Below are 227,158 nucleotides of genomic sequence, written 5' to 3' on the forward strand. Positions count from 1 at the left end.
GCTCGCCGATCAGCACCGGGTTGTTCTTGGTGCGGCGCTGCAGGATCTGGATCGAGCGGCGGATTTCGTCGTCGCGGCCGATCACCGGATCGAGCTTGCCGGCACGCGCGCGCTCGGTCAGGTCGACCGTGTATTTCTTCAGCGCCTCGCGCTGGCTTTCCGCGTCCTGGCTGTGCACCTGCGAGCCGCCGCGCACCGCGGCGATCGCGGCTTCGAGCGCCTTGCGCGTGAGGCCGTGCTTGCGCGCGAGCTTGCCGGCTTCGCCCTTGTCGTCGGAGACGGCGAGCAGGAACATCTCGCTCGCGATGAACGTGTCGTTCAGCTTCTGCGCTTCCTTGTCGGCCTGGTTCAGCAGCCCGGCCAGTTCACGGCCGATCTGGATGTCGCCGCCGGTGCCCGTCACCTGCGGCAGGCGCGCGATCGCTTCATTGAGCGCGCCTTGCAGCGCCTGCACGTGTACGCCCGCCCGCGACATCAGCGAACGCGCCGAGCCGTCCTGCTGCGCGACCAGCGCCGCCAGCACGTGCACGGGTTCGATGTATTGATTGTCGCGGCCGGCGGCGAGGCTCTGGGCGTCCGCGAGCGCTTCCTGGAACTTGGTGGTTAGCTTGTCGATTCTCATTTGGGTGAAGCCTCCAATTTTCGATTAACACCAAGATGAGGATCGTTATACGGGTTTCAAGCGAAAATCCGGTTGATTCAACTCAACAGTTGCCGGGCGGCGGGAGGCGGCCCGCACGGGCACCGCGGGCGCCTGGCGGCAGGCGCGGCAGACCTCAATCGGCCTTGGTCGGCAAAGCGGCGTCCGGTGCGGCGTCCGGCGATGCATCGCCACGCGCGGGCGCGGCCGGGCGAATCCCGAGCAGTGCGACGAGCGGCGACGCGGGCACGGACAGTTCGCCGATCGTATGGCGGTCGAGCTCGGCGAAGAACGCGTCGCGCGCCGCCGCCAGCACGCCCTTGAGCTGACACTGCGGCTGAATCACGCAGCCGCGCGACTCGCCGCCGTCCGGCGAAAAGCAGCCGACCAGCGCGAAATCGTTCTCGGTGGCGCGCACGACCTGGCCGATCGTCAGCTTCAGCGACGCGGGAAACAGCCGCAAGCCGCCGTTGCGCCCGCGCACGGTATCGACCCAGCCGAGCTCGCCGAGCTGCTGGACGACCTTCATCAAATGATTCTTCGAGACGCCGTAGGCATCCGAAATCTCCTGGATCGTCGCGAGCCCGTCGCCGCGCACGGCAAGGTACAGCATCACGCGCAGCGCGTAGTCGGTGTAGTCGGTGAGTCTCATGAGCGGTACGCAAAAATGTCGATCGGGCCCGATTATGCACGCTGCATCAATCGGAACGCTCGCCGGGCGGCGGGCGCGATCGCGCGACGCGATACGGTTGCCGGAATGGCCGGCGCGCAATAAGATGCATTACATCTGCGCATTTTTACGGCCTTGGTCGACGCTATTTTGCGTCAAAATCGTGCGCGCGTCCTGCGCCTGAAGCGCGCAGCCGCACCGCCAACGCCCCGACTTTCCCGGCCCTTTTTCGTCATGACCTCCCTGCCCGCCTCGTCCGACACCGCGCCGGCCCGCATCCGCGACGCCGAACCGACCGAAGCCAACATCCGCGACCTCGTGTACGCGTTCTACGATCGCGTGCGCGCCGATCCGCTGCTCGGGCCGGTGTTCGATGCAAAGCTGGACGGGCGCTGGGACACGCATCTGCCGAAAATGGTCAGCTTCTGGTCGAGCCTCGTGCTCGGCACCAGGGGCTATCGCGGCAACGTGCAGCAAGCGCATCAGCCGCTCGACGGGATCGAGCCCGCGCACTTCAGCCGCTGGCTGTCGCTGTTCCTGAAGACGGTCGAAGCGCGCTACACGCCGGCGGCGGCCGTGCGCTTCATGGAGCCGGCGCTCAGAATCGCGCAGAGCCTGCAGCTGAGCCGCTTCGGGTGGGATTATCGGATTCCGGCCGAGCAGCAGGCGCTGCTCGATGCGATCGCGCCGCGCCGCCGCGACGCGGACGACGATGGGCACGCGCTGCCGTCGCGCGCGCGCGGCGAGCCGTTCCCGGCGAAGATCATCGGGCGCGGCAGCGAGCCCGAAGCCGGCCCCGACGCCTGATGCCCGCCATGCCCATGCGCGCGCCTGCGGCGGATCGTCGCGGGGCTCGTACGCACCGCTCAGCGCGGCCGGTTGCCCGACTCGATTCCCCAGCGCGCGAGCGCCGCGTCGTCGGTGCTGCGCGCATCGACCCAGCGCTCGCCGTCCGGCGTCGTTTCCTTCTTCCAGAACGGCGCCTCGGTCTTCAGGTAATCCATCACGAATTCGCACGACGCGAACGCATCGCCGCGATGCGCCGCGACGGTCGCGACCATCACGATCTGGTCGAGCGGCAGCAGCCGGCCGACCCGGTGCACGATCGCGACGTCGATCCCCGGCCAGCGCCGGCCGGCTTCGGCGGCGATCTTCTCGAGCGCCTTCTCGGTCATGCCCGGATAGTGCTCGAGCTCCAGCGCGGCGACCGCATCGCCTTCGTTCAGGTCGCGCACCGTGCCGACGAAGCACGCGACGGCGCCGATCCGCGGATTGCGCGCGCGCAATGCCGCGACCTCGGCATTCAGGTCGAAATCGGCGGTCTGGATTCGTACTGTCGGCATCGTCTGTTCCTGTCGGCCGGCGCGTGCACGGCAGCGCCGACGCCGGTCATGTGCTCGGTCAACCGCCGGTCACCGGCGGGAAAAACGCGACTTCACACCCGTCGGTGAGCCGCGTTTCCGGGTCGGTCATCTCGTGATTGCAGGCCATCCGCAACGCACGCCCTTCGGCGAGCGTCTCGGCCCACGCGCCGCCGCGCAGGCGCAGCCACGCGCGCACGTCGCCGACGGTCGTCACGCCGTCGGGCACGTCGGCCTGCTCGTCGGACACGCCCAGTGCCTCGCGCACGCTTGCAAAGAATTTCAGCTGAATCTTCATAGGTCGGAAAACCGTCGCTTACGACAGCAGTTCGGAAAACGGAATGAAACGCACGGTCTCGCCCGCGCTGATGGCGTGCTGCGGCGGATTGTCGATCAGGCCGTCGCCCCAGACCGTCGAGGTCAGCACCGCCGAGCTCTGGTTCGGGAACAGATCGAGGCCGCCGGCCGCGTTCACGCGCGCACGCAGGAATTCGTTGCGCCGGTCGCCCTTGTGCTGCGAGAAGTCGGCGCGCAACGACAGCGCGCGCGGCGCGACGTCACGTACGCCCGACAGGCGCAGCAGGAACGGCCGGACGAACAGCAGGAACGTGACGAAGCTCGACACGGGGTTGCCCGGCAGCCCGATGAAATGCGCGTCCGCGCATGCGTCGCCGCGGCGCACCGCGCCGAACGCGAGCGGCTTGCCGGGCTTCATCGCGATCTGCCACAGCGCGAGCCGCCCCTCCGCTTCGACGGCGGGCTTCACGTGATCCTCGTCGCCGACCGATACGCCGCCGCTCGTCAGGATCACGTCGTGATCGCGCGCGGCCTCGCGCAGCGTGTCGCGGGTTGCGGCCAGCGAGTCGGGCACGATCCCGTAGTCCGTCACGTGGCAGCCGAGCCGCTCCAGCAGCCCGCGCAGCGTGAAGCGGTTGGAGTTGTAGATCGCGCCGGGCTTCAGCGGCTCGCCGGGTATCGTCAGTTCGTCGCCGGTGAAGAACACCGCGACGCGAATCCGGCGAACCACCGGCAACTGCGCGCAGCCGACCGATGCGGCGAGCCCGAGCGCCTGCGGCGTGAGCCGCGTGCCGGCCGGCAGGATCACCGAGCCCTGGCGGATGTCGGCGCCCTGCGCGGTGATCCATTCGCCGGCCTTCGGCGTGTGCAGGATCTCGACCGCGTCGCCGTCGGCCGACGTCTGCTCCTGCATCACGACGGCATCGGCGCCGGCCGGCACCGTCGCGCCGGTGAAGATGCGCGCGGCCGTGCCGGCCACGAGCGGCGCGGCCGGATGGCCGGCCGGGATCCGCTGCGACACCGGCAAGCGGCGCTCGCCATGCAGCAGATCAGCGACGCGCACCGCATAGCCGTCCATCGCGCTCGTATGCATCGGCGGCACGTCGAGCGGCGAGATCACGTCGGCCGCCAGCACGCGGCCGAGCGCGTCGAGCGTCGCGACGGTTTCGACGCCGGGCAGCGGCTTCGCGGCATCGAGCAGCGCGGCGAGCGCCTCGGCGGTCGACAGCATCGGCGCGCGCGGCGCCGCGGGATTCGGGTTCGACATCGATGGAAGCGGAGATCGTTGGAATTCAATACGCCATTGTAGCGACGCTGCTGCAGCCGCGCGCGGTATGGCCGACATGCGCACACGGCGATTGCCGCGACCGGCAGGCGCGCGCACGCACGGCTTCGCGCCGGCTGACGACGGCAAACGGCAGCCGGCGCCCGCGCCCATCGCGCAAATGCCGCAGCCAAGCAAAACGGCCGGAATCCCGATCCGTACGACGAATCGACATTCCGGCCGTAGTGCGCCGCCGGCCGCCCGCGCGGGCGGCCCGGCGCCGCGTTACGCGTCCGTGTGCGCGGCGATGAAGTCCTTCACCTGCTGCGCGTCGGCCTTCACGACGTCGAAGCGTTGCGGCAGCGCTTCGAGCCCGTCGAACGCGGCCGGCCGTTCGGCCTCGCGCTCGAGCGCTTCGCGGATCGTCTCGCCGAACTTGATCGGCTGCGCCGTCTCGAGCACGACCATCGGCACGCCGGCGTCGAGGTGCTCGCGCGCGACCTTCACGCCGTCGGCCGTATGGGTGTCGATCATCGTGTCGTAACGGGCGAACACGTCGCGGATCGTCGCGATGCGGTCCGCATGGCTGCTGCGGCCGGACACGAAGCCGAACTGCGCGACGCGCGCGAAATCGCCGCTCGCCGCGAGATCGAAGCCGCCCTTCTCGTCGACGTCGCGGAACAGCTGCATCACGCGCGCCGGATCGCGACCGAGCAGGTCGAACACGAAGCGCTCGAAGTTCGACGCCTTCGAGATGTCCATGCTCGGGCTGCTCGTGTGATAGGTGTTCTGCGCGCTGCGCACGCGGTAGACGCCGGTGCGGAAGAACTCGTCGAGCACGTCGTTCTCGTTGGTCGCGACGACCAGCTTCGCGATCGGCAGCCCCATCATGCGCGCGATGTGGCCGGCGCAGACGTTGCCGAAGTTGCCCGACGGCACCGTGAACGAGACGCGCTCGTCGTTGGACCGGGTGGCCGCGAAATAGCCCTTGAAGTAATAGACGACCTGCGCGACGACGCGCGCCCAGTTGATCGAGTTGACCGTGCCGATCTTGTGCCGGGCCTTGAACGCGTGATCGTTCGACACGGCCTTCACGATGTCCTGGCAGTCGTCGAACACGCCCTCGACCGCGAGGTTGAAGATGTTCGGATCCTGCAGGCTGAACATCTGCGCGGTCTGGAACGCGCTCATCTTGCGGTGCGGCGACAGCATGAACACGCGCACGCCGGCCTTGCCGCGCATCGCGTATTCGGCCGCGCTGCCCGTATCGCCCGACGTCGCGCCGAGAATGTTCAGCGCTTCGCCGTGCTTCGCGAGCGTGTACTCGAACAGGTTGCCGAGCAGCTGCATCGCCATGTCCTTGAACGCGAGCGTCGGGCCGTTCGACAGCTCGAGCAGCGACAGCGCCGTGCCCTGCTCGGTGCCGAGCGGCTTCAGCGGCGTGATGTCGCACGCGTTCTCGCCGTGGCGCGTGTTGCTGTAGACGGCGGCCGTGTAGGTGCGGCGCGTGATCGCACGCAGGTCGTCGGCGGGCACGTCGTCGCAGAATTTCGTGAGGATCTCGAACGCGAGATCCGCATACGGCAGCGTGCGCCAGCGCGCGAGCTCGTCTGCCGACACCTGCGGATACTCGCTCGGCAGGTACAGCCCGCCGTCCTTCGCGAGGCCGCCGAGCAGGATGTCGGAAAACGTGTGGCGCTCGCCGATGCCGGCGCCGCGCGTGGAGATGTAGTTCATGTCGTTCCGCGTCCTCAGTTCAGCGCTTCCATGCGCAGCTTCGTCACCTTCGACACCACCGTCGAGAGGCTTTCGATTCGCGCGATCGCCGCGTTCACGTGCTTTTCGCGCGTTTCGTGCGTGATCAGGATGATGTCGGTTTCGCCGTTCGCGTCGTCGACCTGCTCCGATTCCTTCTGCAGCAGCGCGTCGATCGAGATGCCGGCGTCGGCCAGGATGCGCGTGATGTCGGCGAGCACGCCCGTCTCGTCGGCCACGCGCAGGCGCAGGTAGTAGCCGCTCGTCACTTCGTCGATCGGCAGGATCGGCGTGTTCGACAGGCTGTCGGGCTGGAATGCGAGATGCGGCACGCGGTGTTCCGGGTCGGCCGTATGCAGGCGCGTGACGTCGACGAGATCCGCGACGACGGCCGAGGCGGTCGGCTCCGCGCCGGCGCCCTTGCCGTAGTAGAGCGTCGTGCCGACCGCGTCGCCGTGCACGACGACCGCGTTCATCGCGCCTTCGACGTTGGCGAGCAGGCGCTTCTCGGGAATCAGCGTCGGATGCACGCGCAGCTCGATGCCGTCTTCGGCGCGGCGCGCGATGCCGAGCAGCTTGATCCGGTAGCCGAGCTCTTCCGCATAGCGGATGTCGGTCGCGTCGAGCTTGCTGATGCCTTCGACGTAAGCGCGGTCGAACTGGACCGGCACGCCGAACGCGATTGCGCTCATGATGGTCGCCTTGTGCGCGGCGTCGACGCCTTCGATGTCGAAGGTCGGATCGGCTTCCGCGTAGCCGAGCGCCTGCGCGGCCTTCAGCGCGGTCGCGAAATCGAGGCCGCGGTCGCGCATCTCCGACAGGATGTAGTTGGTCGTGCCGTTGATGATGCCGGCGATGTACTGGATGCGGTTGGCGGTCAGGCCTTCGCGCAGCGCCTTGATGATCGGGATGCCGCCCGCGACGGCCGCCTCGAACGCGACCATCACGCCCTTTTCGCGCGCGGCCTCGAAGATCTCGGTGCCGTGCACCGCGAGCAGCGCCTTGTTGGCGGTCACGACGTGCTTGCCGTTGGCGATCGCGCGCAGCACGAGCTCGCGCGCGATGCCGGTGCCGCCGATCATCTCGGCGATGATCGAGATCGACGGATCGTCGACGACCGCGTTGAAGTCGTCGGTGACCTCGACGACGCCGGCGTCAGCGCCGAGCGCGGCCTGCGCCTTGGCGGGGTTGCGCACCGCAATGCGCGCGATCTCGATGCCGCGCCCCGCGCGCCGTTTGATTTCTTCCTGATTGCGGTGCAGCACCGTGAAGGTGCCGCTGCCGACGGTGCCGAAGCCCAACAGGCCAACTTTGATCGGTTCCATGCTGCTTGTGATTCGCTAGTAAGAATGAATGAATGCGCGAAAACCCGGCCCGCTCAGACCGAATGGCGCTTGCGGTAGCCGTCGAGGAAGCGCGCGATCCGGCTGATCGAATCGGCCAGATCGTCGAGGTTCGGCAGGAAAACCACGCGGAAGTGATCCGGCTGCGCCCAGTTGAAGCCCGTCCCCTGCACGAGCAGCACGCGCTCCTCGAGCAACAGGTCGAGGATGAACTGCTGATCGTTCTGGATCGGATACAGCTTCGGATCGAGCCGCGGGAACATGTACAGCGCGGCCTGCGGCTTCACGCAGGTCACGCCCGGAATCGACGTGAGCATGTCGTACGCGAGTTCGCGCTGCTTGTACAGGCGCCCGCTCGGCACGATCAGCTCGTTGATGCTCTGGTAGCCGCCGAGCGCGGTCTGGATCGCGAACTGCCCCGGCACGTTCGCGCACAGCCGCATCGACGACAGGATGCCGAGCCCCTCCAGATAGTCGTTCGCGCGCCGGCGGTTGTCGCCGCCGAGGCCCGACACGGACATCCAGCCCGCGCGGTAGCCGCACGAGCGATAGCTTTTCGACAGGCTGTTGAACGTGACGGTGATCACGTCCTCCGACAGCGAGCCGAGCGCCGTGTGTTCGAGGCCGTCGTAGACGATCTTGTCGTAGACCTCGTCGGCGAACACGATCAGCCCGTGCTGACGCGCGATCTCGAGCAGCTCGAGCAGCAATTCGTCGGAATACAGCGCGCCGGTCGGGTTGTTCGGGTTGATGACGACGAGCGCCTTGGTGTTCGGCGTGATCTTGCGACGGATGTCGTCGGGGTCGGGCATCCACGCGTTCTGCTCGTCGCACACGTAGTGCACGGGCGTGCCGCCCGACAGGCTCACGGCGGCCGTCCACAGCGGGTAGTCGGGCGCCGGCAGCAGCACCTCGTCGCCGTCGTTCAGCAACGCCTGGGTCGCCATCACGATCAGCTCGGATGCGCCGTTGCCGATGTAGATGTCGTCGAGGCCCACGCCGACCACGCCCTTTTGCTGCGTGTAGTGCATCACGGCCTTGCGCGCCGAGAACACGCCCTTCGAATCCGAATAGCCCGACGACGCGGGAAGGTTGCGGATCATGTCCTGGATGATCTCGTCCGGCGCGTCGAAACCGAACGGCGCGAGGTTGCCGATGTTCAGCTTGATGATACGGTGGCCTTCTTCCTCGAGGCGCTTCGCGTGCTCGAGCACCGGGCCACGGATGTCGTAGCAGACGTTGAGCAGCTTGTTCGACTTCTGAATCGGTTTCACGACGACACGGTTCCTGGGTTGGCCTTGCGGCCGAGGGGACGGGATCAAAACTGGAAAGCGGCCGGTCTGTGCGCGCTGTCTAGACTGGGAAAAAGCGGGCGGCTGGACGCAGCTTGTGGCGACGCTCGACGCAAGTGGCGCCCGGGGGCGACCAAAAAGTTATAATTTAGCGGATTTTGGCCGACTTTCGCAATGCACCATGGCCGCTGCGGGCCCGCGCCGTCGGGCGTCCCGCATGCGCGCCGCGCGAAATCGGCCGCGCGGGCCCGTGCGGCCCGCGCCAGACCTTCCCTCCACGGAACCGCGGAACACCGATTTGAAACTGCACCAGGACACGAGCGGCGCGCTCAACACCGTCACCGGCTACGGCCCCGATTATGTCGACGTCAACCTCCAACGCCACGAGGGCAGCGTCATCGTATTGCCCGGCGCGCCGGTGCGCGACTGGCCCGTGGCGTCGTTCGACGCACTCGCGCCCGAGCATTTCGCGATGCTGCTCGAGCCCGCGCCCGAGCTGGTGATCTTCGGCAGCGGCGCCCGGCTGCGCTTTCCGCACCCGCGCCTGGTGGCCGCGCTCACGGCCGAGCGGATCGGCGTGGAGACGATGGATTTCCAGGCCGCCTGCCGCACCTACAACATCCTGATGGCCGAGGGCCGTAAAGTCGCCGCCGCGCTCTTAATTGAACGTTAATCGTCAATGCGGTAAAACACGGGCCGGCGCGTCGGGTCGATCCCCGCTCGCCCGCCGGGCCGACCGACCGGCGGGCGGCCCGCCGCCGGCGCCACCCGTCCGGCGGTCCATACAACAACCAACAGGCTGAAAACCCATGAACGATACGCCCGCAAGGCTACCGCTCAATCGCATCACGCTCGTCCTCCTGCTCGTCGCGCTCGCGATCGTCTGGTTCGCGCCGCTCGGGCTGCGCCACCTGATCCCGAGCGACGAGGGCCGCTACGCGGAGATGGCGCGCGAAATGTTCGTCACCGGCGACTGGATCACGCCGCGCTACAACGGCTACAAATATTTCGAGAAGCCGCCGCTGCAGACCTGGCTGAACGCGCTGACGTTCGCGTGGTTCGGCATCGGCGAATGGCAGGCGCGTCTCTACACCGGCCTCGCCAGCTTCGCCGGCGTGCTGCTGGTCGGCTACACCGGCGCGCGCCTGTTCAATCCGCTGTCGGGCCTGCTCGCGGCCGTCGTGCTCGCCTGCTCGCCGTACTGGAACCTGATGGGCCACTTCAACGCGCTCGACATGGGGCTCGCGTTCTGGATGGCGCTGTCGCTGTGCGCGCTGCTGCTCGCGCAGCGGCCGGGCCTGCGCGCCGGCTCGGTGCGCGGCTGGATGTGGGTCTGCTGGGCCGCGATGGCGTTCGCGGTGCTGTCCAAGGGGCTCGTCGGCCTGATCCTGCCCGGCGCGGTGCTGGTGCTGTATACGCTGATCGCCCGCGACTGGGCGCTGTGGAAGCGGCTGTACCTGGTGAGCGGCCTCGTGATCTTCTTCGCGATCGTCACGCCGTGGTTCGTGCTGGTCCAGCAGCGCAACCCCGAGTTCTTCAACTTCTTCTTCGTCGTCCAGCAGTTCCGCCGCTACCTGACGCCCGAGCAGAACCGCCCGGGGCCGTTCTACTACTTCGTGCCGGTGCTGCTCGTCGGGTTCCTGCCGTGGCTGTCGGTCGCCTGGCAGAGCATCCGCCACGCGCTGCGCATGCCGCGCCAGCCGAACGGCTTCTCGCCGATGCTCGTGCTGCTGGTCTGGAGCGCGTTCATCTTCCTGTTCTTCAGCGCCTCGCATTCGAAGCTGATCTCGTACGTGCTGCCGATCGCACCGTCGCTCGCGCTGATCATCGGCGCCTACCTGCCGCTGATGAGCGCCGAGCGGTTCCGCCGGCACCTGCTCGGCTACCTCGTGTTCCTGGTCGCCGCGGCGTTCGGGATCATCGCGCTCGCGTACCAGGGCGACGCACGCACGCCGAACGCACTGTACCGCGCCTTCCAGATGTGGCTGTACGCGGGCCTCGCGGTGGCCGCCGCGCTGACGCTCGCCGCCGCGTGGCTGAACCGGCGCGCCGGCGTGGCCGCCGCGATCACCGCGTTCGGCGCCGCGTGGCTCGCGTTCGGCACGATCGGCGGCACCGGTCACGACGAATTCGGCCGCTACAGCTCGGGTGCGCTGCTCGCGCCGGCCGTGCGCGCCGAACTCGCGAAGCTGCCGCCGGACACGCCGTTCTACTCGATCGAGATGCTCGATCACACGTTCCCGTTCTACGTCGGCCACACGACGATCATGGTCCAGCGCAAGGACGAGCTCGGCTTCGGCATTTCGGTCGAACCGGACAAATGGATCCCGACCGTCGGCCAGTGGATCGAACGCTGGAAACAGGAAACCCACGCGCTCGCGATCATGCCGCCCGACCAGTACGACGCGCTCGCCCGGCAAGGCGTGCCGATGCGCGTGATCGCGCGCGACAACCGCCGCGTGATCGTCGAGAAACCGCAATCCTAAGGACGTCCGTCGCATGAATCCCGTTTCGTTCGTCTGCATCATCACCGGCGTGATGCTCAATGCATGCGCCCAGCTGTTGCTGAAAGCCGGCGTCAACGCCGTTGGACACTTCGAATTCAGCCGTGCGAACATCATCCCCGTCGGGCTGAAGATCGCGACCCAGTTGCCGATCATCGGCGGCCTCGGCTGCTATGTGCTCAGCGTGGTCGTATGGATCGTCGGGCTGTCGCGGGTCGACGTGTCGATCGCGTACCCGATGCTGTCGCTCGGCTACGTCGTCAACGCGTTCGCCGCGTGGTATCTGTTCGGCGAAGTGCTGTCGGTCCAGCGGCTCGTCGGCATCGGCATCATCCTGATCGGCGTGCTCGTGCTCGCGCGCAGCTGACCGTGCGCGGCGGGCGTTGCGTGTCCTGTGTGCCAGATGTGCATTAAGCGCCCGCCTACAAAAAATCACGGTACGAATCCGACAACCGGTGTTTAATGCCGGTTTCGGACCGGATCGCCCGACCCCTTTATTACACGCCATTACAGGCCAACGCGTTCATGAGCCAGACTACCGCTCCGTTCCTGCCGTTCACCCGCCCCGAAATCGACGAGGAAACCATTCAGGGCGTCGTCGAAGTGCTGCGCTCGGGCTGGATCACCACCGGCCCGCAGAACCAGAAGTTCGAGGCCGCGCTGTCCGAGTACTGCGGCGGCCGTCCGGTGCGCGCGTTCAACTCCGGCACCTGCACGCTCGAGATCGGCCTGCGCATCGCGGGCGTCGGCCCTGGCGACGAGGTGATCACCACGCCCGCCACGTGGGTGTCGACCAGCAACGTGATTATCGAAACCGGCGCGACGCCCGTGTTCGCCGACATCGATCCGGTCACGCGCAACATCGACCTCGACAAGCTCGAACAGGCGATCACGCCGCGCACGAAGGCGATCATCCCGGTCTACCTGTCCGGCCTGCCGGTCGACATGGACCGCCTGTACGCGATCGCCCGCGCGCACGACCTGCGCGTGATCGAAGACGCCGCGCAGGCGCTCGGCTCGACGTGGAAAGGCCAGCGCATCGGCGCGATCGGCGACATCGTGTCGTTCAGCTTCCACGCGAACAAGAACCTGACGACGATCGAAGGCGGCGCACTCGTGCTGAACGATGAGGACGAGGCGGCGCTCGCGCAGAAGTACCGGCTGCAGGGCATCACGCGCACCGGCTTCGACGGCATGGACTGCGACGTGCTCGGCGGCAAGTACAACCTGACCGACGTCGCCGCGCGCGTCGGCCTCGGTCAGCTGCCGCACCTCGAACGCTTCACCGCGCAGCGCCGGGCGCTCGCGCGCGCGTATTTCGCCGCGCTCGACGGCGGTGCGGCCGTGAAGCTCGGGCTCGGCCTGCCGGTCGCCGACTTCGAGAACAGCAACTGGCACATGTTCCAGGTCACGCTGCCGCTCGAGCGGCTGTCGCTCTCGCGCGCCGATTTCATGGCGCAGATGAAGGAGCGCGGCATCGGCACCGGCGTCCACTATCCGGCCATCCATCTTTTCACGCTGTATCGTGCGCGCGGCTTCAAGGAGGGCATGTTCCCCCACGCCGAACGGTACGGCGCCTCGACCGTCACGCTGCCGCTGTTCACGCAGATGACGGAAGACGACGTGCGTCGCGTGGCCGACGCCATCAATCAGATTTGCGAACAATACGGAAAGTAAGCGTACATGAATCACCTTGAAGCACGCGCCGGGCATCCGGGCGCCGCGCCCCCGGAGGTATCGGTCATCATCCCCGTGTACAACGAGGAAGACGGCCTGGACGCGCTGTTCGCGCGGCTCTACCCGGCACTCGACGCACTCGGCACGTCGTACGAAGTGATCCTGATCAACGACGGCAGCCGCGACCGCTCGGCCGCGATGCTGGCCGACCAGTTCCACGTGCGTCCCGACACGACGCGCGTCGTGCTGCTCAACGGCAACTACGGCCAGCACATGGCGATCCTCGCGGGCTTCGCGCAGTCGCGCGGCGACATCGTGATCACGCTCGACGCCGACCTGCAGAATCCGCCCGAGGAGATCGGCAAGCTGATCACGAAGATGCGCGAGGGCTACGACTACGTCGGCTCGATCCGCAAGCAGCGCCAGGACAGCCTGTGGCGGCGCAAGGCGTCGCGGGTGATGAACCGGCTGCGCGAGCGCATCACGCGGATCAAGATGACCGACCAGGGCTGCATGCTGCGCGCGTATAGCCGCCGCATCATCGACACCATCAACGTGTGCGGCGAAGTCAACACGTTCATCCCGGCGCTCGCCTATACGTTCGCGCAGAACCCGACCGAAATCGAGGTCGCGCACGAGGAGCGCTTCGCGGGCCAGTCGAAATACTCGCTGTACAGCCTGATCCGGCTGAACTTCGATCTCGTCACCGGCTTCTCGGTCGTGCCGCTGCAGTGGCTGTCGTTCATCGGCGTGATCCTGTCGCTCGGCTCCGCGGCGCTGTTCGTGCTGCTGCTGGTGCGCCGCTTCATCGTCGGCGCGGAAGTGCAAGGCGTGTTCACGCTGTTCGCGATCACGTTCTTCCTGCTCGGCGTGATCCTGTTCGCGCTCGGCCTGCTCGGCGAATACATCGGCCGCATCTACCAGCAGGTGCGCGCACGGCCGCGCTATCTGGTCCAGGCCGTGCTCGAACAGCACGACGGCGTGCCCGCGGTGCCGGCCGCCGCCGACCGTACGGGAGCCGCACGATGAAGCCGCGCGCCGTCGTGTTCGCGTATCACAACGTCGGCGTGCGCTGCCTGCAGGTGCTGCTGGCGCGCGGCGTCGACGTCGCGCTCGTCGTCACGCACGAAGACAACCCGAGCGAGAACATCTGGTTCGGCAGCGTCGCGTCCGTCGCCGCCGAACACGGCATCCCGGTCGTCACGCCGGCCGATCCGTCCGACCCCGCGCTGCGTCGCGCGGTGTCGGATGCGCGCCCCGATTTCATCTTCTCGTTCTACTACCGCCACATGCTGCCGGTGGACCTGCTCGCGATCGCGCCGCGCGGCGCGTACAACATGCACGGTTCGCTGCTGCCGAAATACCGCGGCCGCGTGCCGACCAACTGGGCCGTGCTGAACGGCGAAACGGAAACCGGCGCGACGCTGCACGAGATGGCCGCGAAGCCCGACGCCGGCGCGATCCTCGGCCAGACGGCCGTGCCGATCCTGCCCGACGACACGGCCGCGCAGGTGTTCGACAAGGTCACGGTCGCCGCCGAGCAGACGCTCTGGCGCGTGCTGCCCGCGCTGCTGGCCGGCGACGCGCCGCACCTGCCGAACGATCTCGCGAGCGGCAGCTACTACGGCGGACGCAAGCCGGAGGACGGCCGCATCGACTGGTCGAAGCCGGCCGCGCAGGTCTACAACCTCGTGCGCGCCGTCGCGCCGCCTTATCCGGGCGCGTTCACCGACGTCGGCGGCACGCGCTTCGTGATCGCGCGCGCGCGCCTCGCGGCGCCCGGCAGCGCCGCCGCGACGGCCGCGGCGAATTTGCCCGCCGGCCTGCACGTAAGCGATAATGCGCTATTCGGCGTCTGCGGCGACAGCCGCGCCCTATCCATTCTCGAGCTGTGGCAGCAGCGCGACGGCAGCGAAACCGTCGTGACGCCGGCCGAATTCGCGCAGTTCATTCATTCTTCCCGTCATTCATGAAAGCAAAAAAAGTCCTGATCCTGGGTGTGAACGGCTTCATCGGCCATCACCTGTCGAAGCGCATTCTTGAAACCACCGATTGGGAAGTGTTCGGCATGGACATGCAGACCGACCGGCTGGGCGACCTCGTCAACCACGAGCGGATGCATTTCTTCGAAGGCGACATCACGATCAACAAGGAGTGGGTCGAGTATCACGTGAAGAAGTGCGACGTGATCCTGCCGCTGGTCGCGATCGCGACGCCCGCCACCTACGTGAAGCAGCCGCTGCGCGTGTTCGAGCTCGACTTCGAGGCGAACCTGCCGATCGTGCGTTCGGCCGTCAAGTACGGCAAGCACCTCGTGTTTCCGTCGACCTCCGAGGTCTACGGCATGTGCTCGGACGAGCAGTTCGATCCGGACGCATCGGCGCTCACCTACGGCCCGATCAACAAACCGCGCTGGATCTACGCGTGCTCGAAGCAGCTGATGGACCGCGTGATCTGGGGCTACGGGATGGAAGGCCTGAACTTCACGCTGTTCCGTCCGTTCAACTGGATCGGCCCGGGCCTCGACTCGATCTACACGCCGAAGGAAGGCAGCTCGCGCGTGGTCACGCAGTTCCTCGGCCACATCGTGCGCGGCGAGAACATCAGCCTCGTCGACGGCGGCTCGCAAAAGCGCGCGTTCACCGACATCGACGACGGCATCAGCGCGCTGATGAAGATCATCGAGAACAAGGGCGGCGTCGCGTCGGGCAAGATCTACAACATCGGCAATCCGCACAACAACTTCTCGGTTCGCGAGCTCGCGCACAAGATGCTCGAACTGGCGGCGGAATTCCCCGAGTACGCCGATTCGGCCAAGCAGGTGAAGCTCGTCGAGACGACCTCGGGCGCGTACTACGGCAACGGCTACCAGGACGTGCAGAACCGCGTGCCGAAGATCGACAACACGATGCAGGAGCTCGCGTGGGCGCCGCAATCGACGTTCGACGACGCGCTGCGCAAGATCTTCGAAGCGTATCGCGGCCATGTCGCCGACGCGCGCGCGCTGGTCGAGCAGCAGCACTGACGGGACGCACGCTTGGCTCGCATCGTCCTCAAGATCGACGTCGACACGCTGCGCGGCACGCGCGAAGGCGTGCCGAATCTCGCGCGCATCTTCGACCGCTTCAGTGCGCGCGCAACCTTCCTGTTCAGCCTCGGCCCCGATCATACGGGCTGGGCGCTGCGGCGCGTGTTCCGGCCGGGCTTCCTGCAGAAGGTGTCGCGTACGTCGGTGGTCGAGCACTACGGCGTGAAGCAGCTGATGTACGGCGTGCTGCTGCCGGGCCCCGACATCGGCCGCCGTGCGATCGCCGACATGCGCGCGATCCACGAGGCCGGCTTCGAGTGCGGGATCCATACGTGGGATCACGTGTATTGGCAAGACAACGTGCGCGTGCGCGATCGCCACTGGACCACGCGTGAAATGCAGAAGAGCCACGCGCGCTTCGTCGACATCTTCGGTGCGCCGCCCGTCACGCACGGCGCGGCCGGCTGGCAGATGAACGACGCGGCATTCGAGCAGATCGACGCATGGGGGATGCACTATGCGTCCGATGGTCGCGGCCATTCGCCGTATCTGCCGGTGGTGGGCGGCCGCACGCTGTCGCACGTGCAGATGCCCACCACGCTGCCGACGCTCGACGAGGTGCTCGGCATCGACGGCATCGACACGCACAACGTCGCCGCGCATCTGCTGAAGTTCACCGAGACCAATCCGCACGATCAGGTGTTCACGCTGCATGCGGAACTCGAAGGCCAGAAACTCGCGCCGGTGTTCGAGCAACTGCTCGCCGGCTGGCGTGCGCAGGGCCACACGTTTGCGACGATGGGCGATTACCACGCAACGCTGGACCGCGACTCGCTGCCATCGTACCCTGTCGCGTGGGGTGAGATCCCCGGCCGCTCCGGCGAACTGATCGTCCAGCCCGACTGAGTTCGCGCGCGCCGGCCCAGCCGGCGCTGTCGTTTCGGCTTGCCGTTTCGGCTCGCCGCTTCGGCGTGCCGCCGCGACACCCCGCCGAACGCGCCGCCCGAGCGGCGCCTTTCCATAACAACAGGAGAAACACGTGTCCGTCGAAGTTGACCGTCAAGTTCCCGATTTCACCGCACCCGCGACGGGCGGCGACATTTCGCTGTCCGGCCTCAAGGGCCGCAAGCTCGTCCTGTATTTCTATCCGAAAGACAACACGCCGGGCTGCACGACCGAAGGCCTGCAGTTCCGCGATCTCTATCCGAAGTTCACGAAGGCCGGCGCGGAAGTGATCGGCGTGTCGCGCGACAGCCTGCGCTCGCATGACAACTTCAAGGCGAAACTCGAGCTGCCGTTCCCGCTGATTTCGGATGCCGACGAAGCGCTGTGCACGCTGTTCGATGTCATCAAGATGAAGAAAATGTATGGCAAGGAAGTACGCGGCATCGAGCGCTCGACGTTCCTGATCGACGCCGACGGCGTGCTTCGCCAGGCATGGCGCGGCATCAAGGTACCCGGTCACGTGGACGACGTGCTAAGTGCTGTACAAGCGCTTTGAGGCGCGTTATATTGGGCCGCAATGAATGCCAGTTCGCCCCATATTTCTCGTAGCTGCGCCGGTGTCCGTTGCGACGCTTTCCGGCATCTGACGCGCATCACGACGGTATCAGCCGAGCCGCATGTCCCTGTCGACGGGGCAGCGGCTTTTTTTATGGATTGCGCGCCGGGCCTCGGTCCGGCCGGCACCCCGTGAAGGAGTTGATCGACACTTAGGCGAACCGGCTAGACGAAATTCCTGTGCGCCACCGCGCGCAAACTGCATGCGTCTACGTCACGCAGGATGCGATCAGCGGCGCACTTCATGCGACACGATTCCTCCCGAGGGACACCATGCCTTTGCCTACCCCCCCCAGCAAGCTCGGCAGCCTGCTGCCGCCCGACGAATACAAGGCGAAAGCGCGGCCCGCGAAAGCCGCGAAGAAATCCGCCGAAGGGGACGCATCCACAGCCGGTGACTACGGCCCGGCCAGCGTGGCCCAACCGATGACCGAAGCCGCGAATACGGCCGCGCCGCTGCGCGCCGTCGCGGCGCCGGCGCAGGAAACCGCGAGCGCGCCCGCACGCGGTCGCAGGACCAAACAGACCGCGGCGCTGTTGCAGCCGCTCCAGCCGCCCGCCGAACCCGCCGCACCGGCCTCCCCCGCTCCGGTCGTCGCACGCGACGACAAGCCGGCCGCCGGCAAACCGGCCGCCGCGCCCGCGCGCGATGCCGGCGCGGCGCCGAAGTCGCGCAGCCGCAAGCCGGCCGAGGTCGAACAGCAGAAGCTGTTCGTGCTCGACACCAACGTGCTGATGCACGACCCGAGCAGCCTGTTCCGTTTCGAGGAACACGACGTCTATCTGCCGATGATGACGCTCGAGGAACTCGACAACCACAAGAAGGGGATGTCCGAAGTCGCGCGCAACGCGCGCCAAGTCAGCCGCACGCTCGACGCGCTGGTCGCCGACGGCGGCCCGATCTCGGCTGGCATTCCGTTGTCGCGACTCGGCAGCCGCGAGGCGCTCGGCCGCCTGTACTTCCAGACCAGGCTGGCCGACATCGCTCCGGTCGAAGGGCTGCCGGCGGGCAAGGCGGACAACCAGATCCTCGGCGTCGTGCGCGCGCTGCAGCGCGACCGGCCGGACCGTCAGGTCGTGCTGGTGTCGAAAGACATCAACATGCGGATCAAGGCGCATGCGCTCGGCCTGCCCGCGGAAGACTACTTCAACGACCAGGTACTCGAGGACAAGGATCTCCTCTATAACGGCGTGCGCGAGTTGCCGCAGGACTTCTGGACCAAGCACGCGAAGGGGATGGAGAGCTGGCAGGACACGAAGACGGGCACCACCTACTACCGCGTGACGGGCCCGCTCGTCGCGTCGATGCTCGTCAACGAGTTCGTCTATCTCGAGCCGCAGAACGGCGAGCCGACGTTCCACGCGATCGTGCGCGAGCTGAACGGCAAGACGGCGCTATTGCAGACGCTGCGCGACTACAGCCATCACAAGAACAACGTGTGGGGCATCACCGCGCGCAACCGCGAGCAGAACTTTGCGCTGAACCTGTTGATGAATCCCGAGATCGACTTCGTCACGCTGCTCGGCCAGGCCGGCACCGGCAAGACGCTCGTCGCGCTCGCGGCCGGCCTCGCGCAGGTGCTCGACGACAAGCGCTACAACGAGATCATCGTCACGCGCGCGACGGTGCCCGTCGGCGAGGACATCGGTTTCCTGCCCGGTACCGAGGAAGAGAAGATGCAGCCGTGGATGGGCGCATTCGACGACAACCTCGAAGTGCTGCAGAAGACCGACGACGCGGCCGGCGAATGGGGCCGTGCGGCCACGCAGGAGCTGATCCGTTCGCGCTTGAAGGTGAAGAGCATGAACTTCATGCGCGGGCGCACCTTCGTCGACAAGTACCTGATCATCGACGAAGCGCAGAACCTGACGCCGAAGCAGATGAAGACGCTCGTGACGCGCGCGGGCCCCGGCACGAAGATCGTGTGCCTCGGCAACATCGCGCAGATCGACACGCCCTACCTCACCGAAGGCAGCTCGGGCCTGACCTACGTCGTCGACCGCTTCAAGGGCTGGGGCCACAGCGGCCACGTGACGCTCGCGCGCGGCGAACGCTCGCGGCTCGCCGACTACGCGTCGGACATCCTGTAACGCGATACGCCCGACGTTCTGCCGGGCCTCGACCTGCTGCGGCGCTCCGGTTCGGAGCGCCGTTTTTATTTCAGGGTCGAAAGCATTCGCGCGCCTGCGTCGCGAAACGCGTGACTTACGCGCGAAACTTCAAGTAAATTCTCACGAATGGTTGCGTGAGGCCCGTGGGACCGTCTACCATCGGGTGTGTCTGTCGTCATACGATTCGCGCGCAGCGCGCTCGTCACCTTGTCATGCTTCGAATCTGGGTTCCCGTCGCCGTCGTCTCACTGCTCGCGGCCTGCTCCAGCGTGCCGCCGCAGTCCGCATCGCGCAGCGCGGGCATGAAGATCACGACACCGCGCGCGTTCCCCGCTCCGGCCAATTTCCCGAATTTCGTCGATCACAGCGTCGGCCAGGAAGAAATCTCGATCCAGGCGATGAGCCTCGTCGGCGTTCCGTACCGCTGGGGCGGCAACACGCCGACCAGCGGCTTCGACTGCAGCGGCCTCGTGCGCTACGTGCTGGGCCGCGCGGCCGACGTGAACCTGCCGCGCACGACCGCCGACATGAGCAGCCGCGGCGCGTCGATCGACCCCGACCAGATCGCGCCGGGCGACCTGATCTTCTTCAACACGACCGGCCGGCCGCACTCGCACGTCGGCATCTACGTCGGCAAGCTGCGCTTCGTCAATGCGCCGTCGACGGGCGGCACCGTGCGGCTCGACTACCTGACCAACCCGTACTGGGCGAAGCGCTTCGACGGCATTCGCCGCGTCGCCCCGCCGCGCGGCACGCCGACGCCGTTCGATGCCCCGACCTACGAGGCACGGCGCGATGCGCCGGCCGCGAGCACCGCGCCGGTCGTCGCGGCCGCGGCAGTGCGGCGGCCTGCCTATGCTTCGTCGCCGGCTCGTGCGACGGCGCAGGCTGCTGTGCCGGCCGTATCGACGACGACGGCCGCCGCAGCCGCTCCGTACGAACCGCCGCCGCGCATGTCGGCGCCGGTCTCCTCCGCGGGCGGCGACACGATGGCCATGACGCCGGCTTTGCCGCCTATCGGCCCATCATCCGAAGAAGTCGGCACGCAGATCCCGACGACGGCGCTAACGGCCGCGCAGGCGGCCGCGTTCGATGCGGAACCGCCGTCCGCGATGCCTGCCCCGAACTCGCCGGGCAGCGCCGAGCCGATGCAAGTGCAGGTGTTGCGTGCATCGACGCAAGCGGCGCCGGTCAGCCCGCGCACCAGCACCGCCGACGATCCGATCGCCCGCTTCGCGAACGGCAGCTACTGAGTCATTGCGGCGCAGCGCCGCATTCCGTACACCGCAAAAGAAAATGCGCCGCAACCTTTCGGTTAGCGGCGCATGGTTCTTATGCGACCCGGGCGGCGTCGCGATCAGAAGATCTGGTGCCCGACCCACCATCCGCCGGCCGCGATCAGCGCGGACGCCGGGATCGTCAGCACCCAGGCCCATACGATGTTGCCGGCCACACCCCAGCGCACGGCCGACAGCTTCTGCGTCGCGCCGACACCGACGATCGCGCCGGTGATCGTATGCGTGGTCGATACCGGAATGCCGAGGAACGACGCGATGAACAGCGTGATCGCCCCGCCGCTCTCCGCGCAGAAGCCGCCGACCGGCTTGAGCTTCGTGATCTTCTGGCCCATCGTGCGCACGATGCGCCAGCCGCCGAACAGCGTGCCGAGACCCATCGACAGATAGCATGCGCCGATCACCCACACGGGCGGCGCATCCGACGTCGCCGACGCATAGCCGGTCGCGATCAGCAGCATCCAGATGATGCCGATCGTCTTCTGGGCGTCGTTACCGCCGTGGCCGAGGCTGTAGAGGCCGGCCGACAGCAACTGGAGCCGCCGGAAGCGCCGGTCGACCTTGCTTGGCGCGGTACGGAAATACAGCCACGACACGCCGAGCATGAACAGCGAGCCGAGGATGAAGCCGAGCAGCGGCGAGATGAAGATGAACGCGACGGTCTTCATCAGGCCGTCGATGTTCAGCGCGCTCCAGCCGGACTTCGCGAGCGCCGAGCCGACGAGGCCGCCGATCAGCGCGTGCGACGAGCTCGACGGAATCCCGTAGTACCAGGTGATCACGTTCCATCCGATCGCGCCGACCAGCGCACCGAACACGACGTAGTGGTCGACGATTTCCGGGTCGATCGTACCTTTGCCGACCGTCTGCGCGACCTTCAGGTGGAAGATGAAATAGGCGATGACGTTGAACGCGGCCGCGAACACCACGGCCTGTTGCGGCTTCAGCACCCCGGTGGACACGACGGTGGCGATCGAGTTCGCCGCGTCGTGGAAGCCGTTCATGAAGTCGAATACGAGCGCGACGAGCACCAGCGTCGCGACCATCCATAGGGCGAGTTGTATCGAATGCATCGTGATCCGCTCAGGCGTTTTCCAGCACGATGCCTTCGATGATGTTCGCGACGTCCTCGCACTTGTCGGTGATCTCTTCGAGCAGCTCGTAGATCGCCTTCAGCTTGATGAGCGTCTTCACGTCGTCTTCCTCGCGGAACAGCTTCGACATCGCCGAGCGCAGCACGCGATCGGCCTCCGACTCCCAGCGGTCGATTTCCTCGCACTGCTTGAGGATCTGCGCCGACTGCTTCATGTCGGACAGCAGCCCGACGGCCTGTTGCACGTGTTGCGCCGATTGCGTGACGATGTGCGCGAGCTGGCTCGCCTCGGAGGTGACGGACTGCACGTCGTACAGCGACACGGCCGTCGCGACGTCTTCCATCAGGTCGAGGATGTCGTCCATCGTCGTGATCAGCTTGTGGATCTCGTCGCGATCGAGCGGCGTGATGAAGGTCTTGTGCAGCAGATCGATCGCTTCGTGCGTGAGCTTGTCAGCGGCCTTCTCGGCGGTCTGCACGTTTTGCTTGTGAATCTCGGCGTCGGCGAGATTGTCGATCAGCAGTTCGAGTTCGCGGCCACCGGAAACGATGTGCTTCGCGTGCGCGTTGAAGAGTTCAAAGAACTTGCCCTCGGTGGGCATGAATCGACCGAACATGGGATTCCTGAGAGATTGTCAAACTACTGTCACGAAAACGGGCGACATTGTACCGTTTTCGGTTGCGACGCGACGCGTGCACATGCACGCGCCGGGATTGGATACAACGTTTGGCGATTTAGGACTTTACAAGCGGCGTCACTCGCCGTAGAAGTTCTGCGCTCCCGCAAAGTTGTCGAACTTCGTGTATTGACCCAGGAACGTGAGCCGAACAGGGCCGATCGGACCGTTACGCTGCTTGCCGATGATGATCTCGGCCGTGCCTTTGTCCGGGCTGTCCGGATTGTAGACCTCGTCGCGGTAAATGAACAGGATCACGTCCGCATCCTGTTCGATTGCACCCGATTCGCGCAAATCCGACATCACCGGGCGCTTGTTCGGCCGCTGTTCGAGACCGCGGTTCAGCTGCGACAGCGCGATCACCGGCACGTCGAGTTCCTTGGCGAGGCTCTTCAGCGACCGCGAGATTTCCGAGATTTCGGTCGCGCGGTTTTCGCCCTGCGACGAACCCGACATCAGCTGCAGGTAGTCGACGATGATCAGCCCGAGCTTGCCGCACTGCCGCGCGAGACGCCGCGCGCGCGAGCGCAATTCCATCGGGTTCAGGCCGCCCGTCTCGTCGATGAAAAGCTGCGCCTCACTCATCTTCTGCACCGCGTGGGTGAGCTTCGGCCAGTCCTCGTCGGTCAGCCGGCCGGTACGCATCCGGTGCTGGTCGAGCCGGCCGATCGAGCCGAGCATCCGCATCACGAGCTGGGTGCCCGGCATTTCCATCGAGAACACCGCGACCGGCAAGCCGTACTCGACCGCGACGTATTCGCCGATGTTCATCGAAAACGCGGTCTTGCCCATCGACGGGCGCCCCGCGACGATGATCAGCTCGCCGCCGTGCATCCCGGACGTCATCCGGTCGAGGTCGACGAAGCCCGTCGGCGTGCCGGTGACGTCGCTCGGGTTCGCGGTGTGATACAGCGTGTCGATCCGCTCGACGACCTGCGTGAGCAGCGGGCCGATCTCGAGAAAGCCCTGATTGCCGCGCGCGCCCTCTTCGGCGATCGAGAACACCTTCGACTCGGCCTCGTCGAGCAGCTGGCGGACTTCCTTGCCCTGCGGATTGAATGCGTCGGCCGAGATTTCGTCGGCGACCGACACGAGCCGGCGCAGCACCGCGCGGTCGCGCACGATTTCCGCGTAGCGCCGGATGTTCGCGGCGCTCGGCGTGTTCTGCGCGAGTGCGTTCAGGTAGGCGAGCCCGCCGACGTCTTCGGCCTTGCCGGACGTGGTCAGCGCTTCGTATACGGTCACGACGTCGGCCGGGCGCGTGGCCGCGATCAGCCGGCCGATGTGCTCGTAGATGATCCGGTGGTCGTAGCGATAGAAGTCGCCCTGCGACAGGAAGTCGGCGATCCGGTCCCATGCCGCGTTGTCGAGCAACAGGCCGCCGAGCACCGATTGCTCGGCTTCCACCGAATGCGGCGGGACTTTCAGCGATTCGATTTGGGGATCTTGCGGCGCGTTCATGGGTTGGGATTATCGCGAATAGATCGCAGCGGCGCTACGGGTTGCCGGCAATCGGCAAAAAAAAGGCAGGCCCCGGTTGCCCGGGCGCCTGCCCTTGTCCGGACGGCGGAAGCCGCCCGGCAAGCTTGCGTACGCTTATGCGTGGTCGCCGATCACGTTGATCGTGACGTCGACGACGACGTCCGTATGCAGCGCGACTTGAACGACGTGCTCGCCGATCATCTTCAGCGGGCCTTCCGGCATGCGAACTTGCAGCTTCTCGACTTCGAAACCTGCCTTCTTCAGCAGTTCCGCGACGTCGCCGTTCGTGACCGAGCCGAACAGACGGCCGTCGACGCCCGACTTCTGCGTGACTTCGAACGCTTGGCCGTTCAGCTTCTCGCCGACTGCCTGCGATGCCGCCAGCTTTTCAGCGGCGATCTTTTCGAGTTCGGCGCGGCGAACTTCGAATTCGGCGATCGCTTCCTTCGTTGCACGGCGAGCCTTGCGGTTCGGGATCAGGAAGTTGCGAGCGTAACCGTCCTTGACCTTGACGATATCGCCGAGGTTGCCCAGATTGGCGACTTTTTCCAACAGAATGATTTGCATTCGAATTCTCCTTATTGCGTCGCCTGATTACGCCTTGTGCTGATCGGTGTACGGCAGCAGCGCGAGGAAACGCGCACGCTTGATTGCCGTATCCAGCTGACGCTGATAGTGCGCCTTCGTACCCGTCAGACGAGCCGGCGTGATCTTGCCGTTTTCGCCGATGAAGTCCTTCAGCGTTTCCGTGTCCTTGTAGTCGATCTGATCGACGCCTGCAGCCGTGAAGCGGCAGAACTTCTTGCGCTTGAAGAGCGGGTTTTGTTGCTGACGACGCTTGTCGAATTTCTTACCAGTCGGGCGGGCCATGATTTCAGTCCTTTCCTATGTCCTGCAATGCAGTGATGTGAAACACCAAGGTTCTCGCGTTGCGGCTCTTTTTTGCCAGGAAGCCCGTGAACAGCGTCTCGACGCCCATTTCACGACTTTCCAGCTTGCCGCTCGCCTCACCGGCCGCCACCGCTTCGATCGTCATGTCGACCTGACGGGGAATGCCTGCTTCGACGACCTCCGTGCGGTGATGCAACGTGGCGCTTGCGATCGGAACACCTGCCGGCGTATATCGCACCGGTGCGCGTTCGACGACGCTCGCCGTCAATTGCAACCTGTTCACGTGAGGGGCGCGCTCCTTGATGGCTTAATGAGTGACGAACTTAAGCCTGCGCTTCGGTCGGCTGAGCTGCAGCCGCCTTCTTGGCTTCTTCGCGCTGAACTTCCTTCATCATCGGCGACGGGCCGGTTTCGGCCTTCTTCATCTTGACGATGAGGTGGCGCAGCACGGCGTCGTTGAACTTGAACGCGTGTTCGAGTTCGTCGAGCGTCGTCTGGTCGCACTCGATGTTCATGCAGACGTAGTGAGCCTTCGCGAGTTTCTCGATCATGTAGGCCAGCTGGCGACGGCCCCAGTCTTCGACACGGTGGATCTGGCCGCCGTGCGTCGTGATCGTGGTCTTGTAACGCTCGATCATCGCGGGCACTTGCTCGCTCTGATCCGGGTGCACGATGAATACGATTTCGTAATGACGCATTACACACTCCTTGTGGATTGAAGCCACCCGGGCGTCTGAACCGGTGTGGCAAGTGAGAAGCCGAAGATTCTAACCCGGATACGGGCCGCATGCAACACCGACCCAGCTTTTCCCGGCAGATTCGGCCGTGTTTTCAACGACTTGAATCGTCCGGACCGTCGGCGCGGGCCTTCGCGCGCTCCGGAGACGACGGCGCGGCGGCGCTCACGGCGGGCTGCTCCAGTAGCCGGGGCGCGCGTAAGCGTCGCGCAGGTAGTCGATGAAGTAGCGCACGCGCGCCGGCACGTAGCGTTGCTGCGGATAGACGGCGAGGATGTCGTAGTCGGGCAGCGCGTATTCGTCGAGCACCGTTTCCAGTTCGCCCGTTTCGAGCTGCGCGGCGATTTCCCAGGTCGAGCGCCAGCCGAGCCCGAGACTCTCCGCGACCCAGCGATGCAGCAGCTCGCCGTCGTTGCAGTCGAGATTGCCGGTCACGCGCATCGTCACGATCTTGCCGTGGCGCTGGAAGTACCAGCCGCGGTTCTGGCCGCCCTGCAGGTTGAACGCGAGGCAGTTGTGCCGCAGCAGATCGTCGAGCGACTTCGGCCGGCCGTGCTTGCGGAAATACGCGGGCGTGCCGCACACCACACGCCGGTTCGACGCGAGCTTCACCGCGACGAAGTTCGGATCCACCGAGCCGCCGATCCGGATCGACAGGTCGTAGCCTTCGCGCACGAGATCGACCACGCGATCGGTCAGGTTGAACGACAGCTGCATGTCGGGCTTGTCGGCGAGGAAGCCGGGCGCGTGCGGCGCCACGTGCTTGCGGCCGAACGCGGCCGGCGCCGACACGATCAGGTGCCCGCTGACCGCGCGCCGCCCCGCGGCCAGCTCGTTCTCCGCCTGGTCCCATTCGGACAGCAGCCCGCGGCAGCGCTCGAGAAACGCGGCGCCCTCCTCGCTGACCACCAGCCGCCGCGTCGAGCGGTACATCAGCTTCACGCCGAGGCGCCGTTCGAGCGCGTCGATGCGCCGCCCGAGCACCACCGGCGACACGCCTTCCTCGAGCGCGGCCGCGGCCAGGCTGCCGGCGTCGGCCACGCGCACGAACGTCTCGATCTGCTTGAAACGATCCATTTTTCGTCTCCATCGCGGCTGCGACACGGCCGGAAGCGGCCGAGAAGCCGCCGGGAAGCCCCGTCCGGCCGCGATTCCATACTTTTAGTTTCGAAATAAGCGACTCCGGCTGATCTTATCAAACCTTTCCTGCATCCCTAAAGTGCCTCCAACAGACCGATTCGCCAGATCCGTACATTCAAGGAGACATGCATGGCCAAGATGAGAGCCGTCGACGCCGCCGTACTGGTGCTCGAGAAAGAAGGCATCCAGACCGCGTTCGGCGTGCCGGGCGCCGCGATCAACCCGTTCTACTCGGCGCTGCGCAAGTCGGGCGGCATCAGCCACGTGCTGGCGCGCCACGTCGAGGGCGCGTCGCACATGGCCGAAGGCTATACGCGCGCCGCAGCCGGCAATATCGGCGTCTGCATCGGCACGTCGGGCCCGGCCGGCACCGACATGATCACCGGCCTGTACTCCGCGTCGGCCGATTCGATTCCGATCCTCGCGATCACCGGCCAGGCGCCGCGCGCGCGGCTGTACAAGGAAGACTTCCAGGCCGTCGACATCGAATCGATCGCCAAGCCCGTCACCAAATGGGCCGTCACCGTGCGCGAGCCGGCGCTGGTGCCGCGCGTGTTCCAGCAGGCCTTCCACCTGATGCGCTCGGGGCGTCCGGGCCCGGTGCTGGTGGACCTGCCGATCGACGTCCAGCTCGCCGAGATCGAATTCGACATCGACACCTACGAGCCGCTGCCGGTGTACAAGCCCGCGGCGACCCGCGCGCAGATCGAGCGCGCGCTCGCGATGCTCAACGACGCCGACCGGCCGCTGATCGTGTCGGGCGGCGGCGTGATCAACGCGGCCGCGGAAGACCTGCTGGTCCGTTTCGCCGAAACGGTCGGCGTGCCGGTGATCCCGACGCTGATGTCGTGGGGCGCGATTGCCGACGACCACCCGCTGATGGCCGGCATGGTCGGCCTGCAGACGTCGCACCGCTACGGCAACGCGACGATGCTCGCGGCGGACTTCGTGCTCGGCATCGGCAACCGCTGGGCGAATCGCCACACGGGCAGCGTCGAGGTCTACACGAAGGGCCGCAGGTTCGTGCACGTCGACATCGAGCCGACGCAGATCGGCCGCGTGTTCGGCCCCGATCTCGGCATCGTGTCCGATGCGAAGGCCGCGCTCGAGCTGTTCGTCGCCGTCGCGCAGGAATGGAAGGCGGCCGGCAAGCTGAAGGACCGCAGCGCGTGGGTGTCGGACTGCCAGGCGCGCAAGCGCTCGCTGCAGCGCAAGACGCACTTCGACGACGTGCCGGTCAAGCCGCAGCGCGTGTACGAGGAGATGAACAAGGTGTTCGGCCGCGATACCTGCTACGTCAGCACGATCGGCCTGTCGCAGATCGCGGCCGCGCAGTTCCTGCACGTGTTCAAGGCGCGCAACTGGATCAACTGCGGCCAGGCCGGGCCGCTCGGCTGGACGATTCCGGCCGCGCTCGGCGTGCGCGCGGCCGACCCGAGCCGTCCGATCGTCGCGCTGTCCGGCGACTACGACTTCCAGTTCATGATCGAAGAGCTCGCCGCCGGCGCGCAGTTCAAGCTGCCGTACGTGCACGTCGTCGTGAACAACTCGTATCTGGGGCTGATCCGTCAGGCGCAGCGCGCATTCGACATGGACTACTGCGTGCAGCTCGCGTTCGACAACGTGAATGCGCCGGAGCTGAACGGCTATGGCGTCGATCACGTCGCGGTGGCCGAAGGGCTCGGCTGCAAGGCGCTGCGCGTGTTCAAGCCGGAACAGATCGCGCCGGCGCTGAAGCAGGCGCAAGCGCTCGCGAACGAGTTCAGCGTGCCGGTGATCGTCGAGGTGATCCTCGAGCGCGTGACCAACATCTCGATGGGCGCCGAAATCGATGCGATCAACGAGTTCGAGGACCTCGCCGAGAAGGCCGAGCACGCGCCGACCGCGATCTCGATGCTCGACTGACCCGCAGGCAATCCGCTCACCGACCGACCAAAGAGGCTTAGCTCATGCCGAAGTTCGCTGCAAACCTGACCATGCTGTTCAACGAAGTGCCGTTCCTCGATCGCTTCGCCGCCGCCGCGGATGCCGGCTTCGACGCCGTCGAATTCCTGTTCCCGTACCCGTACGCGAAGGAGGAACTGGCCGAGCGGCTCGACGCGCACGGGCTGCGCGTCGTGCTGCACAACCTGCCCGCCGGCAACTGGGATCAGGGCGAGCGCGGGATCGCGTGCCTGCCCGATCGCGTCGGCGAATTCCAGGACGGCGTCGGCCGCGCGATCGAATATGCGAAGGCGCTGAAGGTGCCGCAGCTGAACTGCCTGGTCGGCATTCCGTCGGCCAGCACGGCACGCGACCAGACGTTCGTCACGATGGTCGACAACCTGCGCTTCGCGGCCGATGCGCTCCGGCGCGAAGGCATCCGCCTGCTCGTCGAGCCGTGCAACCGCTTCGACATCCCGGGCTTCGCGCTGAACCGCTCGTCGGAAGGGCTCGACGTGATCCGCGCGGTCGGCTCCGACAACCTGTTCCTGCAGTACGACATCTATCACATGCAGCGCATGGAAGGCGAACTGGCCGCGACGATCGAACGCAACCTCGCGTCGATCGGCCACGTCCAGCTCGCCGACAACCCGGGCCGCAACGAACCGGGCACGGGCGAGATCAACTACGCGTTCCTGTTCGCGCTGCTCGACCGGCTCGGTTACGACGGCTACGTCGGCTGCGAATACAAACCCCGCACCACCACGACGGAAGGGCTCGGCTGGCTGCAACACGTCGCCGGCCGCGCACCGCGCGCGGCGCGCCGCGCAGCCTGACGCCCGCCGTTCCGTTCCGCCCTAGCAAGGAGACATTCATATGGCACACATCGGTTTCATCGGCCTCGGCATCATGGGCGCGCACATGGCGCGCAACCTGCTCGACGGCGATCATCAGCTCGTCGTCAACGGCGCGTTCCCGATTCCCGACGATCTGCGCGCGCGCGCGAAGGTCGTCGGGAATTCGACCGAAGTCGCGCGCCACGCGGACGTCATCATCTCGATGGTCCCCGACACGCCCGACGTGCGCAACGTGCTGTTCGCCGACGACGGCGTCGCGAACGGCCTCTCGGCCGGCAAGCTGGTGATCGACATGAGCTCGATCTCGCCGCTCGACACGCAGGCCTTCGCGAAGCAGATCAACGCGCTCGGTTGCGACTACCTCGACGCGCCGGTGTCCGGCGGCGAAGTCGGCGCGCGCGAAGCGACGCTGACGATCATGGTCGGCGGCCCCGAGCAGGCGTTCGAGCGCGCGAAACCGCTGTTCGAGAAGATGGGCAGGAACATCACGCTCGTCGGCGACAACGGCGCGGGGCAGACCTGCAAGGTCGCGAACCAGATCATCGTCGCGCTGAACATCGAAGCGGTCGGCGAGGCGCTGCTGTTCGCCGCGCGCTCGGGCGCCGATCCGGAACGCGTGCGCCAGGCGCTGATGGGCGGCTTCGCCGCGTCGCGCATCCTCGAAGTGCACGGCGCGCGGATGACGAAGCGCACGTTCGAGCCGGGCTTTCGCATCGAGCTGCACCAGAAGGATCTCAACCTCGCGCTCGACGGCGCCCGCAAGCTCGGCCTCGCGTTGCCGCACACGGCCAGCGCGCAGCAGCTGTTCAGCGTGTGCGCGTCGCACGGCGGGCGCGCATGGGATCACTCGGCGCTCGTGCGCGCGCTCGAGTTCATGTCGAACTTCGAGATCGGGCAACAGCCGGAGGCGTAATGCGGGGGTGCGCGATGCTGATTGCTGATCGCGCATCGCATAACGCATAACGCATAACGCGAATCACGCAGCGTGCGCGCGCCGCCATCGCGAACGTGCGCGACATACACGCGGCCCGGCCACGGCCGGTCGCATCGATGCGCGACTGCACGCGCATCACGTTGGGGCGCCCTGCCGCGCATGGCGATATGCGTGCGCGACGGGGCGAAAAACGCCGCTCTGGGCTGAGAGCGACGTGGTGGGGTCCGCAGCGGCACCCGGCGACGCCGGGGAAGCCTTGGTCGGTCAGACGTCGTCGTCGGGTGTCCGCCTGTCGGATTTCGCGTATTACATTTCTTTACGTTCGGGCGTGCGATTTTTCATGCAATCGCCGCGATGAACGCCTACACTTTCGCCACGCCTTTCGAGAAATCCGCCGCGCCGCGCGCCACTCCGGTGAGCGCGTGCAGCGCGGTGTTTTTTTCGCCACTTCACGGCGCATTTCGTTTCAACACCTAGGGAGTGCAGCGATGGGTCTTCTTTCGTTTATCAAAGAGGCGGGTGAAAAACTGCTGGGTCATGCCGACGCGCAAGCGGCGGAAAATCCGAATGCCGCGAACCAGACCGCGGCCGATGCGATCAAGCACTACATCAACACGCAAGGTCTCGACACGTCGAACCTGACGGTCGCGTTCGACGGCGCATCGCGCACCGTCACGCTGTCGGGCAGCGTGCCCGACCTCGACACGAAGGCGAAGGTCAAGGTCGCGGCCGGCAACGTGCAGGGCGTCGCCGGCGTCAACGACGACGATCTCCAGCCGGACGATCCGGAAGTTCAGTACCACGACGTGAAGCCGGGCGATACGCTGTCCGCGATCGCGAAGGAAGTGTACGGCGACGCGAACAAGTACCCGGTGATCTTCGAGGCGAACAAGCCGATGCTGTCGAGTCCGGATCGGATCTATCCGGGCCAGAAGCTGGTGATCCCGCCGCAGTCCTGAGCGTCCGGCGCGACACCAACATGAAAAACGCAGGCCGTCGGCCTGCGTTTTTCATTGCACGCGACACGCGCCGCCCTATCGGCGGCCGGCCGTCACAGCGTATCGAACACGCGCTGCAATGCGTCGCGCCCGTCGATGCCGTTCGCGAGCGCGAGCATCAGCAGCACGCGCGCCTTGAACGGATTCAGCGACCCGGCGCTCACGAAGCCGAGCGCATCGTCGTTGGCGGCGCCGTTGCGCATCACGTGGCCCGAGCCGACGCGCGACGCACGCACCACGGCAACGCCCGCGTTCGCCGCATCGGCAAGCGCCGCCTGCAGCGTCGCATGGATCGAGCCGTTGCCGGTGCCGGCGACGACCAGGCCGCGCACGCCGGCCGCGACCAGCGCGTCGACCGCCGTACGCGTGGCGCCCGCATAGCTCGCGACGACTTCGACCGCCGGCCACGCGGCCGCGATCTTCAGCTGCGCGTCGCGGCTGCGCGTCGCGCGGCGCGCGAACTCGACGCGACCGTCCTGCACCCAGCCGAGCGCACCGAGCTCCGGCGAATGGAATGCGTCGACCGCGTAGGTGCTCGTCTTCACGACGTCGCGCGCGGCATGGATGCGATTGTTGAAGGCGAGCAGCACGCCCTGCCCGCGCGCGGCCGGATGCGCGGCGACCGTCACTGCGTTCAGCAGGTTCAGCGGGCCGTCGGACGACAGCGCGGTAGCCGGCCGCATCGCGGCGGTCAGCACGACCGGTTTGTCGCCGGTCACGACGAGATGGAGCGCGTAAGCGGTTTCCTCGAGCGTGTCGGTGCCGTGGGTGATCACGATGCCGTCGATCGCCGGGTCGGCCATCAGCGCGTCGATGCGCGCCGCGAGCGTATTCCACAGCGGCAGGGCGAGATCCTTGCTGTCGATGCTCGCGACCTGCTCGGCGTCGACGCGCGCGACCGATGCCAGCGCCGGCACCGCGTCGAGCAGGAAGTTGACGCCGAGCGCGCCGGCCTGATAGCCGGCCGTGCTGGCGGCGTCCGGCGCGGCGCCGGCGATCGTGCCGCCGGTCGCGAGTACGGCGATGCGCGGCAACGCCGGCGCGGACGAAGGAGATGCAATGTTCGAAGTGTTCATGGCCGCGATTGTAATGGCTTGCGGCCGGCCCGCCGCCAAGTTCGGCGCGCGCACCCTCGACGCGGCCGCCGCGCGTCATGGTTTGTCCCGATGATCGGCGCACGCGTGCCGTCAACGATCGAGTCGGCCGCCGCGTTATAGGAAAGCCGTTTTGGTGTTTTCACATTGATTTGCCATAATCGGAGCGCGCGGCGCGATGCGGCCCTGTTGCCGCTGCGGCGCGCTTCGTGACGGCGTCGATATAGAACGCAATTCACCCCATGGGAGTGTCGAAATGAAAATCCAATCGCTCGTAGCCGCAGTCCTTCTCGGCGGCATGCTGGCTTCCCCCGCTTTCGCGGCGAACAGCCAGCAGGACAAGATGAAGGCCTGTAACGCGCAGGCCGCCGGCAAGACGGGCGACGAACGCAAGGCGTTCATGAAGGACTGCCTGTCGGCCAAGCCCGCGAAGAAGATGTCGCAGCAGGAAAAGATGAAGGCCTGCAACACCCAGGCCGCCGACAAGAAGGGCGACGACCGCAAGACGTTCATGAAGAGCTGCCTGAGCAATCAGCCGGCCAACTGAGTCCCGGCGCTCCCGCGCGAATGCCGCGCACCGCTTCGGCGGGCGCGGCATTTTTCATTTCCGGTGCGTTTCGTTGCGCGTGCATCGACCGGCGCGATCGCGCAGCCTGCCTCGACGCGCCGGCCCGCACACCGGCCCCGTTGTGTCCGGTGCTCCTCCCTGCGCTGCCGCGTCGCCTGGGCCGCATCGCGCCGTTCGAACGCCGCCACATGGTGCGGCAATTCGCCGCGATTTCTTCTATGATGGCTGCAACGCGGCCCATCCAAGTACAAGAAGCGCCATCGGGCCGCCCTCGACACGGACGCATAAGCCGCGTCAAACGGAGGCATGGATGGCATGGAGACAACACCGCTGGTTCCGCCGCTGGCTGATCGTGATCGTATTCTGGGCCGTGCCCGTGGCGATCGTCGCGGTGCGCGAGATCCGCGAGGAAATGGCGTACAACAACGCCGATCTGCAGCTCGCGCTGACTACCTGGCAGCTCACCGACGCGCAGCAGGCAGCCGGGGCCGCCGCCAAGTGCCGCGGCGACGCTGACGCGGCGCGCGCCGCCGGCTGCCCCGCCGACGTGCTGGCCGCCAACGCGCCACGCCAGCAGGCGGCCCGCGACGAATATGTGCTGCGCCGCAACACGCTCGCAGCGTATCTGTGGCACGCGTTCGTCGGCTACTGGGTCGTGCCGGCGGCGTTCCTGTTCGCGTGCGGCGTCGTGATCGCGCTGCTGCGCCGCGCGTTGCGACGCCCGCCGATCAAACGGCCCGCCCCGCCTGCACCGCCCATCACGCATTGAGGCCGTCGGCGGCGTCGGTGGCTCGCCGCCGACGCCCACGCGGGCGCATCGGCCCCCCGTTGGCGCACCGCGACAAACCGACACGATTTGACGCTTTTTCTCTCCACGATGAAAAGGGGTTGTAATCCCCTGTGATATAACTTCCGACGTGATCCGCTCCGTGAGCGAGACTCACTCCGAACATCATCTGATGGAGAAGAACGATGCAAAAACGGAATCTCGTGGCGAAAGCCGCCGCTGCGCTCATCGTCGGCAGCCTCGCGCTGACCGGTTGCACCACCACGCCCGACAAGCCGGACAACGCCGCGACCAACGCGTCGAAGCGTCAGGCGATCGACGCGAGCGTCGACGCAACGCTGTCGCGCCTGTATTCCACGGTCAAGGGCTCGCGTGAACTCGTCGCGAAGTCGCGCGGCGTGCTGGTGTTCCCCGACGTGATCCAGGCCGGCTTCATCGTCGGCGGCCAGACCGGCAACGGCGCGCTGCGCGTCGGCGGCGCGACGGTCGGCTACTACAACACGTCGTCGCTGTCGGTCGGCCTGCAGGCCGGCGCGCAATCGAAGTCCGTCGTGTTCCTGTTCATGACGCAACAGGCGCTCGACGAATTCCGCGGCTCGGACGGCTGGGCCGCCGGCGCCGGCGCATCGGTCGCGCTCGTGAAGATGGGCGCGAACGGCGCGATCGACACGACGACGGCCACCGCACCAGTGCAGGTTGTCGTGCTGACCAACGCCGGCCTGATGGGCGACGTGTCGATCAACGGCACGAAGGTCACGAAGCTGAAGATCTGACGCTGCGGCGTCCCCGCCCGCGCGCGGGCGATGTGCAAACGGCGATGTCCAGTGCGGACATCGCCGTTTTTTCATGGGCGCGTCGGGTCGGTCAGGTCGTCGAGTCGATGACCTTGAAGCGCGAGCGCTTCTGCGCGCGTATCAGCGACTGGTAGACGTCGACGTACTGCTGCGCCATCCGGCGCGACGTGAAGCGCTCCTCGAAGCGCTGGCGCACGCGGGTGCGCGGCAGCAGGTGCAGCCGATTGACGGCGGCCACCGCGCTGATCTCGTCCTCGACGATGAAACCGGACACGCCCTCGTCCACCACTTCCGGCACGGCGCCGCGATTGAACGCGATCACCGGCGTGCCGCACGACATCGCCTCGATCATCACCAGCCCGAACGGCTCCGGCCAGTCGATCGGAAACAGCAGCGCATGCGCGCCCGACAGGAACTCGGCCTTTTGATGATCGGCGATCTCGCCGATGTACTCGACGTGCGGCAGCGCAAACAGCGGCTCGATCTCGCGCTCGAAGTATTCCTGGTCGGCCGCGTCGATCTTCGCGGCGATGCGGATCGGCAGCCCGCACTGCTGGGCGATGCGGATCGCCGTATCGACGCGCTTCTCGGGCGAAATGCGGCCGAGGAACGCGAGGTAACGCGGCTCGACCGGCTGCGGCAGATACAGCGTGTCGGGCAGCCCGTGGTAGACGGTCGTCAGCCACTTCGCCTGCGGCAGCGGCTGACGCTGCGAATTCGAGATCGAGATCACCGGCGCGGTGTCGAACGTGTCGAACACCGGCTGCTGCTCGGGTAAGTCGAGCCGGCCGTGCAGCGTCGTGACGAACGGCGTGTCCTGCCGGTTGAACACCGAAAACGAGTAGTAGTCCATGTGGAAATGGAGCACGTCGAAATCCTGCGCGCGCCGCGCGACCGTCTCCATCAGCAGCATGTGCGGCGCGACGCGGTCGCGGATCGACGAATCGAGCCGCAGCGCGCGCGGCCACACCGGCTCCAGCTTGGCCTGGGTCGTCGAATCGCCGCTGGCGAACAGCGTCACGTCATGGCCGAGGTCGACGAGCGCTTCCGTAATGTAGGACACGACGCGCTCCGTGCCGCCGTAGAGCTTCGGCGGCACGGATTCGGTCAGCGGGGCGATCTGCGCAATTCTCATAGTCCACGTCTCCTGTGCTCGGCGGGCCGGCGAACGCGGTGCCGACCGATCGTCCGACGCAAAGCGGGCCAGCATGGCCGTCGACACCGATATCCCGTCATTATTCGCGATCGCGTCGCACCGCGCTGCCGCGTCTTTCACTTTATGGGGCTTGTTACAGCGCGGATACATTCGCCGCGCCGCTTCGAACGCGCGCCGCCACGCATGCCCGTCAGCGCGCCGGCCACTTCCACGGCGGCAGATCGCGCGCGTCCGCATCGACGAGCGCCGTCGCGCCGAGCTGCTTGTCGAGCACCAGCGACTCGCAACCGGCCTCGCGCTCGAGCGTCGCGATCAGCCGCGCCGCGTGCGACACGACCAGCACCTGCGAACGCCGCGCGGCCTGCGCGATCAGGCGGCCGAGCGCCGGCAGCAGATCGGGATGCAGGCTCGTCTCCGGCTCGTTCAGCACCATCAGCGCGGGCGGGCGCGGCGTCAGCAGCGCGGCCGCGAGCAGCAGATAACGCAGCGTGCCATCCGACAGTTCGGCGGCCGCCAGCGGTCGCAGCAGCCCCGGCTGGCGCATCAGCACGTCGAAGCGGCCGCGCCCGCCCGGATTGTCGATGTCGATCGACGCGCCCGGAAACGCGTCGTCGATCGTCGCATCGAGCGCGGCGGCATCGCCGATCTCGCGGATCGTCTGCAGCGCCGCCGCGAGATCGGCGCCGTCGTCCGCGAGCACCGGCGTGTGCGTGCCGATGTGCGACTGCCGCGCCGGCGCCCGGGCATCGGTCCGGAAATGGTCGTAGAAGCGCCACGAACGGATGCGCTCGCGCACCGCGATCATCTCCGGCGCGCCGACCGGATCCGCGAATTCGGTCATCATGCTGTCGAAGCTCGCCACCGGCTGCGGCACCGTGCGCCAGTCGCCCGACGTGGTGCGCGTGCGGATCTGTGCGCCCTGTCGTTCGACCAGCAGCGTCGACGGCCGCAGCAGCGCGCCGCTCCAGATACATTCGCGTTTCACGACGGGATCGAGCGTGAATTGCGAGCTGCTCGGCACCGGCAGGCCCAGATCGATCGCATAGCCGAAGTCGGCGCACGCAAAGCCGAGCTTCAGGCTCACGGGCCGGTTGCGCACCGTGCCGGTCACCGGCGTGTCGCCGGCGAGCATCGCGCGCGAGAAGCGCTCGGGGCCGGCCCAGAGCGTCGACGGCAGCCCGCCTTCGCGGGCGAGCGACGGGATCACGCGCCCCTGTGCGGTGTCCGCCAGCAGCCGCAGCGCGCGATAGACGCTCGACTTGCCGCTGCCGTTCGGCCCGGTGACGACGGTGAGCGCCGCGAGCGGCACGATCAGCTCGCGCAGCGAGCGGTAGTTGGCGATGGCGAGTGTCTTGAGCGCGGTCATGGGCAGGAAGCGGCCACCAGTCGCGGCACGCGATCAGCGGCCTTCGGCGACCTGCGGGTCGGCCGCCGTGTTGGCCGCGGTGCTGGCGGCGGCAGACCGCGTGTGCGGCCGTTCGGGACGCGGGCCCTCCGGCGCCGCCTCATGCGGATAGAGCTCCATCCGGTCGCGCGGCAGGCACTGCGGATAGTTGGCCTGCAGATACGCGATCAGGCCCTCGCGCACGCGGCACCGCAAGTCCCAGCACGTGGACGAATCGGCCGCGCTCACCAGCGCACGCAACTGCATCGTGCGCTCGCTCGCGTCGGTCACCTGCAGCACCTGCACGCGGCCGTCCCATTCGGGCGCGGCATGGACGAGCCGCGCGAGCTCCTCGCGCAGCGGCGCGAGCGGCGTGCGGTAGTCGACCGACAGGTACACCGTGCCGATGATCTCGGAGCTGCTGCGGGTCCAGTTCGTGAACGGATTTTCGATGATCCACTGTAGCGGCACGACGAGCCGCCGCTGGTCCCACAGCCGCACCGACACGAACGACCCGGTGATTTCCTCGATACGGCCCCATTCGCCCTGGATCACGACGACGTCGTCGAGCCGGATCGGCTGGGTCAGCGCGATCTGCAGCCCGGCGATCAGATTGCCGAGCACCGGCCGCGCGGCGATACCGGCGACGAGGCCGGCCACGCCGGCCGACGCGAGCAGGCTCGCGCCCACCTGGCGCACGTTCGGAAACGTCATCAACGCACCGCCCGTGCCGATGATCACGATCAGTACCATGACGGTCCGAACCAGCACCTTGGCCTGCGTATGGATGCGCCGCGCGTGGAGATTGTCGGCCGTATCCATCGGATGGGCCTGGATGATCGCGTCGCCGACGCCGGCCGCGAGTCGCACCAGCAGCCACGTGAGCGAAACGATGGTGCCGACCGCGGCCGCGGAGCGCATCCCGCCGACGAACGACATCGCGTCGTTCGCCTGCAGCCATACGAACTCGAGCGCGAGCAGCACGAGCGTGACGAGCGACGGCTTGTCGATGTAGCGCAGGATCACGCTCAGCAGCGGATACGGCCGCGCGATGCGATGCACGATGCGCGCGCCGATGCGATGCACGATCACGAAAACGAGCACGACGAGCGCCGACACGCAGAATGTGCCGAGCCACGAATGCAAGGGCGCATCGGCGATGCGCTGCACTTCCTCGATTGAAATCATCGGCGTCCGGGATGCTTCGGTTATGACCCGTACTGGCGTCGTCCTGGATGCGTCGGCGAGGTCCGGGCGGCGTGCGCGCCCGGACGCGGCGTCAAATCAGTTGCCGCCCCTGCACGGGAACGCCTTGCCGAGTCCGAGCGACACCGCGGTGCTCGCGTTGTAGTCGGCCAACTTCGGGTTCTCGGCGATGTACTTGCGCACCGCGTCGGTCATTTGCTGCGCCCGGATGTCGGGCGGCAGGCAGAAATACTGGCCGACGCGCGGCCCCGTCGTGCCGCCGATCGCGTCGATCGTGTTGTAGACGCCATCGGCCGCGCCTTCGATATAGGCCGCGCACGACGCCCGCGACTTGACGTCGGTCTTCGCGCACAGCCGGTCGAGATCCGCGCCCGTGAAAGCCGCCGCCGACAACGGCACGGCGAACGCCGCGGCACAAAACATAGCCCGCAACATGGTGTTCCTTATGTCAATGCGGCGCGAGGCCGCTTACTGCGACGATCGGTGCGGCGGCAACCGGCCGCCGCGCCGAAAACCGTCATTTTGCACTCTTTTGGGCATCTGCCGGCGCAGACGCGCCGACGCGCACCGTCCGCTTGCTCAGGATCTCGATCGCATCCGGCGCGTTGTAGTGCTTCGCGAACTCGAGCGCGGTGATGCCGAGCTGGTTCTTCACCTGCGGATCGGCGCCCTGGTCGAGCAGCAGGTTGACCGTCGACGCGTGGTTGCCGCGCGCGGCCATCATCAGCGGCGTGGTGCCGTTCGGCGACGCGGTGTCGATGTACGCGTCGTGGTCGAGCAGGATCTTCACCACGTCGTCGTGGCCGTTGGTCGCCGCGTAGTGCAGCGGCGCCCAGCCCTTCTTGCTGACTTCCGCGCCCTTGTCGATCAGCAGCTTGACGAGCCCGGCGTCGCCGTTCAGCGAGGCGAGCATCAGCGCGTTCTCGCCGGCCTTGTCCTCCTTCTCGAGATCGACGTTCGGCGTAGCCGCGAGCGCGGCCGCGACCTTGTCGGACTTTTCGCGCGCGGCGATCACGAGCAGCGGGTCGCCGTTCGGCGCGAGCGTGTTCGGATCGAGCTTGCCGGCCTTCAGCTGCTTGCCGATGTCGGCGATGTCGTCGAACTTGACGGCCTTGACGATCGCATCGAGCGACTCGGCATGCGCGCCGGCAGCGGCCATCAGGCCGCTCGCGGCGAGGACGGCGGCGGCGAGTGCGCGTTTGGGCAGGTATGTGGTCGACTTCGTCATTGTTGTGGGCTCCTTCCCTGGGTTGTCGGCCGGGTCGCGCGTGCTCAACGGGCGATCCTGAACAGCCGGAAAAAATTCTGCGTCGTCGCATCGGCGAGCGCCTCGACGGCGATCCCGCGTTGCGCGGCGATAAAGCGTCCGACATGGCTCACGTACGCAGGTTCATTCGGCTTGCCGCGATACGGCACCGGCGCAAGGTACGGCGAATCGGTTTCGATCAGCAGCCGCTCGAGCGGCACGCGCCGCGCGACGTCCTGCACGTCGGTCGCGTTCTTGAACGTGACGATCCCCGACAGCGAAATATGGAAGTTCTGCGCGAGCGCCTGCTCGGCGACCGGCCACGGCTCGGTGAAGCAGTGCATCACGCCGCCCGGCACGTGCGCGCGCTCCTCGGCCATGATCCGCAGCGTGTCTTCCGACGACGAGCGCGTATGAACGATCAGCGGCTTCATCGTCGCGGTCGCCGCGCGGATGTGCGTGCGAAAGCGTTCGCGCTGCCATTCCATGTCGGCGATCGTGCGGCCTTCGAGACGGTAGTAGTCGAGGCCCGTCTCGCCGATCGCGACGACCTTCGGATGCGCGGCCAGCTCGATCAGCTCGGCGAGCGTCGGATCATGCGCGTCCTCGTGATCGGGATGCACGCCGACCGACGCGTACACGTTGTCGTGCGCCTGCGCGATCGCGAGCACCTCGGGCAGCGTCTCGAAATCGACCGAGACGCACAGCGCATGGGTGACGTCGTGCTCGCGCATGTTCTCGAGCACGGCCGGCAGGCGGTCGGCGAGGCCCTTGAAATTGATGTGACAGTGAGAATCGACGAACATCGTGTTTCCTGAATTCTTGGGACGGGCGCGAGGCGCTCGCCGGCAATCGTTTCCGCACAACGCGGAAACAATCGTTACTCAGACGAAGATTTCCCGATAACCGAGAAACAGTTCCTCGAATACGAGCCGAGCGTTGAGCGGATGGTTCTCGACCATCCGCTGGCGCGTCACGGTCTTCATGAAGCGCGCGAACGCATTGGCGTCGACCGCGTGCACGCACCGCGCGAGCGCGGCCGACTGCATCGGGAAGTAGCGCGGCGCGCCGGCCATCCGCTGCGCGAGCAGATCGTACAACCAGCGCTGCAGCCAGCCGAGCACCAGCGGCACCGGCAGCTTCTGCAGCGTCTCGCCGCAGGCGAACGGATCGCACGCGGCGCCCGCCGCGAGCTGGCCGAGCGTGAAATCGCGCAGCGGACGGTTCTCGTCGCTCGCGAGCGCGAGCGCCGCGAGCGGCGCCCCGCCCGCTTCGGCGAGCAGCGCGCGCGCATCGTCGATGCCCTGCGCGGCGAGCCACGCCGCGGCCGCATCCGGCGCCGGCACGGTCATCGGCCACTGCCGGCACCGGCTGATGATGGTCGGCAACAGCCGGTCGATGCGTGCGGACACCAGCAGGAACACGACGCCCGCCGGCGGCTCTTCGAGCGTCTTCAACAGCGCGTTCGACGCGGCGACGTTCAGCGCCTCGGCCGGATACAGCACGACGACGCGCGCGCCGCCGCGGTGCGAGCCGACGCCGCAGAAATCGAGCAATGCGCGCACCTGCTCGATCTTGATCTCCTTGCTGGGCGCACGGGTTTTCTTGCCGCCTTCGTCGGCGTCGGCCGGCTTCGCGTCGTCGGCCGCGCCGGGCGCCTCACCGGCGAGCGCCTCGGGCAGCACGATCCGGTAGTCGGGATGGTTGCCCTGCGCGAACCACGTGCAGGCCGCGCAGGCGCCGCACGGCTGGCCGTCCGGCTGCGGCGACTCGCACAGGAAGCCCTTGGCGAGATGCTGCGCGAACTGCAGCTTGCCGATCCCGGCCTGACCGTGCAACAGCAGCGCATGCGGCCATTGCGCGCGCAGCTGCTGCAGGCGGTTCCAGTCGTCGGTTTGCCACGGATAGATCATCGGATGCGTTCCTTCGGGTTACAGCGCGGCGAGCACGCGCTCGAGCCGTCCGCGAATCTCGGGAATCGTCTGCGTCGCGTCGACGATCGTGAAGCGATGCGGCGCCTCTTGCGCGCGCCGCAGGTATTCGTCGCGGGTGCGCGTGAAAAACGCGTCCGTCTCGCTCTCGAACTTGTCGGGCGCACGCGCGGCGCCGCGCCGCTCGCTCGCTACCTGCGGCGCGACGTCGAACAGCACCGTCAGGTCCGGCTGAAAACCGCCCTGCACCCAGCGCTCGAGCGCTTCGAGCTTGTCGCGCGGCAACCCGCGGCCGCCGCCCTGGTAGGCGAACGTCGCGTCGGTGAAGCGGTCGGACACGACCCAGTCGCCGCGTGCAAGCGCCGGCTCGATCACGCGCGCGAGATGCTCGCGGCGCGCGGCGAACATCAGCAGCGCTTCAGTCTCGAGATCCATCGGCTGGTTCAGCAGCATCTCGCGCAGCGCCTCGCCAAGTGGCGTGCCGCCCGGTTCGCGGGTGACGACGACCTGCCGGTCGCCCGCGGCGAGCTTCGCCTGCAGACGCTCGCAGAACCATTGCAGATGGGTCGTCTTGCCCGCCCCGTCGATGCCTTCGAACGTGATGAATTTACCGCGCGCCATCATTGACCTCGTATGTACTTGTCCACGGCCTTGTTGTGATCGCCGAGCGTATCCGAGAACACGCTCGTGCCGTCGCCCTTCGCGACGAAATAGAGCGCGCTCGTCGGGGCCGGGTTGATCGCCGCCTGCAGCGACGCGACGCCGGGCAGCGCGATCGGCGTCGGCGGCAGCCCGCGCCGCGTGTAGGTATTGTAGGGAGTGTCGGCCTGCAGGTCGCGCTTGCGCAGATGCCCGTCGTACGCGTCGCCGAGGCCGTAGATCACCGACGGATCGGTCTGCAGCGGCATCCCGATGCGCAGCCGGTTCGCGAACACGGCCGCGACGAACGCGCGGTCGGCCGCATGGCCGGTTTCCTTTTCGATGACCGACGCGATCGTCAGCGCTTCGTAAGGCGTCTTGTACGGCAGCCCCGGCGCGCGCGCCGCCCAGGCTTCTTCGAGGCGCGTCTGCATCAGACGATACGCGCGGCGATAGATGTTCAGGTCGCTCGTCCCCTTGTCGAACAGGTAGGTATCGGGGAAGAACAGCCCTTCGCCGCTGCCGCGCCGGATCACGGTGTCCGGTGCGCCGATCGCGCGCAGCAGCTCCGCGTCGCTCATGCCGGCGCTCGCGTGCGCGAGGTCGGGATTGCCGTCGAGTTCGGCGCGCATGCGCTTGAAGGTCCAGCCTTCGATGACCGTGGCGACGTACTCGTTCACGTCGCCGCGCGCGATCTTCTGCAGGATGGCGTACGGCGTGATGCCGCTCTTGAATTCGTAGTTGCCGGATTTGAGGCGGCTCGACAGCCCGAGCACGCGCGTCATCGCGACGAAGCCGAGCGGCTCGACCGGCACGCCGCCGCGCTTGAGCTGCAGCGCGACGCTTTTCACGCTGCTGCGCGGCTTGATCGTCACGTCGAGCGACGCCGCGCCCAACAACAGCGGCCGGGTCGCCCAGTAATAACCGGCGCCCGCGCCGGCAGCGGCCACAACGACGGCCAGCGCCGCGACCGTCGCGACGCATTTCTTCAGTAGGGACATGGAAACGAGACTCGGGTAAGACCCATATAATACTTGCTCGCCTTCGTCAAAGTCAGGGTTGACTGTTCCCTCATTCCATGAGCACACCGTTCGCTTCACCGGCTGCCCAGCCCGCATCCGCCTCGCTCCCCGTTTTCCCCCGCCCGTCCGCCGCCGATTTCGACGCGCCGGCCGCGTGCATGCCGCTTGCGCAGTTCGGCGTGATCGACGTGGCCGGCGACGACGCCGCGACGTTCCTGCACGGCCAGCTCACCAACGACATCGAGCATCTCGATGCGGCCAGTGCGCGCGTGGCCGGCTACTGTTCGCCGAAGGGCCGGCTGCTCGCGTCGTTCCTCGCGTGGCGCGAGGGCCACGGCGTGCGCCTGCTGGTGTCGAAGGACGTGCAGGCCGCCGTCCAGAAACGGCTGTCGATGTTCGTGCTGCGCGCGAAGGCGAAGCTGTCGGACGCGAGCGACGCCGTCGCGGTGGTCGGCTTCAGCGGCGACGTGCGCGACGCGCTGTCGGGCGTGTTCGACGCGCTGCCCGACGGCGTGCACGTGAAGGTCGACGGCCCGGCCGGCGTGCTGATCCGCGTGCCGGACGCGGCCGGGCGCAAGCGCTACCTGTGGATCGGGCCGCGCGCCGAGGTCGACGCGCGCATCGCCGCGCTCGCCGGCACGCTGCCGGTCGTGTCGCCGGCCGTGTGGGACTGGCTCGACGTTCGCGCGGGCGAGCCGCGCATCACGCAGCCGGTCGTCGAACAGTTTGTCCCGCAGATGGTCAACTTCGACGTGATCGGTGCCGTTAACTTCAGGAAGGGGTGCTACCCGGGCCAGGAAGTCGTCGCGCGCAGCCAGTATCGCGGGACGATCAAGCGCCGCACCGCGCTCGCGCACGTCGCCGGCGAGACCGACAGCGTGCATGCCGGCGTCGAGCTGTTCCACAGCGACGACCCCGGCCAGCCGTGCGGGATGATCGTCAACGCGGCGGCCGCGCCCGCGGGCGGCGTCGATGCGCTGGTCGAGATCAAGCTCGCCGCGCTCGACAGCGGCAGCGTGCACGTCGGCGCGGCCGACGGCCCGGCGCTCGCCTTCGACACGCTGCCGTACGCGTGGCCGACCGACGCGTAGCGCACCGCCAACCCGTTCGCACGCCGGTTCGCCCTTCGCGGCCGGCGCCCGAGCTTTCCTGCGAGAGATTCGCCCGATGTGTCTGATTGCCTTCGACTGGCAGCCTGATGCCGCCGCCGGTCCTGTATTTACGCTGGCCGCCAACCGCGACGAGTTCTTTCGCCGGACGAGTGCGCCGCTTTCGTGGTGGGAAGACGTGCCGGGCGTGCTGGCCGGCCGCGATCTCGAAGCCGGCGGCACATGGCTCGGCGTGTCGCGCGACGGCCGCTTCGCCGCGCTCACGAACTACCGTGCGCCGTTCGACATTCGCGCCGGCGCGCCGACCCGCGGCAAGCTCGTGTCGGATTTCCTCGGCGGCCCGGGCGTCGCGCCGCTCGATTACCTCGGCGCACTGGCCGAGCACGCGGCCGTCTACAACGGCTTCAACCTGCTGGTCGGCGACTGGAAGCGGCGCGAGCTCGCGTGGCTCTGCAATCGCGCGGCCGAAGGCGAAAGCCGTGTCGCCGCGCCGATGGCGGTCGGCGCCGGCGTGCATGCGCTGTCCAACGCGCGGCTCGACACGCCGTGGCCGAAGGTCGTGCGCAAGCGCGCGGAACTCGGCACGCTGCTGACCGACAACGCGACGCCGTCGCTCGACGAACTGATCGACCTGTTGCGCGATCCGCGCGTCGCGGACGACGACGCGCTGCCGCACACCGGCATTCCGCTCGAGCGCGAGCGCGCGCTGTCGGCCGCGTTCATCGAGACGCCCGAATACGGCACGCGCGGCACGACCGCGCTGCGCGTGACGATGAAGGAAGGCGTGCGGCTCACGGTCGACATCAAGGAGCGCTGCGACGACGACGGCTCGCATCGCACCGTCCGCCCCGGCACGTTCGAGCGCGCGTTCACGTTCGACATCGACGCGACACCGCCGCGCGCCGTCCGCTGACACGCGTCGCTGGGCGTTAGGCGCTATGGCGCGCGCACCATCTCGACGTGCGGCACGCCGAGCGCGTCGAACGGTTCGCCGATCGTCGTGAAGCCGTGGCGCAGGTAGAACGGCACCGCTTCGTCCTGCGCATAGAGCCGCACGAGCGGCTCGCCGCGCTGCCGCGCCGCCTCGAGCAGCGCATGCAGCACGGCGGAACCGGCGCCTTGCCGGCGCGCGTCCGCCAGCACCGCGACGCGGCCGATCGTGCCGGTGCGCAGCAGCCGCCCGGTCGCGACCGCGCGCCGTGCGCCGCTCGCCCGATCGACGCGGTACGCCACCGCGTGCAGCGACAGCGGATCTTCATCGTCGAGCTCCCACTCGGGCGGAATCCGCTGCTCGCGCACGAACACCGCATCGCGGATCCGCGCGGCATCCGCGCCGAGCACCGCCCAGTCGCCCGTCTGCGTTTCCGTTTCGACCCAGCCGTCCGTCATCGCTTCCTCCGCGCGACGCCGGGCGCCGCCCGCCGCCGCCGTCAAACGCCGTCGAAGGCGGCCCGCAGCGCCGCCGTCGCGTCGGCATGCGCGACGCGCACCTCGGGTATGTAGCCGCCCATCTTGAAGAACTCGTGGATCATCCCCGGGTAACACACCAGCGCGACCGTATTGCCAGCCGCGCGCAGCTTCTGCGCATACGCGGCGCCCTCGTCGCTCAGCGGGTCGTATTCCGCGGTCGCGATCCATGCCGGCGCGACGCCGGCGAACGACGACGGCGCGCCGCGCGTGCCGTCGAGCGGCGCGAAGCGCCAGTCGTCGCGGTCGGCCGGCTCGCGCACGTATTGCGAGAAGAACCACTGGATCGTGTCCTGCGTCAGCAGGTAGCCGTTCGCCAGCCGCGCGTGCGATTCGGTCGCCTGGTGGCCGGTCACGCCCGGATAGATCAGCAGTTGCAGCGCAAGATGGATGCCCGCGTCGCGCGCCAGCACCGCGCACACGGTCGCCAGCGTGCCGCCCGCGCTGTCGCCGCCGACCGCTAGCCGCGCGGCGTCGATGCCGAACGCGGCGGCCTCGCGATGCAGCCAGCGCAGCGCGTCTTCGGCATCGTGCACGGCGGTCGGGAACTTGTGTTCCGGCGCGAGCCGGTAGTCGACCGACAGCACCGCGCACTGCGCGTCGCGCGCGAACATCCGGCACAGCGCGTCGTGCGTGTCGACGCTGCCGACCGTGAAGCCGCCGCCGTGGTAGTAGACGAGCGCCGGCAGCGGCTCGGCGAGGCTCGGTGCGACCGGCAGGTAAAGCCGTGCGCCGATCGTGCGGCCGTCGCGGGTCGGCACGACGCAGGCGTCGACCGAATGCATCGGCGCCGGCGCGACGTCGAGGATCGGCGCGCTTTTCTCGTACGCGGCGCGCGCCTGCTGCGGCGTCTGATGATGATAGGACGGACGTTTGGCACGCTCGATCATGTCGAGCACCTGCGCGATCTTCGGATTCAGCGGCATCGGTGAGGACGGCGCGCGCGGCGCCGTGAACGGACAAGCGTCACATGATGCCATGCGCCGAGCCGTTGGGCGGCGGCGGCACTGCGGAGGGTGTGGCGAAGGCTGCGGCCGAGGTGTGCGTGAGGCAACGATGGCTTCGTTTGCCGCGCACTGCCGAGCCGGCGGCGCGCCGGACGCGCCGCGCAAAATGAAACGGCCCTGCCGTGATCGGCAGGGCCGTGCGTGCGGACGCTTACGCGTCGCTCGGGCCCGGATGGGCGTCGGGCGCCGTGCGCGTGCGTTGCCGCTTGATGTCGCGGCCTACCGCGAGCCGCCGCATGTACTTGAACGTGCCGAGCGCTTTCGCAACGAAGTTGCCGTCGCTGTCGCGCACTTCGCCTTCGCAATACGCCATCGTCGTCGAGCGATGCATCACGCGGCCGTACGCGCGCAATTCGCCGCGACCCGGCTGCATGAAGTTCACCTTCATCTCGACCGTCACGACGCCGACGCCGTCGTCGGTCAGGCTGCGTGCGGCCATCGCGAGCGCGATGTCGGACAGCGTCATCGTCACGCCGCCGTGCGCGATGCTCCACGTGTTCATGTGCCGCTCGTCGAGCGGCAGCACGATCTCGCTCGCGCCGTCCTTCGCGCTGACGAGCCGCACGCCGAGCAGATCGACGAACGGGCTTTCGATCGACGGGCCGTCCGTCGGAGATGCCGCGTCGCTCATCGTGCTGCGTTGTCGCACAGATAGTCGACGCACTGGCGCGATTCGGCCACCGCCATCACGAATTTCTTCACTTCCTGATGGACCGGGTGAACCTGGTACGCATCGAGCGCCGCCTGGTCCGTGAAATCGGACACCAGCACGATGTCGGACGTCGCTTCGAGGCCCGGCGTCGCGACGCCGACGTCGAGTTGCAGGATGCCCGGTACGAGGTCACGGCAGCCTTCGAGCTTTTCCTTCAGCTTCAGCGCGTTCTGTGCGCGCGTGCCGCCCTCGGCGGATTCCTTCAGCTTCCACATGACGATATGTCTGATCACTTCGTTCGCTCCAGTTCGTGTTGGTTCGGCGATTTGCCTGGAACCCTTGCCAGTCGGGCGTTGGACGCCCTTTCATCGTTCGCTTTCGTTCGTCGGAAGTCGCGTCCAGCCGAGAAAAAAGGCGTATCACTTCGACCATCCAGAGACGATACGCCTTTTTCACCGTGCCACTTATCGACATCAGGATCCGACGAGCGAAGGCAGACAACAAGCCTACCAAACTTACCGGCGGCAATGGACTGTATCTGTTGGTGAAGCCGTCCGGCTCCACCACGACGCGGAGTAGTCATCGGACGCCGCAACTCTCCGTGCGATGGAGCCGATCTGGTCATTCATCGCGCGAGCGTACTAGTCCAAGACAAGAGCAACGAATCCGCTCGGCTGCGCTATCTTCGAGTCCTCGGATTCTCCTCCTCGTCAATCGACCGATGAAACCCGCTCTAAGCGAACCGTCCGACATTCTGATCACTGAGCGTCTGTCGCTACGGCTAGCGAGCCGCCGACATGCGTCCGCTTTGCTGGGATACTCAGTTCAGAATACGCCTCGAACGTCGGATCGATCTGACCCGTGCTGGGATTGGCCGAGTTGCCTTGGCATTGACCTGTCGATCGAGCTCCGGCGTTCCCCGAGCGTTGCCGGGCCCAGCGTTTGTGACCTGATAGGAGCTTTGTCCTGCACCGTGAGTGTCCTGTCCAGCGAGTGGGATTGGCGATGCGTCCACCACGACGGAAACACGCATGGAACAACACGAAGTCATCCTGGGCGTCGACACGCATCTCGATACACATGTCGGAGCAGTAATCAGCGAAACAGGAAAACTCCTTGGAACCCTTTCGGTGCCGGCCGAGACCGCGGGATATCTCAAGCTGCTGACCTGGGCGAATTCTCTCGGTCACCTGCGTCGGGCTGGCGTTGAAGGTACCGGCACCTATGGCGCAGGCCTTGCCCGCGTGTTGCGCGATCACGAGATTGAGGTGCTGGAGGTCAATCGTCCGGATCGGGCTGCGCGTCGATCGCGCGGAAAGTCCGATCCGACCGATGCAGAAAACGCCGCGCGTGCGGTCCTCGCCGGGAAGGCAACTGCGATTCCCAAAGAGCAATCTGGGGCGGCCGAAGCAATGCGAGCTGTTTCCGTTGCTCGTCGCAGCGCCGTCAAAGCCAAGACGCAGGCGATCAATCAGTTGCGAGCCTTGCTGGTGAGCGCGCCGCAGGACATCCGCGAACGCCTTCTGAAGACAAAGACCGCCGAATGCGTTGCCAACTGCTCACGGCTGCGCTCGTTGGGTAACACGCCGATGTTGCAGACTCTGGCCACCACGCTGCGCTTGTTGGCAAAGCGCTATCTCGCGCTGGCGGAAGAACTCACGACGCTCGATGCGATGCTCGAACAACTAACCCTCAAGCATGCCAGACGGCTTCGGGAACGATTCGGTGTTGGGCCTCAAACGGCGGCAGTGCTTGTTGCCGTTGCAGGCGACAATCCGGAACGGTTGAAAAGCGATGCCGCGCTCGCCGCGCTTTGTGGCACGAGTCCATTGCAAGCATCTTCCGGAAAAACGGTCCGACATCGCCTGAATCGAGGCGGCGACCGCGCTGCGAACAACGCCTTGTGGACCATTGCCATGGTGCGAATGCGCAGTGACCCGAGAACCCGCGCATACGTCGAGCGACGGACCAAGGAAGGAATGTCGAACAAGGAAATTCATCGCTGTCTGAAGCGTTATATCGTCAGGGAGATGTACCCGCTCATTCTTGCCGACTTAGCCGATTCAGCCCGTACCACTTGACATAGGAGCGTCACTGCATTGCCAATCGAGCACATTTGTCGCCATGGGAACCGTCCCGGTCCGAATCGTTCTACACGTTGCCGTCGATTGAGGCACGGCTCGAATCCATGGAAAGGGAGATCGCGGCTGGGCTCGCCATACATCTGTTGTTGTTCGACAAAGAGGAAGACCGGCTGATCGGCGACTGCAATTTTACGAACATCGTACGAGGGCCGTTCCAGGCATGTCACCTTGGCTTCTCGATTGCGCATGATCATGAGGGACGCGGGTTGATGCGCGAATGTCTCTCTACCGCTATCCAATATGTATTCGCCGAGCTCGGGTTACACCGTGTCATGGCGAACTATCGGCCCGAGAACAAGCGAAGCGCGCAGTTGCTCAATAAGCTGGGCTTCGAGCAGGAAGGCATCGCGCGCGCCTACTTAAAAATAAATGGCGTTTGGGAGGATCATGTCCTGACGTCACTGATCAATCCAGCGGACGTCTGATCTCTCGTCAAGACGGCCGCCTTGCCACGCTCACGTCTGACGGCTCGATCACGTATCGGGCTGGAATCAAGCAGCGGCCACCTGATCGCCACATCGGCCCATCGAGCGGCGACGTCCACAGGTTGTAATCCGTGCGGCGCATGACGGGCGGCTTGCGCCCCTGCTCCTTCGCCCTGTCGATGCGCCGTGCGTCCGTCATACCCTCGCCCGGCTCACACGCCTAACCGCCACCACCCTCTTTCACCCCCTTCCCCGAAACCGGCCGAAGCATCGCCCGCATCGCGCGACTCGTCAGCAACTTCTCGTATGCCGCCGAAGGCATCGCATCGATCATCAGGCGGCCGCTGACGTCGGCCTTGATGTACTCGACGGCCAGCAGCGCGATGACCGGATTGGTGGTCACCGTCGCCTGATCGGGCGTGTGGTCGCCGAACTCGGCCACCACCGCATCGTCTTCATCTGCGACCACCACCGCAAGGCGACGGCCGGACAGGCGCAGTCTCGCGCTGGCCCCACATTCGGCCATGTCGTACGTGTGCGGCCCTTTCAACGTCCGCTTGCCATAGATGGCGACATGGGTGTCGATCCCCCGCCCGCTGGCCGCTTCGAGCAGCGGGCCCAGTTCGTCGAGCTCCTCGTCCCAGATACCGGCGAACAGGCTGGTCTGCGCATTCGAGATCACCCGCGCAAAGGCCTGCACGATCGACTCCGCGCCACTGAGCGACCAGACCAGCCCCGGTTCCTGTTGAACCGGCAGCCGATCCAGCGCGGACGCTGCCGACTCGAGGTCGGCGTTGAAGCGCGAGCGCAGCTCGGCCAACAGAGACGTGTGCGGCACGGCCGCGTACCGCACCGGCTCCGACCGGTTGACGAGCACGGCTCCCCGCGCTTCCAAACGAGCCAGCGTCTCATACACCTTCGACGCCGGCATCGATGCCCTGCGCCCTACTTCCGCTCCCGTCAGCGCGGCCTGACCAACCAGGGCCGCGTATGCCTGCGCTTCGTACTGGGTGAACCCCAGTCGCGTCATGGAAGCGATCAATTCTGCGTCTGCCGTCATTCGGGACTCTTTTCTGTGGAAAGGGAGTTGACTAACTACCGCAGTAGTATACGATCGCATTCAACTACTACCCAAGTAGTTATTCAAGAACCATCTTCTCATCGAAGGACGATCCATATGCGTCAACTCATCAGCACCGGCTCCCCGTGGGAACCGAAGGTCGGTTACTCGCGGGCCGTGATCGTGAACGACACGATCTACATTTCAGGGACGGCCGGCAAAGGCCCGGATGTCTACACGCAGACGCGGGATGCACTCGCCACTGTCGAGAAGGTGCTGGTCGACAACGGGTTCCGGTTGGAGGACGTGGTGCAAAGCCGGCTGGTCGTCGCGGACTTCGAACACTGGGAAGACGCTGCGCGCGCGCACGGCGAGGTCTATGGCGAGATTCGACCGGCGTTCTCGCTCGTGCATGCGCTGCCGTTCGTCGACGACGCGATCCTCGCCGAAGTCGAGGCCATTGCCGTCAGGGCCGGCAAATGACGGGCCGGGCCGAGCAGAACGCGCGGCTGTCGGGCCGCGCGGTGGCGGTGCTTTCGATCGCAGCGGGCGGCGCCATCGCGAACGACTACGCGATGCAACCGGCGCTTTCCTTCATCGCCGCCGATTTCGGGGTGCCGGTCGCACCAATTACCGCCGTCGCGTCCGGCGCGATGATCGGCTATCTGCTCGGCCTGGTGCTGCTCGTGCCACTGGTGGACAAACTCAGTCCGCGCACGTTGATTCCGGGGCAGCTTGCGGCGCTCGCGTGCGCGCTGATGCTTGCCGCGTACGCGCCAGGCCCGGACGCGCTGATTGCCTGCTTCGTTGTCATCGGCGCGACGACGACGGTTGCGGCGCAAAGCAGCGCCGTCGTCGGCAAGTGCGCCGACCCGCATAGCCGCGCCCGGCTCATGGGGACGATCTCGGCCGGCATATCGGCGGGGATCTTGCTGAGCCGATTCGTGGGCGGCGTTCTCGCGCAGTGGTATGGATGGCGAGGCGCGCTGTTGACGTTCGCGGCCTTCGCGGTCGTTTCAGCCCTTTGCGTCATGCCATTACTACCCGCGCAACGGCCGCCCGGGCATACGGGCTACTTCTCGACGTTGCGTTCGATGCCGTCGTTGTTGCGGGCCTCCCGGCAGCTGCGGTTGCGCATCTATGCCGGGATGCTGTGGTTCCTTGCTTTCAACCTGATCTGGGTCGGGCTTGCGGTGCGGCTCGCCGCGCCGCCGTACAACCTGGATGCGGCGGCCATCGGACTGTACAGCCTGGCCGGACTCCTCGGCCTCGTCGTCACGCGTGTCGCGGGCCGCCTGGCGGACCGGTTCGGCAGCCGCGCCGTGATCGTCTGCGGCCTGGCGGTTGCGGCGGCGTCCGCATGTGCGCTGACCGTCTCGCTCGGCCACCCAGCCGCGACGGCGGCCGCGCTGGCCGTATTCGATGCCGGTTGTTTCGCCGCCCAGGTCGCCAATCAGGCCAGCGTCGTTGCGATCGAGCCGGCGCGCGCCGGCGCATTGAACTCGGCGTACCTGACCTTCTACTACGTCGCGGGCGCGATCGGTACGGCCATCGCAGGTCTCGTCGTCACCAGCGCGGGTTGGGAACCGCTCGTCTTGTTGGCGGCGATTTCAACGGCCGCGGCGGCCATGATCGGCGCGCTCGTCGTTCCATCCGTGCCGGCTCGGAATCGCGCCGACCTTCAACCTCACGATGGAGGCACCGGGCAGATTCGATGATCACGCATCGAATGGCCGAATTTTCGCGGACCGCTAGAGCGTGCTCAACGAAAGCGCGGAAGTCTTGCCGAAGCGACCTGAACCAGGCAAGAATCCGGTGACCGGTCGGCGGACCATGACCCGTGCGCGCCACCATTGAGCAACGCATCGCCCCGCTGTCGGCAGCGATGGATTCACACCACGTGGAACACCCCATGAACTACCGTTCAGCAGCAGTCGTCGCGGCGTCGATGTCCATCGTGTTCGGCATGGTCGTCGCCTCGCCGCCCGCCTTTGCCGAAGTCACGCCACGCCAGCAGGACGTCGCCCGACACGGCGCGCAGGTGATGCCGTTCTCGCTCGCGGCCACGACCCATATCTTCACGAAGACCGCCGACGGCGGCATCCAGCGGGTCGTCACCAAGCGTCGCGACGCAAAGCAGACCGCGCTGATCCGCGAGCATCTGGCCACGATCGCGCGTCGTTTCTCGTCAGGCGATTTCGGCGCGCCGGAGCAGATCCACGGCGCCGACATGCCGGGGCTCGCCGCATTGCGTACGGCACAGCCGGGCGAGCTCGAGATCGACTATCGGGACGTGCGTGACGGCGGCGAGATCGTCTACCGCAGCGAGCAGCCGCGTCTGATCGCGGCGCTTCACGACTGGTTCGACGCGCAGTTGTCCGATCATGGGCACGATGCGAAGGCCGGGCACGATCACGGCGAGATGCATCACCACCCTGCCGACGAATCGACGCCGTAAAGATCGCCGCCACGAAGCGCGCATGTGAGTTCCCGAAACGCAGGCGCGACATCCGTTCTTCACTGCCATCCCGACTGAAGGCCATCAGCCCGTCGCGCTCGCCGCCCTTTCCACCGTGGCCCGTTCTATTGAACCGGCACGTTGCCGAGACGGAACCCGGCGAACGCGCAGCCTTGGGCCGCCGGCCCAAATGCGCTCATCGCAGCCCGTCGAACCACGCGAGAATGTTCTCGGCTCCGCCGAGCGTCGACGCATCGCCGTACAGCCCGGCGAGAAACGTCCCGCGATGGCTCGCCGCCGGGACGGCCACCCCGCTCACGTAGGAACCGCCCGCCGCGAGTACCGGATACACCATCGCCGGATGAATCGCTTCATCGGCAAGCCCGTAATCGAAGCGGATCGGACTGTCGTAATTCCAGTAAGTCGCGCGATTGGCCGCGAGCTGCCGAAGAAACGCGCTGTTTTGCGTGGCCGTGTAGTGCTCGAAGAAGCCAGGATTCAACAACCCGGCGCCGGTCGGCAGCGACTTCGCCCGCTCGGCGTCGAGCGTGTAATCCGACCAGTACTGCGCCGCGAGGTGCTGAAACTCCGGCCGGATCGCGCTTTTCATCAAGCCTTTCAGCCCGTACTGCAACTCGTAGCTGCCGAGCGTGACGATCATGCAGAGCGAGATCCAGTCCGGAAGCGCCGGATAGGCCTGTACGCCGCGCGGAAGCGCAAACGTCTGCGCGCCGGCCCAGAACCGCCATGCCTCGCTGAGGTCGTTGAACGGGCTGGCGACGGCCGTTGCGGCGATCGGCCGCGACTGCTTGCGCAACGCCTGATGCAGCCATTGCGTGTTGAGCGCGCCTTGCGACCAGCCGTGCAGGAACAGTTTCGACGGCGCGACGCCCAGCGCGCGCATCGCCGCCTCGCCTGCCGTCAACACGTCGACGCAGGTGCGCACCGTCACGTCCTTGACCGCATACGCTTCGCCCCGGCCATCGCGGAACGGCCCCTTGCCGACGTAATCGGCGGCGATCACGGCATAGCCCTGCGCCGCGAACCGATGCACGTTGAAGAGCGTTTCGAGCGAGTCGGCGGCGTCCGTCAGTTGACGGTCGGGGTCGGCGAGCAGAACGAGATTGGACGGCACCTGATCGAACGACAGGATCGTGCCGTGCTGCCACGACACGAGCGGCAGCTTGCCGCTTGCGCCGACCGGCAATGCCAGCAGCCCGCTGACCTTGATCTTCTCGCCGCTTTGCGGGTTGACGGTGTACGTGACGAGACGATGCAGGTCGACGTCGAAACGCGCGCCGTGGGTTTTCGGGTCGATCGCAGGGAGTATCGCCGGCTTGTTGAACAGCGGATACGCGTCCGCGACCAGCTTGTCGAGCCGTGCGGCACTGACCCGGCATGAACGGTCGATCCCGGCGTGGCCCGCCTCGTTGCCCGCCGCATCGGCCGCCCGCGCATTCGCCAATCCGATCGCGACCGCGCCGGCGCCCAACATCAAATTGCGCCGCGGACGATTGACCGCGCCATTCGATGCAGCGTGTTCCTGTTCGGGCGAAAGCGCCGTCAGGACCTTTTCAAACAACGACATGGGGAAACTCCCTGATACCTCGAAGAAGCCGCGGGTTCGGCCCGCGGCGACGTGCGCCGTCTCGATGGCGATGGTCGATCTTGATCTCTGTTGGTTGCATCGCCATTGATCTGAGTTAAAGCAAAACCGCTTTCCCGCTTCCAGACTTGCGACATTTGCCGGTAGCCGTGCTGCGCAGGCGCAGCGCCGGACGACATGACGTGACGAGGAGATCTGAAGTGGACATGCATCGCCGACAAGCAATCCGGGCCATCTCGGCCGCGTGTGCCGGTATCGTCGCGCACAGCTGGGGCGCGCACGCTGCGTCCTTGCCGGGCAAGCTCTGGTACGTGGACCAGCGCGCCGCACCCGGCGGAGACGGCAAGACCTGGCGCACCGCATTCCAGTCGCCGCGCGACGCGCTCGCGGCCGCGTCGGCCGGCGACGAAATCTGGGTCGCGCACGGCACCTACCATCCGCATCCGGACGACGCCACGCAATCGTTCACGCTCAAGGCCGACGTCGCACTGTACGGCGGCTTCGCCGGCGGCGAAACCGCGCGCGACCAGCGCGATTACGCGCAGCACGTCACGACGCTCAGCGGCGACATCGGCAACGGCGAGCGCACCCGCAACACGCACACGATCGTGATGGGCGCGGATCGGGCCGTGCTCGACGGCTTCACGATCGCGCACGCGTACGGCGCCGACAAGCCGCGCCTGCATCTGACACCGGACGACATCCTGAAGGGCGACATGGTGGTCGGCGGCGGCATGCGCAACTTCATGACGAGCCCGGTCGTGCGCAACTGCATCTTCCGGAACAACTTCTCGCCGAAAGGCGGCGCCGTCTACAACGTCCACAAGCCCGGCGCCGAGCAGGCGACGTTCACGAACGTCGAGTTCGTCGACAACGAGGCCAGTCAGCGCGGCGGCGCGGTCAGCAACGACCTCGGCGCGATGCCGGTGTTCATCGACTGTCGTTTCGTCGGCAACCGCAGCCAGGACAAGGGCGGCGCGATCTACAACGATTTCGCGTCGACGCCGCTGCTGTTCAACGTGCTGGTGACCGGCAACGAAGCGACGACGGCCGGCGGCATCGGCAACGACGGCGGCTCGTCGCCGCTGCTCGCGAACGTGACGATCGTCGGCAACAAGGCGACCAGCGGGCTCGGCGCCGGCCTCTATCAGGGCACCGGCGCGAACAACAATCCGATCGTCGTGAATTGCAGCATCGACGACGTCTACAACTGGCACGAGGACATCGTGGCCGCGCTCGGCTCGCACGTGCCCGCCGGGCAGACGCTGCCGCTCGCCGACTTTCTGCCGATCAGCAATCTCGACGGCCAGGTCCGCGCGGCCGATCTCGCGCCGCTGCCGACCGGCGTCGGTTATCAGCCGCGTCCGTACGGTGCGCAACTGCTGAAGGCGCCCGTGGTCGCGACGCTCGTACAGTTCTATTCGCGCAACGAGGGCGTGGTCGAATACCGCGGCGAGTACACGCGGCCCGTCGTGACGCGTGACGCGGTCGCGGCCAAGGTGATCCACGTCGTGCCGGCATCGGCGTCGGCGACGCAGGACGGCCTGTCGTGGGCGACTGCGCTGACCGACCTGCAGGCCGCCATCGATCTGGCGTCGGTTTCGAAGGCCGCCGTCTGGGTGAAGGCCGGGCGCTATCATCCGGCGCGGCGCGACGCGGACCGGATTGCCGCGTTCACGCTGTATGACGGCGTCGAGGTGTATGGCGGCTTCGCGGGCACCGAAACCGACGTCGCACAGCGCCGCCGCGACGCGGCGCCGACGGTGCTCAGCGCGAAACTTGCCGCGGGCGACGATCGCTATCCGCACGTCGTCTACGGCGCGAATCAGGCCGTGCTCGACGGGCTGACGATCCGCGACGGCAACGCGGTGGGCTTCACCTACAACGGCAAGGGCGGCGGACTGCTGGCTTATCACGCAGGCAAGACGTATCTGCCCAACGGACTCAAGGCATACCGGGCCGGACGCGCGCTCGAGTCGTACAGCGATCCGGTCGGCTTCACGATGACCGTGCGCAACTGCCGGTTCGAACGCAACGAGGCGCTCGAAGGCGGCGCGATCTATGCGTTCGGCAAGGCCGTGCTGACGATCGTCGACACCACGTTCGACGGCAACCGCGCGATCTACGGCGGTGCGGTGCTCGACCGCGAGGGCGTGACGGCGACGCATCGGCGCTCCGCGTTTCTGCGCAACGCGGCCACGCACGACGGCGGCGGCGCGTACGCGGACTACGGTTCGCTCGTCACGTTTCGCGACACGCGGTTTCAAGCGAACGCCGCACGCCGCAACGGCGGCGCGATTTACATGATCAGCCGTGCGTCGCAGGTCGGCGCGACCAACGTCACCGTCACGAACGGCGAGTTGCGCGGCAACACCGCAGCGGCCGGCGCGAGCATCTACGACCTCGATGGCGGAACGCTGTCGGTCGTGGACACGCACTACCCGTCCGGCTCGATCCACCAGCCCAAAAGCTGACATCCGCATAGGGCTTCGGGGAAGGATGCGCCGCTGCTGCCCGCTGGAGCCGGGCGGCGCGGCGGGACTGGGCTTTAAGGCGGCAATTGCCGCAGGTGTCGCCGTCTCGCGCTCGTAGCCGTGAACGGCGTACCACGACCGCAACGGCGCGAAAGCTCGGCGACTCCGGCAGCCCGCACGTGCTGGCGAAAGCGACGTCCCGATGGAATGCGGGCAATCGCATGCAATGGCCGCAATCGCAAAGTCGTTGTGCATTGCAGCCCGAAATGAGCCGCTCCGGTTCGGTATCGATTACGGGGTGCCGTCGATATTTACCCGCCACATTCGCTATTTATCAGCATTCCATTATCAAGCGAGCCACATTTACATATTTAGTCGATTCGCCGAGTAACAATTACAATTTTCGATAAATAAGCGCACTCGAATCCCCACAAAACGATATTGACTCCGACTTCCGCCGATATCTAGAATCGCCTACACCATCTTTCGACCGAGTTTGCGTTTGCACGTATACCTCACCGTTCACTCAGGCCGCTCGCCGCATCCGACAGCGTTTCGCCGGTGCTTCACGCACATCGCGACGAGCAGGCCGTCTTTTTGCTTCCGCTTCGAAATTTATCGCGCGTCCGACTAATTCCCAATCAATTCGCGCCGCGTATCACACGACGATTAAAACGGGCATTTGAAGAATGCCCGCAATGCCACGCACAACGGCCGGAGCATTCCGCCGATTCGAGCATGCCGATAACAATCGCAGTCGTCAGGAGGGTCGTCATGAAGATTCATCGCTTCGCGAAATCGCTGTGTCTCGGCTTCGTCTGCGCCGCCCTGCTCGCCGCGTGCAACGACGACGACGTCCAGTCGAGCGGCCCGCCGCCGTCGTCCAGCGCCGCGCTGTCGTTCCGGATGGATGCGGGCGGCCAGATCAACGCGTTCTACCGGCAGGACCAGGTGGCCGCCCATCTGCTGGTGCGCTCGTCGACGAAGCCGCGTCTGCTGGTGGTGTTTCCGGCCGGCAACAGCGGCACCGGGCTGTGGTTCGACGACACCGCGCAGCCGGTGAACTGGAGCCTCGACACGCCGCCGTCGGCGCTGTCCGCGCCCGACGCGCACGGCCGTCCGCTGTACGGCATCGGCGCGGACGTGTCGGTCGACACCGACACGCTGACGATCCACCAGGGGCTGCTCAGCAGCGTGCGCTTCCTGCGCGACTTCAACGGCGGCGCGACGATCCCGGCGGAGATCGTCGCCGCGCCCGCCGTCCAGGGCAGCGCCGCGCAATGGCAGCGCGACCGGATCGACGGCGCGCCCGGCTATGCGCTGCGCATCACGCTGCGCGACGGCGGCAGCATCGCGACGGCCGCCGGCGGCAAGCTGGTGCTGCGCGCGGCAGCCGGCTCGCATACGCTGAAACTGCACGTCGACGCGTTGTCGGGCGAGTCGCCGCTGTCGCCGATCGCACGCGCCGAGCTGTTCGCGCCGTCCGTGAACCCCGACCCGGTGAGCCAGAACGTGCTCGAATTCCTCAGCTTCCACGACAAGCTGCTGGCCGGCTCGTGGCAATACGACACCTACTTCGGACGCGACACGCTGATCTCGGTGCGCATGCTGATGCCGGTGCTCGAACCCGCCGCGATCGAGGCCGGGCTGACGTCGGTGCTGAGCCGCCTGTCGGACGACGGCAAGGTTGCGCACGAGGAAGGCATCGGCGAGTTCGCGCTGATCGACAACGCGAAGCACGGCCGCGCGAACGACGCGACGCTGACCTACGACTACAAGATGATCGACAGCGACTACCTGCTCGCGCCGATCGCCGCGGCGTGGCTGGTCGACGACGCGCGCGGCCAGGCGCGCGCGGCGGCCTACCTCGCGCAACGCGGCAGCGACGGCCGCACCAACGGCAGCCGCCTCGTCGTGAACCTGCTGCACGTCGCGGCCACCGCGCAGCCGTTCGCGCAGCAGCCGTCGGTCGCCAACCTGATCCATCTGCGTGACGGCGAGATCGTCGGCAACTGGCGCGACAGCACCGACGGGCTCGGCGGCGGCGTCTATCCGTACGACGTGAACGCCGTGCTCGTGCCGGCCGCGCTGCGCGCGGCCAATGCGTTCCTCGCGCGCGGCCTGCTCGATCCGTACCTGGACGCCGGCCAACGCGCCGCGCTCGCGAACACCGCGGCGGAGGCGGCCGTGTGGGAGCAGCAGGCGCCGCCGCTGTTCCAGGTCAGCGTGCCGGCCGCGCAGGCGGCGGCCGACGTGTCCGCCTATGCGCCGAGCGCCGGCGTGCCGGCCGGCGCCGCGCCCGGCGCGCCGCTGACCTTCTACGCGCTGTCGCTCGATCAGCAAGGCACGCCGATCCCGGTGATGAATTCCGACGGCGGCTTCGCGCTGCTGTTCGGCACGCCGCCCGACGCCGAGCTGCAGCGCATCGTCGCCGACGTCACGCGGCCGTTCCCGACCGGCCTCGTCACCGACGTCGGCATGCTGATCGCGAACCCCGCGTATGCCAGCACCGCGCTGTGGCCGAAGTTCACGAGTTCCGCGTATCACGGCACGGTGATCTGGTCGTGGCAACAGGCGATGTGGGTGGCCGGGCTCGACCGTCAGCTCGCACGCCAGGATCTGTCGGCCGCGACGCGCACGCTGCTCACGCAGGCCCGGCAGACGATCTGGCAGGTGATCTCGAACGGACGCGACATGCGCACGTCGGAAATGTGGACGTGGTCCTATACCAACGGCCAATACCACGCCGATGCGTTCGGTACGCGCAGCGCCGATGCGACGGAGGCCAACGCCGCGCAGCTTTGGAGCACCACGTATCTGGCGATCCGCGATCCGCAACTGCGTGCGGGCAAGTACTGGTGGCAGGCGTCGCAGCAAATGGAAACCGCGACGGCGGTCGCGGCGCGCTGACCCGCCAAGGACGCGCGACCGGCACGAGCCGCATGGCGCGCGTCCACCTCCGTGGCCTTTTCAGCGCGCGGCGCGCGACGATCAATGCGCGACGACGCGATTGCGTCCGTCGCGCTTCGCCTGATACAGCCGTTCATCGACCACGCGCAGCAACGCGTCGACCGTGCTGCCGTCGACGCCGTACTGCGCGACGCCGACGCTGACCGTCACCTGCACGCGCTTGAAGTCGAGCCCGAACGGCGAGCTGGCGATCGACGAGCGCACGCGCTCGGCCGTCATGCGTGCGCCTTCGAGCGGCATGTCGGGCAACAGCGCCATGAACTCCTCGCCGCCCACGCGCGCGAGCGCACCGGTCGGCCGGATCGCTTCGAGACACTGGCGCACGACGCCGCGCAACACTTCGTCGCCGATCTGGTGACCGTACGCGCCGTTGATGTTCTTGAAGTTGTCGAGGTCGAGCGCGAGCAGGCAAAACGGTGTGCCGTCGCGCTCGGCCCGCTGGATCTCGCGCTCGACCTGCGCGATGAACTGGCGGCGATTCGATGCGCCGGTCATCGGATCGGTGGCCGCCATGTATTCGAGCTTCTGGTTCGTGCGTCGCAGTTCCTGCAGCGCGCTCTCGGTGCGCGCCATCGATTCGGACAGCCGGCTCATCAGGTCTTCCTGGCTGTAGATCGCGGAGAACGAGCGGGTGGACTGCAACGCCTGCACGACGCCGTAGCTGAGCAGAAAGAAACCGCCCGCGAAGATCGCATGCGCGAGCCACCACATGTGGTTCCACGGCTTGCCCAGAATGAACGCGAGCGACGACAGCGCGAACGCCATGATCGACATGCCGTAGATCACCATCAGCGGCGAACGGATGCGCCGCGTGAGCAGTACGCCGACGTTCAGCAACGAGAACACGAGCGCGCCGCCTTCCATCGACAGCCGCGTGCCGAGCGCGCCGGCGACCGGCGAATACGCGATGTATGCAACGGCCGCATCGATCAGCAGGAACGCCACGATCCAGGGCAGCCAGGTACGCGCGCGCGTGCGCTTCTCGACGCGATCGGGCGGCTGGAAATACGACAGCAGGCCCGTCAGCAGCAGCATCGCCATCACGAGCCGCGACGCGGGACCGTACAGCAGGAACAGCCAGATATTGTGATGGGCCATCCCGGTGAACAGGCCGTGCAGCGCGTAGATCATCGCGAAGCCGAGAAAGCCGAGCGTGAGCCAGCGCAGCAACGGCTCGCCGGAGGAGCGGTAGCAGACCCACGTGACGTAGGTGACGAAGGCGCCCTCGAGCGTCGCCGCAGCGATCGCGAACTCATGGAAGGCGTGATTCTCGAATACGACGCGCGGGTCGCTGAAGAACCACAGATAGCCGATCAGATAGGCCGGCAACAATGCGAATGCGACCAGCAGGCATTTCGCGTAGAGCTTCGCGGCCGCACTGACGACGCGCGGCGGTTCCCCGGCTGCATAGGTCGTGCTCAATTCGATCCCCGTTCGGTCTGCTGCGTGGTGCGAACGTCCGCGGCGCCGGACACGCGCGCTGCATCGTGCGCGTCGGCAGCCGGCGACGCATCGCGCGCATCGGGACGACGCGCGCCGGCCCATCCGGCCGAAAGGCAAATGTCAGAGCAAGTATAGGTGCGGCAATTCGTTTGACAAGTAAGGGGAAACGGCAGCATCGCAGCCGCGCCGTTTGCTTCCCCATCCTTACGAATTGCGGACAAATTTCGCCGATTCGCGACGCGGTTACGGCGGCCGGTGAAACGCGCCGCCGCAGCCGCCACGCCGAAAAAAATCAGACGATTTCGAACAGGCCGGCCGCGCCCTGCCCGCCGCCGATGCACATCGTGACGACCACGTATTTGACGCCGCGCCGCTTACCTTCGAGCAACGCGTGGCCGGTGAGGCGCGCACCCGACACGCCGTACGGATGGCCGACCGCGATCGCGCCGCCGTTCACGTTGAGACGCTCGTCGGGGATGCCGAGCGTATCGCGGCAGTACAGCACCTGCACGGCGAACGCTTCGTTCAGTTCCCACAGGCCGATGTCGTCGACCTTCAAGCCCGTCTGCTTCAGCAGCTTCGGCACCGCGAACACCGGACCGATGCCCATCTCGTCCGGTTCGCAGCCGGCCACCGCGAACCCGCGGAACACGCCGAGCGGCTGCAGCCCTTCGCGCTGCGCGATATCGGCGTTCATCACCACGCATGCCGCCGCGCCATCCGAGAACTGGCTCGCATTGCCCGCGGTGATCACGCCGCCCGGCACGGCCGACCGAATCTTCGACACGCCTTCGAGCGTCGTGTCGGGCCGGATGCCTTCGTCGGCCGACACCGTCACTTCCTGCGTGTAGAGCCGTCCGGTCGCTTTGTCGGCGATGCCCGCGCGCACGGTGATCGGCACGATCTCGTCGCGAAAGCGCCCGGCTTCCAGGGCGGCCGCCGCACGCAGCTGCGAGCGCACGCCGTATTCGTCCTGACGCTCCTTCGCGATCCCGTAGCGCTTCGCGACGTTCTCCGCGGTCTGCAGCATGTTCCAGTAGATCTCGGGCTTGTGCTCGACGAGCCAGCCTTCCTGGATCATGTGCCGGTTCATTTCGTTCTGCACGCACGAGATCGACTCGACGCCGCCCGCGACGTACACGTCGCCCTCGCCCGCGATGATCCGCTGCGCGGCGAGCGCGATCGTCTGCAACCCTGAAGAACAGAAACGGTTCACCGTCATCCCCGGCACGCTGACCGGCAGCCCGGCGCGCAGCGCGATCTGCCGCGCGATGTTCGCGCCGGTCGCGCCTTCGGGGTTCGCGCAGCCCATGATCACGTCCTCGATGCGCGCGGGGTCGAGCTTCGCGCGTTCGAGCGCGGCCGCGACCACGTGGCCGCCGAGCGTCGCGCCGTGCGTCATGTTGAATGCACCGCGCCACGACTTCGCGAGCGGCGTGCGTGCGGTCGATACGATTACGGCTTCGGTCATGCGAGTCTCCTTCGGTCCTGCTTCATGTACTGATGGAAATGCGCTACGCCGCCGGGCGCGCGCTCGCGGACGCCGCACGTGCGACGCCCGCCGCCTGCATCTGCTGCCACGCGTGCGCGAGCGAGCCGTTCAGGTCGATCGCGCGGCACGCATCGTCGATCACCGCGGCGTCGAAACCGGCCGCGCGCGCATCGAGCGCCGACCACGCGACGCAATAGTCGGTCGCGAGGCCGCAACACCACACGCGCTTCGCGCCGAGCTCGCGCAGATAGCCGGCGAGCCCCGTGCGCGTCGTGCGATCGGCTTCGACGAATGCGGAATAGCTGTCGACCTGCGCATGCCCGCCCTTGCGGATCACGAGCCCCGCATGCGGTATGTCGAGGTCGCGATGCAGGGCCGCGCCTTCGGTGTCCTGCACGCAGTGCACGGGCCACAACACCTGCTCGCCGTACGGCAGCGCGAGCGTCGAGAACGGCGTGCGGCCGGGATGGTTCGCGGCGAACGACACGTGCTCGCGCGGATGCCAGTCCTGCGTCAACACGACCTGCTCGAAGCGCTGCGCGAGCGCGTTGATGACGGGCACGACCGCGTCGCCGTCCGGCACCGCGAGCGCGCCGCCCGGCATGAAATCGTTCTGCACGTCGATCACGAGCAACACGTCTTCGGTTGGTTTCATTGCGTTCCTCCGTGCAGGTGGCGCTCGCGCCGTCGCGTGCGGCCGTCAGCCATTGAAGCCGCGCCCGGCCTTCGCCAGCTCGACGATCGACGGCGCGAGCCGCCATGCGTCGCCGTTCGGCGCGGCCGCGTAGCGGCGGATCGCGCGCTCGACGTTGTAGAGGCCGACGGTGTCCGCGTACAGCATCGGGCCGCCGCGCCACAATGGGAAGCCGTAGCCGGTCAGGTAGACCATGTCGATGTCGGATGCCTTCGACGCGATCTTCTCCTCGAGGATCTTCGCGCCTTCGTTGACGAGCGCGAACACGAGGCGCTCGACGATCTCGTCGTCGCCGATTTTGCGTCGCTCGACGCCGCGCTCGTTCGAATAGGCGACCACCATCTCGTCGACGAGCGCCGACGGCTTCGCGGTGCGCTCGCCCGCCACGTAGTCGTACCAGCCGCCGCCCGTCTTCTGGCCGAAGCGGCCGAGTTCGCACAGGCGATCGGCGATCTTCGAGTAATGCAGGTCCGGCTGCTCGACGTAGCGGCGCTTGCGGATCGCCCAGCCGATGTCGTTGCCGGCCAGGTCGCTCATCCGGAACGGCCCCATCGCGAAGCCGAACTTCTCGATCGCGCGATCGACCTGCGCGGGCAACGCGCCTTCCTCGAGCATGAACAGCGCCTGGCGGATGTACTGCTCGATCATCCGGTTGCCGATGAAGCCGTCGCACACGCCGGACACGACGGCCGTCTTGCGGATCTTCTTCGCGACGGCCATCACGGTCGCGAGCACGTCCTTCGCGGTGTTCGCGCCGCGCACGACCTCGAGCAGCTTCATCACGTTCGCGGGGCTGAAGAAGTGCATGCCGACCACGTCCTGCGGACGCTTCGTGAACGCGGCGATGCGGTCGATATCGAGCGTGGACGTATTCGACGCGAGGATCGCGCCGGGCTTCGCGACGGCGTCGAGCCGCCCGAACACCTGCTCCTTCACGCCGAGTTCCTCGAACACGGCCTCGACGACCAGGTCGGCATCGTGCAGATCGTCGTAGGACAGCGTCGGCGTGATCAGCGCCATGCGCGCATCGAGCTTCTGCTGCGTGAGCTTGCCCTTCCTGACCTGCGCGTCGTAGTTCTTGCGGATCGTCGCGAGCCCGCGGTCGAGCGCGTCCTGCGTCGTTTCGAGCAGCGTGACCGGCAAGCCCGCGTTGACGAAGTTCATCGCGATGCCGCCGCCCATCGTGCCGGCGCCGACCACGCCGACGCGGCGGATCTCGCGCACCGGCGTATCGGCCGGCACGTCGGGGATCTTGCTCGCCGCGCGCTCGCCGAAGAACGCATGCCGCAGCGCGCGGCTTTCCGGCGTCATCATCAGCGCGACGAAGCCGTCACGCTCCGCAACGCTGCCCTTGTCGAAGCCGTGCAGCACGCCGGCCTCGATCGCGTCGATGCACTTGTGCGGCGCGGGGAAATTCGGCGCGGCCGCCCGCGCGGAATTGCGTGCGAACTGGATGAAGCCGGCGGCGTTCTCGTGGACGATCTTGCGATCGCGCACGCGCGGATGCGGGCCGCTCTGCGCGCCGGCCTGGCGCGCGAACGCGACGGCGGCATCGAGCAGGTCGCCGTCGGCCATCGCGTCGAACAGCCCGCTCGTCGCGAGTTGCTCCGACGGCACCGGCGCGCCCGACACGATCATGTTCAGCGCGGTTTCGAGGCCGACCGCGCGCGGCAGCCGCTGCGTGCCGCCCGCGCCGGGCAGCAGGCCAAGCTTCACCTCGGGCAGCGCGATCTGGGCGCCGGGCGCGGCGATCCGGTAGTGCGCGCCGAGCGCAAGCTCGAGCCCGCCGCCCATCGCGACGCTGTGCAGCGCCGCGACCACCGGCTTCGCGCTCGCCTCCACCGCGCGGATCACGGTGTGCAGCGTCGGCTCCTGCAGCGCCTTCGGCGTGTTGAACTCGGTGATGTCCGCGCCGCCCGAGAACGCGCGCCCCGCGCCGGTCAGCACGATTGCGGTGACGGCCGGATCCTGCGTGGCGCGTTCGAGGCCCGCCATGACGCCCTGGCGCGTCGACAGGCCGAGCCCGTTGACGGGCGGATTGTTGAGCGTGATGACGGCCACGCCGTCGCGAGTCGTGTAATCCACTGCCATCTGCCTGCCTCCATGCATCGCGCGCCACGGTGGCTGCGCTGGATTGTGCGCGGTCGAACGGCCGCATGTCCGGATCGAACGGAGGCAGCATACAACGAAAAAGAACGGTCGTTCAATTTGAATTTTGCGACGATGCGGGGCGCGATTGCGCCGCCGCGCCGCAGCAGTCCCGGCCGTCGCCGGCGCTTACTGAGCGCCGACCGCGGTCGGCAGCACGTAATCGCGGAACGTTTCGCGCAGCTTCAGCTTCTGCAGCTTGCCGGTCGCAGTGTGCGGCAGCGCGTCGACGAACACGACGTCATCGGGCACCCACCACTTCGCGACCTTGCCGTCGAAGAACGCGAGCAGTGCGTCGCGCGTCAGGTTCGCGCCGTCGCGCGGCACGACGACGAGCAGCGGCCGCTCGGTCCATTTCGGGTGCGCGCACGCGATGCACGCGGCTTCGGCGACACCCGGGTGCGCGATCGCGACGTTCTCGATGTCGATCGAGCTGATCCACTCGCCGCCGGACTTGATGACGTCCTTGCTGCGATCGGTGATCTGCAGGAAGCCGTCGTGGTCGATCGTCGCGACGTCGCCGGTCGGGAACCAGCCGTCCGACAGCGGCGACGCGTCGCTCTTGAAGTAGCGGTCGATCACCCACGGGCCGCGCACCTGCAATTCGCCGAACGCGACGCCGTCCCACGGGAGTTCGCGGCCGTCGTCGCCGACGATGCGCATGTCGACGCCGCAGATCACGCGCCCCTGCTTCTCCAGCAAGCGGCGCTGCGCATCGCGCGGCCGCTGCGACTGCGCCCAGTTCAGCGTCGCGAGCGTGCCGAGCGGCGACAGCTCGGTCATCCCCCACGCATGGATCACGCGCACGCCGTATTCGTCCTCGAACGTGCGCAGCATCGCCGGCGGACACGCGGAGCCGCCGATCACCGTGCGGTTCAGCGTCGAAAAGCGCACGCCGGCCTCGCGCATGTAGTTGAGCAGCCCGAGCCACACGGTCGGCACGCCCGCGGAGAAGGTCACGCGTTCGGCTTCCATCAGTTCGTACAGCGACTTGCCGTCGAGATCCTTGCCGGGCAGCACGAGCTTGCCGCCGGTGAGCGGCACCGCGTACGGCAGCCCCCATGCGTTCACGTGGAACATCGGCACGACCGGCAGCACCGCGTCGAGCGCCGACAGGTTCATCGCGTCGGGCAGCGCGGCGCCGTATGCGTGCAGCACCGTCGAGCGATGCGAATACAGCACGCCCTTCGGATTGCCGGTGGTGCCCGACGTGTAGCAAAGGCCCGACGCCTGCTGCTCGTCGAGGCGCGGCCAGTCGTAGCGGCCGTCCTCGGCTTCGACGAGCGTCTCGTAGCACAGGTACGGCGTGCTGCCGGCCGGCAGGTGTGCGGCATCGGTCATCGCGATCCAGCCCTTCACGTGCGGGCACTGCGGCGCGATGGCGTCGACCAGCGGCGCGAAATTGAGGTCGAACAGGACGTAGCGGTCTTCCGCGTGATTGACGATATAGGCGATCTGCTCGGGAAACAGACGCGGGTTGATCGTATGGCACACGGCGCCCATCCCGCCGATTCCGTAGTAAGCCTCGAGATGCCGATAGCCGTTCCACGCCAGCGTGCCGACCCGCTCGCCCGCCTCGACGCCGAGCCGCGCGAGCGCCTGCGCGACGCGCTTCGCGCGTTGCTCGCAGTCGTGGTACGTGTAGCGATGCAGGTCGCCTTCCACGCGGCGCGACACGATCTCGGTGTCACCTGCATGACGCGCGGCATGCGCGATCAGCGACGACACCAGCAACGGCATATCCATCATCTGGCCCAGCAACGGCTTACCCATCGTCTTGTTCTCCGGAAGGACGCGAATCGGTGACCGGCCCCGCAGCGCTGCGCGTGCGCGCCGCCGTGCCCGGACCCGGGCCCAGGCCCGAACGGCCGCCGCGCGCGGCGCGCGGGCCGCCATGCGGGCGGCGCGACGCCGCCTTACAATATCGGCTTACCCAGAGGCGCTCAACATGTCGTTTTCCCGAAGCGCAGCCGATCCGGCTGACACTCTTCCCGACCTCGCCGCGACGCTCGCGGCGCCCGGCGACGACGCGTTCGTTGCGCTCGGCGACGCGTTTCATACGCGGCTGCCGGCCGCGCCGCTGCCCGCGCCGTACGTCGTCGGCTTCTCCGCCGAAGTGGCGGAACTGCTCGGCCTGCCGCCGTCGCTCGCGGCGCACGCGCAATTCGCCGAGCTGTTCGCCGGCAATCCGACGCGCGACTGGCCGGCCCACGCGCTGCCGTACGCATCGGTGTATTCGGGCCATCAGTTCGGCGTCTGGGCCGGCCAGCTCGGCGACGGCCGCGCGCTGACGATCGGCGAGCTGCCCGGCAGCGACGGCCGGCGCTACGAGCTGCAGCTCAAGGGCGGCGGCCGCACGCCGTATTCGCGCATGGGCGACGGGCGCGCGGTGCTGCGCTCGTCGATCCGCGAATACCTGTGTTCGGAGGCGATGCATCACCTCGGCATTCCGACCACGCGCGCGCTCACCGTGATCGGCTCCGACCAGCCGGTCGTGCGCGAGGAGATCGAGACGTCGGCCGTCGTCACGCGCGTGTCCGAGAGCTTCGTGCGCTTCGGCCACTTCGAGCACTTCTTCTCGAACGATCGCCCCGACCTGCTGCGCCGGCTCGCCGACCACGTGATCGAGCGTTTCTACCCCGCCTGCCGCGAAGCCGACGATCCCTACCTCGCGCTGCTCGAAGCCGCGATGCTGCGCACGGCCGACATGGTCGCGCAGTGGCAGGCGGTCGGCTTCTGCCACGGCGTAATGAACACGGACAACATGTCGATCCTCGGCGTCACGATCGACTACGGCCCGTTCGGCTTCGTCGACGCGTTCGATGCGAACCACATCTGCAACCACTCGGACACGAGCGGACGCTACGCGTACCGGATGCAGCCGCGCATCGCGCACTGGAACTGCTACTGCCTCGCGCAGGCGCTGCTGCCGCTGATCGGCCTGCAGCACGGCATCGCCGACGACGATGCGCGCGCCGAACGCGCGGTCGACGACGCGCAGGCCGTGCTCGCGAAGTTCCCGGAGCGCTTCGGCCCGGCGCTGGAGCACGCGATGCGCGCGAAGCTCGGCCTCGCGCTCGAACGCGAACACGACGCCGAGCTCGCGAACCAGTTGCTCGAAACGATGCACACGAGCCATGCGGACTTCACGCTGACGTTTCGCCGGCTCGCGCAGCTGTCGAAGCACGACGCGAGCCGCGACGCGCCGGTGCGCGACCTGTTCATCGATCGCGCCGCGTTCGACGCGTGGGCGAACCTCTACCGCGCGCGGCTGTCGGAAGAAACGCGCGACGACGCGGCCCGCGCGGCCGCGATGAATCGCGTGAACCCGAAATACGTGTTGCGCAACCATCTGGCCGAAGTCGCGATCCGGCGCGCGAAGGACAAGGACTTTTCCGAAGTCGAACGGCTCGCGCAGATACTGCGCCGCCCGTTCGACGAACAACCGGAACATGAACCGTATGCGGCATTGCCGCCCGACTGGGCCGGGTCGCTCGAAGTGAGCTGCTCGTCGTGATGCGCACGACCCGGCCGACCGATCAGGAGAACTCCCCCATGTCACACGAATCCGACGACAAGACCTACCCGTATCAGAAGGACGACGCCGAGCTGCGTCGCCGCCTCACGCCGATGCAGTACGAGGTCACGCAGCATGCGGCGACCGAGCGCGCGTTCACCGGCGAATACACCGACACCGAGGACGCCGGCATCTACAAGTGCGTCGTCTGCAGCACGCCGCTGTTCGAATCCGGCGCGAAGTTCCATTCGGGCTGCGGCTGGCCGAGCTACTTCAAGCCGCTGAACGGCGAGGTGATCGACGAGAAGATCGACCGCTCGCACGGGATGGTGCGCGTCGAGGTGCGCTGCAACCATTGCGGCGCGCATCTCGGTCACGTGTTCGAGGACGGCCCGCGCGACCAGACCGGTTTGCGCTACTGCATCAATTCGGCTGCGTTAAACTTCGAGTCCCGACCCGAAAACGAATGAGCGTCACCGCGCGGATCGATCGGCACAGCGTCGCCCGCTGCGCCGCTCCCGGCGGTAGCGCCCCGCGGGTCCCCACCACGGTGAAAGGCCGCTCGACGCGGCCTTTCACGCAGCTGCGAGCGCCATGAAATTCCTGTTCGATCTGTTTCCGATCATCCTGTTTTTCGCCGCCTTCAAGGTCTGGGGCATCTTCACCGCCACCGCCGTCGCGATCGCGGCAACGCTGGCCCAGGTCGCGTGGGTCGCGTTCCGGCACCGGAAAGTCGACACGATGCTGTGGGTCAGTCTCGGTGTGATCGTCGTGTTCGGCGGCGCCACCCTCGTCCTGCATGACGAGAAATTCATTCAATGGAAACCGACTGTGCTGTACTGGCTGTTTGCGATCGGGCTGCTCGCCGCGCGCTATGCGTTCGGCAACAACCTGATCGAGAAAATGATGGGCAAGCAGCTCACGCTGCCGCACCCCGTGTGGGACAAGCTGAACGTCGCATGGGCGCTGTTCTTCGCGGTGCTCGGCCTCGCGAACCTGTACGTGGTGCACAACTTCACCGAATCGCAATGGGTGAACTTCAAGCTGTTCGGCACGACCGGCGCGATGGTCGTGTTCATCATCCTGCAGAGCCTGTGGCTCACGAAATATCTGAAGGACGAGTGAGATGACCGACGCCTTTCTGAACGCGTCGCCCGACGCACGCATCGCGCTGATCGAAGCCCGCCTGAGCGCCTCGCTCGCGCCGCTGTCGCTCGCGGTGCGCGACGACAGCGCGCAGCACGCGGGCCACGCGGGCGCGTCCGCCGGCGGCCATTACACGGTCACGATCGTGTCCGCCGCATTCGCCGGCAAGTCGCGCGTCGCGCGGCACCGGCTGGTGTATGATGCGCTCGCTGATGCGATGCAGCGCGGCATTCACGCGCTCGCAATCGTGGCTTACACGCCCGAAGAATTCAACGAATCTTCAATCTAGTCTCAACAGGAATTCCCGATGATCCTGAAATCCCCCCGCCTGTGGGTCGCGGCGGCTGCTTTTGCAGCGGCACCGGCATTCGCCCAGAACATCGCCGTCGTCAATGGCACGCCGATTCCGAAGTCGCGCGTCGATGCGATGGTCGCGCAGCTCGTCCAGCAAGGCCAGGCCGATAGCCCGCAACTTCAGCAAGCCGTGCGCCAGGAACTCGTGAACCGCGAAATCCTGATGCAGGAAGCGATTCGCGAAGGCATCCCGAACCGTCCCGACGTGAAGGCGCAAATCGCCGTCGCGCAGCAGACGGTCGTGCTGCGCTCGATGATCGAAAACTTCCTGAAGAAGAACCAGCCGACCGACGCCGAAGTGAAGGCGCGCTACGACGATCTGGTCAAGGGCGCGGGCGGCAACCGCGAGTACCACCTGCACCACATCCTCGTCGACAACGAGCAGCAGGCGAAGGACCTGATCGCGAAGATCAAGGCCGGCGCGAAGTTCGAGGATCTGGCGAAGCAATATTCGAAGGATCCGGGTTCGGGCAAGAACGGCGGCGATCTCGACTGGTCCGATCCGAAGGCGTACGTGCCGGAATTCGCGGCCGCCGCGCAGAAGCTGCAGAAAGGCCAGATGACCGATCAGCCGGTGAAGACGCAGTTCGGCTGGCACATCATCCGTGTCGACGACGTCCGCGACGTCGCGCCGCCGCCGTTCGACCAGGTGAAGGCGCAGATCGCGCAGCAGATCGTGCAGCAGAAGCTGCAGGCGTTCGAGGAAGGTCTGCGTCAGCAGGCAAAGATCCAGTAACGTCGGCGCCGCGCGCCCACGCACGAGGCCGCTCGATCGAGCGGCCTTTTTCTTTTGTGCGCAGGCCGCGCGGCGGGCGCAAAAAAAGGTTCATCGTAGGAAACCGTGGAGGGTTTTAGAGCGATTGCGTAACCTGACGCCTGACTTTAAGGACGTCAGGAGAAGCAATTGCTCGATCGCAAGGCACTTCAGGCACTGGGCTGCTGGACGGGTTACCGGTTGGAGCGTGTGGAATGGCCGGAAGGCGACGGCCGCACGCTGTCGCTGTATTTGAAGCCGATCAGCAAGGTCATGTATTGCGAGCAATGTGGTGCACGCTGCCAGCAAATCCACGAGACAACGGTTCGCCGGGTGCGTGACCTGCCGCTGTTCGAATACCGGGTGGTGCTGCACGTTCCGCGCCGCCGAGTCTGGTGTGAACGCTGCGGCGGCCCGCGACTGGAGAAGCTGGCGTGGCTGGGCCGCTACCAGCGAGTGACGGAGCGCTTCGCCAAGGCCTGCGAGAAGCTGCTGCAAGCGGCCAGCGTGCAGGCCGTGGCGGCCTTCTACGACCTGGGCTGGCACACGGTCAAATCGATCGACAAGATGCGTCTGCGGGCGCGTGTGCGCGAGCCCGACTGGTCAACGATCCGCTATCTGGCGATGGACGAGTTCGCGCTGCATAAAGGCCATCGCTACGCCACGGTGGTGGTCGAGCCGATGAGCCGGCAGGTGCTCTGGATCGGACAGGGCCGCTCGCGCGAGACTGCCCGTGCCTTCTTCGAGCAGCTTCCCGAAGGCGTTGCCAAGCGTATTGAAGCGGTGGCGATCGACATGACCACGGCGTATGAACTCGAAATCAGGGAACAGTGTCCGCAGGCGGAGATCGTCTTCGACCTGTACCACGTCGTGGCCAAGTACGGCCGCGAAGTGATAGATCGGGTGCGAGTGGACCAGGCCAATCAACTCCGACATGACAAGCCGGCCCGCAAAGTTCTGAAGTCCAGCCGCTGGTTGTTGCTGCGCAACCGCCACAACCTCAAGCCAGATCAGGCCGTGCACCTGAAAGAGTTGCTGGCGGCCAATCAGTCGCTGTTATGCGTCTACGTGTTACGCGACGAGCTCAAGCGGCTCTGGTTCTATCAGAAGCCAGCCTGGGCGCAAAAGGCTTGGGAACAATGGTTCGAGCAGGCTCAGCAAAGCGGGATCGCCGCCCTGCAAAAGTTCGCCGAGCGCTTGCAGGGCTACTGGCACGGAATCGTGACTCGCTGCCGCCATCCGCTCAATACCAGCGTCGTCGAAGGCATCAACAACACCATCAAGGTCATCAAGCGGCGGGCTTACGGGTACCGTGACGATGAATACTTCTTCCTCAAGATCCGCGCCGCCTTCCCCGGTAATCCTCGATGAACCCAAAAAAAGCCGCTTCGAGGCGGCTTTCGGTGCGACGGGACGGCGGACAGTAAAGCGCCCGCGCTAGCCGAGATCGAACGCGTCGTAATAGCGAACGTCGCCCGACGGCCGCGGCGCGTGTGCATCGAGCGCCAGCGCAAGCAAACGCCCGGCCGGCGCACCGTGCAACGCCAGATCGCTGCAAGGCGCAAAGCCGAACCGCGCGTAGTACGCGGGATCGCCGAGCACGACGCAACCATGTGCCCCGAGCCGGCGCAGCGCATCGAGCCCGGTGCGCACGAGCCCCGCGCCGACGCTCTGCCGCCTGCAATCGGGCCGCACCGCGAGCGGCGCGAGCGCATACCAACGGCTGTCCGGCGACGCGCCGCCGATCGCAACCGGCGAAAACGCGATGTGGCCGATCACGCGGTCGTCACGCTCGGCGACCAGCGACACGCCGAGCGCGCCGGCCGCGCGCAGCGCGTCGACGATCTGCCGCTCGCGCTGCCCTTGCTGCGGCTCGCCGGCAAATGCGGCCGCGATCACGCGACCGATCGCATCGACGTCGCGCGCGCGTTCGTCGCGCAACGTGACGATGTCGACCGGCGCGTGCGGATCGAACATCAGCCGATCCAGCGGCGCGCGTTACGGAACACGCGCAGCCACGGGCTCGCTTCGCCCCAGCCTTCCGGGTGCCAGCTCATCGTGACCGTGCGGTGCACGCGCTCCATGTGCGGCATCAGCACCGAGAAGCGGCCGTCGGCCGTCGTGACCGACGTGATGCCGGCCGGCGACCCGTTCGGGTTGAACGGATAGCGCTCGGTCGCCTCGCCGCGATGGTCGACGTAGCGCATCGCGACCGCGACGCGGTCGATGTCGCCCTGCTGCGAGAAGTCGGCATAGCCTTCGCCGTGCGCGACCGCGACCGGAATGCGCGAGCCTTCCATCCCCGCGAAGAAGATCGACGGCGACTTCTCGACTTCGACGAACGAGAAACGCGCCTCGAACTTCTCGGACTTGTTGCGCGTGAACTTCGGCCACGCTTGCGCGCCCGGGATCATCGACGCGATGCTCGACAGCATCTGGCAGCCGTTGCAGATGCCCAGCGCGAACGTGTCGGGGCGCGCGAAGAACGCCGAGAACATGTCGGCGAGCTGCGCGTTGAAGCGGATCGTCTTGGCCCAGCCTTCGCCGGCGCCCAGCACGTCGCCGTACGAGAAGCCGCCGCACGCGACCGCGCCCGCGAAATCGGCGAGCGTCGCACGGCCGGCGAGCAGGTCGCTCATGTGCACGTCGTGCGCATCGAAGCCCGCGCGGTCGAACGCATACGCGGTTTCGAGGTGCGAGTTCACGCCCTGCTCGCGCAGGATCGCCACGCGCGGGCGCGCGCCCGTCGCGATGAACGGCGCGGCGATGTCGTCGGCCGGATCGAACGTGAGGACCGGCGAGATGCCGGGGTCGGCCGCATCGAGCAGCGCGTCGTGTTCGGCATCGGCGCACGCGGGGTTGTCGCGCAGGCGCGCGATGCGCCAGCTCACTTCGCTCCACGCGCGATGCAGTTCCACGCGCGGTGCGTCGAAGATCTTCTTCGCGTCGCGGTACACCTCGATCACGTCGCGATCGTTGACCGTGCCGATCACGTGCGAGCATGCCGACAGGCCGAATTCGCGCAGCGCGCCGAGCACCGCGTCGCGCTCGCTCGCACGCACCTGCACGACGGCGCCGAGCTCTTCGGAGAACAGCGCGCGCAGCGTGCGGTCGTCGCGGCGGCCGCTCGTCTGCTTCGCCCAGTCCTTCGCGTCGCCATAGTCGGATTCGTGATCGGGATCGAGCGTCAGCATGTCGACGTTCAGCGACACGCCGGCGTGACCCGCGAACGCCATTTCGCAGACGGTCGCCCACAGGCCGCCGTCCGAGCGGTCGTGGTAGGCGAGCAGCTTGCCTTGCGCGTTGAGCGACTGGATCGCGTTGAAGAAGCGCTTCAGGTCTTCCGGATCGTCGACGTCGGGCGTCGTGTCGCCGACCTGCTGCGTGACCTGCGCGAAGATGCTCGCGCCCATCCGGTTCTTGCCGCGGCCCAGATCGATCGCGATCAGCACGCTGTCGCCCGCGTCGGCGACGCGGCGCAGTTGCGGCGTCAGATGGCGGCGCACGTCCTCGACCGGCGCGAACGCTGAGATGATCAGCGACACCGGCGACACCACTTCCTTCGCGACGCCCTGCTCGTCCCACTTCGTCTTCATCGACAGCGAGTCCTTGCCGACCGGGATGCCGATCCCGAGCGCCGGGCACAGCTCCATGCCGATCGCCTTCACCGTGTCGAACAGCGCGGCGTCCTCGCCGGCCGTGCCGCACGCGGCCATCCAGTTCGCCGACAGCTTCAGCTTATCGAGCGACGCGATCGGCGCGCTCGCGATGTTCGTGATCGCCTCGCCGACCGCCATGCGGCCCGACGCCGGCGCGTCGATCACCGCGAGCGGCGTGCGCTCGGCCATCGTCATCGCCTCGCCCTTGAAGCCCGCGTAGTCGAGCGCGGTGATCGCGCAGTCGGCCACCGGAACCTGCCACGGCCCGACCATCTGGTCGCGCACCGACGTGCCGCCCACCGAGCGGTCGCCGATCGTGATCAGGAACGACTTGCTGCCGACCGTCGGATGCTTGAGCACGTCGAGCGCGACCTGCGCGAGCGAGATGCCCGTCACGTCGACCGGCGCACGCTCGGTCGCGACGCGCGCGACGTCGCGATGCATGCGCGGCGGCTTGCCGAGCAGCACTTCCATCGGCATGTCGACCGGGAATTCGTCGGCGCCCGTCGCTTCGGCGTCGACCAGCTGCAGCTGGCGCTCGTCGGTCGCGACGCCGACCACGGCGAACGGGCAACGCTCACGCGCGCAGATCGCCTCGAAGCGCGGCAGGTCGGCCGGCGCGATGGCCAGCACGTAGCGCTCCTGCGCTTCGTTCGACCAGATCTCGCGCGGCGACAGGCCCGACTCCTCGAGCGCGACCTTGCGCAGCTCGAAGCGCGCGCCCTTGCCCGCGCCGTCGACGATCTCGGGGAACGCGTTCGACAGGCCGCCCGCGCCGACGTCGTGAATGCTCAGGATCGGGTTTTCCGCGCCGAGCTGCCAGCAGCCGTTGATGACTTCCTGCGCGCGCCGCTCGATTTCCGGGTTGCCGCGCTGCACCGAGTCGAAGTCGAGTTCGGCGGTGTTCGCGCCAGTCGCCATCGAGCTCGCCGCGCCGCCGCCCATGCCGATGCGCATGCCGGGGCCGCCGATCTGGATCAGCAGCGAACCCGCCGGCACGTCGTGCTTGTGCGTGTGTTGATCGGCGATGTTGCCGAGGCCGCCCGCGATCATGATCGGCTTGTGATAGCCGCGCACCGTGCCGCCGACGTTCTGCTCGTACACGCGGAAGTAGCCGCCGAGGTTCGGACGGCCGAACTCGTTGTTGAACGCGGCGCCGCCGAGCGGGCCGTCGATCATGATCTGCAGCGGCGACGCGATCCGGTCCGGACGACCGTACGGGCCGTGCTGCTCGTTCGGGTTGCGCTCGCCGACCGGCTGCGCCGCATCGCGGGCGTTTTCCCACGGCTGGCGTGCGTCCGGCAGATCGAGGTTCGACACCGTGAAGCCGGTCAGCCCGGCCTTCGGCCGCGCGCCGCGGCCGGTCGCGCCTTCGTCGCGGATCTCGCCGCCCGCGCCGGTCGCCGCGCCGGGGAACGGCGAGATCGCCGTCGGATGGTTGTGCGTCTCGACCTTCATCAGCGTGTGCGTGAGCTCGGTATGGCGGCCATACCGTTCGCCCGGCTCGCCGGCCGCGCCCGCGCCGCGCGGGAACCAGCGCTCCGCTTCGGCGCCGACCATGATCGACGAGTTGTCCGAATACGCGACGATCGTGCCCTGCGGGCTCAGCTTCTCGGTGTTGCGGATCATCGCGAACAGCGACATGTCCTGCGCTTCGCCGTCGATGGTCCACTGCGCGTTGAAGATCTTGTGACGGCAGTGCTCGCTGTTCGCCTGCGCGAACATCATCAGCTCGACGTCGGTCGGGTTGCGCTCGAGCTTGCGGAACGCGTCGACCAGGTAGTCGATCTCGTCGTCGGCGAGCGCGAGGCCCAGCTCGGCGTTCGCCCGCTCGAGCGCCGCGCGGCCGGCGCCCAGCACGTCGACGGTCGCGAGCGGCTTGGCCGGCAGTTCGTCGAACAGATGCCGCGCGTCGTCGCGCGCGGCGACCACGCTCTCGGTCATCCGGTCATGCAGCGCCGCGGCGACGGCCGCACGCGCGTCGTCGGACAGCGCCTTCTTGCCGCCGAGCAGGCCCGACTTCAGCGTCACCGTGAATTCGACGCCGCGCTCGATGCGGCGCACCTGCACGAGGCCGCAGTGCTGCGCGATGTCGGTCGCCTTGCTGGCCCACGGCGAAACCGTGCCGAAGCGCGGCAGCACGACGAAGGTCTCCGTCGTGCCCTTCTCGGCCGCCGGCTCGAACGGCGCGCCGTAGTGCATCAGCGCGTCGATGCGCGCGCTGTCGTCGGCCGACAGCGGCTCGGACGCATTGACGAAGTGCAGGAACTGGCCGCGCACGGCGACGATGTTGGCGTCGATCTGCCTGAGCGTGTCGAGCAGACGGGTTTGACGGAAATCGGAGAGGGCCGAAGCGCCGGGAAAACACGAGAAGTGAGCCATGGGCTGGACTGACGTCGATGAGTCGCGCGAGGTGGCGACGTGTGGCGAAAGGAAGGCCGTAATTATACCCGGAAGTCGGCCCCCGGACCGGCCGATCGGCACGGGCAGCCCACCGCGACGGCGCTTCGGCCGCGGCCGGGCCTGCCGGGCCGCCGGGCGGGCCCGGCCGGCCCGCTGGACGCGCGGCCGCGCCCGGTTGGCGGAACTGGACGGCGCGTACGCGCCGGTTGCCGCGATTTTGGCGCTATCATTCCCGGTTCCCCGGGCCGGCGGCCCGTCAGCGAATTCTCATCGGGCGGCGCGTGCCGCCGTCATCGAAGCAATCCATGGATGTCATCGTCATCGGCGGCGGAATCAGCGGCGTCGCCACCGCCTACCAGCTGCGTGCGGCCGGCCATCGCGTGTGTGTGGTCGAACGTCACGCGACCGTCGCGCAGGGCGCCACCTACGGCGACGGCGGCACGCTGCTGCCGAGCCCGCTCGACGTCTGGTTCGGCCCGACCTTCATGCGCCAGCGCCAGCCGCGCGACACCGGCATCCTGTACAAGCCCGGCTTCAACGGCGGCGTGCGCCGCTTCGTCAAGCAGCTCGCGGCGCTGCGCGAGCCCGACGCGTTCGCCGCGCAGTACGGGCGGCTGCGTCCGCTGATCGACGCGGCGCGCGACACCGTCGCCGACATCGAGGCGCGCCTGCAGCTCGAATACGAACAGAAATCGGGCGTGCTGCACGTCGTGCGCGACGCGCGCGACTGGGACGCGCTGCAGCCCGCGCTCGACCTGCTGCGGACGCTCGACCAGCCATACCGCGTGCTCGACGCCGACGCCTGCGCGGCGCTCGAGCCGTCGGTGCCGGCCGAGCCGAGCTGCGCGGGCGGCGTGCTGTTCGAGACGGAGCGCACCGGGAATTGCCCGCTGTTCGCGAAACTGGTCAAGCAGGCGCTCGACGAGCACGGCGTGCAGTTCCGCTTCGGCGCGGAAGTTGCCGCGATCCGCGCCGACGCCGGGCGCGCCGCGGTCGAGCTCGCGCCGGCCGACGGCCGGCATGCGGCGAACGCGCGCGAGGTCGACGTGATTTCGGCCGACGCAGTCGTGGTCGCCGCCGGCGCCGGCAGCCTGCCGTTGCTGGCGCGCCTCGGCTGGCGGCTGCCGCTGCATCCGGTGCGCGTCCATACGCTGACCGCGCCGGTCGCATACGAAGAACATGCGCCGCACCTGTGCGTCGTCGACGCGATCAAGCGGATCTCGATCACGCGCACGCAGCAGCGGCTGCGCGTGGGCGGCGGCGCCGTCCTGCAAAGCAGCGCCGACACCGCGAAACCGCTGCCGGAGCCGCTGTCGGAAGCCGCGCTCGCCCTGCTCGGCCAGGCCGTTCACGACTGGGTGCCGGGCGCCGCGCGGATCTCGGCCGCGCTGTCGTGGCAAGGCACGCAGCTGCTGTCGCCGGACGGCCTGCCGGTCGTCGGTCCGACCGCGCATCCGCGCGTATTCGTCAACTTCGGGCACGGCCCGGCCGGTTGGGCGCTCGCGTGCGGCTCTGCTAAAGTGGTGACCGACTATCTCGGCGGCGCCGCGCAGCAATGGCCCGCCGACACGCTCGCGGCGCTCGGCGCCGCACGCTTCACGACCTGACCGCCGCGGGCCGACGTCCGGGGCGGCTCCTTGCTCCGCACCACGACCCCGCGATGACCACCACTGCCCACCCGCCCCTCGCCGCCGCTCCGATCGCCCTGCTGCGCGTCGCCGATCTGCGCGCCGCCGAAGCCGCCGCGACGGCCACGCTGCCGCCGCATACGCTGATGGCGCGCGCCGGCGCGGCCGCCGCCCGCTGGCTGTCCGAACGAATGACCGACGATGAACGCCCGGTGTGGTTCGCGGTCGGCCCCGGCAACAACGGCGGCGACGCGCTGGTGGCCGCCGCGCAGCTGCAGCAGCTCGGCGTCGCGACCCACGCCTGGATGCCCGTGACCGTGAAGCCGGACGACGCACAATGGGCGCTCGGGCTGGCGCGCGCGGCCGGCGTGCCGCTGTCGACCGAGCCGCCCGCTTCGCTCGACGATTACGCATGGGTAGTCGACGGATTGTTCGGGATCGGCCTGGCGCGCGCGCTCGACGGCCCGTTCGCCGCCCAGGCCGAGCGCATCGCCGCGCACGCGCGCAGCGGCGGCCGGGTGCTCGCGCTCGACGTGCCGAGCGGGCTCGACAGCGACACCGGGCGCATCGTCGGCGCCGGCGCCGCGGTCGTCGCCACACATACGCTCACCTTCATCGGCGCGAAGCCGGGCCTTTACACGGGCGACGGCCGCGACCTCGCCGGCGCCATCGAGATCGCGTCGCTCGACGTCGCGCCGCCGGCTGCGCCGGCCGTCGTGCTGAACGCGCCCGCGCGGTTCGCCGCCGCCCTGCCCGCGCGCGCGTTCGCGTCGCACAAGGGCACGTTCGGCAGCCTCGCGGTGATCGGCGGCGACACGGGCATGTGCGGCGCGCCGATCCTCGCCGCGCGCGCGGCGCTGTTCGCCGGCGCCGGCAAGGTGCACGTGGGCTTTCTCGGCACCGGCGCGCCGCCGTACGACCCGCCGTTTCCCGAGCTGATGCTGCATCCGGCGGACGGCGTCGATCTCGATGCGATGTCCGCGATCGCCGCCGGATGCGGCCTCGGCACCCGCGACGCGGCGGCCGCGCTCGTGCGCCGCGTGCTCGCGCACGGCGCCGCGACGCTGCTCGACGCCGATGCGCTGAACCTCGTCGCGACGCACGCCGATCTCGCGGCCGCCGTCGCCGCGCGCGACGGCGCGTGCGTGCTGACGCCGCATCCGCTCGAGGCCGCACGGCTGCTCGGCAGCGACACCGCGTCGGTGCAGCACGACCGGCTGGCCGCGGCGCAGGCGCTCGCCGCCCGCTATGCAAGCATCGTCGTCCTGAAGGGTTCGGGCACGGTGATCGCCGCACCCGACGGACGCCTGACGATCAACCCCACCGGCAACGCGGCGCTCGCGACGGGCGGCACCGGCGACGTGCTCGGCGGCCTGATCGGCGCGCTGCTCGCGCAACGTGTCGCGCCGTACGAAGCGGCGCTGGCCGGCGTCTACCTGCACGGTCTCGCGGCCGACACGCTGACCGCGAGCGGCACGGGCCCGGCCGGCCTCACCGCCGGCGAGCTCGCGCCGATGGTGCGCACGCTGATCAATCGCCTTTTTTACCCGTCGCCGCGCGCGGACATATAACGCCGCTATACTGGGTGCCCCGCCGCACGGCGGGCCCGCTCGTCCGCCGGCCTCGCGATCGCGATGCGCCGGCGCGGCATTCCTCCCGATTCACGCTTCACTCGAACCGCCATGACGCTGAATTCGCTCCCCGCCTGGACTGCCCTCCAATCCCACTTCGCCGAGATCCGCCATGCGCGGCTGCGCGACTGGTTCGCACCCGAAAACGATCGCGCGCCGACCCGCGCCGAACGCTTCACGATCGCCGGCGGCGGCCTCGCCGCCGATTTCTCGAAGAACCGCATCAACGACGACACGCTGCGCCTGCTCGTGCAACTGGCGCGCGACACACGCGTCGAAGCGCGCCGCGACGCGATGTTCGCCGGCGACGTCGTCAACCCGACGGAAGGCCGCGCCGCATTGCATACGGCGCTGCGCGCGACCGATCCGAACGCACCGTTCCACGCGCAGGTCAGCGCCGAACGCGCGAAGATGGCGAGCTTCGCGCGCGCCGTGCGCAGCGGCGCGTGGACGGGCCATACCGGCAAGCGCATCCGCCACGTGATCAATATCGGCATCGGCGGCTCGGATCTCGGGCCGAAGATGGTCACGCACGCGCTGCATCACGTCGCGACGCCGGACATCTCGACCCACTTCGTGTCGAACGTCGACGGCGCCGATCTCGCGCGCGTGCTCGAGCAGGTCGATCCGGAAGAAACGCTCGCGATCATCGTGTCGAAAACCTTCACGACGCTCGAGACGATGACGAACGCACGCTCGCTGCGCGACTGGTTCATCGCGCGCGGCTGCCCCGAGGATGCGCTCGCGAAGCACTTCGTCGGCGTGTCGGCGAACCCGTCCGAAGTCGTCAGGTTCGGCATCGCGGCGGACAACGTGTTCGAAATGTGGGACTGGGTCGGCGGCCGCTATTCGCTGTGGTCGGCGGTCGGCCTGTCGACCATGATTGCGGTCGGGCCCGACCAGTTCGACGAACTGCTCGCCGGCGCGAACGACATGGACCGCCATTTCCGCGAAGCGCCGCTCGAGCGCAACCTGCCCGTGCTGCTGGGCATGATCGGCATCTGGTATCGCAACTTCTTCGGCTCGCAGAGCTATCTCGTCGCGCCGTATTCGGAAGCGCTGCACTACCTGCCGTCGTATCTGCAGCAGCTCGAGATGGAGAGCAACGGCAAGTCGGCGCGCCTGGACGGCACCTTCGTCGACTACCCGACGTCGGCCGTCACGTGGGGCGAGCCGGGCACCAACGGCCAGCACGCGTTCTTCCAGATGCTGCATCAGGGCCCGACGATCGTGCCGATCGACTTCATCGCGGTGCTGACGCCCGAGCATCCGCTCGCGAGCCATCATCCGAAGCTGCTCGCGAACTGCTTCGCGCAGAGCGAAGCGCTGATGCTCGGCCGCTCGCTCGACGAAGCGCGCAAGATCGCCGGCCCCGGCGAGGAAGCGCTCGCGCCGCATCTGACGTTCCCCGGCAACCGGCCGACGACGACGCTGCTGGTCGACGCGCTGACGCCGCGCACGCTCGGCGCGCTGATCGCGCTGTACGAGCACAAGGTGCTCGTACAGGCGACGGTGTGGGATATCAATCCGTTCGATCAATGGGGCGTCGAGCTCGGCAAGATCCTCGGCAAGGTGGTCGAAGCCGATTTGTCGGCCGACTCGGTCGATCCCGCGAAGCACGACTCGTCGACGACCGCGCTGATCGAACGCGCACGCGCCGCGCTCAAGCGCTGACGTCATCGCCTGCGCGCGTACCGGCAGCACCGGGGCTCAGCGCCTCGGTGCGGCCGGCGCGCGTTCAGGCGCCGCTTTGGGCAGTATGGGGCACGACGATGCGTCCGGCTTCGATCGTCACCGTCGTGGTACAGCGCCGGGCGAGCTCGGCGTCGTGCGTGACGAGCACGAGCGTCGCGCCGTGCGTGCGGTTCAGCTCGAACATCAAGTCGATGACCGCGTGGCCGGTGGCCGCGTCGAGGCTGCCGGTCGGCTCGTCGGCGAACAGGATCGCCGGCTGCGTGACGAACGCGCGCGCGAGCGCGACGCGCTGCTGCTCGCCGCCGGACAGCAGCTTCGGATAATGTGCGGTGCGCTCGCCGAGGCCGACCTGCACGAGCAGCGCGCGCGCACGAGCGGCTGCGTCGCGCGCGCTGATGCCGCCCTGTAGTTCGAGCGGCAACATCACGTTTTCGAGCGCCGTCAGATGCGGCATCAGCTGGAACGATTGGAACACGAACCCGACTGCGCCGCTGCGCAGCGCGGCGCGCTCGTCCTCGTCGAGTTGCTCGAGCGCGCGGCCGAGCAGGCGAACCGTCCCGCTCGTCGCGCTGTCCAACCCGGCGAGCAGGCCTAGCAGCGTCGACTTGCCCGACCCCGACGCGCCGACGATCGCGAGGCTGCTGCCGGGACGCACGGCCAGCGTGATGCCGTCGAGTATCGTCAGCTCGCCGCTTGCGTCGGCGACCCGCTTGCACACGTCTCGGACTTCGATGATCGGATCGGTAATCTTGAACATGGACACGACATTCCGCTGGAAAAGGCGCACGGCGCTCGCCGCGCTGCTGGCTACATTGTGCGCAGCGACCGTGCCCGCGCGCGCGGCGAGCGCCGCGCCGGCCGCACCTGAGGGCCGGCCCACGCTCGTCGTGCTCGGCGACAGCCTGTCGGCCGAGTACGGGCTGCCGCGCGACACCGGCTGGGTGGCGTTGCTGCGGCAACGGCTCGCGACCGAGCGAATCGATTATAGCGTTGCGAACGCAAGCGTCAGCGGCGACACCACGAGCGGCGGACGCGCGCGATTGCCCGCCGTGCTGCAACGGCTCAAGCCGTCGATCGTCATCGTCGAGCTCGGTTCGAACGATGCGCTGCGCGGCGTGCCGGTCGCGACGACCGAACAGAATCTGCGCGACATCATCGCCGCTGCGCGACGCGCGCATGCGCAGGTCGTACTGGTCGGCATGTACGTGCCGCCGAATTACGGGCCCGACTACACGCAGAAATTCCACGCGGTCTATACGCGCCTGTCGAAGCAACTCGGCGTGCCGCTCGTGCCGTTCCTGCTGGCCGGCATCGAGAACAAGCCGGAGATGTTCCAGTCGGACCAGATGCATCCCGGCGAGCAAGCGCAGCGGGTTCTGCTCGACAACGTCTGGCCGACGCTGAAGCCGCTGCTCGGCAAGCCGCGCGGTTGAGCGGCGCGGTCGCTGGCGCGGTCGCGACCGCGATCGCCCAAATGCAAGAAGCCCCGCGGATGCGGGGCTTCTTGTCGTTGTGAGCCTGACCGGCGAGCGAGGCGTTTCGCTTGCCGGCGGCCGAGCGGCGCTTCGACGCGCCGCCGCCGTCGGCTCAGTTAGTTGCCGCTGTCCTGCGACGGGCTCTGCGTGGTGCCGTACAGCTTGACCTTCGAGCGATCGCGCAGCGCGGCGAGATACGCCTCGCCTTCGCTTTGCGCTTCGACCTGCGCCATCTGCTGCTGCGCGGCCGCGAGCTGCTGCGGATCGACGGCCGTGCCCGGAATCACCGCGTTCACGCGATAGATCGCGTAGCCTTCGGCACCGAGATCGACGCCGACGTACGCCGGCAGCGTCTTCGAATCGACCTTGTAGACGGCGCTCAGCGCGGCCGGCGTCAGCCCCTGCGATTGCGTGCGCGACACCTTCTGCGCGGGCGTGAAGCCGTCGGTGGACTTCGACTTCTGCAGCTCGGCGAGCTTCGCCGCGCCGTCCTTCCTCGCGAGCTCGGCCGCCTGCTCGGCGACCACCTTCTGACGCACCACGTCCTTGATCGCGTCGAGCGCCGGCACGGCGGCCGGCTTGTAGTCGACCACGTGCGCCGAGATCAGCGTGTTGTTGCCCACGTCGACCGCCTGCGTGTTGTTGCGGCTCTTCACCGAATCGCTCGCGAACACGGCCGCGAGGAACTTCGGATTGTTCAGCGGGCTCGTCGGCGGCAATTGCGGATTCGGCGTCGGCGTGACGGTGGCCGTCTGGATCGTCAGCTTGTACTTGTCGGCGGCCGGTTGCAGCGACTTCGCCTTTTCGTAGACGGTCGACGTGAAGCCTTCCGCGTTGTCCGTGAAGGCCTTCGCTGCGTACTGCTGCTTCAGGTCGACTGCGATCTGATCCTTCACGTCCGCGAACGGCTTGACCACCGACGGCTTCACTTCGGTCGCCTTCAGGATGTGGAAGCCGAGGTCCGACTCCACGACACCGCTCACCTCGCCCTGCTTCAGCGCGAACGCGGCATCGTCGAACGCCTTGCCGCCCGCCGTCGAGCCGCGCGTGATGAAGCCGAGATCGCCGCCCTTCGCCGCCGACGGCGCGTCCTGCGAGCTCTTCTGCGCGATTTGCGCGAACTGGTCGGGATGCGCCTTCACGTCGGCCAGCAGCTGCTCGGCCTTCGCCTTCGCGGCAGCCTTGTCGGCTGCGCTTGCGTTGCTCGCCGCGGCGATGAAGATGTGGCTGATGCGCACCTGCGCTTCCGAGCGGAAGTGCGTCGGGTTGTCGTCGTAGAACTTCTTGATGTCGGCGTCGGTCGGCTGCGCGCTCGCGGCGGCCGCGGCCGGCGAATAGACCAGATACTGGATCGTCGCGGTTTCCGGCGTCGCGAAGCTCTGCTTGTGCGCGTCGTAGTAGGCGGTGAGCTGCGCGTCGGTCGGCTGCACCTTCGCCGCGAAGTCGCTCGACTTCAGCACGAGCGCCTGCACTTCACGTTGCTGCGCGGCGAGTTCCGACAGGCGTTGGGCCGGGCCCTTCGGCGTGAACGCGCTCGACACGATGCTCGCGGGAATCTGTTGGAGCGCGAGGCTGTAGCGCACACGTTCCTGATACTGCTCGGGCGTCATGCCCTGGAACGACAGCAGCTGCGCGTAGCGCTGGACGTCGATCGTACCGTCGGGCTTCTTCAGCGACGCGATCATCGGGTCGCTCATCAGTGCGTCGCGCACCGCGTTGTCGGACGCGGTCAGATGCAGGCGCTGCGTTTCGTCGGCGAGCACGCGCTGCTGGATCAGGCCGTCGAGCACCTGCTTGCGATGCTCCGGCGTATCGAACATCTTGATGTCGAACTGCCCGCCGAGCGCCTGGCGCGCCTGGTCGATCTGCTGGCGGAACGCGCCGTCGAATTCGACCCGCGTGATCTTGTGTCCGTTGACCGCTGCGACGTTCGCGCTGTCGTCGAAGAAGCCGCGGAAACCTTGGATCCCGACGAAACCCAGCCCCGGCAACACGATGAGGAGCAGGAGCGCCATCATCAGGCGCTGGTGATTACGGAAGAAATCGAGCATGCGTGACGGGAAAATTGGACAAAACGACCGATATTACAACATACGGGGTGGGACGGGAAAAATCGCAGGCGTGCGGACGGCGTTGCCAATTAAAAAGCCCGCTCAAGGCGAGCTTCTTCATCTTCTGGGGGGAGCGGACGGGACTCGCCTACATCCCGCAGGCCGCGGTTGCGCGCGCACGCAACCCTTCGCGTCCCGCCGGAAGCCGCGCAGGCGGCTTCCTCCGCTCCACAGTCACGTGCCCGCATGCGGGCACCGCCGAAAATAAAAATGAAAAAGCCCGCACGAGGCGGGCTTTTTCATTTTCTGGCGGAGCGGACGGGACTCGAACCCGCGACCCCCGGCGTGACAGGCCGGTATTCTAACCGACTGAACTACCGCTCCTTGGTCTGGCTGAATCGTGAAACTGGTGGGTGCTGAGGGGTTCGAACCCCCGACCTACGCCTTGTAAGGGCGCCGCTCTACCAGCTGAGCTAAGCACCCGTTTCCGATTCTTTCTAGTTGCGATCTGCGTTTCGGCATCAACAACCAGCGAGCCTGCGAGTTTAATTCATTCCAGATCACTTTGCCAAGCCCACGCGCGAAATTTTTCGACGCGGCGCGCAAGCACGATACCGACGCAGATAAAAAAACCCGCGGACACGCCGCGGGTTTTCGTCGATCGCCGTCAGCGACGGCGTTCAGGTTCTCAGTGCTTGACCACTTCCGTCGAGCCGGCATCCTTCGCCGCCTCGCCGACCGGTGCCGCAGCCTTCGCCTCTTCTTCCGGCGGCAGCGGAGTCGGCGCACGTTCGAGCGCGAGTTCGAGCACCTTGTCGATCCAGCGGACCGGCACGATTTCGATCGCGTTCTTCACGTTGTCCGGAATGTCGGCGAGATCCTTCACGTTCTCTTCCGGGATCAGCACGAGCTTGATGCCGCCGCGATGCGCAGCCAGCAGCTTCTCCTTCAGCCCGCCGATCGGCAGCACCTCGCCACGCAGCGTGATCTCGCCCGTCATCGCGACGTCGGCACGCACGGGAATACCCGTCAGCACCGACACCAGCGCGGTCGTCATCGCACCGCCGGCAGACGGACCGTCCTTCGGCGTCGCGCCTTCCGGCACGTGGATGTGAATGTCCTGCTTCTCGAACGCTTCGTCCTTGATGCCGAGACGACGCGAACGCGAGCGCACGACCGAACGCGCTGCCTCGACCGACTCCTTCATCACGTCGCCGAGCGAACCGGTGCGTATCACATTGCCCTTGCCCGGCATCACCGCGGCTTCGATCGTCAGCAGATCGCCGCCGACTTCCGTCCACGCGAGGCCCGTCACCTGACCGACCTGGTTTTCCTTCGCCGCGAGGCCGAAGTCGTACTTGCGCACGCCGAGGAACGTATCGAGATTCTCGCCATCGACCTTGATCGCGCCCGACGCCTTCTTCAGCAGCAGCATCTTCACGACCTTGCGGCAGATCTTCGACACTTCCCGCTCGAGCGAACGCACACCGGCTTCGCGCGTGTAGTAGCGGATGATGTCGCGGATCGCCTGCTCGGTGACCTCGATCTCGCCGTCCTTCAGACCGTTGTTCTTCTTCTGCTTCGGCAGCAGGTAACGCTGCGCGATGCTGACCTTCTCGTCTTCCGTATAGCCCGACAGACGAATCACTTCCATCCGGTCGAGCAGCGGCGGCGGGATGTTCAGCGAGTTCGACGTCGCGACGAACATCACGTCCGACAGATCGAAGTCGACTTCGATGTAGTGGTCGGCGAACGTGTGGTTCTGTTCCGGATCGAGCACTTCGAGCAGCGCCGACGACGGATCGCCGCGGAAATCCATCCCCATCTTGTCGACTTCGTCGAGCAGGAAGAGCGGATTGCGCACGCCGACCTTCGCCAGGCTCTGCAGGATCTTGCCCGGCATCGAGCCGATGTAGGTGCGGCGGTGACCGCGGATCTCGGCTTCGTCACGCACGCCGCCGAGCGCCATCCGGACGAACTTGCGGTTCGTCGCACGCGCGATCGACTGGCCGAGCGACGTCTTGCCGACGCCCGGAGGCCCGACGAGACACAGGATCGGCGCCTTCACCTTGTCCACGCGCTGTTGCACCGCGAGGTACTCGAGAATGCGTTCCTTCACCTTTTCGAGGCCGAAGTGATCCTCGTCGAGCACCTGCTCGGCGTTCGACAGGTCGTTGTTGACCTTGCTCTTCTTGCGCCACGGCAGGCCGATCAGCGTGTCGATGTAGTTGCGCACGACGGTCGCTTCCGCGGACATCGGCGACATCAGCTTCAGCTTCTTGAGCTCGGCGTCGGCCTTCTTCTTGGCTTCCTTCGGCATGCGCGCGGCGTTGATGCGCTTCTCGAGTTCCTCGAGATCCGCACCCTCTTCGCCTTCGCCCAGTTCCTTCTGGATTGCCTTGACCTGCTCGTTCAGGTAGTACTCGCGCTGGCTCTTTTCCATCTGACGCTTCACGCGCCCGCGGATGCGCTTTTCGACCTGGAGAATGTCGATCTCGGCTTCGAGCTGCGCGAGCAGGTGCTCGAGACGCTCGATGACCGGGAACATCTCGAGGATGTGCTGCTTCTGGTCGAGTTTGAGCGGCAGACGCTCGGCGATCATGTCCGCGAGACGGCCTGCTTCGTCGATGCCCGACAGCGACGTGAGGATCTCCGGCGGGATCTTCTTGTTCAGCTTCACGTACTGGTCGAACTGCGACACGATCGCGCGGCGCAGCGCTTCCGTTTCCGCGCTGTCGGCATGATCGGGCTCGAGCGGCATCACTTCGCAGGAGAACTGCGTCTCCTGCTCTTCGATGGACAACGCCTTCGCGCGCTGCAGCCCCTCGACGAGCACCTTCACGGTGCCGTCCGGCAGCTTCAGCATCTGCAGAATGTTGGCGATACAGCCGACCTCATACATGTCCTTCTCGGTCGGCTCGTCCTTGGCCGCGGTTTTCTGCGCGACGAGCATGATGTGCTTGCCGCCTTCCATCGCTGCTTCGAGGGCCTTGATCGATTTCGGCCGGCCCACGAAGAGCGGAATCACCATGTGCGGGAAAACGACGACATCCCGCAGCGGCAGCAGCGGGAGCGTGATGCGTTCCGGCGGAAGAAGTTGGGTGCCTGACATTTCATTTCCCCATGAGTGGAATCAATTGTTCGGTAATTGAGGCCGCCACAACGAATTGCAAGCCTTCAAGTGCGGGAAATATTCGGTAAGAAAGTAACCACCGCGTATCGAGTCAGAGTTACCCACAAGATAAACGAAAAAAAGCCGCCCACGGTCTCATGAACGGCCTTTTTCGCAGAACATCGTCGGCAAGCCGGTCAGTTCGAACCCGCCACCTTCGGCGTGTCCTCATAGATCAACAAAGGCTTGCCGTCGCCATCGATGACGTTCTCGTCGATGATGACCTTGCTGACCCCTTTCATCGTGGGCAGCTCGTACATCACGTCCAGCAACGCCTGTTCGATGATCGAACGCAAACCGCGCGCGCCGGTCTTGCGGCGGATCGCCTTGCGGGCGACTGCCTGCAACGCGGCCGGCCGGATTTCCAGCTCGACGCGCTCCATCGCGAACAGCTTGTGATACTGCTTGACGAGCGCGTTCTTCGGCTCGACGAGGATCTTCATCAGCGCGGCTTCGTCGAGCTTGCCGAGCGTCGCCACCACCGGCAGACGGCCGATCAATTCGGGGATCAGACCGAATTTGATCAGGTCTTCCGGTTCGGTCTCGCGCAGCACTTCGCCGGCGTCGCGTTCCTGCTTGCTCTTGACCGACGCGCCGAAGCCGATGCCCGTCTTTTCGGTACGGTCGGTGATCACCTTCTCGAGACCGTCGAACGCGCCGCCGCAGATGAACAGGATGTTGGTCGTGTCGACCTGGATGAAATCCTGGTTCGGATGCTTGCGGCCGCCCTGCGGCGGTACCGACGCCATCGTGCCTTCGACCAGCTTCAGCAGCGCCTGCTGAACGCCCTCGCCCGACACGTCGCGCGTGATCGACGGGTTGTCCGACTTGCGGCTGATCTTGTCGATTTCGTCGATGTAGACGATCCCGCGCTGCGCCTTGTCGACCTCGTAGTTGCAGTTCTGCAACAGCTTCTGGATGATGTTCTCGACGTCCTCGCCGACGTAGCCGGCTTCGGTCAGCGTCGTCGCGTCGGCGATCACGAACGGCACGTTCAGCAACCGCGCGAGCGTCTGCGCGAGCAGCGTCTTGCCGGAGCCCGTCGGGCCGATCAGCAGGATGTTGCTCTTCGACAGCTCGACGTCGTCCTTCTTGTCGAGATGCTTCAGCCGTTTGTAGTGGTTGTAGACGGCCACCGCGAGGATCTTCTTCGCGCGCTCCTGGCCGATCACGTACTGATCGAGGATGTCGCGAATTTCCTGCGGGCTCGGCAGATCCGACCGGGACAGGCTGGCCTCGACGCCGGCCGCAGCGGCCTCGTCGCGAATGATCTCGTTGCAGAGGTCGATGCACTCATCGCAGATGAACACCGACGGACCCGCGATGAGTTTCTTCACCTCATGCTGGCTCTTGCCGCAAAACGAGCAATACAACAGCTTCTCGCTGTTCGAACCTTTTTTGTCCGCCATGAATGTAGAGCCTCCGGACAGGTAAATGACATGATACGCCGATTGCTCCGAACGCCGCGCCTAGGGCGCGACCGGAGCCGGCCGGATGCGCTTGCCGCAGATGCTCAGGGGCGCCGGACAGTGCGGGGGCGCCGCGAATCGGGGCGGCACCCCACTTCAGCTCACGGGCGCTTCAACAGCACCTGGTCGATCAGCCCGTACGCCTTCGCGTCGTCGCTCGACATGAAGTTATCACGGTCGGTGTCGCGCGCGATGCGCTCGACGTCCTGGCCCGTGTGCTGCGCGAGCAGGTTGTTCAACCGTTCCTTCAGGTACAGGATTTCGCGTGCCTGAATTTCGATATCCGACGCCTGGCCGCGCGCGCCGCCGAGCGGCTGGTGGATCATCACACGCGAGTTCGGCAGCGCAAAGCGCTTGCCCTTCGCGCCCGACGCGAGCAGGAACGCGCCCATGCTGGCCGCGAGGCCCATGCAGAGCGTCGACACGTCTGGCTTGATGAACTGCATCGTGTCGTAGATCGCCATGCCGGCCGACACCGAGCCGCCCGGGCTGTTGATGTAGAGGCTGATGTCCTTGTCGGGATTCTCGCTCTCCAGGAACAGCAGTTGCGCGACCACGAGGTTCGCCGTCTGGTCGTTGACTTCGCCGACCATGAACACCAGGCGCTCCTTCAGGAGACGCGAATAGATATCGTACGAACGCTCGCCGCGGCCGCTCGTTTCGACGACGATCGGCACCAGCCCCAGCGCTTGCGCCTCGAAACCCTGCGGCGCATTCGAAGCAAGCATGTCCAGCAATTCAGCGCGAGTGATCATTCAATGAACCTTGTTCGATTGGAAAATTGAACGGAGGGAAGCCGCCCGCTCAATTGCCATATTAATGGCAACCGTGCGCTTGACGTAAAAACGGCGTGCGGGCCGTCGCTCCGACAGCCGGCACGCCGCTAGAGCGACACTTACGCTTGCGCCGATGCGCTCGCGAGTGCCTCGAAGCTCACTTCCTTGTCCGTCACCTTTGCCTTGCCCAGTACGAACTCGACGACGTTGCTTTCAACGACGAACGCTTCCATCTCGGCGAGGCGCTGCTGGTTGGAATAATACCAGCGGACCACTTCCTTCGGGTCTTCGTAGCTCTTCGCGAACTCGTCGACTTCGGCGCGGATCTGTTCCGGCTTCGCTTCGAGGCCGTTGGCCTTCACCAGTTCGGCCAGCACGAGGCCCAGCTTGACGCGACGCTCGGCCTGCTCGGCGAACATCTCGGCCGGGATCGGTGCGTCCTTCGCGTTCGGCACGCCGCGCTGGGCGAGATCCTGACGCGCCATTTCGACGAGGCGTTGCTGATCCTGCTCGATCAGCGCCTTCGGCACGTCGAGTTCGGAAATCTTCAGCAGCGCGTCCATCACCTGGTTCTTGACGATCGACTGCGTGCGACGCTTGGCTTCGCGCTCGAGGTTTTCCTTGATCTCGGCGCGCATCTTCGTCAGGTCGCCGTCTTCGATGCCGAGCGACTTCGCGAATTCGGCGTCGATTTCCGGCATGTGCGGCCATTCGATCTTCTTCATCGTGACCGTGAATTGCGCCGTCTTGCCCGCCACGTCCTTGCCGTGGTAGTCGTCCGGGAACTTCAGATCGAACGTGCGCGCTTCGCCGACCTTCAGGCCGAGCGCCGCGGTTTCGAATTCCGGCAGCATGCGGCCTTCGCCGAGCACGAACGGGAAGTCTTCGGCCGTGCCGCCCTGGAACGCGACGTCGTCGATCTTGCCGACGAAGTCGACCGTCACACGGTCGCCGTTCTTCGCTGCGGTGTCCGCGCCGCCGTCGCCGTGCTCGCCGGCTTCGCCGCGTGCGTGGTAGTGCACGCGCTGCTTGCGCAGGATGTCCAGCGTGCGGTCGATCTCGGCGTCGCCGATCGACGTCGTCGAGCGCTCGACTTCAGCCGTCGCCAGATCGCCGATCTTCACTTCCGGGTACACCTCGAACGTCGCATCGAACGCGTATGCGTCCTCGGCCTGCTCCTGCTTCGGCTCGAAGCTCGGCTGGCCTGCGACGCGCAGGTTTTCCGCGCGGCTGATCGTGAAGAATTCCTGGCCGATCTTGTCGCTCAGCACTTCCGCCTCGACCTGACCCGCGTACTGCTGCGCAACCATCTTCAGCGGCACCTTGCCCGGGCGGAAACCCGGCATGCGCACGTTCTTTGCGAGTTTCTGGATACGGGCGTCGATTTCCTTCTGCACGGTGTCCTTCGGCAGGGAAATCGTCACACGGCGTTCAAGCTTGCCGAGGTTCTCAACAACGTTAGCCATGGCTTCAATCGTCCTAAAATTATTCGAGCGAATCGGGTTTTCCTTGCCGTGCCTGCCTGCAGCATGAGGTGCGTCACGCGAAGTGAGCCACATATGTGAGCCCCACATATGTGAACCCATACGTGAGCCACAAACCCACGCCGCGCCGGAGCGCCACGCCATCCCTGCACGCGCCGGATGGCTAGCGCAAGCGGCTCGGAGCACGGCTTTGGCCGGAAGAATCGACTATTCTAGCAAACAATTTTCCTCATACCGCCAGAACCCCACCAGGTACGTGAATACTCGCCGTGGTGCCCGCGCCCTTTCAGCGCAATGCGCGCGGATCGCCGCTATGCCGGCGCGCGTATCCACCGCCGGCCCGCCATCCTGTAATCTCCGATTGAAGGTGCGCCGCGCTCGCGGCCCCATTCTTCATACCAATCACGCCTTCCGGAGACACCATGCCGCAACACCCGTCCGCGCCTGTCGTCGTCATCGCGCCCGATTCGTTCAAAGGCTCGCTTTCTGCCGAGCAGGTCGCGGACGCGATCGCCACCGGCATCCGCCGCGCCCGCCCCGATGCGGTCGTGCGCTGCTGCCCGATGGCCGATGGCGGCGAAGGCACGCTCGACGCGATGCTGACCGGCGGCGGCACGCGGCGCACGTTGCGGGTGGCCGGCGCATCGCTCGCGGCGCGCGACGCGTCGGTCGGCGTGATCGACGAACGCACGGCGATCGTCGAGACGGCGGAGATCGTCGGCATCACGGACGCGATCGGCATGAGCGTGCCGGTCGATGCGCGCAGCACGCGCGGGATGGGCGAAGCGATCCGCACGCTGCTCGATGAAGGCGTGCGCCGCTTCTTCGTGGCGCTCGGCGGCAGCAGCACCAACGACGCGGGCGCCGGCCTGCTCGCGGGGCTCGGCCTGCAGTGCTTCGATGCGGGCGGTCAGCCGATCGAACCGGTGCCGGCGCGGCTCGCCGATATCGCGCGGATCGATGCGTCGGCGCTCGATCCGCGGTTGAAGGAAGCCGAATTCATCGGGATGTCCGATGTCGACAATCCGCTGACGGGCGCGCACGGCGCGACCGCCGTGTTCGGCCCGCAAAAGGGTGTGGCGCCCGCGCAGGTCGCGATGCTCGACGCGGCGCTCGGCCACTTCGCCGACCTGCTCGAGCAGGCGCTCGACCGCCGCTGCCGCGACGCGGCCGGCGCCGGCGCGGCCGGCGGCCTCGGTTTCGCGCTGCACATGCTCGGCGCGCGGTTCGAAGCCGGCGCGGAAGTCGTCGCGCGCCAGATCGGCCTCGATGCGGCACTCGCCGGCGCCGACTGGCTGATCACCGGCGAAGGCCGCTCCGACGTGCAGACGCTGCACGGCAAGGCGCCGTTCATCGCGTGCCGCCACGCGCGGGCCGCGGGCGTGCCGGCGTCGCTGCTGTCGGGCGCGATCGATCCGGCCGCGCTGACGCGGCTGTCCGAGCATTTCAGCGGGTGCTTTTCGCCGGCGCCGGGGCCGATCACGCTCGACGTGGCGATCCGCGACGCGGCGAATCTGCTCGCCAACGAAGCCGAACAGTTGACACGGCTGAAGTACGGCGCACACTGACCGTTGACCCGGGCGCGCGATACAGGAACAATCGGGCCCGCCCATTTTCTTCAGGATTCGACATGAAAGGCCGCCGCCAAGCCGGGCTCGATCAGTTTCTGACCTATCGCCTCCATGCACTCACGAAGCGATCCGATCGCGGCATCGCCGACGTGTATCGGCACAAGCTCGACATTTCGCTGCCCGAAGCGCGCGTGATCGCCGCAGTCGGCGCGTTCGGGCCGTTTTCGATCATGGAGCTCGCGCGCCACACCAACCTCGACAAGAGTCAGGCGAGCCGCGCGGCGGAGGCGCTGCTGCGCCAGGGGCTGCTCGAACGCAGCGCAAGCGACGAAGACGGGCGGATCGTGCTGATCGCGCTGACCGTCGACGGCCGCGCGCTGTATCGGAAGATCATGCCGATCGTGCGCAAGTGGAACGAAGGCTTGCTCGCGTGCCTGTCGGACAGCGAGCGCCAGACGTTCGAGCGCTTGCTCGACAAGGTCGCCACGCATGCGGCCGAGCGCGACGACTGAAACGGGCGGGTACTCACGCGATCGATTTTCACGCGCGTGTAGTGGGCCTGCGGCGGGCTGGCTTCGGATTGCGATCCACTGCCTTCGCGGCTGTTCGAGTCAATCCGCTTGTCGCCGAGTTGCATAGCCGGCTTGGCTCTTCGAAAACCCCGAAGCACTGATCGATTTCCCGAACCGCATCGCTTCGGCGTCCGTTCGTTCGCGGCGCCCTCGCCCGCTATAGCCCGCTGTTTGCCGCACGCTGGCGCAGCAAGCCGAGTACCGCGTCGCAATAAGGCGTCGGCACGCCGAGCCGGCGCCCCAACTCCGGGAACACACCGAGAATCGGCCCGATCTCCAGCGATCGCCCGGCCTCGAAATCCTGCAGCATCGACGTCTTGAACGCGCCGAGCTTGCGCGTGACGGCAATCCGCTCGGGCGCGCTCATCCCCGTATCGAGCCCGAGTTTCGCGCCGATCGCGGCCGCCTCCTCCATCATCCGCAGCGCGAGCGTCTGGGTGTACGGGTCGTCGAGCAACTGTTCGGCCGTCGAGCCCGTCAGCGCGCTGAGCGGATTCATGTTCATGTTGCCCCACAGCTTCGCCCAGATTTCGGTACGGATCGCCGGGGTCGACTCGACGTCGAAGCCGCCCGCGGCGAGCGCGGTGGCCAAGCGCGCCGCCGCTGCGTCGAGGCGCCGGTCCGGCGCGCCGACGAGCAGGCGGTTACCGCGGCCGCGACGCACGACACCGGGCGCGTCGGTGCTCGACGACAGGTGCACGACGCAGCCGATCGCCTGCGCGGGCGGCAGCACGGCCGAAACAGCGCCGGCCGGGTCGATCGCGTCGAGCGGCACGCCGTCGACCGGCCCGGCGAGACCGTGCGTGAACCACCACGGCAGCCCGTTCATCGCCGCGACGATCACCGTATCGGGCCCGACCAGCGGCGCGATGCGCGCCGCCAACGCCGGCAACGCCTGCGCCTTCAGCGCGATCACCACGTAGTCCTGCACGCCCAGCACGGCCGCATCGTCGCTCGCCCGCACCGGGACGGACGACACGACGCCGGTTTCGTCGATCACGCGCACGCCGTGCGCGTTCAACGCATCGAGCGTCGCGCCGCGCGCATAGGCGCTCACGGTCATGCCGGCTTTCGACAACGCCATCGCGAGCAAGCCGCCGATCGCGCCGACACCGACCACCGCTGCGCGCACAATCCCTGAATTCGTGTCGTTCATGAGGGGAATCCGTCTGCTGGAAGAAGACGAGCATAACGCTCGGTGGTTGTGGGTACAACGATTTGTCGAAGCGCGGTTGCGGCGAAATGGCGGGAACGGTTCGACGCGGCGTGCTGCCGGAAGCTGCTTCGTCTCCCGTCGGGGCGTGGTGGCATGCGGGCGCTTCGACGTCGCAGACGCGGCGCCCTGACCTGTGATCGTGCAGCGGCCCTGCCGGACGGGCGGGCCGCGTCGTTCGGTTCGTCACGCGCGCTGACCCACGATACACCGCCGCGATGCCTCGGCCCTTGCGCGATCCGCGCGGATGGGGTCTCCTGTGCGTTTAACCCTGCCTGGCTCAGCCGCTCTTCAGATGAACTCGTCCCCGCGCGACCCCGACAGCAACGACAAAGCGCGCCGCCAGCCATCGAAGCTGGTTCTGAATATCGTCGCCGTACTGGTCGGCCTGATCACGTTCGCGATCGGCGCGGGATGGTTGGTCTACAGCTGGATCGTCGATCGCGAAGCGCAGTATTTCGCGATTCCGCTGGTGTTCTCGGTGCCGGTGATCGTGGCGGTCGCGGTGCGCAGCTTCTGGGATTAGGCCGGCGCGGCGCGGGGATGCGGCGTGGAAATGAAAAAAGCGCTGCGATCAGAAGACCGGCAGCGCTTTTTTGCGGCGCCCCCCAAGAGTGAGGCCGGAACCGCATTCGGTTCACCTTTCCTTTACGCTATTGGGATTCAGCGAGTTCGTATTTTCTGCATGCCCCCACATGTGCCCCCGGACACTTTGACTGCAATTTGGGACAGTGATCCGGCACAACCGGCGGGGACGGCATATGAAGAACATGAAGCAATGTGGCGGCGAACCAACATGTAGCGTCGAGCCGATTCGAAATGACGTCTCGGCCGTCATTCTCCTCGGGAAGTTCGTGCGAGATGTGGTCGCAAATCCGCGAATCCCGATCGAGGTCTGCCGTGATGCCGCCATGCTTGTCCGCAGCCTGCAGCGCGAGCGGATTTAAGGATCGCCCGTGCGCTATTTCACGACCACCGACGTCGGCCAATCGATCCGAAAAGCGTTTGGCGGCTACACCCATATCCTCGTGAATCGAGGATACACGACGATCAAGCCCGTGTTCTTCAGGAGCGCGTCGATCGCCGATCTGCCCGTCTACGTGTGGGCATGGTGGGATCGAGCAAGCGATGGGCAGTTGGCGAGGTGGCGAGACCGCGGTGGCGTGCTGCTGGATCGCTACACGTATTCCGACCGGGCCGGCCCGGCGGACGTCCTCGTATTCGTGGAATGCCCGATGACGATGGACCGGCTGACCTGCTCGCACGCCAATACTGCCGAGTACACCGTGATCCCGGTCCCGCACACCTGGCGCGTACACGAGGAATGCATCGACCTGCGCACGCCGCGCGTCGAAGATCTGCGCACGATCCGGAGCGCATGCCGCGGACGACGATTGACGGACGAGCAACTTGAGTCCGAGACCGGCATTCCTCGCCAGCGCGTGACATACATGCGCAAGAGTCTGAAGCCAGTCGAAGAATGGGAACTGCGCCCGCGGTTGGCACCTGGCGCGCCCGGATTGGTACCCGCTTGATTGGATCGGGTCCGGGCGCACGGAGCCGAAGAAGGAAGCACGCGAAGAAGGTCACAAGCAATGGCACGGCCGAATCGTTCGTGAAGACCATGAAGCACAATTACGTCGCCTATATGGACAAGTCTGACGCACCAACGGCGCTCTCGCGTCTGGCTATCGCGTTCGAACACTACAATGAGCGCCACCCGCACAAAGCCCTGAAATACCGCTCGCCTCGCGAGTTCAGGCGTAATGCGGTGTCATCAACCTAACGGTGTCCGCGTGTCCTGAGTTACAGGGGCAACTCCAGGGATCGTCTACGTCATTTACGGCGACGCACGCGGCAACATCGAATTTGAAGCGCTTGCCGCTATGCCCTTCCTCATCTTTAGCGTGTCGCAGTCTGGAAGCGTGGTTGCTCGCATCCTCTCATGCCGCCCCATGAAATAGCTGGGCGAGATCAGTTACTCGGTCTACCTCGTTCATTTTCCGATGATCACGCTGGGCGTCTACCTCGGGATGATGAAGATCGCCAATCCGTACATCCGCTTTGCAGCCTTTGCTGCGGTCGTGTTGACCTTGTAGACGCTTGTATATCGCTACTTTGAACGCCCGATCTACAGACGCTATCGCGACTTGTTTGTGCCTGTAGGTTATCAGGAGGTGGGCTCTGAGCGCGTCAAAGTCTAGCGCTCGCGGACTGCATGTGAGCGGCGCGGCGCCTCGACGTTCGACACTGTCAGTCTCTCGGTCATCCGGCCGCAGGATCACGACGGGCCGCCTCTCATCGCCGAGAAATAAAGCAGCTGCCTGACGAGCGATGCGCGTATGATGAGTTGAACCGAGCACCCAATTGTAGATTGACCGCTCGCCCCTCCCCAAATCTGCGTCGCGCGCTGCTTGCGCGCCACGTTTGCCCCTCACCTCGCATCGCGCTGTGCAACGACAGCACAGTTCGAGATCGGCTCGCGCGTTGTCTTTGAGTAGCCCAAGGCTCTCGCGGCACAGCAAGTCACGACAAAAATCATCAGAAGGCGGCAAATATGAGCTGGTACTGTGAAGCGGAACGCGAATTGGTACATATCAGGCGAGCGATCGGACTACTTGAGCAAGCGCACCATGCCTTCGTCAACAAGTCGTCGGTGAACGACCCGGCGTACTGGAGAGACAAGCTCACCAAGCTCCGCACGCAGCCCGTGCGAAACAGGGTCTTCGAAATCCAAGTGGACGAGCTTTTAGGCCGCCTCGCACTGATCCAGGATCCGCATTGCCGCAAGTAGGGCGCGCTCCTTCACCTTTTCCGAGCGTACGGCCATCGAACACCTATGCTTTGATTATCACCGGGAGGAAGCCATGACCCCACACGACGTCATCACGATCTTCGAGCGGTTGAATGCCGAAGGACGGGCAGCGGTCGATCTGGACCACGCTTGTGCCGGTTTCGCTGGTTGGCTGGCGGCCACCTGGGATACATTGGGGGAAGAAGACATTGCGTTGCTGACATCGATCGGCGCAACGCTGTATCGCGAGGGCTACGGGCGGCGATACTAGGGAGCTATAGCGGCGGCGGTCAATGCTCCACGAATTGGCGCCACCGCGGATACTGCTCGAAGAATCGTTCGTCAACGACCGCCAGATACAGCGTCGGCGACTCGCGATTTGTCGTCTCCATCTGGGGAGGCCTCATCAAACGACGATCGACACTGCTGGCGACCGACCAGGCAGTGAGATCGTCGTTGAACTGGAAGACGTCTTTCGGCGGGATGTGCAGTTTGATGGCAGGCATGGCACGCTCCGGATCGCGCAACGACGCCATCATCGCGCAGCCCGCCGGATGTGAAAAGCCCCGCTCGGCACTGGCTCACGCAGGGGCGGTGGCAAGATCAGATCTCGGCAAAATATTGGTCGATCAACATCTGCCGCCCCCGGCCGAGCAACCAATCGATACCCACGCTAGCCGCAGCATTCAGCGCCGTCTGCTCCCTCGAAAATTCAGGACCTACACCGGCGCCGATTATGCTGCCACCATGGGACGGATCAGCGTCGTAAATTTCCCAGTGGCCTACCCACGACGCCATGCTCTCGCTAGGTACTGTGACTGTCTTCATCCATTCCTCGCGGAGTGGGAACTGCTTGAGAACGAGCATCGTCGAACCTCGGCAAGGAGGGACGAACCGGTTATTTGGGGACGGCGTTCCACAAGTAATTGCTCCACCACTGCATCATCTTGCGGCGCTCGGGCAGGTACTCAGCGTGGTTGTACGCCGCCCGGACGCCGTCGCGCTCGCTATGGGCCAGCTGCCGCTCGATCCAGTCGCGGTTGAAGCTGTGTTCGTTCAGGATCGTCGACGCAAGGCCGCGGAAGCCGTGCCCCGTCATCCGTGAGTGGTAGCCCATCCGGTACAAGGCGTACAGGATCGTGTTCTCGCTCATTGGCTTCTTGGAGCTCGACCGACTCGGGAACAGGAACTGGCTGTGGCCGTTCAGTTCGGGGAGCTTCGCGATCACCTCGAGGGCCTGCGTCGACAGCGGCACGATGTGCGGCGTGCGCATCTTCATCTTCTCGGGTGGGATGCGCCATTCCTTCTTCTCGTCGATTTCTGTCCACTCGGCAAAACGCAGCTCGCTCGTACGAACAAATGTCAGCGCCATGAACTGCAGCGCCAGGCGTGTCTGAAAGTCGCCGTCGTACGCGCTGATCTGCCGCATGAGCTCCGGCAACTCTGCCTCGCTGACACGCCGCATGTGCACGACGAAACGGGGCTTCAGCGCGCCGCGGAGATCGGGAGCGGAGTCACGCTCTGCCCGGCCTGTGGCAATGGCGTATCGGAAGATCTGGCTCGTTGCCTGAATAGTCTTGTGTGCGAGCTCGATCGCGTCGCGCGCCTCGATCTTCCGTATCACCGCCAACAGCTCGGGCGCCATAATCTCGGCGATCGGCCGCGCTCCGATCGCGGGAAACAGTTCGCGCTCGAGCAGCTTCATGATCCTGTCCGCGTGTCGCTCGCTCCATGCACCCTTCTTCTGCTGATGCCACTCCCGCGCGATCGGCTCGAATGAGTTCTCACGGTCCAGGCTGCGCTGAGCCTTCACGCGCTTCTTTTCGTGCGATGGATCGAGGCCGGCGCGCAATTGGTCCTTGATCTCATCACGAGCCTTCCGAGCAGCCAGCAAGGTGACCGCCGGATAGACCCTGAGGGCCATCCGTTTCTCCTTGCCGTCGATGCGATACTTCAACCGCCAGTACTTGGAGCCGTTGGGCATGATCTCGAGGTACATGCCCTGACCGTCGGCCAGCTTGTAGGACTTTTCGCGGGGCTTGGCCGCACGAACGGCGACATCGGTAAGGGGCATTTGAGCGCGGGGGCATTTCGATGCCCCTGATCAGAGAAAACTGCCCCCCCTAAGATGCCCCCGGTTTCGTGGGTGTCAATGAGAAACGCTGGGCGGCGCTGGCAACAAAAAGCCCCGCAAGTACTCGACTGGCGGGGCCTTTTAGCCAAACATGGGATTGCTTGGGAATATATGTGGTGCGTGAGGCCGGACTCGAACCGGCACACCCTTGCGGGCGTCAGGACCTAAACCTGGTGCGTCTACCAATTTCGCCACTCACGCGCATTTCTGTCGCCCTGACCGCGCGGCACGCAAACATGCGTCTCGCACGCAGCCACGGATCCCGCGCCGGCTCGGAAACCGGCACGCCCGATCAGGCGAGCGCGAGATTCTACCCGATCTCCGCCGCGTTGTGTTGCCCGGCCGGCGCCTGCCGGACAGCGGTGCTAGAATGCCGCGCTCGACGTGTCGTCCAAGCGCCGCCGCGCGCATCCCCGAACCTGCCTCCGCCACGATCCCACCCGTGAATTTCGACGACTACTGCCAGCACAAGGCCGCCCCCGCGGGCTCCAGCGTCTACTACGCGCTGCGCCAGGCGCCGCGCGCCACCGAGCCGCGTCTCACCGCCCTGTTCGCGCTGCGCCGCGAACTCGAGGAAACCGTCAAGGAAATCAGCGACCCGACCGTAGGGCACACGAAGCTCGCGTGGTGGCACAAGGAACTCGCAGCGCTCGCCGCCGGCGCGCCGACGCATCCGGTCACGAAGTCGCTCGCGCAGCATCATCCGACGATCGCCGCCGAAGCCGATGCGCTGCGCACGCTCGTGAACGGTTTCGGAATGGACCTCGAACAGGCGCGCTATCTCGACTTCGCCAATCTGCAGCGCTACATCGCGCAGGTCGGCGGCGCGTTTGCTTCGCTGGTCGCGCGCGCGAGCGCCGCGAATCCGGCCGACCCGCAATCGTGGGCCGCGGACGCCGGCCACGCACTGATGCTCGCGCAGTTCGTGCAGGAACTCGGCAACGATGCGCGCCATGGCCGCATCTATCTGCCGATCGACGAACTGCAACGCTACAACGTGACCGCGGCCGATCTGCTCAATCGCCGCTACAGCCCCGCCTTCACCGAGCTGCTGCAGTTTCAGACCAGCCGCGCACGCGCAGCGCTCACCGCCGCCGACGCGGCGATCCCCGCAGCGGAACGCCGCGCGCAGCGCACGCTGCGCGCGCAGATCGCGCTGGCCGGCGCACTGCTCGACGAAATCGAACGCGACGGCTACCAGGTGCTGCATCAGCGCATCGCGCTGACGCCGATCCGCAAGCTGTGGATCGCGTGGCGCGCGGCGCGCCGCCACTGAGCCGCCCGCCTTACACCTTCAGCAGCGGCAGCGTGTCGAAGCGTGCCTGCAGCACGCGCGTCGCATCGAGTCCCCACCACGGTCCGAGCACGGTCGCGTAAAGCTGTCGGAAGTCGACCGCGACCGGCAGGTTGCCATTGCCGTCGAGCCGCGCGAGCGCCGGCGGCGCCCCATACAGCCCGCCCGCCACGCGGCCGCCCATCACGAAATGCGGCGCGGCCGTGCCGTGATCGGTGCCGTTGCTCTGGTTCTCGCGCACGCGCCGCCCGAATTCCGCATACGTCATCACGAGGGTCTGATTCCAACGTCCGAGCTCGAGCAACGCGCCGCGCATCGCGCTCATCCCTTGCGCGAACTGCTTGAGCAGCGCAGCGTGCTGCCCCGGCTGGTTCTGATGCGTATCGAAGCCATTCAGCGTCAGGCGCAACACCGCGACGCCATCCTGCGCGCCCGGCCCCGATGCCTCGCACGCGGCCAGCACCTGCATCGCGGTCTTCACCGACGTGCCGAACGCACCGGCCGGAAACGCGGTCCGGAACTCGCGCATCCCGCCGCGCGGGCGCAGCCGGTCGGCGGCCTTCACGATGTCGTTCTCGACGTCGATGATGTGCGCGAGCGCCGGGTTCTGTTCGCGCAGCGACGACGGCTCGGCAAGCCGCGCTGCACGGATGAACTGCGCGGGATTGACGAGCGCGATCGCACGCGCGCCGTTCGCGAGCGGCCCCATCTCCGCGCTGCCGAGCACGACGCCGTCGGCCGCGAACCCGGGCGGCACCGGCGCCTGCGCGAAGGTGCGGGTGAGCCAGCCCTCGCGCAGATACTGGTCGGCGCGCGACGCGGTATCCCAGATCTCGATCGAGCGGAAATGCGACAGGTTCGGCTGCGGATAACCGACGCCCTGCACGATGGCGAGCTGCCCGTCGTGCCACAGCGGCATCAGCGGCGCGAGCGCAGGATGCAGCCCCGTCTGCGCATCGAGCTGCAGCGCCTGATCGCGCTTGACGCCGATGCTGCGACGAAACTGGTAGTAGAGCGGGTCCGCGTACGGCACCACCGTGTTCAGCCCGTCGTTGCCACCCTTCAGCTCGACGAGGACCAACACGTTCGCATACGCGCCCTGCCGCCCCGGCGCGGCCGCAGCCAGCGCAGGCACTTGCCACAGCGACACGCCGGCCGCAGCCGCGGCGCCGGTCAGCGTCAGAAAATCACGTCGGTTCATCGCACGTCCTTTTGCTCGCCGTCGCGCATTCTGGACGCGCCGGCGTTGCACTTCATCGTCGGTTGAATCATTTCAGTTGGTAGGCCGGGTCCATCAGCAGCGCCTCGAGATACGCGCTACCGGTCGAGTCCGTGTCGATCGCAGCGACCGGTGAAAGCTGCAGCACCGCGTGCTGCAACTGCAGTTCGGTCGACAGCCCGGCGATCGCCTGCGGTCGCGCACGAAACTGCGCGAGCCAGCGTTCGAGGTCGAACCGCAAGCCGCCGCGCGCGGGCTTCGCCGACGCCGCACGCATCCCGCCGGCGGCAGACGCCGCATCGATCGGCTGCAGCGCATGGGCGCGCGCCGCCGATGCCTGCGCGATCGCGTGCGCCGGCGCGTGCATGCCGGCCGTCTCCGTCGCACGAAACAGCTGCTCGACGAACTGCTTGCGCGCGAGCAGCGTGGTGCTGTTGATCCACGCCGCACCACCGGGCCAGCCCTTCACGTTGGGCGGATAGAACAGGTTCTGACCGAGCGTGCGCACGGTGTTGGCAAGCATCTGCGGGTCGCCGTACGCGACGTCGAACAGCCGCACCGTCCCGACGACGAACTCGACCGGCGACTTCACGAGCACGCCACGATTGCGCGGATCCCAGAACGCATCGGTCGACCATAGCGCGGCGAGCGCCGCGCGGATCTCATAGCCGCTCGCGCGAAACCGTTCGGCCACGCCGTCGAGCGCGGCCGCATCGGGCGTATCGGATACGAACTCGCGCCACAGCTTGCCCGCGATGAAGTGCGCGGTGTCGGGGCGCGCCAGCAGGATGTCGAGAAACGTGTCGCCGTCGAACGCGCCGGTCTCGCCGAGGATCGTCTTCTCGCCCGTATCGTGCCAGTCCGGCCGCACCACGAAGCCGAGCGTATCGGGATCGACGCTCCAGCCGGTCAGCGCACGCGCGGCTTCGGTCACGTCGTGCTGCGTGTAGCGGCCTTCGCCGAGCGTGAACAGCTCCATCACCTCGCGCGCGAAATTCTCGTTCGGGCGCCCCTTGCGGTTGCTCACGCCGTCGAGATACTGCAGCATCGCCGGGTCCTTCGCGACCGCATGCAGCAGCGTGCCGAAATTGCCGAGCGCCTCGCGGCGAAACAGCGCATTCTGCGCGGCCATCGTCTGCGGATACGGGACCTTGTCCTGCCCCGACGTGAAGTGGCCGTGCCAGAACAGCGTCATGCGTTCGGTGAGCGGCGACGGCGTCGCGACCATCTCGTTGACCCACGCCGCGCGCAGCGCATCGTAGCGGCGGTTGCGTTCGCGCTGCTCGTCACGCCGCAGCTCGGGCGTCAACGCCTGACGCTGCGCGCGGGTTGGCGGCGGCTCGGCGAGCCAGTCGGGCCAGGTCGTCACGGGGTCGCGGCGCACGTTGCCGAGCGTGTCGGCGACGGCTTGCGCGCGCGTCATGCCGACGAGGCGTGCGACGTCGGCGGGTGCGGGGGAAAAGCCGGTACGGCTCAAGAAGAACAGCGCATCGTCGGCGTCGAGCGGCGCCTGCATCGCAGGCGATGTCGGTGCGGCAGCGTTCGCTTTCATCGTCGGGGGCTCCCGGAGCGCACCGGCGGTGCGGATGCCGGTACAACGGCAGCACCGACGCGCACGTTGACGGGGAAATTGCTACGGAATCTTTCCGTGACCGCGCAACGCATGCGCGGATCAGCGCTTGTACAACTCGCGGACGGCGTCCTCGATGTGCTGGCGCAACAGGTGGCGCTCCTCGGGCGTCATGTGCCCGTCGCGGCGGCGCTGTTCGAGATCGGGAGGCACGGCGGAACGGCCGGCGGAATCGGCCGCGTGGTCGGACTGCGTCGCTTTGCCCCGCGACAGCTTGCGCGACGATGCGCCCTGCTCGGGGCGCTGCGCATACGCGACGTTCGACGCATATGGACCGGCGAGCGCGATCGTCAGCATCAGTGCAATCCGGGCAGATCGCATGACCGTCCTCGCTTCTTTGGTCGATTTGTTCGCTTCGTCACGCGGCAACCGGTTACCTCTGGTACTTGAAAAACCCTGCGAATTCGGGCGTACAAAGATGAAAGATGGAGTGCAGGGGAGTATCTACCGAATTTCGGCTTCGAGTAAAGGAATCTCTATAGCCTGCCTTTACTCCGTGCGACACTACGGGTAAATTTTGTAACCGACTGTAACGCGCGAAAATACGCAAGCGTGCGTCATTTCCCATTCGCGATAAGATGCCGCTCATGGAAACGAAAAACCCCTCCAAGATTCTCGTCGTCGACGACGACCCGCGCCTGCGCGATCTGCTGCGCCGCTATCTCGGCGAGCAGGGTTTCAACGTATACGTCGCTGAGAACGCGACGGCGATGAACAAGCTCTGGGTGCGCGAGCGCTTCGATCTGCTCGTGCTCGACCTGATGCTGCCCGGCGAAGACGGCCTGTCGATCTGCCGCCGGCTGCGCGGCAGCAACGATCGCACGCCGATCATCATGCTCACCGCGAAGGGCGAAGACGTCGATCGCATCGTCGGGCTCGAGATGGGCGCCGACGATTACCTGCCGAAGCCGTTCAACCCGCGCGAACTCGTCGCGCGCATTCACGCGGTGCTGCGCCGTCAGGCGCCGGCCGAGTTGCCGGGCGCGCCGTCGGAAACCACCGAGGTGTTCGAGTTCGGCGAATTCTCGCTGAACCTCGCGACGCGCACGCTGACGAAGTCCGGCCAGGAGATCCCGCTCACGACCGGCGAGTTCTCGGTGCTGAAGGTGTTCGCGCGCCATCCGCGCCAGCCGCTGTCGCGCGAGAAGCTGATGGAACTCGCGCGCGGCCGTGAATACGAAGTCTTCGATCGCAGCCTCGACGTGCAGATCTCGCGCCTGCGCAAGCTGATCGAGCCGGACCCGGGCAGCCCGCGTTTCATCCAGACCGTCTGGGGCCTCGGCTACGTGTTCATCCCCGACGGCGCGGCCTGATCCCCTTTCTTCCGGTTTCGCCCGCCTACGGCCCGTCCCATGCGTATCGACCGGCGCCTCCTGCAGCTCGCGTTCGGCGGGCTGTTCTGGCGCACCTTCCTGCTGATCGCGCTGCTGATCTCGGTCAGCCTCGCCGCGTGGTTCCAGAGCTTTCGCGTGATCGAGCGGGAGCCGCGCGCGCAGCGCGTCGCGCTCCAGCTCGTCGCGGTCGTGAAGCTCACGCGCACCGCCCTGCTCTATTCCGATCCCGACTTGCGGCGTGCGCTGCTGCAGGACCTCGAGAGCAACGAGGGCGTGCGCGTCTATCCGCGCGAAAAGACCGACAAGTTCAAGCTGCAGCCCGACGAATCGCTGAACCGGCTGATCGAACACGACATCCGCAGCCGCCTCGGCGACGACACCGTGATCGCGCAATCGGTCAACGACATTCCCGGCGTCTGGATCAGCTTCAAGATCGACGACGACGACTACTGGGTCGCACTCGATCGCGACCAGCTCGACAACGTGACCGGCCTGCAGTGGGCCGGCTGGGGTCTGTTCGCGCTGGCGCTGTCGCTGTTCGGCTCGGCCTTCATCACGAGCCTCGTGAACCGGCCGTTCTCGCGGCTCGCGCTGGCCGCGCGTCAGGTCGGCTCGGGCCAGGCGCCGGAGCCGCTGCCCGAGCGCGGGATGGGCGTCGCGGCCGACACGAACCGCAGCTTCAACCAGATGGTGCGCGACCTCGAACAGCTCGAGGCAGACCGCGCGCTGATGCTCGCGGGCATCTCGCACGACCTGCGCACGCCGCTCGCGCGGCTGCGGCTCGAAACCGAGATGAGCCCGTCCGATCAGGCGACCAAGGACGCGATGGTCGACGACATCGAGCAGATGGACCGCATCATCGCGGCCTTCATCGACTATGCGCGCCCGGCCCAGCGCAGGCCGGAGCCGGTGGACCTGTCGTCGATCGCGCACGAGGTCGCCGCGCGCGTGTCGAACGAAGACGGCGTCCAGATCCGCACGCGGCTCGCGCCGAGCGCCGTGATCGAAGCCGACGAAACCGACATGCGCCGCGTGATCGGCAACCTCGTCGAGAACGCGCGTAAATACGGCCAGAGCCGCGACGACGGCATCTCGCGTATCACGCTGGAGACGCGCGTCACGCACGCGCGCGTCGAGCTGTCGGTGAGCGACGAAGGCCCGGGCATCCCGGAAGACCAGCTGCCGCTCGTGATGCGGCCGTTCTACCGCGTCGACACCGCACGCACCAAGGCGGACGGCACGGGCCTCGGGATGGCGATCGTGCTGCGCCTGGTCGGCCGCTATCGCGGCGCGCTGCGGCTGCGCAACCGCAGCCCCGAGGCCGGCCTCGAGGTCTCGCTCGAATTCCCCGCCGCCGGCAAGGCGCGCGCGACCGCATGACGCGTGTACGCACGTTTCGTGCGCGCCGCACTATCGCCGCAGTTGAAAAAAACTATGGCGCGTGTTAGTAAAAATCTATTGAATGGCTTTATTAATAGTGCTATAGTCTGCCCTATGCTGTCACAACGACGTTGCAGCACCGAGGTAGCTTGACTCAGTCTTCTTCCCAACACATACAGGAGTATCCGCATGAAAACCGTGGGCGATAAACTCGAAGCTTTCACCGTCGTAGCCGCGAAGCCGGGCTTCAACAATCATGAGGAAAACGGCCAGTCGGCGTTCGAAACCGTCACCGAAACGTCGTTCCCGGGCAAGTGGAAGATCATCTACTTCTATCCGAAGGACTTCACGTTCGTGTGCCCGACGGAAATCGTCGAATTCGCGAAGCTGGCGAAGCAGTTCGAAGAACGCGACGCCGTGCTGCTCGGCGGCAGCTCGGACAACGAATTCGTCAAGCTCGCATGGCGCCGTGAGCACAAGGATCTCGACAAGCTGAACCACTACTCGTTCGGCGACGTCAAGGGCGAACTGATCGACCAGCTCGGCGTGCGCGACAAGGAAGCCGGCGTCGCACTGCGTGCCACGTTCATCGTCGATCCGGACAACACGATCCAGCACGTCTCGGTGAACAACCTGAACGTCGGCCGTAGCCCGGAAGAAGTCCTGCGCATTCTGGACGGCCTGCAAACGGACGAACTGTGCCCGTGCAACCGCGCGGTCGGCGGCGCAACGCTGTAAAGCGCATCGATGCTCGAAGCCCGCGGCGCACGTGCTGCCTGCGGGCTTTTTTAACGGCCAACCCATAGGAGATGTCAATGGAATTCATCGACTCGATTAAGGCATGCATCCCCGACTACGCGAAGGACATTCGCCTGAACCTCGACGGCACGATCTCGCGCTCGTCGCTGGAAGGCAACGATGCGGTCGGCGTCGCGCTGGCGGCGGCGTTCGCGGCGAAGAGCACGGTGCTCGTCAAGACGATCCGCGAAGCCGGCGTGCTGTCGCCCGAAGAGACGAACGCGGCGCTGACCGCGGCCGCGCTGATGGGGATGAACAACACCTGGTATCCGTATGTCGAGATGGCCGACGACGCCGACCTGAAGACGCAGCGCGCCGAGCTGCGGATGGGCGCGTATGCGTCGCATGGTGGCGTCGACAAGCGGCGCTTCGAGATGTATGCGCTCGCCGCGTCGATCGTCGGCAAGTGCCACTTCTGCGTGCAGTCGCACTATGCGCTGCTGAAGAACGAGCAAGGCATGACGACGACGCAGCTGCGCGACGTCGGCCGCATCGCGTCGGTGATCAACGCCGCCGCGCAGGTGATCGCCGCCGAAGGCGCATAAGCGCGCGGGCCGCAGCGGCCCGACCCGCAAAACGACAAATGCCACGCATCAGCGTGGCATTTGTCATTCGGGCGGCACACGCTGCACGCCGCACGCCGGATCGAACCGGCCTGCGACGCGCACGCGCAACCGCTACTTCACCAGCAGCGCGGCCGCCTGCGCCTCGATGCCGTCGCCGCGGCCGAGATAGCCGAGCTTCTCGTTGGTCTTCGCCTTCACGTTCACACGTTCGAGCGGCAAGCCGAGGTCGGCCGCGATGTTCGCGCGCATGCCGTCGATGTGCGGCGCGAGCTTCGGCGCCTGCGCGATCACGGTGCTGTCGACGTTCTGGATCGTGAAGCCGGCCGCCTTCACGCGCGCCGCGCATTCGCGCAGCAGCACGCGGCTGTCCGCGCCCTTGAAGGCGGCGTCGGTGTCGGAGAAATGGCGGCCGATGTCGCCGAGCGCCGCCGCGCCGAACAGCGCGTCGGTGATCGCGTGCAGCAGCACGTCCGCATCCGAGTGGCCGAGCAGCCCGCGCTCGTACGGAATCGTCACGCCGCCGATGATGAGCGGGCGCCCCGAGACGAGCTGATGCACGTCGTAGCCTTGTCCGATTCTGAAATCCATGCGTGTTCCGGTTGAGATGAAGTGAAAGTCAGGAGGCGTGCGCGGGAGCCGCGAGAATCGCTTCCGCGAGCGAGAAGTCTTCCGGGTAGGTGACCTTGAAGTTGCGCAGGCTGCCCTGCACGACGCGCGGCGTATGGCCCGCCCATTCGATCGCGCTCGCCTCGTCGGTCAGGTCGTGCCCTTCGCGCTGCGCGCGCAGGATGGCGTCGCGCAGCATGCCGATGCGAAACATCTGCGGCGTCTGCGCCTGCCACAGCGCGTCGCGCGACTCGGTGCGCGCGATCGCGTCGCCGCCGGTCGGCACGCGCTTGAGCGTATCGGCGACCGGCAGCGCGAGGATGCCGCCCACCGGATCGTCCTTCAGCGTCGCGACCAGCGTGCGGATCAGCGTCGGCGTGATGCCGGGGCGCGCGGCGTCATGCACGAGCACCCAGTCCTGGTCGGTCGCGCCGAACTCGGCGAGCCCGAGCAGCCCGTTGAGTACCGACGCCTGACGCGAGCCGCCGCCGCAGCGGCGCACCGCGAAGCGCAGGCCCGCGAAGCGGCGTGCGTCGAAATGGGTATCGTCGGGCGCGAGCACGACGAGCGTCTGGGCGAACTCGCTGCAGGCGTCGAACGCGGCGAGCGTGTAATGGAGAAGCGCGCGACCGGCCAGCGTGCGGTATTGCTTCGGCACGGCCGAACCGGAGCGGCTGCCCGTGCCGGCGCAGGGAATCAGGGCAAAAAGTCGGGGTGTCACGAACGGAGAACGCCGGAAAGGTGAAATCGAGAAGCGGATTTTATAATAGGTCTTTCGTCTCGACCGGCGCACCGCGCTGCGCCCGTGCCCGCCACCCCTGCCGTCCCTATGCCAGACACCGCTACCAACCCGTTCGCCTCGCCCGTCGCCCGCGTCAAACCGGGCCAGCGCTTCATCTTCGACGGCGCGCACGGCTCCGCAGACGCACTCGCCATCGCCCGCTATCTTGCCGAGAACCGCGACGCGGTCCCGCTCCTCGCGGTGATCTGCGCGAATGCGGTCGACGCACAGCGGCTGTCGCAGGAGCTGCGCTACTTCTCGCCGGATGCGCGCGTACGCCTGCTGCCGGACTGGGAGACGCTGCCGTACGACACGTTCTCGCCGCACCAGGATCTCGTCTCCGAGCGGCTCGCGACGCTGCACGACCTCGGCGAGGGCCGCTGCGACATCCTGCTGGTGCCCGCGACCACCGCGCTGTACCGGATGCCGCCCGCGTCGTTCATGGCCGCCTACACGTTCGCGTTCGCGCAGGGCGAGCGGCTCGACGAGGCGAAGCTGAAGGCGCAGCTGACGCTCGCCGGCTACGAGCACGTGAGCCAGGTCGTGCGGCCCGGCGAATACTGCGTGCGCGGCTCGCTGATCGACCTGTATCCGATGGGCTCGCCGCTGCCGTACCGGATCGACCTGTTCGACGATCAGGTCGACTCGATCCGCGCGTTCGATCCCGATACGCAGCGCAGCCTGTACCCGGTGCGCGACGTGCGCCTGCTGCCCGGCCGCGAATTTCCGTTCGACGAGGCCGCACGCACGGCGTTCCGCAGCCGCTGGCGCGAGACCTTCGAAGGCGATCCGAGCCGCGCGCCGATCTACAAGGACATCGGCAACGGCGTCCCGTCGGCCGGCATCGAGTATTACCTGCCGCTGTTCTTCGACGAGACGGCCACGCTGTTTCACTACCTGCCGCAGGCCGCGCATCTGGTGTTCACCGGCGACCTCGAGGCGTCGATCCGCCGCTTCACCGCCGATACGAAGCAACGCCACGCGTTCCTCGCGCACGATCGCGAACGGCCGATCCTCGAGCCGCAGCGGCTGTTCCTGTCGGACGAGGATTTCTTCGCGTTCGCAAAACCGTTCGCGCGCGTCGTGCTGCCCGCACAGCCGGCCGGCGGCTGGGCGACGCCGCTGCCCGAGCTGACGGTCGACCGCCATGCCGACGATCCGCTCGCCGCGCTGCGCACGTTCGTCGAGTCGTCGGGCAAGCGCGTGCTGCTGACGGTCGAATCGGCCGGCCGCCGCGAAACGATCCTGCAACTGCTCGCCGAGCATCGGCTGCGCCCCACGTCGAACGACCACTTCGCGGGCTGGCTCGACAGCGACGCGCCGTTCGCGCTCGGCGTCGCGCCGCTCGCCAGCGGCTTCGCGGTGCCGGCCGAAGGCTACGCGATCGTCACCGAAACCGAGCTGTACGGCGCGCTCGGCCGCCGCGCGGGGCGCCGGCGCCAGGAACAGGCGAGCAACGTCGACGCGATGGTGCGCGACCTGTCGGAGCTGAAGGTCGGCGATCCGGTCGTCCATGCGCAACACGGGATCGGCCGCTACATGGGCCTCGTGTCGATGGATCTCGGCGAAGGCGAGACGGAATTCCTGCATCTCGAATACGCGGGCGACAGCAAGCTCTACGTGCCGGTCGCGCAACTGCACGTGATCTCGCGCTACAGCGGCGCCGATCCCGACAGCGCACCGCTGCACGCGCTCGGTTCGGGCCAGTGGGAACGCGCGAAGCGCAAGGCCGCGCAGCAGATCCGCGACACGGCCGCCGAGCTGCTGAACCTGTACGCGCGCCGCGCCGCGCGCGAAGGCCACGCGTTCGCGCTCGATCCGCGCGACTACGTGAAGTTCGCGGAGAGCTTCGGTTTCGAGGAAACGCCCGACCAGGCCGCCGCGATCGCCGCCGTGATCGGCGACATGACGAGCGGCAAGCCGATGGACCGCCTCGTGTGCGGCGACGTCGGCTTCGGCAAGACCGAGGTCGCGCTGCGCGCGGCGTTCATCGCGGTGATGGGCGGCAAGCAGGTCGCGCTGCTGTCGCCGACCACGCTGCTCGCCGAGCAGCACACGCAGACCTTCGCCGACCGCTTCGCCGACTGGCCGGTGCGCATCGTCGAGCTGTCGCGCTTCAAGACCGCGAAGGAAGTCAATGCGGCGATCGCGCAGATCAACGAAGGCAGCGTCGACATCGTGATCGGCACGCACAAGCTGCTGTCGTCCGACGTGCAGTTCAAGCGCCTGGGCCTCGTGATCATCGACGAGGAGCATCGCTTCGGCGTACGTCAGAAGGAAGCGCTGAAGGCGCTGCGCGCGGAGGTCGACGTGCTGACGCTCACCGCGACGCCGATCCCGCGCACGCTCGGCATGGCGCTCGAAGGGCTGCGCGACTTCTCGGTGATCGCGACCGCGCCGCAGAAGCGGCTCGCGATCAAGACCTTCGTGCGGCGCGAGGAAGAAAGTGTGATCCGCGAGGCGATGCTGCGCGAACTGAAGCGCGGCGGCCAGGTGTACTTCCTGCACAACGAGGTCGAGACGATCGAGAACCGCAAGGCGATGCTCGAGGCGCTGGTGCCCGAGGCGCGCATCGTGATCGCGCACGGCCAGATGCACGAGCGCGAGCTCGAGCGCGTGATGCGCGATTTCGTCGCGCAGCGCGCGAACGTCCTGCTCTGCACGACGATCATCGAGACCGGCATCGACGTGCCGAGCGCGAACACGATCATCATGCACCGCGCCGACAAGTTCGGCCTCGCGCAGCTTCACCAGCTGCGCGGCCGCGTCGGCCGCTCGCACCACCAGGCTTATGCGTACCTGCTGGTGCACGATCCGCAGTCGCTGACCAAGCAGGCGCAGCGCCGGCTCGAGGCGATCCAGCAGATGGAGGAGCTCGGCTCGGGCTTCTATCTGGCGATGCACGACCTCGAGATCCGCGGCACCGGCGAGGTGCTCGGCGACAAGCAGTCGGGCGAGATCCACGAGATCGGCTTCCAGCTGTACACCGACATGCTGAACGACGCGGTGAAGGCGCTGAAGAACGGCAAGGAGCCGGACCTCACCGCCCCGCTCGCCGCGACGACCGAGATCAACCTGCATGCGCCCGCGATCCTGCCGGCCGACTACTGCGCGGACGTGCAGGAGCGTTTGTCGCTCTACAAGCGGCTGGCGAATTGCGAGCACGGCGATGCGATCGACGGCATCCAGGAAGAGCTGATCGACCGCTTCGGCAAGCTGCCGCCGCAGGCGCAGGCGCTCGTCGAAACGCACCGGCTGCGGCTCGCCGCGAAGCCGCTCGGCATCGTCAAGATCGACGCGAGCGAGGTCGCGATCGGGCTGCAGTTCGAGCCGAACCCGCCGATCGATCCGATGCGCATCATCGAGATGGTGCAGAAGCATCGGCACATCAAGCTCGCCGGGCAGGACAAGCTGCGCATCGAGACGCGCTCGCCGGATCTGGCGATCCGCGTGTCGACGATCAAGGAGACGCTGCGCGCACTCGCGCCGAGCGCCGCACGCTGAGCGGCGGCACGCACGCACCAGGCACCACGCACGCGATGCTGCGCCGCATCGCGTGCGGCAAAGGCGGCGCGACGCGTTTTTGAGTATGATTTTCCCATTCCTCAGACGGAGTTTTGCCATGTCCATCCTCGACGCGCCGGCACCTTCCGCCGCCGACCAACCCGACGCGTCGCTCGTCAGCCTGCCGTGGATCGAGCGGCTGGTGTCGATGGACACGACGAGCCGCGTGCCGAACCTCGGCCTGATCGAAACGGTGCGCGACGCGCTCGCCGCGAGCGGCATCGAGTCGACGCTCACGCACGACGCGCGCGACGGCTGGGCGAACCTGTTCGCCACGGTGCCCGCGCACGACGGCTCGACCGATGGTGGCATCGTGCTGTCGGGTCACACCGACGTCGTGCCGGTCGACGGCCAGCAGTGGGACAGCGACCCGTTCGCGCCGCAGCTGCGCGACGGCCGCCTGTACGGTCGCGGCACCTGCGACATGAAGGGCTTCATCGGCGCGGCGCTCGCGCTGCTGCCCGAGATGCAGGCAGCCAGGCTCGCGAAGCCGATCCACTTCGCGCTGTCCTACGACGAGGAAATCGGCTGCGCCGGCGCGCCGCTGCTGATCGCCGATCTGGTCAAGCGCGGCGTGAAGCCATCGGGCTGCATCGTCGGCGAGCCGACCAGCATGCGCCCGATCATCGCGCACAAGGGCATCAACGCATACCGTTGCTGCGTGCGCGGCCATGCGGCGCACTCGTCGCTGACGCCGAAGGGGCTGAACGCGATCGAGTACGCGGCGCGCCTGATCTGCCACATCCGCGACCTCGCGGAGCGCTTCCGCGCCGAAGGGCCGTTCGACGCGCTGTACGACGTGCCGTTCACGACCGCGCAGACGAGCACGATCCAGGGCGGCAACGCGATCAACACGGTGCCGGCCGAATGCCGGTTCGACTTCGAGTTCCGCAACCTGCCGACGCTCGACCCCGAGCAGATCTTCGCGCGCATCGAAGCGTATGCGCAGGAAACGCTGCTGCCGCAGATGCGCCGCGAGCATCCGAACGCGGCCATCGAGTTCTCGAAGATCGCCGCCGCGCCGGGCCTCGACGCGACCGAGCAGGCCGCGATCACGCAGCTCGTGCGCGCGCTCACGGCCGATCAGGACAAGCGCAAGGTCGCGTACGGCACCGAGGCCGGCCTGTTCGAACGCGCGGGCATTCCGAGCATCGTGTGCGGGCCCGGCAACATCGAGCAGGCGCACAAGCCGAACGAATACGTCGAGCTCGCACAGCTCGCCGCGTGCGAGCAGTTCCTGCGCAAATTCATCCGCAGCATGTCGGTCGACGCGCACTGACCGCCCGCGCCGGCCTGCGCACGCGGGCCGGCCCCACTCTCCCCATCCGCCACGTCATGTCGACTGAATCAACGGGCCCGGCCCACACGACGATCGACGGCGAGCCGATTCCGACGCTCGACGAAATCGCCGCGCAGCATTTCGCGTTGTCGCCCTGGGTCGCGCGCACGCCGGTATTCGAACGCGCCGATCTGCCGACGCTCGAAGGTACGCACGTCAACTTCAAGTTTGAGCTGCTACAGGCGAGCGGCAGCTTCAAGGCGCGCGGCGCGTTCACGCACGTGCTCGCGCTCGACGAAGCGCGCAAGAACGCCGGCGTCACCTGCGTGTCGGCCGGCAATCATGCGGCGGCCGTCGCATATGCGGCGATGCGGCTCGGCAGCAGCGCCAAGGTCGTGATGCCCCATACCGCGAGCCCGGCGCGCATCGCGCAGTGCCGCGCGTATCGCGCGGAAGTCGTGCTGGCCGGCAGCGCGTCGCAGGCATTCGACCTCGTGCGGCGCGTCGAGGCCGAGGAAGGCCGCTTCTTCATCCATCCGTTCAACGGCTATCGCACGATTCTCGGCACCGCGACGCTCGGCTACGAATGGGCAACGCAGACGCCCGACCTCGATGCGGTGATCGTGCCGATCGGCGGCGGCGGCCTCGCGGCCGGCATGGCCACCGCGTTGCGCCTCGCGAATCCGCGCGTGCACGTGTACGGTGTCGAACCCGAAGGCGCCGACGCGATGTGCCGCAGCTTCGCGGCGAACCACACGATCAAGATGGGCGCGATGCAGAGCATCGCCGATTCGCTGATGGCGCCGCACACCGAGGAATACAGCTATCAGCTGTGCCGGCGTCACGTCGACCGGATCGTCACCGTGTCGGACGACGCGCTGCGCGCGGCGATGCTGTTCCTGTTCTCGCATCTGAAGCTGGCGGTCGAGCCCGCGTGCGCGGCCGCGCTCGCGGGGCTGCTCGGCCCGCTGCGCGAAACGCTGCAGGGCAAGCGGGTCGGCGTGCTGCTGCCGGGCACGAACACCGATCCGGCCACGCTCGGCATGCATCTCGCGCACGCGCAGCTGCAGCGCTGAACCCGCTCGCGACGCTCAGGGTTATCCCCAGTTTTTGTTGACAGCCCTGTTGATAACCCGCCGCACCTCTCTGCAAGTGGTTGAGCGCGCAGCGTTTTACGTGCGCGCACGGGGCCGGACGCAAAATAGGCAGATGCGGCCGGCGAACGCGATCCATCGGCGCTTTGCGCGGCGCAACCCACCCTTCGTGATCCCGATCATCGCCGTCCGCTGCACCGCGGCGATCCGCCACGCGTAGCGCGGGCGATTCCTCACACGAACGATCGAACCATCGGCGTGCGTGTCGCGCCGGCATCCGGCATCCGGCATCCGGCATCCGGTCGCGCTCGGGTTCGCGATCGCCGTCGACGCGCGGCCGCACGCAAACGAAACGGGCGCCCGAAGGCGCCCGTTGCAGTCGACACGTCAGTGTTCCGCTTACTTGCTTTCGAACATGTCCATGATCTGCTGCTTCTCCTGCTGCGTGACGGGCGGCGGCGCGAGCCCCGCCGCACCGGCCGAGCCGAGTGCGTCGTTCGCGCTGATCGCGTTCTCGGCCGGGTTGATGTCGACGCTCGCCACGAAGCCGTTGCCCGGCGTGCGGTCGGCGTAATACAGCTCGCCGTCGATCGTCGTCAGCCCGTCGGGCATCGGCATCTGCTGCTCGGGCACGCCGTTCAGCGCGGTGCGCATGTAGTTCACCCAGATCGGCAACGCGAGCTGCGCGCCGAATTCGCGGCTGCCGAGGCTCTTCGGCTGATCGAAGCCCATCCACGCGACCGCGACGAGCGACTGTTGATAGCCGGCGAACCAGCCGTCCTTCGCATCGTTGGTCGTACCCGTCTTGCCCTGCAGGTCGCTGCGGCCGAGCGCGTTGGTGCCCGCGCCGGTGCCGGCCGTCGCGACCGAATGCAGCAGGCTGTTCATCACGTACGCGTTGCGGCCTTCGATCGTGCGCGGCGCCGTGCTGCCCGCGACCGCCGGCTGCGACTTCTGCAGCGGCTGGCCGCGCGCGTCGTCGACTTCGGCGATCAGATACGGATCGACCTTGTAGCCGCCGTTCGCGAACACGGCGTAGCCGGTCGCGAGCTGCAACGGCGTGACGAGCCCGGCGCCGAGCGCCATCGGCAGGTACGGCGGCGTCTTCGCCGGATCGAAGCCGAAGCGCTGCGTCACGTACTGCTGCGCGTACTGCGTGCCGATCGACGCGAGGATGCGGATCGACACGAGGTTCTTCGAGCGCTGCAGCGCAGTGCGCATCGACATCGGGCCGTCCGGCTGATCGTCGTCCTTCGGCTCCCACGCGGTGCCGCCCGGCACGCTCGGCGGGAAGTACAGCGGCGCATCGTTGATGATCGTCGCCGGCCCCATGCCCTTGTCGAGCGATGCCGAATAAATGAACGGCTTGAACGACGAGCCCGGCTGGCGCCACGCCTGCGTCACGTGGTTGAACTTGCTCTTGTTGAAGTCGAAGCCGCCGACCAGCGAACGGATCGCACCGTCCTGCGGCGCGATCGCGACGAGCGCGCCTTCGACCTGCGGCAGCTGCACGACCTGCCAGCCCGTCTTGCCGTCCTTCAGCACGCGCACGATCGAGCCCGGCTTGATCCGCAGCGTCGCGTTCGCGCGCGGGCTCAGCGCGGCGGACACGAAGCGCAGGCCGGCCGGCCCGATCGTCGTGGTCGCGCCGCCGACGAACTGCACGTCGACCGCATTCGGCGATGCCGACAGCACCACGGCCGATTGCAGATCGCCGTTGTCGGGGTGATCGGCGAGCGCGTCGTCGACCGCCTCGTCGCGATCGTCACCGGCGGCCGGCAGATTGATCGACCCTTCCGGCCCGCGATAGCCGTGGCGGCGCTCGTAGTCGAGAATGCCGCGCCGCACGGCCTGATAGGCCGCTTCCTGATCGGCCGCGTTGATCGTCGTGGTGACGGTCAGCCCGCGCGTATAGGTTTCATCCTTGTACTGCTCGTACATCATCTGCCGCACCATCTCGGCAACGTATTCGCCGTGCACCGCGTACTGGTTGCCCGGCGTGCGCACGTGGATCTCCTCCTTCACCGCCTGGTCGTACTGCGGCTGCGTGATGTAGCCGATTTCGAGCATGCGCTTGAGGATGTATTCCTGACGCACCTTCGCGCGCTTCGGATTGACGACCGGGTTGTACGCGGACGGCGCCTTCGGCAGCCCCGCGAGCATCGCCGCCTCGGCGAGCGTAATGTCCTTCAGGTCCTTGCCGAAGTACACGCGCGCGGCAGCCGCGAAACCGTACGAGCGCTGGCCCAGATAGATCTGGTTCATGTACAGCTCGAGGATCTGGTCCTTCGTCAGCGCGCGCTCGATCTTGTACGCGAGCAGCATCTCGTAGATCTTGCGCGTGTAGGTCTTCTCGCTCGACAGGAAGAAGTTGCGCGCGACCTGCATCGTGATCGTGCTCGCGCCCTGGCGCGCGCCGCCGTGCAGCAGGTCGGCCACGCCCGCGCGCAGGATGCCGAGGAAATCGACGCCGCCGTGTTCGTAGAAGCGGTAGTCCTCGATCGCGAGCACCGCCTTCTTCATCACGTCGGGAATGTCCTGGAAGCGCACGAGACTGCGGCGCTCCTCGCCGAACTCGCCGAGCAGCACGTGATCGGCGGAATACACGCGCAGCGGCACCTTCGGCTGGTAGTTGGTCAGCGCGTCGAGCGACGGCAGCTGCGGCGCCATCACGACGAGCGCATAGCCGACGATCAGCGCGCCGACGATCGCGAGCGTCGCGAACAGGCCGACGAACCACAGCGCGACGCGCGAGCCGAACGAGCGACGCCCGTCGCCGTCGCGGCCGCCGCCGCGGCGCGATGCGCGACGGTCGTCGTCGGGCTCGTCGTCATCGGGGTAATAGGCTCCCGACGGCGAACGGCGCAGCGAGTAGTGAGGTTCTTTCCGATCGGAGGAGGAAGACGGTCGTTTGATGATTGGCATGTCGGAATGGCGGGCGAACGTGGCGCCCTCGGACGCATGCGGATAGGCAAGCGGATGAATCAGAGTGGGTGCATCGTGGCACTGTCACGTCGACAGACCGCGTGGCGCAGCGATCCGTTCCCGCGACGTGACAGCGCATTTTAATGAAATCGACCGGTTGACTTCGCGATTTTTTGTAAAAATTCCCGCACTGCGGCGAATTGCGGAACGTATTCGCCGCAGGCTGCGCCTATCATGGTCGCGCAGCGCGCTGCGCGCCGCGCCGTTGCTTTCAATCGCGAAAGCATCGAATCGACGCGACCCGCAGCGCTTGAACTCGCGCAATTAAGCCGTATTTAAGCGGGCGGCGGTGTAATATCCGCCGGCTCACGCGGGTCGGAACCGATTCGCGACGGGCGTTGCCGCTCACGCGGCACCTTTCAAACCACGGAGGATTTCATGTCGCTTTTCGACTCTGTCTCGCGCACGATCAAGGGCCTGCTGAACGACGCGGCCGATTCGGTACAGGATCCGTCGCGCGACGCACGGCAGATCGTGCGGGAGCTCGACGACAGCATCGGCCGTGCCGAGAATTCGCTGATCGAAATCGAGGCACAGGTCGCGACCCAGCGCAGCAAGCGCGATGCGGCCGACGACAAGGTGAAGAAGTACGAGGACGGCGCGAAGCGCGCGCTGCAGGCCGGCGACGAAGCGCTCGCGCGCGAGGCGCTCGCCGCGCAGGCGAACGCGGAAGCCGAGCGCGACGCGCTCGCGGCCGAGCTGACCACGCTCGAACCGTCGGTCGACAAGCTGAAGGGGCAGATCGCCGACATGCGGGCGCGCCGCAACGATCTGAACGCCCGCTCGAACATCCTGCAGGCAAAGCAGGAAATCGCGCAGGCGAAGGATGTCGCGGCGAGCGCCCTGGGCGGCATCGGCGGCAAGAACCTGTCGGAAGACTTCCAGAAGCTCGAGGACAAGGTCGCGCTGCAGAATGCGCGTTCGGACGCACGCCTGAACTCGGCCGACACGTCGAGCGGCAAGGCGCTCGACGACAAGCTCGCCGCATTGAACAAGGGCCCGTCGGTCGAAGACCGCCTCGCGGCGCTGAAGAAACAGCTCGACACGCCCGCGCAGTAACGGCACGCGCGCCGCGGGCCGAGCGTCCGCGGCGCGCACCGATCCAGGAGGCGGGCAAGCATGCCCGGTTCGATCATGAAGAAATCCCTCGCCGCACTCGGCCTCTCGCTGATGCTGCTGTCGTCCGCCGCGTTTGCGGTCCCGTCGCTGCAACAGGTCGAGCAGTCGATCGCCCAGCGCGACTGGCAACGCGCCGACACGCAGTTGTCGCAAGTCATCGACGCCCATCCGAACAACGCGCACGCGCGCTATCTGTACGCGCAGGTGCTCGACCGCGAAGGCCGCGCGTCCGACGCGCTCGCCCAGCTGCAGCAGGCCAGGACGCTCGATCCGCAACTGCGCTTCACCGACGCGTCGCGCTTCGCGCAAACCGAAGCGCGCATCCGTGCGGATGCCGGACGTACGCGCGCCACCACGCCTGCCGCGCCGCAAGCCGGCTCGTTGCAGCCCTCGGTCGCGCCAGTCGCGCCGGTGGCGCCGCCCGCGAAACACGGACCGTCCGCCGGCATGTGGATCGTGCTGGGCCTGCTCGTCGCGATCATTGCGCTGGTGCTGCGCTGGACGCTGCGCCGCGCGCGCTCCGCGGGCGACAGCCGCGCCGACGACGAACGGCGCACGCAGCTGAAGCGCGCCACCGACGTGCTGAACGACATCCGTCCGCTGAAACTCGACGCCAAGCTGTCGACGGCGCCCGGCGCCGCCGCGCTCACCGGCGAGCTCGAAGGCATCGAAACCGATGCGCGCGCACTGGTCGAAGCGCTGTCGAGCGGCAAGAGCCCGGTGCCGCCCTATCGGATCGACGAACTCGAACAGCGGCATGCGAGCGTGAAGGCTCGCGTCGAAGGCCGTCCCGATCCGAGCGCGCCGCCGGCCGCGCCCGCGAACGGCAGCGGCTCCGTGTATGCGCAGGAAGCCGATCGCGTGACCGGCATGCAGGGCCAGCCGTATCAGCAACAACCATACCCGCAGCAACCGTACCCGCCCCAGCAGCCGCCCGTCGTGGTGCAGCAAGGCGGCGGTTTCGGCGGCGGCATGGGCGGGCTGCTGACCGGCGTGCTGCTCGGCGAAGCGATGTCCGGCGGACGCGAGCGCGTGGTCGAGCGCGACGTGATCGTCGACGATCAGCGCCGCCGCCCCGACAACAACGATGCGGGCTTCGACCTCGGCCGCGGCGACAACACCGACTGGAGCGACGGCAACGGCGGCGGTGTCGATCTCGGCGGCAACGACGACGGCTGGACCGACGACAACAGCTGAGCGTTCCCGTCGACACCTCGCACGACGCCCGCCTGCGCGCCTTCCCGCATCGAAGTGCGCGCGCCCATCGATTTGTTAATCATCTCAAGATGGGCTACCGACAATGGGGCACGTTCGCTATCATGCGGCCATCGGCGTGCCTCCGATACCCCACCGATCAGACGCTTCGCAGCCCTGCGCGTCGCGGCACGCCTGTCCCCGCCCCAACCAGGAGAAAGCCGCTCATGAGCATAATCAAGGAATTCAAGGAGTTCGCCGTCAAAGGCAACGTGATGGATCTCGCCGTCGGCGTGATCATCGGCGGCGCGTTCTCGAAGATCGTCGACTCGGTCGTGAAGGACCTCATCATGCCGGTGATCGGCGTGCTGACCGGCGGTCTGGATTTCTCGAACAAATTCATTCTGCTCGGCACCATCCCGCCGTCGTTCAAGGGTAATCCCGATTCGTTCAAGGACCTGCAGGCCGCAGGCGTCGCCGCATTCGGCTACGGCTCGTTCATCACCGTGGCGATCAATTTCGTGATCCTTGCGTTCATCATTTTCCTGATGGTGAAATTCATCAACAAGCTGCGCAAGCCCGCCGAAGCCGCTCCGGCCGCGACGCCCGAAGACGTGCTGCTGCTGCGCGAGATCCGCGATTCGCTGAAGCAGCGCTGAGCGCCGCACCACGCCGGCTCACGCCGCGTCATGCCGTATCTGCCAGGCCCGCCACGTGCGGGCCTTTTTCATCGGCGCGGCACGCCTCGCACTTTTTTGTGACGCGCGAATGCACGCGCGCGAAAAGCAGGTCTATGATGGAGACTAAACGACAGTACGAGCGCCAAGACGCTGGCTGTGTCGATCATCGTGGCAAGCGGGTCGACGGGAGACATTGATCGTCGTACCTCACGAATGCAGCATTTTCGTGTGCTATAAAGGATCGACATGCGGCGTACATAGCCGGGAGTGGGTCGCATGAAAGTGCCGCATTTCTTGCAATTGTTTTTGAGGCGAGTGTTTATGTCCTTCCCGAAAAAACGTCGACGCGCGCAACAGGATGGCCACGAGTCGTTCCTCGCGGTATTGCGCCATTCGAAGCCGTTCGCGCAACTCGACACCAAGATTGCCCGCGCCCGTGCGCAGGACGAGCCCGTCCTCTATGCCCACGTGCTGCCCGGCCTCGACGTGCTCCTGTGCAGCGTGCGCGGCGCACACCCGCCCTATCCGGCCATTGCCGAGCTCCGCAAGCGCTGCATCGAATCGATCGCCAACGCACTCGAACAGCCGCTCGACGGTCTCGAGAACGGCGGCTATTGGTACGAGGCAAACGGCTTCGGCTTCCTCGTGTTCGCGAGCCGCGCCCGCACGCGCATCCTGCCCGAGTTTGGTGCGGGCACGAAGGCGAGCCTGCGCGGCGGGCTCGGACGCCAGAACGCCGGCGACACGACGCCGCGCTCGCTCGGCTGAACCGACACAGCAAGATGGGCCGCCCGAGGGCGGCCCATCTGCCATTCACGCGTACCGTTTCGGCCGTGCCGCGCTCATGTCGCGGCGCCGCGTCCGTTGCCGGGCCGCAGGATGTCGATGAACGCGGCGAAATCCGCGCCGGCAAGGCCCTGCGCGGCGCCCAGCCGCAACACCTGCTGCACCGTCGCCGCTACGGGCATCACCGCGCCCGTGTCGCGGGCCGCGTCCGCGATTGCATCGACATCCTTCTGAAACGTGCTCAGCGCGCCGATCGACGGATGACCGGCTGACGTCATCCGCGGCACGAAGGTCTGCAGCAGTACCGAATCCGCCCAGCCGCCCGCCAGCGCGTCGGCCAGACGCGCGGCGTCGATGCCGCTCGCCTGCGCGAGGCCCACGGCTTCGGCAATCGCGGTGACCGTCGCGGTGACGATCGCCTGGTTGCACAGCTTCGCCGTCTGTCCCGCGCCCGCGTCGCCCATATGCGTGATGCGCGACGCGTAGCGGTCGATCAGCGGCCGCACCGCCTCGAGGTCCACAGCGTTGCCGCCGGCCATCACCGCGAGCGTGCCGGCCTGCGCGCCCGGCACGCCGCCCGATACCGGCGCGTCGACCCAGCCGACGCCGAGCGCCGCCGCACGCGCCGCGTAATCGCGCGTCGCGGCAGGCGCGATGCTCGAGTGATCGACGATGCGTTGCACGCGGCGCGCGTTCGCGTCGCCGGCGAGCAGCCCGTGCGCGCCGAACACGACGTCGCCGACCGCGCGGCCGTCGAGCACGCACACGAACACCGTATCGACCTGCTCGGCCAGTTCACGCGGCGTGTCGACCACCCGCGCGCCGTCCTGCTCGAGCGCCTCCGCCTTCGCGCGCGTGCGATTCCATACGCCGACGCGGTGCCCCGCCGCCAGCAAATGCCGAATCATCGGCGCGCCCATCAGTCCCGGTCCGCAAAATCCGATTTCCACGATATTCGTCGCCTCCAATCAAGGTTGCAGTTGCCGCCCATCATACCTATCACTCAAACAGGCCTGGTGCGCGCGGCCGCGCGTCGGGCCCCGCACATACCGACATTTCACGGAGCCCATCATGAGCGACCACGTGTACAAGCTGATCGAACTGACCGGATCGTCGCGGCAATCGTGCGACGACGCGATCCGCAACGCGATCTCGAAAGCCGGCAAGACGCTGCACAACCTGCACTGGTTTCAGGTCACCGAAACGCGCGGACACATCGAAGGCGATCAGGTGATCCACTGGCAGGTCACGCTGAAAGTCGGCATGCGCATCGACGACTGACGCGCCGAACGCGCCCGGAAGCCCGGCGCGCGGAACCCGCGGATGCGTGCAACGCGCGTCCGCGTGGGTCTTCGCGCCCGTGTACCGCCCTTCGCGCGAGGCCCGTCCGGCTCGCGGCCGCGGGTATCCATCGCTTGACGCTGATTTTCTTCCATATTAAAAACGATATACCCCACCTCCCCCTCGATCAGCCTGGACATATAAACGGAGATACCATGAGTCAGCAACGCGAGGCGATCGACACGTACCTCTTGCGCGTCTTGCACACCTTGTTGATGGAGCGCAGCGTCACGCGCGCGGCCGTCAAACTGAACCAGTCGCAACCGGCGATCAGCGCCGCGCTGCGCCGCCTGCGCGACATCACCGGCGACCCGCTGCTCGTGCGCGGCAAGTCCGGCATGGTGCCGACCGAATACGGGCTGCGCCTGCTCGAGCCGGTGCAGAACGCGCTGCGCGAGATCGAGCGCATCAAGTTTCAGCAGCACAGCTTCGACCCGGCCACGTCGATCCGCTGCTACCGGATCGGCTGTCCCGACTATCTGAACGTGCTGTTCGTGCCGACGGTGGTCGAACGCTTCCGTCAGGCCGCGCCGAATGCGACGCTCGAATTCCACTCGCTCGGCCCCGCGTTCGACTACGAACTCGCACTCGAAGACGGCAAGCTCGACATCGTCGTCGGCAACTGGCCCGAGCCGCCCGAGCAGCTGCATTTGTCCAACCTGTTCGTCGACGAAATCGTTTGCCTGATGAGCAACACGCATCCGTTCGCGAAGCGCGGCGGGCTTACGCTCGATCAGTACCTGAACGCGCCGCACCTCGCGCCGACGCCGTATTCGGTCGGCCAGCGCGGCGCGATCGACGTGCATCTCGCGCGCGAACGGCTCAAGCGTCACGTGGTCGTCACGCTGCCGTACTTCAACCTCGCGCCGTATGTGCTCGTGAAGTCCGATCTGATCTTCACGACGACGCGCCTGTTCGCCGACCATTACGCGAAGTTCCTGCCGCTGTCGGTCGTGCCGGCCCCGCTCGACTTTCCGCCGATGCAGTACTACCAGCTGTGGCACGAACGCTGCCATTACTCGGACGAAGTGCGCTGGCTGCGCAGCCTGGTTGCCGAAGCGACGCGCACGTTGATCGAGGCGTAAGCGTAGCGGCCGGGCGCGGCAGGAAGGCGCAACGCCGGCCGCGCATGTTCGCGCGCGCCGCGTCAGCGCGACGCTTCCACGAGCGCCTGCGCAAGCGCGTTGTGGCGCTCGATGACCGGCGGCAGATCGAGCGTCGCGAGCCGCCCTTCCCGCACCACCACCTTGCCGTTCACCACCGTATAGGCCGCCTGCGACGGCGCGCAGAACACGAGCGCCGCGACCGGGTCGTGCAACGCACCGGCAAAGAGCGGCTGGCGCAGGTCGAACGCGGCGAAGTCGGCGGCCATGCCGGGCTTCAACGCGCCGATATCGTCACGATTGAGCACCTTCGCGCCGCCGAGCGTCGCGATCTCGAGCGCGTCGCGCGCGGTCATCGCGTCGGGCCCGAAGCCGACCCGCTGCAGCAGCAGCGCCTGCCGCACTTCCGCGACCATCTGCGCGCCGTCGTTCGACGCCGACCCGTCGACGCCGAGCCCGACCGGCACGCCCGCCGCCCGCATCTTCCCGATCGGCGCGATGCCCGATGCGAGGCGCATGTTCGAGCACGGGCAGTGCGCGACGCCGGTGCCGGTGCGCGCGAACAGGCCGATGCCCGCATCGTCGAGCTGCACGCAGTGCGCATGCCAGACGTCGTGACCGACCCAACCGAGATCTTCCGCATATTCGGCGGGCGTCATGCCGAATTTTTCGCGGCTGTACGCGATGTCGTTGACGTTCTCCGCCAGATGCGTGTGCAATGACACGCCGCGCTCGCGCGCGAGCACCGCCGCGTCGCGCATCAGGCCGCGGCTCACCGAGAACGGCGAGCACGGCGCGACGACCACGCGCAACATCGCGTAACGTCCTTCGTCGTGATAGGCGTCGATCAGCCGCTGCGTGTCGCGCAGGATGTCCGGCTCGCGCTCGACGACCGAATCGGGCGGCAGCCCGCCGTCGCGCTGACCGACGCTCATCGCGCCGCGGCTCGCGTGAAAGCGCATGCCGATGCGTTGCGCGGCGCCGATGCTGTCGTCGAGCCGGCTGCCGTTCGGATAGATGTACAGATGATCGCTCGACGTCGTGCAGCCCGACTGCAGCAGCTCGGCCATCGCGGTGAGCGTCGACACCTCGATCATCTCCGGCGTCAGATGCGCCCAGATCCGGTACAGGCTCGTGAGCCAGCCGAACAGCTCGGCGTTCTGCGCGGCCGGCACCGCGCGCGTGAGGCCCTGGTACATGTGGTGATGCGTGTTCACGAGCCCCGGGATCACCAGATGGCCGCGCAGGTCGAGCACTTCGTCGGCGGTGTCGGGCAACTCGGCGCTCGGCCCGACGGCGACGATCCGGTTGCCCTCGATGTAAAGCCCGGCGTCACGCAGCTCGCGGCGCGTGTCGTCCATGGTCACGAGCACGTCGGCGTGCTTGACCAGCAGGGTCGTCGGGCGGGATGAGGATGGCTGTGGCGCGCGTGCGCCGGCGTGCTGCTCGAGGTTCATGCGTTCTCCGCGTCGTTCCGTCTGCGGGAGCCGCTCCCGCAGACGCTGAAGGCCGTTCGAACGCTGCTGCGCGGCACGCACCGGTGCCTGCGTCCGTTCGAACGCGCTGGCCCGGTTACCCGGCATGCATGCCGTCTTCGGGGTACGCGCGGCAGCATCGCGCAAGCGCGCGCCGCGCACAATGCGCGAAACCGAATACTGCGCTTCACGGTTTCGATATGGTACGCGGCGCAGCGCGATCGGACGCAGCGCACACGCGCCCCGGCCGCGCATGGACGGCCGTCGACAGCCGTTCATGCGCGGCGCATTATCTTTGATATCGCGTCCGTATTTGCGCGGGAACCTTCTTACAATGCCTGCACGGCGCTCGCATCAATTTCGCCGACGGGTATGTAGCCACGTGACGTGGAGCCTCGATCCGCCGCACAGTCAATGGATCGAGTCGCCGCCGAACCTCGCATTCACATAAGGACACAACGAATGGGAAAGCTCACTACCCACGTACTCGATACGGCACACGGTCGCCCCGGCGCTGCCGTCAAGGTGGACCTCTACGCGCTCGACGGCGAAACGCGCCGCGCGCTCAAGACCGTGCTGACCAATAGCGACGGCCGCTGCGACGAGCCACTGCTCGAAGGCGCGGCGCTCGCCGCCGGCGAATACGAGCTCGTGTTCCATGCCGGCGACTACTTCGCGTCGCTCGGCGTGAAGGTGCCCGAACCGCGCTTCGTCGACCGCGTCGTGCTGCGCTTCGGCATCGCCGACGCCGCATCGCACTACCACGTGCCGCTGCTCGTGTCGCCGTGGTCGTACAGCACCTATCGCGGCAGCTGACATACGCATCGGCGCCTGCATCGAAGACAACGATCTGAGTCTGGAGGAGTTTCATGGAAGGCTTCATCACCGACTGGCTGAACCTCGCGCTGCGATGGCTGCACGTCATCGTCGCGATCGCGTGGATCGGCGAATCGTTCTATTTCGTCGCGCTCGACAACAGCCTCAAGCCGCCGACCGACGCGAACCAGCGCAAGCGCGGCGTGTTCGGCGAGCTGTGGCACGTGCACGGCGGCGGCTTCTACAACATGCAGAAGTACACGGTCGCGCCGCCGGAAATGCCCGACGACCTGCACTGGTCGAAGTGGCCGTCGTACACGACGTGGCTGTCGGGCTTCTCGCTGTTCTTCGTGCTCTACCTGCTCGCGCCGAACACCTACCTGATCGACAAGAGCGTGCTCGACATGGGGCCGGTGGTCGCGGTCGCATCCGCGCTCGGCTTTCTCGCGGCCGGCTGGATCGTCTACGACTCGCTGTGCCGCATCCTCGGCACCAACGATCGCGTGCTCGGCATCTGCGTCGGCATCTACGTCGTGATCGCCGCGTACCTCGCGTGTCACATCTTCGCGGGCCGCGCCGCGTATCTGATCGTCGGCGCGATGCTCGCGACGATCATGTCGGCGAACGTGTTCTTCGTGATCATCCCCGGCCAGCGCAAGATGGTCGACAAGATGCTCAAGGGCGAAGAGCCGAACCCGATCTACGGCAAGCGCGGCAAGCAGCGCTCGGTGCACAACACTTACTTCACGCTGCCTGTCGTGTTCGCGATGCTGTCGAACCACTATGCGATGACGTACACGAACCGCTTCAACTGGGTCGTGCTCGTGCTGATCATGCTGGCCGGCGCGCTGATTCGTCAGTTCTTCGTGATGCGTCACCGCGGCAAGCAGCTGTGGTACCTGCCGATCGGCGGCGTCGCGCTGCTGTCGGGCGCGCTCGTGTGGACGATGCCGAAGCCGGTCGCGCCGCAGGCCGAGGCCGCGAACGCGCCGAAGCTCGCCGTCAACGACATCATGCCGATCCTGCAGCAGCGCTGCATCGAATGCCACTCGGCCAAGCCGACGCTGATGGGCAGCGCGCCGGCCGGCGTGATGTTCGACACGCCGGACGAAGTGTCGAAGAACGCGCAGCGCATTTACGAACAAGCCGTGCGCCTGAAGGCGATGCCGATCGGCAACGTCACGCACATGACCGACGACGAGCGCGTGAAGCTCGCTGCTTGGTTCGAGGGCGGCGCGGTGAAGTGAGGCGCTGTGAGCCGGCGTGTGATCGCCGGCGCGATACGTTGGTGGATGCGGGCCCGGAGACGGGCCCGTTTTTTTTGGCACGTGCGAAGGCGCGAAGGTACGGCCGTCGCGCCAGCCGCACATCGCTTCACGCTGCAGCACGAGCAGTAGATTCATGGGAGGTCGTCGAACGGCAGGAAGATGTGATCGTGATGCGTGACCGTCGTCACGGTACAGTTGCGCCCTGCTGTGAACAATGTGTAGAGAATGCGACCTTCAGGCCGAACGCGGCGCGATCGGAATGCGCGCTCAGCGCGATTCATGCGGCGCGGAAAAACACGGGCCGGTTGCGTCGCACGGCCGCCGTCTCGCGGCGGGCTTCCTGGTCGGCATCATGAATGGACCCGGAACGCTCGTTCCAGTTGCACGCCCATCACGATTGCAGCCCGAAGATCTGCGACGGGACGCCGAAACGGCGCTGTGCGAATCGCCGGACGGCGACACGAACACCAGCCAGCCGCGACGGTCATCGCGTCGGCTTCGACGAAACGCGACGATCGCTTCGAACGACGACGCCCCGTCCACTTCATGCTCAGCAAGGCTGCACGTTCGCTTTCAGATCGACGCATCGGCACCGGGCCGGCAACCGTACTTCACGCGCCAACGCGTCGCGACGATCGCATGCGCATCGGCGCGATCGAGCTACACGTACTGCCCTGCGTGTCGGTTCGTGGCCGTGCGCCGCACTGCCTCGCAGTGTTGCGCGCGAATGCCGACCACCACCCACACCGCGATCCCCAAGCGCACCGACATAAAAAAACCCGCGCATGTCGCGCGGGCTGGTTCGACGATCGCTGCTACGGCAACGGCGCTCAGACCATCACCGCCTCGAGCGCATCTTCGGTGAGCCACAGCGATTCCGGCAGGTCCTGCTCGTTCAGGTTCAGGCCGTCGCCGCCGCGATCGACGACGATGAAGTCGCTGACCTCGCCCAGCGCGATCAGCGGGTGATGCCACACGCCCTTCGCGTAGTTGACGCCCTGCCAGCCGCTCGTCACGAACGCACGAACCTTCGACGGATCGAGCTCGCCCGCCGGCGCGACGACGACCAGATACGGCCGCTCGTTCAGCGGCACGAACGCCTGGCTGCCGAGCGGATGCCGCTCGAGCATCCTGACCTCGAACGGCAGCTCACGCGGCTGGCCGCGAAACAGGTTGACCAGCGTGCGGCCGCCCGCGTCGGTCACGTCGACGTTCGCGAGATCGTGAAAGCGCACCGTCGTGCCGAGATTGATCGGAATCTGCTTCGCGCCGTCGGTTTCGATCACGTCGCCGAACGGGGCGAACGCTTGCCTGGTCAGCGGTTCGATTGCAAGCGTCTTCATTTGTCGAGCGTCCCCCACAGGCGCAGACGCGATACGCCGCCGTCCGGGATGATGTTCAGGCGCACGTGCGTGACCGGCCCGAGTGCGGCGATTTCCGGTTCGAAGAAGTGCTGCTTGTCCATCTGCAGCTTCTGCTCGCCGAGCAGCACCGGCCAGAACATCGACTGCGTGATCAGCGAGCTGTCGGTGCCGCCCGACATGTAGGCGGCCTGGATCGAGCAGCGGTCCGGGTAGTTGCCCTTGAAGAACGCCGTATCGACCTCGATCCTGCGGATCACGCCCGGCTGCGCGAGCGCGACGATCGCCCAGTCGTTGCCCGGTTCGCGACGGCGACGCGTTTCCCAGCCGTCGCCCATGTTCACGCCGCGGCCCGGCAGCAGCAGGTTCGACGCGAGCCCGAAGTGCTGGTTGTTCGCGGCCACGACGTAGCCGCCGTTTTCCATCGCCGCGAGGTCGAACTGCTCGGTCTCGCTCGCGCCGGCCCAGTCGAGCTGCGGCTGGCCGTACACGCGCAGCCGCGCCACGCCGCCGTCCGGATAGATGTTCACGCGCAGATGCGTGAACGCGCGCGCGTCGCGCGCTTCGACGTAATGGTGACTGTTGCCCTGCAGCGTCGTCGACGGCACGATCTCGATCCACTCGGTCGCCTGCGTCGGCGCGCCGTCGGCGACGTACGCGGCGTCGATCGACGCGGCCGGCGGGAAGTTGCCGGTGAAATGGCTGGTATCGATGTCGACGCCCTTGATCACGCCGGGACGCGCGAGCTTGACGATGCACCAGTCATAACCGGTCGTGCGCTTGCGGCGCGTCTCCCAGCCGTCCATCCACTTGCCGTGGTCGTCGTACTTGGCCGGAATGAAGACCGCCGGCTCCGGGTTCAGCATCCGCTCCTTCGGCGCGAAGAAGTCGTCGCTGGCTTCGAGCGCCTGCGCGCCGAGGCGCGGGTCGGCGAGGTTCACGTAGCGCCGGGTGAAATCGGGCGCGGCGGGATCGAGAAGCGGAACAGCCATGATGTGTCCTTGTTCGGTGAGGCGAAGCGGTGATGCGAAGCGGCCGCTACGGCGCGACGTCACGCGTCGATCAGGTCGTCGAGCCGGAAGCGCGCGATCCGGTAGATCTGGTCGAGGCTCGCGCGCAGCTCCTCGCTGCGCGAATGATTCACGCGCGACTCGAAGTTCGCGATGATGCCGTGCCGGTCATAGCCGCGCACGGCCAGAATGAACGGGAAGCCGAATTTCTCGCGATAGGTGCGGTTCAGCGTCAGCAGCTTGTCGAACTCTTCCTGCGTGCATTGATCGAGGCCCGCGCCGCTCTGCTCGCGCGTCGACTCGGCAGTGAGCTCGCCGCGCACGGCTGCCTTGCCGGCCAGTTCCGGGTGGGCGTTGATCAGCGCGAGCTGGCGTGCGTCGCCGGCCGTTTCCACCGCGTTCGACATCGTCTCGTGCAGCGCGTCGATGCTCGCGAACGGCCGCTTCGCCGCCGCATGCTCGGCCACCCACGGCGAATGCTCGAAAATGCCCGACAGCGCGGCGACGAATGCGCTCGGCGTCATCGTGTTCAGTTGCTCCAACGTGTAACGCATCGCCTTCATGCTTTCCCTTCGTCTCGATGATTGGGCTGATACGGATGATGTTCACGCCAATGGCGCGCGATATCGACACGCCGCGTCACCCATACGCGTTCGTGCTTCTCGATGTGATCGAGGAAACGCTGCAGCCCGCGGAAACGCCCCGGCCGCCCGAGCAGCCGGCAGTGCATGCCGATCGACAGCATCTTCGGCGCTTCGTCGCCTTCCGCGTACAGCACGTCGAACGCGTCGCGCAGGTAATCGAAGAAGTGCTCGCCGGTGTTGAAGCCCTGCGGCGTCGCGAAGCGCATGTCGTTCGTGTCGAGCGTGTACGGGACGATCAATTGCGGCGTCGTGCGGCCGCCCGACACTGCGACGTCCATCCAGAACGGCAGGTCGTCGCCATAGTTGTCGGAGTCGTACAGGAAGCCGCCGTATTCGGCCACGAGGCGGTGCGTGTTCGGGCTGTCGCGGCCGGTGTACCAGCCGAGCGGGCGCTCGCCGGTCACGCGCTCGATCGCCTCCATGCCGAGACGCATGTGCTCGGCCTCCAGCTCGGGCGTCATGCTCTGGTAGTGAATCCAGCGCCAGCCGTGGCATGCGATCTCGTGGCCGAGCTCGACGAAGGCGCGCGCGAGCTCCGGATGGCGCTCGATCGCCATGCCGACGCCGAATACCGTCAGCGGCAGCCCGCGCTTCTCGAACTCGCGCAGGATGCGCCACACGCCGGCGCGCGCCCCGTACTCGTAGATCGACTCCATGCTCATGTGACGGTCGGGATACGCGGCCGCGCCGACGATTTCCGACAGGAACTGCTCGGAGCCCAGATCGCCGTGCAGCACGCAGTTCTCGCCGCCCTCCTCGTAGTTGAGGACGAATTGCACCGCGACGCGCGCGCGCCCGGGCCAGTTCGCCTGCACGGGATGGCGGCCGTAGCCGATCAGGTCGCGAGGATAGTTGGGATCGAGTGACATGGGTTCGGAGTGCCGCTGAAGCTCGCTGAAATGGTGGGTTCGCATCGGCCCGCACGGGGCCCGAAGGCCGGCCGCGCGGGCCGATGCGACGACGGCCCAGTGTAGCGAAAAGGTCGGGACGCGCCCATACAGCGGCGCAGATAGTGCAGGTCAGACCGCGTGTATGTGCGGTTGCGGCAAACCGGCGTCGGGCGACGTAGCGCTGCCGCTGCGCGCGCCCGTGCTCGCCGGCGCAGCCGCCGACGCGTCGTCCGGCGGGCTGAAGCGCGCGAATTCGCCGTCGTAGCGCTTCGGCAGCGGCCGCGCATAATCGCCGCGCTTCGCGGTCGCGAGGCGCAGCGACACCAGCGCCTCGGCCCACTTCACGGCCGCCGTGACGCCCTCGATCACCGGCGCGCCGATCTGCTGCTCGATCTCGTGCGCGAACTCGGCCATCCCGGCGCAGCCGAGCACGATCGCATCGGCGCCGTCCTCGTCGAGCGCCCGCCGGCATTCGTCGACGATGATGCGCCGCGCCGCCGAACCGGGCCGGTCGAGCTCGAGCACCGCGACGTCGGTCGCGCGCACGTTGCGGCAGAAGCGCTTCATCCCATAGCGCTCGGCGAGATGCCAGGCCATCCCGCAGGTGCGCGCGAGCGTCGTGACGACCGAGAAGCCCGGCGCGAGCACGCTCGCCGCGTGCATCGCAGCTTCAGCGATCCCGATCACCGGCCCGCGCGCCAGCTCGCGCGCCGCGTACAGCCCCGGATCGCCGAAGCACGCGATCACGTACGCGTCGCAGCCGTCGCGTTCGCCTTGCGCGATCTCGGCGAGCAGCCCCGGCGTCGCCAGCGCCTCGTCGTAATAGCCTTCGATCGACGGCGGCCCCATCGGCGGGCTCACCGCGACGATCTCCGTACCGGCGGCCGCGATCTCGCGCGCGCAACGGCCCATCGCGTCGGTCATGCGCTGCGTCGTGTTCGGGTTGATCAGCTTGATCTTCATCTCGCGCTCCTCACGCGTTCGTGCTCACGAGCAACCGGTAGAACGCGAAGCCGAGCCCCGCGCCGATGAACCACGAGAAATTCGCGGCAGCCTCCCAGCCCGGCACCATCACGCACACGACCGCAATCACCGCGGCCGGCAGCAGCGCGGCGAGCGCGCGACGGTTCACGCCGCCGGTGTACCAGTACGCGCCGCGCTCCGACATCGTGTACAGATCGTCGCGCACCAGCCGGCCGCGCTTGACGAGGTAGAAGTCGGCGATCAGCACGCCGTACAGCGGGCCGATGAACGCGCCGAGCACATCGAGCGTGTAATGGATCACGGCCGGGTTGTTGAACAGGTTCCACGGCGTGATGAAGATCGACGCGACGGCCGCGAGCATCCCGCCTGCGCGCCAGCTGATCAGCCGCGGCGCGACGTTCGAGAAATCGAACGCGGGCGACACGAAGTTCGCGACGATGTTGATACCGATCGTCGCGATCGTAAACGTCAGCGCGCCGAGGATCACCGCGGTCGGATGATCGATGCGGCCGACCGTCGCGACCGGGTCGGTGATCAGCTCTCCGAACACCGGCAGCGTCGCGGCCGTGGTGACTACCGTGACGAGCGAGAACGCGAGGAAGTTGACCGGCAGCCCCCAGAAGTTGCCGCGCTTGACGTCGCCGAACGAGCGGCAGTAACGCGAGAAGTCGCCGAAATTGAGCATCGGCCCGGAGAAATACGACACGACGAGCGACACGGCCGTGATCATCACCGGAATCACCTGCGCGCCGTGATACTTGACGCCGCCGAGATTGATGCCGATGTTGCGCCAGCCCGCACGCCACACCATGTAGCCGGCGAGGATGAACATCACGACGTAGACGGCCGGCCCCGCGAAGTCGATGAACTTCTTGATCGTCTCCATCCCGTTCCAGAACACGAACGCCTGCAGCACCCACAGCAGCATGAAGCCGGCCCAGCCGACGGCCGACAGCCCGAGGAAGCCGTAGCGATGGACGTCCGCGTACGGCATCCATTGCGGGAAGAACTTCAGCACGACGATCACCAGCGCGCTCGACGCGAGATAGGTCTGGATGCCGTACCACGCGATCGCGATCAGCCCGCGGATCACGGCCGGCACGTTGGCGCCCAGCACGCCGAACGTCGCGCGGCACGCGACCGGATACGGCACGCCGATCTGCTGGCTCGGTCGCGCGATCAGGTTGCACAGCCGGTTCACGATCGTGATGCCGACGATCAGCGCGATCAGCACCTGCCAGCTCGTCAGCCCGAGTGCGAACAGGCTGCCGGCAAACACGTAGCCGCCGACGCTGTGCACGTCGGACATCCAGAACGCGAAGATGTTGTACGCGCCCCACGTCTGGTTCTTCAGTGGTGCCAAATCTTCGTTGTACAAACGCTCGCTGTAACCGTCCGGCAAGGCCGGATCGCCGCCCTCGCCGCCTTGTTCCGCCGGATATGCGCTGTCGTGCGCCACACTGAACTGAGCCATGACTTCTCCTTGACGCGGCCGTGCGGCCGCTCCACCGTCATCGATATCGCTCCGGGTCGTCGCCCGGAGTCGGACTGGCGGCCGGCGGCGCTGACCGCCGGCCTGCATTGCTCTCGTCGTGTGGCGCGCGGGCCGGTTCGCGTCGCCGCTCAGGCGCCGCCGAACACTTCGCGCAAATCGACCTGCCCTTGCGCGGGCCGGTCCAGCATCTTCAGTTCGACATGCTGCAGGTGGTGCGCCATCAGCGTCACCGCCCGCTTCGAATCGCCCGCTTCCAGCGCGGCCAGGATCCCGTCGTGGTCGTCGCACGAGCACGGGCTGCGACCGTGCGACTCGTACAGCGCCGACATCAGCGTCGAGCGCGCGACGAGCCCGTCGAGGCATTCGCACAGCGTCGCGTTGCCCGTGAGCGCGGCGAGCGCCGTATGGAATTCGCCCGACAGGCGGATCCACGCGGCGAAATCGTGACGCTCGAACGCGCGACGCTCCTTGTCGATCAGCGCGGCGACGCCCTTCAACCGTTTCGCGCCCGGCCCCGTCGCGAGCCGCTCGACGACGGCCAGCTCGATGATGCGGCGCATCTCGAACACCTCGTGCACGTCCTGCAGCGTCGGGCTCGCAACGAAGGCGCCGCGGTTCGGCTCGAGATCGACGAGCTTGTCGGCCGCGAGCTGCGACAGCGCCTGGCGGATCGTCCCGCGCTTCACGCCGAACACGTCGCACAGCTGCGCCTCCGTCAGCTTCGCGCCGGGCGCGAGCCGATGCTCGAGGATCGCGGTGCGAATCCGCTCGGCGATCGCTTCGGGGCCGGCGGCGCCGGACGCAGGGATATCGGGCTCGTTCATGTTCTGCATCGTGTGATGGTCCTCATCCTAGGACGGACATAAAGATTGTCAACAATTCTTTTCCCTGAATTCGCACAATCGGCGTGCATCTGGGTGTGCCAGAGCAGTGCGCGGCGCACGAAACCCGCGCACGGCAAGGCCGCAACGACCATCCATGGCAGCTTACGGCGTTTACCCTGCCGGGAATTTTGTCGACAAAACTGGTGCATGCAACGGCGCGAATGTGCTTCGTGTCGTCGAAAATTAGCGACGGTTAGTTGCGCGTCTACTTAAAGAAAAAGGCGGGAGACCCGCCTTTCGAGGTTAGCGATCGGCCGTCAGCCGAGATGCGGATAGTCGGACAGCGTGAGCCGGAAGCCGTGCGCGTTCGCGACGAGTTCGGCGTGTGCGCCGAACGGCAGCGTCAACAGATCGGGCACGTGGCCGAACTGCAAGCCCGTGACGACCGGGATGCCGATCACCGAGCGCACCTGCTCGATCATGGCCTCCATGTCGTAGCCGTTGTCGTATTCGAACGGCCGCGCGCCCGTGAACTGCCCGATCACGAGCGCCTGCTGGCGCGCGAGCAGCCCGGACAGATGCAGCTGATAGATCATCCGTTCGATCCGGAACGGCTGCTCGTTGACGTCCTCGATGAATAGGATGCCGCCTTCGATGTCCGGCATGTACGGCGTGCCGACCAGCGACGACAGGATCGCGAGATTGCCGCCCCACAGCGTGCCCGCCGCGGTCACGGCCTGCACCTGCGGCACGTCGGCGACGATCGTCGTGCTCGGCTGCGACAGCGTCTGCCAGAAGTGCTGCATCGTGAAGTCGCTCGGCGTTTCGGCGCCGAAATCCGCCGACAGCATCGGGCCGCCGAAGGTCTTGATGCGCGCCTTCGCGTACAGCGCGAGCTGGATCGCGGTGAAGTCGCTATGGCCGACCAGCGCGATAGGCTGATCGCGCAGGCGGCGCTCGAGCCCGCGATAGTCGAGCCCGTGGAGGATGCGCGCGGCGCCGTAGCCGCCGCGCACCGCGAGCGCGATGTCGGGCAGCGCCCGCTGCGGATCGGCGAGGCGGTTCAGGTCGCCGGCGCGTTCGCCGTCGGTGCCGCCGAAGCGCTGAAAGCGGCGCTGCGTCGCCTCGATGTTTTCGATGCGCTGCTGGGCGCTGCTCAAACGCTCGAGCGCGCGATTGATCGCGTCGGGATCGTGCGGATAACCGGACGGCGCAAGCAGGCGAATGGTATAGGACGCGGCGGGCTGGAAGGACATGGCGGGAGGAGTCGGGTCGTCAAACACTGCTTAGAGGGCCTGGATCGTTGACGGTTCAGCGATCACGCGCGGAGGCCGCGGCCGGCGCAGCGCGCGCGGCGGTCATGCCGCGCCCGATTCGGCGTCGCGGGCGAGCCGCGCTTCGCGCACCGCGCGGCGGCGCTCCGCGAAGAACGACTTCAGCGCGGCGCCGCATTCGTCGGCGAGCACGCCGCCGGTCACTTCGGTGTGGTGGTTCAGCTGGGGATTCGCGAATGCGTCGATCACGCTGCCGCAGGCGCCCGTCTTCGGGTCGGCCGCGCCGTAGACCACGCGTGCGATGCGCGCGTGCATGATCGCGCCCGCGCACATCAGGCAAGGCTCGAGCGTCACGTACAACTCGCAGCCGGGCATCCGGTAATTCTGCAGATGCTGCGCGGCCATCCGCAGCGCGGCCATTTCCGCGTGGGCTGACGGGTCGTGCCCGCCGATCGGATGGTTGAAGCCGCGTGCGATCACTTCGTCGCCGCGCACCAGCACCGCGCCGACCGGCACTTCGCCCGCGGCGCGCGCCTCTTCGGCCGCGGCCTGCGCGAGCCGCATGAAATGCAGGTCGCGCGCAGACGCGGGCGCGGGCTCGATCGTGGGCTCGGATACAGGGGAATCGGCAGCGCCGACGGATTCGGGGGCCGCGTCGTGCAGCGCGTCTGCGCTCACATCGGCCCCGCTTCGGCGGGCGCTTCGTCGAGCCCGCGTTCGCACAGACGCTCGGCGATGCGGCGGCAATAGTCGCGCGGCATCACCATCGGACCGCCGCGCAGCGATTCCAGCGCCATGTCGAGCGCGAGGATCTTCGCCTGAAGCCGGCAACGTGCGGCACGATCGCCGACCGCCTGCAGTTCGTCCTGCAGGTTGCGCAGCGCGCGCAATTGCTCGACGGCCGGCGGCACGAAGCCGGCGTTCTTCAGGATACGGTTGGCCACCCGGACCTCCTCGGGGACGAGGAGGTCGTCATCCAGCGCCTGCGGCGCGCCGGTACCGGGCAAATCGTCAAACTCGCCCCGCGCGGCGGCGGCGGCGATGCGTTGTTCGACCAGTGCGTCAAGCAATCTCATTAGTCAATCGGAACAAATGCGGCAGCCGAATTCTAGCAGGGTGACGTGCGTATGACAGGCTCTTCGAAGACCTGCTCGATATTGTCTTTTTAGGGGCCGAATCGGCGCGCATGTGTGAAGATCGGGGCGACTTGGGGCTGTGCTGCGCCGCGGCGGGCTGGGCGGGGGTTTGGCTGGTTCGGAGTGGGTATGTCGTGGTACGCGGCGCCCGGCACGAAAAAAAGCCCGGCAGGCTTCCCTGCCGGGCGCTCGCATCCTCCGATGCCGCGATCCGCTACCGGGGCGCACCCCGGCGCCGCATCACTCCCACTCAATCGTCGCCGGCGGCTTCCCCGAGATGTCGTACACCACCCGGTTGATCCCGCGCACCTCGTTGATGATCCGGTTCGACGCACGGCCGAGCAGCGCGTACGGCAGATGCGCCCAGTGTGCGGTCATGAAGTCGGTCGTCTGCACCGCGCGCAACGACGTCACGTAGTCGTACGTGCGGCCGTCGCCCATCACGCCGACCGACTTCACCGGCAGGAACACCGCGAACGCCTGGCTCGTCAGGTCGTACCAGCTCTTGCCGACGTCGGCTTCGCCGCACAGGCCGGCTGCCGCGTCCTGCGCGGTGGCGGTCGTGCCGCGCAGCTCCTCGATGAAGATCGCATCCGCGCGACGCAGCAGCTCCGCATATTCGCGCTTCACTTCGCCGAGAATCCGCACGCCGAGGCCCGGGCCCGGGAACGGATGGCGGTACACCATCTCCGGCGGCAGGCCGAGCGCGACGCCCAGCTCGCGCACTTCGTCCTTGAACAGGTCGCGCAGCGGCTCGAGCAGCTTCAGGCCGAGCGTTTCCGGCAGCCCGCCGACGTTGTGATGGCTCTTGATCGTCGTCGCCTTCTTCGTCTTCGTGCCGCCCGATTCGACCACGTCCGGATAGATCGTGCCCTGCGCAAGCCACTTCGCCTTCGACAGCTTCTGCGCCTCAGCCTGGAACACCTCGACGAACTCGCGACCGATGATCTTGCGCTTCTGCTCCGGATCGGTCACACCGGCCAGATGGCCGAGGAACTGTTCCGATGCGTCGACGTGCACGACCTTCGCGTGCAGGCGGCCCTCGAACATGTCGAGCACCATCTTGCCTTCGTTCAGGCGCAGCAAGCCGTGATCGACGAACACGCAGGTCAGCTGGTCGCCGATCGCGCGATGGATCAGCGCCGCCGCGACGCTCGAATCGACGCCGCCCGACAGGCCGAGAATCACTTCCTCGTCACCGACCTGCTCGCGGATCTTCGCGACCGCTTCCTCGATGTGGTTCTTCATGATCCAGTCGGGCTTCGCGCCGGCGATCTGCAGCACGAAGCGCTCGATGATCTGGCGGCCCTTCACCGTGTGCGTGACTTCCGGATGGAACTGCACCGCGTAGTAGCCGCGCGCCTCGTCGGCCATGCCGGCGATCGGGCAGCTCGGCGTCGACGCCATCAGCGTGAAGCCCGGCGGCAGCTCGGCCACCTTGTCGCCGTGGCTCATCCAGACCTTCAGCATCCCGTGGCCTTCGGCCGTCTTGAAATCGTCGATGCCGTCGAGCAGGCGCGTATGACCATGCGCGCGCATTTCCGCATAGCCGAATTCGCGATGGTCGCTCCACTCGACCTTGCCGCCGAGCTGCACGGCCATCGTCTGCATGCCGTAGCAGATGCCGAGCACCGGCACGCCGAGGTCCCACACGGCCTGCGGCGCGCGCAGCTGGTGGTCTTCGTAGGTGCTGGCGTGGCTGCCCGACAGGATCACCGCCTTCGGCGCGAACTCGCGAACGAACGCGTCGGACACGTCGTTCGGATGGATCTCGCAGTAGACGTGCGCTTCGCGCACGCGGCGCGCGATCAGTTGGGTGACTTGCGAACCGAAGTCGAGAATCAGGATTTTGTCGTGCATGGCTGCGGACGGGATGAAGATGATAAGAAAAGCAGCGCACGAAGCGCTGCGTCAATAGCATGGACGGAGGCGTCGGGCGGGCGGCGGCTCGCGCGACGCATCGCCGGTCAATCCTCGGCCGGCGGGCGGGCGTCGAACGCGACGCTGCCGGACGAACGGGCCGCTGCCGCGGCATCGGCTGCTGCTGCCGGTGCGACAGGCGCTGCCGGTGCTGCCGGACGCGCGACGCTCGGCTCGACCCGCGGCTGCGGTACGACGACCGGTGCCGGCTCGGCCGGACGCTGCGCGCCGCGGGCCTCGAGCGCCAGCGCCTTGTCGCGCCGCCGCACGGCCGCGGCGAGCCGCACGCCGCCGAGGCCGAGCACGATCAGCGCGACGCCGGCCGCGACCGACAGCACGCGGCCGGCCGCCGCGATCGCCGGGCCGTTGCTGGTGCCGAGCGACCACACGACCGCAAGCACGCCGATCAGCCAGTTCACATGGCCGACCGCCCGCGCGACGGGCGCCGTGAGTTCACCGTTGACCGCCGCATGAAACGCGAGCCACGCGAGCCCGAGCAGCGCGATGCCGAACGCCTGGCCGAGCATCGCCGGCTGGACGTTCGCGAGCTGCAGCGCATTGAACAGCGCCTGCCACGGCGTCAGCACGAACAACGTGCCGAACGCGAGCAGCAGCACGGCGTCGACGATCAGCACGGCTCGCAGCAGCGGTTTCATCAGCGCTCAATCCACGTGATAGTTCGGCGCTTCCTTCGTGATCTGCACGTCGTGCACGTGCGACTCGCGCATGCCCGCCGCGGTGATCTGGACGAATTCGGCCTTCTCGTGCAGCTCGTCGATCGTGCGGCAGCCGCAGTAGCCCATGCTCGCGCGCACGCCGCCGACCAGCTGGAACAGGATCGCGTTGACCGAGCCCTTGTACGCGACGCGGCCTTCGATGCCTTCCGGCACGAGCTTGTCGATGTTCGCCGAGTTGTCCTGGAAGTAGCGGTCCGCCGCGCCGTCCTTCATCGCGCCGACCGAACCCATGCCGCGGTACGACTTGTACTGGCGGCCCTGGTACAGGAACACGTCGCCCGGCGACTCTTCGGTGCCGGCGAACATGCTGCCCATCATCACCGCATTCGCGCCGGCCGCGAGGGCCTTCGACACGTCGCCCGAGAACCGCACGCCGCCGTCGGCGATGCACGGCACGCCGGTGCCCTTCAGCGCCTCGGCGACGTTCGCGATCGCGCTGATCTGCGGCACGCCGACACCCGCGACGATCCGCGTCGTGCAGATCGAGCCTGGGCCGATACCGACCTTGACGGCGTCCGCACCGTATTCGACGAGTGCCTTCGCGGCAGCCGCGGTCGCGATGTTGCCGCCGATCACCTCGACGTGCGGGAAGTTCTGCTTGACCCAGCGCACGCGCTCGAGCACGCCCTTGCTGTGACCGTGCGCGGTATCGACGACGATCACGTCTACGCCCGCCTGCACCAGCAGCTCGACGCGCTCTTCGTTGTCGGGGCCGACGCCGACCGCCGCGCCTGCGCGCAGCTTGCCGTGCTCGTCCTTGCACGCGTCCGGATGCTCGGTCTGCTTCGTGATGTCCTTGACGGTCATCAGGCCGCGCAGTTCGAACGCGTCGTTGACGACCAGCACGCGCTCGAGGCGGTGGCTGTGCATCAGCGCCTTCGCTTCGGCGAGCGGCGTGCCTTCCTTGACCGTGACGAGACGCTCGCGCGGCGTCATGATCGACTTGACCGGCTCGTCCAGGCGCGATTCGAAACGCAGGTCACGGTTCGTGACGATGCCCACGAGCTGCGGGCCTTCGACGACCGGGAAACCCGAGATGCCATGCTGGCGCGACAACGCGATCACGTCGCGCACCTTCATCTGCGGCGGAACGGTGATCGGGTCGCGGACGACACCCGATTCGAAACGCTTGACCTTCGCGACCTCGCGGGCCTGCTCGGCCGGCGTCAGGTTCTTGTGGACGATCCCCACGCCACCCTGCTGCGCCATCGCGATCGCGAGGCGACCTTCGGTGACCGTGTCCATCGCGGCGGACACGAGCGGCATGTTCAGGGAGATGTTGCGGGTCAGCTTGGTTTTCAGGCTGGTGTCGCGCGGGAGAACGTCGGAGAAGGCGGGAACGAGGAGCACGTCATCGAAAGTGAGTGCTTTTTGGATCAGACGCATGGCAAATCCTATGGGCGCAAAAGCGAATTATACGCGAAGCGCCGCGGATTTTCACAACACGAACAACGGGTTAGCCGTTCGGGAGCGTTCGGGGGCCGAATCGTTCGGATCGCCGTTCGGTTCGTTTTCGATCGCCTTTCGTTTCACCCGGCGCTCGCAGCATTCGCGCAGGCAGGGCGAAGCGGCCGGAATCGGCCCGCGCGCGACGAAGTGGCGCGGCGGCGCCGCACTGCTTGCAGCGGGCCGCCAGTCGGCTTCGATGTGCGGCGGCGGCACCCAGCGCCCGACGCGCGGCTACGCCAGCGCAGCCACCGCACGCACGACCATCACCGCACCCGCGCCGAGCGCCACGCCGCCGACGACGCGCGCCACGCACGCGCCGCCAGGCGCGAGCCGTTCGGCGGCGATCGCGGCCGTCACGATCGTCATCACGCGCAGATCCATCATGCCGGCCGCGACGGCCGCGCCCGTCAGATTGCCGCAGCACGCGGCACAGCGCACGCCGGCCCGCAGGCCATACAGCCATGCGGCGCCCACGCCGGCTCGCGGGCCGTCGTCGTCCGCTGCGGCCGTGTGCCGGCAGCAGGCAAGCCGGCGGCGCTTCCACCCGGAAAACTGCAGCGCGCCGGCACCGAGCACGACCGCACCGGCCTCCACCGGCATCGCGGCGGCGAGCGCGGGCAGCCGCGCGGCCGCGGCCGCCAGCCCGGCACCCACGGGAAACACCATCGCGCCAAGCACGAGCCATACGCCGAGATACCCGGCACCCGCCACCACGACGCGCCATCCCGCGCGCGCATCGCCCGACGCGCCCATCCGGCGGCGATACCGCCACAGCTCGGGCGCCAGCACCGGCAGCATCATCGTCGCCCACATGCCGACGAACTCGCCGAACGCCCTGCCCGGCCGCCATCCGCACGATCCGCCCCACGCGGCCGACAGCGTCCAGCCGCCGGCCATCGGCGTGCCGCCCATCGCGTCCATCGACGCATGCAGCGCCAGCGTCGCCCACAGCGCCGCGGCGAATGCGGCCGCGAGCGCCGCGCAGAACGCGCGGTCCGCGCTGCGCGGGGCAACGGAGTGCCGGCCCGATCGAGTCGCGCGACGCATCGCCCGCCTCCGCGCTCAATCGCGCGCGTATTCGTCGTGACGGCGCCACCACACGCCCGTCTCGTTGCGGCCGAGCGGCGCACGGTCGAGCCACGCGTACATGCCCCACAGTGCATCGAGCCCGCGCGCATAGGTCGAATACGTGTGATAGACGACGCCGTCCTCGCGCACGAACGCGCTCATCCCCGGGCGGTCGCGCGCATACGTCGCGGCATCGGTGCCGCAGGTCGCGGCGAACTGCGCGACCGCGGCCGGCGGCGGATCCACGTCCATCGCGTGAGCGGCGCGCGCATAGTTGTATTCGACCTCGCCGGTGCGCTGCTGCGCTTCGGTGAACGACACGTTGAAGTCGAAATTGAACGCGCCGCCCTCCGACGACGCCCACGGAAACCGCCAGCCCATGCGCTGCCGGTACGCCAGCAGCTTCGCGAGCGGCGCGCGCGACACCGCCGCGAGCGTCACGTCGTGGTTCGCGAGATGGACGGCGAAACCGTCGAAGCCATCGGCGAGCGCCGAGCACGACGGGCAGCCGGCCTTGTAGTCGGGGCCGAACATGAAGTGATAGACGAGCAGTTGCGAACGGCCGTCGAACAGATCGTCGAGCGTCGCCGCGCCGTGCTCGGTGTCGAACCGGTACGTCTTGTCCACGCGCACCCACGGCAGCGCCTCGCGACGCCGTGCGAGCGCGTCGCTGTGGCGCGTGAGCGTCTTTTCCGCGTCGAGCAGCGCGCGTCGCGCCGTCAGCCATTCGTCGCGCGTTCCGGTGAGATGGGTCGTCATTGCGGGTTTCTCCTTTCGTCAGGATTCGGGCACGGCGGCTTCGCCGTGTGCGTGGTGCTAGATTAGGGCCCGGGATCGGACGCGAGGGAGTGACAACTGTGTCGGGATTCGCATGGATTCGCTGATCACCGCCGCCGCCCGCGCGCTCGCGGCCGGCGATCCGCTCGGCGCGCTGAACCGCGTCGCACTGCGCGGCGACGCGCCCGCGCTCGCATTGCGCGGCATCGCGCTGGCGCAGCTCGGCGACTTCGAGCGCGCCCGCGTGCTCATGCGCGCGGCGGCGCGCGCGTTCGGCCCGCACGAAGCCGTCGCACGCGCACGCTGCGTGGTCGCGCAAGCCGAGATCGCGCTGGCGTCGCGCGATCTGCGCTGGCCGTCGCGCGCACTCGACGCCGCATGCGCGACGCTCGACGCGCACGGCGATCGCGCGAACGCCGCCCATGCGCGTTATCTCGGCGTGCGCCGGCTGCTGCTGATCGGACGCGTCGACGACGCCGAGCAGCAACTCGCGCAGCTCGAGCCCGCCGCGCTGCCGCCGGCGTCGCGCGCGGCGCACGAACTGATCGCGGCCGGCATCGCGATCCGCCGCATCCGCCCGCACGCGGCGCGCGCCGCGCTGGCCCGCGCACGCGCGGCCGCGCAACATGCCGGCATCGCGGCGCTGAGCGCCGAAGTCGAGACGGCCGCGCGCGCGCTCGATACGCCGGCCGCGCGGCTCATCGCCCGCGGGACATCGCGGCTCGTGCGGCTCGACGAAGTACAGGCGCTGTTCGAGTCGGACGCGCTGGTCGTCGACGCGTGCCGGCATGCCGTGCGCGATGCGCGCGCAAGCGTGTCGCTCGCGCGCCGCCCGGTGCTGTTCACGCTCGCGCGCGTGCTCGGCGAAGCGTGGCCGCGCGACGTGTCGAGGAACGCGCTCGTCGCCGCCGCGTTTCGCGCGAGACACGCGGACGATTCGCATCGCGCGCGCCTGCGCGTCGAGATCGGCCGCCTGCGCGCGATGCTGCGGCCGCTCGCGAAGCTGACCGCCACCGCCGACGGCTTCGCGCTCGAGCCGCTCGGCGCCGCTGACATCGTCGTGCTCGCGCGCGTCGTCGACGATCGCCACGCGGCCGTGCTCGCGCTGCTCGCCGACGGCGACGCATGGTCGAGCTCCGCGTTGGCGCTCGCGCTCGGCGCCAGCCAGCGCACCGTGCAGCGTGCGCTCGAAGCGCTGGCGGCCGCCGGCAAGGCGCAGGCGCTCGGTCGCGGCCGTGCGCGCCGCTGGCTCACGCCCGCGCCGCCCGGATTCGCGACCGCATTGTTACTCCCCGTGGCGCTGCCGGGCGACTAGGATGGGCCTACCGACGACGAGGAGACAGACATGAAACGTTCCACCGCAAGCATCCTGCGCGAATACGGCCCGTTTGCCGGCGTCGACGGCGTGCACGGCGTCACGTTCGACGGGCAACACGTGTGGTTCGCGTCCGGCGACAAGCTCAATGCGCTCGATCCGGGCGCCGGCACGACGGTGCGCACGCTGGACGTCGCCGCGCATGCGGGCACCGCGTTCGACGGCCGCCACCTGTTCCAGATCGTCGAGGACCGCATCGAAAAGATCGACCCCGACTCGGGCCGCGTGCTCGCGACGATCCCCGCGCCCGGCGGCGGCGCGGATTCCGGGCTCGCCTGGGCTGAGGGCACGCTGTGGGTCGGGCAATACCGCGAGCGCAAGATTCATCAGATCGATCCGCAATCGGGCGCCGTGCTGCGCACGATCGAATCGAACCGCTTCGTCACCGGCGTGACCTGGGTCGACGGCGAACTGTGGCACGGCACGTGGGAAGCGGATGAAAGCGCACTGCGACGCGTCGACCCCGGCACCGGACGCGTGCTCGAGCAGGTCGACATGCCGGCCGGCGTCGGCGTGTCGGGGCTGGAATCCGACGGCCGCGACACGTTCTACTGCGGCGGCGGCAACAGCGGCACGCTGCGCGCGGTGCGCCGCCCCGCGTCGGGGAACGCCGTGCACGACAGCGACGCCGACGCCGACGCGGCAGCCGAACGCTGATACGCCTGCGATCGCACCGCGCCCGCACACGCACCACGTCCGCCCCGAGTGCAGGAATGAACAAGACGCCTTCGCTCGACCCTCGCTAAGATGCGCGCTCGTCAGTCTTTTGTTCGGAGCAGTCGATGCAGCGCGGTGTGGTGTATGGCGTCCTGGCGGGCGCGTTGTGGGGCATGGTGTTTCTGGTGCCGCGGCTCTTGACCGACTTCTCGCCGCTGCTGCTGAGCGCCGGCCGCTACGCGATGTACGGTCTCGTGTCGTTGGCGGCCGCGCTGCCGGCCGCCCGCTCGCTGCTCGCGCGGCTGACCCGCGAAGACGTCGTGGCGCTCGCGAAGCTCGCGCTGATCGGCAACGTCGCGTACTACATGCTGCTGTCCGGCGCCGTGCATCTGATCGGCATCGGCCCCAGCTCGCTGATCGTCGGCGTGCTGCCCGTGACCGTCACGCTCGCGGGCCTGAGCGACCACGGCGCGGTGCCGCTGCGGCGCCTCGCGGCGCCGCTCGCGCTGGTGATCGCGGGCATCGTCTGCATCAACGTCGACCTGTTCACGTCGGCCGCCGCGCATGCGACCACGCTCGGCGAGAAGCTCCTCGGTATCGCCTGCGCCAGCGGCGCGCTGGCGAGCTGGACCTGGTACGCGGTCGCGAACGCGCGCTACCTGCAGCGCCACCATCGCTTCGGCGGCAACGAGTGGTCGGTGCTGTGGGGTGTCGTGACCGGGCTGATCGGCGGCCTGTGCTGGCTCGCGATCCTGGCGCTGCCGGCCGGCACGATACAGGCCGCGCTGCCGGCATCGCGCTGGCAGCTGTTCTGGCTGCTGAATCTCGCGCTGGCGATCGGCGCGTCGTGGCTCGGCAACGGACTCTGGAACGCCGCGTCGAAGCGGCTGCCGCTCACGCTGTCGGGCCAGCTGATCGTGTTCGAAACGGTGTTCGCGATGCTCTATGCGTTCGTCTACGACCACCGGATGCCGCGCGTGCTCGAGATCGCGGCGCTCGCGCTGTTGCTCGCGGGCGTCTACGGGTCGGTGCGTCGGCACGGCGATCCGCATGCAGGCGACGGCACGCGCGAGCACGCCGCGGCGAACGCGAACGCCACGGCTCACTGAACACGTCACTGAACGGGCCGCCGAACGAGCCGGTATGGCCGATGAACCGGAAAGAAACGAGATGACGCGGCGCCGACGCGACGCGTCAGCGCGCGTCCTTGTGCATCCACTTGCGGCCCTCGATCGAGCCTTCGCGGCGGGTCTTGTCGACGCGCCGCTGGCGCGCGAGCTTCGGGTCGACGATCAGCGGCCGATAGATTTCGACACGGTCGTGGTCGGCGAGCGGCGCGTCGAGCGGTGCGAGCTTGCCGAACACGCCGGTTTTCGCCTGCGCGAGATCGATCTCCGGATGCAGCGCGAGCACGCCGCTCGCGTCGATCGCGGCGCGCACGGTCGCGCCCTCGGGCAACGAAACGAGAATCAGCGTCTGGCGGTCCGGCAGCGCGTAGCAGACTTCGATCGACAGCATCGCCTCACCCCTTGCCGTAGCGCTGGTCGGCGCGCTTGACGAACGAATCGACGAAAGTGTTCGCGATGTGGCTGAACACCGGGCCGATGATCTTCTCGAGCAGGATGCTCGAGAACTCGTAGTGCAGCGCGAATTCGATCTTGCACGCATCGGCGCGCAGCGGGATGAACCGCCACGAGCCCGTGAACTTCTTGAACGGGCCGTCGGCGAACTCCATGTCGATCCGGCTCGGACGCTGCTGCGTGTTGCGCGTCGCGAAATGCTGCTTGATGCCCTTGAAGTTGATGTCGATGCGCGCTTCCATCCCGCGGTCGTCCTGGCGGCGAACTTCGACGCCGCCGCACCAGGGCAGGAAATTGGGGTAATCGGCCACGTCGGTGACGAGGTCGAACATCTGTTCCGCCGAGTGACGGATCAATACGGTTTTCTGGACATCTGCCATAAATCGCGCGGCATCGCTTGAAGTGGGAACGCAAGCCGGGCGATTCACGCCCCGCTTTGCTAAAATCGTGATTTTAAACGAGTTGGCCCAATCCTTTCATGAGCATCATCGACAACAGGAAAGCGCACTTCGATTATCACATCGAGGAACGCTATGAAGCCGGGCTCGTGCTCGAGGGCTGGGAAGTCAAGGCGCTGCGCGCCGGGCGCGGCCAGATCAAGGAGGGCTACGTGGTGGTGAAGAACGCCGAGATCTTCCTGATCGGCACCCACATCAGCCCGCTGCCCGAAGCCTCGACGCACATCAAGCCCGATCCGGTCCGCACGCGCAAGCTGCTGCTGCACCGTGAGGAAATCAAGAAACTGATCGGCAAGGTCGAGCAGCGCGGCTACACGCTCGTGCCGCTGAACTTCCACTACAAGGGCGGTCGCGTGAAATGCGACATCGCGCTCGCGAAGGGCAAGAAGCTGCACGACAAGCGCGAAACCGAGAAGAAGCGCGACTGGGAGCGCGAAAAGGCGCGCATCATGCGCGCCGGCACGTGACACGCACGCGCTGCCGCAGCAACGAAACGGCCCGCTCGATGCGGGCCGTTTTGCTGTGGGCGGCGTAGCGATCCGGCGCATGTGCAGCGCTGCCACGCCGTTGCCGATGGAATTGCGCGCCGACGCAGCCACGGCAATGCAGCCGCGCGACGATACGCCGCACGCCGGAAGCCGGAAGCCGGCAGCGGCCGACGCCGCTGCAAGCCCCGCGGACGCTCAGCCCCTACCGCCCGCTGCCGGCGTCGCGTTCTTGACGATCGTCAGCGCCGAGGCGATCGCGGTCCCGAGATCCGACAGGTTGGCCGGCACGATCAGCGTATTGCCCTGCTTCGCCAGATTCGAGAATGCGCCGACATACTGCTCGGCCACCTTCAGATTGACCGCATCCATGCCGCCCTGCGACTGGATCGCGTTCGCGATTTTCTGGATCGCCTGCGCGTTCGCGTCGGCCACCGCGAGGATCGCGGCCGCCTCGCCCTGCGCCTGGTTGATCGCCGCCTGCCGCTCGCCTTCTGACTTCTGGATCGCTGCCTCGCGCGCACCCGATGCGAGGTTGATCTGCTCCTGCTTGCGGCCCTCGGATGCCGCGATCAACGCGCGCTTCTCACGCTCGGCGGTGATCTGCGCCTGCATCGCGTGCAGGATTTCCTTCGGCGGCGTGAGGTCCTTGATCTCGTAGCGCAGCACCTTCACGCCCCAGTTCGCCGCGGCCTGGTCGAGCGCCGACACGATGTTGTGGTTGATGAAGTCGCGTTCCTCGAACGTCTTGTCGAGTTCGAGCTTGCCGACCACCGAGCGCAGCGTCGTCTGCGCGAGCTGCGTGATCGCGAGCACGAAGTTGCTCGATCCGTACGACGCCTTCATCGGGTCGGTGACCTGGAAGTACAGCACGCCGTCGACCTGCAGCTGCGTGTTGTCGCGCGTGATGCAGACCTGGCTCGGCACGTCGAGCGGAATTTCCTTCAGCACGTGGCGGTAGGCGATCCGGTCGACGAACGGCAGCACGATGTTCAGGCCGGGCGACAGCGTCGCGTGATACCGGCCGAAGCGCTCGAGCACCCACGCATGCTGCTGCGGCACGATCTTCACCGTCTTCGACACGATCACGATGGCGATGACGAGCAGGACGACCCAGACGATCAGCGAATCCATGAAATATTCCCTCCTTGTTTTATCGGTGGACGATCAGCCCGCGGCTTTCGCGACGACGACCAGACAGTTGCCACGCACGGCGCTGACGCGGTACACGTGCGCATCGTCGCGCTCGCCGTTCGCCAGCTCGACGTCCCAGTCGGCGCCGCGATACTGCACGCGCGCGCGGCCGTCATGCCACGCGTCGACCGTGAGGGTCGCGCCGATATCGAGATTGACGTCCGGATTGGTCGACGTATCGCGCTTCTGCTTGCGCCCGAGCCCCGAGCGGCGCAGCGCGATCATCGCGACGATCGCGACCGCGGCGGCCGCGCCAAGCTGCACGTGCGGCGCGAAGCCGGCGAACTGCAGCAGGCCGCCGGCGAGAAAGCCGAGCGCGATCATCAGCAGATAGAAGGTGCCGGTCAGCAGTTCGGCCACGACCAGCACGCCGACCCCGATCCACCAGAACAGATGCCCCGACATCATTGTGGTCTCCAGAAAAACGCTTGCGCCCCACTACGCACTATATTCGCTGTCGGACCGCGCGTGGCGGTCGGCACCGTCGAGCGATCCGGCGGGCGCAGATAAAAAAACACCCCGGTAGATACCGGGGTGTTTATAGCACGAAGCTTGCATTTTGCCTTCATCGAAAGAGCGGCGGACCGCCCTTTCGATGCAGCGGCGGGCTGCCGTTACTTCCGCTTGGCCAGCGCCTGCCACGTATCGATGATCGTGTCGGGGTTCAGCGAAATCGACACGATGCCTTCGTCGGCGAGCCACTGCGCGAAATCCGGGTGATCGGACGGGCCCTGGCCGCAGATACCGACGTACTTGCCCATCTTGCGGCAGGTGTCGATCGCACGCTTGAGCAGGAACTTGACGGCCGGGTCGCGTTCGTCGAAGTCGACGGCCAGCAGTTCCATGCCCGAGTCGCGGTCGAGGCCGAGCGTGAGCTGCGTGAGGTCGTTCGAGCCGATCGAGAAACCGTCGAAGTGCTGCAGGAACTCTTCGGCGAGGATCGCGTTGGTCGGGACTTCACACATCATCACGAGGCGCAGGCCGTTCTCGCCGCGCTTCAGGCCGAACTTCTCGAGCAGGCCGACGACTCGCTCCGCCTGCTTCACGGTACGCACGAACGGCACCATGATCTCGACGTTGGTCAGGCCCATCTCGTCGCGCACACGCTTCAGTGCGCGGCATTCCATCTCGAACGCCTGCGCGAAGTCTTCGGCGATGTAGCGCGATGCGCCGCGGAAGCCCAGCATCGGGTTTTCCTCGTCCGGCTCGTAGCGCGAACCGCCGATCAGCTTCTTGTACTCGTTCGACTTGAAGTCGGACAGACGCACGATCACGGGCTTCGGGTAGAACGCCGCGGCGATCGTCGCGACGCCTTCGGTCAGCTTGTCGACGTAGAACTGGCGCGGCGATGCATGACCGCGCGCGACGCTCTCGACGGCCTTCTTCAGGTCCTGATCGATGTTCGGGTACTCGAGGATCGCCTTCGGGTGCACACCGATGTTGTTGTTGATGATGAACTCGAGGCGCGCGAGACCGACGCCGGCGTTCGGCAGCTGCGAGAAGTCGAACGCGAGTTGCGGGTTGCCGACGTTCATCATGATCTTGACCGGAATCTCCGGCAACTCGCCGCGCTGCACTTCCGTGACTTCCGTCTCGAGCAGCCCGTCGTAGATCTTGCCTTCGTCGCCTTCCGCGCACGACACCGTCACCAGCGCGCCGTCCTTCAGCACGTCGGTCGCATCGCCGCAGCCGACGACCGCAGGCACGCCCAACTCACGCGCGATGATCGCCGCGTGGCAGGTGCGCCCGCCGCGGTTCGTGACGATCGCCGATGCGCGCTTCATCACCGGCTCCCAGTTCGGGTCGGTCATGTCGGCCACCAGCACGTCGCCAGGTTGCACGCGTTCCATTTCCGACGGGTCCTGAATCACGCGCACGGGGCCCGCGCCGATCTTCTGACCGATCGCGCGGCCCGTCGCCAGCACCTGCGACTGGCCCTTCAGCTTGAAGCGCTGCTCGGCCTTGCCGCTCGCCTGGCTCTTCACCGTTTCCGGACGTGCCTGCAGGATGAAGATCTTGCCGTCGCGACCGTCCTTGCCCCACTCGATGTCCATTGGACGCTGGTAGTGCTTCTCGATGATGACCGCGTACTTCGCGAGCTCGATCACGTCTTCGTCGGTGATCGAATAACGGTTGCGCTGCTCGTGCGACACGTCGACCGTCTTCACGCGGCCCGGTTCGCCGGGTTGCGTGAACTCCATCTTGATCAGCTTCGAGCCGATCGAGCGGCGGATGATCGGGTACTTGTCCTGCGCGAGCGTCGTCTTGAACACGTAGAACTCGTCCGGGTTCACGGCGCCCTGCACGACGGTTTCGCCGAGGCCGTAGCTCGACGTGATGAACACGGCGTCCTTGAAGCCCGATTCGGTGTCGATCGTGAACATCACGCCGGCCGCGCCGACGTCCGAACGCACCATGCGCTGCACGCCTGCCGACAGTGCGACCTCGGCGTGCGTGAAGCCCTTGTGCACGCGATACGAGATCGCGCGGTCGTTGTACAGCGACGCGAACACGTGCTTCATGCGATCGAGCACGTCGTCGATGCCGACGACGTTCAGATACGACTCCTGCTGGCCGGCGAACGATGCGTCGGGCAGGTCTTCCGCGGTCGCGGACGAGCGCACGGCGAACGACAGTTCGGCCGGCGAGCCGCTCTTCAGGATTTCGAACTGCGCGCGGATTTCCTGCTCGAGACGCGCCTGCAGCGGTGCGTCGACGATCCATTTACGGATTTCGGCGCCTGCTTCGGCGAGCGCCTTCACGTCGTCGATGTCGAGCGACTCGAGACGCTTGGCGATGCGATCGGTCAGATCGTTGTGCTTGAGGAAATCGCGGAATGCGAGCGCGGTCGTGGCAAAACCGGTGGGGACGCGAACGCCTGCCTCGGAAAGCTGGCTGATCATCTCGCCGAGCGACGCGTTCTTGCCGCCCACGATCTCCACATCGGTCATCCGCAACTGCTCGAACGGGATTACATACGCCTGGTCCTTTGCGACGTTTGCTGCGTTAGTCATACAAGCCCCTAAGTGTGAAAAAAATGCTCGATTGCGCAAGTGGGCTCGAACGCGGGCGCTTGCAAAAAGGCGCGACGCGTCTTGCGCAACCTGTTGGAGAAACAATCGCAGCGGTGGAAATCTTCCGACCCTCGATGTGCAAAAACCCGGCAGAAAGGCGACGTATGCAGATGAATCGCCGAACTTGCCGGGAATTTTGGATGGCTCGCGGCAAGCGCCGGGCGCCCTGTGCGCACCGTCCCCGCAATTGCTTATCCAACAGGTTGCCGCTATTCTACCGTGCCGGCTGCCGGATGTGGCGCGACCTTGTCACCGCGTGTGGAGGCGAACCTCCAGCCGCCCGCGCAACCGCCCTTCACGCTCGACGCCCAGATTCATGCTGCCTACCGTTTTCATCGTCTCCGACGGCACCGGGATCACTGCCGAAACCTTCGCGCATTCGATCCTGTCCCAGTTCGACCAGAAATTCCGCCTCGTGCGCGTGCCGTTCGTCGACTCGCTCGAAAAGGCCTATTCGACCGTCGAGAAAATCAACGAAGCGGCCGTGCACGACGGCCGTCGCGCGATCGTGTTCACCACGCTCGTCGACAGCGTGTCGAACGACATCGTCAAGCGCTCGAACGCGCTCGTGCTCGACATGTTCCAGCGCTTCGTCGAGCCGCTCGAGCAGGAGCTCGAGCTGAAGTCGAGCCACGCGATGGGGCGCGGCCACCAGAACGCAGATACCGAGGAATACAAGACGCGGATCGAGGCGATCAACTTCTCGCTCGCGCACGACGATGGCCAGTCGAACCGCAACCTGTCGGAAGCCGACGTGATCCTGGTCGGCGTGTCGCGCAGCGGCAAGACGCCGACGAGCCTGTATCTCGCGATGCAGTACGGCGTGAAGGCCGCGAACTATCCGCTGATTCCGGAAGACTTCGAGCGCGGCAAGCTGCCGTCGGCGCTGACGCAGCATCGCGAAAAGCTGTTCGGCCTCTCGATCGACCCGCAGCGTCTGTCGGAGATCCGAAACGAGCGCCGTCCGGGCAGCAAGTACGCGGCGCCCGAGAACTGCCGCTACGAGATCAACGAATCGGAGGCGATGATGCGCCGCGAAGGGATCAAGTGGCTGTCGTCGACGCACAAGTCGATCGAGGAAATCGCGACGACGATCCTGCAGGAAATCCGCCTGGAGCGGCAGTCGTACTGACGTGCGCTGCATCGGCGGCACTCACGCCGCCGCCAGAAAGCAAAAAGCCGCGTTCGACGCGGCTTTTTGCTGGGCACTGCGCGCCGACGACCTGGCGCGCGGCGCGCGCGTCTCATTTGCGCCGCTGCTGCCGCACCTGCTCGAACAGGCACACGGCCGCCGCCGCCGCGACGTTGAGCGACTCCATCCCGCCCGGCTGCGGGATCGTCACGCGATGGGTCGCCGCATCGCGCCAGAACGCCGACACGCCCGCCCCCTCGTTGCCGAACACCCATGCGACGGGGCCGGACAGGTCGCAGTCGTAGACGGCCTGCGCGCCGTGCGAATCGGTCAGCGCGACCGGCACGTCGAGACGCTCGGCGAGCGCGTCCGGCTCGACGTCCTCGTGAATCGACAACAGGAAATGGGCGCCCATGCCCGAGCGCAGCACCTTCGACGACCACGCATACGCGGTGCCCTGCGCACAGAACACGTGGCGCACGCCGGCCGCCGCCGCGCTGCGCAGGATCGAGCCGACGTTGCCGGCGTCCTGCACGCCGTCGAGCACGACCGACGTATCGGTGACGCGCGCCGGCAGCGGCTGCGCCGGCCGCTCGACCAGCAGCAGCAGGCCGACGCCGCTGACGACGTTCGACAGCTGACCGAACAGCGCGTCGGGCAGCGTGACGACCCGCGGCGCGTCGATGCGCGCGACGATCGCCTGCGCTTCGGCGTGCGCGAGCGCGCCTTCGGTCGCGACACACAGCTCGGGGATCGCGCCCGTGTCGAGATAGGCGCCGGCCAGATGGAAACCTTCGAGCAGCGCGTGGCCGCCGCGGCGCTGCTGCGCCGTCGAACCCGCGAGCGCCTTCAGCCGCTTGTACAGCGGGTTGTCGCGTGAGGTGATGCTTTTCATCGAATCAGGTCGAGCGCCGCGCGCACGGGTGCGAACGAGCGCCGATGCGCTTCGCACGGCCCATGCTCGCGCAGCGCGGCAAGATGTTTCGCGGTGCCGTAGCCGGCGTGCACGTCGAAGCCGTACACCGGATGGCGGGCATGCAGCTCGACGAGCATCCGGTCGCGCGTGACTTTCGCGAGGATCGACGCCGCCGAGATGCTCGGCACGAGCGCGTCGCCGCTGACGATCGCCTCGGCGCGCACCATCAGCGTCGGGCAACGGTTGCCGTCGATCTGCGCGAGCGTCGGCATGAGCGACAGGCCTTCGACCGCGCGCTTCATCGCGAGCATCGTCGCATGCAGGATGTTCAGCGTATCGATCTCGTCGACGCTGGCCGACGCGACGCAATATGCGCGCGAACGCGCGACGATCAGGTCGTACAGCGCGTCGCGCTTTTTCGCGGACAGCGCCTTCGAATCGTCGAGGCCTTCGATCGGCTGCGCGGGATCGAGGATCACCGCGGCGGCGACCACCGGGCCCGCGAGCGGGCCGCGCCCGGCTTCGTCGACGCCGCAGACGATGTCGTCGGGCCGGCTGAAATCGAAGCCGCGCTGGTCGAGCGGCACGCGGCCGCGCGCTGCACGTGGTGCGCGAGTGGCGGTCATGCGCGCCCCTTGCGTTGCTCGAGCACCCGCACGACCGCTTCGGCCGCCTTCGCGGCCGTGTTCTGCCGCAGCGACAGGTGCATTTCGGTGAACACTTCGGTCAGCGTGCGGCGGTTCGCGTCGTCGCGCAACTGCGTGAGCGTCGCGTCGGCGAGCGCCTCGGGCGTCGCGAAGTGCTGCAGCAGCTCCGGCACGACGAAGCGCCCGGCCAGGATGTTCGGCAGGCCGACGTACGGCAGGTAGCCCTGGCGGCGCATGATCTGGCCGGTCAGCCAGGGCACCTTGTACGAGATCACCATCGGCTTCTTCAGCAGCGCGGCTTCCAGCGTGACGGTGCCGCTCTTCACGAGGATCGCGTCGGCGGCCGTCATCGCGACCTGCGAGCGGCCGTCGGTGATCGTCAACGCGAGTTGCGGATGCGCGGCGACGAGCGGTTGCAGCAGCTCGCGCAGCGCGGGCGTCGCCGCCGGCATCACGAAGCGCACGCCGGGCTCGCGCTGCTGCATCAGCGCCATCGCCGCGAAGAACGTCGGGCCGATCAGCGCGATCTCCGAGCGGCGACTGCCCGGCAGCACCGCGATCACCGGGCCGTCGGCCGGCAGGCCGAGCGCGATGCGCGCGCCGTGCGTGTCGGGCTCGAGCGGGATCTCGTCGGCGAGCGGATGACCGACGTACGTCGACGCGACGCCCGCCTTGTCGAGGATCGCCGGTTCGAACGGGAACAGGCACAACATGTGGTCCACCGACTTCGCGATCTTCTTGATCCGCCCGCCGCGCCACGCCCAGATCGACGGGCACACGAAGTGGATCGACGGAATGCCCGCGTCGCGCGCGGCCTGTTCCACGTTGAAGTTGAAGTCGGGTGCATCGACGCCGATGAATGCGTCGGGCCGCTCGGCGAGCAGCTGGCGCTTCAGTTCGCCGCGAATGCGCAGAATCTCGGGGATCTGGCCCAGCGCCTCGACGTAACCGCGCACCGTCAGCTTGTCCATCTGCCAGTGCGAGTCGAAGCCGTGCGCGAGCATGCGCTGCCCGCCGATCCCGTAATAGTGGGTCGACGCCGGCAGTCGCGCCTGCAGCCCGCCGAGCAGCGACGCCGCGAGCAGGTCGCCCGACGGCTCGCCGGCCACCATGGCGAGCCGCAGCTGATTGGTCGGCAGCGGCATCGGTTAGCGGATGATGCCGCGTTGCGACGCGTCGACGAACGCGACGAGCGCGGCCACCGGCGCATCGCCGTCGCCGCCGGCGCTCGCGAGCTCGCGCAGCTGCACCTTCGCCTCGTCGAGCGACAGGCCGTTCTTGTACAGCAGGCGGTACGCGCTGCGCAGCGCAGAGATCGCGTCCGGCGAGAAACCGCGCCGGCGCAGGCCTTCGACGTTGATGCCGTGCGGCTCGGCCTTGTTGCCTGCAGCGATCACGAACGGCGGCACGTCCTGCACGAGCGCCGACGCGCCGCCGAGCATCGAGTGCGCGCCGATGCGCACGAACTGATGCACGCCCGACATGCCGCCGATGATCGCAAAGTCGCCGATCTCGACGTGACCGGCCATCTGCGCGTTGCTCGACAGGATCACGTTGTTGCCGACCCGGCAGTCGTGGCCGATATGCACGTACGCCATGATCCAGTTGTCGTCGCCGAGCGTCGTCACGCCGGCGTCCTGCACGGTGCCGGTGTGGATCGTCGTGAATTCGCGGATCGTGTTGCGGTTGCCGATCACGAGCCTGGTCGGCTCGTCCTTGTACTTCATGTCCTGCGGACGGCCACCGACCGACGCGTAATGGCCGATGCGGTTGTCTTCGCCGAGCGTCGTGTGACCTTCGATCACGCTGTGCGAGCCGATCGTGGTGCGCGCGCCGATCGTCACATGCGGCCCGACGATCGCGTACGGCCCGATCTCGACCGACTCGTCGATCTGCGCGCCCGATTCGACGATCGCGGTAGGATGAATCCTGGTCATGCGCCGTTGCCTCTCGTTATGATGTGTCGCGTTGCCCGCGTCATGTTGCTCATGCGTGCCGCGTCGCTCAGGGCGCCGCGTCGGCCGTCTTGACCGTGCACATCAGTTCGGCTTCCGCCGCCACCTTGCCGTCCACTTCGGCCACCGCCTTGAACTTCCAGATGCCGCGGATGTATCGTTCGAACGTCACGTTCAGGATCAGCTGGTCGCCCGGCTCGACCACGCGCTTGAAGCGCGCGCCGTCGATGCCGACGAAGTAGTACAGCGTGTTCTCCGGATCCTTCGGCTGCTCTTCCGCGAAGGTCAGCAGCGCGGCCGCCTGCGCGAGCGCCTCGAGGATCAGCACACCCGGCATCACCGGCCGCTTCGGGAAATGCCCCTGAAAGAACGGCTCGTTGATCGACACGTTCTTCAGCGCTTTGATCCCCTTGTGCGGCTCGAGTTCGAGCACGCGGTCGACCAGCAGAATCGGGTAGCGATGCGGCAGCAGCGTGAGGATCTTGTGGATGTCGAGATTGATTTTTTCAGTGCTCATGATGGTTCGTCTCACGCAGAGGCTGCGCGGTGGTGATGCAAAGGCTGATGCGGGCCGTCGTGCGGCCCGGTCCGGCTAACCGGGCGGATGCGCTGGCCGTGCCCGGTTGGTGGTCCCGCATGGTGGTCAGGCGTCCGTGCCGCCCTGGGCGGCCAGCGCGGTTTCGAGCGCCTTGATGCGGTCGCGCAGTTTGTCGAGGTTGCGTACGAGCGCGGCGCTGCGGTTCCATTCGCCGTGGTCGACGGCCGGGAACGCACTCGTATAGATGCCGGCCTTCGGCAGCGATTTCGATACGCCCGACTTCGCGGTGATGATCACGTAGTCGCCGAGCGTCACGTGGCCGGCGATCCCGGCCGCGCCGCCGATCATACAATGGCGGCCGATCGTCGTGCTGCCGGCGATCCCGGCGCTGCCCGCGATGACCGTATATGCGCCGATCCGGCAGTTGTGGCCGATCTGCACCTGGTTGTCGATCTTCACGCACGCTTCGATGACGGTATCGGCCATCGCGCCGCGATCGATCGTCGTGTTCGCGCCGATCTCGACGTCCGGGCCGATCGACACGCCGCCGACCTGCGGGATCTTGACCCAGCTGCCGGTGCGCGCGTCGCCGTCGCCGACGAAATCCGGCGCGAAGCCGAAGCCGTCCGAGCCGATCACCGCGCCCGCATGAATGATCGCGCGCGGCCCGATCTTGCAGCCGTGGTACACCGCTGCGTTCGGATACAGGTGCGAGCCCGCGCCAATCGTCGTGCCGCGGCCGACGAACACGCCGGCGTCGAGCTGCACGTCATCGGCGATCACCGCACCGGCCTCGATCGTCACGTGCGGACCGATCACCGCGCTCGCGGCGACCTGCGCGGACGGGTCGATCGTCGCGCTCGGATGCACGCCGGCCGCGCGCGGCGGCGTGGCCAGATCGATGAACATCTGCGCGACGCGCGCGAAGTACGCGTACGGATTCGCCGTCACGATGAAGTTGCTGGGGCCGGCCGTCCGGGGGCCGGATGTCAGAGATCCCTCGGCCGCGCCAAGCTTTTCGAGGTCCTTGGGCGCGATCAGCACCGCGCCGGCGCCGCTCGTCTCGACCTGCGACAGGTACTTCGGATTCGCGAGAAACGCGAGCTGCTGAGGGCCGGCCTGGTCGAGCGGCGCGAGGCCGCTGACCGTGCACTGGGCGTCGCCGACGATCTCGCCGCCGAACCGCTTTACGAGTGCCTCGAGCGTCAATGCCATTCGTCGTCTGCTCCGTTCAGTTCGTCGAGCCGGACGCGAGCGCCTTGAGCACCTTGTCGGTGATGTCGATGCGCGGGCTGACGTACACGGCTTCCTGCACGATCAGGTCGTAATTCTGCTGCTCTGCGATCTGCTTGATGACCTTGTTCGCGCGCTCGAGCACCGCCGCGAGCTCCTCGTTGCGGCGCTGGTTCAGATCTTCGCGGAACTCGCGCTGCTTGCGCTGGAAGTCGGTGTCGAGCTGCGCGAGATCGCGCTGCTTCTGCGCGCGATCGGCCGCCGACAGCGACGCACCGTTCTTGTCCAGCGAATCGGACATCGACTTCAGACGCGCCGCCAGGTCCTGCAGATCCTTGTCGCGCTTCGCGAACTCGGCTTCGAGCTTCGTCTGCGCCGCCTTCGCGGGCGCCGACTCGCGCAGGATCCGATCCGAATTGACCGCCGCGATGCGGGCGACGTCCTGAGCGTGTGCCGTCGCCGCGCCCAAGGCCAGCGCAATGGTCAACGCCCCGATCACTCGTTTCGAAAACTTACCGGTTAGCAAAATTACCCTCTCGTTGCTGTTGTCATGCGTTCGATCAGAACGCCGTCCCGATCTGGAACTGGAATTTCTGGTACTGGTCGCCCTCGTGCTTCTGCAGCGGGAAACCGAGGCTCAGCTTCAGCGGGCCGATCGGCGAGATCCACGCGAGGCCCACACCATAGCCGTAACGCAGACCGTTCGCGCCGGTACTCGTGCCGCCCGGCGCGTTGCCCCACACGTTGCCGCCGTCGATGAACGTGAACACGCGCAGCGTGCGATCGTAGCCGGTGCCCGGCAGCGGGAACGTCAGTTCGATGTTGCCGACCAGCATCTTCGAGCCGCCGATCGGGTCGTTCGTCTTGGTGTCGCGCGGGCCCAGCGAGCTCGGCTCGTAGCCACGCACGGAGCCGATACCGCCCGCGTAGTAGTTCTTGAAGATCGGGTACGGGTTGCCGATACCGTTGCCGTAGCCGCCCTGCAGGTTCAGGCCCAGGATGAAGCCGCGCGAGAACGAATAGTAATACTGCGCCTGCAGGTCGGCCTTGTAGTACTGGATCTTGCCGACCGGCACGCCGTACTCGACGTTCGCCTGCGTGAAGTAGCCGCGGCTCGGGATCAGCGCGCTGTCGCGCGCGTCGCGCGACCACGCGACCGTCAGCGGCACGGTGTTCGACACGCGGCCGAACTCGTTCACGTAATCCTGGTAGCTCTGCGGCGTGTTCGAATCGACGTCGAGACGGTTCTGCTCGAAGCCCGCGCCGAAATAGACGGTATCGACTTCCGAGAACGGAATGCCGAACTTCAGGTTGCCGCCCGCGCTGATGATGCGGAAGCTCGAGCTCGTCGAGTAGTACAGCGGCTGGTACGTGCGGTAGTAGACGTCGGTGATCCGCTTGATGCCGTCGACCGTGAAGTACGGGTCGACCTGCGTGACGGTCAGCGTGCGGTAGCTCTTCGCGGTGTTGACGTTCACCGACAGGCTCGTGCCCGAGCCGAACACATTGTCCTGCGACACGCCGGCCGACAGCACGACCTTGTCCGTCGACGAGAAGCCCGCGCCCAGCGTGATCGCGCCGGTCGGCTTTTCGTCGACCTTCACGTTCACGTCGACCTGGTCGTTCGTGCCTTCGACCGGCACCGTCGTCACGTCGACGTTGGTGAAGTAGCCGAGACGGTTCACGCGGTCCTTCGACAGCGCGAGACGGTTCGAATCGAACCACGAGCTTTCGAGCTGGCGCATTTCGCGGCGCACGACTTCGTCGCGCGTGCGCGTGTTGCCGACCACGTTGATGCGGCGCACGTACACGCGGCGGCTCGGATCGACGACGAGGTTCAGGTTCACCTTGTGGTTCGCCTGATCGATGTCCGGCTGCGCGTTGACCGTCGCGAATGCGTAGCCGTATTCGCCGAGCTTGTCGACAATCGACTTGGTCGTCTGCTGCAGCTTCTCGGCCGAGAAACGATCGCCCGGCTTGATCTTGATCAGCTTGGTGAGTTCGGCTTCGCGATCGAGCAGGTTGCCCGACAGCTTGATGCCCGACACCGTGTACGGCTGGCCTTCATGCAGCGTGACCGTCAGGTACATGTCCTTCTTGTCGGGCGAGATCGACACCTGGGTCGACTCGATGTTGAACTCGAGGTAGCCGCGGTTCAGGTAGTACGAGCGCACGGCTTCGAGGTCGCCGGTCAGCTTTTCTTTCGAGTACAGGTCGTTCTTCGTGTACCACGAGAACCAGTTCGGCGTGGACAGCTGCATCTCGTCGCGCAGCGTGCTGGTGCTGAACGCCTTGTTGCCGATGAAGTTGATCTGGCGGATCTTCGCGCTCGGGCCTTCGGCGACCGCGAACAGGATCGACACGCGGTTCGCGTCGACCGGCGTGATCGTCGTCTTGACCTCGGCCGCGTAGAAGCCGCGCGTGAGGTACTGACGCTTGAGCTCCTGCTCCGCCTTGTCGACGAGCGCCTTGTCGTAGTAGCGGCCGTCGGCCAGACCCACCGCGCGCAGCGCCTTGGTCAGGTTGTCCTTGTCGAATTCCTTCGTGCCGGTGAAGTCGATCGACGCGATGGCCGGACGCTCCTGCACCTGCACGATCACGACGTTGCCTTGCGTGGCGACGCGCACGTCGTTGAAGAAGCCCGTCGCGTACAGCGCGCGGATTGCTTCGGATGCCTTGTCGTCGGTGAAGGTATCGCCCTGCTTGATCGGCAGGTACGCGAATACCGAACCGGGTTCGACGCGCTGCAAACCCTCGATCTTGATGTCTTGCACCACGAACGGTGCCGCTGCATGCGCCGCGAGGCCGTGCGCGGCGAGCGCGGCCGCTGCAACTGTCTTAGGTACAAAGCGATGAGGTTTGAACAACGTGCATCCCCAATATTTAGCTGCATCAAATCAGGCGGCGGCCGACCGGCCGCCGCCTGACGCTTCAGAAATGGATTAACCGAGCCAGGTCGTTGAACAATGCGATCGCCGACAATGCGACGATGCAGATCAGCCCGGCTCTTTGCAGAATCAGCTGCCAGCGCTCCGAGACGGCTTTCCCGGTCGCGGCTTCAACCAGATAATATAACAGATGCCCCCCGTCCAAAACGGGAATCGGCAGCAAGTTCAGCACCCCGAGGCTAATGCTGACAAGGGCGAGGAACGATACGAAGGCCGACGGACCGAGCCGCGCGCTCTTGCCCGCATAGTCGGCGATCGTCACCGGGCCGGACAGATTCTTCAGCGATGCGTTGCCCGTGATCATCCGCCCGAACATCTTCAGCGAATAGACGGCGATGTCCCACGTGCGGTGCGCACCGAGCCGAACGCTGTCGAGCGGCCCGTAGCGCACGTCGACCGACGGCGTGTGCATCGACAGCGCCGCGCCGATGCGGCCGACCTGCTGGCCCGTCTCGTCGTCGCGCTGCAACTGCGGCACGATCGCTACCGTCTGCGTCGTACCGCCGCGCTCGACCTGCAGGTCGACCGCCCGGCCGGCGTGATGCTTCACCGCGTCGATGAAGCGCGACGCGCCGCCGATCGGCTGGCCGTCGAGCGCCAGCAGCTTGTCGCCGGCCTTCAGCCCCGCCCGCTCGGCCGCGCTGCCGGGCTGCACCGACGCGATCGACAGCGTGCCGCCGCCGGCCTCGAAGCCGAGGCGCGCCATGAAATCGTCATCGATGTCGCTCTCGGGGATATTGCGCAGATCGACGCGGAAGTCGAACGTCGCCGCGCCGCCGTCGCGCGCGCCGAGCACGACCTCACGATGGTCGAATGCGGCGGACAGCAGCTTCCAGCGCAAGTCGGACCACGAGCGCACCGGCACGGCGGCGCCGCCGTCGGCGTCGCGGATCGACACGATGGTCTCGCTGCCGTCGAAGCCCGCGCGGGCCGCGACCGTGCCGGCGGCCGGCGGCGCGACCAGCGCGGCCGGCTCGGTCACGCCGGTGGCGAATACCGCCGAAAACAGCACGATTGCCAACAAGAAGTTCGCGATCGGCCCGGCGGCGACGATCGCGATGCGCTTGAACACCGATTGGCGGTTGAACGCCTGGTCGAGCTCGTCCGGATTGATACCGGGGCCCGGTTCGCGCTCGTCGAGCATCTTCACGTAGCCGCCGAGCGGCAACGCGGAGAGCGTCCACTCGGTGCCCGTGCGCGGGCTCACCCAGCGCGCGATGGGCTGGCCGAAGCCGATCGAGAAACGCAGCACCTTCACGCCGCACCAGCGCGCGACGCGATAATGTCCGTACTCATGCACGACGACCAGCACCCCGATCGCCACCGCAAACGCGACCAGTTCGACCAGCACGTTCATGAGCACCTCATTCAGACGATACGCTCCACGCGAGGCGCAGGCGCTTTTGCAATGAACCCGGCGGCAAGACGGCGCGCGTCGGCATCGGCCGCCAGGACGTCGTCGAGCCCGTTCGGGCTGCGGTTCGGCAGTGCGTTGAGCACCGCGTCGACCGTCGCCGCAATCGCCATGAAGCCGATCCGGCGCTCGAGAAACGCTTCGACCGCGACTTCGTTCGCCGCGTTCAATGCGGCGCTCGCGATCCCGCCCTCTTCAAGCGCCTTCAGCGCGAGCGCGAGACACGGGAAGCGTGCGTAATCCGGCTTCTCGAACGACAGCTGCGCGATCTGCGCGAGGTCGAGCTGATCGACGCCGGCGTCGACGCGCTCCGGGAACGCGAGCGCGTGCGCGATCGGCGTACGCATGTCGGGGTTGCCGAGCTGCGCGAGCACCGACCCGTCGCGATACGACACCAGCGAATGGATCACGCTCTGCGGGTGGATCAGCACGTCGATCCGGTCGCCCGGCAGACCGAAGATCCAGTGCGCCTCGATCACCTCGAGGCCCTTGTTCATCATCGTCGCCGAATCGACGGAGATCTTGCGGCCCATCACCCAGTTCGGATGCTTGCACGCCTCGTCCGGCGTCACGTCGGCGAGCGTGGCCGGCTCGCGCGTGCGGAACGGGCCGCCCGACGCGGTCAGGATGATCTTCGAGATGCCACCGTGCTCGTTCTCGTCGCGCGGCATGCACTGGAAGATCGCGTTGTGCTCGCTGTCGACCGGCAGCAGGATCGCGCCATGGTCGCGCACCGCGTCCATGAAGATCCCGCCCGACATCACCAGCGATTCCTTGTTCGCGAGCAGGATGCGCTTGCCCGCGCGCGCGGCCGCGAGGCTCGGCGCGAGGCCGGCCGCGCCGACGATCGCCGCGACGACCGTGTCGCAGCCGTCGCTCGCCGACACGTCGACGAGCGCCTGCGGACCATACAGCACCGTGGTCTTGCTGCCCGCGGCGCGCAGCTTTGCTTCGACGTGCGCGGCGGTCGCCGCGTCGCCGACCACCGCGACTTCCGGCGCGAAGCGCAGGCATTGCTCGACGAGCTTGTCGCCGTTGCGATGCGCGGTCAGCGCGTACACCGAAAAACGCTCGGGATGGCGGGCGACCACGTCGAGCGTGCTGTCTCCGATCGAGCCCGTGGAACCGAGCAGTGTCAGACGTTTTTGCATAACAGAGATAGTGGATTAACCAAGCAGCAGCATTGCGAGCGGCAGCACCGGCAGCAGCGCGTCGACGCGATCGAGCACGCCGCCGTGACCGGGCAGCAGCCCGCTGGAGTCTTTCACGCCGGCCTGGCGCTTGAGCAGCGACTCGAACAGATCGCCGATCACGCTGTAGACGACGAGCAGCGTCAGCGCGGCCCACGCACCGGGCATCCCGTAATGCGTGGCGAATGCGGAAAACAGGGTCGGCTCGAACCAGTGCGCGGCCATCGCGGCGCCCGCGACGACCATCACGGCGAGCCAGCCGCCGATCGCGCCCTCCCAGCTTTTGCCGGGACTGATCGTGATTGCGAGCTTACGCTTGCCGAACGCCTTGCCTGCGAAGTATGCGCCGATATCGGCGAGCCAGACGACCAGCAGCAGCGACAGCACGAACGGCACGCCCTGCGCACGTGCGGCGACGAGCGCGTGCCAGCAGGCCGCGAACACCACGAAGCCGGCCGCGAGCAGGAACGGCCGCCACACGGCGCCCGCGAGCAGCGGCTTGCGCCGCAGCGCGAACGGGCCGACCAGCAGCCAGAACACGCCGGCTGCCATGAAAAGAGGACGGGATGAAGCCGCGCCGACGCCGAGCGGCACGGTCGCCGCGAGCGCGAGCGCGGCGGCGAGCGCATAGACGACGGCACCGGTCGCGCCGAGCTTCAGCAGCCGCGCCCATTCCCACGCGGCGAACACGAGCACGACGCCGATCAGCGCGCCGAAGCCGGCCAGCGGCGCGAACAGCGTCACCGGCAGCAGCACTGCAAGCATCACGACCGCCGTGATCACACGGGTCTTCAGCATGAAAGGGAATCGGCGTTTTGCGATTGCGGCTCGAGCTGGGCGCTGGTGCGCCCGAAACGGCGCTCGCGCTCGGTATACGACGCGATCGCATCGGCCAGCGCCGCGCCGTCGAAGTCCGGCCAGTATTTGTCGGTGAAGTAGAACTCGGCGTACGCGAGCTGCCACAGCAGGAAATTGCTGACGCGCTGCTCGCCGCCGGTGCGGATGAAGAGATCGGGCTCCGGCGCATAGGCCATCGCCAGGTGCGGCGCGAACGCTTCCTCGGTCACGTCGACCTCGCGGCCTTCGCGCACGGCCTGGGCGACGAGCTTCTTGGTCGCCTGCAGGATGTCCCAGCGGCCGCCGTAGTTCGCGGCGATCGTCAGCGTCAGGCGCGTGTTGCGCGCGGTCTTGGTTTCGGCGCGGCGGATCAGGTCGCGGATGCGCGGCTCGAAGCGATCGAGATCGCCGACCACCCGCAGGCGGATGCCGTTCGCATGCAGCTTGCCGATTTCGCGTTCGAGCGCGGTGATGAACAGCCGCATCAGGAACGACACTTCGTCGTTCGGGCGCCGCCAGTTCTCCGAACTGAACGCGAACAGCGTCAGATATTGGACGCCGGCGCGCGCACAGCCTTCGACCACCGACCGCACGGCGTCCACGCCGCGGGTGTGCCCGGCGACGCGCGGCAAGCGGCGTTCGGTTGCCCAACGGCCGTTGCCGTCCATGATGATCGCGATATGACGCGGCACGGCGCCGACGTCAGGCACGCGAACGGTAGAGCTGGTATAGGTCATGGCCGTTGAGACAGTAAGGCGGAATGAAGGCGGCGCGCGAGGACGGTCGTCAGACCGTCATGATCTCGGCTTCCTTGGTCTGCACGAGCTTGTCGATCTCGGCAACGTGCTTGTCCGTCAGCTTCTGCACGTCGTCGCTGGCACGACGCTCGTCGTCTTCCGAGATTTCCTTGTCCTTCACGAGCTTCTTGAGCGCTTCGTTCGCGTCGCGACGCAGGTTGCGGATCGCAACCTTCGCCGTCTCGCCTTCGCTCTTGACCACCTTGGTCAGCTCGCGGCGGCGCTCTTCGGTCAGCGCGGGCATCGGCACGCGGATCAGATCGCCGGACGTGGCGGGATTCAGGCCGAGATCGGCTTCGCGGATGGCCTTCTCGACCTTCGCGACCATGTTCTTTTCCCACGGCTGCACGCCGATCGTGCGTGCGTCGACGAGCGTCAGGTTCGCAACCTGCGAGATCGGCACCATCGAACCGTAGTAATCGACCTGCACGTGATCGAGCAGACCGGTGTGCGCACGGCCCGTACGGATCTTTGCCAGATCGTTCTTGAACGCTTCGATCGAGCGCTGCATCTTCTGCTCTACGCCCTTCTTGACATCAGCGACACTCATTTCAACCTCCGAACCTTCCAACCTTCAAAGAACGCGGGCGGCGCCCGGCGCGTCACGCGCCTCGGCCGGCTGCCCACGCCGCTTGCCCGCATCCGCGGGAGTTTACACGTGGACGAGCGTACCTTCGTCCTCGCCCAGCACGATACGCTTGAGCGCACCCGGCTTGTTGATCGAAAACACGCGAATCGGCAGCTTCTGGTCGCGGCACAGCGCGAAGGCCGTCGCGTCCATCACCTGCAGATTGCGGCTGATCGCCTCGTCGAAGCTGATCGTCGTGTAGCGCGTGGCCGACGGATCCTTCTTCGGATCGGCAGAATATACGCCATCCACCTTGGTCGCCTTCAGCACCACCTCGGCGCCCACTTCCGAGCCGCGCAGCGCGGCGGCCGTGTCCGTCGTGAAGAACGGGTTGCCGGTGCCGGCCGCGAAGATCACGACCTTGCCTTCCTCGAGCTGACGGATCGCACGGGGCCGGATGTAGGGCTCGACGACCTGATCCATCCGCAGCGCCGACTGCACGCGCGCGACGATGCCGGCGTGGCGCATCGCGTCCTGCAGCGCCAGCGCGTTCATCATCGTCGCCAGCATCCCCATGTAGTCGGCCGTCGCACGGTCCATGCCGGCCGCGCCGCCCGCGACACCGCGGAAAATGTTACCGCCGCCGATCACGACGGCCAGCTGCGTACCGAGACCCACGACTTCGGCGATATCCGCCACCATCCGCTCGATCGTCGCGCGATTGATGCCGAAGGCATCGTCGCCCATCAGCGCTTCGCCGGAGAGTTTGAGGAGGACGCGTTTATAGGCATTGGACATAGGGGCTTCCGAGCGACGAGAGGATGACAACCACGAACTGTAGGGGCGAAATACTGATTCGGGCAAGCGCCGACGACCGGACCGGGGTTCCCGGCCGGCCGGCGGCGCCGCCGGCCGCGGCGGAGCGGACGCCCGCCGCGGATACTGCCTGACTGCTTACTGCTGCTTTGCTGCTGCGACTTGCGCGGCCACTTCGGCGGCGAAGTCGTCCTGACGCTTCTCGATGCCTTCGCCGACGACGAACAGCGCGAACTTCTGCACTGCCGCATCCGCCGCCTTCAGCATCTGCTCGATCGTCTGCTTGTCGTTCTTCACGAACGTCTGGTTCAGCAGCGACACTTCCTTCAGGTACTTCTGGACGCTGCCGTCGACCATCTTCGCGACGATTTCAGCCGGCTTGCCCGATTCCGCAGCCTTCTGCTCGGCCACGCGGCGTTCCGTGTCGATCAGTTCAGCCGGGACGTCGGCTGCCGACAGGGCGACCGGCTTCATTGCCGCGATGTGCATCGCGACGTCCTTGCCGACCTGCTCTTCGGCACCCGTGTACTCGACGATCACGCCGATGCGCGCGCCGTGCAGGTACGTGGCGATCTTGTTCGCGGTTTCGAAGCGAACGAAACGGCGGATCGAGACGTTTTCGCCGATCTTGCCGATCAGCGCCAGACGGACTGCGTCGACCGTCGAGCCGTCGAGCGGCAGCGCCGACAGCGCAGCCACGTCGGCCGGGTTTTGCGTCGCGACGAGTTCTGCAACCGTCTTCGAGAATGCGAGGAAGTCGTCGTTCTTCGCGACGAAGTCGGTTTCGCAGTTCAGCTCGACCAGCGCGCCGGCATTGCCGCCGACGAACGATGCGACGACGCCTTCGGCCGTCACGCGCGATGCGGCCTTGCTCGCCTTGTTGCCGAGCTTGACGCGCAGCAGCTCTTCAGCCTTGGCCAGATCGCCGTCGGCTTCCGTCAGCGCCTTCTTGCACTCCATCATCGGTGCATCGGTCTTTGCGCGCAGTTCTGCCACCATGCTTGCGGTAATTGCCGCCATCATTCGCTCCTTGAGTCTGTATTCACCACACCGCCCGCTTGGACGCGAACGGCCGAATTTCGTTTCCGGACCCGCGCCGTTTCGGCGCGATCAGGTCCGGCGCACAAGCTTAAAAAAAGGGGGCCTGTTGAGAGCCCCCTTTTTGCGCCGGCTCGGGGCCAGTTACGCGTTTTCCTCGACGTATTCGTCGTCGCCGCGCACGGCCTGGACCACTTCGTTGACCGCGTTCGCACGGCCTTCGAGGATCGCGTCGGCCACGCCTTGCGCGTACAGCGCAACGGCCTTGCTCGAGTCGTCGTTACCCGGGATCACGTAGTCCACACCTTCCGGCGAGTGGTTCGTGTCGACCACGGCGATGACCGGCACGCCCAGCTTGTTCGCTTCGGTGACGGCAATCTTGTGGTAGCCGACGTCGATCACGAAGATCGCGTCCGGAATGCCGCCCATGTCCTTCACGCCGCCGATCGACTTTTGCAGCTTGGCGATTTCGCGTTCGAACAGCAGCGCTTCCTTCTTGCTCATCTTTTCGGTTTCACCCGCTTCGACGGCCGCTTCCATGTCCTTCAGGCGCTTGATCGACACCTTCAGCGTCTTGAAGTTGGTCATCATGCCGCCGAGCCAGCGTGCGTTGACGTACGGCATGCCCGCACGTTGCGCTTCCTGGGCGATCGTGTCACGCGACTGGCGCTTCGTGCCGACGAACAGGATCGTGCCGCGGTTCGCTGCCAGCTGGCGCACGTACTTCTGTGCGTCCGTGAACATCGGCAGCGTCTTTTCGAGGTTGATGATGTGAATCTTGTTGCGGTGACCGAAAATGAACGGAGCCATCTTCGGGTTCCAGAAGCGCGTCTGGTGACCGAAGTGGACACCTGCTTCCAGCATTTGGCGCATCGTGACTGCCATGTAAATTCTCCACGAGGGTTGGGTCTTAAGCCGGCTGCCGTACCGCCGCGCGAGCGCCCCGAAGGACCGCCATTCCGCGCGGCCGGCACCCTGGTTGCGCCGGCTTGCGATTCGGCACGTGCGAATGCGCGTGCCGCAAGTCCTTCATCTCGATGCCACCCCAAAAAGCGGGCAACGTTCGGCATTTGGATGTCGACTTAGCCAAAGAGTATAGCATGCCGATTTGTCGCCTCTCAAGTCGCGCACCACTTTCGCTTGCCGTGCGCCTGCCGGCCGAACAATCGGCGAAAACCCGCACGCGCCCGATCGGCAGGGGCTGCGACCGCAGCCATAAGGTGCGATAATCCGTCAATTCACCGCATTCCAGGCATACCTCGATGGCTATTACGCTCAAAAACGAACACGACATCGCGCAGATGCGTGTCGCCTGCCGTCTCGCGAGCGAAGTGCTCGATTTCATCACGCCGCACGTCGTCGCGGGCGTCACGACCGCCGAGCTCGATCGGCTCTGTCACGAATTCATGCTGAACGAGCAGGGCACGGTTCCCGCGCCGCTCAACTATCAGCCGCCCGGCTATCCGCCGTACCCGAAGGCCACCTGCATTTCGGTCAACGACGTGATCTGCCACGGCATTCCGGGCGAGAAGGTGCTGAAGAACGGCGACGCGCTGAACATCGACATCACCGTGATCAAGAACGGCTACTTCGGCGACACCAGCCGGATGTTCATCGTCGGCGAGGGCTCGATCCTCGCGAAGCGCCTGGTGCAGACGACCTACGAGTGCATGTGGCTCGGCATCGACCAGGTCAAGCCCGGCGCCCACCTCGGCGACATCGGCCACGCGATCCAGAAGCATGCGGAAGCACAGGGCTACAGCGTCGTGCGCGAATACTGCGGCCACGGCATCGGCACGGTGTTCCACGAAGATCCGCAGGTCGTCCACTACGGCCGGCCGGGCACCGGCATCGAGCTGAAGGCCGGGATGATCTTCACGATCGAGCCGATGATCAACGCCGGCAAGCGCGACATCCGCACGATGCCCGACCAGTGGACGGTCAAGACGCGCGATCGCAGCCTGTCCGCGCAATGGGAGCACACGGTGCTCGTGACCGACACCGGCTACGAAGTGCTGACCGTGTCGGCCGGCACGCCGGCGCGCCCCGTGTTCGCGCAACCGGCCGCCGCGGTCTGAGCGCCGCCGCGCCGCCCGCCCCACCCAGCTTTCTCATCTAAACGGCCGCCCATGAGCGCTCACGCCGCCCCCTCGCCCGAAGCGCTGTCGCGGCGCGCCGAATTCAAGGCCGCCAAGGCCGACCTGCTCGAGCGCTTTCGCAGCGCGACCAACGTCACGTCGCTGATGCACGCGCTGTCGAAACTCACCGACAGCGCACTGAAACGCGTATGGGACGACTGCGGGCTGCCCGCGACGCTCGCGCTGGTCGCCGTCGGCGGCTACGGGCGCGGCGAACTCGCGCCCCACTCCGACGTCGACATCCTCGTCCTGCTGCCCGATGCGCACGATCCGGCGCTCGATGCGCGCATCGAGCGCTTCATCGGGATGGCGTGGGATCTCGGCCTCGAGATCGGCAGCAGCGTACGGACGGTCGCGCAATGTATCGAAGAGGCGTCGCAGGACGTCACCGTGCAGACCTCGCTGCTCGAGGCGCGCCGCATCTTCGGCAGCACCGCGTTGTTCGAGCGCTTCACCGTTCGCTATCACGAAGAGGCGCTCGATGCGCGCGCCTTCTTCACCGCGAAGGTGCTCGAGATGCGTCAGCGCCACGCGAAGTTCCAGGACACGCCGTACAGCCTCGAACCGAACGTGAAGGAAAGCCCCGGCGGGCTGCGCGACCTGCAGACCATCCTTTGGATCGCGCGCGCGGCCGGCTTCGGCAGCAGCTGGCGCGAGCTCGACACGCGCGGCCTCATCACCGAGCGCGAGGCGCGCGAGCTGCGCCGCAACGAAGGGTTCCTGAAGGCGCTGCGCGCGCGGCTGCACGTGATCGCCGGCCGCCGTCAGGACGTGCTCGTGTTCGACCTGCAGACGCAGGCCGCCGAGAGCTTCGGCTATCGGCCGACGCAGGCCAAGCGCGCGAGCGAGCAGCTGATGCGCCGCTACTACTGGGCGGCGAAGGCCGTCACGCAGCTCGCGACGATCCTGATCCAGAACATCGAGGCGCAGCTGTTCCCCGCGACGAGCGGCATCACGCGCGTGCTGTCGCACGATCGCTTCGTCGAGAAGCAGGGCATGCTCGAGATCGTCGACGACGGCGTGTTCGAGCGCCATCCCGACGCGATCCTCGAAGCGTTCCTGCTGTACGAGACGACGCGCGGCGTGAAGGGCCTGTCGGCCCGCACGCTGCGCGCGCTGTACAACTCGCGCGAAATCATGAACGACACGTGGCGGCGCGATGCACAGAACCGCCACACGTTCATGCAGATCCTGCAGCAGCCCGAAGGCATCACACATGCGTTCCGGCTGATGAACCAGACCAGCGTGCTCGGCCGCTATCTGCTGAATTTTCGCCGCATCGTCGGCCAGATGCAGCACGACCTGTATCACGTGTACACGGTCGACCAGCACATCCTCATGGTGTTGCGCAACATCCGCCGCTTCGCGGTGGCCGAGCATGCGCACGAATATCCGTTCTGCAGCCAGCTGATCGGCAATTTCGAGCGCCCGTGGGTGCTCTACGTCGCGGCGCTGTTCCACGACATCGCGAAGGGCCGCGGCGGCGATCACTCGACGCTCGGCATGGCCGACGCGCGACGCTTCTGCCGCGAACACGGCATCGGCGGCGACGATGCGGCGCTGATCGTGTGGCTGGTCCAGCATCACCTGACGATGAGCCAGGTCGCGCAGAAGCAGGACACGAGCGACCCGGAGGTGATCAAGCGCTTCGCCGCGATCGTCGGCAACGAACGCTACCTGACCGCGCTCTATCTGCTGACCGTTGCCGATATCCGCGGCACCAGCCCGAAGGTGTGGAACACCTGGAAGGGCAAGCTGCTCGAGGATCTGTACCGCATCACGCTCGCGGTGCTCGGCGGCGCGAAGCCCGACGCGCATTCGGAACTGAAGTCGCGCCAGGAGCAGGCGCTCGCGCTGCTGCGCCTCGAGACCGTGCCCGACGACGCGCATCGCGCGCTGTGGGATCAGCTCGACGTCGGCTTCTTCCTGCGTCACGACGCAGCCGACATCGCGTGGCAGACGCGCGTGCTGTACCGCCACGTGAACGCCGAGACCGCGATCGTGCGGGCGCGGCCGTCGCCGATCGGCGACGCGCTGCAGGTGCTCGTGTACGTGAAGGACCGCCCCGACCTGTTCGCGGGCATCTGCGCGTACTTCGACCGCAACGGGCTGTCGGTGCTCGATGCCCGCGTGAGCACGACGCGGCACGGCTACGCGCTCGACAACTTCATCGTCACGCAGACCGAGCGCGACGTGCGCTACCGCGACATCGCGAATCTCGTCGAACAGCAGCTCGCGACGCGGCTCGCCGAAACCGCGCCGCTGCCGGAACCGTCGAAGGGCCGCCTGTCGCGACTGTCCCGCACTTTTCCGATCACGCCGCGCGTCGACCTGCGGGCCGACGAGCGCGGCCAGTACTACATCCTGTCCGTGTCCGCGAACGACCGGCCGGGCCTTCTCTATTCGATCGCGCGCGTGCTGGCCGAGCATCGGGTCGGCGTCCATGCGGCGCGGATCAATACGCTCGGCGAACGCGTCGAGGACATCTTCCTGCTCGATGGTGCCGGCCTGTCCGACAACCGCCTGCAGATCCAGCTCGAAACCGAATTGCTGCGCGCGATCGCAGTCTGAATGAATCCCAGCGTTTATGCGCACCAAATTGACCGTCAAGAATCCGCGGCCGGCGTCGCCGACCCGCGCACCCGTCCGCTCCGGCAGCCTCGTCGCCCGCAAGGCCGTGCGCCCCGCCGCGCCGGCCCCCGGCGACAAGCCGCCGCGTGCGCAGAAGCCCGCCGCGGCCGGCGCCGGCAAGCGTGCCGCCGAGTCGCGCGATGCACAACGGCCGGGCGCGGATCGCGCGCCGCGTGACGCCGGCGCAGCGCGCGGCGACGCGCGGCCGCGCCGTGCAGGCGCCGAAGGCGGTGCGCGTGCGCCGTATCGCGACAAGGATGCCGGCGAAGGCGCGAAGCGCAGCTTCGGCGAACGTCGTGCGACCGGCGACCGTCCGGCGCGTCCCGCACGCGATGACGATCGCCCGCGCCGCGCAGGTGGCGAAGGCGGCGCACGCGCGCCGTATCGCGACAAGGCAGCCGGCGAAGGCGCGAAGCGCAGCTTCGGTGACCGCCCCGCACGTCCCGCACGCGATGACGATCGCCCGCGGCGCACAGGTGGCGAAGGCGGCGCACGCGCGCCGTATCGCGACAAGGCAGCCGGTGAAGGTGCGAAGCGCAGCTTCGGCGACCGCCCCGCACGTCCCGCTCGCGACGACGATCGCCCGCGCCGCGCAGGTGGCGAAGGCGGCGCACGCGCGCCGTATCGCGACAAGGCGGCCGGTGAAGGCGCGAAGCGCAGCTTCGGCGACCGCCCGGCACGTCCCGCACGCGATGACGATCGCCCGCGCCGCGCAGGTGGCGAAGGCGGCGCACGCGCGCCGTATCGCGACAAGGCGGCCGGTGAAGGCGCGAAGCGCAGCTTCGGTGACCGCCCGGCGCGTCCCGCACGCAATGACGATGCACGCCCGCGCCGCGCAGGCGCCGAAGGCGGCGCACGCGCGCCTTACCGCGACAAGGCAGCCGGCGCGGGCGCAAAGCGCAGCTTCGGCGACCGCCCCGCGCGCCCGGCACGCCCCACCGAGCGCAGCAGCACCGAGCGCCGCGCGAGCAGCCCCGCGCTGAAAACCACCCAGCCGGTCAAGCACCGCGCCGCCGACATCGATCACGGTGACGAAACGGGCCTGATGCGGCTGTCGAAGCGCATGTCGGAACTCGGCCTGTGCTCGCGTCGCGAAGCCGACGAATGGATCGAACAGGGTTGGGTCCTCGTCGACGGCGAACGCATCGACACGCTCGGCACCAAGGTGCGCCCGGATCAGAAGATCGAGATCGACGAGCGCGCAAGCGCCGCGCAGGCCGCGCAAGTGACGATCCTGCTGCACAAGCCGGTCGGATATGTGTCGGGCCAGGCGGAAGACGGCTACGAGCCTGCGGCGGTGCTGATCACGCGCGCGAACCAGTGGAGCGGCGACCGTTCGCAGATTCGCTTCTCGCCGCAGCACCTGCACGCGCTCGCGCCGGCGGGACGGCTCGACATCGATTCGACCGGGCTGCTCGTGCTGACGCAGAACGGCCGGATCGCGAAGCAGCTGATCGGCGAGCAGTCGGACATCGACAAGGAATATCTGGTGCGCGTGCGTTACGGCGAACACCTGATCGACATCGATCAGCACTTCCCCGCCGAATCGCTCGCGAAGCTGCGCCACGGCCTCGAGCTCGACGGCGTCCCGCTGAAGCCGGCGATGGTCAGCTGGCAGAACGGCGAGCAGTTGCGCTTCGTGCTGCGCGAAGGCAAGAAGCGTCAGATCCGCCGCATGTGCGAGATGGTCGGCCTCGAAGTGATCGGCCTGAAGCGCGTGCGGATGGGCCGCGTGATGCTCGGCGCGCTGCCGCAAGGCCAGTGGCGCTATCTGTCGCCCGACGAGTCGTTCTGACGGCCCGCACGCACTTGCCGCGTGCACGAAGAACAAAGCCCGCTGCACGCGGGCTTTGTTCGTTTACAACGGGACATCGACGCGCGATCGTCAGTCGTCGTCGCTCGGATCGAGCCCGGGGAACAGCACGTCGGTGAACCCGAAGCGCGTGAAATCGGTGATCCGCATCGGATAGAGTTTGCCGATCAGATGATCGTATTCGTGCTGCACGACGCGCGCATGGAAGCCTTCGGCGACGCGGTCGATCTTCGCGCCGAACTGGTCGTAGCCGACGTAGCGGACCTTCGCATAACGGCTCACCACGCCGCGCATGCCGGGCACCGACAGGCAGCCCTCCCAGCCCTCCTCCATGTCCGGCGGCATGTATTCGACCTTCGGATTGATCAGCACCGTCTCGGGCACCGGCGGCGCGTCCGGATAGCGGTTGTTGTTGCCGAAGCCGAAGATGATGATCTGCAGCCCGATGCCGATCTGCGGCGCGGCGAGCCCCGCTCCGTTCGCGTGATGCATCGTCTCGAACATGTCCGCGACGATCTCGTGCAGCTCCGGCGTATCGAACTGTCCGACCGGCTCGGCGATTTCGAGCAGGCGCGGGTCGCCCATCTTCAGGATCTCGCGAATCATTGCGTATTGCCCTCCAGGAGTTGGTGCAGTCCGTCTTCGTCGAGCACCGGGATGCCGAGTTCCTCGGCCTTCGCGAGCTTGCTGCCGGCTTCGGCGCCCGCGACCACGTAATCCGTCTTTTTCGATACCGAGCCGGCCACCTTCGCGCCGGCCGCTTCGAGCATCTCCTTCGCCGCGTCGCGCGTGAGCGTCGGCAAGGTGCCGGTCAGCACGACCGTCTTGCCGGCGAGCACGCCCTGCGGCGCCTTCGGCGCGGGCGGCCCTTCCGGCCACGTGACCTTGCCGGGCGCGCGCAACTGGTCGATCACCGTGCGGTTGTGCTCCTCCGCGAAGAACTGGTGGATCGACTCGGCGACGATCGGCCCGACGTCGTTGACTTCGAGCAGTTCCTCGATCGACGCGTCCATGATCGGATCGAGCGAGCCGAAATGCTTCGCGAGATCCTTCGCGGTCGATTCGCCGACGTGGCGAATGCCGAGCCCGTAAATGAAGCGCGCGAGCGTCGTGTGCTTCGCCTTCTCGAGCGAATCGAGCAGATTCTGCGCGGACTTTTCGGCGAAGCGGTCGAGCTCCGCGAGCGTCGCGAAACCGAGATTGAACAGGTCGGCCGGCGTGCGCACGAGGTTCAGCTCGACCAGCTGATCGATGATCTTCTCGCCGAGCCCGTCGATGTCGAGCGCGCGGCGCTGCGCGAAGTGCCACAGCGCCTGCTTGCGCTGCGCCGGGCAGAACAGGCCGCCCGTACAGCGCGCGATCGCCTCGTCCGGCAGGCGCTCGATCTTCGAGCCGCACACCGGGCACTCGGTCGGCATCACGAATTCGGCCGCGTCGGCCGGCCGGCGCTCGAGCAGCGCGCCGACGACCTCCGGAATCACGTCGCCTGCGCGCCGCACGATCACGGTGTCGCCGATCCGGATGTCCTTGCGGCGCACTTCGTCCTCGTTGTGCAGCGTCGCGTTGGTCACCGTCGCGCCGCCGACGAACACCGGCTCGAGCCGCGCGACCGGCGTGATCGCGCCGGTGCGGCCGACCTGCACGTCGATCGCGACGAGCTTCGTCAGCGCTTCCTGCGCGGGGAATTTGTGCGCGAGCGCGAAGCGCGGCGCGCGCGATACGAAGCCGAGGCGGTCCTGCTCGTCGCGCCGGTTCACCTTGTAGACGACGCCATCGATGTCGTACGGCAGCGATTCGCGCCGCTCGCCGACCTTGCGGAAGAATTCGAGCAGCCCCTGCGCGCCGCGCACGACGGCGCGTTCGCGGTTCACCGGCAGGCCGAGCGCTTCGTACCAGTCGAGCAGCGCGCTGTGGGTATCGGGCATCGGCATCCCGTCGAGCACGCCGATCCCGTACGAGAAGAACGACAGCGGACGCTGCGCGGTGATCTTCGGATCGAGCTGGCGCAGGCTGCCGGCCGCCGCGTTGCGCGGGTTCGCGAATTCGCGCTGCTCGGCCGCCCGCTGGCGTTCGTTCAGGCGCGCGAAATCGCGTTTGAACATCAGCACTTCGCCGCGCACGTCGAGCAGCGCGGGCACGTGGGCGCCCTTCAGCTTCAGCGGAATCGAGCGGATCGTGCGCACGTTCTCGGTCACGTCCTCGCCGGTCGTGCCGTCGCCGCGCGTCGACGCCTGCACGAACACGCCGCGCTCGTAGCGCAGCGAAATGGCGAGCCCGTCGAACTTCAGCTCGCACGCGTATTCGACGGGGTCCGTCACCGAGCCGGCGAGATCGGTCGGCTTGTCGAGCGCATCGGCGACGCGCTTGTCGAACGCGACGATGTCGTCGTCGCTGAAGCCGTTGTTCAGCGACAGCATCGGCGCGTCGTGAACGACCGGCGTGAACCCGCTCGCCACTGCGCCGCCGACGCGCTGCGTCGGCGAATCGGGCGTCACGAGTTCGGGATGATCGGCTTCGAGTTGCTGCAGCTCGCCGAACAGTCGATCGTATTCGGCGTCGGGCAGGTCCGGCTGATCGAGCACGTAGTAGGCGTAGTTCGCCCGCTCGAGTTGATCGCGCAGCCACGCGGCGCGCGCGTCGGGCTGGCTGGCTGGCGGTTCGGCTTGGGTTCGGGCCATGCTGGCGGCAGGTGCGTTCTGAAAAATCGGAATTCCGATTATCTCAGTTTGACGCCGCGACGTGGGCACGCGGTGCACGCCCGCGCCGGCTCGCCGCACCGCGCCGATGCGGCACTGCAGCGACGCGCAGCGGCGTCGCGGCCGCTGCGCGTCGAACGCGTTACTGGCTGAACAGGCGGCGCGTGACCGGCGAGCCGGCCGGAATGCCGGCTTCCTCGAGCTTCGCGTACAGCTTCATCAGCTGCTGGTCGATCGCGACCAGCGCGGACTCCGGCAGCGGCCGGCGCGAATCGTCGACGACCCGCGCGCCGATGCGCTCGGACAGCGACTTCGCGTAGTCGCACATCAGCCGGAACGGCAGGATGTCCTCTTCGGCGACCGGCACGTCGAGCACCAGCGTGATCATGTTGCCGCCCTTGTACGTCAGGTCGTCGCGCAGGAAGTTGGTGTCGCCGAACTGCAGCATGAACACCGGGTTCTGCTTCGCGTCGAGCTTCACGAAACGCGTGCCGTCGCGCGACAGCAGGAGCCCGTCCTGCGACGCGACGGCCTGCACGTAGTTCGCCGACCACGGCGCGCCGTCCGACATCACGTTGATCGACAGCTGCGCGTCGCACTGCGCGGCGAATCCGTCGAGCTCGCGCGCCATCGCGACCGTTTCCATCATGTCGGGGAATTCCGGCGCGCCGTCAATCGCGTCGGCGAACTGCTGGACACCCGTCACGAACTCGGAGAACTCGAGCTCGTTGAGCGCGCCGCTGCGGTTCGCGAGCTGCGCGGCCGCGCGCAGTTCCTCGTAGCGAACGCCGTTCTGCAGCAGCTCCCACTGACCGCCTTCCGGCTTGCCTTCGATATGCACGGGCTTGCTGCCCGCGCGCCGCAGCCGCTGCGCGACCGGCAGGATCTTGTCGCCCGGCAGCGGTGCGCCGAGCCGGATCGGCACGATGCAGTCGATGCGGCGATCGACGATCGCGGGCGGAGCCGACGAGATGGTCGTCGCGGCCGGCAGCACCGGCTCGACGTGCTCGTCGTCCGCTACGCCGGCGGCCGGCGCTTCGTGCGCGGCGGCGGCCGGCGTGCCTTCGTCGGCGGCCCGCTCGGCCACGCCGTCGGACCCGGCCGACACATCGGCGCCGACGCCGACGCTCTCGGCCTGCAGGTCGACCGGCTCATCGGCCGGCGCCACGCCGCCGAACGTCGGCTCTACGCGTGCGGCTTCCGACGCCGCGCTCGCGGCCGGGGCGGGCGCAGGCGCTGCCGGTTCGCGGCGCACCGGCTGGCGCACCGGCTCGATGAACGGCAGCTCTTCGTCGCGCTCGGGGCGGTTCATCGCGTCGGCCGCCTCTTCCGGCATCGGACGCGGCATCCTGCGCCGCACCTTCGCACCCTGCCATGCGTTGTAGACCACGACGCCGCCCACCACGACGGCGCCCGCGCCGATCAAACCGAGTGTCAACTCGTCCATGCACGCTCCATCAGCAATTCTTTTTCGTCGGAACCGCGAACGGGCGCCCATGCGCCGCGCGAACGCGGTCCGGTTTCGTCAAACGTCAATTCTGGGCAAAACCCGCGGCGGTTTCCATGTCCACCGCGACGATGCGCGACACGCCCTGCTCCTGCATCGTCACGCCGATCAGCTGCTGCGCCATCTCCATCGCGATCTTGTTGTGCGAGATGAACAGGAACTGCGTCTTGTCGGACATCGCGCGCACGAGGTTCGCGAAACGCTCGGTGTTCGCGTCGTCGAGCGGCGCGTCGACCTCGTCGAGCAGACAGAACGGCGCCGGATTCAGCTGGAACATCGCGAACACCAGCGCGGTCGCGGTGAGCGCCTTCTCGCCGCCCGACAGCAGGTGGATCGTCGCGTTCTTCTTGCCCGGCGGCTGCGCCATCACCTGCACGCCCGCGTCGAGGATCTCGTCGCCCGTCATGATCAGCTTCGCCTGGCCGCCGCCGAACAGGCGCGGGAACAGATCGCTGAAATGGCGGTTGACCTCGTCGAAGGTGCCTTGCAGCAGCGTGCGGGTTTCCTGGTCGATCTTGTGGATCGCGTCCTCGAGCGTCGTGATCGCGTCGGTCAGGTCGGCCGACTGCGCGTCGAGGAACACCTTGCGCTCGCTCGCCGCCTTCAGCTCGTCGAGCGCGGCCATGTTGACCGGGCCGAGTGCGTTGATCGCGTTGTTCAGGCGCGTGACTTCGCCCTGCAGGTACGACGGCTTCAGATCGGGCGTGAGCTTCTCGCGCAGCGCTTCCTCGTCGACCTCGGCCGCCGCGAGCTGCTCGGCGAACTGCTCGACCGCGAGGCGCGCGGCCTGCTCCTTCAGCTGCAGCTCGGTGATGCGGTCGCGCAGCGGCTGCAGCGAACGCTCGGCGACGAGGCGCTGCTCGTCCGATGCGCGCAGCTTCGCGGTCAGGTCGTCGAGTTCGAGCCGCGCGGCCTGCAGCGCCTGCTCCTTCGCCGCGCGAATCTCGAGCGCGTCCTGCAGGCCGGTGTGCGCGGTCTGCTCGTTGATCGTTTCGAGTTCCGCACGGGCGTCTTCCAGCGACACGGCGACGCGCTCGCTCTGCTCGTGCGCGACCTGGATGCTGCGCTTGAGCTCGTCGATGCGCGTGACCGCGTTGCGCGCCGCGAAGCGCGCGTCGTTCGCGCCGCGCTCGAGGTCGCGCGCTTCCTGGCGCGCCTGCGTCAGCGATTCGTCCAGCGCCTCGAAGGCGAGCTGGTTGTCCTCGAAGCGCGCCTGCAGCTCCGCCAGTTCGCCGTCGAAACGCTCGAAGTTGGCTTCCGATTCCGCCCGCAGCGCACGCTGCTCGTCGATCTGCGCGCCGATTTCCTCGAGCTCCTCGCGAATCTGCGTACTGCGCTGCGTGTAGCGCTCGTGCGCTTGCGCGAGCTTCAGCACGTCCATCTGCAGCGCATGCACGCGCTGCGTCGCGCGGTCGGCCTGCGCGCGCACGTCGCCGAGCGCCTGCGCGGCCTGCGTGTGCGCGGCCTCCGCGCGCACGGCGGCGGTGCGCGCCTCGTCGGCGAGCAGCGCCTGTGCCCGCACCTGGCGCGCGAGGTTCTCGATTTCCTGCTGGCGGGCCAGCATCCCGGCCTGCTCCGAATCGGCCGCGTACAACTGCACGCCGACCCGCGTCACGATGTGACCGGCCTTCACGACGAACGCGCCGCCTGCCGGCAGTTGCGCACGCGTCGCGAGCGCCTGCGCGACGTCGTCGGCGACGTACACGTTGCCGAGCCAGTCGTTCAGCACCGCACGGATGCCCGCATCGTCGATGCGCACGAGCGACAGCACCGGGCGCAGCCCGGCTGCGGCGACCGGCGGCTCGCCCGCGGCGGGCGGCGCGTAGAACGCGAGCTTCGCGGGCGGCGCATCGGTGGCGAACGCCTTCACCCAGTCGAGATTCGACACCTCGAGCGCCGCGAGGCGCTCGCGCAGCACGGCTTCGAGCGCGGCTTCCCAACCGGCTTCGACATGCAGCTTCTTCCACAGCCGCGGCAGCGCGCCGAGCTCGTGCTTGTCGAGCCACGGCTGGATCTTGCCTTCGGTCTGCACGTTCTCCTGCAGCTGCTTGAGCGCGGCGAGGCGCGCCTCGAGCTGGTGAATCTGCGCGCTCTCGGCCTGCACGCGCTCGTGCGCGGCGCGGCGTTCGCCGTCGAGCCGCGGCAGCGTCTCCTGCGCATCGGCCAGGCGCGCCTGCGCTTCGGCGAGCACCTCTTCCTGCTCGGCGAGCTGCATGCGCAGCTCCTCGAGCTGCGCCTCGTCGGGCGCGTCGAGACCGCCGGCCTCCGACTTCAGCCGCTCGTGGCGCTGCTGCAGCTGTTGCAGCTGCTGGTCGGCGTTGCGCTGGTGCGCGGCTTCGAGCTTCAGCGACTGTTCGGTCTGCGCGATGCGCGCGCGCTCGTCGTTGAGCTGCGCCTGCGCGTCGCGCCATTTCGCTTCGAGCGCCGGCAGCGCGTCATGCTTGGCGGCGGCCGAGTCCTCGGCCAAGGCGGCCTTTTCGTCGGCGATCGCGCGCGCTTCTTCCGCTTCCTCGAGCTCGTCCTGCGCCTTCTCGGCCTGCGCGCGCCATTGCTCGCGCTGCGCGTTCAGCGCGGCGATCTGCGCCTGCACGCGGTTGCGCGATTCGACGATGAACTTGATCTCGGCCTCGAGGCGGCTCACTTCGGCGTTCGCCTCGTAGAGCGCGCCCTGCGCGCCCTGCATCGCGTCGCTCGCCGAGTAATGCGCGACGCGCAGCGTCTCGAGCTGCGCCTCGACTTCGCGCAGCTTGGCGGTCTGCGCGTCGAGGTCGATCTGCGCCTGCTCGATCGCGCGCTGCTGCTTCTGCTGCTCGCCCGCGGCCTCGTTCTTGCGCAGCAGCCACAACAGCCGCTGCTTCTCCTCGCCGTCGGCGACGAGTTCCTTGTACCTGGTGGCGACGACGGCCTGCGCCTCGAGCTTCTCGAGGTTCGCGCCGAGTTCGCGCACGATGTCCTCGACGCGCGTCAGGTTCTCGCGCGTGTCGTGCAGGCGGTTCTCGGTCTCGCGGCGGCGTTCCTTGTACTTCGACACGCCGGCGGCTTCTTCGAGGAACACGCGCAGTTCTTCGGGCTTCGCCTCGATGATCCGCGCGATCATCCCCTGGCCGATGATCGCGTACGCGCGCGGGCCGAGGCCGGTGCCGAGGAAGATGTCCTGGATGTCGCGACGCCGCGCCGGCAGGTTGTTGATGTAGTAGCTCGACGTGCCGTCGCGCGTGAGCACGCGCTTCACGGCGATCTCGCCGTACTGGCCCCACTGGCCGGCCGCGCGGCCGTCGGAGTTGTCGAAGATCAGTTCGACGCTCGCCCGGCTGCCGGGCTTGCGGGCGGTCGAGCCGTTGAAGATCACGTCCTGCATCGACTCGCCGCGCAGCTCGGACGCGCGCGACTCGCCGAGCACCCAGCGCACGGCATCGATGATGTTGGACTTGCCGCATCCGTTCGGGCCGACCACGCCGACGAGCTGGCCCGGAACCTGGAAATGCGTGGGATCGACGAAGGATTTGAAGCCAGCGAGTTTGATCGAGCTCAGACGCACGGCGGTATCGGATGTGAAGAAGAGGTGAAACGGACGGAGCCGCGCGGTGCGGGGCCAAATGCCCCGTATGCGCGATGCGCCCCGGAATTCAAAAACGGGGCCGCGCGCATTTCCAGCGTTGGGCCCCGCAAACGGCGTTCATCATACCATCGCGCGTGCACCGTCCCGCCCGTCGCCGGGTTCGCCGGACTTCGGCGCCGCACGATGCACGCGGCTCGACAGCAGCGTCGCGAGCACGATGCACGCGCCGCCCGCCCACTCGCGCGCGCTCGGCAGTTCATTGGCGAACACCCACGCCGACAGCGCGGTGATCACGATCTCGAACAGCATGATGATCGATGCGCGGTTCGCCGGCACGCGCGCGAGCCCGTACTGGACCAGCAGGTTGTTGGCGGCCATCGTCACGCCGATCGCGACGACGATCGAGGCGGCGAGCCCGAGGTGGCTGCCGGCCGGCGCGGCCGGCAGCCCTTCGACCAGCGACGCGATCGCGCCGAACACCGCCGCGCCGCCGAACAGCGTCGCGGTACGCATCTCGGCGCGCATCTGCGGCACTTCACGGCTCGCCTTGATCACCAGCACGTTGCTCATCGCGAAACTGAGCCCGGCCGCGAGCCCCGCCCATTCCGCCGGATTGGCCGGCAGCGGCAAGCCGAGCGCCGGCGACCACAGCATCAGCATCGCGCCGCCGATCGACAGCGCCGCGAGCCCGGCGCCGGCCCAGGTGAGCCGCTCGCGCAGCAGGAAGTGCGCGTAGATCGCCGTCCATGCCGGCGTCAGATAGAACAGCAGCATCACGCGCAGCACTTCGCCGTGCATCGTGCCCCATACGAAGCCGAGATTCGTCACGCCGGCCGTGATCGCGATGCCCGGCAGCACCCAGTGCCAGCGCAGCGTCGCGATGGTGCGGCGCCGCACGACGATCACGAACAGGAACGCGACCGCGCTCGTCAGCGCGCTGGCGAGCGTGCCGGTCAGCCCCAGCGACGCGAGGATGCGCAGCGGATACCAGATCAGGCCCCACACCGATGCGCCGATCAGGATGGCGAGCGTCGGCAGGCTGCCGCGTACCGCGTTGTTCATGTGCTTCGATACCCTTGGTTCGCCCGCCCCGGCCGCCGTCGCGGCGGGCCGTGAGCGCATGGCGTCACGTTATAATCGTCGGTCGCGAGCCGCGCGCCTTCCGCGCCCGTTCGCAACCGTGCGGCCTGCGCGCCGCTCCTTTCGCTCCAACCGGCCGCGATGGCCGCTTCGCCCGTGAACCCTCGACTCGACTCGCTCCAGCCCTATCCCTTCGAAAAGCTGCGCGCCCTGTTCAAGGACGTGACGCCGACCGCCGGCCTGAAACCGATCAGCTTCGGCATCGGCGAGCCCAAGCACCCGACCCCGGCGCTGATCCGCGAGGCCGTCGTCGCATCGCTCGACGGCCTCGCGTCGTACCCGGCCACGGCCGGCTCGGACGCGCTGCGCGCTTCGATCGCCCGTTGGCTCGAACGCCGCTACGGGCTGCCGGCGATCGACGCGGCCACGCAGGTGCTGCCGGTGTCGGGCTCGCGCGAAGCGCTGTTCTCGCTCGCGCAGACAGTGATCGACGCGCGACCGCGCGCGGACGGCAAGAAGGCGATCGTACTCTGTCCGAATCCGTTCTATCAAATTTACGAAGGCGCGGCGCTGCTGGCCGGTGCCGAACCCTATTTCGCGAACAGCGACCCGGCGCGCAATTTCGCGTGCGACTACGCGGCCGTGCCCGACGAAGTGTGGGCGCGCACCCAGCTGCTGTACGTGTGCTCGCCCGGCAACCCGACGGGCGCCGTGCTGACGCTCGACGACTGGCGCGAGCTGTTCGCGCTGTCGGACCGCCACGGTTTCGTGATCGCGTCCGACGAGTGCTATTCGGAAATCTATTTCGACGAAGCGGCGCCGCCGCTCGGCGGCCTCGAGGCCGCGCACCGCCTCGGCCGCGGCTTCGAGCGGCTGGTGATGCTGTCGAGCCTGTCCAAGCGCTCGAACGTGCCGGGCATGCGCTCGGGCTTCGTCGCGGGCGACGCCGCGCTGCTGAAGAAATTCCTGCTGTACCGCACCTACCACGGCGCCGCGCTGTCGCCGGTCTGGCAGCACGCGAGCATCGCCGCGTGGAACGACGAGGCGCACGTGCGCGACAACCGCGCGCTGTATCTGCAGAAGTTCGCGACCGTCACGCCGATGCTCGCCGACGTGATCGACGTGAAGCTGCCCGACGCCGCGTTCTATCTGTGGGCCAACGTCGCGCGCACCGGCCTGTCGGACACCGAGTTCGCCCGCCGCCTGTACGCCGACTATAATGTGACGGTTCTGCCCGGCTCGTACCTCGCGCGCGATGCGCACGGCACGAATCCGGGCCGCGATTTCATCCGGATCGCGCTCGTCGCGGGCACCCCCGAATGCGTCGAGGGCGCGCAACGCATCGTCGAGTTCTGCCGCGCTCTCGCGCGGTAACACGTCCATCCCGATCAATTCCATTCATCTCCTGCGAAAACGAACATGTCGCAACAACTTCAGCAAATCATCGATACCGCCTGGGAAAACCGCGCCGAGCTGTCGCCGAAGGCCGCGCCCGCCGACGTGCGCGAAGCCGTCGCTCACGCGATCGAGCAACTCGACAAAGGTGCGCTGCGCGTCGCCGAGAAGATCGACGGCAACTGGACCGTGCATCAGTGGCTGAAGAAGGCTGTGCTGCTGTCGTTCCGTCTGGAGGACAACGCGCCGATGCCCGCCGGCGGCTACTCGCAGTTCTACGACAAGGTGCCGTCGAAGTTCGCGAACTACACGGCCGAAGACTTCGCCGCGGGCGGCTTCCGCGTCGTGCCGCCGGCCATCGCGCGCCGCGGCTCGTTCATCGCGAAGAACGTCGTGCTGATGCCGTCGTACACCAACATCGGCGCCTACGTCGACGAAGGCACGATGGTCGATACGTGGGCGACCGTCGGCTCGTGCGCGCAGATCGGCAAGAACGTCCACCTGTCGGGCGGCGTCGGCATCGGCGGCGTGCTCGAGCCGCTGCAGGCGAACCCGGTCATCATCGAAGACAACTGCTTCATCGGCGCGCGCTCGGAAGTGGTCGAAGGCGTGATCGTCGAGGAAAACTCGGTCATCTCGATGGGCGTTTATCTCGGCCAGAGCACGAAGATCTACGATCGCGAAACCGGCGAAGTGAGCTACGGCCGCATCCCGGCCGGCTCGGTCGTCGTCGCGGGCAACCTGCCGTCGAAGGACGGCTCGCACAGCCTGTACTGCGCAGTGATCGTGAAGAAAGTCGACGCGAAGACCCGCGCGAAGGTCGGCCTGAACGAGCTGCTGCGAGGCGACTGATGGCCAAGCCGCGCACCGTGGTCGTCTACGGCATTCCGAACTGCGACACCGTGAAGAAGGCCCGCGTCTGGCTCGACGAGCACGGCGTCGAGTTCGAATTCCACGACTTCAAGAAGCTCGGCGTCAGCGCACCGCTCGTCGAGGACTGGCTGAAGGACGTGTCGCTCGACGCGCTCGTCAACAAGCGCGGCACCACCTGGCGCGGCCTCGACGACGCCATGAAGGCGGCCGCGGAAACGAAGTCGGGCGCGGTCGCGCTGATGATCCACAAGCCGTCGGTCATCAAGCGCCCCGTGCTCGTCGTCAACGGTCGCGTGAAGTCGCTCGGCTTCGCGGCCGATCAATACGCGGCGCTGTTCGCCGCCTAGGGTCGCCCGCGCCGCGCCCGCGGGCGCGGCCCGCCGTCTCATCGCTGCCGGCCACCGCGCCGGCATTTTTCATCGAAAGTGGTCCGAACCATGTCCGCCACCCTAGCCCTTACCGAACAGCTGATCGCCCGCGCGTCCGTCACGCCCGACGACCAGCATTGCCAGCAGATCATGACCGAGCGCCTCGCCGCGCTCGGCTTCGAATGCGAGACCATCGCGTCGCACGGCGTGACCAACCTGTGGGCCGTCAAGCGCGGCACCGCCGGCCGCGACGGCAAGCTGCTCGCGTTCGCGGGCCACACCGACGTCGTGCCGACCGGCCCGCTCGAGCAATGGACCTCGCCGCCGTTCATTCCCGCACATCGCGACGGCAAGCTGTACGGCCGCGGCGCGGCCGACATGAAGACGTCGCTCGCGGCGTTCGTCGTCGCGTCCGAGGAATTCGTCGCCGCGCACCCCGATCATCGCGGCGCGATCGCGTTCCTGATCACGAGCGACGAGGAAGGCCCGGCCACCGACGGCACCGTGAAGGTCGTCGAGCTGCTCGACGCGCGCGGCGAGCGCCTCGACTACTGCATCGTCGGCGAGCCGACCTCCAGCGCCGAGCTCGGCGACGTCGTGAAGAACGGCCGCCGCGGCTCGATGTCGGGCGAACTGATCGTCAAGGGCGTGCAAGGCCACATCGCCTACCCGCACCTCGCGAAGAACCCGATTCACCTGCTCGCGCCGGCGCTCGCCGAGCTCGCCGCCGAACAGTGGGACGCCGGCAACGAGTACTTCCCGCCGACCACCTGGCAGGTGTCGAACCTGCGCGCCGGCACCGGCGCGACCAACGTGATCCCCGGCCACGCCGACCTGATGTTCAACTTCCGCTTTTCGACCGCGAGTACCGTCGAAGGCCTGCAGGCACGCGTGCATGCGATCCTCGACAAGCACGGCCTCGACTACACGCTGAAGTGGTCGGTGAGCGGCCTGCCGTTCCTCACGCCGCGCGGCGAGCTGTCGAACGCGCTCGAGCACGCGATCCGCGCCGAGACCGGCGTCACGACCGAGCTGTCGACGACGGGCGGCACCTCGGACGGCCGCTTCATCGCGCGCATCTGCCCGCAGGTGATCGAGTTCGGGCCGCCGAACGGCAGCATCCACAAGATCGACGAGCACATCGAGCTGCGCTTCGTCGACCCGCTGAAAAACGTGTACCGCCGCGTGCTCGAACAACTGATCGCCTGACGGAGCCTCGCATGACGACACCTTTTGCAACCGTTCGCGACCTGCTGCGCTACGCGGTCACGCGCTTCTCGAAAGCGAAGCTCGCGTTCGGCCACGGCTCGGACAACGCTTACGACGAAGCCGCCTACCTCGTACTGCACACGCTCGACCTGCCGCTCGACACGCTCGAACCGTTCCTCGACGCGCGCCTGCTACCCGACGAAATCGCGGCCGTGCTCGCCGTGATCGAACGGCGCGCGGCGGACCGCGTGCCGGCCGCGTACCTGACCCATGAAGCGTGGATGCACGGCCACCGCTTCTACGTCGACGAGCGCGTGATCGTGCCGCGCTCGTTCATCGGCGAGCTGCTCGACGACGGGCTGCAGCCCTACGTGGCCGATCCGGAGCAGGTCGGCGCCGTGCTGGAGCTGTGCACCGGCTCGGGCTGCCTCGCGATCCTTGCGGCGAGCGCGTTTCCGAATGCGGACATCGACGCGGTGGACTTGTCCGACGACGCGCTCGAAGTCGCGCGCATCAACGTGCGCGACTACGGGCTCGACGACCGCATCACGCTGCATCGCGGCGACCTCTACGCGCCGCTGCCCGCATTCCGCGCCGAGCCCGACGGGCGCTACGACGTGATCCTGACGAACCCGCCGTACGTGAATGCGGCGTCGATGGCGGCGCTGCCGCCCGAATACCGCCACGAGCCCGAGATGGCGCTCGCCGGCGGCAACGACGGCATGGACATCGTGCGGCGGATCGTCGGCGAAGCGCACCGGTGGCTGCACGACGACGGCGTGCTCGTCGTCGAGATCGGCAACGAGCGCGAGAACGTCGAAGCGGCGTTCGGCGGCCTGGAGCTCACGTGGCTGCCGACCAGCGCCGGCGACGACGCGGTGTTCCTGATCCAGGCGTCGGACCTGCCGCGCAAGGGCTGAACGCCCCGCGCATGCCGGACGCGAACCGTGCGATGCGGTGCCCCGCCGCCCCGCACGGTTCGGTAAGATGCGCGTAAGCGGCCGTCGCGCCGCACGACTCCAGCCGTCCGCCACGCGCCTATGACCTTCGACTGGCTTCATGACTGGCTTCACCTCGGCACCCTGCTCCTGGCCATCCATGTGCTCGGGATCGTCGCGGCGTGCCACGCGATCATGAACACGCGCACGTCGCAAGGCGCGGTCGCGTGGGCCGTGTCGCTCGTCGCGATGCCGTACCTCACGCTGGTCCCCTATCTGTTCCTCGGCCGCAGCAAGTTCTCCGGCTACGTCGACGCGCGCCGCCAGGAGTTGCGGGCGCTGCGCACGCATACGCAGCGCGCACCGTGGCTCGATGCGCACGGCGCCGACGGGCCGGCAGCCGCCGCGATCGGCCCGGCCGCCGTGCTCGCGCTCACGCGTCTCGGCGGGATGCCGTTCGTCGGCGGCAACACCGTGCGCACGCTGGTCAACGGCGATGCGACCTTCGCGGCGATCCTCGCGGCGATCGACGCCGCGCGCGACTACGTGATCGTCCAGTTCTTCATCGTGCGCGACGACGCGCTCGGCCGGATGCTCAGCGATGCACTGCTCGCGCGCGCCGCAGCCGGCGTGCGCTGCTATCTGCTGTACGACAGCATCGGCAGCTTCGATCTGCCGCGCAGCTACGTCGACACGCTGCGCCGCGGTGGCGTCGACGTGCATCCGTTCGCGACCCGCCGCAAGTTCGTCAACCGCTTCCAGCTGAACTTCCGCAACCATCGCAAGATCGTCGTCGTCGACGGCGACCGTGCGTTCGTCGGCGGCCACAACGTCGGCGTCGAATATCTCGGCGCGAACCCGCGCCTGTCGCCGTGGCGCGATACCCATATCGAGATCCGCGGCCCGGTGGTCGCGAGCATCCAGTACGTGTTCGCCGAAGACTGGCACTGGGCCACCCAGACGCTGCCGGCGCTCGCCGCGCCGCCGGCCGCCCTGCCCGGCGACACGATGCACTGCCTGGCCGTGCCGATGGGGCCGGCCGACAAACAGGAAACCGGCTCGCTGTTCTTCGTCGAGGCGATCAACGCCGCGCGCGAACGGGTGTGGATCACGACGCCGTATCTCGTGCCCGACGAAGCGGTGCTCGCCGCGCTGAAGCTCGCGGTGATGCGCGGCGTCGACGTGCGCATCCTGATACCGAGCCGGCGCGACCACTACGTCGTGTTCGAAGCGTCGAAGCTCTATGCGCGCGACCTCGTCGACGCCGGCGTCAAGGTGTTCCGCTACCGCAGCGGCTTCCTCCACCAGAAGGTCGTGCTGATCGATCGCGTCGCGGCCGCGGTCGGCAGCGCGAACCTCGACAACCGTTCGTTCCGGCTCAACTTCGAGATCATGGTGCTGACCGTCGACGCGGCGTTCGCAGCGGACGTCGCGACGATGCTCGATGCCGACTTCGCGCTGGCGGACGAGGTCGACGCCACCGAGTATCGGCGCTCGCCTGCATGGCGGCGCATCGCGATGCACGTCGCCCGCCTGTTCGCGCCGATTCTGTAGCGGGCCGTATGGGCCGCCACGCGGCACGGCCCGCATGCATTCGCGCCGCTCGTGCGGTGCCGCCTTACCGCCTCGCTCGATACGAACCCGCTCAGCCCATCACAGCAGCTTGTCGATATCCGCGGCGATCTCCTCCGGCTTCGTCGACGGCGCGTAGCGCTTGACGATGCGCCCGTCGCGACCGATCAGAAACTTCGTGAAGTTCCATTTGATCGCCTTCAGGCCCAGGATGCCGGGCGCCTCGTCGGTCAGGTAGCGGTACAGCGGATGCGCGTGGTCGCCCTTCACGTCGATCTTCGCGAACATCGGGAACGTGACGCCGTAGTTGCGCTCGCAGAACGCGCCGATCTGCGTCGCATCGCCCGGCTCCTGCTTGCCGAACTGGTTGCACGGAAAACCGAGCACGAAGAAGCCGCGCGCCGCGTACCGGTCGTACAGCTTCTGCAGGCCCGCGTACTGCGGCGTGAAACCGCACTCGCTCGCGGTGTTGACGATCAGCAGGACCTTGCCGCGATACGCGTCGAGCGACACCGGCTCACCGGCGAGCGTCTCTGCGCTGAACGAATACAGGGTGGACATCGGGCACTCCTTATATGAAACCGGACCGACGTGGAGTCTAGGCGAAATCGCGCCGCTGCGGCACTGGCCGAACGGACGATCTCCGGCACGGCGCGCGCGCAGTCTAGAATAGCGGTTTTCGTCAGCCATTCCCGCCGTGATCCGTTTCAATCAGTTCAGCCTTGCGCGCGGCACCAAGCCGCTGTTCGAGTCGGCCTCGTTCGTGCTCAATCCCGGCGAGAAAGCCGGCCTGATCGGCGCGAACGGCGCCGGCAAATCGACGCTGTTCGCGGTGCTGCGCGGCGAGCTGCATTCCGACGGCGGCGATTTCGCGATGCCGCCGTCGTGGCGCATCGCCCACGTGTCGCAGGAAACGCCGGCCGTCGACCGCTCGGCGCTCGACTACACGCTCGACGGCGACACCGCGCTGCGCGAGATCGAGGCGCGCATCGCCGCGGCCTCGGCCGCGCATGACGGCGCAGCCGAGGCCGACGCGCACGCGGCATTCGCCGACGCCGACGGCTATACGGCGCCGGCGCGCGCCGAAGCGCTGCTGCTCGGCCTGGGCTTCACGCTCGCGCAGACGCGCGAATCGGTCGCCAGCTTCTCGGGCGGCTGGCGCATGCGGCTGAACCTCGCGCAGGCGCTGATGTGCCGTTCCGACCTGCTGCTGCTCGACGAGCCGACCAACCACCTCGACCTCGACGCGATCGTCTGGCTCGAAGACTGGCTGCACCGCTACGCCGGCACGCTGGTCGTGATCTCGCATGACCGCGAATTCCTCGATTCGATCTGCAACGTCACGCTGCATCTGGAGAATCGCCAGGTGAAGCGCTACGGCGGCAACTACTCGCAGTTCGAAGTGCTGCGCGCGCAGCAGCTGGCGCTGCAGCAAAGCGCCTACGAAAAGCAGCAGAAGACGATCGAGCATCTGCAGAGCTTCGTCGACCGCTTCAAGGCGAAGGCGACCAAGGCGAAGCAGGCGCAAAGCCGGATGAAGGCGCTCGAGAAGATGGAGCTGATCGCGCCCGCGCACATCGCGTCGCCGTTCACGTTCGAGTTCCGCACGCCCGACGCGGCGCCGAACCCGATGCTCGTGATGGAAGACGTCCGCTGCGGCTACCATGCCGACGACGGTGCGGAAATTCCGATCGTCGAGCGCGTCACGCTGTCGATCCAGAACGGCCAGCGCATCGGCCTGCTCGGCGCGAACGGCCAGGGCAAGTCGACGCTGATCAAGACGCTGGCCGGCACGCTCGCGCCGCTGTCCGGCCACGTGCGCGAAGGCAAGGGGCTGACGATCGGCTATTTCGCGCAGCATCAGCTGGAAACGCTGCGCGAAGACGATTCGCCGCTCGCGCATCTCGCCCGGCTCGCGCCCGACACGCGCGAGCAGGAGTTGCGCGACTTCCTCGGCGGCTTCAATTTCTCGGGCGACATGGCGACGAGCGCGGTCGGCCCGTTCTCGGGCGGCGAGAAGGCGCGGCTCGCGCTCGCGCTGATCATCTGGCAAAAGCCGAATCTGCTGCTGCTCGACGAGCCGACCAACCACCTCGATCTCGAAACGCGTCACGCGCTGACGATGGCGCTCGCGCAGTTCGAAGGCACGCTGATCCTCGTGTCGCACGACCGCCATCTGCTGCGCGCGACGACCGACCAGTTCATGCTCGTCGCCAAGCACCGGCTGCAGCCGTTCGACGGCGACCTCGACGATTACCGCGACTGGCTGCTACAGCACGCGGCCGAGCAACGCGCGGCCGCGAAGGCCGACAGCGCGGCGTCCGCTACGGAGCCCGGCGTCAATCGCAAGGATCAGAAGCGCCAGGCCGCCGAGGAGCGTCAGCGCCTGTCGCAGCTGAAGAAGCCGCTGCAGAACCGCATCTCGAAGCTCGAAAAGCAAATGGAAACGCTGCATGCGGAAAAGGCGCGGCTCGATGCGTTCGTCGCCGATCCGGCGAGCTACGAGGCCGCCCGCAAGACGGAGCTGACCGACGCGATCCGCACGCTCGGCGAAGTCACGACGCGCCTCGAAGCCGTCGAGGCGGAGTGGCTCGCGGTGCAGGAAGAGCTCGAGCAGATCGGCTGAACGGCAACGCTGAACTGCAACGCCGGCCGGACGCCGTCGCGAGCGCGTCCACGGCAGCCGCGCGGCGGCGGCGCGCCGCACGTCGACGGACGTGCCGGTTTACCGGCCCGAATGCAAAGAGGCCGGGCATCTGCCCGGCCTCTTTGCCCATACCGCGTCCGACGTCGATGCACCGACCTGCGCCGATCTGCCCCGATCGCACCGCCGCTCAACGCCGCGGCAGCGTATCGCGCGGCAACTGCTCGTCGTCGCCCATCAGGTGACGCCGCCCTTCGATCGGCCGGCGAATCGCCGCGGCAACTTCCGCTTCCGTCACGTCCTCGGATACGACGCGGCGCGCGAGGCGTCCTTCGTCGTCGATCCACTCGACGATCCGGCATCCGCCGCCCCACGGCTGGACGATCGGCTCCGACACGCGGCAGCCGCGCAGCTGGTAAAGGCGTCCGCTCGGCGCTTCCCTATACGGTTTCAACATAGGTTCCCTTCGCATTGCGCGGTTCGACAATCGGGCAAAGGATAGGGAAAAGCGATGTCCGGCGGGTTACAACTGCCTACATATCGTTTACAGCACGTTACGCGTGCCGACCGTCTGCGCGACGCCTGCCGCACCGCCTCATTCGAGTTCGCGCACGCGGTCGATCGCCTGCTCGATGCGCTCGACGGCCATCACGTTCAGCCCTTCGATCGGCTGCTTCGGCGCATTCGCCTTCGGAATCAGCGCGGCCGTGAAACCGAGCTTCGCCGCCTCGCGCAGCCGCTCCTGGCCGCGCGGCGACGGCCGGATCTCGCCCGCGAGCCCCACTTCGCCGAATACGATCAGCCCCTTCGGCAACGCCTTGTTGCGCATCGACGAATGGATCGCCAGCAGCACCGCGAGGTCGGCGGCCGGTTCGGTGATCTTCACGCCGCCCACCGCGTTCAGGAACACGTCCTGGTCGAAGCACGCGATACCCGCGTGCCGGTGCAACACCGCGAGCAGCATCGCGAGCCGGTTCTGCTCGAGGCCGACCGCGAGCCGGCGTGGATTCGGCACATGGGCCGTATCCACGAGCGCCTGGATTTCGACGAGCAGCGGGCGCGTCCCCTCCTGCGTGACCAGCACGCAGGAGCCGGGCACGACCTGCTCATGCTGCGACAGGAACAGCGCCGACGGATTCGCGACGCCGCGCAGCCCGCGCTCGGTCATCGCGAACACGCCGAGCTCGTTGACCGCACCGAAGCGGTTCTTGAACGCGCGCACGAGCCGGAACGACGAATGGGTGTCACCTTCGAAGTACAGCACCGTGTCGACGATGTGCTCGAGCACGCGCGGGCCCGCGAGATTGCCCTCCTTCGTCACGTGGCCGACCATGATGATCGCGGTGCCCGACTGCTTCGCGATGCGCGTGAGCTGCGCCGCGCACTCACGCACCTGCGCGACCGACCCGGGCGCCGAGGTCAGCGCCTCCGAGTACACCGTCTGGATCGAGTCGACGACGGCCACGTCGGGCCGTTCGGTGTCGATCGCGGCCTGGATCTTCTCGAGCTGGATCTCGGCGAGCAGCTTCAACTCGGCCACCGGCGCGCCGCCGTCGAGCAGCGCGAGCCGCTGCGCGCGCAACGCGATCTGCGCGGCCGACTCCTCGCCGCTGATATACAGCGCGCGCCGCTCGCTCGCGATGTCGGCGAGCGACTGCAGCAACAGCGTCGACTTGCCGATGCCCGGATCGCCGCCGATCAGCACCACGCCGCCGGGCACCAGGCCGCCGCCCAGCACGCGGTCGAATTCGCCGATGCCAGTCGAGAAACGCGGCACGTCGGCTGCCTCGATGTCGGCCAGGCGCTGCACCGGCGCGCGTTTCGCGAGCGACTGGAACCGATGGGCGGCCGGCGATTCCGCGACCGACTCGACGAGCGTGTTCCAGGCATGGCACGACGGGCACTGGCCCTGCCATTTCGGGGTTTGTCCGCCGCACTCGCTGCAGACGTAGACGGTTTTCTGTTTCGCCACGCGTCGCCCTTATTCAGCCCGCACCGGTACGCGAGGCGCGACCGCACACATCAATTCATAGCCGATGGTTCCGCAATGGCGCGCGACGTCGTCGATCGGCAGCGTGTTGCCCCACAGCTCGACGCGCGCGCCGACGCCGGCCTGCGGGCACGGGGTCAGGTCGACGGTGATCATGTCCATCGACACGCGGCCGACGATCCGCGTGCGGACCCCGTCGACGATCACCGGCGTGCCTTCGGGCGCGACGCGCGGATAGCCGTCCGCGTAACCGCACGCGACGACGCCGATGCGCATCCGGGCCGGCGCCGAGAACGTCGACCCATAGCCGATCGCCTGCCCCTTCGCGATCGTCTGGACGGCGATCAGCTCGGACGTGAGCGTCATCGTCGGCTGCAGGCCCGTGTCGGCGATGTCGGCCGACAGCCCCGACGGCGATGCGCCGTACAGCACGATCCCCGGCCGCACCCAGTCGAAGTGCGTGTCCGGATGCCACAGCACGGCGGCCGAATTCGCGAGGCTGCGCGCGCCGGCGATGTTTTCCGCGCCGCGCTCGAACGTCGCGAGCTGCTCGGCGACGCCGCGCTCGGTGTCGGCATCCGAAAAATGCGTCATCAGCGTGATCTGGCCGATCGCCGGGCACGCGCGCGCACGCTCCCATGCGGCGCGGTATTTTTCCGGCTGGTAGCCGAGCCGGTTCATCCCGCTGTTCATCTTGAGCTGCACGTTGACGGGCTTCGACAGCCGCGCCGTCTCGAGCATCCGCATCTGCTCGTCGTTGTGGACGGTGGTCGTGAGGCTGTAGCGGTCGATCACGTCGATGTCGGTCGAGCGGAAGAACCCCTCGAGCAACAGGATCGGGCCGGCCCAGCCGAGCTCGCGCAGCTTCACCGCTTCGTCGAGATCGAGCAGGCCGAAGCCGTCGGTGCCGCGCAGGCCGGGAAACACGCGCGCGAGACCGTGGCCGTACGCATTGGCCTTGACGACCGCCCAGACCTTGGACGGACCGGCAAAGCGACGCACGACGGAGAGATTGTTCGCGAGAGCGGCGGTATGGATGGTGGCGGAGATCGGGCGCGGCATGGGAAATTTACGTAAAGACGCTTGCAAATCAGCAGCTTACCGCGCCTTTTGAGCACCGAAGCCGACACTTTGCGGAACGATCGGGGGATCTTGCTAGTCCGAACTGCCGTATTTTCGTGTTATAAAGCCCTGCGCACAACCCATTTCGAACGGAATAAGCCGATCGCATACCAGGCGGCCTACGCGGCCCTGCCGCAGCGACGAAAGCATCGCATCAGATGAAAAAAGGTTTTTACACCATCATGGCCGCGCAGTTTTTCTCGTCGCTGGCCGACAATGCGCTTCTCATCGCCGCCATCGCCCTGCTGAAAGACCTCCACGCGCCCAACTGGATGACACCGCTGCTCAAGCTGTTCTTCGTGTTGTCCTATGTGGTGCTGGCCGCGTACGTCGGCGCATTCGCCGACTCGCGCCCGAAGGGTCGCGTGATGTTCATCACGAACACGATCAAGGTCCTCGGCTGCCTGATCATGCTGGTCGGCGCCCATCCGCTGTTCGCGTACGGGATCGTCGGGTTCGGCGCCGCCGCGTACTCGCCGGCCAAATACGGGATTCTGACCGAGCTGCTGCCGGCCGACCGCTTGGTGGCCGCGAACGGCTGGATCGAAGGCACGACGGTCAGCTCGATCATTCTCGGCACCGTGCTCGGCGGCGCGCTGATCAGCCCGCACATCGCGGTGCACGTGATCGCGCACACGCCTGCGTGGATCGCCACGCCGGCCGAAGCCGCGATGGCGATCATCATGATGATCTACGTGGTCGCCGCGCTGTTCAATCTGCGCATTCCCGATACCGGCGCCCGCTACCCGAAGCAGGAGCGCGGCCCGGTCAAGCTGCTCACCGACTTCGCCGACTGTTTCATGGTGCTCTGGCGCGACAAGCTCGGCCAGATCTCGCTCGCGGTCACGACGCTGTTCTGGGGCGCGGGCGCGACGCTGCAGTTCATCGTGCTGAAGTGGGCCGAGGTTTCGCTGAACATGTCGCTGTCGGAAGGCGCGATCCTGCAGGCGGTCGTCGCGATCGGCGTTGCGGGCGGCGCGATCGCCGCTGCCGCGCGGATCCCGCTGAAGAAGTCGCTCACCGTGCTGCCGGTCGGCATCATGATGGGCATCGCCGTGATGCTGATGGCGTTCTATACGCGCAACCTGTTCCCGGCGCACTGGGCCGTGCATATCGGCCATCTGCGCCTGCCGGTCTACCTGATCGTCGCCTACCTTTTCCTGATCGCCGTCGGCGCGCTGTCCGGCTACTTCGTCGTTCCGATGAACGCGCTGCTGCAGCATCGCGGCCACGTGCTGCTGTCGGCCGGCCACTCGATCGCGGTGCAGAACTTCAACGAGAACCTGTCGGTGCTCGTGATGCTGTGCCTGTATGCGGTGCTGGTCTGGCTCGACGTGCCGGTCGGCATCGTGATCGTGCTGTTCGGCACGTTCGTCTGCCTGACGATGTGGCTCGTGATGCGCCGCCATCAGGCGAATCAGCGTCAATTCGACTCGGTCGCGCTGATCGGCGAATCGCGGCACTGACGCTACACTTGCCGTTCCTTCCGCTCCAGTCCATCCGCGCCGGTCGTCGAACCGGCGCGTTGCCATCATGACGCACCCGATACCCAACGTCCTGACGATCGCCGGTTCCGATTCGGGCGGCGGCGCGGGCATCCAGGCCGATCTGAAGACCTTCTCCGCACTCGGCGCGTACGGCGCGAGCGCGATCACCGCGCTGACCGCGCAGAACACGCGCGGCGTGACCGGCGTGCATGCGCCCGACGCCGCGTTCGTCACCGCGCAGCTCGATGCGGTGTTCGACGACATCCGGATCGACGCGGTGAAGATCGGCATGCTCGCGAACGCGTCGATCGTGCATGCGGTGGCCGAGGCGCTGCGGCGTTACGCGCCGCGGTTCGTCGTGCTCGACACGGTGATGATCTCGAAGAGCGCGCACGCGCTGCTCGCGCCCGACGCGGTCGATGCGCTGCGCAGCGCGCTGCTGCCGCTCGCAACCGTCGTCACGCCGAACCTCCCCGAAGCGGCCGCGCTGCTCGGCGATGCGCACGCGACGACCGAGGACGACATGGTCCGGCAAGGCCGCGCGCTGCTGCAGACCGGCGCGCGCGCGGTGCTGATGAAAGGCGGTCACCTGCCCGATGCGGCCGTGAGCCCCGACTGGCTCGTCGACGCCGCGCACGCGGTGCGGCTCGACGGCGCGCGCGTGCCGCTCAGCAATACGCACGGCACCGGTTGCACGCTCGCGTCGGCGATCGCCGCATTGCTGCCGCAACGGCCCGACCTCGACAGCGCGGTACGCGACGCGAAGACCTACCTGACCGGCGCGATCGCCGCGAGCGGCCGGCTCGACGTCGGTCGCGGCGTCGGCCCGGTGCATCACTTCCATCGGTGGTGGTGAGCGCCGGCCGAGCGTGCGTCAGCGGTCCGGCGCGGCGAACGCGACAGCGCGCGCCGGCCAGTCGTCGGGCACGATGAAGCCGCGCGCCGTCTCGCGCCAGAGGCGATCGTTACGCTGCCGATAGACGCCGATCAGCGCGGGCGCCTGGCGCGCGGTGAGCGCGGACGGCACGCCGGACGTATCCGCCAGCGCTTCGGGCGCGGCATCCGGCGCGAGCCGGCGCGGCGCGAGCCACGCGAGCCGCGGCAGCACGCTCCATGCCGCGCCGTCGGGTTGCGCGGCCGCCCACGCCGGCCATTGCGCGTGCGTGAGCCAGAAGCCGCGCGGATGATCGTCGGCGATTTCGGCGGACACCGGCGGCAGCGGCACGCCGTGCGGATAGAACAGCCAGCCCTTGACGAACATCTGCGCGTCGGACGGCGCGCCGTAGCCGAGCAGCGCGAAGCCGTGCCGATCGCCGAGCCGCAGTTGGTGCTCGAGCAGCCGGCTGCGCTTGCGGTCGAGACGGTCGGCGAGGTTCGGGCCGACGAAATCGGCGAGCGATGCCGCGCCGGCGAGCGGCGCGCACAGATAGCATTTGACCGCGAGTTCCCAGTGCAGGCGCCGCCCGTCCGGTGCGTCGACGAGAAAGTCGACTTCGCCGAGCGTCTTGCCGTTGCTGCGCAGCGGCAGGTTCGCGGCGACGAGCCGCAACGACGGCCCATGCGTGAGGAAATATTCGAGCAGGCATTCGGCATAGCGGCCGAGCCGCACCGGGCGCACGCCGTCGAGCGCGCGGTGCAGCGGCTGCGGCGCGGCGTCGAGCGCGGCGAGCCATGCTTCGACGGCCACGCGCTCGATCGCATCCGACCAGGGATGCGCGAGCGGCGCACCGGGCGCCGCCGTCAGCAGGCTCGGGCTCGCGAGGAGCCAGCCCAGATCGCGTACCGCGGCATCGCGCAGCGTATCGACGAATGCGAACGCCGCGTCGTGCGTCATCGGCCGGCCGGCCCGCTCGCGTCGGTGACCGCCGACTGCCGGAACGTATCGCGCGCGAGGCACAGGTCGGCCCATGCCTTCGACTTGTCCTGCAGGCTGCGCAGCAGGTAGGCCGGATGGTAGGTGACGATCACCGGCACGCCTTCGTAGGCGTGCACGCGGCCGCGCAGCGATGCGATGCTCGCGTCCGTCTTCAGCAGCGTCTGCGCGGCGAAGCGGCCGAGCGCGACGATCAGCTTCGGCTTCACGAGCGCGACCTGGCGCTGCAGATACGGCTCGCAGCGCGCCACCTCGTCCGGCTCCGGATTGCGGTTGCCGGGCGGGCGGCACTTGATCACGTTCGCGATGTAGACGTTCGTGCCGCGCGCGAGCGTGAGCGACTGCAGCATGTTGTCGAGCAGCTTGCCGGCCTGGCCGACGAACGGCTCGCCCTGCTTGTCCTCGTTCTCGCCCGGCGCCTCGCCGATCAGCATCCAGTCCGCTTCGCGATCGCCGACGCCGAACACCGTCTGCGTGCGCTTCTCGCACAGGCGGCAGCTCGTGCAGCCGGCCACGCGCGCGGCGAGTGCGTCCCAGTCGAGCGTCGCGACCGGCGCGACGTCGGCGCGCATCTCGGCCGGCGGCAGCGGATCGCCGGGCGGCGTCGCGTCGAACCAGGCGAAATCGTCCTCGGCGGCGAGCGGCATGTCGCTCGCGGGAGCGGGCGATGTAGCGGGCATCGATGCATGGTCGGCCGCGGCGGCGGCGTGGGCGGGACGGTCCGATTCGGCTCTCGGCATGGCTGTGCCGACGCGCGTCGCATCCTCGCGCGCTTGCACGGGCTGGGCCGGCTGTGCCGATCGCGTCGTGCGTTGCGCTGGCGAGGCCGCGGCCTCAGCGACGTCGGCCGGCACGGCGGTCGCGGTCGTTGCGGTCGTTGCAGCCACCGCATCATCCATCGCGCCCGCCACCGCATCACCCGCCGCACTGCCCTGCCTCCCCTGCCCGCGCCGCACCCAGATCTGCGCGAGACCCATTTCCTCGAGCGCTGCTTCAGCCCACGCCATGCGCGTCCCCCTCGTCCTTGTTCAGCGTCAGACGCATCACGATCGCGTCCTCGCGGCTGCGATGCTTCGCCGGATAGTAGTTCTTGCGCCGGCCGATCGTCGCAAAGCCGAAGCGCTCGTACAGATGGATCGCGCGCGCATTGGACGGCCGCACCTCGAGCAACACGCCGTCGAGCCGTTCCGCGCGCGCGATGCGCACCGCTTCGCGCAGCAGCGCGAGGCCGGCGCCCGATTGCTGAACGGCCGGCGCGACGCACAGATTCAACAGATGCATCTCGTCGATCACCGGCATCAGCACGCAATAGCCGACGAGCGCGCCGGTCACGTGCCGCAGGCACACGCCGAAATAGCCGTTGCGCAGCGAATCCTCGAAGTTGCCGCGGCTCCACGGGAATTCGTACGCGACCTGCTCGATCGCGACGACTTCGTCGAGATCGGCATCGGTCATCGGCGACAGGTAGCGATCGCTGAGCAACACACCCGTCATGGCTTCGCTCCGCCTGCCTGCGCGGCGCGCGCGGCCATGCGTTCGGCGGTGGTCTGCGCGACCTTGTCGCGCACGTATTCGGGCGCGGCATGCTCGGCCGGCACCGTCCGGCCGGCGCGGAACGCGCGCAGCGCGACATGCGCGAGCGCCAGCGCATGCGGCAGCGCTTCGCCGTCGATCACGGCGGCCCGTGCGGCAGCCGGCAATTGCGCACCGAACGCGGCGGCGGCGTTGCCCGCGAGCGTGAACGGCGCATCGGGCACGCCGACTGCGCCCGGCGCATCGAGCGCCGCCGGATGCAGCGTCTGCCAGTCGCCCGCACGCTCGTCCCACGCGAAATCGGCCCAGTACGCCTCGTCCATCCGCGCATCGAGCGCGGCCAGCACGCGCGTCGTGCCCGGCGCGCGCAGCCGCGCGTGCTCGGCGCACACGAGCAGCGTGCCGACCGGCACGACCGGCAGCCCGCGGCCGAACGCGAGACCCTGCGTGATGCCGGTCGCGGTACGCAGGCCGGTGAACGAGCCGGGGCCCGCGCCGAACGCGATCGCATCGCAATCGGCGAGCGCGAGGCCCGATTCGGCGAAAAGCTCCTGGACGGCCGGCAGCACGCGGGTGCTGGACACGGCGCCCGTCAGCTCGTGGCGGACCCAGGTTTGCGGGGAGGAAACGGCGGCGTCGGCCGGAGCCGAGCGCAGCAGCGCGACCGAGCAGTATTCGGTCGACGTATCGATGGCGAGGAGCACTGTTTGCGTCATGGCCGACATTGTAATGCGGCGCCCCGCTCGGACGGGCGTTCGGCGATGATCGCGGGGCGCGCGGCGCGCCGCGAGCGGTTTGGAAGGATCGCTCGACCCCGCGCGGCGCGGCGCTTGTTAAGATCGGCCGGACCTGAAACCCTTACTGAACTATTTACGGAGACACTCGATGAGCGACCTCACCGCCCAATTCGACCAGGCCCAGATCGACGTCAAGCAACTGACCGAGCGCCCGGGCAACCTGACGCTGCTGCGTCTGTACGCGCTGTTCAAGCAGGCGACCGACGGCGACGCGCACGGCGACAAGCCGGGCTTCACCGACATCGTCGGCAAGTACAAGTACGATGCTTGGGAAGCGCTGAAAGGCACGTCGCAGGACGCGGCGAAGCAGCAATACATCGAGCTGGTCGAATCGCTGAAGAACGGCACGGCGTCCTGATCGGGCCCTCCCGCCGCAAGCACTGCTCAAATCAGTGGCGCAGCGCAGCAAATATCCTTATAATGCTGGCTGCGTCACCTCCCGCGCTCGGCTCGTAAGCCGTTCCGGCACGACGCCTCGTAGCGTTAAGCTCCAATCCGGTTTAGAACCTGTCCCCTCCTGCTTCGACCCTCGCGGTCGTCACGTATCAGGCTGGCGGCCCCGCTCCAGAAGCGCGCCGCACCCAAAACAGCTTCTAATGCCTCATCCGCCGACGGTTCGGCGGATTGCACCCGTTTCCCGATTTGCTCGCTGAATCCGACGACTTGGGTATGCGCGATTGGCGCCGACGTTTCACCCACTGTGTTTCAAGGATTGTTATGACTTCGAGCATCAACACCAGCCCGCTCAACGCGATCGCCGACCAGGCGCTCGGTCTCGACGCCGCCGCACCGGCCGCAGTCGAACCGGCGTCGGACGAGCCGACTTTCGCGTCGCTCGGGCTGTCGCCGGAGATCGTCTCCGCGCTGGAGGCAGCCGGCTACGCCAAGCCGACGCCGGTGCAGCAGCGCGCGATTCCGGCCGGTATCGCCGGCCGGGATCTACTGGTATCGAGCCCGACCGGTTCGGGCAAAACGGCCGCCTTCATGCTGCCCGCGATCGAACGCTTCGCGCAGCTCCAGAAATCGCAGGCGCAGCAACCGCGCGCGCCGCGTGAACCGAACCAGGGCGACCGCCGTGCGCGCCGCCCGCAACCGGTCGCTCGTCCGAGCCTGCTCGTGCTGACGCCGACCCGCGAACTCGCGATGCAGGTCACCACGGCCGCGACGACCTACGGCAAGCACCTGCGTCGCCTGCGCACGGTCAGCATCCTCGGCGGCGTGGCCTACGGCCAGCAGCTGATGCTGCTCGCGAAGAACCCCGAGATCCTCGTCGCGACGCCGGGCCGCCTGCTCGACCACCTCGAGCGCGGCCGCATCGACCTGTCGGAACTGAAGATGCTCGTGCTCGACGAAGCCGACCGCATGCTCGACATGGGCTTCATCGACGACATCGAAACGATCGTCGCCGCGACGCCCGCGTCGCGCCAGACGATGCTGTTCTCGGCCACGCTCGACGGCAAGATCGGTTCGCTGACGAGCCGTCTGCTGAACAACCCGGAGCGCATCGAGATCGTCGCGAAGATCGAGTCGCGCGCGAACATCGCGCAAACGGTGCACTACGTCGACGACCGCGACCACAAGGATCGCCTGCTCGATCACCTGCTGCGCGACGACGCGCTCGACCAGGCGATCATCTTCACGGCCACCAAGATCGACGCCGACCAGCTCGCCGGCCGCCTCGCCGACGCCGGCTTCGAATCGGCCGCGCTGCACGGCGACCTGCCGCAGGGCGCGCGCAACCGCACAATCCGTGCGCTGCGCGAGCGTCGCGTGCGCGTGCTGGTCGCGACCGACGTCGCGGCCCGCGGCATCGACATCCCCGGCATCACGCACGTGTTCAACTACGACCTGCCGAAGTTCGCGGAAGACTACGTGCACCGTATCGGCCGCACCGGCCGCGCCGGTCGCTCGGGCACCGCGGTGAGCCTCGTGCACCACGCGGAACAAGGCGCGCTCAAGCGCATCGAGCGCTTCGTGCGCTCGCCGCTGCCGGTCAACGTGATCGAAGGCTTCGAGCCGCGCAAGGCACCGACCCGCACGCCGGGCAGCGGCGGTCGCGGCCGTCCGGGCGGCGGTAACGGCGGTCGCCGTTTCGGCGGCAAGCCGGGCGGCGGCTACGGCAGCGGCAATGGCCGTAGCTACGGCGGCGGTAATGCCAACGGCAACGGCGGCGGCTGGAGCGGCAAGCCGGGCGGCAGCCGCGACGGCGGTCCGCGCCGCGACGGCCAGCGCAGCGGCGGCCCGCGTCGCAGCAACTCGGCGTCGTAAGCACGTCCCGGGCGGCCCCGCCGCCCCAGCCATCGGCAAGACCGGCGCACCCGCGCCGGTTTTTTTTCGTCTTGCGCCACATTTCACGATGCGGGAAATTTTTTTGCGTCGTAAAAAATCATGCTGCGTGGCACAACCTGCGCCGTTGCGTGATGGAAAAACCCGTTTCTCAATGCGACACGCTCCGCATATCCCACTGATTCATAACGATTAAAAAATTTCAGCGGGTTCCGAAAAGCCTCTGTTTCCGCTCCAGCGGTTTGCCTAGACTCTTATACAAGACTTCGCGACCTTCACCGGTCTCGCGAAACAGCATCATCAGCGTCCGATTCGAACCATCAGGCAATACACCGTATCAAGGAGCACATCATGTCGCGACAGCAACAGGCACTGGAACTGCAGAAGCAGTGGGACACCGATCCGCGCTGGACGGGCATCAAGCGCGGCTACACGGCCGACGACGTGGTCCGCCTGCGCGGCTCGATCGCCGTCGAGCACACGCTCGCGAAGCGCGGCGCGGAAAAGCTCTGGCGGCTCATCAACGAGGAACCGTTCGTCAATGCGCTGGGCGCGCTCACAGGCAACCAGGCGATGCAGCAGGTGAAGGCCGGGCTAAAGGCCATCTATCTGTCGGGCTGGCAGGTGGCCGGCGACGCGAACGTCGCCGGTGAAATGTACCCGGACCAGTCACTGTATCCGGCGAACTCGGTGCCGCTCGTCGTCAAGCGCATCAACAACACGCTGACACGCGCCGACCAGATCCAGTGGTCGGAAGGCAAGGACCCCGGCGACGAAGGCTACGTCGATTTCTTCGCGCCGATCGTCGCGGACGCGGAAGCCGGCTTCGGCGGCGTGCTGAACGCGTTCGAGCTGATGAAGGCGATGATCGAGGCCGGCGCGTCGGGTGTCCACTTCGAGGACCAGCTCGCGTCGGTGAAGAAGTGCGGCCACATGGGCGGCAAGGTGCTCGTGCCGACGCGCGAGGCCGTCGCGAAGCTGTCGGCGGCGCGGCTCGCCGCCGACGTGATGGGCACGCCGACCGTTCTGGTCGCCCGTACCGACGCGGAAGCCGCGGACCTCATCACGTCCGACATCGACGACAACGACAAGCCGTTCCTCACCGGCGAGCGCACGGTCGAAGGCTTCTTCCGCACCAAGCCGGGCCTCGAGCAGGCGATCTCGCGCGGCCTCGCGTATGCGCCGTATGCGGACCTCGTGTGGTGCGAGACGGGCAAGCCGGATCTCGAGTACGCGAAGAAGTTCGCGGAGGCGATCCACAAGCAGTTCCCGGGCAAGATGCTGTCGTACAACTGCTCGCCGTCGTTCAACTGGAAGAAGAACCTCGACGACGCGACGATCGCGAAGTTCCAGAAGGAACTCGGCGCGATGGGCTACAAGTTCCAGTTCATCACGCTGGCCGGCTTCCACGCGCTGAACTACTCGATGTTCAACCTCGCGCACGGCTATGCCCGCACGCAGATGAGCGCGTTCGTCGAACTGCAGCAGGCCGAGTTCGAAGCGGCCGACAAGGGTTTCACCGCGGTCAAGCACCAGCGCGAGGTCGGCACCGGCTACTTCGACGCGGTGACGCAGACGGTCGAGCGCGAAGCGTCGACCACCGCGCTGCACGGCTCGACCGAGGACGAACAGTTCTTCGACGGCAAGAAGGTGGCATAAGGCGCGCCAGCACCGCACCGGACAACAATCAGGGAGGAGACGGCAGGCGCGCGACGAAAGTCGCGCGACCGGCCGCGCGGCTTCGGCCGCCTGCAACGACGCGCGCCGGCCTGGTCCGGCGCGCCCTTTTTCGGCGCCGCCGTGCGGTCGTTCGGCCGTACAGCCGAGGCCGCCGCCATTACCGATAGACGATCACCGGAATTTTCGTATGGGTCAGCACGCGTTGCGTTTCGCTGCCGATCAGCAGGCTGCCGAGCCCGCGACGTCCGTGGGACGCCATGAAGATCACGTCGCAGCCGCCGCGCTCGGCCGCCTCGATGATGCCGAGGTACGGCGACGGATGCACGCTCGTCCAGCTGTCGCATGCGACGCCGGCTGCCTTTGCGGCGGCCTGCACGTCGTCGAGATGCGCGCGCGCCTCGCGCTCGCTGCGGGCCCGGAAATCGGCCGGCGGCTCGATGATCACCTCGGAAAACGGCGAGTACGGGTACTGCGGCAGGCACGCATAGGCGGTGACACGCGCGCCGACCGCACGCGCGAGATCGATCGCGCCGTCGATCGCCTTCTGCGACAGCTCGGAGCCGTCAGTTGGAACGAGGATGTGCCGGAACATCGCGCCCTCCTGCGTCAGTCGGACCGCGCGCGCCGCGTCCGCGAGCCAAGCCGCCGCGGAACGTCGCGCACGCCAGCTTCGATTGTAGTGCGCGAAACCCGGCTGCCGACGCCGGCAGCGGGTTCGCCCTCATATCGGAAACGCGCGGGACGACGCGGCAGCATGCCATGCGCCCTATGCGCCCCAATACCCCGGCCGTTCGTACGTGTGCTTCAGATAGTCGAGAAAGAGGCGCACGCGCAGCGGCAGATGGCGGCGCTGCGGAAACACCGCATGGATGCCGATCGGCGGCGCCGCGAACGCGTCGAGCACGCTGACCAGACGGCCGGCCGCGACGTCGTCGCCGACCTCCCACCACGATCGCCACGCGAGGCCGTAGCCGGCGAGACACCATTCGTGCAGCACCGCGCCGTCCGAGCACTCCATCGTGCCGCTCACGCGGATCGACACGACCTTGCCGTCCTCCTGGAACGTCCAGCCGCGCTGCTGGTTCGCATTGGCGGCGAGCGCGAGGCAGTTGTGGCGCGCGAGCTCGGCGAGCGTCGCCGGCGTGCCGCGGCGCGCGAGATACGCGGGCGACGCGACGCACACGCGGCGGTTCTCGCCCAGTTTCAGCGACACCAGCGACGAATCGGGCAGCTCGCCGAGCCGCACCGCGCAATCGAACCCTTCGTTGACGAGATCGACCATCCGGTCGGACAGGTCGAGCGTGACCGATACGTCCGGATGCGCGCCGCTGAACTCCGGCACGAGCGGCGCGACGTGACGCCGCCCGAAGCCGGCCGGCGCGGAGATGCGCAGATGGCCGCTCGCCTTCACGCCGCCCGCCGACACGCTGGCCTCGGCGTTCTGCATGTCGTTGATGATCCGCTGGCAATCCTCGAGGAACGCCGAGCCTTCGAAGGTCAGCGTGAGCTTGCGCGTCGTGCGCACCAGCAGCTTCACGCCGAGCCGCTCCTCGAGCGCGTCGAGGCGGCGGCCGATGATCGCCGGCGCGACGCCCTCCGCGTGCGCGGCCGCCGACAGGCTGCCCTTCGCCGCGACCGCGGCGAACGTTTCGATCTGCTTGAACCGGTCCATGACTCGCAACGGGCGGCAGCGCCGCCGCCCTTCAATTCGTCCGAGCGACCAAGATTATGTATGTGAAAGTAAAAAATCAAGTGATGATTCGCGTCTTTTTTAGAAGCTGCGATCACGAATAGAATCGATTCGACCTCTGAAACTGGAGCGCAAGGCTATGTCGGCCACAACGACACTCTCCTCTCCCGCCGCGATCCTGTTCGACGCATTCGGCACGTTGTTCGACGTGCATGCGGTCGTGGCCGCGGCCGAGCAGATGTTTCCCGGTCACGGCGACCGGCTGTCGCAGCTGTGGCGGCGCAAGCAGATCGAATATTCGCAGTTGCGCACGCTCGCCGATCCGGCCGGCGCGCGCTATCGCCCGTTTCGCGACATCACGCTCGACGCGCTGCGCTTCGCCGCACGCGCGCTCGGCCTCGCGCTGAACAGCGCGGCCGAAAAGCGGCTGATGGACCAATACGCATGCCTGTCGACCTATCCCGACACGGTGCCCGCGCTGCGCCGGCTGCGCGTGCTCGAACCGCGCCCGGCGCTCGCGATCCTGTCGAACGGCAACCCCGACATGCTCGACATCGCGGTCAAGAGCGCCGGCATGGCCGGCCTGTTCGATCGCGTGCTGTCCGCCGACACCGTGCGCGCGTACAAGCCGAGCCCGCTCGCATATGCGCTCGGCACCGCCGCGTTCGGTGCGCAGCCGCGCGAGCTCGTGTTCGTGTCGTCGAACGCGTGGGACGTCGCCGGCGCCGCCTGGTTTGGTTACACGACGTTCTGGCTGAACCGCACCGGCGCGCCCGCCGACGAGCTCGGCGTGTCGCCCGACGGCACCGGCAGCGGCATGGCCGACCTGCTCGCATTTCTCGCCGCCCCGGCTTCGTCCGGCAGAACGGCCAACCGCGCGCGCCCCGGCCCGGGCGCATGACGCGCGCCGCGCTGCCGCCTCACCCTTTCACCGAAACCGCAACTGACCGACCAAGGAGATGACACTCATGAGCACCCCGATCACGCTGCCGCAAGGCATGGCGATCACCGGCGAAATCAAGCCGGGCTACGAAGCGATCCTGACGCCCGAGGCGCTCGCCGTCGTCGCGGCGCTGCATCGCGCATTCGAGCCACGTCGCCAGGCGCTGCTGCAGGCGCGCGTCGAGCGCACGAAGCGCCTCGACGCCGGCGAGCGCCCCGATTTCCTCGCCGAGACGAAGGCGATCCGCGAAGGCGACTGGAAGGTCGCGCCGCTGCCGGCCGACCTGCAATGCCGCCGTGTCGAAATCACCGGCCCCGTCGAGCGCAAGATGATCATCAACGCGCTCAATTCGGGCGCGGACTCGTACATGACCGACTTCGAGGATTCGAACGCGCCGAGCTGGACCAACCAGATCGACGGCCAGATCAACCTGAAGGACGCGGTGCGCCGCACGATCTCGCTCGAGCAGAACGGCAAGTCCTACAAGCTGAACGACAAGGTCGCGACGCTGATCGTGCGTCCGCGCGGCTGGCACCTCGACGAAAAGCACGTGACGGTCGACGGCCAGCGCGTGTCTGGCGGGATTTTCGATTTCGCGCTGTACCTGTTCCACAACGCGAAGGAACTGATCGCGCGCGGCTCGGGCCCGTACTTCTATCTGCCGAAGATGGAAAGCCATCTCGAGGCGCGCCTGTGGAACGACATCTTCGTCGCCGCGCAGGAAGCGGTCGGCATCCCGCGCGGCACGATCCGCGCGACGGTGCTGATCGAGACGATCCTCGCCGCGTTCGAGATGGACGAGATCCTGTACGAACTGCGCGAACACAGCTCGGGCCTGAACGCCGGCCGCTGGGACTACATCTTCTCGGCGATCAAGAAGTTCAAGAACGACCGTGACTTCTGCCTGGCCGATCGCTCGAAGATCACGATGACGGTGCCGTTCATGCGCGCCTACGCGCTGCTGCTGCTGAAGACCTGCCACAAGCGCAACGCGCCGGCGATCGGCGGGATGAGCGCGCTGATTCCGATCAAGAACGATCCGGAAGCGAACGACAAGGCGATGGGCGGCGTGCGCTCGGACAAGCAGCGCGACGCGACCGACGGCTACGACGGCGGCTGGGTCGCGCACCCGGGCCTGGTGCCGATCGCGATGGAGGAATTCGTCAAGGTGCTCGGCGACAAGCCGAACCAGATCGGCAAGCAGCGCGACGACGTGCAGATCGAAGGCCGCAACCTGCTCGATTTCCAGCCGGAAGCGCCGATCACCGAAGCCGGCCTGCGCAACAACATCAACGTCGGCATCCACTACCTCGGCGCGTGGCTCGACGGCAACGGCTGCGTGCCGATCCACAACCTGATGGAAGACGCGGCCACCGCGGAAATCTCGCGCTCGCAGGTATGGCAGTGGATCCGCTCGCCGAAGGGCGTACTCGACGACGGCCGCAAGGTGACCGCCGAGCTCGTGCGCGAATACACGAAGGCCGAGCTGGAGAACGTGAAGCGCTCGGTCGGCGGCAACACGCAGCCGTACGAGCGGGCCGCGGCGATCTTCGAACAGATGTCGACGTCGGAAGGCTTCACCGAATTCCTGACGCTGCCGCTGTACGAGGAAATCTGACCGCGCGGCCGGATCCTGCGGGATCCGGCCGACGCCACCAGGCCGCCGCCGGTCGGGCCACACGGCGGCCGGCCGAACGAAGCGCCCCGTGGGGCGCTTTTCGCTGGCCGCGTGAGCGTGCGCGTGCGCGGCGCGCAGGCTCAGGCCGCTTCGCGCTCGCGGCGATGCTGGACCCAGTCGCCGGACGCGATGCGCGGGCGGTCGGCAGCCGCATGCGCGGCGACCGGGTAGTACACGCACGCATAGGTTCGGCCGCCGAGTTCGACGGTCACCGGTTCCTGCCGGAACAACGTGTCGACGCCGGGATAGACGCGTTCGATCTCGTCGAGCACGGGCAGCAACAGTTCGTCGACCGCGTACACGTCGCCCCACACGAGCGACTGACCGGCCGCACCGGCCACCATGCCTGGATAAGTGCCGAAATCGTACAGTTCGCCGGGCAGCGCGACGGCTCCGAGGAGCGTGGGCGCAGGGATGCCGTGGCGCGCGGCCGCATGGCCGATGTCGTTGGCCTCGCCTGCTCGCAACGTGCCGTAGACGAATACATGGCGCATCGTGGTTCTCCTCTTCGATTCTGGTATGGCCGGGGCGTCGCGGCGACGGCGTGCGTTACGCCGGACGGAATGCGCGCAGCTCCATACAAAGTTCATTCGGGCCGGTCATTATCAGCTGAAAAACCGCCGCATGCGCCTGCGCGGCGCCTTCTAAAATAACGGCATCGCAGCCGCGCCGACCGAATCGCCCATGAATCCGCCCGCCCAAGCCGACGCATCGAACCCGTACGACGTCATCGACATTCCGCCCGAATTCGCACCGACCCGCGTGCATCCGATGCGCGTGCGCGCGCGTCAGGTCGACGCGGGCAGCCGGATTCCGCGGCACACGCATGCATGGGCGCAGCTCGCGTATGCGTCGCGCGGCGTGCTGCGGGTCGCCACGACCGGCACGACCTGGATGGTGCCGCCGTCGCGCGCGATCTGGGTGCCGCCGCACGTGACGCACGAGGTCGTGATCGTCGAGGAGGCGTACCTGCGCACGGTCTATCTCGACGAATCGATCGTGCCGGACGGGCTCGACGCATGCCGGGTCGTCGAGGTCACGGGCCTGTTGCGCGAGCTGATCGTCGCGCTCGATGCCCGCGCGCTGAGCAGCGCGCGCGAGCGGCTCTTGTGCGGGCTCGTGCTCGACGAGCTGAGCCATGCCGAACCGCTGCCGCTCGCGGTGCCGATGCCGGAAGAAAAGCGGCTGCGCATGCTGTGCGAGTCGGTGCTCGCGCAGCCGGCGCATGCGGAGTCGCTCGAGCATTGGGCGAGCGAGGTCGGCGCGAGCACGCGCACGATTTCGCGGCTGTTCAAGCAGGAGCTAGGCGTCAGTTTTTCGCAGTGGCGGCAGCAGGCGCTGCTCGCGCGGGCGATTCCGCTGTTGAACCAGGGGCGCGCGCTGTCGCATGTCGCGCGCGAGCTCGGCTACCAGAGCCAGAGCGCGTTTTCGGCGATGTTCCGCCGTGCATTCGGCGAAAGCCCGCGCGCGTTCATGCTGCGCGGCTTCGAGCATCGCGGCACGGAAGACCGCGTGCCGGCCGCAGATGATGACGAGGACGACACCGACGGCCGCGGTGCGCTCGACACGATCGGGTAACTCGCACGGTGTGCCGGGTGCGTGCGCTCAGACCGCGCGTACCATGTGCCGGATCGAGCCGAGCTGCGCCGGGCGCGGCCCGGTGACGCGATAGCCCATGCGCTGATAAAGGCGGGCGGCCGGGTTGTCGACGAACACGCGCAACTGCAGTTCGTGCAGGCCGCGCGCGCGCGCCCAGCGATGTGACATGTCGAGCATGTAGGTGCCGGCGCCCTGCCCTCGATGACCGGCGGCGATCTGCACGTCGCGGATATGCAGCGAATCGCCCTCCTCGGTCACGCGCAGCACGCCGATGCGCTCGCCGTCGGCTTCCAGGATGAAGTTCTCGGATTCGCGCCAGCTCGCGTAGAACAGGTCGCTGCGCCACACGAGCCCATGGCGCTTGTAATAGGCGCCCATGTTGCCGTGCGTGAGCGCCTCGGCAAACGGGAAATCGCCGGACTCCGCAGGTCGGAGCTGATACAGCAGTCGCAGGTCGGTCGGATCGAGCATCGCGCTTGGGTCGAGATCGCACTCCGCCACGATAGCGCAGTCGCCGGCGGATGCAATCGCGAATTTCTCGGAGCGGCGATGAAGATCAAGGCGCCCGCGCATGCAGGCACGAGAAGAAAACGCAAATGAAAAAGCCCGCACGAGGCGGGCTTTTTCATTTTCTGGCGGAGCGGACGGGACTCGCCTACATCCCGCAGGCCGCGGTTGCGCGTGCACGCGCAACCCTTCGCGTCCCGCCGGAAGCCGCGCAGGCGGCTTCCTCCGCTCCGCAGTCACGTGCCCGCACGCGGGCACGAGAAGAAAGCGCAAATGAGAAAGCCCGCACGAGGCGGGCTTTCTCATTTTCTGGCGGAGCGGACGGGACTCGAACCCGCGACCCCCGGCGTGACAGGCCGGTATTCTAACCGACTGAACTACCGCTCCAGTCTTGCTTCTTGCCTGGCAGGCGTCGGTTACTTCCTGCCGGCGCATCGTTTGTTCGAACGACGCCGAAATCTGGCGTCCCCTAGGGGATTCGAACCCCTGTACTCACCGTGAAAGGGTGATGTCCTAGGCCTCTAGACGAAGGGGACAACGTACTGCTTACATCTTTAACGAAAAAGCCCGTTCAAATACGTTCTTTGAACGGGCTTCGTTCTGGCGGAGCGGACGGGACTCGAACCCGCGACCCCCGGCGTGACAGGCCGGTATTCTAACCAACTGAACTACCGCTCCAGCTTTCTTCATCACCACCTGCAGGACCTCGTTCACGCCCTGCAAGCGCTGCGACACTTCTACGAAACGCCGCTGAATCTGGCGTCCCCTAGGGGATTCGAACCCCTGTACTCACCGTGAAAGGGTGATGTCCTAGGCCTCTAGACGAAGGGGACAACGTACTGCTTACATCCTTAATACAAAAGCCCGCTCAAATACGTCTTGAACGGGCTTCGTTCTGGCGGAGCGGACGGGACTCGAACCCGCGACCCCCGGCGTGACAGGCCGGTATTCTAACCGACTGAACTACCGCTCCAACTTTCTGCACCGTTACCCGCAGGACGTCGGTTACGTTCCTGCAAGCCTCGCGACACTTCTACGAAACGCCGCTGAATTTGGCGTCCCCTAGGGGATTCGAACCCCTGTACTCACCGTGAAAGGGTGATGTCCTAGGCCTCTAGACGAAGGGGACATGATCTTTTCAGATCTGTCTGACTTTCGCTATTCACTTACCGTCAACAGCGAAGGCCGAAATTCTAACTGCTTTAAATCTTTTTGTGAAGCATTTATTACTACCAGCGCTTCGCAAATCAATTCGTTTTGTTCTGATGGTGGAGGTAAGCGGGATCGAACCGCTGACCTCTTGCATGCCATGCAAGCGCTCTCCCAGCTGAGCTATACCCCCTTGCAGAACAGAAATGAGATTATATGGACCGAATTTGAACTTGTAAATACCCTTTTTGCGATTGGCGCGAAATTTTTTGCGAAGCCGCCATCGCGTCGCCGGACGGCAGCCTCGCGCCGCCCCAACCTCAAGCCAGCGCGGCCTCGATACGCGACACCACCGCGTCGCGGCCGAACAGCACGAGCACCGCGTCGATCGACGGCGTATGCGTGGTGCCCGCCACCAGCAGCCGGACCGGCATCGCAAGCTGCGGCATCTTCAGCTTGTGCGTCGCGAGCGTCGCCTTCAACGCTGCCGATACCGCCTCCTTGGTCCAGTCGGCGGCCTTCAGCGCGGCTGCGAGATCGGCCAGCGCCGGGCGCACCGCGTCGGTCACGTGCTGCGCGAGCGCATCGGCGTCGGGCGCCGGGACGCGATAGAACATCGCAGCGCCTTCCGCGATTTCCTTGACCGTCGTCGCGCGGTCCTTCATCAGGCCGATCACCGCGTCGAGCGCGGGGCCGGTCGCGATCGCCGCGTCGTCGATGCCGAGCGCATCGAGGAACGGCTTCGCGAGCGCGGCGAGGCGTGCGTTGTCGGCTTCCTTGATGTAGTACGCGTTCAGCCAGCTCAGCTTGCTGTGGTCGTACTGCGCGGGCGACTTGCCCAGGTGCTCGAGATCGAACCACTCGACGAACTGTTCGCGCGAGAAGATTTCCGCGTCGCCGTGCGACCAGCCGAGGCGGGCGAGATAGTTGACGACGGCCTCCGGCAGGAAACCCGCGTCGCGATACGCCATCACGCTCATCGCGCCATGGCGCTTGCTCATCTTCTCGCCCTGCTCGTTCAGCACGGTCGGCAGGTGCGCGTAGACGGGCGGCTCGCCGCCGAGCGCGCGCAGGATGTTGATCTGGCGCGGCGTGTTGTTCACATGGTCGTCGCCACGGATCACGTGCGTGATGTTCATGTCCATGTCGTCCACGACCACGCAGAAGTTGTAGATCGGCGTGCCGTCAGGACGCGCGATCACGAGGTCGTCGAGCTCCTCGTTCGAGATCTCGACACGCCCCTTCACCGCGTCGTCCCACACGACCGTGCCGGTCAGCGGGTTGCGGAAGCGCAGCACCGGCTTCACGCCGGCCGGCGGCTCGGGGAGCACCTTGCCGGGCTCCGGGCGCCACGTGCCGTCATAGCGCGGCTTCTCGCCGGCCGCGCGCTGGCGTTCGCGCAGCGCATCGAGCTCCTCGGCCGACATGTAGCACGGGTAAGCGAGGCCCTGTTCGAGCATCTGCGCCAGCACCGCGCGATAGCGATCCATGCGCTGCATCTGGTAGATCGGACCTTCGTCGAAATCGAGGCCGAGCCATTGCATCCCTTCGAGGATCGCGTCGACGGCTTCCTGCGACGAGCGCTCGACGTCGGTATCCTCGATACGCAGCACGAACGTGCCCTTCATCTTGCGGGCGAACGCCCACGGATAGAGCGCGGAGCGGATGTTGCCGAGGTGGATGAAGCCGGTTGGACTCGGTGCGAAGCGGGTACGGACAGGACGGGTCATAAACGGTAACTCGAACGCCTGGGGCGCATGAATGATTCGACGCGGGACGACGGCGGCAAACCGCACAACGACGGGGCCGGCCGCGCCCGGAACGGGAAAGAAGCCGGAATTATACTCGCGCCGGTCTGCGCGCCAAGCGCACCGCTTGCTTTATGATGTGCGCGCCGCCACCGCCCGCGGGCGCGGCGCCGGCCGCCCGGATTGCCCCGCGCGGCCGCTCGCAATCCATCGCCGCCGCGGGCCGCAAGGCCCGCCACCCAGCCGCCGGAGAATCATTCGATGTCGTCCCCTCGCCTGTCGCGCCGCCACTTCACGATCGCATGCGCGTCCGCCACTCTCGCCGCATGCACGTCGTTCGGCGAGAAGTCCCGTCCCGACAATGCCGCGACCGCGCAGAAGCCCGTGAAGATCGGCATCGCGCTCGGCGGCGGCGCCGCCCGCGGTTTTTCGCACATCGGCGTGCTGAAGGCGCTCGAGGCGCGCGGCATCCCGATCGACCTCGTCGCCGGCACCAGCGCGGGCTCGGTGGTCGGCGCGCTGTACGCGTCGGGCATGAGCGGGCTGCAGATCAACAAGATCGCGCTCGACATGGATCAGGCCGCGATCAGCGACTGGGCGCTGCCGTTCCGCTCGCGCGGGCTGCTGCAGGGCATCGCGCTGCAGAACTTCCTGAACAAGACGCTGAACAACCGGCCGATCGAGAAGATGGCCAAGCCGCTCGGCGTCGTCGCGACCGACCTGCAGAACGGTCAGCCGATCCTGTTCCAGCAGGGCAACACGGGGCTCGCGGTGCGCGCGTCGTGCAGCGTGCCGTCGGTGTTCGAGCCCGTGAAGATCGGCAACCGCGAATACGTCGACGGCGGCCTCGTGAGCCCGGTGCCCGCGTCGTTCGCCCGCAAGATGGGCGCGAGCTTCGTGATCGCGGTGGACATCTCGTCGCGGCCGGACGGCGCGGCGACCGACAACCCGATCGAGATGCTGCTGCAGACCTTCACGATCATGGGCCAGACGATCAAGACCTACGAGCTCGACAAGTATGCGGACGTCGTGATCCGCCCGAATCTCGCCGCGATGGGCGGCAGCGACTTCAATCAGCGCAACGCGGCGATCCTCGCGGGCGAGGAAGCGGTGGCGCGCATCATGCCCGAACTGCAGCGCAAGCTCGCGGCCGCGCGCGGCGGCGTGGCCGCATAAGCGCGCACGGCGCCCGCCGCTCACGCGGCCCCAAAAGCAAAAAACCCTGTCGCCTTTCGGTGACAGGGTTTCTTTCGACCTGACGAACGATCAGTTGCTGCCGTTCGCGGCGTCGTCGCCGATCGTGGCGCGCACGCGCTGGCGCAGATCCTCGGCGTTCATCGGAAACGTCGATTCGAGCCGGCGCGCGCCGGTGAAACGCTTTTCCCAGTAGCCGCTGTCGAGATCGTCGACGCGCACGGTGCTGCCGGTCGACGGCGAATGCACGAACTTGTTGTCGCCGATGTAGATGCCGACGTGCGAGAACGTGCGGCGCATCGTGTTGAAGAACACGAGATCGCCCGGCTTCAGGTTGCTCATGCTGACCTTCTCGCCGACGCGGCTCATTTCTTCCGCGCGACGCGGCAGCGACATGCCGAGCGTATCCTGGAACACGTAGCGCACGAAGCCGCTGCAATCGAGGCCGGAGTCCGGCGAATTGCCGCCCCAGCGATAGCGCACGCCGATCATGTTCAGCGCGCTGACCACGACGTCGCCCGCCTTGCCCGCCATGCCGGACAGGAACGACTTCGCGCCGCCACTAGCCGGCTGCGCAGAGGTCTGCTGGAGGGAAGTCGACCCGATTTGAGTCGAATTGCTGACATTCTGATTGAAACTGCTGACTTCGTCGGCGAACGCGCCGGGAGCTGCTGCGATCAGGGCGCCGATGAACAGCCCGGCGACGGTGCGCACACATGCCTGGGACAGGGATCGATGCTGCATTGGTCGATGGAATTTGCTTAAAAATCAGCTGATTGGCGGAAAATTTCGGTCGATACTAGCCAGCGCGTAATCGTTTGTCAAAACAAATTAAAAAATACAATCGAGATGGTTGGACCATTGGACCCGCTATCACGCTTTCCAGACGGCTTTCAACAGCTTTTGTGTGTAAGGATGTGACGGTCTCGTGAAGATATCCGCCACGTCGCCGGACTCGACGACCGCCCCGCCCTGCATCACCGCGACGCGGTGCGCCATCGCGCCGATCACCTCCAGATCGTGGCTGATGAATACATAGCCCAGGTTGTATTTCTGTTGCAAATTCGCGAGCAGCTTCAGCACCTGCTGCTGGATCGACACGTCGAGCGCGGAAGTCGGCTCGTCGAGGATCAGGATGCGCGGCTCGAGCACGAGCGCGCGTGCGATCGCGATCCGCTGCCGCTGGCCGCCGGAGAACTCGTGCGGATAGCGATGCAGCACCGTGCGGTCGAGGCCGACTTCGCGCAGCACCGTCAGCGACTTCGCGCGGCGCGCGTCCGCGCTCAGTTCCGGGCGATGCAACTCGAGCCCCTCCCCGACGATCCGCTCGATCGTCTGACGCGGCGACAGCGAACTGAATGGATCCTGAAAGACGACCTGCATGTTCGAGCGCAGCGCGGTCTGTTCGCGGCCGCGATAGGTCGACAGCGCGCGCCCCTGGAACTCGATCTCGCCGGCCACCGTCCGTTGCAGCCCGAGCAGCGCCATCGCGAGCGTCGACTTTCCGGAGCCTGATTCGCCGACGATCCCGAGCGTCTCGCCCTGCCGCACCGACACGGACACGTCATCCACCGCCGTCACCGGCAGCGTCCCGAACCAGCCGGCCAGCCCCGGCCGCTTGCGCGCGAACTGCACGCTGACGTGGCGCGCGTCGAGCACGACCGGCGCGATCGGCAGCACCGGCGCGACCGTGCGCTGCGGCCGGCTGTTCAGCAGCCGCTGCGTATACGGATGCTCGGGCTGCGCGAAGATCCGCTCCACCGGCCCGCTCTCGACCAGCCTGCCGTGCTCCATTACGGCGACCCGCTCGGCGAAGCGCCGCACGAGGTTCAGATCGTGCGTGATCAGCAGGATCGCCATCCCGCGCTTTTCCGCCTCGTCGCGCTGCAGTTCGAGCAGCAGGTCGACGATCTGCGCGCGGATCGTCACGTCGAGCGCGGTGGTCGGCTCGTCGGCGAGCAGCAGCCGCGGCCGGCAGGCGAGCGCCATCGCGATCATCGCGCGCTGCCGCTGGCCGCCCGACAGCTCGTGCGGGTAGCTGTCGACGCGCTTCTCGGGCTCCGCGATGCCGGTGCGCGCGAGCAGCGCGATCGTGCGCTTGCGCGCTTCGCCGGCCGTCACGCCGTCGTGCAGCACGATCGTCTCGGCGATCTGCGCGCCGACCGTGTACAGCGGATTGAGCGCCGTCATCGGCTCCTGGAAGATCATCGCGATGTCCGAGCCGCGCAGCCCGCGCATCTCGCGCTCGCTCTTGCCGGCGAGATCCTGCCCGGCGAAGCGGATGGTGCCGCTCACGTCCGCATCCCGCAGCAGCCGCAGGATCGACAGCGCGGTCACGCTCTTGCCCGAGCCCGACTCGCCGACCAGCGCGACGCGCTCGCCGCGACCGATAGCGAGCGTCACGTCCTCGACGGCCACCGTGTCGCCGAAGCGAACGTGCAGATGCTCGAGCGACAGCAGCGGTTCGCCCGGCTGCGAGGCGTCGATGGCGCTCATCGCTGGCCTCCTGCGGCGCGCACCGAGTCGGCGATCCGCGTGTCGAGCGCATTGCGCAGTGCGTCGCCCATGAAGGTCAGCAACAGCAGCGTCGCGACCAGCACGCCGAACGTCGACAGCGAGATCCACCACGCGTCGAGATTGGCCTTGCCCTGCGCGAGCAGTTCGCCGAGGCTCGGCGTCGGCGGCGGCACGCCGAGGCCGAGGAAATCGAGGCTCGTGAGCGCGAGGATCGCCCCGCTCATCCGGAACGGCAGGAACGTGATCACCGGCGTCATGCTGTTCGGCAGCACGTGGCGCCAGATGATCTGCCAGTTCGTGAGGCCCATCGCGCGGGCCGCGCGCACGTAGTCCTGCGTGCGGTTGCGCAGGAATTCGGCGCGCACGTAGTCGGCGAGGCCGATCCAGCCGAACAGCGACAGCAGCACGATCAGCAGCAGGAAGCTCGGCTCGAAGATCGACGCGAAAATGATCAGCAGATACAGCTCCGGCAGCGAGCTCCAGATTTCGATCAGACGCTGGCCGACGATGTCGATGCGGCCGCCGAAGAAGCCCTGCACCGCGCCCGCGGCGATGCCGAGCAGCGTGCCGATGGCGGTGAGGATCAGCGCGAACTCGACCGACACGCGAAACCCGTACACGAGGCGCGCGAGCAGATCGCGGCCCTGCGCGTCGGTGCCGAGCCAGTTCGCGCGCGACGGCGGCGCGGGGTTCGGCACGTTCGAGAAGTAGTTCAGCGTGTCGTAGTAATAGCGGTTCGGCGGGTAGATCGCGAAGTTGCCCGGCGCTTCGAGGCGCTTGCGCACGTACGGATCGAGATAATCGGCCGGCGTCGGGAAGTCGCCGCCGAAGGTCGTCTCCGGATACGCATGGAACATCGGGAAATAGGTGTGCCCGTCATAGCGCACGACGAGCGGCTTGTCGTTGGACCACAGCGGCGCCGCGAGGCTCGCGGCGAATGCGACGACGAAGATCACGAAGCTCCAGTAGCCGAGCCGTTGCTGGCGGAAGCGCTGCCACACGCGCCGCGCGGGCGACGGCGACACGCGCGCCCGCGCGGCGTCGATGCGGGACGACGCGATGGCCCGGCTCATCGCGCACCTCGCCCGGCGCGCGCGGGCAGGCGTAGAGGCGCGCCGGCGATCGGCGTGCGAACGGACGGTTTCATGTCAGCGCTCCAGGTTTTCGAATTGAATGCGCGGGTCGACCCACACGTAGCAGAGGTCGGAGACGAGCTTGGTCGCGAGCCCGATCAGCGTGAACAGGTACAGCGTGCCGAGCACGACCGGATAGTCGCGCCGCACGACCGATTCGTACGACAGCAGCCCGAGGCCGTCGAGCGAGAACAGCGTCTCGATCAGCAGGCTGCCGGTGAAGAACGCGCCGATGAAGGCGGCCGGAAAGCCGACGATCAGCGGCAGCATCGCGTTGCGGAACACGTGCTTCCACAGCACCGTGCGCTCGGTGAGCCCCTTCGCGCGCGCCGTGAGCACGTACTGCTTGCGGATCTCGTCGAGGAACGCGTTCTTCGTGAGCATCGTGATGACCGCGAAGCTGCCGACGACCGATGCGGTGATCGGCAGCGCGATGTGCCACAGATAGTCGAGCACCTTGCCGAGCAGCGACAGCTGCGAGAAGTTGTCCGACGTGAGGCCGCGCAGCGGAAACAGCTGCCAGAACGAGCCGCCGCCGAACAGCACGAGCAGCAGCACGCCGAGCACGAAGCCGGGAATCGCATAGCCGACCAGCACGACGAGGCTCGTCGCGACGTCGAACGGCGAGCCGTTGCGCACGGCCTTCGCGATGCCGAGCGGCACCGAGATCAGATACGTGAGGAAGAAGGTCCACAGCCCGATGCTGATCGATACCGGCAGCTTCTGCACGATCAGCGACCAGACGCTCTGGTGGCGGAAGTAGCTGTCGCCGAGATCGAAGCGCGCGAAGCGCTTGAGCATCAGCCAGTAGCGTTCGAGCGGCGGCTTGTCGAAGCCGTACAGCGCCTTGAGCTGCGCGAGCTGCTGCGCGTCGACGCCGGTATGCGCGCGCATGCCGAACGGCACCGCGCCCTCGCCCGTGGCGCCCTTGCGCAATTCCTGCACGGCCTGTTCGACCGGGCCGCCCGGCACGAACTGGATCACGGCGAAGGTGAGCGTGAGCACGCCGACGAGCGTCGGAATCATCAGCAGCAGACGTTTGAGGATGTAGCTCCACATAGGGCGGCGACTCGTGATCGATAGGCTGGGTTGAACGAACGGCAGGCGGGCTTCAGTGGTCGGGCTTCGCCCACCACGTCGACACGACCCAGCCCTCGGCGGAATAGTACAGCGGCAGCGTCTGCGGGTAGCCGAGCGAGCGCTTGTACGCGATGCGGTGGGTGGTGCTGTACCACTGCGGCACCGCGTAATAGCCGTGCATCAGCACGCGGTCGAGCGCGTGAGTCGCGTCGAGCAGCTCGTCGCGCGTCTGCGCGGTGCCGAGCGCATGCAGCAATGCGTCGACGGCCGGCGACTTCAGCCCGATCAGGTTGTCGGAGCCCGGTTCGTCGGCGAACTTGCTCGCGTAGCGCGAATACTGTTCGGCGCCCGGCACCTGCACGCCGGGCAGGCGCACCGTCGTCATGTCGTAATCGAACGCGTCGAGCCGCTTTTGCAGCAGCGCGTAGTCGGCCGTGCGAAAGCGTGCGTCGATGCCGAGCTTCGCGAGGTTGCGCTGATACGCGGTCACGATGCCTTCCATCGCGGCACCCGAATCGTCGAGGATCTCGAACCTGAACGGCTCGCCCCGCGCATTGCGCAGCGCGCCGTCGCGATAGGTCCAGCCGGCTTGCGCGAGGAGCGTGCGCGCCTTCAGCAGATTCGCGCGCAGCGAACCGGGCGGATTCGTGCTCGGCTGCGTGACCATCGGGCCGAACACGGCCGGGTCGAGCTGCGCGCGCAGCGGCTCGAGCAGCTTCAGCTCGCCCGCGCCCGGCGTGCCGGTCGCCTGCAGGTCGGTGTCGGCGAAATAGCTGTCGAGCCGCGTGTAGGCGCCGTAGAACAACTGGCGGTTCAGCCATTCGAAGTCGAACGCGAGGTCGAGCGCCTCACGCACGCGCACGTCGCGAAACAGCGGCCGGCGCAAGTTCATGAAGAAGCCCTGCATCCCCGCGCCGTTGTGCTGGCGGAATTCGCGCTTGACGAGCTCGCCGCTGTCGAAGCGCTTGCCGACGTCGCGGCGCGCCCAGTTGCGTGCGATGTATTCGACGAGCACGTCGTACTCGCCGGCCTTGAAGGCCTCCAGCCGCGCGACGCCGTCGCCGTACAGCTTGTAGACGATGTGCTCGAAGTTGTTGGTGCCGACCCGCACCGGCAGGTCGGCGCCCCAGTACGCGGGATTGCGCCGGTACGTGATCGTGCGGCCGTTGTCGTAGCGCTCGATCAGATACGGGCCGCTGCCGATCGGCTGCTCGAACGCGAGCTGGTCGAACGGGATGCGCGAACCGTCGGCGCGCAAGCCCCACTTGCGGGAGAACACCGGCACGCCGCCGGCGATCAGCGGCAACTCGCGATTCGCGCTGCGAAACTCGAAGCGCACGGTCGCGCGATCGACCACGACCGCCTTCGTGATCTCGGCGAAATACGCGGCGAATTGCGGCGCGGCCTGCTTGCTCTTCAGCGTGTCGAACGAGAACTTGACGTCGTCGGCTGTGACCGCATCGCCGTTCGAGAAGCGCGCGCGCGGGTTCAGGTGGAACGTGACCGAGCGGCGATCGGCGGCGATGTCGATGTCGTCGGCGAGCAGCCCGTACGCGGACGACGGCTCGTCCATGCTGCCGGTCGCGAGGCTTTCGAACAGCATGTCGATGCCGGGCGCCGAATTGCCGCGCATCGTGAACGGATTGAACTTGTCGAACGACGTCAGCCGGTTCGGGTTCGCGAGCACGAGCGTGCCGCCCTTCGGCGCGTCGGCGTTCACATAGTCGAAGTGCTTGAAGCCCGGCGGATATTTCGGCTCGCCATACTGTGCGATCGCATAGGCGGCTTGCGCGGCGGTCGCGGCCAGCACCGCCTGTATTGCCCATACGGCCGCGCTGCGGCCGGCCGTGCGCAGCACGTGCGCGACGCCGCAGCGGATGGACGCGGCGGCAGCGTGGCGCGAACCCTTCGTCATAGAGGCCCTGTCGGTCGATTGAGGGATGGAACGGGGTCGATTCTACCCATTCAAGTCGACATCGAGCCAGATGGCGGCCTGCGTGCGGCGTAGCGACGCTTGGCTGGAACTGCGCGCACGTCCGCACGGGCAAAGAAAAACCGCCCGTGGGCGGGTGTGCCGATGGGCGGTTCGTCGGGTGGGCGGGCGTGTCGTTGGAGCGCTTGGGGCGCGCAGCCGCGCGGCCATTGGGAGCGCGACGTTCGGGTGCTTGGGTGCCCGGCCAGTCGGTGCTCCGGTGCTCGGACGCCCGACCTGCTCGCGCCGCTCGAGCGACTCGGCGCACCTCAACCAATCACCGCCAGCCGTTGTGGCGCCCGTTGTCCCAGTGCCCATGCCCGCGATCCCAGCCGCGGCCATGATGGCGATACCACTCGTCGCGGCCCCAGTAGCGGCGGCCATCCCAGTAACGGTCGCCATGCCAGCCGATCACGATGGCCGGCGCGGGCGCATAGACGGGCGCCGGTGCATAAACCGGTGCCGGCTGGTAGACGACTGGCGGCGGAGGCGGCGCGTACACCGGCGCCGGCGCGACGTAGACGGGAGCCGGCACGCCGACGTTGATACCGACGTTGACTCCCGCCATTGCTGCGCCCGACACGAGCAAGGCCGTCATACCGGTCAAGAGCGAGGCAACACGCAAAGTCTTCATGGATCCTCTTCGAGTCGTGTGATGTGTGATTCGACTATAGCGACAAGCCGCCTCACCGCATATTTCCACTTTGTAAGAACTGATTCGCGGCATCGCAGCCGCACATGCGAGCTAACGTCTCGTAACAATTGACGCCAGTATTTGCGCCGGCCGGCTGGCCCGCATACGCGAGCCCCTACTCCCCGGCGGGCCTGGACAACGCGAAGCGCCGCCTCGCCGCCGAGTTCCGCGCGAACTGCACGCGCCGAATGAAAAAAGGCGGCACTCGCGTGCCGCCCTTCCTTACATGAGATGCGCGCCGCAGCAGATCCGCTGCGGCGCGCCGTCGCTCAACGCGACATCATGTTCATGCTGACGTTGTGCATCACCCACAACGTGCCGACGATCAGGATCGCCGCGGTCAGCACCGTATAGCTGAACGCCATCACGTTCCAGCGCTGGCCCGACGAGCCGTTCATGTGCAGGAAGTACACGAGGTGCACGACGATCTGCACGAACGCGAGCGCGGCCAGCGCGATCAGCGACGCATGCGGCGACAGCACGCCGCCCAACACGAGGCCGAACGACGCGGCCGTCAGCAGCACCGACAGGATGAAACCGGCGAAATAGCCGCCAACGCTGCCGTGCCCTTCTTCCATTTGAGACGAATGCGAATGAGCCATTTAGATCACGCTCGCGAGATAGACAAAGGAAAACACGCAGATCCAGACGATGTCCAGGAAGTGCCAGAAGAGGCTCAGGCACGTCAGGCGCCGCAGATCGCGATCGGTCAGATCGCCGCCGCGCAGCACGATCTGTCCGGCCAGCACGATCATCCACAACAGGCCGGCGGTTACGTGCAGCCCGTGCGTGCCGACCAGCGTGAAGAACGCCGACAGGAACGCGCTACGCTGCGGGCCCGCGCCGTCCGCGATCAGGTGCGAGAACTCGCGCAGCTCCATCGCGAGAAACGCGGCGCCGAGCACGAACGTGACCGCGAGCCACCCGAGCAGCGCACCGCGCCGCTGCTTGTAGCCGGCCAGCATCGCGAAGCCGTACGTGATGCTCGACAGCAGCAGCGCGGCGGTTTCCACCGCGACGCCCGGGATGTCGAACAGGTCCTTCGCGGTCGGACCGCCCGCGGTCTGGTTGCCCAGCACCGCGAAGGTCGCGAACAGCGCCGCGAAGATAACGCAGTCCGTCATCAGGTACAGCCAGAAGCCGAACACCGAGTGCGACGGCGGATGGTCGTCGTGCTCGAGCAAGGTTGCGCTCAAGGTTTTCTGCAGCATCAGTTGGCCTCCAGTTCCACGTCGACACGCGTCGACACGCGCGCCGCCGGTTGCTTCTCTTCGATCTTGCGCACCTTCGATGCCGGGATGTAGTAGCCGTCGTTATTGCGCGAGC

206 protein-coding genes, 10 tRNA genes and 2 pseudogenes (2 of these 218 running past the window's edge) are annotated in these 227,158 nt (G+C 67.2%); 87 read left to right on the forward strand and 131 right to left on the reverse strand.

What is annotated here, in order from left to right; all coding sequences use genetic code 11:
* On the reverse strand, positions 1–622 hold the beginning of the coding sequence (gene clpB / locus MYA_RS07935; protein ID WP_014723119.1) for an ATP-dependent chaperone ClpB. Its footprint begins 1,976 nt before the window's first position; 622 of the gene's 2,598 nt are visible here — the first part of the coding sequence; it begins with the start codon at positions 620–622; the stop codon falls past the left edge of the window.
* A 154-nt stretch (positions 623–776) separates the two neighbouring features.
* The gene (locus MYA_RS07940; protein ID WP_014723120.1) at positions 777–1,292 is read right to left on the reverse strand and encodes an Rrf2 family transcriptional regulator; all 516 of its coding nucleotides are present in this window, start codon (positions 1,290–1,292) and stop codon (positions 777–779) included.
* 252 nt (positions 1,293–1,544) lie between these two features.
* Here MYA_RS07940 and MYA_RS07945 point away from each other — a divergent pair, with 252 nt between their 5' ends.
* On the forward strand, positions 1,545–2,117 hold the full coding sequence (locus tag MYA_RS07945; RefSeq protein WP_014723121.1) for a group III truncated hemoglobin: 573 nt from the start codon (positions 1,545–1,547) through the stop codon (positions 2,115–2,117).
* 59 nt (positions 2,118–2,176) lie between these two features.
* Here the strand turns inward: MYA_RS07945 and MYA_RS07950 are convergent, their stop codons facing one another.
* The 6 genes from MYA_RS07950 to MYA_RS07975 form a co-directional block, all read right to left on the reverse strand.
* A complete protein-coding gene (locus MYA_RS07950; RefSeq protein WP_011885002.1) occupies positions 2,177–2,653 on the reverse strand; it encodes a molybdenum cofactor biosynthesis protein MoaE in 477 nt (158 codons plus the stop codon).
* 58 nt (positions 2,654–2,711) lie between these two features.
* Entirely contained in the window at positions 2,712–2,969 is a 258-nt protein-coding gene (gene moaD / locus MYA_RS07955) for a molybdopterin converting factor subunit 1 (protein ID WP_011885003.1), read from the reverse strand.
* Between the two features lie 18 nt (positions 2,970–2,987).
* Positions 2,988–4,235, reverse strand: a complete 1,248-nt coding sequence (locus tag MYA_RS07960) for a molybdopterin molybdotransferase MoeA (protein ID WP_041493838.1) — start codon at positions 4,233–4,235, stop codon at positions 2,988–2,990.
* Positions 4,236–4,517: 282 nt separating this feature from the next.
* A complete protein-coding gene (thrC, locus tag MYA_RS07965) occupies positions 4,518–5,969 on the reverse strand; it encodes a threonine synthase (RefSeq protein ID WP_014723123.1) in 1,452 nt (483 codons plus the stop codon).
* A gap of 14 nt (positions 5,970–5,983) precedes the next feature.
* Positions 5,984–7,312, reverse strand: a complete 1,329-nt coding sequence (locus MYA_RS07970; protein ID WP_011885006.1) for a homoserine dehydrogenase — start codon at positions 7,310–7,312, stop codon at positions 5,984–5,986.
* A 53-nt stretch (positions 7,313–7,365) separates the two neighbouring features.
* The gene (locus MYA_RS07975; protein ID WP_011885007.1) at positions 7,366–8,604 is read right to left on the reverse strand and encodes a pyridoxal phosphate-dependent aminotransferase; all 1,239 of its coding nucleotides are present in this window, start codon (positions 8,602–8,604) and stop codon (positions 7,366–7,368) included.
* Positions 8,605–8,920: 316 nt separating this feature from the next.
* Here MYA_RS07975 and MYA_RS07980 point away from each other — a divergent pair, with 316 nt between their 5' ends.
* From MYA_RS07980 to MYA_RS08020, 9 genes are all read left to right on the forward strand, one after another.
* The gene (locus tag MYA_RS07980; RefSeq protein WP_014723124.1) at positions 8,921–9,295 is read left to right on the forward strand and encodes an Mth938-like domain-containing protein; all 375 of its coding nucleotides are present in this window, start codon (positions 8,921–8,923) and stop codon (positions 9,293–9,295) included.
* A 136-nt stretch (positions 9,296–9,431) separates the two neighbouring features.
* Positions 9,432–11,108: a glycosyltransferase family 39 protein gene (locus MYA_RS07985; RefSeq protein ID WP_011885009.1), complete on the forward strand. Its 1,677-nt coding sequence runs from the start codon at positions 9,432–9,434 to the stop codon at positions 11,106–11,108.
* Positions 11,109–11,121: 13 nt separating this feature from the next.
* On the forward strand, positions 11,122–11,493 hold the full coding sequence (locus MYA_RS07990; protein ID WP_011352303.1) for an EamA family transporter: 372 nt from the start codon (positions 11,122–11,124) through the stop codon (positions 11,491–11,493).
* A 158-nt stretch (positions 11,494–11,651) separates the two neighbouring features.
* The gene (locus MYA_RS07995) at positions 11,652–12,803 is read left to right on the forward strand and encodes a DegT/DnrJ/EryC1/StrS family aminotransferase (protein ID WP_034195391.1); all 1,152 of its coding nucleotides are present in this window, start codon (positions 11,652–11,654) and stop codon (positions 12,801–12,803) included.
* 6 nt (positions 12,804–12,809) lie between these two features.
* A complete protein-coding gene (locus MYA_RS08000) occupies positions 12,810–13,832 on the forward strand; it encodes a glycosyltransferase (protein ID WP_011885011.1) in 1,023 nt (340 codons plus the stop codon).
* A complete protein-coding gene (locus MYA_RS08005; protein WP_011885012.1) occupies positions 13,829–14,776 on the forward strand; it encodes a formyltransferase in 948 nt (315 codons plus the stop codon). Before MYA_RS08000 ends, MYA_RS08005 begins: the two co-directional genes overlap by 4 nt.
* Positions 14,773–15,828 carry a bifunctional UDP-4-keto-pentose/UDP-xylose synthase gene (locus MYA_RS08010; protein ID WP_011885013.1) on the forward strand — a complete coding sequence of 352 codons (1,056 nt, stop codon included), beginning with the start codon at positions 14,773–14,775 and terminating at the stop codon, positions 15,826–15,828. The genes MYA_RS08005 and MYA_RS08010 overlap by 4 nt, the downstream gene beginning before the upstream one ends.
* Positions 15,829–15,840: 12 nt before the next feature.
* Complete coding sequence (locus MYA_RS08015; protein WP_011885014.1) at positions 15,841–16,737, forward strand: polysaccharide deacetylase family protein; 897 nt, start codon at positions 15,841–15,843, stop codon at positions 16,735–16,737.
* 133 nt (positions 16,738–16,870) lie between these two features.
* Entirely contained in the window at positions 16,871–17,332 is a 462-nt protein-coding gene (locus MYA_RS08020) for a peroxiredoxin (RefSeq protein ID WP_011885015.1), read from the forward strand.
* 195 nt (positions 17,333–17,527) lie between these two features.
* On the opposite strand, the pseudogene MYA_RS32560 reads toward MYA_RS08020, so the two are convergent.
* Positions 17,528–17,769: pseudogene (locus MYA_RS32560) on the reverse strand (hypothetical protein); the annotation flags it as partial.
* Here MYA_RS32560 and MYA_RS08025 point away from each other — a divergent pair.
* Both MYA_RS08025 and MYA_RS08030 read left to right on the forward strand, forming a co-directional pair.
* Positions 17,665–19,482 carry a PhoH family protein gene (locus MYA_RS08025; protein WP_011885016.1) on the forward strand — a complete coding sequence of 606 codons (1,818 nt, stop codon included), beginning with the start codon at positions 17,665–17,667 and terminating at the stop codon, positions 19,480–19,482. The pseudogene MYA_RS32560 and the gene MYA_RS08025 overlap by 105 nt on opposite strands.
* Positions 19,483–19,715: 233 nt before the next feature.
* The gene (locus MYA_RS08030) at positions 19,716–20,756 is read left to right on the forward strand and encodes a C40 family peptidase (protein WP_011885017.1); all 1,041 of its coding nucleotides are present in this window, start codon (positions 19,716–19,718) and stop codon (positions 20,754–20,756) included.
* Positions 20,757–20,860: 104 nt separating this feature from the next.
* Here the strand turns inward: MYA_RS08030 and MYA_RS08035 are convergent, their stop codons facing one another.
* From MYA_RS08035 to MYA_RS08070, 8 genes are all read right to left on the reverse strand, one after another.
* Positions 20,861–21,871, reverse strand: a complete 1,011-nt coding sequence (locus MYA_RS08035; protein WP_011885018.1) for an inorganic phosphate transporter — start codon at positions 21,869–21,871, stop codon at positions 20,861–20,863.
* A gap of 10 nt (positions 21,872–21,881) precedes the next feature.
* Complete coding sequence (locus tag MYA_RS08040) at positions 21,882–22,508, reverse strand: DUF47 domain-containing protein (protein WP_011885019.1); 627 nt, start codon at positions 22,506–22,508, stop codon at positions 21,882–21,884.
* 138 nt (positions 22,509–22,646) lie between these two features.
* Positions 22,647–24,029, reverse strand: a complete 1,383-nt coding sequence (locus MYA_RS08045; protein ID WP_011885020.1) for a replicative DNA helicase — start codon at positions 24,027–24,029, stop codon at positions 22,647–22,649.
* Between the two features lie 135 nt (positions 24,030–24,164).
* Complete coding sequence (rplI, locus tag MYA_RS08050) at positions 24,165–24,617, reverse strand: 50S ribosomal protein L9 (protein WP_011885021.1); 453 nt, start codon at positions 24,615–24,617, stop codon at positions 24,165–24,167.
* Between the two features lie 27 nt (positions 24,618–24,644).
* Entirely contained in the window at positions 24,645–24,920 is a 276-nt protein-coding gene (gene rpsR, locus MYA_RS08055) for a 30S ribosomal protein S18 (protein ID WP_011885022.1), read from the reverse strand.
* A 4-nt stretch (positions 24,921–24,924) separates the two neighbouring features.
* Positions 24,925–25,224 carry a primosomal replication protein N gene (gene priB, locus MYA_RS08060; protein WP_011885023.1) on the reverse strand — a complete coding sequence of 100 codons (300 nt, stop codon included), beginning with the start codon at positions 25,222–25,224 and terminating at the stop codon, positions 24,925–24,927.
* 40 nt (positions 25,225–25,264) lie between these two features.
* Entirely contained in the window at positions 25,265–25,639 is a 375-nt protein-coding gene (rpsF, locus tag MYA_RS08065) for a 30S ribosomal protein S6 (RefSeq protein ID WP_006755436.1), read from the reverse strand.
* Positions 25,640–25,843: 204 nt separating this feature from the next.
* Complete coding sequence (locus MYA_RS08070) at positions 25,844–26,755, reverse strand: LysR family transcriptional regulator (protein WP_011885024.1); 912 nt, start codon at positions 26,753–26,755, stop codon at positions 25,844–25,846.
* Between the two features lie 192 nt (positions 26,756–26,947).
* On the opposite strand from MYA_RS08070, the gene gcl reads away from it, so the two are divergent.
* From gcl to lysM, 5 genes are all read left to right on the forward strand, one after another.
* Positions 26,948–28,723: a glyoxylate carboligase gene (gene gcl, locus MYA_RS08075; protein WP_014723128.1), complete on the forward strand. Its 1,776-nt coding sequence runs from the start codon at positions 26,948–26,950 to the stop codon at positions 28,721–28,723.
* A 44-nt stretch (positions 28,724–28,767) separates the two neighbouring features.
* Positions 28,768–29,577: a hydroxypyruvate isomerase gene (gene hyi, locus MYA_RS08080; RefSeq protein ID WP_034195369.1), complete on the forward strand. Its 810-nt coding sequence runs from the start codon at positions 28,768–28,770 to the stop codon at positions 29,575–29,577.
* Between the two features lie 40 nt (positions 29,578–29,617).
* Complete coding sequence (locus MYA_RS08085) at positions 29,618–30,511, forward strand: 2-hydroxy-3-oxopropionate reductase (protein WP_014723129.1); 894 nt, start codon at positions 29,618–29,620, stop codon at positions 30,509–30,511.
* A 375-nt stretch (positions 30,512–30,886) separates the two neighbouring features.
* A complete protein-coding gene (locus MYA_RS32400) occupies positions 30,887–31,009 on the forward strand; it encodes a hypothetical protein (protein WP_014723130.1) in 123 nt (40 codons plus the stop codon).
* Between the two features lie 11 nt (positions 31,010–31,020).
* On the forward strand, positions 31,021–31,491 hold the full coding sequence (gene lysM / locus MYA_RS08090; RefSeq protein WP_014723131.1) for a peptidoglycan-binding protein LysM: 471 nt from the start codon (positions 31,021–31,023) through the stop codon (positions 31,489–31,491).
* Positions 31,492–31,583: 92 nt separating this feature from the next.
* On the opposite strand, the gene MYA_RS08095 is transcribed toward lysM, so the two are convergent.
* Complete coding sequence (locus MYA_RS08095) at positions 31,584–32,606, reverse strand: asparaginase (RefSeq protein WP_011885029.1); 1,023 nt, start codon at positions 32,604–32,606, stop codon at positions 31,584–31,586.
* A 274-nt stretch (positions 32,607–32,880) separates the two neighbouring features.
* Between MYA_RS08095 and MYA_RS08100 the strand changes: the two genes are divergently transcribed.
* The 3 genes from MYA_RS08100 to MYA_RS08110 all read left to right on the forward strand — a co-directional run bounded on the left by MYA_RS08100 (position 32,881) and on the right by MYA_RS08110 (position 34,752).
* Positions 32,881–33,171, forward strand: coding sequence for a PsiF family protein (locus tag MYA_RS08100; protein ID WP_041493839.1), 291 nt, complete (start codon positions 32,881–32,883; stop codon positions 33,169–33,171).
* A gap of 331 nt (positions 33,172–33,502) precedes the next feature.
* On the forward strand, positions 33,503–33,961 hold the full coding sequence (locus MYA_RS08105; RefSeq protein ID WP_014723134.1) for a membrane protein: 459 nt from the start codon (positions 33,503–33,505) through the stop codon (positions 33,959–33,961).
* Positions 33,962–34,164: 203 nt separating this feature from the next.
* Positions 34,165–34,752, forward strand: a complete 588-nt coding sequence (locus MYA_RS08110; protein ID WP_011885032.1) for a BPSL1445 family SYLF domain-containing lipoprotein — start codon at positions 34,165–34,167, stop codon at positions 34,750–34,752.
* Positions 34,753–34,843: 91 nt separating this feature from the next.
* On the opposite strand, the gene MYA_RS08115 is transcribed toward MYA_RS08110, so the two are convergent.
* The 9 genes from MYA_RS08115 to mltG all read right to left on the reverse strand — a co-directional run bounded on the left by MYA_RS08115 (position 34,844) and on the right by mltG (position 43,336).
* Positions 34,844–35,908: a glycosyltransferase family 4 protein gene (locus MYA_RS08115; RefSeq protein WP_014723136.1), complete on the reverse strand. Its 1,065-nt coding sequence runs from the start codon at positions 35,906–35,908 to the stop codon at positions 34,844–34,846.
* A 211-nt stretch (positions 35,909–36,119) separates the two neighbouring features.
* Positions 36,120–37,295: an AAA family ATPase gene (locus MYA_RS08120; protein ID WP_014723137.1), complete on the reverse strand. Its 1,176-nt coding sequence runs from the start codon at positions 37,293–37,295 to the stop codon at positions 36,120–36,122.
* A gap of 33 nt (positions 37,296–37,328) precedes the next feature.
* Positions 37,329–38,501 carry a mechanosensitive ion channel family protein gene (locus MYA_RS08125; protein WP_011885035.1) on the reverse strand — a complete coding sequence of 391 codons (1,173 nt, stop codon included), beginning with the start codon at positions 38,499–38,501 and terminating at the stop codon, positions 37,329–37,331.
* A gap of 96 nt (positions 38,502–38,597) precedes the next feature.
* Positions 38,598–38,954: a Rap1a/Tai family immunity protein gene (locus MYA_RS08130; RefSeq protein WP_011885036.1), complete on the reverse strand. Its 357-nt coding sequence runs from the start codon at positions 38,952–38,954 to the stop codon at positions 38,598–38,600.
* Positions 38,955–39,036: 82 nt separating this feature from the next.
* A complete protein-coding gene (locus MYA_RS08135) occupies positions 39,037–39,747 on the reverse strand; it encodes an ankyrin repeat domain-containing protein (protein WP_011885037.1) in 711 nt (236 codons plus the stop codon).
* A 44-nt stretch (positions 39,748–39,791) separates the two neighbouring features.
* Positions 39,792–40,571, reverse strand: coding sequence for a TatD family hydrolase (locus MYA_RS08140; RefSeq protein ID WP_014723138.1), 780 nt, complete (start codon positions 40,569–40,571; stop codon positions 39,792–39,794).
* Between the two features lie 78 nt (positions 40,572–40,649).
* Positions 40,650–41,678 carry a DNA polymerase III subunit delta' gene (locus tag MYA_RS08145; protein ID WP_014723139.1) on the reverse strand — a complete coding sequence of 343 codons (1,029 nt, stop codon included), beginning with the start codon at positions 41,676–41,678 and terminating at the stop codon, positions 40,650–40,652.
* 18 nt (positions 41,679–41,696) lie between these two features.
* Entirely contained in the window at positions 41,697–42,317 is a 621-nt protein-coding gene (tmk, locus tag MYA_RS08150) for a dTMP kinase (protein WP_011885040.1), read from the reverse strand.
* Positions 42,317–43,336, reverse strand: a complete 1,020-nt coding sequence (gene mltG, locus MYA_RS08155) for an endolytic transglycosylase MltG (protein ID WP_011885041.1) — start codon at positions 43,334–43,336, stop codon at positions 42,317–42,319. Before mltG ends, tmk begins: the two co-directional genes overlap by 1 nt.
* Before the next feature lie 77 nt (positions 43,337–43,413).
* On the opposite strand from mltG, the gene ygfZ reads away from it, so the two are divergent.
* Positions 43,414–44,448, forward strand: a complete 1,035-nt coding sequence (ygfZ, locus tag MYA_RS08160) for a CAF17-like 4Fe-4S cluster assembly/insertion protein YgfZ (protein ID WP_011885042.1) — start codon at positions 43,414–43,416, stop codon at positions 44,446–44,448.
* Positions 44,449–44,524: 76 nt separating this feature from the next.
* On the forward strand, positions 44,525–45,379 hold the full coding sequence (locus MYA_RS08165; protein WP_014723141.1) for an NRDE family protein: 855 nt from the start codon (positions 44,525–44,527) through the stop codon (positions 45,377–45,379).
* A 23-nt stretch (positions 45,380–45,402) separates the two neighbouring features.
* On the opposite strand, the gene MYA_RS08170 is transcribed toward MYA_RS08165, so the two are convergent.
* The 4 genes from MYA_RS08170 to MYA_RS08185 form a co-directional block, all read right to left on the reverse strand.
* Positions 45,403–45,855, reverse strand: a complete 453-nt coding sequence (locus MYA_RS08170; protein ID WP_014723142.1) for a GNAT family N-acetyltransferase — start codon at positions 45,853–45,855, stop codon at positions 45,403–45,405.
* A 41-nt stretch (positions 45,856–45,896) separates the two neighbouring features.
* Positions 45,897–46,859, reverse strand: a complete 963-nt coding sequence (locus tag MYA_RS08175; RefSeq protein WP_034195363.1) for an alpha/beta hydrolase — start codon at positions 46,857–46,859, stop codon at positions 45,897–45,899.
* 232 nt (positions 46,860–47,091) lie between these two features.
* Entirely contained in the window at positions 47,092–47,571 is a 480-nt protein-coding gene (locus MYA_RS08180) for a PaaI family thioesterase (protein ID WP_011885047.1), read from the reverse strand.
* Positions 47,568–47,885, reverse strand: coding sequence for a Dabb family protein (locus MYA_RS08185; protein WP_034195362.1), 318 nt, complete (start codon positions 47,883–47,885; stop codon positions 47,568–47,570). Before MYA_RS08185 ends, MYA_RS08180 begins: the two co-directional genes overlap by 4 nt.
* 738 nt (positions 47,886–48,623) lie before the next feature.
* Between MYA_RS08185 and MYA_RS08190 the strand changes: the two genes are divergently transcribed.
* Both MYA_RS08190 and MYA_RS08195 read left to right on the forward strand, forming a co-directional pair.
* Positions 48,624–49,673 (forward strand): IS110 family transposase, encoded by a 1,050-nt coding sequence (locus MYA_RS08190; protein WP_041493840.1) that lies wholly within the window; start codon positions 48,624–48,626, stop codon positions 49,671–49,673.
* Positions 49,674–49,750: 77 nt separating this feature from the next.
* A complete protein-coding gene (locus tag MYA_RS08195; RefSeq protein WP_226098184.1) occupies positions 49,751–50,161 on the forward strand; it encodes a GNAT family N-acetyltransferase in 411 nt (136 codons plus the stop codon).
* Between the two features lie 220 nt (positions 50,162–50,381).
* Here the strand turns inward: MYA_RS08195 and MYA_RS08200 are convergent, their stop codons facing one another.
* Positions 50,382–51,221: a TrmB family transcriptional regulator gene (locus tag MYA_RS08200; RefSeq protein WP_034195360.1), complete on the reverse strand. Its 840-nt coding sequence runs from the start codon at positions 51,219–51,221 to the stop codon at positions 50,382–50,384.
* A gap of 117 nt (positions 51,222–51,338) precedes the next feature.
* On the opposite strand from MYA_RS08200, the gene MYA_RS08205 reads away from it, so the two are divergent.
* The 3 genes from MYA_RS08205 to MYA_RS08215 all read left to right on the forward strand — a co-directional run bounded on the left by MYA_RS08205 (position 51,339) and on the right by MYA_RS08215 (position 53,679).
* A complete protein-coding gene (locus MYA_RS08205) occupies positions 51,339–51,704 on the forward strand; it encodes a RidA family protein (protein ID WP_011885051.1) in 366 nt (121 codons plus the stop codon).
* Positions 51,701–52,939 carry an MFS transporter gene (locus MYA_RS08210; RefSeq protein WP_014723147.1) on the forward strand — a complete coding sequence of 413 codons (1,239 nt, stop codon included), beginning with the start codon at positions 51,701–51,703 and terminating at the stop codon, positions 52,937–52,939. The genes MYA_RS08205 and MYA_RS08210 overlap by 4 nt, the downstream gene beginning before the upstream one ends.
* A 194-nt stretch (positions 52,940–53,133) precedes the next feature.
* A complete protein-coding gene (locus MYA_RS08215; protein WP_014723148.1) occupies positions 53,134–53,679 on the forward strand; it encodes a hypothetical protein in 546 nt (181 codons plus the stop codon).
* Between the two features lie 196 nt (positions 53,680–53,875).
* Here MYA_RS08215 and MYA_RS08220 read toward each other — a convergent pair whose 3' ends face one another.
* Positions 53,876–55,267: an alpha/beta hydrolase family protein gene (locus MYA_RS08220; protein WP_014723149.1), complete on the reverse strand. Its 1,392-nt coding sequence runs from the start codon at positions 55,265–55,267 to the stop codon at positions 53,876–53,878.
* A gap of 224 nt (positions 55,268–55,491) precedes the next feature.
* On the opposite strand from MYA_RS08220, the gene MYA_RS08225 reads away from it, so the two are divergent.
* Together MYA_RS08225 and MYA_RS08230 are read left to right on the forward strand one after the other, a co-directional pair.
* Positions 55,492–57,759 carry a right-handed parallel beta-helix repeat-containing protein gene (locus MYA_RS08225; protein WP_041493841.1) on the forward strand — a complete coding sequence of 756 codons (2,268 nt, stop codon included), beginning with the start codon at positions 55,492–55,494 and terminating at the stop codon, positions 57,757–57,759.
* Between the two features lie 780 nt (positions 57,760–58,539).
* Positions 58,540–60,669, forward strand: coding sequence for a hypothetical protein (locus MYA_RS08230; RefSeq protein ID WP_041493964.1), 2,130 nt, complete (start codon positions 58,540–58,542; stop codon positions 60,667–60,669).
* Positions 60,670–60,750: 81 nt separating this feature from the next.
* Here MYA_RS08230 and MYA_RS08235 read toward each other — a convergent pair whose 3' ends face one another.
* The 5 genes from MYA_RS08235 to MYA_RS08255 all read right to left on the reverse strand — a co-directional run bounded on the left by MYA_RS08235 (position 60,751) and on the right by MYA_RS08255 (position 68,279).
* Positions 60,751–62,151 (reverse strand): sensor domain-containing diguanylate cyclase, encoded by a 1,401-nt coding sequence (locus MYA_RS08235; RefSeq protein ID WP_011885057.1) that lies wholly within the window; start codon positions 62,149–62,151, stop codon positions 60,751–60,753.
* Between the two features lie 313 nt (positions 62,152–62,464).
* On the reverse strand, positions 62,465–63,643 hold the full coding sequence (locus MYA_RS08240) for an acetyl-CoA C-acyltransferase (RefSeq protein ID WP_014723155.1): 1,179 nt from the start codon (positions 63,641–63,643) through the stop codon (positions 62,465–62,467).
* A 43-nt stretch (positions 63,644–63,686) separates the two neighbouring features.
* Entirely contained in the window at positions 63,687–64,319 is a 633-nt protein-coding gene (gene pncA / locus MYA_RS08245; protein WP_041493842.1) for a bifunctional nicotinamidase/pyrazinamidase, read from the reverse strand.
* 45 nt (positions 64,320–64,364) lie between these two features.
* Positions 64,365–66,449 (reverse strand): 3-hydroxyacyl-CoA dehydrogenase NAD-binding domain-containing protein, encoded by a 2,085-nt coding sequence (locus tag MYA_RS08250; protein ID WP_014723156.1) that lies wholly within the window; start codon positions 66,447–66,449, stop codon positions 64,365–64,367.
* A 186-nt stretch (positions 66,450–66,635) separates the two neighbouring features.
* Positions 66,636–68,279: a 3-(methylthio)propionyl-CoA ligase gene (locus MYA_RS08255; RefSeq protein ID WP_014723157.1), complete on the reverse strand. Its 1,644-nt coding sequence runs from the start codon at positions 68,277–68,279 to the stop codon at positions 66,636–66,638.
* 175 nt (positions 68,280–68,454) lie between these two features.
* On the opposite strand from MYA_RS08255, the gene MYA_RS08260 reads away from it, so the two are divergent.
* The 6 genes from MYA_RS08260 to MYA_RS08285 all read left to right on the forward strand — a co-directional run bounded on the left by MYA_RS08260 (position 68,455) and on the right by MYA_RS08285 (position 73,648).
* Positions 68,455–70,023: a protein adenylyltransferase SelO gene (locus tag MYA_RS08260; RefSeq protein ID WP_014723158.1), complete on the forward strand. Its 1,569-nt coding sequence runs from the start codon at positions 68,455–68,457 to the stop codon at positions 70,021–70,023.
* 38 nt (positions 70,024–70,061) lie between these two features.
* Positions 70,062–70,493, forward strand: a complete 432-nt coding sequence (gene msrB / locus MYA_RS08265; protein ID WP_014723159.1) for a peptide-methionine (R)-S-oxide reductase MsrB — start codon at positions 70,062–70,064, stop codon at positions 70,491–70,493.
* A 124-nt stretch (positions 70,494–70,617) separates the two neighbouring features.
* Positions 70,618–71,148 carry a septation protein A gene (locus MYA_RS08270; protein WP_014723160.1) on the forward strand — a complete coding sequence of 177 codons (531 nt, stop codon included), beginning with the start codon at positions 70,618–70,620 and terminating at the stop codon, positions 71,146–71,148.
* Position 71,149: 1 nt separating this feature from the next.
* Positions 71,150–71,458, forward strand: a complete 309-nt coding sequence (locus tag MYA_RS08275) for a BolA family protein (protein ID WP_011885065.1) — start codon at positions 71,150–71,152, stop codon at positions 71,456–71,458.
* 18 nt (positions 71,459–71,476) lie between these two features.
* A complete protein-coding gene (locus MYA_RS08280) occupies positions 71,477–72,259 on the forward strand; it encodes a peptidylprolyl isomerase (protein WP_011885066.1) in 783 nt (260 codons plus the stop codon).
* A gap of 168 nt (positions 72,260–72,427) precedes the next feature.
* Positions 72,428–73,648: an ISL3 family transposase gene (locus MYA_RS08285; protein ID WP_014723161.1), complete on the forward strand. Its 1,221-nt coding sequence runs from the start codon at positions 72,428–72,430 to the stop codon at positions 73,646–73,648.
* Between the two features lie 66 nt (positions 73,649–73,714).
* Here MYA_RS08285 and MYA_RS08290 read toward each other — a convergent pair whose 3' ends face one another.
* Together MYA_RS08290 and purL are read right to left on the reverse strand one after the other, a co-directional pair.
* Positions 73,715–74,254: a GNAT family N-acetyltransferase gene (locus tag MYA_RS08290; RefSeq protein ID WP_014723162.1), complete on the reverse strand. Its 540-nt coding sequence runs from the start codon at positions 74,252–74,254 to the stop codon at positions 73,715–73,717.
* Complete coding sequence (purL, locus tag MYA_RS08295) at positions 74,254–78,318, reverse strand: phosphoribosylformylglycinamidine synthase (RefSeq protein ID WP_014723163.1); 4,065 nt, start codon at positions 78,316–78,318, stop codon at positions 74,254–74,256. Before purL ends, MYA_RS08290 begins: the two co-directional genes overlap by 1 nt.
* A 326-nt stretch (positions 78,319–78,644) precedes the next feature.
* Between purL and MYA_RS08300 the strand changes: the two genes are divergently transcribed.
* From MYA_RS08300 to pgi, 3 genes are all read left to right on the forward strand, one after another.
* Positions 78,645–79,946 (forward strand): FAD-dependent oxidoreductase, encoded by a 1,302-nt coding sequence (locus MYA_RS08300; protein WP_014723164.1) that lies wholly within the window; start codon positions 78,645–78,647, stop codon positions 79,944–79,946.
* A 53-nt stretch (positions 79,947–79,999) separates the two neighbouring features.
* The gene (locus tag MYA_RS08305; RefSeq protein ID WP_014723165.1) at positions 80,000–81,538 is read left to right on the forward strand and encodes a bifunctional ADP-dependent NAD(P)H-hydrate dehydratase/NAD(P)H-hydrate epimerase; all 1,539 of its coding nucleotides are present in this window, start codon (positions 80,000–80,002) and stop codon (positions 81,536–81,538) included.
* Between the two features lie 111 nt (positions 81,539–81,649).
* Complete coding sequence (pgi, locus tag MYA_RS08310) at positions 81,650–83,272, forward strand: glucose-6-phosphate isomerase (protein ID WP_014723166.1); 1,623 nt, start codon at positions 81,650–81,652, stop codon at positions 83,270–83,272.
* 64 nt (positions 83,273–83,336) lie between these two features.
* Here pgi and MYA_RS08315 read toward each other — a convergent pair whose 3' ends face one another.
* A complete protein-coding gene (locus MYA_RS08315) occupies positions 83,337–84,050 on the reverse strand; it encodes an ABC transporter ATP-binding protein (RefSeq protein ID WP_011885072.1) in 714 nt (237 codons plus the stop codon).
* On the opposite strand from MYA_RS08315, the gene MYA_RS08320 reads away from it, so the two are divergent.
* Positions 84,049–84,726, forward strand: coding sequence for an arylesterase (locus MYA_RS08320; RefSeq protein WP_014723167.1), 678 nt, complete (start codon positions 84,049–84,051; stop codon positions 84,724–84,726). The two genes, MYA_RS08315 and MYA_RS08320, sit on opposite strands and share 2 nt — an antisense overlap.
* Before the next feature lie 158 nt (positions 84,727–84,884).
* Here MYA_RS08320 and MYA_RS08325 read toward each other — a convergent pair whose 3' ends face one another.
* The 7 genes from MYA_RS08325 to tig all read right to left on the reverse strand — a co-directional run bounded on the left by MYA_RS08325 (position 84,885) and on the right by tig (position 93,864).
* Positions 84,885–86,819, reverse strand: coding sequence for a SurA N-terminal domain-containing protein (locus tag MYA_RS08325; RefSeq protein ID WP_014723168.1), 1,935 nt, complete (start codon positions 86,817–86,819; stop codon positions 84,885–84,887).
* Positions 86,820–87,126: 307 nt separating this feature from the next.
* Positions 87,127–87,203 (reverse strand) — tRNA-Asp (locus tag MYA_RS08330).
* Between the two features lie 23 nt (positions 87,204–87,226).
* A tRNA-Val gene (locus MYA_RS08335) sits at positions 87,227–87,302 on the reverse strand.
* A gap of 205 nt (positions 87,303–87,507) precedes the next feature.
* A complete protein-coding gene (gene lon / locus MYA_RS08340; protein ID WP_011885075.1) occupies positions 87,508–89,931 on the reverse strand; it encodes an endopeptidase La in 2,424 nt (807 codons plus the stop codon).
* Between the two features lie 197 nt (positions 89,932–90,128).
* Positions 90,129–91,400 (reverse strand): ATP-dependent Clp protease ATP-binding subunit ClpX, encoded by a 1,272-nt coding sequence (gene clpX / locus MYA_RS08345; RefSeq protein ID WP_011885076.1) that lies wholly within the window; start codon positions 91,398–91,400, stop codon positions 90,129–90,131.
* A 161-nt stretch (positions 91,401–91,561) separates the two neighbouring features.
* The gene (gene clpP / locus MYA_RS08350; protein ID WP_011885077.1) at positions 91,562–92,215 is read right to left on the reverse strand and encodes an ATP-dependent Clp endopeptidase proteolytic subunit ClpP; all 654 of its coding nucleotides are present in this window, start codon (positions 92,213–92,215) and stop codon (positions 91,562–91,564) included.
* A gap of 140 nt (positions 92,216–92,355) precedes the next feature.
* Entirely contained in the window at positions 92,356–93,864 is a 1,509-nt protein-coding gene (gene tig / locus MYA_RS08355; RefSeq protein ID WP_404842308.1) for a trigger factor, read from the reverse strand.
* A 278-nt stretch (positions 93,865–94,142) separates the two neighbouring features.
* On the opposite strand from tig, the gene MYA_RS08360 reads away from it, so the two are divergent.
* Entirely contained in the window at positions 94,143–95,288 is a 1,146-nt protein-coding gene (locus MYA_RS08360; protein WP_014723169.1) for a glycerate kinase, read from the forward strand.
* 62 nt (positions 95,289–95,350) lie between these two features.
* The gene (locus MYA_RS08365; RefSeq protein ID WP_014723170.1) at positions 95,351–95,803 is read left to right on the forward strand and encodes a MarR family winged helix-turn-helix transcriptional regulator; all 453 of its coding nucleotides are present in this window, start codon (positions 95,351–95,353) and stop codon (positions 95,801–95,803) included.
* 217 nt (positions 95,804–96,020) lie between these two features.
* Here the strand turns inward: MYA_RS08365 and MYA_RS08370 are convergent, their stop codons facing one another.
* Positions 96,021–97,019, reverse strand: coding sequence for a 2-dehydropantoate 2-reductase (locus MYA_RS08370; protein WP_014723171.1), 999 nt, complete (start codon positions 97,017–97,019; stop codon positions 96,021–96,023).
* 352 nt (positions 97,020–97,371) lie between these two features.
* Here MYA_RS08370 and MYA_RS08375 point away from each other — a divergent pair, with 352 nt between their 5' ends.
* The 6 genes and pseudogenes from MYA_RS08375 to MYA_RS08395 all read left to right on the forward strand — a co-directional run bounded on the left by MYA_RS08375 (position 97,372) and on the right by MYA_RS08395 (position 100,141).
* Complete coding sequence (locus MYA_RS08375; RefSeq protein ID WP_014723172.1) at positions 97,372–97,602, forward strand: hypothetical protein; 231 nt, start codon at positions 97,372–97,374, stop codon at positions 97,600–97,602.
* Positions 97,603–97,837: 235 nt separating this feature from the next.
* The gene (locus MYA_RS08380; protein ID WP_041493843.1) at positions 97,838–98,023 is read left to right on the forward strand and encodes a hypothetical protein; all 186 of its coding nucleotides are present in this window, start codon (positions 97,838–97,840) and stop codon (positions 98,021–98,023) included.
* A gap of 9 nt (positions 98,024–98,032) precedes the next feature.
* Complete coding sequence (locus tag MYA_RS08385) at positions 98,033–98,611, forward strand: hypothetical protein (protein WP_014723173.1); 579 nt, start codon at positions 98,033–98,035, stop codon at positions 98,609–98,611.
* 56 nt (positions 98,612–98,667) lie between these two features.
* Positions 98,668–98,862 (forward strand): annotated as a pseudogene (locus MYA_RS29465) (integrase core domain-containing protein); the annotation flags it as partial.
* Between the two features lie 771 nt (positions 98,863–99,633).
* Entirely contained in the window at positions 99,634–99,870 is a 237-nt protein-coding gene (locus tag MYA_RS08390) for a hypothetical protein (RefSeq protein ID WP_034195338.1), read from the forward strand.
* A 73-nt stretch (positions 99,871–99,943) separates the two neighbouring features.
* Positions 99,944–100,141, forward strand: a complete 198-nt coding sequence (locus MYA_RS08395; protein ID WP_014723174.1) for a hypothetical protein — start codon at positions 99,944–99,946, stop codon at positions 100,139–100,141.
* 19 nt (positions 100,142–100,160) lie between these two features.
* Here MYA_RS08395 and MYA_RS08400 read toward each other — a convergent pair whose 3' ends face one another.
* From MYA_RS08400 to MYA_RS08415, 4 genes are all read right to left on the reverse strand, one after another.
* Positions 100,161–100,376, reverse strand: coding sequence for a hypothetical protein (locus MYA_RS08400; protein ID WP_148278548.1), 216 nt, complete (start codon positions 100,374–100,376; stop codon positions 100,161–100,163).
* A gap of 97 nt (positions 100,377–100,473) precedes the next feature.
* Positions 100,474–100,737 carry a hypothetical protein gene (locus tag MYA_RS08405; protein ID WP_041493845.1) on the reverse strand — a complete coding sequence of 88 codons (264 nt, stop codon included), beginning with the start codon at positions 100,735–100,737 and terminating at the stop codon, positions 100,474–100,476.
* A gap of 31 nt (positions 100,738–100,768) precedes the next feature.
* The gene (locus tag MYA_RS08410) at positions 100,769–101,944 is read right to left on the reverse strand and encodes a tyrosine-type recombinase/integrase (protein ID WP_014723175.1); all 1,176 of its coding nucleotides are present in this window, start codon (positions 101,942–101,944) and stop codon (positions 100,769–100,771) included.
* Positions 101,945–102,118: 174 nt separating this feature from the next.
* Positions 102,119–102,205, reverse strand: a tRNA-Leu gene (locus MYA_RS08415).
* Between the two features lie 241 nt (positions 102,206–102,446).
* On the opposite strand from MYA_RS08415, the gene hpnD reads away from it, so the two are divergent.
* Positions 102,447–103,280: a presqualene diphosphate synthase HpnD gene (gene hpnD / locus MYA_RS08420; protein WP_014723176.1), complete on the forward strand. Its 834-nt coding sequence runs from the start codon at positions 102,447–102,449 to the stop codon at positions 103,278–103,280.
* A 10-nt stretch (positions 103,281–103,290) separates the two neighbouring features.
* On the opposite strand, the gene MYA_RS08425 is transcribed toward hpnD, so the two are convergent.
* The 3 genes from MYA_RS08425 to MYA_RS08435 form a co-directional block, all read right to left on the reverse strand.
* Complete coding sequence (locus MYA_RS08425; protein WP_011885084.1) at positions 103,291–104,499, reverse strand: DUF1501 domain-containing protein; 1,209 nt, start codon at positions 104,497–104,499, stop codon at positions 103,291–103,293.
* Between the two features lie 67 nt (positions 104,500–104,566).
* On the reverse strand, positions 104,567–106,069 hold the full coding sequence (locus tag MYA_RS08430; RefSeq protein ID WP_011885085.1) for a DUF1800 domain-containing protein: 1,503 nt from the start codon (positions 106,067–106,069) through the stop codon (positions 104,567–104,569).
* A 120-nt stretch (positions 106,070–106,189) separates the two neighbouring features.
* Positions 106,190–106,468 (reverse strand): hypothetical protein, encoded by a 279-nt coding sequence (locus MYA_RS08435; RefSeq protein WP_014723178.1) that lies wholly within the window; start codon positions 106,466–106,468, stop codon positions 106,190–106,192.
* Positions 106,469–106,725: 257 nt separating this feature from the next.
* Here MYA_RS08435 and ompR point away from each other — a divergent pair, with 257 nt between their 5' ends.
* The 4 genes from ompR to MYA_RS08455 all read left to right on the forward strand — a co-directional run bounded on the left by ompR (position 106,726) and on the right by MYA_RS08455 (position 110,204).
* Positions 106,726–107,460, forward strand: a complete 735-nt coding sequence (gene ompR, locus MYA_RS08440; protein ID WP_004192636.1) for an osmolarity response regulator transcription factor OmpR — start codon at positions 106,726–106,728, stop codon at positions 107,458–107,460.
* 39 nt (positions 107,461–107,499) lie between these two features.
* Entirely contained in the window at positions 107,500–108,861 is a 1,362-nt protein-coding gene (locus MYA_RS08445) for an ATP-binding protein (RefSeq protein WP_014723179.1), read from the forward strand.
* Positions 108,862–109,050: 189 nt separating this feature from the next.
* A complete protein-coding gene (locus tag MYA_RS08450; protein WP_011885088.1) occupies positions 109,051–109,599 on the forward strand; it encodes a peroxiredoxin in 549 nt (182 codons plus the stop codon).
* A gap of 77 nt (positions 109,600–109,676) precedes the next feature.
* Entirely contained in the window at positions 109,677–110,204 is a 528-nt protein-coding gene (locus MYA_RS08455) for a carboxymuconolactone decarboxylase family protein (protein WP_014723180.1), read from the forward strand.
* A 132-nt stretch (positions 110,205–110,336) separates the two neighbouring features.
* On the opposite strand, the gene ispF is transcribed toward MYA_RS08455, so the two are convergent.
* Entirely contained in the window at positions 110,337–110,813 is a 477-nt protein-coding gene (gene ispF, locus MYA_RS08460; protein WP_014723181.1) for a 2-C-methyl-D-erythritol 2,4-cyclodiphosphate synthase, read from the reverse strand.
* A 28-nt stretch (positions 110,814–110,841) separates the two neighbouring features.
* Positions 110,842–111,552: a 2-C-methyl-D-erythritol 4-phosphate cytidylyltransferase gene (ispD, locus tag MYA_RS08465; protein WP_014723182.1), complete on the reverse strand. Its 711-nt coding sequence runs from the start codon at positions 111,550–111,552 to the stop codon at positions 110,842–110,844.
* 108 nt (positions 111,553–111,660) lie between these two features.
* On the opposite strand from ispD, the gene mfd reads away from it, so the two are divergent.
* From mfd to MYA_RS08480, 3 genes are all read left to right on the forward strand, one after another.
* Positions 111,661–115,116 (forward strand): transcription-repair coupling factor, encoded by a 3,456-nt coding sequence (mfd, locus tag MYA_RS08470; protein WP_014723183.1) that lies wholly within the window; start codon positions 111,661–111,663, stop codon positions 115,114–115,116.
* A 118-nt stretch (positions 115,117–115,234) separates the two neighbouring features.
* On the forward strand, positions 115,235–116,455 hold the full coding sequence (argE, locus tag MYA_RS08475) for an acetylornithine deacetylase (RefSeq protein ID WP_011885093.1): 1,221 nt from the start codon (positions 115,235–115,237) through the stop codon (positions 116,453–116,455).
* 56 nt (positions 116,456–116,511) lie between these two features.
* Positions 116,512–117,531 carry a threonine/serine dehydratase gene (locus tag MYA_RS08480; protein WP_014723184.1) on the forward strand — a complete coding sequence of 340 codons (1,020 nt, stop codon included), beginning with the start codon at positions 116,512–116,514 and terminating at the stop codon, positions 117,529–117,531.
* A gap of 417 nt (positions 117,532–117,948) precedes the next feature.
* Here the strand turns inward: MYA_RS08480 and MYA_RS08485 are convergent, their stop codons facing one another.
* Positions 117,949–120,474: a penicillin-binding protein 1A gene (locus MYA_RS08485; RefSeq protein WP_014723186.1), complete on the reverse strand. Its 2,526-nt coding sequence runs from the start codon at positions 120,472–120,474 to the stop codon at positions 117,949–117,951.
* A 438-nt stretch (positions 120,475–120,912) separates the two neighbouring features.
* Between MYA_RS08485 and MYA_RS08490 the strand changes: the two genes are divergently transcribed.
* From MYA_RS08490 to MYA_RS08505, 4 genes are all read left to right on the forward strand, one after another.
* On the forward strand, positions 120,913–121,593 hold the full coding sequence (locus tag MYA_RS08490) for a PspA/IM30 family protein (protein ID WP_011885096.1): 681 nt from the start codon (positions 120,913–120,915) through the stop codon (positions 121,591–121,593).
* 75 nt (positions 121,594–121,668) lie between these two features.
* Positions 121,669–122,850, forward strand: coding sequence for a tetratricopeptide repeat protein (locus tag MYA_RS08495; RefSeq protein ID WP_041493965.1), 1,182 nt, complete (start codon positions 121,669–121,671; stop codon positions 122,848–122,850).
* Positions 122,851–123,074: 224 nt separating this feature from the next.
* Positions 123,075–123,506, forward strand: a complete 432-nt coding sequence (gene mscL / locus MYA_RS08500; protein ID WP_011885098.1) for a large conductance mechanosensitive channel protein MscL — start codon at positions 123,075–123,077, stop codon at positions 123,504–123,506.
* A gap of 342 nt (positions 123,507–123,848) precedes the next feature.
* Complete coding sequence (locus tag MYA_RS08505) at positions 123,849–124,295, forward strand: hypothetical protein (RefSeq protein ID WP_014723190.1); 447 nt, start codon at positions 123,849–123,851, stop codon at positions 124,293–124,295.
* 74 nt (positions 124,296–124,369) lie between these two features.
* Here the strand turns inward: MYA_RS08505 and MYA_RS08510 are convergent, their stop codons facing one another.
* Positions 124,370–125,263, reverse strand: coding sequence for an NAD(P)-dependent oxidoreductase (locus MYA_RS08510; RefSeq protein WP_014723191.1), 894 nt, complete (start codon positions 125,261–125,263; stop codon positions 124,370–124,372).
* Between the two features lie 121 nt (positions 125,264–125,384).
* Here MYA_RS08510 and MYA_RS08515 point away from each other — a divergent pair, with 121 nt between their 5' ends.
* Together MYA_RS08515 and MYA_RS08520 are read left to right on the forward strand one after the other, a co-directional pair.
* Positions 125,385–125,594 (forward strand): dodecin, encoded by a 210-nt coding sequence (locus tag MYA_RS08515; RefSeq protein WP_006755984.1) that lies wholly within the window; start codon positions 125,385–125,387, stop codon positions 125,592–125,594.
* Positions 125,595–125,809: 215 nt separating this feature from the next.
* Entirely contained in the window at positions 125,810–126,739 is a 930-nt protein-coding gene (locus MYA_RS08520; protein ID WP_011885102.1) for a LysR substrate-binding domain-containing protein, read from the forward strand.
* A gap of 62 nt (positions 126,740–126,801) precedes the next feature.
* Here MYA_RS08520 and MYA_RS08525 read toward each other — a convergent pair whose 3' ends face one another.
* Positions 126,802–128,214: an 8-oxoguanine deaminase gene (locus MYA_RS08525; protein WP_041493966.1), complete on the reverse strand. Its 1,413-nt coding sequence runs from the start codon at positions 128,212–128,214 to the stop codon at positions 126,802–126,804.
* A 480-nt stretch (positions 128,215–128,694) separates the two neighbouring features.
* On the opposite strand from MYA_RS08525, the gene uraH reads away from it, so the two are divergent.
* Positions 128,695–129,048 carry a hydroxyisourate hydrolase gene (uraH, locus tag MYA_RS08530; RefSeq protein ID WP_011885104.1) on the forward strand — a complete coding sequence of 118 codons (354 nt, stop codon included), beginning with the start codon at positions 128,695–128,697 and terminating at the stop codon, positions 129,046–129,048.
* A gap of 53 nt (positions 129,049–129,101) precedes the next feature.
* Positions 129,102–130,295: a urate hydroxylase PuuD gene (locus MYA_RS08535; RefSeq protein WP_011885105.1), complete on the forward strand. Its 1,194-nt coding sequence runs from the start codon at positions 129,102–129,104 to the stop codon at positions 130,293–130,295.
* 851 nt (positions 130,296–131,146) lie between these two features.
* On the opposite strand, the gene MYA_RS08540 is transcribed toward MYA_RS08535, so the two are convergent.
* From MYA_RS08540 to MYA_RS08615, 15 genes are all read right to left on the reverse strand, one after another.
* Positions 131,147–131,659: an ureidoglycolate lyase gene (locus MYA_RS08540; RefSeq protein ID WP_011885106.1), complete on the reverse strand. Its 513-nt coding sequence runs from the start codon at positions 131,657–131,659 to the stop codon at positions 131,147–131,149.
* On the reverse strand, positions 131,656–132,669 hold the full coding sequence (alc, locus tag MYA_RS08545; protein ID WP_041493846.1) for an allantoicase: 1,014 nt from the start codon (positions 132,667–132,669) through the stop codon (positions 131,656–131,658). The genes MYA_RS08540 and alc overlap by 4 nt, the downstream gene beginning before the upstream one ends.
* A gap of 59 nt (positions 132,670–132,728) precedes the next feature.
* The gene (uraD, locus tag MYA_RS08550; protein ID WP_011885108.1) at positions 132,729–133,250 is read right to left on the reverse strand and encodes a 2-oxo-4-hydroxy-4-carboxy-5-ureidoimidazoline decarboxylase; all 522 of its coding nucleotides are present in this window, start codon (positions 133,248–133,250) and stop codon (positions 132,729–132,731) included.
* Complete coding sequence (gene puuE, locus MYA_RS08555; protein ID WP_014723196.1) at positions 133,247–134,200, reverse strand: allantoinase PuuE; 954 nt, start codon at positions 134,198–134,200, stop codon at positions 133,247–133,249. The genes uraD and puuE overlap by 4 nt, the downstream gene beginning before the upstream one ends.
* 150 nt (positions 134,201–134,350) lie before the next feature.
* Positions 134,351–135,184 (reverse strand): aspartate/glutamate racemase family protein, encoded by an 834-nt coding sequence (locus MYA_RS08560; RefSeq protein WP_014723197.1) that lies wholly within the window; start codon positions 135,182–135,184, stop codon positions 134,351–134,353.
* A gap of 10 nt (positions 135,185–135,194) precedes the next feature.
* On the reverse strand, positions 135,195–136,679 hold the full coding sequence (locus tag MYA_RS08565; RefSeq protein WP_014723198.1) for an NCS1 family nucleobase:cation symporter-1: 1,485 nt from the start codon (positions 136,677–136,679) through the stop codon (positions 135,195–135,197).
* 149 nt (positions 136,680–136,828) lie between these two features.
* Positions 136,829–137,533, reverse strand: coding sequence for a GntR family transcriptional regulator (locus MYA_RS08570; RefSeq protein ID WP_011885112.1), 705 nt, complete (start codon positions 137,531–137,533; stop codon positions 136,829–136,831).
* Positions 137,534–137,841: 308 nt separating this feature from the next.
* Positions 137,842–138,780 carry a muramoyltetrapeptide carboxypeptidase gene (gene ldcA, locus MYA_RS08575; RefSeq protein ID WP_011885113.1) on the reverse strand — a complete coding sequence of 313 codons (939 nt, stop codon included), beginning with the start codon at positions 138,778–138,780 and terminating at the stop codon, positions 137,842–137,844.
* A 102-nt stretch (positions 138,781–138,882) separates the two neighbouring features.
* Complete coding sequence (gene tadA / locus MYA_RS08580; RefSeq protein WP_011885114.1) at positions 138,883–139,476, reverse strand: tRNA adenosine(34) deaminase TadA; 594 nt, start codon at positions 139,474–139,476, stop codon at positions 138,883–138,885.
* Complete coding sequence (locus tag MYA_RS08585) at positions 139,473–139,874, reverse strand: DnaJ family domain-containing protein (protein WP_011885115.1); 402 nt, start codon at positions 139,872–139,874, stop codon at positions 139,473–139,475. The genes tadA and MYA_RS08585 overlap by 4 nt, the downstream gene beginning before the upstream one ends.
* Before the next feature lie 300 nt (positions 139,875–140,174).
* Entirely contained in the window at positions 140,175–141,794 is a 1,620-nt protein-coding gene (guaA, locus tag MYA_RS08590; RefSeq protein WP_011885116.1) for a glutamine-hydrolyzing GMP synthase, read from the reverse strand.
* Positions 141,795–141,901: 107 nt separating this feature from the next.
* Positions 141,902–142,510: a hypothetical protein gene (locus MYA_RS08595; protein ID WP_014723200.1), complete on the reverse strand. Its 609-nt coding sequence runs from the start codon at positions 142,508–142,510 to the stop codon at positions 141,902–141,904.
* Positions 142,511–142,516: 6 nt separating this feature from the next.
* On the reverse strand, positions 142,517–143,977 hold the full coding sequence (guaB, locus tag MYA_RS08600) for an IMP dehydrogenase (RefSeq protein WP_011885118.1): 1,461 nt from the start codon (positions 143,975–143,977) through the stop codon (positions 142,517–142,519).
* 294 nt (positions 143,978–144,271) lie between these two features.
* Complete coding sequence (locus MYA_RS08610; RefSeq protein WP_014723202.1) at positions 144,272–145,087, reverse strand: DUF2182 domain-containing protein; 816 nt, start codon at positions 145,085–145,087, stop codon at positions 144,272–144,274.
* A gap of 15 nt (positions 145,088–145,102) precedes the next feature.
* Positions 145,103–145,867 carry a DUF899 domain-containing protein gene (locus MYA_RS08615; RefSeq protein ID WP_014723203.1) on the reverse strand — a complete coding sequence of 255 codons (765 nt, stop codon included), beginning with the start codon at positions 145,865–145,867 and terminating at the stop codon, positions 145,103–145,105.
* 112 nt (positions 145,868–145,979) lie between these two features.
* Between MYA_RS08615 and MYA_RS08620 the strand changes: the two genes are divergently transcribed.
* The 3 genes from MYA_RS08620 to MYA_RS08630 all read left to right on the forward strand — a co-directional run bounded on the left by MYA_RS08620 (position 145,980) and on the right by MYA_RS08630 (position 149,026).
* Positions 145,980–147,200, forward strand: coding sequence for a hypothetical protein (locus MYA_RS08620; protein ID WP_014723204.1), 1,221 nt, complete (start codon positions 145,980–145,982; stop codon positions 147,198–147,200).
* Between the two features lie 30 nt (positions 147,201–147,230).
* On the forward strand, positions 147,231–147,917 hold the full coding sequence (locus MYA_RS08625) for a Vgb family protein (protein WP_014723205.1): 687 nt from the start codon (positions 147,231–147,233) through the stop codon (positions 147,915–147,917).
* Between the two features lie 125 nt (positions 147,918–148,042).
* Positions 148,043–149,026, forward strand: coding sequence for a DMT family transporter (locus MYA_RS08630; RefSeq protein WP_014723206.1), 984 nt, complete (start codon positions 148,043–148,045; stop codon positions 149,024–149,026).
* A gap of 85 nt (positions 149,027–149,111) precedes the next feature.
* Here MYA_RS08630 and MYA_RS08635 read toward each other — a convergent pair whose 3' ends face one another.
* Complete coding sequence (locus tag MYA_RS08635) at positions 149,112–149,435, reverse strand: RnfH family protein (RefSeq protein ID WP_014723207.1); 324 nt, start codon at positions 149,433–149,435, stop codon at positions 149,112–149,114.
* A gap of 4 nt (positions 149,436–149,439) precedes the next feature.
* On the reverse strand, positions 149,440–149,877 hold the full coding sequence (locus tag MYA_RS08640) for a type II toxin-antitoxin system RatA family toxin (protein ID WP_011885125.1): 438 nt from the start codon (positions 149,875–149,877) through the stop codon (positions 149,440–149,442).
* Positions 149,878–149,975: 98 nt separating this feature from the next.
* Here MYA_RS08640 and smpB point away from each other — a divergent pair, with 98 nt between their 5' ends.
* Entirely contained in the window at positions 149,976–150,422 is a 447-nt protein-coding gene (smpB, locus tag MYA_RS08645) for an SsrA-binding protein SmpB (protein ID WP_006478511.1), read from the forward strand.
* A 216-nt stretch (positions 150,423–150,638) separates the two neighbouring features.
* On the opposite strand, the gene MYA_RS08650 is transcribed toward smpB, so the two are convergent.
* From MYA_RS08650 to ppsA, 3 genes are all read right to left on the reverse strand, one after another.
* Complete coding sequence (locus MYA_RS08650) at positions 150,639–151,574, reverse strand: SPFH domain-containing protein (RefSeq protein ID WP_011885126.1); 936 nt, start codon at positions 151,572–151,574, stop codon at positions 150,639–150,641.
* A 33-nt stretch (positions 151,575–151,607) separates the two neighbouring features.
* A complete protein-coding gene (locus MYA_RS08655; RefSeq protein ID WP_011885127.1) occupies positions 151,608–152,042 on the reverse strand; it encodes an NfeD family protein in 435 nt (144 codons plus the stop codon).
* Between the two features lie 206 nt (positions 152,043–152,248).
* Positions 152,249–154,648 (reverse strand): phosphoenolpyruvate synthase, encoded by a 2,400-nt coding sequence (gene ppsA, locus MYA_RS08660; RefSeq protein ID WP_011885128.1) that lies wholly within the window; start codon positions 154,646–154,648, stop codon positions 152,249–152,251.
* A gap of 376 nt (positions 154,649–155,024) precedes the next feature.
* Here ppsA and ppsR point away from each other — a divergent pair, with 376 nt between their 5' ends.
* A complete protein-coding gene (gene ppsR, locus MYA_RS08665) occupies positions 155,025–155,840 on the forward strand; it encodes a posphoenolpyruvate synthetase regulatory kinase/phosphorylase PpsR (protein ID WP_011885129.1) in 816 nt (271 codons plus the stop codon).
* A 112-nt stretch (positions 155,841–155,952) separates the two neighbouring features.
* Here ppsR and MYA_RS08670 read toward each other — a convergent pair whose 3' ends face one another.
* The 16 genes from MYA_RS08670 to rpsB all read right to left on the reverse strand — a co-directional run bounded on the left by MYA_RS08670 (position 155,953) and on the right by rpsB (position 171,622).
* A complete protein-coding gene (locus MYA_RS08670; RefSeq protein ID WP_014723209.1) occupies positions 155,953–156,735 on the reverse strand; it encodes a TrmH family RNA methyltransferase in 783 nt (260 codons plus the stop codon).
* Positions 156,732–157,382: a ribonuclease HII gene (gene rnhB, locus MYA_RS08675; protein ID WP_011885131.1), complete on the reverse strand. Its 651-nt coding sequence runs from the start codon at positions 157,380–157,382 to the stop codon at positions 156,732–156,734. Before rnhB ends, MYA_RS08670 begins: the two co-directional genes overlap by 4 nt.
* On the reverse strand, positions 157,379–158,548 hold the full coding sequence (lpxB, locus tag MYA_RS08680; RefSeq protein ID WP_014723210.1) for a lipid-A-disaccharide synthase: 1,170 nt from the start codon (positions 158,546–158,548) through the stop codon (positions 157,379–157,381). The genes rnhB and lpxB overlap by 4 nt, the downstream gene beginning before the upstream one ends.
* Positions 158,549–158,551: 3 nt before the next feature.
* Positions 158,552–159,340, reverse strand: coding sequence for an acyl-ACP--UDP-N-acetylglucosamine O-acyltransferase (lpxA, locus tag MYA_RS08685; protein ID WP_014723211.1), 789 nt, complete (start codon positions 159,338–159,340; stop codon positions 158,552–158,554).
* Between the two features lie 67 nt (positions 159,341–159,407).
* Positions 159,408–159,875: a 3-hydroxyacyl-ACP dehydratase FabZ gene (fabZ, locus tag MYA_RS08690; RefSeq protein WP_006495559.1), complete on the reverse strand. Its 468-nt coding sequence runs from the start codon at positions 159,873–159,875 to the stop codon at positions 159,408–159,410.
* Between the two features lie 126 nt (positions 159,876–160,001).
* Positions 160,002–161,111 carry a UDP-3-O-(3-hydroxymyristoyl)glucosamine N-acyltransferase gene (lpxD, locus tag MYA_RS08695; protein ID WP_011885134.1) on the reverse strand — a complete coding sequence of 370 codons (1,110 nt, stop codon included), beginning with the start codon at positions 161,109–161,111 and terminating at the stop codon, positions 160,002–160,004.
* Positions 161,112–161,127: 16 nt separating this feature from the next.
* The gene (locus tag MYA_RS08700) at positions 161,128–161,655 is read right to left on the reverse strand and encodes an OmpH family outer membrane protein (protein ID WP_011885135.1); all 528 of its coding nucleotides are present in this window, start codon (positions 161,653–161,655) and stop codon (positions 161,128–161,130) included.
* A 34-nt stretch (positions 161,656–161,689) separates the two neighbouring features.
* Entirely contained in the window at positions 161,690–163,996 is a 2,307-nt protein-coding gene (bamA, locus tag MYA_RS08705; RefSeq protein WP_011885136.1) for an outer membrane protein assembly factor BamA, read from the reverse strand.
* A gap of 64 nt (positions 163,997–164,060) precedes the next feature.
* Positions 164,061–165,434: an RIP metalloprotease RseP gene (gene rseP, locus MYA_RS08710; RefSeq protein WP_014723215.1), complete on the reverse strand. Its 1,374-nt coding sequence runs from the start codon at positions 165,432–165,434 to the stop codon at positions 164,061–164,063.
* An 11-nt stretch (positions 165,435–165,445) separates the two neighbouring features.
* Complete coding sequence (locus MYA_RS08715) at positions 165,446–166,642, reverse strand: 1-deoxy-D-xylulose-5-phosphate reductoisomerase (RefSeq protein ID WP_014723216.1); 1,197 nt, start codon at positions 166,640–166,642, stop codon at positions 165,446–165,448.
* A gap of 15 nt (positions 166,643–166,657) precedes the next feature.
* Positions 166,658–167,479 (reverse strand): phosphatidate cytidylyltransferase, encoded by an 822-nt coding sequence (locus MYA_RS08720; RefSeq protein WP_014723217.1) that lies wholly within the window; start codon positions 167,477–167,479, stop codon positions 166,658–166,660.
* Positions 167,473–168,255 (reverse strand): polyprenyl diphosphate synthase, encoded by a 783-nt coding sequence (gene uppS / locus MYA_RS08725; protein WP_011885140.1) that lies wholly within the window; start codon positions 168,253–168,255, stop codon positions 167,473–167,475. The genes MYA_RS08720 and uppS overlap by 7 nt, the downstream gene beginning before the upstream one ends.
* Before the next feature lie 49 nt (positions 168,256–168,304).
* A complete protein-coding gene (gene frr / locus MYA_RS08730; RefSeq protein ID WP_014723218.1) occupies positions 168,305–168,865 on the reverse strand; it encodes a ribosome recycling factor in 561 nt (186 codons plus the stop codon).
* 102 nt (positions 168,866–168,967) lie between these two features.
* On the reverse strand, positions 168,968–169,681 hold the full coding sequence (gene pyrH, locus MYA_RS08735) for a UMP kinase (RefSeq protein ID WP_011885142.1): 714 nt from the start codon (positions 169,679–169,681) through the stop codon (positions 168,968–168,970).
* A gap of 156 nt (positions 169,682–169,837) precedes the next feature.
* A complete protein-coding gene (gene tsf, locus MYA_RS08740; RefSeq protein WP_011885143.1) occupies positions 169,838–170,719 on the reverse strand; it encodes a translation elongation factor Ts in 882 nt (293 codons plus the stop codon).
* Between the two features lie 162 nt (positions 170,720–170,881).
* Positions 170,882–171,622, reverse strand: a complete 741-nt coding sequence (gene rpsB / locus MYA_RS08745) for a 30S ribosomal protein S2 (RefSeq protein WP_011885144.1) — start codon at positions 171,620–171,622, stop codon at positions 170,882–170,884.
* Positions 171,623–171,999: 377 nt separating this feature from the next.
* Here rpsB and map point away from each other — a divergent pair, with 377 nt between their 5' ends.
* The 3 genes from map to MYA_RS29490 are packed head-to-tail and all read left to right on the forward strand — an operon-like array spanning position 172,000 to position 177,301.
* Positions 172,000–172,815 carry a type I methionyl aminopeptidase gene (gene map, locus MYA_RS08750; protein WP_011885146.1) on the forward strand — a complete coding sequence of 272 codons (816 nt, stop codon included), beginning with the start codon at positions 172,000–172,002 and terminating at the stop codon, positions 172,813–172,815.
* Positions 172,816–172,866: 51 nt separating this feature from the next.
* Entirely contained in the window at positions 172,867–175,446 is a 2,580-nt protein-coding gene (locus tag MYA_RS08755; RefSeq protein WP_011885147.1) for a [protein-PII] uridylyltransferase, read from the forward strand.
* 16 nt (positions 175,447–175,462) lie between these two features.
* Positions 175,463–177,301 (forward strand): pseudouridine synthase, encoded by a 1,839-nt coding sequence (locus tag MYA_RS29490; RefSeq protein ID WP_014723221.1) that lies wholly within the window; start codon positions 175,463–175,465, stop codon positions 177,299–177,301.
* Between the two features lie 90 nt (positions 177,302–177,391).
* On the opposite strand, the gene def is transcribed toward MYA_RS29490, so the two are convergent.
* The 5 genes from def to MYA_RS08785 form a co-directional block, all read right to left on the reverse strand.
* A complete protein-coding gene (gene def, locus MYA_RS08765) occupies positions 177,392–177,925 on the reverse strand; it encodes a peptide deformylase (RefSeq protein WP_011885149.1) in 534 nt (177 codons plus the stop codon).
* The gene (ligA, locus tag MYA_RS08770) at positions 177,922–179,997 is read right to left on the reverse strand and encodes an NAD-dependent DNA ligase LigA (RefSeq protein ID WP_014723222.1); all 2,076 of its coding nucleotides are present in this window, start codon (positions 179,995–179,997) and stop codon (positions 177,922–177,924) included. The genes def and ligA overlap by 4 nt, the downstream gene beginning before the upstream one ends.
* A 160-nt stretch (positions 179,998–180,157) precedes the next feature.
* Positions 180,158–181,462 carry a cell division protein ZipA C-terminal FtsZ-binding domain-containing protein gene (locus MYA_RS08775; protein WP_014723224.1) on the reverse strand — a complete coding sequence of 435 codons (1,305 nt, stop codon included), beginning with the start codon at positions 181,460–181,462 and terminating at the stop codon, positions 180,158–180,160.
* 85 nt (positions 181,463–181,547) lie between these two features.
* Positions 181,548–185,060 carry a chromosome segregation protein SMC gene (gene smc, locus MYA_RS08780; RefSeq protein WP_014723225.1) on the reverse strand — a complete coding sequence of 1,171 codons (3,513 nt, stop codon included), beginning with the start codon at positions 185,058–185,060 and terminating at the stop codon, positions 181,548–181,550.
* A 141-nt stretch (positions 185,061–185,201) separates the two neighbouring features.
* Positions 185,202–186,143: a DMT family transporter gene (locus MYA_RS08785; protein ID WP_014723226.1), complete on the reverse strand. Its 942-nt coding sequence runs from the start codon at positions 186,141–186,143 to the stop codon at positions 185,202–185,204.
* Positions 186,144–186,302: 159 nt separating this feature from the next.
* Between MYA_RS08785 and dapC the strand changes: the two genes are divergently transcribed.
* From dapC to cls, 6 genes are all read left to right on the forward strand, one after another.
* On the forward strand, positions 186,303–187,535 hold the full coding sequence (dapC, locus tag MYA_RS08790) for a succinyldiaminopimelate transaminase (protein WP_041493847.1): 1,233 nt from the start codon (positions 186,303–186,305) through the stop codon (positions 187,533–187,535).
* Between the two features lie 45 nt (positions 187,536–187,580).
* Complete coding sequence (gene dapD, locus MYA_RS08795; protein WP_006478479.1) at positions 187,581–188,408, forward strand: 2,3,4,5-tetrahydropyridine-2,6-dicarboxylate N-succinyltransferase; 828 nt, start codon at positions 187,581–187,583, stop codon at positions 188,406–188,408.
* Positions 188,408–188,776 (forward strand): ArsC family reductase, encoded by a 369-nt coding sequence (locus MYA_RS08800; RefSeq protein ID WP_011885155.1) that lies wholly within the window; start codon positions 188,408–188,410, stop codon positions 188,774–188,776. Before dapD ends, MYA_RS08800 begins: the two co-directional genes overlap by 1 nt.
* A 90-nt stretch (positions 188,777–188,866) precedes the next feature.
* Positions 188,867–190,006 (forward strand): succinyl-diaminopimelate desuccinylase, encoded by a 1,140-nt coding sequence (gene dapE, locus MYA_RS08805; protein ID WP_014723228.1) that lies wholly within the window; start codon positions 188,867–188,869, stop codon positions 190,004–190,006.
* Positions 190,007–190,017: 11 nt separating this feature from the next.
* Positions 190,018–190,926, forward strand: coding sequence for a 50S ribosomal protein L3 N(5)-glutamine methyltransferase (prmB, locus tag MYA_RS08810; RefSeq protein WP_014723229.1), 909 nt, complete (start codon positions 190,018–190,020; stop codon positions 190,924–190,926).
* Between the two features lie 120 nt (positions 190,927–191,046).
* Positions 191,047–192,498 (forward strand): cardiolipin synthase, encoded by a 1,452-nt coding sequence (gene cls / locus MYA_RS08815; protein ID WP_014723230.1) that lies wholly within the window; start codon positions 191,047–191,049, stop codon positions 192,496–192,498.
* 99 nt (positions 192,499–192,597) lie between these two features.
* On the opposite strand, the gene MYA_RS08820 is transcribed toward cls, so the two are convergent.
* Positions 192,598–193,077 carry a glutathione peroxidase gene (locus MYA_RS08820; RefSeq protein ID WP_014723231.1) on the reverse strand — a complete coding sequence of 160 codons (480 nt, stop codon included), beginning with the start codon at positions 193,075–193,077 and terminating at the stop codon, positions 192,598–192,600.
* A 136-nt stretch (positions 193,078–193,213) separates the two neighbouring features.
* Here MYA_RS08820 and MYA_RS08825 point away from each other — a divergent pair, with 136 nt between their 5' ends.
* Positions 193,214–195,142 carry an ATP-binding cassette domain-containing protein gene (locus tag MYA_RS08825; RefSeq protein WP_014723232.1) on the forward strand — a complete coding sequence of 643 codons (1,929 nt, stop codon included), beginning with the start codon at positions 193,214–193,216 and terminating at the stop codon, positions 195,140–195,142.
* A gap of 208 nt (positions 195,143–195,350) precedes the next feature.
* Here the strand turns inward: MYA_RS08825 and MYA_RS08830 are convergent, their stop codons facing one another.
* The 3 genes from MYA_RS08830 to alr all read right to left on the reverse strand — a co-directional run bounded on the left by MYA_RS08830 (position 195,351) and on the right by alr (position 198,212).
* On the reverse strand, positions 195,351–195,617 hold the full coding sequence (locus MYA_RS08830; protein ID WP_014723233.1) for a DUF2866 domain-containing protein: 267 nt from the start codon (positions 195,615–195,617) through the stop codon (positions 195,351–195,353).
* 138 nt (positions 195,618–195,755) lie between these two features.
* Positions 195,756–197,132 (reverse strand): DNA repair protein RadA, encoded by a 1,377-nt coding sequence (radA, locus tag MYA_RS08835; protein WP_011885162.1) that lies wholly within the window; start codon positions 197,130–197,132, stop codon positions 195,756–195,758.
* Between the two features lie 9 nt (positions 197,133–197,141).
* Positions 197,142–198,212, reverse strand: coding sequence for an alanine racemase (alr, locus tag MYA_RS08840; RefSeq protein ID WP_011885163.1), 1,071 nt, complete (start codon positions 198,210–198,212; stop codon positions 197,142–197,144).
* A gap of 218 nt (positions 198,213–198,430) precedes the next feature.
* Here alr and lplT point away from each other — a divergent pair, with 218 nt between their 5' ends.
* Complete coding sequence (lplT, locus tag MYA_RS08845) at positions 198,431–199,738, forward strand: lysophospholipid transporter LplT (RefSeq protein ID WP_014723234.1); 1,308 nt, start codon at positions 198,431–198,433, stop codon at positions 199,736–199,738.
* A 67-nt stretch (positions 199,739–199,805) separates the two neighbouring features.
* Positions 199,806–200,615, forward strand: coding sequence for a bifunctional hydroxymethylpyrimidine kinase/phosphomethylpyrimidine kinase (gene thiD / locus MYA_RS08850; protein WP_011885165.1), 810 nt, complete (start codon positions 199,806–199,808; stop codon positions 200,613–200,615).
* Positions 200,616–200,633: 18 nt separating this feature from the next.
* Here the strand turns inward: thiD and MYA_RS08855 are convergent, their stop codons facing one another.
* The 4 genes from MYA_RS08855 to tsaB are packed head-to-tail and all read right to left on the reverse strand — an operon-like array spanning position 200,634 to position 203,890.
* Positions 200,634–201,593 carry a DUF1853 family protein gene (locus tag MYA_RS08855; protein WP_011885166.1) on the reverse strand — a complete coding sequence of 320 codons (960 nt, stop codon included), beginning with the start codon at positions 201,591–201,593 and terminating at the stop codon, positions 200,634–200,636.
* Entirely contained in the window at positions 201,590–202,639 is a 1,050-nt protein-coding gene (locus tag MYA_RS08860; RefSeq protein WP_014723235.1) for a uracil-DNA glycosylase, read from the reverse strand. Before MYA_RS08860 ends, MYA_RS08855 begins: the two co-directional genes overlap by 4 nt.
* Entirely contained in the window at positions 202,626–203,126 is a 501-nt protein-coding gene (rimI, locus tag MYA_RS08865) for a ribosomal protein S18-alanine N-acetyltransferase (RefSeq protein ID WP_014723236.1), read from the reverse strand. The genes MYA_RS08860 and rimI overlap by 14 nt, the downstream gene beginning before the upstream one ends.
* Positions 203,123–203,890 (reverse strand): tRNA (adenosine(37)-N6)-threonylcarbamoyltransferase complex dimerization subunit type 1 TsaB, encoded by a 768-nt coding sequence (gene tsaB, locus MYA_RS08870; RefSeq protein WP_011885169.1) that lies wholly within the window; start codon positions 203,888–203,890, stop codon positions 203,123–203,125. Before tsaB ends, rimI begins: the two co-directional genes overlap by 4 nt.
* A gap of 160 nt (positions 203,891–204,050) precedes the next feature.
* On the opposite strand from tsaB, the gene MYA_RS08875 reads away from it, so the two are divergent.
* From MYA_RS08875 to aceA, 3 genes are all read left to right on the forward strand, one after another.
* Positions 204,051–204,320 (forward strand): acyl-CoA-binding protein, encoded by a 270-nt coding sequence (locus MYA_RS08875; RefSeq protein ID WP_014723238.1) that lies wholly within the window; start codon positions 204,051–204,053, stop codon positions 204,318–204,320.
* Between the two features lie 359 nt (positions 204,321–204,679).
* Positions 204,680–206,230, forward strand: coding sequence for a DEAD/DEAH box helicase (locus MYA_RS08880; RefSeq protein ID WP_014723239.1), 1,551 nt, complete (start codon positions 204,680–204,682; stop codon positions 206,228–206,230).
* Positions 206,231–206,599: 369 nt separating this feature from the next.
* On the forward strand, positions 206,600–207,907 hold the full coding sequence (gene aceA / locus MYA_RS08885) for an isocitrate lyase (RefSeq protein ID WP_014723240.1): 1,308 nt from the start codon (positions 206,600–206,602) through the stop codon (positions 207,905–207,907).
* Positions 207,908–208,085: 178 nt separating this feature from the next.
* On the opposite strand, the gene MYA_RS08890 is transcribed toward aceA, so the two are convergent.
* Entirely contained in the window at positions 208,086–208,520 is a 435-nt protein-coding gene (locus MYA_RS08890) for a universal stress protein (protein WP_011885173.1), read from the reverse strand.
* A 174-nt stretch (positions 208,521–208,694) separates the two neighbouring features.
* Entirely contained in the window at positions 208,695–209,600 is a 906-nt protein-coding gene (locus MYA_RS08895) for a LysR family transcriptional regulator (RefSeq protein WP_011885174.1), read from the reverse strand.
* Positions 209,601–209,757: 157 nt separating this feature from the next.
* On the opposite strand from MYA_RS08895, the gene MYA_RS08900 reads away from it, so the two are divergent.
* Positions 209,758–210,519 carry a haloacid dehalogenase type II gene (locus MYA_RS08900; RefSeq protein WP_014723241.1) on the forward strand — a complete coding sequence of 254 codons (762 nt, stop codon included), beginning with the start codon at positions 209,758–209,760 and terminating at the stop codon, positions 210,517–210,519.
* A 67-nt stretch (positions 210,520–210,586) separates the two neighbouring features.
* Positions 210,587–212,179 carry a malate synthase A gene (aceB, locus tag MYA_RS08905; protein ID WP_014723242.1) on the forward strand — a complete coding sequence of 531 codons (1,593 nt, stop codon included), beginning with the start codon at positions 210,587–210,589 and terminating at the stop codon, positions 212,177–212,179.
* 140 nt (positions 212,180–212,319) lie between these two features.
* Here the strand turns inward: aceB and MYA_RS08910 are convergent, their stop codons facing one another.
* On the reverse strand, positions 212,320–212,733 hold the full coding sequence (locus tag MYA_RS08910) for a gamma-glutamylcyclotransferase family protein (RefSeq protein ID WP_014723243.1): 414 nt from the start codon (positions 212,731–212,733) through the stop codon (positions 212,320–212,322).
* Positions 212,734–212,923: 190 nt separating this feature from the next.
* Here MYA_RS08910 and MYA_RS08915 point away from each other — a divergent pair, with 190 nt between their 5' ends.
* Positions 212,924–213,817: an AraC family transcriptional regulator gene (locus MYA_RS08915; protein ID WP_014723245.1), complete on the forward strand. Its 894-nt coding sequence runs from the start codon at positions 212,924–212,926 to the stop codon at positions 213,815–213,817.
* Positions 213,818–213,844: 27 nt separating this feature from the next.
* Here MYA_RS08915 and MYA_RS08920 read toward each other — a convergent pair whose 3' ends face one another.
* The 9 genes from MYA_RS08920 to gltX all read right to left on the reverse strand — a co-directional run bounded on the left by MYA_RS08920 (position 213,845) and on the right by gltX (position 217,224).
* Entirely contained in the window at positions 213,845–214,525 is a 681-nt protein-coding gene (locus MYA_RS08920; protein ID WP_081060008.1) for a GNAT family N-acetyltransferase, read from the reverse strand.
* Between the two features lie 130 nt (positions 214,526–214,655).
* A tRNA-Asp gene (locus MYA_RS08925) sits at positions 214,656–214,732 on the reverse strand.
* A gap of 73 nt (positions 214,733–214,805) precedes the next feature.
* Positions 214,806–214,881: transfer RNA gene (locus tag MYA_RS08930), tRNA-Glu, on the reverse strand.
* Positions 214,882–214,946: 65 nt separating this feature from the next.
* A tRNA-Asp gene (locus MYA_RS08935) sits at positions 214,947–215,023 on the reverse strand.
* A gap of 79 nt (positions 215,024–215,102) precedes the next feature.
* Positions 215,103–215,178: transfer RNA gene (locus tag MYA_RS08940), tRNA-Glu, on the reverse strand.
* Between the two features lie 63 nt (positions 215,179–215,241).
* Positions 215,242–215,318 (reverse strand) — tRNA-Asp (locus tag MYA_RS08945).
* Between the two features lie 80 nt (positions 215,319–215,398).
* Positions 215,399–215,474, reverse strand: a tRNA-Glu gene (locus MYA_RS08950).
* Between the two features lie 137 nt (positions 215,475–215,611).
* A tRNA-Ala gene (locus MYA_RS08955) sits at positions 215,612–215,687 on the reverse strand.
* Positions 215,688–215,814: 127 nt separating this feature from the next.
* Positions 215,815–217,224 (reverse strand): glutamate--tRNA ligase, encoded by a 1,410-nt coding sequence (gene gltX / locus MYA_RS08960; protein WP_014723246.1) that lies wholly within the window; start codon positions 217,222–217,224, stop codon positions 215,815–215,817.
* A 279-nt stretch (positions 217,225–217,503) separates the two neighbouring features.
* Between gltX and MYA_RS08965 the strand changes: the two genes are divergently transcribed.
* On the forward strand, positions 217,504–218,418 hold the full coding sequence (locus MYA_RS08965; RefSeq protein ID WP_011885181.1) for a patatin-like phospholipase family protein: 915 nt from the start codon (positions 217,504–217,506) through the stop codon (positions 218,416–218,418).
* A 90-nt stretch (positions 218,419–218,508) separates the two neighbouring features.
* On the opposite strand, the gene MYA_RS08970 is transcribed toward MYA_RS08965, so the two are convergent.
* From MYA_RS08970 to cyoB, 9 genes are all read right to left on the reverse strand, one after another.
* A complete protein-coding gene (locus MYA_RS08970) occupies positions 218,509–219,180 on the reverse strand; it encodes a C40 family peptidase (RefSeq protein WP_011885182.1) in 672 nt (223 codons plus the stop codon).
* Positions 219,181–219,309: 129 nt separating this feature from the next.
* A complete protein-coding gene (locus tag MYA_RS08975; RefSeq protein WP_011885183.1) occupies positions 219,310–220,932 on the reverse strand; it encodes an ABC transporter ATP-binding protein in 1,623 nt (540 codons plus the stop codon).
* Positions 220,929–222,026 carry an ABC transporter permease gene (locus MYA_RS08980; RefSeq protein ID WP_011885184.1) on the reverse strand — a complete coding sequence of 366 codons (1,098 nt, stop codon included), beginning with the start codon at positions 222,024–222,026 and terminating at the stop codon, positions 220,929–220,931. Before MYA_RS08980 ends, MYA_RS08975 begins: the two co-directional genes overlap by 4 nt.
* Before the next feature lie 75 nt (positions 222,027–222,101).
* The gene (locus MYA_RS08985) at positions 222,102–223,145 is read right to left on the reverse strand and encodes a microcin C ABC transporter permease YejB (protein WP_011885185.1); all 1,044 of its coding nucleotides are present in this window, start codon (positions 223,143–223,145) and stop codon (positions 222,102–222,104) included.
* 52 nt (positions 223,146–223,197) lie between these two features.
* A complete protein-coding gene (locus tag MYA_RS08990; protein WP_014723248.1) occupies positions 223,198–225,081 on the reverse strand; it encodes an extracellular solute-binding protein in 1,884 nt (627 codons plus the stop codon).
* 334 nt (positions 225,082–225,415) lie between these two features.
* Positions 225,416–225,772, reverse strand: coding sequence for a hypothetical protein (locus tag MYA_RS08995; protein ID WP_011885187.1), 357 nt, complete (start codon positions 225,770–225,772; stop codon positions 225,416–225,418).
* Positions 225,773–226,101: 329 nt separating this feature from the next.
* Positions 226,102–226,434 carry a cytochrome o ubiquinol oxidase subunit IV gene (gene cyoD / locus MYA_RS09000; RefSeq protein ID WP_011885188.1) on the reverse strand — a complete coding sequence of 111 codons (333 nt, stop codon included), beginning with the start codon at positions 226,432–226,434 and terminating at the stop codon, positions 226,102–226,104.
* Positions 226,435–227,043, reverse strand: coding sequence for a cytochrome o ubiquinol oxidase subunit III (gene cyoC / locus MYA_RS09005; protein ID WP_011885189.1), 609 nt, complete (start codon positions 227,041–227,043; stop codon positions 226,435–226,437). It lies immediately after the preceding gene.
* Positions 227,043–227,158, reverse strand: partial view of a cytochrome o ubiquinol oxidase subunit I gene (gene cyoB, locus MYA_RS09010; protein ID WP_011885190.1) — the end only. Its footprint extends 1,888 nt past the window's final position; the window shows 116 of its 2,004 coding nt (coding positions 1,889–2,004); its start codon lies off the right edge, out of view; it ends in the stop codon at positions 227,043–227,045. Before cyoB ends, cyoC begins: the two co-directional genes overlap by 1 nt.

Origin of the sequence: Burkholderia sp. KJ006, from assembly GCF_000262695.1 — a bacterium.
GTDB lineage: Bacteria > Pseudomonadota > Gammaproteobacteria > Burkholderiales > Burkholderiaceae > Burkholderia > Burkholderia vietnamiensis.

What these genes read in the sequence shown, in the direction of transcription:
- MYA_RS08485 (WP_014723186.1), bottom strand. Translation starts at nt 120,474, where the DNA reads ATGCCAATCATCAAACGACCGTCTTCCTCCTCCGATCGGAAAGAACCT.
- aceA (WP_014723240.1), top strand. Translation starts at nt 206,600, where the DNA reads ATGTCGCGACAGCAACAGGCACTGGAACTGCAGAAGCAGTGGGACACC.
- MYA_RS08800 (WP_011885155.1), top strand. Translation starts at nt 188,408, where the DNA reads ATGGCCAAGCCGCGCACCGTGGTCGTCTACGGCATTCCGAACTGCGAC.
- MYA_RS08450 (WP_011885088.1), top strand. Translation starts at nt 109,051, where the DNA reads ATGAAAACCGTGGGCGATAAACTCGAAGCTTTCACCGTCGTAGCCGCG.
- ompR (WP_004192636.1), top strand. Translation starts at nt 106,726, where the DNA reads ATGCCGCTCATGGAAACGAAAAACCCCTCCAAGATTCTCGTCGTCGAC.
- MYA_RS08280 (WP_011885066.1), top strand. Translation starts at nt 71,477, where the DNA reads ATGATCCTGAAATCCCCCCGCCTGTGGGTCGCGGCGGCTGCTTTTGCA.
- MYA_RS08610 (WP_014723202.1), bottom strand. Translation starts at nt 145,087, where the DNA reads ATGCGTCGCGCGACTCGATCGGGCCGGCACTCCGTTGCCCCGCGCAGC.
- MYA_RS08145 (WP_014723139.1), bottom strand. Translation starts at nt 41,678, where the DNA reads ATGATCTATCCGTGGCAAACCGACGACTGGAACCGCCTGCAGCAGCTG.
- MYA_RS08570 (WP_011885112.1), bottom strand. Translation starts at nt 137,533, where the DNA reads ATGCAGAACATGAACGAGCCCGATATCCCTGCGTCCGGCGCCGCCGGC.
- mltG (WP_011885041.1), bottom strand. Translation starts at nt 43,336, where the DNA reads ATGTCCCTACTGAAGAAATGCGTCGCGACGGTCGCGGCGCTGGCCGTC.
- MYA_RS07945 (WP_014723121.1), top strand. Translation starts at nt 1,545, where the DNA reads ATGACCTCCCTGCCCGCCTCGTCCGACACCGCGCCGGCCCGCATCCGC.
- MYA_RS08260 (WP_014723158.1), top strand. Translation starts at nt 68,455, where the DNA reads ATGTCGTTTTCCCGAAGCGCAGCCGATCCGGCTGACACTCTTCCCGAC.
- MYA_RS07970 (WP_011885006.1), bottom strand. Translation starts at nt 7,312, where the DNA reads ATGGAACCGATCAAAGTTGGCCTGTTGGGCTTCGGCACCGTCGGCAGC.
- MYA_RS08170 (WP_014723142.1), bottom strand. Translation starts at nt 45,855, where the DNA reads ATGACGGACGGCTGGGTCGAAACGGAAACGCAGACGGGCGACTGGGCG.
- MYA_RS29490 (WP_014723221.1), top strand. Translation starts at nt 175,463, where the DNA reads ATGCGCACCAAATTGACCGTCAAGAATCCGCGGCCGGCGTCGCCGACC.
- MYA_RS08400 (WP_148278548.1), bottom strand. Translation starts at nt 100,376, where the DNA reads ATGCCTGCCATCAAACTGCACATCCCGCCGAAAGACGTCTTCCAGTTC.
- rpsB (WP_011885144.1), bottom strand. Translation starts at nt 171,622, where the DNA reads ATGGCAGTCACGATGCGCCAAATGCTGGAAGCAGGTGTCCACTTCGGT.
- MYA_RS08115 (WP_014723136.1), bottom strand. Translation starts at nt 35,908, where the DNA reads ATGAGAATTGCGCAGATCGCCCCGCTGACCGAATCCGTGCCGCCGAAG.
- lon (WP_011885075.1), bottom strand. Translation starts at nt 89,931, where the DNA reads ATGTCAGGCACCCAACTTCTTCCGCCGGAACGCATCACGCTCCCGCTG.
- frr (WP_014723218.1), bottom strand. Translation starts at nt 168,865, where the DNA reads ATGAGTGTCGCTGATGTCAAGAAGGGCGTAGAGCAGAAGATGCAGCGC.
- rimI (WP_014723236.1), bottom strand. Translation starts at nt 203,126, where the DNA reads ATGACGGGTGTGTTGCTCAGCGATCGCTACCTGTCGCCGATGACCGAT.
- MYA_RS08785 (WP_014723226.1), bottom strand. Translation starts at nt 186,143, where the DNA reads ATGAACAACGCGGTACGCGGCAGCCTGCCGACGCTCGCCATCCTGATC.
- MYA_RS08365 (WP_014723170.1), top strand. Translation starts at nt 95,351, where the DNA reads ATGAAAGGCCGCCGCCAAGCCGGGCTCGATCAGTTTCTGACCTATCGC.
- MYA_RS08595 (WP_014723200.1), bottom strand. Translation starts at nt 142,510, where the DNA reads ATGAAACCGCTGCTGCGAGCCGTGCTGATCGTCGACGCCGTGCTGCTG.
- MYA_RS08120 (WP_014723137.1), bottom strand. Translation starts at nt 37,295, where the DNA reads ATGACCGCGCTCAAGACACTCGCCATCGCCAACTACCGCTCGCTGCGC.
- cls (WP_014723230.1), top strand. Translation starts at nt 191,047, where the DNA reads ATGACCTTCGACTGGCTTCATGACTGGCTTCACCTCGGCACCCTGCTC.
- MYA_RS08625 (WP_014723205.1), top strand. Translation starts at nt 147,231, where the DNA reads ATGAAACGTTCCACCGCAAGCATCCTGCGCGAATACGGCCCGTTTGCC.
- MYA_RS08200 (WP_034195360.1), bottom strand. Translation starts at nt 51,221, where the DNA reads ATGACGGCAGACGCAGAATTGATCGCTTCCATGACGCGACTGGGGTTC.
- rpsR (WP_011885022.1), bottom strand. Translation starts at nt 24,920, where the DNA reads ATGGCCCGCCCGACTGGTAAGAAATTCGACAAGCGTCGTCAGCAACAA.
- MYA_RS08220 (WP_014723149.1), bottom strand. Translation starts at nt 55,267, where the DNA reads ATGTCGTTGTTTGAAAAGGTCCTGACGGCGCTTTCGCCCGAACAGGAA.
- MYA_RS08070 (WP_011885024.1), bottom strand. Translation starts at nt 26,755, where the DNA reads ATGGATCGTTTCAAGCAGATCGAGACGTTCGTGCGCGTGGCCGACGCC.
- clpP (WP_011885077.1), bottom strand. Translation starts at nt 92,215, where the DNA reads ATGATCACTCGCGCTGAATTGCTGGACATGCTTGCTTCGAATGCGCCG.
- MYA_RS08895 (WP_011885174.1), bottom strand. Translation starts at nt 209,600, where the DNA reads ATGGACCGGTTCAAGCAGATCGAAACGTTCGCCGCGGTCGCGGCGAAG.
- MYA_RS08405 (WP_041493845.1), bottom strand. Translation starts at nt 100,737, where the DNA reads ATGCTCGTTCTCAAGCAGTTCCCACTCCGCGAGGAATGGATGAAGACA.
- MYA_RS08005 (WP_011885012.1), top strand. Translation starts at nt 13,829, where the DNA reads ATGAAGCCGCGCGCCGTCGTGTTCGCGTATCACAACGTCGGCGTGCGC.
- MYA_RS08970 (WP_011885182.1), bottom strand. Translation starts at nt 219,180, where the DNA reads ATGCAGCATCGATCCCTGTCCCAGGCATGTGTGCGCACCGTCGCCGGG.
- MYA_RS08635 (WP_014723207.1), bottom strand. Translation starts at nt 149,435, where the DNA reads ATGCTGTCGATCGAAGTCTGCTACGCGCTGCCGGACCGCCAGACGCTG.
- MYA_RS07995 (WP_034195391.1), top strand. Translation starts at nt 11,652, where the DNA reads ATGAGCCAGACTACCGCTCCGTTCCTGCCGTTCACCCGCCCCGAAATC.
- MYA_RS08305 (WP_014723165.1), top strand. Translation starts at nt 80,000, where the DNA reads ATGACCACCACTGCCCACCCGCCCCTCGCCGCCGCTCCGATCGCCCTG.
- lplT (WP_014723234.1), top strand. Translation starts at nt 198,431, where the DNA reads ATGAAAAAAGGTTTTTACACCATCATGGCCGCGCAGTTTTTCTCGTCG.
- MYA_RS08110 (WP_011885032.1), top strand. Translation starts at nt 34,165, where the DNA reads ATGCAAAAACGGAATCTCGTGGCGAAAGCCGCCGCTGCGCTCATCGTC.
- MYA_RS08630 (WP_014723206.1), top strand. Translation starts at nt 148,043, where the DNA reads ATGCAGCGCGGTGTGGTGTATGGCGTCCTGGCGGGCGCGTTGTGGGGC.
- MYA_RS07940 (WP_014723120.1), bottom strand. Translation starts at nt 1,292, where the DNA reads ATGAGACTCACCGACTACACCGACTACGCGCTGCGCGTGATGCTGTAC.
- rseP (WP_014723215.1), bottom strand. Translation starts at nt 165,434, where the DNA reads ATGAACGTGCTGGTCGAACTGGTCGCGTTTGCGGTGGCGATCGGGGTG.
- MYA_RS08270 (WP_014723160.1), top strand. Translation starts at nt 70,618, where the DNA reads ATGAAATTCCTGTTCGATCTGTTTCCGATCATCCTGTTTTTCGCCGCC.
- pgi (WP_014723166.1), top strand. Translation starts at nt 81,650, where the DNA reads ATGACGCTGAATTCGCTCCCCGCCTGGACTGCCCTCCAATCCCACTTC.
- mfd (WP_014723183.1), top strand. Translation starts at nt 111,661, where the DNA reads ATGCCAGACACCGCTACCAACCCGTTCGCCTCGCCCGTCGCCCGCGTC.
- MYA_RS08980 (WP_011885184.1), bottom strand. Translation starts at nt 222,026, where the DNA reads ATGAGCCGGGCCATCGCGTCGTCCCGCATCGACGCCGCGCGGGCGCGC.
- MYA_RS08315 (WP_011885072.1), bottom strand. Translation starts at nt 84,050, where the DNA reads ATGTTCAAGATTACCGATCCGATCATCGAAGTCCGAGACGTGTGCAAG.
- alr (WP_011885163.1), bottom strand. Translation starts at nt 198,212, where the DNA reads ATGCCGCGCCCGATCTCCGCCACCATCCATACCGCCGCTCTCGCGAAC.
- MYA_RS08190 (WP_041493840.1), top strand. Translation starts at nt 48,624, where the DNA reads ATGGAACAACACGAAGTCATCCTGGGCGTCGACACGCATCTCGATACA.
- MYA_RS08520 (WP_011885102.1), top strand. Translation starts at nt 125,810, where the DNA reads ATGAGTCAGCAACGCGAGGCGATCGACACGTACCTCTTGCGCGTCTTG.
- MYA_RS32400 (WP_014723130.1), top strand. Translation starts at nt 30,887, where the DNA reads ATGAACGCCTACACTTTCGCCACGCCTTTCGAGAAATCCGCCGCGCCG.
- MYA_RS08040 (WP_011885019.1), bottom strand. Translation starts at nt 22,508, where the DNA reads ATGTTCGGTCGATTCATGCCCACCGAGGGCAAGTTCTTTGAACTCTTC.
- tsaB (WP_011885169.1), bottom strand. Translation starts at nt 203,890, where the DNA reads ATGTCGGCCATGACGCAAACAGTGCTCCTCGCCATCGATACGTCGACC.
- MYA_RS08495 (WP_041493965.1), top strand. Translation starts at nt 121,669, where the DNA reads ATGAAGAAATCCCTCGCCGCACTCGGCCTCTCGCTGATGCTGCTGTCG.
- moaD (WP_011885003.1), bottom strand. Translation starts at nt 2,969, where the DNA reads ATGAAGATTCAGCTGAAATTCTTTGCAAGCGTGCGCGAGGCACTGGGC.
- uppS (WP_011885140.1), bottom strand. Translation starts at nt 168,255, where the DNA reads ATGACCTATACCAGCTCTACCGTTCGCGTGCCTGACGTCGGCGCCGTG.
- MYA_RS08360 (WP_014723169.1), top strand. Translation starts at nt 94,143, where the DNA reads ATGCCGCAACACCCGTCCGCGCCTGTCGTCGTCATCGCGCCCGATTCG.
- MYA_RS08035 (WP_011885018.1), bottom strand. Translation starts at nt 21,871, where the DNA reads ATGCATTCGATACAACTCGCCCTATGGATGGTCGCGACGCTGGTGCTC.
- MYA_RS08890 (WP_011885173.1), bottom strand. Translation starts at nt 208,520, where the DNA reads ATGTTCCGGCACATCCTCGTTCCAACTGACGGCTCCGAGCTGTCGCAG.
- ldcA (WP_011885113.1), bottom strand. Translation starts at nt 138,780, where the DNA reads ATGTCCTTCCAGCCCGCCGCGTCCTATACCATTCGCCTGCTTGCGCCG.
- MYA_RS08300 (WP_014723164.1), top strand. Translation starts at nt 78,645, where the DNA reads ATGGATGTCATCGTCATCGGCGGCGGAATCAGCGGCGTCGCCACCGCC.
- MYA_RS08395 (WP_014723174.1), top strand. Translation starts at nt 99,944, where the DNA reads ATGACCCCACACGACGTCATCACGATCTTCGAGCGGTTGAATGCCGAA.
- MYA_RS08275 (WP_011885065.1), top strand. Translation starts at nt 71,150, where the DNA reads ATGACCGACGCCTTTCTGAACGCGTCGCCCGACGCACGCATCGCGCTG.
- lpxD (WP_011885134.1), bottom strand. Translation starts at nt 161,111, where the DNA reads ATGGCATTGACGCTCGAGGCACTCGTAAAGCGGTTCGGCGGCGAGATC.
- gcl (WP_014723128.1), top strand. Translation starts at nt 26,948, where the DNA reads ATGGCCAAGATGAGAGCCGTCGACGCCGCCGTACTGGTGCTCGAGAAA.
- MYA_RS08045 (WP_011885020.1), bottom strand. Translation starts at nt 24,029, where the DNA reads ATGAACGCGCCGCAAGATCCCCAAATCGAATCGCTGAAAGTCCCGCCG.
- MYA_RS08325 (WP_014723168.1), bottom strand. Translation starts at nt 86,819, where the DNA reads ATGCTCGATTTCTTCCGTAATCACCAGCGCCTGATGATGGCGCTCCTG.
- MYA_RS07985 (WP_011885009.1), top strand. Translation starts at nt 9,432, where the DNA reads ATGAACGATACGCCCGCAAGGCTACCGCTCAATCGCATCACGCTCGTC.
- hyi (WP_034195369.1), top strand. Translation starts at nt 28,768, where the DNA reads ATGCCGAAGTTCGCTGCAAACCTGACCATGCTGTTCAACGAAGTGCCG.
- MYA_RS07950 (WP_011885002.1), bottom strand. Translation starts at nt 2,653, where the DNA reads ATGCCGACAGTACGAATCCAGACCGCCGATTTCGACCTGAATGCCGAG.
- ppsA (WP_011885128.1), bottom strand. Translation starts at nt 154,648, where the DNA reads ATGACTAACGCAGCAAACGTCGCAAAGGACCAGGCGTATGTAATCCCG.
- MYA_RS08375 (WP_014723172.1), top strand. Translation starts at nt 97,372, where the DNA reads ATGAACTCGTCCCCGCGCGACCCCGACAGCAACGACAAAGCGCGCCGC.
- guaA (WP_011885116.1), bottom strand. Translation starts at nt 141,794, where the DNA reads ATGCACGACAAAATCCTGATTCTCGACTTCGGTTCGCAAGTCACCCAA.
- guaB (WP_011885118.1), bottom strand. Translation starts at nt 143,977, where the DNA reads ATGCGTCTGATCCAAAAAGCACTCACTTTCGATGACGTGCTCCTCGTT.
- ligA (WP_014723222.1), bottom strand. Translation starts at nt 179,997, where the DNA reads ATGGCCCGAACCCAAGCCGAACCGCCAGCCAGCCAGCCCGACGCGCGC.
- MYA_RS08965 (WP_011885181.1), top strand. Translation starts at nt 217,504, where the DNA reads ATGTCGTCCCCTCGCCTGTCGCGCCGCCACTTCACGATCGCATGCGCG.
- MYA_RS08985 (WP_011885185.1), bottom strand. Translation starts at nt 223,145, where the DNA reads ATGTGGAGCTACATCCTCAAACGTCTGCTGCTGATGATTCCGACGCTC.
- MYA_RS08670 (WP_014723209.1), bottom strand. Translation starts at nt 156,735, where the DNA reads ATGAAAAGCATCACCTCACGCGACAACCCGCTGTACAAGCGGCTGAAG.
- MYA_RS08095 (WP_011885029.1), bottom strand. Translation starts at nt 32,606, where the DNA reads ATGAACACTTCGAACATTGCATCTCCTTCGTCCGCGCCGGCGTTGCCG.
- ppsR (WP_011885129.1), top strand. Translation starts at nt 155,025, where the DNA reads ATGCTGCCTACCGTTTTCATCGTCTCCGACGGCACCGGGATCACTGCC.
- MYA_RS08205 (WP_011885051.1), top strand. Translation starts at nt 51,339, where the DNA reads ATGCGTCAACTCATCAGCACCGGCTCCCCGTGGGAACCGAAGGTCGGT.
- MYA_RS08640 (WP_011885125.1), bottom strand. Translation starts at nt 149,877, where the DNA reads ATGGCAGATGTCCAGAAAACCGTATTGATCCGTCACTCGGCGGAACAG.
- MYA_RS08565 (WP_014723198.1), bottom strand. Translation starts at nt 136,679, where the DNA reads ATGGCTCAGTTCAGTGTGGCGCACGACAGCGCATATCCGGCGGAACAA.
- thrC (WP_014723123.1), bottom strand. Translation starts at nt 5,969, where the DNA reads ATGAACTACATCTCCACGCGCGGCGCCGGCATCGGCGAGCGCCACACG.
- MYA_RS08250 (WP_014723156.1), bottom strand. Translation starts at nt 66,449, where the DNA reads ATGGCAGTGGATTACACGACTCGCGACGGCGTGGCCGTCATCACGCTC.
- tsf (WP_011885143.1), bottom strand. Translation starts at nt 170,719, where the DNA reads ATGGCGGCAATTACCGCAAGCATGGTGGCAGAACTGCGCGCAAAGACC.
- dapC (WP_041493847.1), top strand. Translation starts at nt 186,303, where the DNA reads ATGGCCGCTTCGCCCGTGAACCCTCGACTCGACTCGCTCCAGCCCTAT.
- aceB (WP_014723242.1), top strand. Translation starts at nt 210,587, where the DNA reads ATGAGCACCCCGATCACGCTGCCGCAAGGCATGGCGATCACCGGCGAA.
- MYA_RS08320 (WP_014723167.1), top strand. Translation starts at nt 84,049, where the DNA reads ATGGACACGACATTCCGCTGGAAAAGGCGCACGGCGCTCGCCGCGCTG.
- MYA_RS08860 (WP_014723235.1), bottom strand. Translation starts at nt 202,639, where the DNA reads ATGGCGTGGGCTGAAGCAGCGCTCGAGGAAATGGGTCTCGCGCAGATC.
- puuE (WP_014723196.1), bottom strand. Translation starts at nt 134,200, where the DNA reads ATGTCACTCGATCCCAACTATCCTCGCGACCTGATCGGCTACGGCCGC.
- MYA_RS08650 (WP_011885126.1), bottom strand. Translation starts at nt 151,574, where the DNA reads ATGGATTCGCTGATCGTCTGGGTCGTCCTGCTCGTCATCGCCATCGTG.
- MYA_RS08490 (WP_011885096.1), top strand. Translation starts at nt 120,913, where the DNA reads ATGTCGCTTTTCGACTCTGTCTCGCGCACGATCAAGGGCCTGCTGAAC.
- MYA_RS08210 (WP_014723147.1), top strand. Translation starts at nt 51,701, where the DNA reads ATGACGGGCCGGGCCGAGCAGAACGCGCGGCTGTCGGGCCGCGCGGTG.
- MYA_RS08025 (WP_011885016.1), top strand. Translation starts at nt 17,665, where the DNA reads ATGCCTTTGCCTACCCCCCCCAGCAAGCTCGGCAGCCTGCTGCCGCCC.
- alc (WP_041493846.1), bottom strand. Translation starts at nt 132,669, where the DNA reads ATGGCTGTTCCGCTTCTCGATCCCGCCGCGCCCGATTTCACCCGGCGC.
- MYA_RS08830 (WP_014723233.1), bottom strand. Translation starts at nt 195,617, where the DNA reads ATGTTGAAACCGTATAGGGAAGCGCCGAGCGGACGCCTTTACCAGCTG.
- MYA_RS08370 (WP_014723171.1), bottom strand. Translation starts at nt 97,019, where the DNA reads ATGAACGACACGAATTCAGGGATTGTGCGCGCAGCGGTGGTCGGTGTC.
- thiD (WP_011885165.1), top strand. Translation starts at nt 199,806, where the DNA reads ATGACGCACCCGATACCCAACGTCCTGACGATCGCCGGTTCCGATTCG.
- cyoC (WP_011885189.1), bottom strand. Translation starts at nt 227,043, where the DNA reads ATGCTGCAGAAAACCTTGAGCGCAACCTTGCTCGAGCACGACGACCAT.
- tmk (WP_011885040.1), bottom strand. Translation starts at nt 42,317, where the DNA reads ATGGCGCGCGGTAAATTCATCACGTTCGAAGGCATCGACGGGGCGGGC.
- fabZ (WP_006495559.1), bottom strand. Translation starts at nt 159,875, where the DNA reads ATGAGCACTGAAAAAATCAATCTCGACATCCACAAGATCCTCACGCTG.
- map (WP_011885146.1), top strand. Translation starts at nt 172,000, where the DNA reads ATGGCTATTACGCTCAAAAACGAACACGACATCGCGCAGATGCGTGTC.
- MYA_RS08880 (WP_014723239.1), top strand. Translation starts at nt 204,680, where the DNA reads ATGACTTCGAGCATCAACACCAGCCCGCTCAACGCGATCGCCGACCAG.
- MYA_RS07960 (WP_041493838.1), bottom strand. Translation starts at nt 4,235, where the DNA reads ATGTCGAACCCGAATCCCGCGGCGCCGCGCGCGCCGATGCTGTCGACC.
- MYA_RS08085 (WP_014723129.1), top strand. Translation starts at nt 29,618, where the DNA reads ATGGCACACATCGGTTTCATCGGCCTCGGCATCATGGGCGCGCACATG.
- MYA_RS08425 (WP_011885084.1), bottom strand. Translation starts at nt 104,499, where the DNA reads ATGAACCGACGTGATTTTCTGACGCTGACCGGCGCCGCGGCTGCGGCC.
- smpB (WP_006478511.1), top strand. Translation starts at nt 149,976, where the DNA reads ATGAGCATCATCGACAACAGGAAAGCGCACTTCGATTATCACATCGAG.
- MYA_RS08030 (WP_011885017.1), top strand. Translation starts at nt 19,716, where the DNA reads ATGCTTCGAATCTGGGTTCCCGTCGCCGTCGTCTCACTGCTCGCGGCC.
- ispF (WP_014723181.1), bottom strand. Translation starts at nt 110,813, where the DNA reads ATGGATTTCAGAATCGGACAAGGCTACGACGTGCATCAGCTCGTCTCG.
- pncA (WP_041493842.1), bottom strand. Translation starts at nt 64,319, where the DNA reads ATGAAACCAACCGAAGACGTGTTGCTCGTGATCGACGTGCAGAACGAT.
- MYA_RS08855 (WP_011885166.1), bottom strand. Translation starts at nt 201,593, where the DNA reads ATGACGCACGACGCGGCGTTCGCATTCGTCGATACGCTGCGCGATGCC.
- MYA_RS08175 (WP_034195363.1), bottom strand. Translation starts at nt 46,859, where the DNA reads ATGCCGCTGAATCCGAAGATCGCGCAGGTGCTCGACATGATCGAGCGT.
- uraD (WP_011885108.1), bottom strand. Translation starts at nt 133,250, where the DNA reads ATGAAGGCGATGCGTTACACGTTGGAGCAACTGAACACGATGACGCCG.
- MYA_RS08430 (WP_011885085.1), bottom strand. Translation starts at nt 106,069, where the DNA reads ATGAAAGCGAACGCTGCCGCACCGACATCGCCTGCGATGCAGGCGCCG.
- MYA_RS08515 (WP_006755984.1), top strand. Translation starts at nt 125,385, where the DNA reads ATGAGCGACCACGTGTACAAGCTGATCGAACTGACCGGATCGTCGCGG.
- MYA_RS08225 (WP_041493841.1), top strand. Translation starts at nt 55,492, where the DNA reads ATGCATCGCCGACAAGCAATCCGGGCCATCTCGGCCGCGTGTGCCGGT.
- MYA_RS08560 (WP_014723197.1), bottom strand. Translation starts at nt 135,184, where the DNA reads ATGAAGATCAAGCTGATCAACCCGAACACGACGCAGCGCATGACCGAC.
- MYA_RS08615 (WP_014723203.1), bottom strand. Translation starts at nt 145,867, where the DNA reads ATGACGACCCATCTCACCGGAACGCGCGACGAATGGCTGACGGCGCGA.
- MYA_RS08130 (WP_011885036.1), bottom strand. Translation starts at nt 38,954, where the DNA reads ATGTTGCGGGCTATGTTTTGTGCCGCGGCGTTCGCCGTGCCGTTGTCG.
- MYA_RS08165 (WP_014723141.1), top strand. Translation starts at nt 44,525, where the DNA reads ATGTGTCTGATTGCCTTCGACTGGCAGCCTGATGCCGCCGCCGGTCCT.
- MYA_RS08125 (WP_011885035.1), bottom strand. Translation starts at nt 38,501, where the DNA reads ATGATTTCAATCGAGGAAGTGCAGCGCATCGCCGATGCGCCCTTGCAT.
- MYA_RS08715 (WP_014723216.1), bottom strand. Translation starts at nt 166,642, where the DNA reads ATGCAAAAACGTCTGACACTGCTCGGTTCCACGGGCTCGATCGGAGAC.
- MYA_RS08135 (WP_011885037.1), bottom strand. Translation starts at nt 39,747, where the DNA reads ATGACGAAGTCGACCACATACCTGCCCAAACGCGCACTCGCCGCCGCC.
- lysM (WP_014723131.1), top strand. Translation starts at nt 31,021, where the DNA reads ATGGGTCTTCTTTCGTTTATCAAAGAGGCGGGTGAAAAACTGCTGGGT.
- lpxB (WP_014723210.1), bottom strand. Translation starts at nt 158,548, where the DNA reads ATGCCGCTGCCGACCAATCAGCTGCGGCTCGCCATGGTGGCCGGCGAG.
- msrB (WP_014723159.1), top strand. Translation starts at nt 70,062, where the DNA reads ATGTCACACGAATCCGACGACAAGACCTACCCGTATCAGAAGGACGAC.
- MYA_RS08975 (WP_011885183.1), bottom strand. Translation starts at nt 220,932, where the DNA reads ATGAGCGCCATCGACGCCTCGCAGCCGGGCGAACCGCTGCTGTCGCTC.
- MYA_RS08240 (WP_014723155.1), bottom strand. Translation starts at nt 63,643, where the DNA reads ATGACCGAAGCCGTAATCGTATCGACCGCACGCACGCCGCTCGCGAAG.
- tig (WP_404842308.1), bottom strand. Translation starts at nt 93,864, where the DNA reads ATGGCGTGGCGCTCCGGCGCGGCGTGGGTTTGTGGCTCACGTATGGGT.
- MYA_RS08585 (WP_011885115.1), bottom strand. Translation starts at nt 139,874, where the DNA reads ATGAGATTGCTTGACGCACTGGTCGAACAACGCATCGCCGCCGCCGCC.
- MYA_RS07990 (WP_011352303.1), top strand. Translation starts at nt 11,122, where the DNA reads ATGAATCCCGTTTCGTTCGTCTGCATCATCACCGGCGTGATGCTCAAT.
- MYA_RS08010 (WP_011885013.1), top strand. Translation starts at nt 14,773, where the DNA reads ATGAAAGCAAAAAAAGTCCTGATCCTGGGTGTGAACGGCTTCATCGGC.
- MYA_RS08540 (WP_011885106.1), bottom strand. Translation starts at nt 131,659, where the DNA reads ATGAAGACGCTTGCAATCGAACCGCTGACCAGGCAAGCGTTCGCCCCG.
- MYA_RS08990 (WP_014723248.1), bottom strand. Translation starts at nt 225,081, where the DNA reads ATGACGAAGGGTTCGCGCCACGCTGCCGCCGCGTCCATCCGCTGCGGC.
- gltX (WP_014723246.1), bottom strand. Translation starts at nt 217,224, where the DNA reads ATGACCCGTCCTGTCCGTACCCGCTTCGCACCGAGTCCAACCGGCTTC.
- MYA_RS08775 (WP_014723224.1), bottom strand. Translation starts at nt 181,462, where the DNA reads ATGGACGAGTTGACACTCGGTTTGATCGGCGCGGGCGCCGTCGTGGTG.
- MYA_RS08915 (WP_014723245.1), top strand. Translation starts at nt 212,924, where the DNA reads ATGAATCCGCCCGCCCAAGCCGACGCATCGAACCCGTACGACGTCATC.
- prmB (WP_014723229.1), top strand. Translation starts at nt 190,018, where the DNA reads ATGACGACACCTTTTGCAACCGTTCGCGACCTGCTGCGCTACGCGGTC.
- MYA_RS08480 (WP_014723184.1), top strand. Translation starts at nt 116,512, where the DNA reads ATGTCGACTGAATCAACGGGCCCGGCCCACACGACGATCGACGGCGAG.
- MYA_RS08215 (WP_014723148.1), top strand. Translation starts at nt 53,134, where the DNA reads ATGAACTACCGTTCAGCAGCAGTCGTCGCGGCGTCGATGTCCATCGTG.
- MYA_RS08455 (WP_014723180.1), top strand. Translation starts at nt 109,677, where the DNA reads ATGGAATTCATCGACTCGATTAAGGCATGCATCCCCGACTACGCGAAG.
- rplI (WP_011885021.1), bottom strand. Translation starts at nt 24,617, where the DNA reads ATGCAAATCATTCTGTTGGAAAAAGTCGCCAATCTGGGCAACCTCGGC.
- MYA_RS08535 (WP_011885105.1), top strand. Translation starts at nt 129,102, where the DNA reads ATGGAAGGCTTCATCACCGACTGGCTGAACCTCGCGCTGCGATGGCTG.
- dapE (WP_014723228.1), top strand. Translation starts at nt 188,867, where the DNA reads ATGTCCGCCACCCTAGCCCTTACCGAACAGCTGATCGCCCGCGCGTCC.
- purL (WP_014723163.1), bottom strand. Translation starts at nt 78,318, where the DNA reads ATGGCTCACTTCTCGTGTTTTCCCGGCGCTTCGGCCCTCTCCGATTTC.
- MYA_RS08820 (WP_014723231.1), bottom strand. Translation starts at nt 193,077, where the DNA reads ATGTCCACCCTGTATTCGTTCAGCGCAGAGACGCTCGCCGGTGAGCCG.
- MYA_RS08100 (WP_041493839.1), top strand. Translation starts at nt 32,881, where the DNA reads ATGAAAATCCAATCGCTCGTAGCCGCAGTCCTTCTCGGCGGCATGCTG.
- MYA_RS08910 (WP_014723243.1), bottom strand. Translation starts at nt 212,733, where the DNA reads ATGCGCCATGTATTCGTCTACGGCACGTTGCGAGCAGGCGAGGCCAAC.
- mscL (WP_011885098.1), top strand. Translation starts at nt 123,075, where the DNA reads ATGAGCATAATCAAGGAATTCAAGGAGTTCGCCGTCAAAGGCAACGTG.
- MYA_RS08140 (WP_014723138.1), bottom strand. Translation starts at nt 40,571, where the DNA reads ATGTTCGTCGATTCTCACTGTCACATCAATTTCAAGGGCCTCGCCGAC.
- uraH (WP_011885104.1), top strand. Translation starts at nt 128,695, where the DNA reads ATGGGAAAGCTCACTACCCACGTACTCGATACGGCACACGGTCGCCCC.
- ygfZ (WP_011885042.1), top strand. Translation starts at nt 43,414, where the DNA reads ATGAGCACACCGTTCGCTTCACCGGCTGCCCAGCCCGCATCCGCCTCG.
- MYA_RS08620 (WP_014723204.1), top strand. Translation starts at nt 145,980, where the DNA reads ATGGATTCGCTGATCACCGCCGCCGCCCGCGCGCTCGCGGCCGGCGAT.
- MYA_RS08875 (WP_014723238.1), top strand. Translation starts at nt 204,051, where the DNA reads ATGAGCGACCTCACCGCCCAATTCGACCAGGCCCAGATCGACGTCAAG.
- MYA_RS08105 (WP_014723134.1), top strand. Translation starts at nt 33,503, where the DNA reads ATGGCATGGAGACAACACCGCTGGTTCCGCCGCTGGCTGATCGTGATC.
- lpxA (WP_014723211.1), bottom strand. Translation starts at nt 159,340, where the DNA reads ATGACCAGGATTCATCCTACCGCGATCGTCGAATCGGGCGCGCAGATC.
- MYA_RS08410 (WP_014723175.1), bottom strand. Translation starts at nt 101,944, where the DNA reads ATGCCCCTTACCGATGTCGCCGTTCGTGCGGCCAAGCCCCGCGAAAAG.
- MYA_RS08180 (WP_011885047.1), bottom strand. Translation starts at nt 47,571, where the DNA reads ATGAGCGACGCGGCATCTCCGACGGACGGCCCGTCGATCGAAAGCCCG.
- MYA_RS08900 (WP_014723241.1), top strand. Translation starts at nt 209,758, where the DNA reads ATGTCGGCCACAACGACACTCTCCTCTCCCGCCGCGATCCTGTTCGAC.
- MYA_RS08505 (WP_014723190.1), top strand. Translation starts at nt 123,849, where the DNA reads ATGTCCTTCCCGAAAAAACGTCGACGCGCGCAACAGGATGGCCACGAG.
- def (WP_011885149.1), bottom strand. Translation starts at nt 177,925, where the DNA reads ATGATTCGCGAGATCCTGAAGATGGGCGACCCGCGCCTGCTCGAAATC.
- clpX (WP_011885076.1), bottom strand. Translation starts at nt 91,400, where the DNA reads ATGGCGGACAAAAAAGGTTCGAACAGCGAGAAGCTGTTGTATTGCTCG.
- MYA_RS08390 (WP_034195338.1), top strand. Translation starts at nt 99,634, where the DNA reads ATGAGCTGGTACTGTGAAGCGGAACGCGAATTGGTACATATCAGGCGA.
- argE (WP_011885093.1), top strand. Translation starts at nt 115,235, where the DNA reads ATGTCCATCCTCGACGCGCCGGCACCTTCCGCCGCCGACCAACCCGAC.
- MYA_RS08755 (WP_011885147.1), top strand. Translation starts at nt 172,867, where the DNA reads ATGAGCGCTCACGCCGCCCCCTCGCCCGAAGCGCTGTCGCGGCGCGCC.
- MYA_RS08380 (WP_041493843.1), top strand. Translation starts at nt 97,838, where the DNA reads ATGAAGAACATGAAGCAATGTGGCGGCGAACCAACATGTAGCGTCGAG.
- MYA_RS08435 (WP_014723178.1), bottom strand. Translation starts at nt 106,468, where the DNA reads ATGCGATCTGCCCGGATTGCACTGATGCTGACGATCGCGCTCGCCGGT.
- MYA_RS08525 (WP_041493966.1), bottom strand. Translation starts at nt 128,214, where the DNA reads ATGAACCTCGAGCAGCACGCCGGCGCACGCGCGCCACAGCCATCCTCA.
- MYA_RS08290 (WP_014723162.1), bottom strand. Translation starts at nt 74,254, where the DNA reads ATGTTCGATCCGCACGCGCCGGTCGACATCGTCACGTTGCGCGACGAA.
- MYA_RS08720 (WP_014723217.1), bottom strand. Translation starts at nt 167,479, where the DNA reads ATGCTGAAGACCCGTGTGATCACGGCGGTCGTGATGCTTGCAGTGCTG.
- MYA_RS08255 (WP_014723157.1), bottom strand. Translation starts at nt 68,279, where the DNA reads ATGGGTAAGCCGTTGCTGGGCCAGATGATGGATATGCCGTTGCTGGTG.
- rnhB (WP_011885131.1), bottom strand. Translation starts at nt 157,382, where the DNA reads ATGACCGCCACTCGCGCACCACGTGCAGCGCGCGGCCGCGTGCCGCTC.
- MYA_RS08655 (WP_011885127.1), bottom strand. Translation starts at nt 152,042, where the DNA reads ATGATGTCGGGGCATCTGTTCTGGTGGATCGGGGTCGGCGTGCTGGTC.
- MYA_RS08000 (WP_011885011.1), top strand. Translation starts at nt 12,810, where the DNA reads ATGAATCACCTTGAAGCACGCGCCGGGCATCCGGGCGCCGCGCCCCCG.
- rpsF (WP_006755436.1), bottom strand. Translation starts at nt 25,639, where the DNA reads ATGCGTCATTACGAAATCGTATTCATCGTGCACCCGGATCAGAGCGAG.
- MYA_RS08995 (WP_011885187.1), bottom strand. Translation starts at nt 225,772, where the DNA reads ATGAAGACTTTGCGTGTTGCCTCGCTCTTGACCGGTATGACGGCCTTG.
- pyrH (WP_011885142.1), bottom strand. Translation starts at nt 169,681, where the DNA reads ATGTCCAATGCCTATAAACGCGTCCTCCTCAAACTCTCCGGCGAAGCG.
- dapD (WP_006478479.1), top strand. Translation starts at nt 187,581, where the DNA reads ATGTCGCAACAACTTCAGCAAATCATCGATACCGCCTGGGAAAACCGC.
- cyoD (WP_011885188.1), bottom strand. Translation starts at nt 226,434, where the DNA reads ATGGCTCATTCGCATTCGTCTCAAATGGAAGAAGGGCACGGCAGCGTT.
- MYA_RS08445 (WP_014723179.1), top strand. Translation starts at nt 107,500, where the DNA reads ATGCGTATCGACCGGCGCCTCCTGCAGCTCGCGTTCGGCGGGCTGTTC.